The organism is Methanothermobacter sp. (assembly GCF_030055425.1).
Taxonomy (GTDB): Archaea; Methanobacteriota; Methanobacteria; order Methanobacteriales; family Methanothermobacteraceae; genus Methanothermobacter.
Genome location: NZ_JASFYE010000003.1, coordinates 65350 through 249306, shown reverse-complemented (window position 1 = coordinate 249306; position 183957 = coordinate 65350). Strand labels below are relative to the sequence as shown.

The 183957-nt window shown below is 48.9% G+C and carries 214 protein-coding genes, 10 tRNA genes and 1 other RNA gene; 87 read left to right on the top strand and 138 right to left on the bottom strand.

Features of this window, described 5'->3' with window-relative positions; translation table 11 throughout:
* Both QFX39_RS05090 and QFX39_RS05085 read right to left on the bottom strand, forming a co-directional pair.
* Positions 1–656, bottom strand: a 656-nt coding sequence (locus QFX39_RS05090; RefSeq protein ID WP_300477990.1) for an ABC transporter permease, incomplete at its 3' end; no start/stop codon positions are given.
* A 39-nt stretch (positions 657–695) separates the two neighbouring features.
* Positions 696–1634, bottom strand: coding sequence for an ATP-binding cassette domain-containing protein (locus tag QFX39_RS05085; protein WP_300477961.1), 939 nt, complete (start codon positions 1632–1634; stop codon positions 696–698).
* 138 nt (positions 1635–1772) lie between these two features.
* Between QFX39_RS05085 and QFX39_RS05080 the strand changes: the two genes are divergently transcribed.
* The 4 genes from QFX39_RS05080 (at position 1773) to QFX39_RS05065 (ending at position 5426) form a co-directional block, all read left to right on the top strand.
* Positions 1773–2084, top strand: coding sequence for an ATPase domain-containing protein (locus QFX39_RS05080; protein WP_300477959.1), 312 nt, complete (start codon positions 1773–1775; stop codon positions 2082–2084).
* On the top strand, positions 2081–2881 hold the full coding sequence (locus tag QFX39_RS05075) for an ATPase domain-containing protein (RefSeq protein ID WP_367185385.1): 801 nt from the start codon (positions 2081–2083) through the stop codon (positions 2879–2881). The genes QFX39_RS05080 and QFX39_RS05075 overlap by 4 nt, the downstream gene beginning before the upstream one ends.
* Positions 2882–3599: 718 nt before the next feature.
* On the top strand, positions 3600–4946 hold the full coding sequence (locus tag QFX39_RS05070; RefSeq protein WP_300477988.1) for a rhodanese-like domain-containing protein: 1347 nt from the start codon (positions 3600–3602) through the stop codon (positions 4944–4946).
* A gap of 3 nt (positions 4947–4949) precedes the next feature.
* On the top strand, positions 4950–5426 hold the full coding sequence (locus QFX39_RS05065; RefSeq protein ID WP_300477957.1) for a pyridoxamine 5'-phosphate oxidase family protein: 477 nt from the start codon (positions 4950–4952) through the stop codon (positions 5424–5426).
* 264 nt (positions 5427–5690) lie between these two features.
* On the opposite strand, the gene QFX39_RS05060 is transcribed toward QFX39_RS05065, so the two are convergent.
* A complete protein-coding gene (locus QFX39_RS05060; RefSeq protein WP_300477956.1) occupies positions 5691–6539 on the bottom strand; it encodes a UbiA family prenyltransferase in 849 nt (282 codons plus the stop codon).
* A 123-nt stretch (positions 6540–6662) separates the two neighbouring features.
* Between QFX39_RS05060 and QFX39_RS05055 the strand changes: the two genes are divergently transcribed.
* From QFX39_RS05055 to QFX39_RS05035, 5 genes are all read left to right on the top strand, one after another.
* Positions 6663–7322 (top strand): SEC59/DGK1/VTE5 family protein, encoded by a 660-nt coding sequence (locus tag QFX39_RS05055; protein ID WP_300477955.1) that lies wholly within the window; start codon positions 6663–6665, stop codon positions 7320–7322.
* On the top strand, positions 7319–7921 hold the full coding sequence (locus tag QFX39_RS05050) for an AAA family ATPase (RefSeq protein ID WP_300477954.1): 603 nt from the start codon (positions 7319–7321) through the stop codon (positions 7919–7921). Before QFX39_RS05055 ends, QFX39_RS05050 begins: the two co-directional genes overlap by 4 nt.
* Positions 7893–8672: an MBL fold metallo-hydrolase gene (locus QFX39_RS05045; protein ID WP_300477952.1), complete on the top strand. Its 780-nt coding sequence runs from the start codon at positions 7893–7895 to the stop codon at positions 8670–8672. The genes QFX39_RS05050 and QFX39_RS05045 overlap by 29 nt, the downstream gene beginning before the upstream one ends.
* A gap of 37 nt (positions 8673–8709) precedes the next feature.
* The gene (locus QFX39_RS05040) at positions 8710–9570 is read left to right on the top strand and encodes a hypothetical protein (RefSeq protein ID WP_300477950.1); all 861 of its coding nucleotides are present in this window, start codon (positions 8710–8712) and stop codon (positions 9568–9570) included.
* A 117-nt stretch (positions 9571–9687) separates the two neighbouring features.
* Positions 9688–10785, top strand: a complete 1098-nt coding sequence (locus QFX39_RS05035) for an inositol-3-phosphate synthase (RefSeq protein ID WP_300477948.1) — start codon at positions 9688–9690, stop codon at positions 10783–10785.
* A 90-nt stretch (positions 10786–10875) separates the two neighbouring features.
* On the opposite strand, the gene QFX39_RS05030 is transcribed toward QFX39_RS05035, so the two are convergent.
* Positions 10876–11061 (bottom strand): ATP-binding protein, encoded by a 186-nt coding sequence (locus tag QFX39_RS05030; protein WP_013296279.1) that lies wholly within the window; start codon positions 11059–11061, stop codon positions 10876–10878.
* A 173-nt stretch (positions 11062–11234) separates the two neighbouring features.
* On the opposite strand from QFX39_RS05030, the gene oadA reads away from it, so the two are divergent.
* Complete coding sequence (gene oadA, locus QFX39_RS05025) at positions 11235–12941, top strand: sodium-extruding oxaloacetate decarboxylase subunit alpha (RefSeq protein WP_300477945.1); 1707 nt, start codon at positions 11235–11237, stop codon at positions 12939–12941.
* A gap of 277 nt (positions 12942–13218) precedes the next feature.
* Here oadA and QFX39_RS05020 read toward each other — a convergent pair whose 3' ends face one another.
* The 5 genes from QFX39_RS05020 to QFX39_RS05000 all read right to left on the bottom strand — a co-directional run bounded on the left by QFX39_RS05020 (position 13219) and on the right by QFX39_RS05000 (position 16321).
* On the bottom strand, positions 13219–13647 hold the full coding sequence (locus tag QFX39_RS05020) for an energy-coupling factor ABC transporter permease (RefSeq protein WP_300477943.1): 429 nt from the start codon (positions 13645–13647) through the stop codon (positions 13219–13221).
* A gap of 25 nt (positions 13648–13672) precedes the next feature.
* On the bottom strand, positions 13673–13807 hold the full coding sequence (locus QFX39_RS05015) for a hypothetical protein (RefSeq protein WP_300477941.1): 135 nt from the start codon (positions 13805–13807) through the stop codon (positions 13673–13675).
* A gap of 174 nt (positions 13808–13981) precedes the next feature.
* Positions 13982–14653, bottom strand: coding sequence for a 7-cyano-7-deazaguanine synthase QueC (gene queC / locus QFX39_RS05010; RefSeq protein ID WP_300477940.1), 672 nt, complete (start codon positions 14651–14653; stop codon positions 13982–13984).
* 110 nt (positions 14654–14763) lie between these two features.
* Positions 14764–15972, bottom strand: a complete 1209-nt coding sequence (larC, locus tag QFX39_RS05005; protein WP_300477939.1) for a nickel pincer cofactor biosynthesis protein LarC — start codon at positions 15970–15972, stop codon at positions 14764–14766.
* Between the two features lie 16 nt (positions 15973–15988).
* On the bottom strand, positions 15989–16321 hold the full coding sequence (locus QFX39_RS05000; protein ID WP_300477938.1) for an MJ1244 family protein: 333 nt from the start codon (positions 16319–16321) through the stop codon (positions 15989–15991).
* Between the two features lie 125 nt (positions 16322–16446).
* Here QFX39_RS05000 and cobZ point away from each other — a divergent pair, with 125 nt between their 5' ends.
* Genes cobZ through upp form a run of 4 tightly spaced genes read left to right on the top strand, consistent with a single transcriptional unit; the run spans position 16447 to position 19232 of the window.
* The gene (cobZ, locus tag QFX39_RS04995; RefSeq protein WP_300477937.1) at positions 16447–17280 is read left to right on the top strand and encodes an alpha-ribazole phosphatase CobZ; all 834 of its coding nucleotides are present in this window, start codon (positions 16447–16449) and stop codon (positions 17278–17280) included.
* A gap of 11 nt (positions 17281–17291) precedes the next feature.
* Entirely contained in the window at positions 17292–18035 is a 744-nt protein-coding gene (cobS, locus tag QFX39_RS04990) for an adenosylcobinamide-GDP ribazoletransferase (protein ID WP_300477936.1), read from the top strand.
* 26 nt (positions 18036–18061) lie between these two features.
* On the top strand, positions 18062–18622 hold the full coding sequence (locus tag QFX39_RS04985) for a tRNA (cytidine(56)-2'-O)-methyltransferase (RefSeq protein WP_300477986.1): 561 nt from the start codon (positions 18062–18064) through the stop codon (positions 18620–18622).
* Positions 18597–19232, top strand: a complete 636-nt coding sequence (upp, locus tag QFX39_RS04980; protein WP_300477934.1) for a uracil phosphoribosyltransferase — start codon at positions 18597–18599, stop codon at positions 19230–19232. Before QFX39_RS04985 ends, upp begins: the two co-directional genes overlap by 26 nt.
* A 92-nt stretch (positions 19233–19324) precedes the next feature.
* Here the strand turns inward: upp and QFX39_RS04975 are convergent, their stop codons facing one another.
* The 4 genes from QFX39_RS04975 to rplJ all read right to left on the bottom strand — a co-directional run bounded on the left by QFX39_RS04975 (position 19325) and on the right by rplJ (position 23927).
* Positions 19325–19822: a fumarate hydratase C-terminal domain-containing protein gene (locus tag QFX39_RS04975; protein ID WP_300477984.1), complete on the bottom strand. Its 498-nt coding sequence runs from the start codon at positions 19820–19822 to the stop codon at positions 19325–19327.
* Positions 19823–19929: 107 nt separating this feature from the next.
* The gene (mfnA, locus tag QFX39_RS04970) at positions 19930–21075 is read right to left on the bottom strand and encodes a tyrosine decarboxylase MfnA (protein WP_300477932.1); all 1146 of its coding nucleotides are present in this window, start codon (positions 21073–21075) and stop codon (positions 19930–19932) included.
* Positions 21076–21115: 40 nt separating this feature from the next.
* The gene (ppsA, locus tag QFX39_RS04965; protein WP_300477930.1) at positions 21116–23386 is read right to left on the bottom strand and encodes a phosphoenolpyruvate synthase; all 2271 of its coding nucleotides are present in this window, start codon (positions 23384–23386) and stop codon (positions 21116–21118) included.
* Positions 23387–23444: 58 nt separating this feature from the next.
* Positions 23445–23927 (bottom strand): 50S ribosomal protein L16, encoded by a 483-nt coding sequence (gene rplJ, locus QFX39_RS04960; protein WP_013296292.1) that lies wholly within the window; start codon positions 23925–23927, stop codon positions 23445–23447.
* A 169-nt stretch (positions 23928–24096) separates the two neighbouring features.
* On the opposite strand from rplJ, the gene QFX39_RS04955 reads away from it, so the two are divergent.
* Genes QFX39_RS04955 through QFX39_RS04940 form a run of 4 tightly spaced genes read left to right on the top strand, consistent with a single transcriptional unit; the run spans position 24097 to position 27110 of the window.
* Positions 24097–24876: an AAA family ATPase gene (locus QFX39_RS04955; RefSeq protein WP_300477928.1), complete on the top strand. Its 780-nt coding sequence runs from the start codon at positions 24097–24099 to the stop codon at positions 24874–24876.
* Positions 24877–24917: 41 nt separating this feature from the next.
* Positions 24918–25160: a KEOPS complex subunit Pcc1 gene (locus QFX39_RS04950; RefSeq protein WP_300477927.1), complete on the top strand. Its 243-nt coding sequence runs from the start codon at positions 24918–24920 to the stop codon at positions 25158–25160.
* Between the two features lie 37 nt (positions 25161–25197).
* Complete coding sequence (gene serS, locus QFX39_RS04945; RefSeq protein WP_300477926.1) at positions 25198–26739, top strand: serine--tRNA ligase; 1542 nt, start codon at positions 25198–25200, stop codon at positions 26737–26739.
* Between the two features lie 14 nt (positions 26740–26753).
* Complete coding sequence (locus QFX39_RS04940) at positions 26754–27110, top strand: hypothetical protein (protein WP_300477925.1); 357 nt, start codon at positions 26754–26756, stop codon at positions 27108–27110.
* Between the two features lie 61 nt (positions 27111–27171).
* Here the strand turns inward: QFX39_RS04940 and QFX39_RS04935 are convergent, their stop codons facing one another.
* From QFX39_RS04935 to QFX39_RS04925, 3 genes are all read right to left on the bottom strand, one after another.
* On the bottom strand, positions 27172–28317 hold the full coding sequence (locus tag QFX39_RS04935; RefSeq protein ID WP_300477922.1) for a histidine kinase dimerization/phosphoacceptor domain -containing protein: 1146 nt from the start codon (positions 28315–28317) through the stop codon (positions 27172–27174).
* 144 nt (positions 28318–28461) lie between these two features.
* Positions 28462–29193: a peptidylprolyl isomerase gene (locus QFX39_RS04930; RefSeq protein WP_300477920.1), complete on the bottom strand. Its 732-nt coding sequence runs from the start codon at positions 29191–29193 to the stop codon at positions 28462–28464.
* Complete coding sequence (locus QFX39_RS04925) at positions 29184–30281, bottom strand: nucleotidyltransferase family protein (protein WP_300477918.1); 1098 nt, start codon at positions 30279–30281, stop codon at positions 29184–29186. The genes QFX39_RS04930 and QFX39_RS04925 overlap by 10 nt, the downstream gene beginning before the upstream one ends.
* 47 nt (positions 30282–30328) lie before the next feature.
* Between QFX39_RS04925 and pyrC the strand changes: the two genes are divergently transcribed.
* Together pyrC and QFX39_RS04915 are read left to right on the top strand one after the other, a co-directional pair.
* Positions 30329–31618, top strand: a complete 1290-nt coding sequence (gene pyrC, locus QFX39_RS04920; RefSeq protein WP_300477917.1) for a dihydroorotase — start codon at positions 30329–30331, stop codon at positions 31616–31618.
* Between the two features lie 66 nt (positions 31619–31684).
* Complete coding sequence (locus tag QFX39_RS04915) at positions 31685–31864, top strand: CooT family nickel-binding protein (RefSeq protein WP_300477916.1); 180 nt, start codon at positions 31685–31687, stop codon at positions 31862–31864.
* A gap of 133 nt (positions 31865–31997) precedes the next feature.
* Here QFX39_RS04915 and mcrA (QFX39_RS04910) read toward each other — a convergent pair whose 3' ends face one another.
* From mcrA (QFX39_RS04910) to QFX39_RS04850, 13 genes are all read right to left on the bottom strand, one after another.
* Complete coding sequence (gene mcrA / locus QFX39_RS04910) at positions 31998–33659, bottom strand: coenzyme-B sulfoethylthiotransferase subunit alpha (RefSeq protein WP_237779332.1); 1662 nt, start codon at positions 33657–33659, stop codon at positions 31998–32000.
* Positions 33659–34456 carry a coenzyme-B sulfoethylthiotransferase subunit gamma gene (mcrG, locus tag QFX39_RS04905; protein ID WP_013296303.1) on the bottom strand — a complete coding sequence of 266 codons (798 nt, stop codon included), beginning with the start codon at positions 34454–34456 and terminating at the stop codon, positions 33659–33661. Before mcrG (QFX39_RS04905) ends, mcrA (QFX39_RS04910) begins: the two co-directional genes overlap by 1 nt.
* A gap of 15 nt (positions 34457–34471) precedes the next feature.
* On the bottom strand, positions 34472–34957 hold the full coding sequence (gene mcrD, locus QFX39_RS04900; RefSeq protein WP_300477914.1) for a methyl-coenzyme M reductase operon protein D: 486 nt from the start codon (positions 34955–34957) through the stop codon (positions 34472–34474).
* Between the two features lie 20 nt (positions 34958–34977).
* On the bottom strand, positions 34978–36309 hold the full coding sequence (gene mcrB, locus QFX39_RS04895; protein ID WP_160322971.1) for a coenzyme-B sulfoethylthiotransferase subunit beta: 1332 nt from the start codon (positions 36307–36309) through the stop codon (positions 34978–34980).
* A gap of 452 nt (positions 36310–36761) precedes the next feature.
* On the bottom strand, positions 36762–38000 hold the full coding sequence (gene mvhB / locus QFX39_RS04890) for a polyferredoxin protein MvhB (protein WP_300477912.1): 1239 nt from the start codon (positions 37998–38000) through the stop codon (positions 36762–36764).
* Between the two features lie 24 nt (positions 38001–38024).
* Positions 38025–39443, bottom strand: a complete 1419-nt coding sequence (mvhA, locus tag QFX39_RS04885) for a F420-non-reducing hydrogenase subunit MvhA (protein ID WP_300477911.1) — start codon at positions 39441–39443, stop codon at positions 38025–38027.
* Complete coding sequence (gene mvhG / locus QFX39_RS04880; RefSeq protein ID WP_237779327.1) at positions 39444–40370, bottom strand: F420-non-reducing hydrogenase subunit MvhG; 927 nt, start codon at positions 40368–40370, stop codon at positions 39444–39446.
* Between the two features lie 12 nt (positions 40371–40382).
* The gene (locus tag QFX39_RS04875; RefSeq protein WP_237779326.1) at positions 40383–40808 is read right to left on the bottom strand and encodes a hydrogenase iron-sulfur subunit; all 426 of its coding nucleotides are present in this window, start codon (positions 40806–40808) and stop codon (positions 40383–40385) included.
* A gap of 169 nt (positions 40809–40977) precedes the next feature.
* On the bottom strand, positions 40978–42495 hold the full coding sequence (hmdC, locus tag QFX39_RS04870; protein ID WP_300477909.1) for a 5,10-methenyltetrahydromethanopterin hydrogenase cofactor biosynthesis protein HmdC: 1518 nt from the start codon (positions 42493–42495) through the stop codon (positions 40978–40980).
* 115 nt (positions 42496–42610) lie between these two features.
* Positions 42611–43021 carry a hydrogenase iron-sulfur subunit gene (locus QFX39_RS04865; RefSeq protein WP_300477907.1) on the bottom strand — a complete coding sequence of 137 codons (411 nt, stop codon included), beginning with the start codon at positions 43019–43021 and terminating at the stop codon, positions 42611–42613.
* A gap of 9 nt (positions 43022–43030) precedes the next feature.
* Complete coding sequence (locus QFX39_RS04860) at positions 43031–44179, bottom strand: Coenzyme F420 hydrogenase/dehydrogenase, beta subunit C-terminal domain (RefSeq protein ID WP_300477983.1); 1149 nt, start codon at positions 44177–44179, stop codon at positions 43031–43033.
* Positions 44175–45200, bottom strand: a complete 1026-nt coding sequence (locus QFX39_RS04855) for a molybdopterin-dependent oxidoreductase (protein WP_300477905.1) — start codon at positions 45198–45200, stop codon at positions 44175–44177. Before QFX39_RS04855 ends, QFX39_RS04860 begins: the two co-directional genes overlap by 5 nt.
* A 3-nt stretch (positions 45201–45203) precedes the next feature.
* Positions 45204–45563 carry a hypothetical protein gene (locus QFX39_RS04850; RefSeq protein ID WP_300477903.1) on the bottom strand — a complete coding sequence of 120 codons (360 nt, stop codon included), beginning with the start codon at positions 45561–45563 and terminating at the stop codon, positions 45204–45206.
* 604 nt (positions 45564–46167) lie between these two features.
* Here QFX39_RS04850 and hmd point away from each other — a divergent pair.
* From hmd to QFX39_RS04805, 9 genes are all read left to right on the top strand, one after another.
* The gene (gene hmd, locus QFX39_RS04845; protein ID WP_300477901.1) at positions 46168–47202 is read left to right on the top strand and encodes a 5,10-methenyltetrahydromethanopterin hydrogenase; all 1035 of its coding nucleotides are present in this window, start codon (positions 46168–46170) and stop codon (positions 47200–47202) included.
* A 100-nt stretch (positions 47203–47302) separates the two neighbouring features.
* Complete coding sequence (gene hmdB / locus QFX39_RS04840; protein WP_300477900.1) at positions 47303–48334, top strand: 5,10-methenyltetrahydromethanopterin hydrogenase cofactor biosynthesis protein HmdB; 1032 nt, start codon at positions 47303–47305, stop codon at positions 48332–48334.
* Between the two features lie 122 nt (positions 48335–48456).
* On the top strand, positions 48457–48936 hold the full coding sequence (locus QFX39_RS04835; protein WP_300477899.1) for a DUF3236 domain-containing protein: 480 nt from the start codon (positions 48457–48459) through the stop codon (positions 48934–48936).
* On the top strand, positions 48933–49694 hold the full coding sequence (locus QFX39_RS04830) for a DUF1188 domain-containing protein (protein WP_300477897.1): 762 nt from the start codon (positions 48933–48935) through the stop codon (positions 49692–49694). Before QFX39_RS04835 ends, QFX39_RS04830 begins: the two co-directional genes overlap by 4 nt.
* A gap of 284 nt (positions 49695–49978) precedes the next feature.
* The gene (locus tag QFX39_RS04825) at positions 49979–50674 is read left to right on the top strand and encodes a Nif3-like dinuclear metal center hexameric protein (protein ID WP_300477982.1); all 696 of its coding nucleotides are present in this window, start codon (positions 49979–49981) and stop codon (positions 50672–50674) included.
* Between the two features lie 23 nt (positions 50675–50697).
* Positions 50698–51336: a ThiF family adenylyltransferase gene (locus tag QFX39_RS04820; RefSeq protein WP_300477895.1), complete on the top strand. Its 639-nt coding sequence runs from the start codon at positions 50698–50700 to the stop codon at positions 51334–51336.
* On the top strand, positions 51333–51812 hold the full coding sequence (locus QFX39_RS04815) for a FeGP cofactor biosynthesis protein HcgF family protein (protein ID WP_300477894.1): 480 nt from the start codon (positions 51333–51335) through the stop codon (positions 51810–51812). The genes QFX39_RS04820 and QFX39_RS04815 overlap by 4 nt, the downstream gene beginning before the upstream one ends.
* Positions 51813–51878: 66 nt before the next feature.
* Positions 51879–52634, top strand: a complete 756-nt coding sequence (sufC, locus tag QFX39_RS04810) for a Fe-S cluster assembly ATPase SufC (RefSeq protein WP_300477980.1) — start codon at positions 51879–51881, stop codon at positions 52632–52634.
* On the top strand, positions 52616–53848 hold the full coding sequence (locus tag QFX39_RS04805) for a SufD family Fe-S cluster assembly protein (RefSeq protein ID WP_300477893.1): 1233 nt from the start codon (positions 52616–52618) through the stop codon (positions 53846–53848). Before sufC ends, QFX39_RS04805 begins: the two co-directional genes overlap by 19 nt.
* Before the next feature lie 127 nt (positions 53849–53975).
* Here QFX39_RS04805 and QFX39_RS04800 read toward each other — a convergent pair whose 3' ends face one another.
* From QFX39_RS04800 to mcrB (QFX39_RS04715), 18 genes are all read right to left on the bottom strand, one after another.
* The gene (locus tag QFX39_RS04800) at positions 53976–54242 is read right to left on the bottom strand and encodes a PRC-barrel domain-containing protein (protein WP_010876775.1); all 267 of its coding nucleotides are present in this window, start codon (positions 54240–54242) and stop codon (positions 53976–53978) included.
* Positions 54196–54831, bottom strand: coding sequence for a TIGR00454 family protein (locus QFX39_RS04795; protein ID WP_300477890.1), 636 nt, complete (start codon positions 54829–54831; stop codon positions 54196–54198). The genes QFX39_RS04800 and QFX39_RS04795 overlap by 47 nt, the downstream gene beginning before the upstream one ends.
* Complete coding sequence (locus tag QFX39_RS04790; protein WP_300477889.1) at positions 54828–56312, bottom strand: methanogenesis marker 14 protein; 1485 nt, start codon at positions 56310–56312, stop codon at positions 54828–54830. Before QFX39_RS04790 ends, QFX39_RS04795 begins: the two co-directional genes overlap by 4 nt.
* Before the next feature lie 107 nt (positions 56313–56419).
* Complete coding sequence (locus tag QFX39_RS04785) at positions 56420–56851, bottom strand: universal stress protein (protein WP_300477888.1); 432 nt, start codon at positions 56849–56851, stop codon at positions 56420–56422.
* A gap of 5 nt (positions 56852–56856) precedes the next feature.
* A complete protein-coding gene (locus QFX39_RS04780; RefSeq protein ID WP_300477886.1) occupies positions 56857–57813 on the bottom strand; it encodes a calcium/sodium antiporter in 957 nt (318 codons plus the stop codon).
* 181 nt (positions 57814–57994) lie between these two features.
* Positions 57995–58927 carry a tetrahydromethanopterin S-methyltransferase subunit H gene (gene mtrH, locus QFX39_RS04775; protein WP_300477885.1) on the bottom strand — a complete coding sequence of 311 codons (933 nt, stop codon included), beginning with the start codon at positions 58925–58927 and terminating at the stop codon, positions 57995–57997.
* A 15-nt stretch (positions 58928–58942) separates the two neighbouring features.
* A complete protein-coding gene (mtrG, locus tag QFX39_RS04770; protein ID WP_300477884.1) occupies positions 58943–59203 on the bottom strand; it encodes a tetrahydromethanopterin S-methyltransferase subunit MtrG in 261 nt (86 codons plus the stop codon).
* Positions 59203–59409 (bottom strand): tetrahydromethanopterin S-methyltransferase subunit F, encoded by a 207-nt coding sequence (gene mtrF / locus QFX39_RS04765; RefSeq protein ID WP_013296331.1) that lies wholly within the window; start codon positions 59407–59409, stop codon positions 59203–59205. The genes mtrG and mtrF overlap by 1 nt, the downstream gene beginning before the upstream one ends.
* A gap of 12 nt (positions 59410–59421) precedes the next feature.
* On the bottom strand, positions 59422–60138 hold the full coding sequence (mtrA, locus tag QFX39_RS04760) for a tetrahydromethanopterin S-methyltransferase subunit A (RefSeq protein ID WP_013296332.1): 717 nt from the start codon (positions 60136–60138) through the stop codon (positions 59422–59424).
* 12 nt (positions 60139–60150) lie between these two features.
* The gene (locus QFX39_RS04755) at positions 60151–60453 is read right to left on the bottom strand and encodes a tetrahydromethanopterin S-methyltransferase subunit B (protein ID WP_147671450.1); all 303 of its coding nucleotides are present in this window, start codon (positions 60451–60453) and stop codon (positions 60151–60153) included.
* An 11-nt stretch (positions 60454–60464) separates the two neighbouring features.
* Complete coding sequence (gene mtrC / locus QFX39_RS04750; protein WP_300477881.1) at positions 60465–61268, bottom strand: tetrahydromethanopterin S-methyltransferase subunit MtrC; 804 nt, start codon at positions 61266–61268, stop codon at positions 60465–60467.
* Positions 61268–61969, bottom strand: a complete 702-nt coding sequence (gene mtrD / locus QFX39_RS04745; protein ID WP_300477880.1) for a tetrahydromethanopterin S-methyltransferase subunit D — start codon at positions 61967–61969, stop codon at positions 61268–61270. Before mtrD ends, mtrC begins: the two co-directional genes overlap by 1 nt.
* Positions 61970–62857, bottom strand: coding sequence for a tetrahydromethanopterin S-methyltransferase subunit E (mtrE, locus tag QFX39_RS04740; RefSeq protein WP_300477879.1), 888 nt, complete (start codon positions 62855–62857; stop codon positions 61970–61972).
* Positions 62858–62941: 84 nt separating this feature from the next.
* Complete coding sequence (gene mcrA, locus QFX39_RS04735) at positions 62942–64594, bottom strand: coenzyme-B sulfoethylthiotransferase subunit alpha (RefSeq protein ID WP_300477878.1); 1653 nt, start codon at positions 64592–64594, stop codon at positions 62942–62944.
* 19 nt (positions 64595–64613) lie between these two features.
* Entirely contained in the window at positions 64614–65363 is a 750-nt protein-coding gene (gene mcrG, locus QFX39_RS04730; RefSeq protein WP_147671447.1) for a coenzyme-B sulfoethylthiotransferase subunit gamma, read from the bottom strand.
* Between the two features lies 1 nt (position 65364).
* The gene (gene mcrC, locus QFX39_RS04725; RefSeq protein ID WP_237779303.1) at positions 65365–65961 is read right to left on the bottom strand and encodes a methyl-coenzyme M reductase I operon protein C; all 597 of its coding nucleotides are present in this window, start codon (positions 65959–65961) and stop codon (positions 65365–65367) included.
* On the bottom strand, positions 65962–66399 hold the full coding sequence (gene mcrD, locus QFX39_RS04720) for a methyl-coenzyme M reductase operon protein D (RefSeq protein WP_147671445.1): 438 nt from the start codon (positions 66397–66399) through the stop codon (positions 65962–65964).
* Positions 66400–66430: 31 nt separating this feature from the next.
* Positions 66431–67762 (bottom strand): coenzyme-B sulfoethylthiotransferase subunit beta, encoded by a 1332-nt coding sequence (gene mcrB, locus QFX39_RS04715; RefSeq protein ID WP_300477875.1) that lies wholly within the window; start codon positions 67760–67762, stop codon positions 66431–66433.
* A gap of 305 nt (positions 67763–68067) precedes the next feature.
* Between mcrB (QFX39_RS04715) and mmp10 the strand changes: the two genes are divergently transcribed.
* Together mmp10 and QFX39_RS04705 are read left to right on the top strand one after the other, a co-directional pair.
* The gene (gene mmp10 / locus QFX39_RS04710) at positions 68068–69315 is read left to right on the top strand and encodes a methyl coenzyme M reductase-arginine methyltransferase Mmp10 (RefSeq protein WP_300477874.1); all 1248 of its coding nucleotides are present in this window, start codon (positions 68068–68070) and stop codon (positions 69313–69315) included.
* Positions 69312–70604 (top strand): methyl-coenzyme M reductase glutamine C-methyltransferase, encoded by a 1293-nt coding sequence (locus tag QFX39_RS04705; protein WP_300477872.1) that lies wholly within the window; start codon positions 69312–69314, stop codon positions 70602–70604. Before mmp10 ends, QFX39_RS04705 begins: the two co-directional genes overlap by 4 nt.
* Positions 70605–70993: 389 nt before the next feature.
* On the opposite strand, the gene QFX39_RS04700 is transcribed toward QFX39_RS04705, so the two are convergent.
* From QFX39_RS04700 to QFX39_RS04685, 4 genes are all read right to left on the bottom strand, one after another.
* A complete protein-coding gene (locus QFX39_RS04700; protein WP_300477870.1) occupies positions 70994–71563 on the bottom strand; it encodes a DUF134 domain-containing protein in 570 nt (189 codons plus the stop codon).
* 132 nt (positions 71564–71695) lie between these two features.
* Positions 71696–72742: a metallophosphoesterase gene (locus tag QFX39_RS04695; RefSeq protein WP_300477868.1), complete on the bottom strand. Its 1047-nt coding sequence runs from the start codon at positions 72740–72742 to the stop codon at positions 71696–71698.
* A gap of 4 nt (positions 72743–72746) precedes the next feature.
* Complete coding sequence (locus QFX39_RS04690; protein WP_300477866.1) at positions 72747–73661, bottom strand: methanogenesis marker 7 protein; 915 nt, start codon at positions 73659–73661, stop codon at positions 72747–72749.
* Complete coding sequence (locus QFX39_RS04685) at positions 73646–74176, bottom strand: hypothetical protein (protein WP_300477864.1); 531 nt, start codon at positions 74174–74176, stop codon at positions 73646–73648. Before QFX39_RS04685 ends, QFX39_RS04690 begins: the two co-directional genes overlap by 16 nt.
* A gap of 69 nt (positions 74177–74245) precedes the next feature.
* Between QFX39_RS04685 and comB the strand changes: the two genes are divergently transcribed.
* The 4 genes from comB to QFX39_RS04665 all read left to right on the top strand — a co-directional run bounded on the left by comB (position 74246) and on the right by QFX39_RS04665 (position 77581).
* Complete coding sequence (gene comB / locus QFX39_RS04680) at positions 74246–74899, top strand: 2-phosphosulfolactate phosphatase (protein ID WP_300477862.1); 654 nt, start codon at positions 74246–74248, stop codon at positions 74897–74899.
* Between the two features lie 17 nt (positions 74900–74916).
* Entirely contained in the window at positions 74917–75609 is a 693-nt protein-coding gene (locus QFX39_RS04675) for a TraB/GumN family protein (protein WP_300477979.1), read from the top strand.
* A 158-nt stretch (positions 75610–75767) separates the two neighbouring features.
* Positions 75768–75983 (top strand): DUF1922 domain-containing protein, encoded by a 216-nt coding sequence (locus QFX39_RS04670; RefSeq protein ID WP_300477860.1) that lies wholly within the window; start codon positions 75768–75770, stop codon positions 75981–75983.
* Between the two features lie 8 nt (positions 75984–75991).
* Positions 75992–77581, top strand: coding sequence for a GTPBP1 family GTP-binding protein (locus QFX39_RS04665; RefSeq protein WP_300477858.1), 1590 nt, complete (start codon positions 75992–75994; stop codon positions 77579–77581).
* Positions 77582–77595: 14 nt separating this feature from the next.
* Here the strand turns inward: QFX39_RS04665 and QFX39_RS04660 are convergent, their stop codons facing one another.
* Positions 77596–78441, bottom strand: a complete 846-nt coding sequence (locus QFX39_RS04660; RefSeq protein ID WP_300477856.1) for a TIGR00269 family protein — start codon at positions 78439–78441, stop codon at positions 77596–77598.
* 39 nt (positions 78442–78480) lie between these two features.
* Between QFX39_RS04660 and QFX39_RS04655 the strand changes: the two genes are divergently transcribed.
* Positions 78481–78783 (top strand): MTH1187 family thiamine-binding protein, encoded by a 303-nt coding sequence (locus tag QFX39_RS04655; protein ID WP_300477855.1) that lies wholly within the window; start codon positions 78481–78483, stop codon positions 78781–78783.
* Between the two features lie 133 nt (positions 78784–78916).
* Here QFX39_RS04655 and QFX39_RS04650 read toward each other — a convergent pair whose 3' ends face one another.
* Both QFX39_RS04650 and QFX39_RS04645 read right to left on the bottom strand, forming a co-directional pair.
* Positions 78917–80005 carry a DegT/DnrJ/EryC1/StrS family aminotransferase gene (locus tag QFX39_RS04650; protein WP_300477854.1) on the bottom strand — a complete coding sequence of 363 codons (1089 nt, stop codon included), beginning with the start codon at positions 80003–80005 and terminating at the stop codon, positions 78917–78919.
* A gap of 124 nt (positions 80006–80129) precedes the next feature.
* A complete protein-coding gene (locus tag QFX39_RS04645; RefSeq protein ID WP_300477852.1) occupies positions 80130–81029 on the bottom strand; it encodes a type II CAAX endopeptidase family protein in 900 nt (299 codons plus the stop codon).
* 283 nt (positions 81030–81312) lie between these two features.
* Here QFX39_RS04645 and QFX39_RS04640 point away from each other — a divergent pair, with 283 nt between their 5' ends.
* A complete protein-coding gene (locus QFX39_RS04640; protein ID WP_300477850.1) occupies positions 81313–82458 on the top strand; it encodes a tRNA (guanine(10)-N(2))-dimethyltransferase in 1146 nt (381 codons plus the stop codon).
* A gap of 15 nt (positions 82459–82473) precedes the next feature.
* Here the strand turns inward: QFX39_RS04640 and QFX39_RS04635 are convergent, their stop codons facing one another.
* Positions 82474–83160 (bottom strand): hypothetical protein, encoded by a 687-nt coding sequence (locus QFX39_RS04635; protein WP_300477848.1) that lies wholly within the window; start codon positions 83158–83160, stop codon positions 82474–82476.
* A gap of 126 nt (positions 83161–83286) precedes the next feature.
* On the opposite strand from QFX39_RS04635, the gene QFX39_RS04630 reads away from it, so the two are divergent.
* The 7 genes from QFX39_RS04630 to cofG all read left to right on the top strand — a co-directional run bounded on the left by QFX39_RS04630 (position 83287) and on the right by cofG (position 89060).
* The gene (locus tag QFX39_RS04630) at positions 83287–83964 is read left to right on the top strand and encodes a DUF4013 domain-containing protein (RefSeq protein ID WP_300477846.1); all 678 of its coding nucleotides are present in this window, start codon (positions 83287–83289) and stop codon (positions 83962–83964) included.
* Positions 83965–84109: 145 nt separating this feature from the next.
* A complete protein-coding gene (locus tag QFX39_RS04625; RefSeq protein ID WP_300477977.1) occupies positions 84110–84592 on the top strand; it encodes an Lrp/AsnC family transcriptional regulator in 483 nt (160 codons plus the stop codon).
* A gap of 31 nt (positions 84593–84623) precedes the next feature.
* Positions 84624–85619, top strand: a complete 996-nt coding sequence (locus QFX39_RS04620) for a histone deacetylase (RefSeq protein ID WP_300477845.1) — start codon at positions 84624–84626, stop codon at positions 85617–85619.
* Between the two features lie 12 nt (positions 85620–85631).
* A complete protein-coding gene (locus tag QFX39_RS04615; RefSeq protein WP_300477844.1) occupies positions 85632–86300 on the top strand; it encodes a DUF2100 domain-containing protein in 669 nt (222 codons plus the stop codon).
* Positions 86301–86562: 262 nt separating this feature from the next.
* Positions 86563–87519: a GTP cyclohydrolase MptA gene (mptA, locus tag QFX39_RS04610; protein ID WP_300477843.1), complete on the top strand. Its 957-nt coding sequence runs from the start codon at positions 86563–86565 to the stop codon at positions 87517–87519.
* A gap of 8 nt (positions 87520–87527) precedes the next feature.
* A complete protein-coding gene (locus QFX39_RS04605) occupies positions 87528–87965 on the top strand; it encodes a DUF2120 domain-containing protein (RefSeq protein ID WP_300477976.1) in 438 nt (145 codons plus the stop codon).
* A gap of 21 nt (positions 87966–87986) precedes the next feature.
* Positions 87987–89060, top strand: a complete 1074-nt coding sequence (cofG, locus tag QFX39_RS04600) for a 7,8-didemethyl-8-hydroxy-5-deazariboflavin synthase subunit CofG (protein WP_300477842.1) — start codon at positions 87987–87989, stop codon at positions 89058–89060.
* A 39-nt stretch (positions 89061–89099) separates the two neighbouring features.
* Here cofG and QFX39_RS04595 read toward each other — a convergent pair whose 3' ends face one another.
* Complete coding sequence (locus QFX39_RS04595) at positions 89100–89669, bottom strand: DUF429 domain-containing protein (RefSeq protein ID WP_300477840.1); 570 nt, start codon at positions 89667–89669, stop codon at positions 89100–89102.
* 9 nt (positions 89670–89678) lie between these two features.
* The gene (locus QFX39_RS04590; protein WP_300477838.1) at positions 89679–90404 is read right to left on the bottom strand and encodes a class I SAM-dependent methyltransferase family protein; all 726 of its coding nucleotides are present in this window, start codon (positions 90402–90404) and stop codon (positions 89679–89681) included.
* 144 nt (positions 90405–90548) lie between these two features.
* Between QFX39_RS04590 and QFX39_RS04585 the strand changes: the two genes are divergently transcribed.
* The 7 genes from QFX39_RS04585 (at position 90549) to comE (ending at position 97603) form a co-directional block, all read left to right on the top strand.
* A complete protein-coding gene (locus QFX39_RS04585) occupies positions 90549–91640 on the top strand; it encodes a formate--phosphoribosylaminoimidazolecarboxamide ligase (protein WP_300477837.1) in 1092 nt (363 codons plus the stop codon).
* Between the two features lie 207 nt (positions 91641–91847).
* Positions 91848–92480 (top strand): archaeal proteasome endopeptidase complex subunit beta, encoded by a 633-nt coding sequence (gene psmB, locus QFX39_RS04580; RefSeq protein ID WP_300477836.1) that lies wholly within the window; start codon positions 91848–91850, stop codon positions 92478–92480.
* 72 nt (positions 92481–92552) lie between these two features.
* Positions 92553–94463: a beta-CASP ribonuclease aCPSF1 gene (locus tag QFX39_RS04575; protein WP_300477835.1), complete on the top strand. Its 1911-nt coding sequence runs from the start codon at positions 92553–92555 to the stop codon at positions 94461–94463.
* A gap of 46 nt (positions 94464–94509) precedes the next feature.
* Positions 94510–95526, top strand: coding sequence for a phosphoribosylformylglycinamidine cyclo-ligase (gene purM / locus QFX39_RS04570; RefSeq protein WP_300477833.1), 1017 nt, complete (start codon positions 94510–94512; stop codon positions 95524–95526).
* A 10-nt stretch (positions 95527–95536) separates the two neighbouring features.
* Positions 95537–96562, top strand: a complete 1026-nt coding sequence (gene comC / locus QFX39_RS04565) for an L-sulfolactate dehydrogenase (protein ID WP_300477830.1) — start codon at positions 95537–95539, stop codon at positions 96560–96562.
* A complete protein-coding gene (comD, locus tag QFX39_RS04560; protein ID WP_300477828.1) occupies positions 96559–97056 on the top strand; it encodes a sulfopyruvate decarboxylase subunit alpha in 498 nt (165 codons plus the stop codon). Before comC ends, comD begins: the two co-directional genes overlap by 4 nt.
* 4 nt (positions 97057–97060) lie before the next feature.
* Positions 97061–97603: a sulfopyruvate decarboxylase subunit beta gene (gene comE / locus QFX39_RS04555; protein ID WP_300477826.1), complete on the top strand. Its 543-nt coding sequence runs from the start codon at positions 97061–97063 to the stop codon at positions 97601–97603.
* Here comE and polB1 read toward each other — a convergent pair.
* Positions 97600–99369, bottom strand: coding sequence for a DNA polymerase PolB subunit 1 (polB1, locus tag QFX39_RS04550; protein WP_300477824.1), 1770 nt, complete (start codon positions 99367–99369; stop codon positions 97600–97602). The two genes, comE and polB1, sit on opposite strands and share 4 nt — an antisense overlap.
* A 778-nt stretch (positions 99370–100147) precedes the next feature.
* Here polB1 and QFX39_RS04545 point away from each other — a divergent pair.
* From QFX39_RS04545 to QFX39_RS04510, 6 genes are all read left to right on the top strand, one after another.
* Positions 100148–101050, top strand: a complete 903-nt coding sequence (locus QFX39_RS04545) for a pseudomurein-binding repeat-containing protein (protein WP_300477822.1) — start codon at positions 100148–100150, stop codon at positions 101048–101050.
* A complete protein-coding gene (locus QFX39_RS04540; protein WP_300477820.1) occupies positions 100999–102633 on the top strand; it encodes a hypothetical protein in 1635 nt (544 codons plus the stop codon). The genes QFX39_RS04545 and QFX39_RS04540 overlap by 52 nt, the downstream gene beginning before the upstream one ends.
* Before the next feature lie 239 nt (positions 102634–102872).
* Positions 102873–103256: a tetratricopeptide repeat protein gene (locus tag QFX39_RS09010; protein ID WP_367185384.1), complete on the top strand. Its 384-nt coding sequence runs from the start codon at positions 102873–102875 to the stop codon at positions 103254–103256.
* A gap of 27 nt (positions 103257–103283) precedes the next feature.
* The gene (locus tag QFX39_RS04530; protein WP_300477818.1) at positions 103284–103724 is read left to right on the top strand and encodes a hypothetical protein; all 441 of its coding nucleotides are present in this window, start codon (positions 103284–103286) and stop codon (positions 103722–103724) included.
* On the top strand, positions 103667–104932 hold the full coding sequence (locus tag QFX39_RS04525) for a tetratricopeptide repeat protein (RefSeq protein ID WP_367185383.1): 1266 nt from the start codon (positions 103667–103669) through the stop codon (positions 104930–104932). Before QFX39_RS04530 ends, QFX39_RS04525 begins: the two co-directional genes overlap by 58 nt.
* Before the next feature lie 364 nt (positions 104933–105296).
* Positions 105297–105539, top strand: coding sequence for a hypothetical protein (locus QFX39_RS04510; RefSeq protein ID WP_300477816.1), 243 nt, complete (start codon positions 105297–105299; stop codon positions 105537–105539).
* A gap of 44 nt (positions 105540–105583) precedes the next feature.
* On the opposite strand, the gene QFX39_RS04505 is transcribed toward QFX39_RS04510, so the two are convergent.
* Genes QFX39_RS04505 through QFX39_RS04495 form a run of 3 tightly spaced genes read right to left on the bottom strand, consistent with a single transcriptional unit; the run spans position 105584 to position 108311 of the window.
* Positions 105584–106591 carry an AI-2E family transporter gene (locus QFX39_RS04505; protein WP_300477814.1) on the bottom strand — a complete coding sequence of 336 codons (1008 nt, stop codon included), beginning with the start codon at positions 106589–106591 and terminating at the stop codon, positions 105584–105586.
* Between the two features lie 12 nt (positions 106592–106603).
* A complete protein-coding gene (locus QFX39_RS04500) occupies positions 106604–107398 on the bottom strand; it encodes a dihydroorotate dehydrogenase electron transfer subunit (RefSeq protein WP_300477812.1) in 795 nt (264 codons plus the stop codon).
* Between the two features lie 4 nt (positions 107399–107402).
* On the bottom strand, positions 107403–108311 hold the full coding sequence (locus QFX39_RS04495; RefSeq protein ID WP_300477810.1) for a dihydroorotate dehydrogenase: 909 nt from the start codon (positions 108309–108311) through the stop codon (positions 107403–107405).
* 51 nt (positions 108312–108362) lie between these two features.
* Here QFX39_RS04495 and QFX39_RS04490 point away from each other — a divergent pair, with 51 nt between their 5' ends.
* Together QFX39_RS04490 and QFX39_RS04485 are read left to right on the top strand one after the other, a co-directional pair.
* Positions 108363–109472: an NOP5/NOP56 family protein gene (locus QFX39_RS04490; protein WP_300477809.1), complete on the top strand. Its 1110-nt coding sequence runs from the start codon at positions 108363–108365 to the stop codon at positions 109470–109472.
* A gap of 12 nt (positions 109473–109484) precedes the next feature.
* Complete coding sequence (locus tag QFX39_RS04485) at positions 109485–110159, top strand: fibrillarin-like rRNA/tRNA 2'-O-methyltransferase (RefSeq protein WP_300477807.1); 675 nt, start codon at positions 109485–109487, stop codon at positions 110157–110159.
* A gap of 186 nt (positions 110160–110345) precedes the next feature.
* On the opposite strand, the gene coaBC is transcribed toward QFX39_RS04485, so the two are convergent.
* The 15 genes from coaBC to QFX39_RS04410 form a co-directional block, all read right to left on the bottom strand.
* Positions 110346–111503, bottom strand: coding sequence for a bifunctional phosphopantothenoylcysteine decarboxylase/phosphopantothenate--cysteine ligase CoaBC (gene coaBC, locus QFX39_RS04480; RefSeq protein WP_300477805.1), 1158 nt, complete (start codon positions 111501–111503; stop codon positions 110346–110348).
* 10 nt (positions 111504–111513) lie between these two features.
* Positions 111514–112011 carry a transcription elongation factor NusA gene (locus QFX39_RS04475; RefSeq protein WP_300477804.1) on the bottom strand — a complete coding sequence of 166 codons (498 nt, stop codon included), beginning with the start codon at positions 112009–112011 and terminating at the stop codon, positions 111514–111516.
* Positions 112012–112228: 217 nt separating this feature from the next.
* Positions 112229–112753 (bottom strand): PsbP-related protein, encoded by a 525-nt coding sequence (locus QFX39_RS04470; RefSeq protein ID WP_300477802.1) that lies wholly within the window; start codon positions 112751–112753, stop codon positions 112229–112231.
* A gap of 15 nt (positions 112754–112768) precedes the next feature.
* Positions 112769–113371, bottom strand: a complete 603-nt coding sequence (locus QFX39_RS04465; protein ID WP_300477800.1) for a hypothetical protein — start codon at positions 113369–113371, stop codon at positions 112769–112771.
* 149 nt (positions 113372–113520) lie between these two features.
* Positions 113521–114342, bottom strand: coding sequence for a prephenate dehydratase (gene pheA / locus QFX39_RS04460; protein WP_300477798.1), 822 nt, complete (start codon positions 114340–114342; stop codon positions 113521–113523).
* Entirely contained in the window at positions 114342–115478 is a 1137-nt protein-coding gene (locus QFX39_RS04455; protein WP_300477796.1) for an RNA ligase, read from the bottom strand. The genes pheA and QFX39_RS04455 overlap by 1 nt, the downstream gene beginning before the upstream one ends.
* A gap of 59 nt (positions 115479–115537) precedes the next feature.
* A complete protein-coding gene (locus tag QFX39_RS04450) occupies positions 115538–116356 on the bottom strand; it encodes a CBS domain-containing protein (RefSeq protein ID WP_300477794.1) in 819 nt (272 codons plus the stop codon).
* Between the two features lie 9 nt (positions 116357–116365).
* Positions 116366–117202, bottom strand: coding sequence for a CBS domain-containing protein (locus tag QFX39_RS04445; protein ID WP_300477792.1), 837 nt, complete (start codon positions 117200–117202; stop codon positions 116366–116368).
* Between the two features lie 8 nt (positions 117203–117210).
* On the bottom strand, positions 117211–118152 hold the full coding sequence (locus QFX39_RS04440) for a CBS domain-containing protein (RefSeq protein ID WP_300477790.1): 942 nt from the start codon (positions 118150–118152) through the stop codon (positions 117211–117213).
* Between the two features lie 121 nt (positions 118153–118273).
* Positions 118274–119092, bottom strand: coding sequence for a CBS domain-containing protein (locus QFX39_RS04435; protein WP_300477788.1), 819 nt, complete (start codon positions 119090–119092; stop codon positions 118274–118276).
* Entirely contained in the window at positions 119085–119648 is a 564-nt protein-coding gene (locus tag QFX39_RS04430) for a CBS domain-containing protein (RefSeq protein ID WP_300477786.1), read from the bottom strand. Before QFX39_RS04430 ends, QFX39_RS04435 begins: the two co-directional genes overlap by 8 nt.
* An 11-nt stretch (positions 119649–119659) precedes the next feature.
* A complete protein-coding gene (locus QFX39_RS04425; RefSeq protein ID WP_300477784.1) occupies positions 119660–120394 on the bottom strand; it encodes a 7-carboxy-7-deazaguanine synthase QueE in 735 nt (244 codons plus the stop codon).
* A gap of 5 nt (positions 120395–120399) precedes the next feature.
* Positions 120400–120876, bottom strand: coding sequence for a 6-carboxytetrahydropterin synthase (locus QFX39_RS04420; RefSeq protein WP_300477783.1), 477 nt, complete (start codon positions 120874–120876; stop codon positions 120400–120402).
* A gap of 30 nt (positions 120877–120906) precedes the next feature.
* Positions 120907–121473 (bottom strand): DUF366 family protein, encoded by a 567-nt coding sequence (locus QFX39_RS04415; protein ID WP_300477781.1) that lies wholly within the window; start codon positions 121471–121473, stop codon positions 120907–120909.
* A gap of 121 nt (positions 121474–121594) precedes the next feature.
* Complete coding sequence (locus QFX39_RS04410; protein WP_300477780.1) at positions 121595–121960, bottom strand: PPC domain-containing DNA-binding protein; 366 nt, start codon at positions 121958–121960, stop codon at positions 121595–121597.
* Positions 121961–122091: 131 nt separating this feature from the next.
* Here QFX39_RS04410 and QFX39_RS04405 point away from each other — a divergent pair, with 131 nt between their 5' ends.
* Positions 122092–123111, top strand: coding sequence for a DNA polymerase subunit beta (locus QFX39_RS04405; RefSeq protein ID WP_300477779.1), 1020 nt, complete (start codon positions 122092–122094; stop codon positions 123109–123111).
* 52 nt (positions 123112–123163) lie between these two features.
* On the opposite strand, the gene QFX39_RS04400 is transcribed toward QFX39_RS04405, so the two are convergent.
* Complete coding sequence (locus QFX39_RS04400; RefSeq protein WP_300477974.1) at positions 123164–124855, bottom strand: Ig-like domain-containing protein; 1692 nt, start codon at positions 124853–124855, stop codon at positions 123164–123166.
* On the bottom strand, positions 124852–125292 hold the full coding sequence (locus QFX39_RS04395) for a hypothetical protein (protein ID WP_300477778.1): 441 nt from the start codon (positions 125290–125292) through the stop codon (positions 124852–124854). The genes QFX39_RS04400 and QFX39_RS04395 overlap by 4 nt, the downstream gene beginning before the upstream one ends.
* Positions 125293–125577: 285 nt before the next feature.
* Between QFX39_RS04395 and QFX39_RS04390 the strand changes: the two genes are divergently transcribed.
* The 3 genes from QFX39_RS04390 (at position 125578) to QFX39_RS04380 (ending at position 128182) form a co-directional block, all read left to right on the top strand.
* On the top strand, positions 125578–126849 hold the full coding sequence (locus QFX39_RS04390) for a homoserine dehydrogenase (RefSeq protein WP_300477776.1): 1272 nt from the start codon (positions 125578–125580) through the stop codon (positions 126847–126849).
* Positions 126850–126987: 138 nt separating this feature from the next.
* Positions 126988–127758 (top strand): Dna2/Cas4 domain-containing protein, encoded by a 771-nt coding sequence (locus QFX39_RS04385; RefSeq protein WP_300477775.1) that lies wholly within the window; start codon positions 126988–126990, stop codon positions 127756–127758.
* Positions 127759–127912: 154 nt separating this feature from the next.
* Complete coding sequence (locus QFX39_RS04380; RefSeq protein WP_013296411.1) at positions 127913–128182, top strand: hypothetical protein; 270 nt, start codon at positions 127913–127915, stop codon at positions 128180–128182.
* A 33-nt stretch (positions 128183–128215) separates the two neighbouring features.
* Here the strand turns inward: QFX39_RS04380 and QFX39_RS04375 are convergent, their stop codons facing one another.
* From QFX39_RS04375 to QFX39_RS04285, 19 genes are all read right to left on the bottom strand, one after another.
* Positions 128216–128872, bottom strand: coding sequence for a DUF5612 domain-containing protein (locus QFX39_RS04375; protein ID WP_300477774.1), 657 nt, complete (start codon positions 128870–128872; stop codon positions 128216–128218).
* A 16-nt stretch (positions 128873–128888) separates the two neighbouring features.
* On the bottom strand, positions 128889–129140 hold the full coding sequence (locus tag QFX39_RS04370; protein WP_300477772.1) for an energy-converting hydrogenase B subunit P: 252 nt from the start codon (positions 129138–129140) through the stop codon (positions 128889–128891).
* A gap of 10 nt (positions 129141–129150) precedes the next feature.
* Positions 129151–130140 (bottom strand): NADH-quinone oxidoreductase subunit H, encoded by a 990-nt coding sequence (locus tag QFX39_RS04365; RefSeq protein WP_300477771.1) that lies wholly within the window; start codon positions 130138–130140, stop codon positions 129151–129153.
* 5 nt (positions 130141–130145) lie between these two features.
* On the bottom strand, positions 130146–131276 hold the full coding sequence (locus QFX39_RS04360; RefSeq protein ID WP_300477769.1) for a nickel-dependent hydrogenase large subunit: 1131 nt from the start codon (positions 131274–131276) through the stop codon (positions 130146–130148).
* Positions 131277–131294: 18 nt separating this feature from the next.
* Positions 131295–131741 carry an NADH-quinone oxidoreductase subunit B family protein gene (locus QFX39_RS04355; protein ID WP_013296416.1) on the bottom strand — a complete coding sequence of 149 codons (447 nt, stop codon included), beginning with the start codon at positions 131739–131741 and terminating at the stop codon, positions 131295–131297.
* Between the two features lie 10 nt (positions 131742–131751).
* Entirely contained in the window at positions 131752–132261 is a 510-nt protein-coding gene (locus QFX39_RS04350) for a 4Fe-4S dicluster domain-containing protein (protein ID WP_300477765.1), read from the bottom strand.
* A gap of 15 nt (positions 132262–132276) precedes the next feature.
* Positions 132277–133620, bottom strand: a complete 1344-nt coding sequence (locus tag QFX39_RS04345) for a 4Fe-4S binding protein (protein ID WP_300477763.1) — start codon at positions 133618–133620, stop codon at positions 132277–132279.
* Between the two features lie 21 nt (positions 133621–133641).
* Positions 133642–133869: an energy-converting hydrogenase B subunit J gene (locus QFX39_RS04340; protein ID WP_300477761.1), complete on the bottom strand. Its 228-nt coding sequence runs from the start codon at positions 133867–133869 to the stop codon at positions 133642–133644.
* Positions 133870–133882: 13 nt separating this feature from the next.
* Positions 133883–134344 (bottom strand): MnhB domain-containing protein, encoded by a 462-nt coding sequence (locus QFX39_RS04335; protein ID WP_300477759.1) that lies wholly within the window; start codon positions 134342–134344, stop codon positions 133883–133885.
* The gene (locus QFX39_RS04330) at positions 134341–134637 is read right to left on the bottom strand and encodes an energy-converting hydrogenase B, subunit H (protein WP_013296421.1); all 297 of its coding nucleotides are present in this window, start codon (positions 134635–134637) and stop codon (positions 134341–134343) included. Before QFX39_RS04330 ends, QFX39_RS04335 begins: the two co-directional genes overlap by 4 nt.
* Positions 134630–134965: a hypothetical protein gene (locus QFX39_RS04325; protein ID WP_013296422.1), complete on the bottom strand. Its 336-nt coding sequence runs from the start codon at positions 134963–134965 to the stop codon at positions 134630–134632. The genes QFX39_RS04330 and QFX39_RS04325 overlap by 8 nt, the downstream gene beginning before the upstream one ends.
* Before the next feature lie 11 nt (positions 134966–134976).
* Complete coding sequence (ehbF, locus tag QFX39_RS04320) at positions 134977–136473, bottom strand: energy conserving hydrogenase EhbF (protein WP_300477758.1); 1497 nt, start codon at positions 136471–136473, stop codon at positions 134977–134979.
* 29 nt (positions 136474–136502) lie between these two features.
* Positions 136503–136862, bottom strand: a complete 360-nt coding sequence (locus QFX39_RS04315; RefSeq protein ID WP_300477972.1) for a cation:proton antiporter subunit C — start codon at positions 136860–136862, stop codon at positions 136503–136505.
* Positions 136862–137098 (bottom strand): DUF4040 domain-containing protein, encoded by a 237-nt coding sequence (locus tag QFX39_RS04310; protein ID WP_300477757.1) that lies wholly within the window; start codon positions 137096–137098, stop codon positions 136862–136864. Before QFX39_RS04310 ends, QFX39_RS04315 begins: the two co-directional genes overlap by 1 nt.
* Positions 137099–137353, bottom strand: coding sequence for a DUF2109 family protein (locus QFX39_RS04305; protein WP_160323501.1), 255 nt, complete (start codon positions 137351–137353; stop codon positions 137099–137101).
* A 14-nt stretch (positions 137354–137367) separates the two neighbouring features.
* Positions 137368–137625, bottom strand: coding sequence for a monovalent cation/H+ antiporter complex subunit F (locus QFX39_RS04300; RefSeq protein WP_300477756.1), 258 nt, complete (start codon positions 137623–137625; stop codon positions 137368–137370).
* A gap of 10 nt (positions 137626–137635) precedes the next feature.
* The gene (locus QFX39_RS04295; RefSeq protein WP_160322906.1) at positions 137636–137947 is read right to left on the bottom strand and encodes a monovalent cation/H+ antiporter subunit E; all 312 of its coding nucleotides are present in this window, start codon (positions 137945–137947) and stop codon (positions 137636–137638) included.
* Between the two features lie 103 nt (positions 137948–138050).
* Complete coding sequence (locus QFX39_RS04290) at positions 138051–138716, bottom strand: metal-dependent hydrolase (RefSeq protein ID WP_300477754.1); 666 nt, start codon at positions 138714–138716, stop codon at positions 138051–138053.
* Positions 138717–138759: 43 nt separating this feature from the next.
* Positions 138760–139491, bottom strand: coding sequence for a succinylglutamate desuccinylase/aspartoacylase family protein (locus QFX39_RS04285; protein ID WP_300477752.1), 732 nt, complete (start codon positions 139489–139491; stop codon positions 138760–138762).
* 212 nt (positions 139492–139703) lie between these two features.
* Here QFX39_RS04285 and QFX39_RS04280 point away from each other — a divergent pair, with 212 nt between their 5' ends.
* Positions 139704–140888 carry an argininosuccinate synthase gene (locus QFX39_RS04280; protein WP_300477751.1) on the top strand — a complete coding sequence of 395 codons (1185 nt, stop codon included), beginning with the start codon at positions 139704–139706 and terminating at the stop codon, positions 140886–140888.
* On the top strand, positions 140888–141157 hold the full coding sequence (locus QFX39_RS04275; protein WP_300477749.1) for a pro-sigmaK processing inhibitor BofA family protein: 270 nt from the start codon (positions 140888–140890) through the stop codon (positions 141155–141157). Before QFX39_RS04280 ends, QFX39_RS04275 begins: the two co-directional genes overlap by 1 nt.
* A 102-nt stretch (positions 141158–141259) precedes the next feature.
* On the opposite strand, the gene QFX39_RS04270 is transcribed toward QFX39_RS04275, so the two are convergent.
* Entirely contained in the window at positions 141260–142762 is a 1503-nt protein-coding gene (locus QFX39_RS04270; protein ID WP_300477747.1) for an NAD(P)H-hydrate dehydratase, read from the bottom strand.
* Between the two features lie 136 nt (positions 142763–142898).
* Between QFX39_RS04270 and QFX39_RS04265 the strand changes: the two genes are divergently transcribed.
* Positions 142899–144806 (top strand): 3H domain-containing protein, encoded by a 1908-nt coding sequence (locus tag QFX39_RS04265; RefSeq protein ID WP_367185382.1) that lies wholly within the window; start codon positions 142899–142901, stop codon positions 144804–144806.
* Between the two features lie 32 nt (positions 144807–144838).
* Here QFX39_RS04265 and fhcD read toward each other — a convergent pair whose 3' ends face one another.
* The 4 genes from fhcD to QFX39_RS04245 form a co-directional block, all read right to left on the bottom strand.
* Positions 144839–145732, bottom strand: coding sequence for a formylmethanofuran--tetrahydromethanopterin N-formyltransferase (gene fhcD, locus QFX39_RS04260; RefSeq protein ID WP_300477745.1), 894 nt, complete (start codon positions 145730–145732; stop codon positions 144839–144841).
* Positions 145733–146015: 283 nt separating this feature from the next.
* A complete protein-coding gene (locus QFX39_RS04255; RefSeq protein WP_300477744.1) occupies positions 146016–147092 on the bottom strand; it encodes a PAS domain S-box protein in 1077 nt (358 codons plus the stop codon).
* Between the two features lie 183 nt (positions 147093–147275).
* Positions 147276–148292: a UPF0104 family protein gene (locus tag QFX39_RS04250; RefSeq protein ID WP_300477742.1), complete on the bottom strand. Its 1017-nt coding sequence runs from the start codon at positions 148290–148292 to the stop codon at positions 147276–147278.
* A gap of 65 nt (positions 148293–148357) precedes the next feature.
* On the bottom strand, positions 148358–148831 hold the full coding sequence (locus QFX39_RS04245) for a metallophosphoesterase (protein WP_300477967.1): 474 nt from the start codon (positions 148829–148831) through the stop codon (positions 148358–148360).
* Between the two features lie 169 nt (positions 148832–149000).
* Here QFX39_RS04245 and QFX39_RS04240 point away from each other — a divergent pair, with 169 nt between their 5' ends.
* From QFX39_RS04240 to QFX39_RS04220, 5 genes are all read left to right on the top strand, one after another.
* Positions 149001–149222, top strand: a complete 222-nt coding sequence (locus tag QFX39_RS04240) for a TRAM domain-containing protein (protein ID WP_013296439.1) — start codon at positions 149001–149003, stop codon at positions 149220–149222.
* Positions 149223–149370: 148 nt separating this feature from the next.
* The gene (locus QFX39_RS04235; RefSeq protein ID WP_300477739.1) at positions 149371–150801 is read left to right on the top strand and encodes a TrkH family potassium uptake protein; all 1431 of its coding nucleotides are present in this window, start codon (positions 149371–149373) and stop codon (positions 150799–150801) included.
* 116 nt (positions 150802–150917) lie between these two features.
* Entirely contained in the window at positions 150918–151568 is a 651-nt protein-coding gene (locus QFX39_RS04230) for a TrkA family potassium uptake protein (RefSeq protein WP_300477737.1), read from the top strand.
* A gap of 111 nt (positions 151569–151679) precedes the next feature.
* A complete protein-coding gene (locus QFX39_RS04225) occupies positions 151680–151922 on the top strand; it encodes a hypothetical protein (RefSeq protein WP_300477735.1) in 243 nt (80 codons plus the stop codon).
* Entirely contained in the window at positions 151912–152181 is a 270-nt protein-coding gene (locus QFX39_RS04220) for a hypothetical protein (protein WP_300477734.1), read from the top strand. Before QFX39_RS04225 ends, QFX39_RS04220 begins: the two co-directional genes overlap by 11 nt.
* Before the next feature lie 19 nt (positions 152182–152200).
* Here the strand turns inward: QFX39_RS04220 and QFX39_RS04215 are convergent, their stop codons facing one another.
* From QFX39_RS04215 to QFX39_RS04165, 11 genes are all read right to left on the bottom strand, one after another.
* Entirely contained in the window at positions 152201–152821 is a 621-nt protein-coding gene (locus QFX39_RS04215; protein ID WP_300477733.1) for an MBL fold metallo-hydrolase, read from the bottom strand.
* Positions 152822–152847: 26 nt separating this feature from the next.
* Positions 152848–152989: transfer RNA gene (locus tag QFX39_RS04210), tRNA-Trp, on the bottom strand.
* An 18-nt stretch (positions 152990–153007) separates the two neighbouring features.
* Positions 153008–153079 (bottom strand) — tRNA-Cys (locus QFX39_RS04205).
* 46 nt (positions 153080–153125) lie between these two features.
* Positions 153126–153536, bottom strand: coding sequence for a Holliday junction resolvase Hjc (gene hjc, locus QFX39_RS04200; RefSeq protein ID WP_300477731.1), 411 nt, complete (start codon positions 153534–153536; stop codon positions 153126–153128).
* A gap of 99 nt (positions 153537–153635) precedes the next feature.
* Positions 153636–153932, bottom strand: a complete 297-nt coding sequence (locus QFX39_RS04195; RefSeq protein WP_300477729.1) for a hypothetical protein — start codon at positions 153930–153932, stop codon at positions 153636–153638.
* Positions 153933–154127: 195 nt separating this feature from the next.
* Positions 154128–154203 (bottom strand) — tRNA-His (locus QFX39_RS04190).
* An 18-nt stretch (positions 154204–154221) separates the two neighbouring features.
* Positions 154222–154305 (bottom strand) — tRNA-Leu (locus QFX39_RS04185).
* Between the two features lie 44 nt (positions 154306–154349).
* A tRNA-Glu gene (locus QFX39_RS04180) sits at positions 154350–154424 on the bottom strand.
* 18 nt (positions 154425–154442) lie between these two features.
* Positions 154443–154516: transfer RNA gene (locus QFX39_RS04175), tRNA-Ile, on the bottom strand.
* A gap of 4 nt (positions 154517–154520) precedes the next feature.
* Positions 154521–154593, bottom strand: a tRNA-Asn gene (locus tag QFX39_RS04170).
* 140 nt (positions 154594–154733) lie between these two features.
* The gene (locus QFX39_RS04165; protein WP_300477966.1) at positions 154734–155132 is read right to left on the bottom strand and encodes a zinc ribbon domain-containing protein; all 399 of its coding nucleotides are present in this window, start codon (positions 155130–155132) and stop codon (positions 154734–154736) included.
* A gap of 78 nt (positions 155133–155210) precedes the next feature.
* On the opposite strand from QFX39_RS04165, the gene QFX39_RS04160 reads away from it, so the two are divergent.
* The 5 genes from QFX39_RS04160 to hisE all read left to right on the top strand — a co-directional run bounded on the left by QFX39_RS04160 (position 155211) and on the right by hisE (position 158978).
* Positions 155211–156212 (top strand): radical SAM protein, encoded by a 1002-nt coding sequence (locus tag QFX39_RS04160; protein ID WP_300477727.1) that lies wholly within the window; start codon positions 155211–155213, stop codon positions 156210–156212.
* Positions 156213–156292: 80 nt separating this feature from the next.
* Complete coding sequence (gene gatB, locus QFX39_RS04155) at positions 156293–157642, top strand: Asp-tRNA(Asn)/Glu-tRNA(Gln) amidotransferase subunit GatB (protein ID WP_300477725.1); 1350 nt, start codon at positions 156293–156295, stop codon at positions 157640–157642.
* A gap of 5 nt (positions 157643–157647) precedes the next feature.
* Positions 157648–157887: a DUF504 domain-containing protein gene (locus QFX39_RS04150; protein ID WP_013296449.1), complete on the top strand. Its 240-nt coding sequence runs from the start codon at positions 157648–157650 to the stop codon at positions 157885–157887.
* A 1-nt stretch (position 157888) separates the two neighbouring features.
* A complete protein-coding gene (locus QFX39_RS04145; protein ID WP_013296450.1) occupies positions 157889–158698 on the top strand; it encodes a CBS domain-containing protein in 810 nt (269 codons plus the stop codon).
* Complete coding sequence (gene hisE / locus QFX39_RS04140; RefSeq protein ID WP_013296451.1) at positions 158688–158978, top strand: phosphoribosyl-ATP diphosphatase; 291 nt, start codon at positions 158688–158690, stop codon at positions 158976–158978. The genes QFX39_RS04145 and hisE overlap by 11 nt, the downstream gene beginning before the upstream one ends.
* 104 nt (positions 158979–159082) lie before the next feature.
* Here hisE and QFX39_RS04135 read toward each other — a convergent pair whose 3' ends face one another.
* Positions 159083–159565 carry a GNAT family N-acetyltransferase gene (locus QFX39_RS04135; protein ID WP_300477722.1) on the bottom strand — a complete coding sequence of 161 codons (483 nt, stop codon included), beginning with the start codon at positions 159563–159565 and terminating at the stop codon, positions 159083–159085.
* Positions 159566–159875: 310 nt separating this feature from the next.
* Here QFX39_RS04135 and QFX39_RS04130 point away from each other — a divergent pair, with 310 nt between their 5' ends.
* The gene (locus tag QFX39_RS04130) at positions 159876–160208 is read left to right on the top strand and encodes a winged helix-turn-helix transcriptional regulator (RefSeq protein ID WP_300477720.1); all 333 of its coding nucleotides are present in this window, start codon (positions 159876–159878) and stop codon (positions 160206–160208) included.
* Here QFX39_RS04130 and larB read toward each other — a convergent pair whose 3' ends face one another.
* Positions 160209–160955, bottom strand: coding sequence for a nickel pincer cofactor biosynthesis protein LarB (larB, locus tag QFX39_RS04125; RefSeq protein WP_300477964.1), 747 nt, complete (start codon positions 160953–160955; stop codon positions 160209–160211).
* A 139-nt stretch (positions 160956–161094) separates the two neighbouring features.
* On the opposite strand from larB, the gene hypF reads away from it, so the two are divergent.
* Positions 161095–163395, top strand: a complete 2301-nt coding sequence (hypF, locus tag QFX39_RS04120; protein ID WP_300477719.1) for a carbamoyltransferase HypF — start codon at positions 161095–161097, stop codon at positions 163393–163395.
* A 95-nt stretch (positions 163396–163490) separates the two neighbouring features.
* Here the strand turns inward: hypF and QFX39_RS04115 are convergent, their stop codons facing one another.
* Positions 163491–163994 (bottom strand): ArsR family transcriptional regulator, encoded by a 504-nt coding sequence (locus tag QFX39_RS04115; RefSeq protein ID WP_300477718.1) that lies wholly within the window; start codon positions 163992–163994, stop codon positions 163491–163493.
* Between the two features lie 109 nt (positions 163995–164103).
* Between QFX39_RS04115 and QFX39_RS04110 the strand changes: the two genes are divergently transcribed.
* The 4 genes from QFX39_RS04110 (at position 164104) to QFX39_RS04095 (ending at position 168423) form a co-directional block, all read left to right on the top strand.
* A complete protein-coding gene (locus tag QFX39_RS04110) occupies positions 164104–164628 on the top strand; it encodes a nucleotide exchange factor GrpE (protein ID WP_300477716.1) in 525 nt (174 codons plus the stop codon).
* Between the two features lie 14 nt (positions 164629–164642).
* Entirely contained in the window at positions 164643–166484 is a 1842-nt protein-coding gene (gene dnaK, locus QFX39_RS04105; protein ID WP_300477714.1) for a molecular chaperone DnaK, read from the top strand.
* 81 nt (positions 166485–166565) lie between these two features.
* Positions 166566–167696 (top strand): molecular chaperone DnaJ, encoded by a 1131-nt coding sequence (gene dnaJ, locus QFX39_RS04100; protein ID WP_300477712.1) that lies wholly within the window; start codon positions 166566–166568, stop codon positions 167694–167696.
* A 298-nt stretch (positions 167697–167994) separates the two neighbouring features.
* The gene (locus tag QFX39_RS04095; protein WP_300477710.1) at positions 167995–168423 is read left to right on the top strand and encodes a hypothetical protein; all 429 of its coding nucleotides are present in this window, start codon (positions 167995–167997) and stop codon (positions 168421–168423) included.
* A 100-nt stretch (positions 168424–168523) separates the two neighbouring features.
* On the opposite strand, the gene rnpB is transcribed toward QFX39_RS04095, so the two are convergent.
* From rnpB to QFX39_RS04075, 4 genes are all read right to left on the bottom strand, one after another.
* Positions 168524–168823, bottom strand: an RNA gene (rnpB, locus tag QFX39_RS04090) — RNase P RNA component.
* 30 nt (positions 168824–168853) lie between these two features.
* A tRNA-Met gene (locus QFX39_RS04085) sits at positions 168854–168928 on the bottom strand.
* Positions 168929–169021: 93 nt separating this feature from the next.
* Positions 169022–169486 (bottom strand): hypothetical protein, encoded by a 465-nt coding sequence (locus tag QFX39_RS04080; protein WP_300477708.1) that lies wholly within the window; start codon positions 169484–169486, stop codon positions 169022–169024.
* Between the two features lie 15 nt (positions 169487–169501).
* On the bottom strand, positions 169502–169915 hold the full coding sequence (locus QFX39_RS04075; protein WP_300477707.1) for a hypothetical protein: 414 nt from the start codon (positions 169913–169915) through the stop codon (positions 169502–169504).
* An 86-nt stretch (positions 169916–170001) separates the two neighbouring features.
* Between QFX39_RS04075 and map the strand changes: the two genes are divergently transcribed.
* Complete coding sequence (gene map / locus QFX39_RS04070) at positions 170002–170892, top strand: type II methionyl aminopeptidase (RefSeq protein ID WP_300477706.1); 891 nt, start codon at positions 170002–170004, stop codon at positions 170890–170892.
* A 23-nt stretch (positions 170893–170915) separates the two neighbouring features.
* On the opposite strand, the gene frhB is transcribed toward map, so the two are convergent.
* Genes frhB through frhA form a run of 4 tightly spaced genes read right to left on the bottom strand, consistent with a single transcriptional unit; the run spans position 170916 to position 174300 of the window.
* Entirely contained in the window at positions 170916–171761 is an 846-nt protein-coding gene (frhB, locus tag QFX39_RS04065) for a coenzyme F420 hydrogenase subunit beta (RefSeq protein ID WP_300477705.1), read from the bottom strand.
* A gap of 12 nt (positions 171762–171773) precedes the next feature.
* Positions 171774–172601, bottom strand: a complete 828-nt coding sequence (frhG, locus tag QFX39_RS04060) for a coenzyme F420 hydrogenase subunit gamma (RefSeq protein ID WP_237779205.1) — start codon at positions 172599–172601, stop codon at positions 171774–171776.
* Entirely contained in the window at positions 172598–173074 is a 477-nt protein-coding gene (frhD, locus tag QFX39_RS04055; RefSeq protein ID WP_300477702.1) for a coenzyme F420-reducing hydrogenase, FrhD protein, read from the bottom strand. The genes frhG and frhD overlap by 4 nt, the downstream gene beginning before the upstream one ends.
* A gap of 8 nt (positions 173075–173082) precedes the next feature.
* Positions 173083–174300, bottom strand: a complete 1218-nt coding sequence (gene frhA / locus QFX39_RS04050; protein ID WP_300477700.1) for a coenzyme F420 hydrogenase subunit alpha — start codon at positions 174298–174300, stop codon at positions 173083–173085.
* A gap of 240 nt (positions 174301–174540) precedes the next feature.
* On the opposite strand from frhA, the gene QFX39_RS04045 reads away from it, so the two are divergent.
* The 4 genes from QFX39_RS04045 (at position 174541) to QFX39_RS04030 (ending at position 175908) form a co-directional block, all read left to right on the top strand.
* Positions 174541–174981, top strand: a complete 441-nt coding sequence (locus QFX39_RS04045; RefSeq protein WP_300477699.1) for a PepSY domain-containing protein — start codon at positions 174541–174543, stop codon at positions 174979–174981.
* Positions 174981–175691 (top strand): proteasome assembly chaperone family protein, encoded by a 711-nt coding sequence (locus QFX39_RS04040; protein WP_300477697.1) that lies wholly within the window; start codon positions 174981–174983, stop codon positions 175689–175691. Before QFX39_RS04045 ends, QFX39_RS04040 begins: the two co-directional genes overlap by 1 nt.
* 45 nt (positions 175692–175736) lie before the next feature.
* Positions 175737–175811, top strand: a tRNA-Arg gene (locus QFX39_RS04035).
* 22 nt (positions 175812–175833) lie between these two features.
* Positions 175834–175908, top strand: a tRNA-Arg gene (locus QFX39_RS04030).
* Between the two features lie 82 nt (positions 175909–175990).
* On the opposite strand, the gene QFX39_RS04025 is transcribed toward QFX39_RS04030, so the two are convergent.
* The 14 genes from QFX39_RS04025 to QFX39_RS03960 form a co-directional block, all read right to left on the bottom strand.
* Positions 175991–177151: a TIGR00375 family protein gene (locus QFX39_RS04025; RefSeq protein WP_300477696.1), complete on the bottom strand. Its 1161-nt coding sequence runs from the start codon at positions 177149–177151 to the stop codon at positions 175991–175993.
* A 28-nt stretch (positions 177152–177179) separates the two neighbouring features.
* Complete coding sequence (locus QFX39_RS04020) at positions 177180–177953, bottom strand: proteasome assembly chaperone family protein (RefSeq protein WP_147671372.1); 774 nt, start codon at positions 177951–177953, stop codon at positions 177180–177182.
* Between the two features lie 11 nt (positions 177954–177964).
* Entirely contained in the window at positions 177965–178129 is a 165-nt protein-coding gene (locus QFX39_RS04015; RefSeq protein ID WP_013296472.1) for an RNA-protein complex protein Nop10, read from the bottom strand.
* Positions 178126–178905, bottom strand: a complete 780-nt coding sequence (locus tag QFX39_RS04010; RefSeq protein ID WP_300477693.1) for a translation initiation factor IF-2 subunit alpha — start codon at positions 178903–178905, stop codon at positions 178126–178128. Before QFX39_RS04010 ends, QFX39_RS04015 begins: the two co-directional genes overlap by 4 nt.
* 14 nt (positions 178906–178919) lie before the next feature.
* The gene (locus QFX39_RS04005) at positions 178920–179099 is read right to left on the bottom strand and encodes a 30S ribosomal protein S27e (RefSeq protein ID WP_013296474.1); all 180 of its coding nucleotides are present in this window, start codon (positions 179097–179099) and stop codon (positions 178920–178922) included.
* Positions 179100–179113: 14 nt separating this feature from the next.
* Positions 179114–179392: a 50S ribosomal protein L44e gene (locus tag QFX39_RS04000; RefSeq protein ID WP_013296475.1), complete on the bottom strand. Its 279-nt coding sequence runs from the start codon at positions 179390–179392 to the stop codon at positions 179114–179116.
* A 142-nt stretch (positions 179393–179534) separates the two neighbouring features.
* A complete protein-coding gene (locus QFX39_RS03995; protein WP_300477691.1) occupies positions 179535–180209 on the bottom strand; it encodes a DNA replication complex GINS family protein in 675 nt (224 codons plus the stop codon).
* 19 nt (positions 180210–180228) lie between these two features.
* Positions 180229–180963 carry a proliferating cell nuclear antigen (pcna) gene (gene pcn / locus QFX39_RS03990; RefSeq protein WP_147671369.1) on the bottom strand — a complete coding sequence of 245 codons (735 nt, stop codon included), beginning with the start codon at positions 180961–180963 and terminating at the stop codon, positions 180229–180231.
* Positions 180964–181014: 51 nt separating this feature from the next.
* On the bottom strand, positions 181015–181443 hold the full coding sequence (locus QFX39_RS03985; RefSeq protein WP_300477689.1) for a hypothetical protein: 429 nt from the start codon (positions 181441–181443) through the stop codon (positions 181015–181017).
* A 48-nt stretch (positions 181444–181491) separates the two neighbouring features.
* On the bottom strand, positions 181492–181806 hold the full coding sequence (locus QFX39_RS03980; protein WP_147671368.1) for a transcription factor S: 315 nt from the start codon (positions 181804–181806) through the stop codon (positions 181492–181494).
* Between the two features lie 78 nt (positions 181807–181884).
* A complete protein-coding gene (locus QFX39_RS03975; protein WP_300477686.1) occupies positions 181885–182304 on the bottom strand; it encodes an NUDIX hydrolase in 420 nt (139 codons plus the stop codon).
* 9 nt (positions 182305–182313) lie between these two features.
* Complete coding sequence (locus QFX39_RS03970) at positions 182314–182913, bottom strand: DUF99 family protein (RefSeq protein WP_300477685.1); 600 nt, start codon at positions 182911–182913, stop codon at positions 182314–182316.
* 8 nt (positions 182914–182921) lie between these two features.
* The gene (locus tag QFX39_RS03965) at positions 182922–183179 is read right to left on the bottom strand and encodes a DNA-directed RNA polymerase subunit L (protein WP_300477684.1); all 258 of its coding nucleotides are present in this window, start codon (positions 183177–183179) and stop codon (positions 182922–182924) included.
* Positions 183180–183192: 13 nt separating this feature from the next.
* Entirely contained in the window at positions 183193–183762 is a 570-nt protein-coding gene (locus tag QFX39_RS03960) for an exosome complex RNA-binding protein Csl4 (RefSeq protein ID WP_300477683.1), read from the bottom strand.
* Positions 183763–183957 lie beyond the last annotated feature (195 nt).

The following is a 183957-nucleotide window of genomic DNA, read 5'->3' as shown; positions in this document are numbered from 1 at the left end:
TTTCTCAGTATTGTGAACCTGAGGGCGTCGACTGCATAGGTCAGTGGATTTATATAGACCGCGCCCTGAAGCCATGCTGGGAGTCCGGTTATTGGGAAGAGGGCCCCACTCAGGAGGAATATCGGGAGCACTATGAAGCTCATTATAAGGTTGAACCCCTCCATGCTGTCTGTAAAAGCCGCTATCATGAGGCCCAGGCCCCCGAGGCCCATGGATATTATGAGGGCTATCACCATGCTAACAGCGAAGCAGATGGGGGACATTGTAACTCCCACTATGAATGACAGGACAAGGAGGATGGCCGCCTGTATCATGGAGGCCGTACTTATCCCCAGTGCCTTCCCGATAACTATGGAGGGCCTTGATATGGGTGCAACCAGTATCTCCTTCAGGAATCCATACTGCCGGTCTATTATCACAGAGACCCCTGAGAATATGCTGGTGAAGAGTATTGTCTGACCTATTATACCCGGATAGATGAAGGCCCTGTAGCCCCCGGCCACTCCACCGAACCTGACAGCAGCCCCAAGGCCTGTGCCGAATATTATGAGCCATAGGAGGGGGGTTACCACAGATGTGACTATCCTTGAACGGTAACGGAAGAAACGCTTCATCTCACGCAGCCATATTGTGTATATGCCCTCAAGTTCCGCCATGATATCAAACCTCAACTATTACCCTCAACTTCTGACATATCAGGCCTCACTTATACCCCTACCGGTGTACCTTATGAACACGTCCTCAAGGGTGGGGTGTTCCAGTTCCACTGACCTCACGTAGAATCCAGTCCTCGCTGCAAGGTTAACAATCTCGGGTACCAGGTTTTCGCCCCTCTCAACAAGGACCTTGACCTCATCATCCACCAGGTATGCCTTCTTAACGTATTCCTGTTTCACCAGGAGTTGATGGAATTCATCTGCCCTGTCAACCCTGACTGTTATGGTGTCTGCCCCAAGTTCCCTCTTGAGGTTTGAGGGGCTGTCAGCCTTTATTATCTCGCCGCGGCTCATTATGGCCACCTCATCGCATAGTTTATCTGCCTCTTCCATGTAGTGGGTGGTGAGGAGCACGGTAACGTCCTCCTCCCTGTTGAGCCTCTCTATGTACCTCCAGATGCTCTCCCTTGTCTGGGGGTCTAGTCCAAGGGTTGGCTCGTCAAGGAAGAGCACCCGGGGGTGGTGTATCAGGCCGCGGCCTATCTCGAGACGCCGCTTCATACCCCCAGAGTATGTCTTCACATACTCATCTGCCTTATCACCCAGGGCTATGAGTTCAAGGACCTCGTCTATCCTCCTCTCCCTTATATTCCTGGGGACCCCGTAGAGGGCGGCGTGCATTTCAAGGTGCTCCCTCCCTGTGAGTATGTCGTCGAGGGCCCTTGACTGGAAGACTATGCCTATGGACTCCCTCACCTTCCTGGCCTCCCTTACAATGTCATAGCCGTTTACCATTCCCCTCCCTGATGTTGGGTGTAGTATGGTGCAGAGCATTGATATCAGTGTGGTTTTACCTGCACCGTTGGGTCCCAGGACACCGTAGATGGAGTTTTCAGGGACCTCCAGATCCACGGAGTTAACCGCCAGGAAATCATCATATCTCTTGCTTATACCCTCTGTTTCAATTATGTTACCCATAGGAACCCCCTTCCGTTGATGCTCGGCTGATCATCACAAGTATTTTATGCTCTCATTGATTAATATAGTATTAAGTGAAAATCCGGTTTGGGATCACATCAGGGTTTCCCCAGTATTATTCCTGTGTGGGGTGGTTGATTGAGGTTCAGGTCCATTGAGAAGTCACCTACAGGCATAAAGGGCCTTGATATGGTAACAGGGGGTGGTTTCCCGCAGGGGAGAAACACCCTCATCTATGGCGGCCCCGGTACCGGGAAAACATTCATTGCAGTTGAGTTCCTTCTTAACGGTGCATCCTACTATGGGGAGCCAGGTGTCCTTGTGAGCTTTGATGAGCCGGCAGCCAGTATTGTTGAGAACTTCCAGACCGATGAAAGGATCCTTGAAAAACTGATTAAAGATGGTAAAATATTTATTGAAGACGTTTCAGTGGCGCTGATCCCAGTATAGAGTCCTACAGTCTGGATGCCCTTAAGATAAGGATCGAGGATGCTGTTAAAACCACGGGGGCCAGCAGGGTTGTCCTTGATAAGGTGGACAGCCTCTTTGATGGCGTATCAGATAGGGGCCCCCTCCACATGGAACTGCGCCACCTCATATCCTGGCTGAATGGGCTGGGGGTTACAAGTGTATTCACAGCCGGGGACTCTGGTGGTAAACCAACACATGGACTTGAGGACTACATCTCTGACTGTGTCATACACCTCACCCACACCTTCGATGGGGAGGTTGGAACAAGACACATGAGAATAGTCAAGTACCGGGGCTCCAGCCACGGCCTCAACAGGTACCCCTTCCTCATCAATGAGAGGGGAATCTCAATCTTCCCGATAACCTCCCTCAAACTTGATTCCAGTGTCAGCAGGGAACTTGTCTCCACCGGGATACCTGACCTTGATGATATGCTGGGTGGGGGTGTATACAGGGGTTCCAGTGTCCTGATATCCGGTACTACAGGGGCCGGTAAGACCACCCTTCTTTCAAAGTTTGCCTATGAGGCCTGCCGCCGCGGTGAACGCTGCCTCTACTTTGCCAATGAGGAGCCCGCAGATCAGGTCATCCGTAACATGGAATCGGTGGGGATCCACCTCACAGATTACCTTGATGATAAACTCATGATACACGCTGACAGGCCCACATCACTTGGGCTTGAATCCCACCTCACAGAGATGCAGGACCTTGTAATGGACTTCAAACCTGATGCCGTACTTGTGGACCCTGTTACCGGCCTTGCAGCTGCAGCTTGATGGTGAACTCAGAATCAGTGGGGATGACGGTGTGCGTGTGAGCCTTGTTTTCCCTCTTTAGAAACTGAATCTAAGGGAAGTGGTTTTGAAGATGGACGTTGATGTTTACACTGCAACCATGAAATCTGGCCTCGCAGTGATCCTCCTGGCCGTCATCAGTGTAGTTGCACAATTTTAATTGCATCTGTATCAAGTTTTTTGTCGGATCCTCCTGGCTGCCATCAGTGTAGTTGCACAATTTTAATTGCATCTGTATCAAGTTTTTTGTCGGATCCTCCTGGCTGCCATCAGTGTGGTTGCCGGGACCATGATGTCTCCGCGATACTGTTCCTTGTCGGTGGACTTCCTGTGGCAGGTGGCTTCATGCCCCAGAGGTCAATTAAAGATGGGGATGCTGTGATGGGGGCGGCATACGGGTGGTATTTAAGCCTTTTTTCATCTGTTTCCTCTCCTTCTCCATTAATTACACTGGAAGAACCTTCACTGCTGCTGAGTTACTGGGTCTTACCGCATCCCTTATGGTCATCACAGTGCTCCTATCATGGGCTTACCTTTCATGGAAGGGGTGATCTGTGTACCATAAACTCCTTCCGTCCTTGAATGAAAAACTGGCCCCATAAAATCCATTTAAAGCTCCAAAGAGCACTTCAATGAGCTATCCTCTTTTTCTGGAAAATGATAAATAAGCAGTTTTACATATTATTATCCGGTGAGGTGCATGATATTTGAGATAATAAAATCAGAGGGGCTATCCCATAATTCCTATTTTATTGCATCCGGTGGTGAGGCCGCTGTTGTGGATCCAAGAAGGGATGTGGATGTGTACCTTGAACTTGCAGAGAAAAACAGCGTGAATATCAGGTACATATTTGAGACCCACAGGAACGAGGACTACACCATCGGATCTGTGGAACTGGCTCGTTATGTGGATGCTGAGATACTCCACGGTGCGAACCTGGATTTCAGGTATGGTACCTCTGTTGTGGAGGGTGACACCTTCAGGCTGGGAAACCTTGAACTGGAGGTCCTGGAGACACCCGGCCACACCTATGAGAGCATATCGGTGGCTGTGAGGGACAGGAGCGTTTCAGATGACTACCTTATGGTATTTGTGGGTGATGTACTCTTTGCCGGTGAAACAGGGCGTGTTGATTTCTTTGGGCCTGAAAAAATCCCTGAAACCGCGGGGTTACTCTATGAGAGCATACATGAGAAGATAATGCCACTGGGGGACCATGTTGTGGTCTGCCCGGCCCATGGGGCGGGTTCGGTCTGCGGGGCTGACATAAGGGACATGGACACGACAACTGTGGGGTATGAGAGGCTCACAAACCCATACCTCCAGATGGGAAGGGATGAGTTCATTGAGCACAAGATCTCCGAGAGGCTCTACACACCACCATACTTCAGGAGAATGGAGGAGAACAACCTGAGGGGTGCTCCTGTGGAGAACCCCAACCTTGAAGCCCTCCCTGTTCCTGACTTCAGGGAACTCATGGATGAAGGCGCCCAGGTGGTTGATGTCCGGAACCCCACAAGCTTCTCGTCTGGCCACATACCCTGCAGTCTGAACATCTGGCAGGACGGCTTCGCGGCCTTTGCAGGGTACTTCCTCAACTACGATGACCCTGTACTTGTGGTGGATGATGGGCGTGGCGTTGAATCTGTCAGGAGGTCCCTCATAAGGCTCGGCTATGATAACATGGCAGGGTACCTTGCAGGTGGATTCCCCTCATGGTACATGGCTGGACTCGAGTTCAATGCCATAAGGGCCATGAGCGTCCATGAACTCAGAGAACTGGAGGGCGACTTCTTCCTGCTTGATGTGCGTAAGATCACAGACAGGGAGAGGTTCCACATTGAGGGTTCAGAGCACATCTGGGTGGGGGATCTCCCTGATAACATTGACATGATACCCGAGAAGGACGTGGTTATATACTGTGATTCAGGTTACAAGTCAACGATAGCCGCCAGTATACTTGAGATGCATGGTTTCAGTGCCACAACTGTACTTGGGGGTATCGGGGCCTGGCTGAGGGCAGGTTTCCCCGTGGTGGAGGTGTGAGTGATGGGTATAGTTAAGATCCCCCTCATGAGCAGGGAGGAGTATGATGAGTTCATAAGGGAGAACTTCATGAGCAGGATAGCCTTCAACGGTGACTATCCATACATAGCCCCCTTCCTCTATATATTCGATGGGGAGCACATCTACTTCCTATCAACAAGATACGGCAGAAAGATAGAACTCCTCAAGAAAAACCCCTATGTCGCAGTGGAGATAGAACACTATGAGGAGGACCTATCAGATTACCGCTTCGTTACACTGCAGGGGCAGATAGTCGAGGAGAAGGACCCATCAACCAGGAAGAGGGTTAAGGGGATGTTCGCCGACCTCATAGAGAAGCACGGCCTATCAAGGAACATCCTGAAGGCCCTTGGTCATTCGCCTGAGGATCCCCTGACATGCCTTGTGGAGATGGACCGTTCCTATGTATGGAAGCTGGTCGATGTGGTTGACATTGTGGGCATAAAAAGCGGTGAGTAGGCCTCAAGAATGAGTGGTTCCATGTCATAATCGCAGTTTTAAGTTTCCTTAGAGATTTCATAGAATGAGTGGTTCCAGGCGGCTGTCCACCTGGAACAGGTTAGGGGGGTTAAAGGTAGAAAAAGTTTAGGGTGTTGAAGGAGTTAAATGAAGGTTGGGGGGATGAACATCTACTCCTTCACCTACCCTATCATTTCCTACTATTCACATACACTAAAGGTTTTTTGTGAATAATTTCACCCATTATCATCTTTTTTGTGACATCTAAGGTACCATGCCGGCCATCCCTGTTACGGTGCCGCTTCCGGCAGCGAATGCCAGAAACGTCACCGCCATCCCCACCTTTATGAGCCCTGAGACACGTGATGCGGTTTCCCTATCCTGGCCTTTGAGTATCATGAAGGCCGCCCGCAGGAAGAAAATCACTGCAACTGCAAGGACCGGGATATAGAGGATTGAGAATATCCCTATAATGTAAAGGCTGGGACTTGTGAGGCTTGCTGATAACATGAAGGCAGCCGCAAGGATCCCTGAAACCCCCCTACCATGTGTTATGGGGAGTGTGGTTGCACCCTCAACCAGGTCCCCCTCAACGTCCTCCATGTCCTTGACTATCTCCCTGGCCATGGTCATGAGGAAGGCGTAGATTCCAAGGTAGACGGACGCAGAGATCTCACCGACAACTATGCCCCCAAAGACGAAGCTCAGCCCTGTGAGGAAGGATATGGTTATGTTGCCAACAAGGCACCTCTTCTTGAGGCTCCAGGCATAGTATACCATGAGCAGGGAACTTGAAGCCACCACAAGACCCGGTAGAGGGCCCAGGTAGAATCCCAGTGCTGAGGCCAAAACAAAAAGTAAGATAGAATAGATACCAGCAGCCCTTCTTGTGATCCTCCCTGAGGGTATGGGGCGTGATGGCCTGTTAACTCTGTCAATTTCATGGTCAAAGTAGTCATTTATCACATTACCTGCGCCTGTGGCGGTGAAAACAACTATGCATGCGAGGAGAACATCAACATCAAACCTGCCGGCAATGAGGGCCATGAGTATAACAGTTATTACAGCCATGACAGCGTTTACGGGTCTCAGTATTTCAATGTAAGGGTTCATGCAGAAAAACCTCCATCAGTTCTATCATAAAAGGCCACTATACTTAAACTACTCCCAGCTTTTACATGTATCAATCATGATAAATCAAAAGCCACTTATACCTTGAACTACTCCATAATTCCTATGAGCGGCAGTGACATTCTTGGACTCCTGATGGTATATCTGTATGTTGCGGTTTTACTGATTGTATCTGAGAGGCTCCTTGGTGATAGACCAAACCTCAGCCGGAAATTTGTACATATAATGGTTGGTAACATCCTATTTATATTACCCCTCTTTGATAGCCGGCTGGTTATAACATTCCTGGCGGCGGCGCCATTCATACTCCTAACATTCCTCATAAGCCCCTATTCCCCATTGAAGATAAAACACCGGGCCTCCTCCTATGGTCACGGCCTTGGCCTCGTCTACTACTCCATATCCTGGACCGTGCTTGCCTACCTATTCTTTAACACCCCCTGGGTCACGGGTATAGGGATAGCCGCCATGTCCTATGGTGACGGCCTTGCAAGCCTGATAGGTGAGAGGTTTGGCAGGACAACCTTCAGTGTACTGGGGGATAGGAAGAGCCTGGAGGGCTCCCTGGGGATGTTCCTGACACTCATTGTGACGCTGCCCGTCGTCCTCCTCTATTACTCACAGAACATAGCCCCGCTGGTCATAGTGGGGGTTGCCCTGGTATCAACGGTACTGGAGGCCCTCACCCCCAGGGGCCTTGACAACCTCACGGCATGCTTCGGGGCAGTTGCAGCCTACATAATCCTCGGGGGAATGGCTGTTTGAGGTTCATAGTCATTGATGGCCTTGACGGGGCAGGTAAGGACACCCACGCCGAACTAATAAGAAGGAGGTACCTTGAGCGTGGTGAGCGCGTAATATTCAGGTCCCATCCTGAGGAGGATAATCCCTACGGTAGAAGAGCCAAGAGGGCCCTACTCATGGGTGGAAAGGTTAACCATATAAAGGCCGCGGTGTTCTATGCCCTGGACGTCATAAGGTCCCTCTGGAAGTACCACTGGCGCTCCAATCCTGGCCCCGACACCCTGATATTCTCAAGGTACCTCATGGGAGTGGCCTACCTCCCGGGGCCCCTGGCATCAATACTGTACCGCCTGCTCTCAAGGGTCCTCCCCACCACGGAGTACATGTTCTTCCTCGACGTGTCCCCCGAGGAGTCCCTGAGAAGGTTAAGGGAGAGGGATGAACATGAGATGTTCGAGAACCTGGAGGACCTCACAAAAACTAGGGAGAAGGCACTCAGACTTGCCAGTGGCTGGTACATAATAAACACAGAGGACCCCATAGCTGATGTGCAGCGAAGGATAGACGAAATACTTGACCTCCTGGATGGTGATGTTTCTGAAAATTATCTGCCTTGTTGAGGATACCTCAAAAGCGCCGCTGATGGGTGAACATGGCCTATCACTGTACATCGAGTCTGACATCAGGATACTATTTGATATGGGGCAGAGCAGACTCTTTGCAGAGAATGCCAGAAGACTGGGCGTTGACCTCAGGGAGGTGGATGTGGCGGTTATCTCACACGGCCACTATGACCATGGAGGAGGACTAAGACATTTCCTCGAAATCAATGACTCGGCAGATGTCCTCATGGGGGAGGGGGCATTTACACCACGCTATGCCATTAATGGTGACTGGAGGTTCATAGGCCTCGAGGAAATCCACGATGCTAGAATAAAATTTCTGGGTAAAACTAAGAGTTTTCCGGGCTTCACGGTGATCCGGGACTTTGGAGATCTTTTCGAGAAACCAGCTGGTAACATGACTCTCTTTGAATGTTTAAATGGCGAACCCGTTCCTGACAGGTTTTCCGATGAACTGGCCATTGCCATTGAAGAAGATGGTCATCTTAACCTCATAACGGGTTGCTCCCACAGCGGCATACTCAACATTGTCAGTAAGGCCTATGATATCTTTCACAGGCCTTTGAATCTCCTTGTGGGTGGTTTCCACCTTGAGAGGTCCCCCAGAGAGGTTGTATCCAGGCTTGGAGAATTTGTTAAAGGCCCCGTCTACACTGGCCACTGTACATCAGAGGAGGCACGACTGAGTCTGGCTGAGAGTCTGGTTAATGTCAATCCACTACATACAGGGACGGAGATCATCACATGAGAGGCCTTATTAAAGAGTATGTGCAGATATTAATACAATGAAGCGGGTCATCCTCCTTATACTAATATTAATACTCATTCAGGGCGCACATGCCCACCAGCCCCGCCTTGTGAGTGATGATGAGGTTACAGTCAAGAACCCAGAGGTGTCACAGGCATTCTATGGTAAACTTGAGGGGGAACCCGTCTACTTCAGGGTGGATTCAGGGAGACCCTTCAGACTGTATGTTAATATTCTGGTACCGCTCTCCCCCGATGCAGAGGCCGTTTCTGTGGATATAATAAGGGATGGCAAGGTTATAGGGACACTTGATGGTAACCTGAGTTCCTGGAGCCCCTACTTCGAGGAGTTTGGTGGTGACAGTTACTTTAAGGGCCCTGAATTCAACAGGACCGTTGGGGCGGGCACATACTACCTCATGGTAAGTAATCAGGATAACAGGGGAAGTTACGTCCTTGCTGTGGGGGAGGAGGAATCCTTCCCCCCTGATGAGGCCCTGAACGCCATTTTCCTTCTCCCCATCCTGAAGTCAGTGGTGTTTGGTGTTCCGGTATTCCCTAACATCCTCCAGTTTCTGGGCATGGCCATGGGGATGGGGTCATTCCTTGTGCTTCTCCTCCTCTCATGGCGTGGTTACCTTTTAGAGGATGAACACCGGGACATCAGATGGATGCTCTGGGCAGGAATACTTTTAATCGTTGCAGGGTGGATACCCACCCACCTCAGAAACCCCCTGAATATAATGGGAAACTTCATTAACCTTTCACTAATTTTAATAGTTATACTTACCTGGAGGTTTGATAAGGGGCTTCCAGAATACAGTAAGTTCAGGGAAAGTATCCTCCTTGCCTCATGGATAATTCTACTCATTCTGAGGGCCTCAATTCTGAATTGGTGATCCCACCAGAAAAGGGGCGAAACATTTAATAGTTTAATATGCAAATCTTAAAAAGTAAGTTGATCAATTTATAGCCTTGATTTTATGATTATCACAAATCTCTGAAAGGTGTTTCAATTGGATAAGATAAAGATTGCAATAGTCGGTGTGGGAAACTGTGCCAGCTCCCTGATTCAGGGGATATACTATTACCGTAACAAGGATGCCCGTGATTCAATAGGACTCATGCACTGGGATATTGGGGGTTACAGGCCAGGGGACATTGAGGTTGTGGCGGCCTTCGATGTGGATAAGAGAAAGGTCGGGAAAGACTTGAGCGAGGCCATATTCGCACCCCCCAACTGCACGACGGTATTCTGTGATGATATACCCCTGATGGGTGTTGAGGTATCCATGGGGCACGTCCTTGATGGTGTGGCGCCCCACATGAAGGATTACCCTGAAGACCAGACATTCGTTGTAGCAGACGCCGAACCCGTTGATGTTGTGGAGGTCCTCAGGGAAAGCGGGGCTGAAATACTCCTCAACTATCTACCCGTGGGATCAGAGGAGGCCGCAAGGTTCTATGCTGAGTGCGCACTCGAGGCCGGGGTTGCCTACATAAACAACATGCCGGTCTTCATAGCCAGTGATCCTCAATGGGCCGCCAGATTTGAGGAGAGGGGGATACCAATTGTTGGTGACGATATAAAGGCCCAGCTTGGAGCCACCATAACCCACAGAACCCTTGCAAACCTCTTCAAAAAGAGGGGTGTCAGACTTGATCGGACCTACCAGATAAACACCGGTGGGAACACTGACTTCCTCAACATGCTCAACCGTGACAGGCTTGACTCAAAGAAGGAATCCAAGACTGAAGCAGTTCAATCAATACTTGGTGATGAAAGGCTGGATGAGGAGAACATCCACATAGGCCCCAGCGACTACATACCATGGCAGAAGGATAATAAGATCTGCTTCCTAAGGATGGAGGGCCGGCTCTTTGGGGATGTCCCAATGAACCTTGAGCTGAGGCTGAGTGTTGAGGACTCGCCCAACTCTGCCGGATGCGTCATCGACGCCATAAGGTGCTGCAAACTTGCAATTGACCGTGGAGTGGGCGGAACACTCACATCAATATCAGCCTACACAATGAAGCATCCGCCGGTGCAGTACACCGATGATGTGGCCGCCAGTATGGTGGATGAATTCATTGAGGGTAAAAGAGAGAGATAAACCTGTAATCTTTAATTTTGTAGATGAATCCGAAGAAATAAACAATCAATCAAAACTATTTTTATAAAAAGGAGTTATCTGGGTTGAGGGTCAGTCCTCCTCAACCTCTATGCACTCATTGGGGCAGACGTCCATGCATACCTCACATTCATTGCATTCCTCAGGGTGCTGGACCTTGAGTTTACCGTCAACTATTATGAGTACCTCCATCGGGCATACATCGACACATTCTCCGCATGCATCACATTCATCATAATCTATGATTATCTTTGCCATTTTGATTCTCCCTTAAAATTCGTTGTAAATTTAATGGTTAGGATTAGTATCTCATTCCTTATAACCATTTCAGGCGTGGGATAAATTCATAGAGAATTAATACATCTGCTGTGTATTTAAGGAAGTTCCTACTATGTATATAAAGAATTAACTGATCTCATGAGAGGGTCACGATGAAAGGGATAAAGGTCGTTGAAACAGCATTCAGGGATGCGCATCAGTCACTTCTTGCAACTCGCCTCCGGACAAGGGACATGATACCCATCGCAGAGGAGATGGACAGGGTTGGTTTTTTCTCACTGGAGGCATGGGGAGGCGCAACCTTCGATACCTGCATACGTTACCTGAACGAGGATCCATGGGAGAGGCTGCGGGAACTCAAGGAGCACATAAAGAGGACTCCCATACAGATGCTCCTCCGTGGTCAGAATCTGGTGGGTTACAAGCACTACCCCGATGACATCGTGAGGAAGTTCATTGAGAAGTCATATGAAAACGGCGTTGATGTGTTCAGGATATTCGACGCCCTTAATGACCTCCGGAACATGGAGTACGCCATAAAGGTTGCCAGGGAACAGGACGCCCATGTCCAGGGGGTTATCTGCTACACCATAAGCCCATACCATACACTTGAAAGTTACGTGGACTTTGCAAGGGAACTCGAGGCCCTTGAATGTGACTCGGTTGCCATTAAGGATATGGCAGGTTTAATTTCACCCCACGATGCCTACGAACTTGTAAGTGCCCTTAAAGAGGAAACAGACCTCATGGTAAATCTTCACTGCCACTGCACAAGTGGTATGACACCCATGAGTTACTATGCGGCCTGTGAGGCGGGGGTTGATATCCTTGACACAGCAATATCCCCCCTATCCTGGGGTGCCTCACAGCCTCCGACCGAGAGCCTCGTTGCTGCCCTCAGGGACACTCCCTATGATACCGGACTCGACCTCAAGATCCTGAAGAACATCAAGAAGTACTTCGAGGAGATCAGGAAGAAGTACAGCAGCCTACTGGACCCCATCGCTGAGCAGATCGACACAGATGTCCTTATCTACCAGATACCCGGGGGTATGCTATCAAACCTTGTTGCACAGCTCAAGGAACAGAACGCCCTTGACAGGTACGAGGAGGTCCTTGAGGAGATGCCCCGCGTGAGGAAGGACATGGGTTACCCGCCACTTGTAACCCCCACGAGCCAGATAGTGGGTATACAGGCTGTTATGAATGTCCTGAGTGGTGAAAGGTACAGTATGGTCACCAATGAGGTGAAGGACTACTTCAGGGGACTCTATGGTAGGCCACCAGCACCTGTAAATGAGGAGGTCGCAAGGAAGGTCATTGGCGATGAGGAGCCCATCGACTGCAGACCCGCAGACATCCTCAAGCCCCAGTACGAGGAGTGCAGGAAGAGGGGTGAGGAGATGGGCATAATAGAGAAGGAGGAGGACATACTGACCCTCGCACTCTACCCTGCCATAGCACCCAAGTTTCTGAGGGGAGAGGTTGAGGAGGAACCGCTAGAGCCCCCCGTGGAGGAAAGGGCACCCGCCGGTGAAGTGCCAACGGTCTTCCATGTTGAGGTGGACGGTGACGAATTCAACGTAAAGGTCGTGCCCACAGGATACATGACCATCGAGGAGGCTGAACCAGAACCCCTGGATGTTGAGGGTGCCGTCAGGTCAACGATGCAGGGGATGGTTGTGAAGCTGAAGGTCAGTGAGGGTGACCATGTGAATGCAGGGGATGTTGTGGCTGTTATTGAGGCCATGAAGATGGAGAACGACATCCAGACACCCCACGGTGGCGTTGTTGAGAGGATATACGCAGGCGAGGGCGAAAGGGTTGAGACAGGTGACATCCTCATGGTCATAAAATAAAATTTTTACATTTTTTATCACAGCGTGGCCATAGCAGACCCCCGCGGGTTCTGCTTCATGGGGAGCCTGCCTGCTTTTATGTCCCGGAGATTCCTCTGTATCCTTAAGCCATCTGGGATTGTACTCATCTATTCTCAGGACCCTTCTTCTATTTTTTATCCTGGACCTCAGCATTCAGCTGATTCAGGTAAATCTGTGAAAGAGCTATCATTGAAGATCCCAGATCCGCTCAATCCATGATGACATGATGATGCAGCCAGCGGCCGTGAGTAAACCCTCAAGGAGGCCCCCATGTTGCTGAATAGGCCCCCATGCTCACCACTGACCTCATGATGGGGAATACGCCTGCAGCCCCAAGCTGGATACCTGTGAGGATACCTACCAGTACATATGATGCAAAACCAGCGATGAATCCTGAAAGAACCCGCCTTCCCCCCAAACCCCCAGTTGCCCTGCTGTAGATGTAGAATCCAAGGAAACGCCCAGGAACCCCCATAACGATCATGTTTGCGCCAAGTAATGTTACCCCACCAAAGCCAAAGAAGATGGACTGTACAAGCATGACAGCAGCCATGAGGATAAATGCCGGGAAGGGGTTTTTAAGAATTACTGAAAGCAGTGCGGCCCCGTTAAGGGTAAGCGGTACGCCTAGGGCACAGGTATGCAAAGCCTGAATTAAGAAGATTAAAGGTGGTGCAGTTAACATGATCAGGAGAACCTGTAAGGTCTACCTATGCTCCCTCATCCCTCTTCATTGACAGAAGACCCCTTATCACCCATGCAATACTCAGGACGAGTACCACAGTTGCAATTACATTGTAGAAGACCCGCTGCCAGGCAGGGATAAAACCATCAGGTATGTGCATTCACCATCACCTCAAGGTGATAATATAATATGAATACATAAAAAAGTATTCCTGATTCTCTCATCTAAAGAAGTCTGGTGTTAAGAAAAACAGACGCTCCCCCAACTTCCCTCAGTTAAAAAAGTCTATGGCAGGAAAAAACTATAATAAGCCGCCAGTGTGAGGGGTAACCCTCTATTCAAGGTATCCTGTGGGATCCTCAACACCTGCAAGCTTGAAGGCCCTCCTCCTCCTCAGGCAGGACTCGCAGACACCACAGTGGACCTCACCTCCACTGTAACATGAGTAGGTCAACTCAAAGGGCAGATCCAGAGCAGAGCCAGCCTTAACTATCTCCCTCTTGGTCATACCTATAAGCGGCGCCCTCACCTCAACACCCCGGAGCGTACCTATACCCAGAAGCCTGTTGAACGCATCGAGAAACTCTGCAGAGTTGTCAGGGAAGGTCTCGGCCTCTTCAAGGTCCCACCCCACTATAACCGCATCTGCATCCAGGGCCTCTGCAAAGGAAACACCAATGGCTGTGAAGACTATGTTCCTCCCGGGTACCCAGACCCTCCTTGCCGTCTCAAGGCACTCCTCCCTGTCATCAAGATCTGCTGGTGAGGGTATCTCACCCCCCGCTGTGAGGGCTGAACCACCAAGTCTTCCAAGCCAGGGGAGTTCAATGATTGTGTGTTCAATGCCAAGGTGCTTAGCAAGTTTTCTGGCGTGTTCAATCTCCATTGCGGCACTTCTCTGGCCGTAATCGAATGTTAAAGCGTGGATCTCATATTCAGATGCCAGCAGTGCTGTTGCAACTGCAGAGTCCATGCCAGCTGATAGTATGCTGATTGCCCTACTCATTCCAGATCTCCCCAGCTTTTATTTTTACCAGTATTCTGATCAACCTAATCATCAGAAGCCTCCCTATGTTCTTATTGACATTCTCATCTCAGATTTCCCCATCTCTTATGTTATTCATCATTATCCTTCATGAAATCTCTGAACTGTTTCTCGGCCATTTCCATGACATCCCTGAGGGGTATCCCTGTTTCAAGTGATATCCTCCTTGCATCCTCGTATTCTATCCTTGCATTCACAACCCTTGAACCCAGGAGGCCAACCTTGAACCTGGCCCTTCTTCTCCCCTTTATATCAACCTCTGCCTCCATGATTCTCCTCTCAAGGACGCCCCTGTGAACCTGGGGGAATATCCTCACACCAAGTGTTCCTGTCTCAGAGAATAGGTGTTTGAGTATCATTTCATGGTCATTTTCCCTGCATATGACCCTTATTAGCTGTCCTGGACGGTTTTTCTTCATTATAACCGGTGTGAGTGTAACGTCAAGGGCACCTGCATCCATGAGGCTCTCGAAGAGGTTGCCCAGGACCTCCCCGCTGAGGTGATCCACATTGGTCTCAAGTAGCGTTACCATGTCATGGTGCACCGCCTCTGAGCCCCTCACCACCCTCAGGACATTCGGGAAGTCAGGGTCCATGTCCCCTGCACCGTAACCGGTGGCCTGGATCTCCATTGAAGGATAGAACCTCCTGTATCCCCTAACCATGTTAACAAGGAGCGCGGCCCCTGTGGGTGTTGCAAGTTCCATCTCAACCGGCCCTCCATTCACAGGGAAACCCCTGAGTATTTCAACTGTGGCCGGTGCAGGGACAGGTGTCTTTCCATGGGCACCGCTCACTGTACCTCCCCCAACCGCCACGGGTAGTGTGTAGACCGTATCCCTCTGAAGGTTGAGGTCAAAGTAGGCAAATACAGTCCCAAGGACATCTGCAACTGCATCAGCGGCCCCAACTTCATGGAAGTGGACATCATCCAGTTTCACGCCATGAACCGTGGCCTCTGCCTGTGCCATGGTATGGAACACTGCCCTTGCCATTGAGAGCATCTCATCGTCAATGCCAGGATGGCTGATCCTCTCAAGGCGCTTTAGAAATTCCATGTAACCTATGCTGAGGGAGTCGTCTGCCCTCACATCAACGTGGGTTGCCCTGATGCCTGACCTCTTAACCTCTGAAACCTCCACGCTGGCCCCGCCGAAGTGGGATGCCGCCTCCTCCATGACCTCCGCTGTCCTCTCAGGATGGGCCCCCAGATCTATGAGGGCCCCAACCATCATGTTACCTGATACCCCTGCAAGCTGGGGGTCTATGACCGTTACCATTCAAGCACCGTCTGGATCACTCTGGTGGTGAATTGACTATTATTCTCCTTATAGGTATCTCTATTATGGTGTACTTCTCATCACCAAGCTCCCTGCTGAACCTGGCCACGATGGGGTCAACGAGCTCCTCGTCAACCACCGAGCATACCAGGACCGCGTCCCTTGCATAGTCATGTATGAGTGAGATTGCTGACTTGGGGTCCTCCTTGATTGAGAATCCCCTCCACTCTGTTGGGGAGACGCCCTTGTATTCAACTATGTAGAAACCTGTGACGCCCTCATCTGCCAGTATGTTCATGACGCGGCCCAGGTTCTCAACCTCCACGAATACCCGTAGATGCACCTTCATTAATATCACCCTATATAGATATGTGGTGTGTAGATAATAAATCTGATGAGGAAGAGAACTGTACTGATGCTGGGTGCAGATAATGAATCCCATAGAATAACGGTGCTTATCTGAAGGTGAAACCCTTGAATGAAAAGTTAAATCTTAACGGTGCAGAGGTTGTAATCGAATCTGATCTTGTGAGGGTGATGGCAGAATCCGGGCTTGTGGCTGCCTCAGGAACCATCAGCACATCCACTGAGGTTACCCTTGAACTCCCAAGCCCCCCTGAGGTTGCCTGTGCAGGTAAAGTCCTCTCGGTATTCTCTGCTGGAGATTTCCTCCACGTCCTCGTGGTGTGTGGGGAGCGGTGCGGTGACCGCATACCTGAAATCCTGCAGCTTTCTGTAAGTGAAGTAACATCAGCCCTGGGGTTACTCACAGAAATCCTGGAGCCCAGGGTAACCGTGGTCTCCATGCCCGGTGATGAAGGGTTCAGTGCACCTGACCTGAGGAAGTCCCTGAGGCTTTCATCTCAGAGGTTACTCCTTGAGGGCCCGGGGGTTGAGGAACTCCTGGAGCTGCATGGTGTGACAGCTGAGGCCATGGTCGATGCTGGTATGGAGCTCGTGGTTGGAGCTGAGGTCACAGAGGAATTGAGGGAGAGGCTGCGTTCCGAGATAAACCGTGCGCTGGGGGACCTGAACGTTCGTGTGCTTCTTGCCGCGGCACTGCATATTGAGGATGACATCAGAAGAAGGAGGCTGCTTGGAGTGGACCTCACAGATGACCCGGCCTACCTCTACAGTGATGAGGTGATAGGCATGGCGGTTGCCAATCAGGTCGCAGGCACCAAGGCAGTATTCAATTTCAAGCGCTACGATGAGGAGAAACCAGGTGTGATAGGGGAACTCGGACCCATGGTGGATGATGCAGTGGCTGGGCTCATAGCAGGCTGCATGTCAAGGCTCTTTGAGTGATGGTGGTTTTCATGGATTTTCTGAGGAAATTCGCTGGACTCATATCATTTTCAACCGTCTTCCCGGTGGGTTCAGAGGCGACCGTTGAGGAGATAGCCTCCCTGACACTGCACTGGCCACTTGTGGGGGCCCTCATAGGGGTCATTGTGGGTTCAGGGGGTCTTTTAGCATCCCTCATACTCCCCTACCCGGTGGTTGCCTGTGCCGCATATGCCCTTGCCATATGGTTCACCGGCTTCCACCACCTTGATGGCCTCATAGACATGGGGGACGCCCTCATGTCCCATGGGAGCTTCGAGAGGAAGATAGAGATAATGAGGGACCCTCGTATCGGTACCGGTGGACTGGGGCTTCTCATTATGGTCTCCTCACTGACAGTGGCATCAGTATATTCCATTCCATCAGATATCATATTCCAGGGCCTTTTAATTTCAGAGGTCTCTGCAAAGATATGCCTTACTGGCTGTGCACTGGTCTCAAGGCCCCTTGACAGTGGCACAGGGAGGCACTTTATAAATGCGGCCAGGAGCCCCCTCATCGCGCCTGTGTGGTTCCTCTGGTCAGCTGCAGCCTACCTGTTACTTGGGATTCCGGGGGCTCTTAGTGTTGTTGTGGCCGCTGCCTCGGGAGTATTCATCGGATTTACCGCGAGGAGAAACTTCTACTGGAGCACAGGTGATGTTCTCGGGGCCTCAAATGAGATTGGGAGGATGACTGGTCTCCTGGGGATTGCTGCAGCCATCCAGTTAATATGATTTTATACTGATTTATGGAGGTCATTATAATGGATATCAGGGTTTTAAGGTTAGGTCACAGAAAGTCACGGGATGCGAGGATCACGACACACGTGTGCCTCACCGCAAGGGCCTTCGGGGCATCTGAGGTCATACTTAGTGGTGAGGAGGACCCTAAACTCATGGAGGGCGTTGATGATGTTGTTAAGAGGTGGGGCGGACCCTTCAGGGTGAGTTACAGGAGAAACTGGCAGGGCGTCATTGAGTCCTGGAAGCAGATGGGTGGGGAGGTTGTGCACCTCACAATGTACGGTCTCCCTGCAAGGGACGTTATACCTGATCTAAGGGAAAGCCCGGCAGGTAAACTCGTGGTTGTCGGGGGCGCTAGGGTCCCCGGGAAGGTCTACAGGCTTGCAGATTACAATGTTGGGGTGACGAATCAGCCCCACTCAGAGGTCTCATCCCTTGCAGTCTTCCTCCACATGCTCCTTGATGGGGGTGAATTCGACCTCAAATTTGAGAACCCCATGATAGAGGTTGTGCCCCAGGCCCATGGAAAGAAATTGATTGAGAGGGGAGGTGATGTCGATGCTCAGGGTGATAGATAACCTGGTTGTAAGGGAGATTCTAACAGGTATAAGGAGGAGGGGAATTGACCCCGCCAGTTTCAGGAAGGGCATATCTGATATAGGCCGCTACCTGGCCTATGAATTCGCAGACACTCTTAAGTGGCGTGAGGTTGATGTTGAAACACCACTGGGGGTTGCATCGGGTGTTGAGATCACAGATAGAAACAGGATCGTTGTGCTGAGCATCCTCAGGGCATCACTTCCATTCACAGAGGGTGTTATGAGGGTTTTCCCTGAGGCAGAACAGGGTATTGTGGGGGCCTGCAGGTCAGATGATCCTCCCTTCAATGTTTCAGTTGACTACCTGAGGGTCCCTGAACTGGATGGTAAGATAATGGTGATAGCTGACCCCATGCTTGCAACGGGTAACACGGTTATGGGGATCCTTGAGGCCCTTGAGTCATGCGGCACCCCTGAGAGGACCGTCCTATTCAATGTTATATCCTCAAGGCCCGGCCTTGAGAGGGTCCTTGAAATGGATATGGAGGTCTACACCTGCAGTGTGGAGGAGGAACTCAACGACAGGGGCTACATTGTACCGGGACTGGGGGATGCAGGGGACCTTGCATTTGGAAGGCCATCAGAATAGATAACAATAAACCTATGGTGGTGGGGACCCTATCACATCCCAGCCACCAGAATGAACTGATCCCGGAAAAATATGGCAGGAGTGACTGATCATCAATCGTAGACTGACCTTCCACCGGCTGCCGCCACTATACCGGGGATCCCCTGGACTCTGAGCTCAAATATGGCCTCCATACCCTCCTCCTCAAATGCAGCGACTCTTCTTGATTTAATACGGCTTGTGAGGAGTGCCGCGACGGGTGGTGTTACAATGAAAACCGCCCCGGCATCACCGAGTGCCCTCACGGTTTCATCCTTAAGTTTTCCCTTACCTATGTGGACCAGCACACCCCTTGATGCCAGGTAGGGCATGCTCTCCTCTATGTCCTCCTTGTTACTGCTTGTGGGGGCTATTCCGGCCGGGCTTACTGCTGTGTGCATTATCGCAGCACCCCTCACATCAAATGGCTCCTCACCCCTCTTGAGGGCATCCACAAGTTTGGGGAGCGCAGCATCCCTTCCAGTGTATATGATACCATCTATGATAACACGGTCTCCGGGACTGAGCCCCTCAAGTTCCATTCTAGTTGTGGGTGTAGATATCCTCATAATTACTACCATCCAGAGTCATTTAACAGCTGCAGATATCCTCATAATCACCATCAGGAACACATGAGTTCCAGATCTTTAATATCCATAGAAATATCAACTTTAATCTTCTAAATAAGGGTTTTGATGTCCTCGAGGAATAGTTCAATGTGCTCTGCCTTTATGTGGGGCATGACAACAACCCTTATGGCCGGCGGACATGCTGATACAGAGACTGCCCATCCCATCTCCTCGAGTCTGGAGGCAAGTTTCTCTGGACTCATGGATGGGTGATTGAATGCGACTATGTTGAGTTCCGGTTCAACTACCGGTTCATAGCCCAGATCCCTAAGGCCCTCATCCAACCTGAAGGTCACATCCATCACCCTCATGGCGAGTTCACGGTACCCGCTGCGGCCCATGTGCCTGAGGACCGCCCATGTTGCAGCTGCAGAGGCCCCGGTCCTTGTGCCGACTATCGTTGACTGCTGCTTCTCTGTGAGGTAGGGGGTCTCTATGCTCATGGCGTCCAGGTAGGTTTCGTCCCTGAAGAGTATGCAACCACTGGGTATCGGGGCAAGGCCCATCTTATGGGGGTCTATGGTGATGGATGAGACACCCGGCAGTTTAAAGTCAAATTCAGGGAGTTCAAAACCAGCATCCCGTAGGAAGGGTATTATGAATCCCCCGAATGCTGCGTCCACGTGGAGGTGGATGCCCTCCTCAATGCAGATATCTGAGAGCTCGGCTATGGGGTCTATCCTCCCGAGTTCAGTTGTCCCTGCTACCCCTACGATGGCCACGGTGTTATCGGATATCATCTCCCTGACGGACCCCACATCGACCCGGTAGTCCCTGTCCAGTTCCGCCTCCCTGAGTTCAAGACCCATTATATCCGAGGCCTTTCTGAAGGAGAAATGGGCGGACTTAGGGACTATTATCTCGGGTTTATCCAATTCAGCCATGTTCCTGGCGGCCCTCATGGCCATGAGGTTGGCCTCGGTACCCCCGGTTATTATGTGGCCCGCTGCATCAGGTTCTGATAGGAGTTCCCCGAGCATCCCTATAACGCGGGATTCAAGTTCCCTGGTTCCCCTGAAGAGTCCGGGGTCTCCAAGGTTGGACTCCAGGAAGTCACAGTAAACCCTCCTTGCGAGGGGGTGGGATGATGTGCACATGGATCCAAGTATTCTGCCTGAGGTGTAGGTCATGTCCCTTGACCTGAATTCCTCAAGAAGTTCGAGGACCCTTTCCTCGGGGAGGCCCTTTTCATCCATTTTTACGCCCAGAAAATTAATTTATATGTGAAAAAAGGTTTTAGAGAAGTTTCCTTGCCGCCTTAAGGAGGAGTCTCTGTTCTGCCCTTGCAACGGTCTTCCTCACCTCGGCAACCGCATCTGTGTTGGCGGATACACTGCTTATCCCGAGTTCCACCAGTTTCTCAACTATCCGCGGGATGCTTCCTGCCTGACCACAGATACTGGTTTTAACCCCTGCCTCATTGCATTTCTTTATAACCCTCTCAATGAGTTTGAGGACCGCTGGGTGGCCCTCTGTGTAGAGGTCTGCCACGTGTTCATTGTTCCTGTCTATTGCAAGGGTGTACTGGGTGAGGTCATTTGTACCGAAGCTCACAAAGTCGACGCCCTCTGCAATGAAGTCCTCGATTATGAGTGCCGCCGCAGGTGTCTCCACCATGATACCGAATTCAACGTCCCTGTGGGGCTTAAGGCCCGCCTCCTCTGCTATCCTCTTGGCCTTCCTCAGTTCATCAGGGTGCTGTACGAGGGGTATCATTATGCCTATGTTGGTGTAGCCCTGCTCGTGGAGTTTCTTTATGGCCCTGAACTCTGCCCTGAGGATCTCCGGCTCATCCAGTTCCCTGCGTATACCCCTCCAGCCCAGCATTGGGTTGTGTTCGTAGGGTTCATTCTCACCACCCTCAAGGGTTTTGAATTCATCTGTTGGCGCGTCAAGGGTCCTGTACCATACGGGGCGTGGGTAGAACTCATCTGCAACCTTGAGGATGTTCTCCGCGAGGATCCTCACAAGTTCATCCTCACGTCCGTCCTCAATGAATTTCCTCGGGTGGACGCCTGTTGTGAGCATCATGTGCTCGGTCCTCAGAAGTCCAACACCATCCGCACCTGTTGCCGCGGCCTTCCTTGCAGCCTCAGGCATGCTAACGTTAACCTTGACCTCTGTAACCGTAAGGATGGGTGACTCGACGGTGACAGACTCCTGGGCAGACTCCTTCTTCTCCTCCTCTACAACACGGCCCTCGTAGACGAGTCCCTTGTTACCGTCGATGCTGACGACCTGGTTCTCCTTTAGAACCTCGGTTGCATTGCCTGTACCCACAACACAGGGTATTCCAAGTTCCCTTGATACAATCGCGGCATGACAGGTGACACCACCCTCATCGGTTATTATACCGCTGGCCCTCTTCATTGCAGGGACCATGTCAGGGGTGGTCATGACCGTGACGAGGATGTCGCCGAGCTGTATCTTATCCAGTTCATGGATCTCCCTTATTATCTTGACCTTACCTGATGCAAGGCCAGGACTTGCCCCAAGGCCCTTGAGTATCACATCCTTCGATTTAACCTCTCCTTCCTCCACGACTTCCCCGAGGGTTGTTATGGGCCTTGACTGTAGCATGTAAACCTCACCATCCATTATGGCCCACTCGGTATCCTGTGGTGAGCCATAGTGTTCCTGTATCCTTCTACCCATCTCTGAAAGGGCAGCTATCTCCTCATCAGAGAGGACCCTCTTGTTTCGAAGTTCAGGGGGGACCTCCTTTTTCACTGTCCTGCCATCCTCCCTTGTGAACATGACGTTCTTCTCACCGACAGTGAATTCAAGGAGTTTACCTGTGCTCTTATCAACCCAGTAGGTGTCAGGGGTCACTGAACCTGAAACCACAGCCTCACCGAGACCCCAGGAGCCCTCAATGAGGATCTTATCCTCCCCGGTTGATGGGTGGACGGTGAACATGACCCCTGCCTTTTCAGCGTCAACCATCTCCTGGACAACAACCGCTATGTAGACCCTGGAGTGGTCGAAGTTGTTCTCCTCCCTGTAAAAGATGGCCCTGGCCTCAAACAGGGACGCCCAGCACTTCCTGACATACTCCATGACATCCTCGGCGCCCCTTATGTTAAGGAAGGTGTCCTGCTGACCAGCGAATGATGCCTCAGGGAGGTCCTCTGCTGTGGCTGAGGAACGTATGGCGACGTACACATCATCCTTTCCTATCCTCTGGCAGAGTGCATTGTATGACTCTATTATGAGTGTCTGTATATCCTCAGGTATCTCTGTGGATGTTATTATGTCCTTTATCTCAGCTGATACCCTCTGCAGCTCCTTTGTATCATTGACATCAAGGTTTTCAAGCATGTCCATTACAATGGTCTGGAGTCCCGTGTCTGTCATGAACTTGTCATAGGTTGCCGCTGTCACCACGAACCCCGGGGGAACTGGTATGCCTGCCTGGGTAAGTTCACCAAGGTTTGCACCCTTTCCGCCAGCGATTCCCACATCATCCTTACCGAGTTCCTCAAAAAACGCCACATACTTAACCATTTTATCCCCTGAACTAGTTGGTGTCATGAAAAATATGAATGTGAAAAAAATGAGAGTTTTATTTTACGAGCTCCTCGCCCCTGTCAATCACAATCCTGCATGGAACAGGGAACTTCATTGCAGCCCTCCTCAGGGCCTCCTTGGCATCCTTGAAGTTCTTCTTGTTTGTCTCGATTGTGATTATCTTCTGGTTCTTCTTAACAAGGGCCACTGTACTCACTGGTTTCCCGAATGCCTTCCTCATACCGTCCTGGACACGGTCAGCCCCTGCCCCTGTCGCCATGGGGTTTTCACGGACTATGTGGTGGGGGTATACCCTTATCTTAAGGTGGTAACCCATCCTACCGGCCTTCCTCTGCATGTAACGGTTTGAGGCTATCCTGGCTGCCTCCAGGGCATTGTGGGTTATCTGGGTTGGTGCCTTAACAGCAACGCTCAGTGAAATCGGGAATTCAGCTGAGAGGTTACCCATATCATATTGAACTATCTTTGAACCTGGAATTTTCTTGATGTACTCTCTTCTTGTGTATGCACGAACCATAAATAATCCTCCTGTGATCATGTCCATGAGAATAACTATGAAATGAGTATCTCGGTAACCATTAATAAATATTGTCTTGGAAGCCAAACAGTTAATAAATCCTACCTGAAAAATATAAGGATACATATAATTAGCAGGGATGGTTTTTAAAAGTTTCCATGGTGTCATCATGAAGATAGCCATAACCGGTAAGGGAGGGGTGGGCAAGACAACCATAGCCGGCACCCTGGCCTGCATATTCTCCGAAAAATTCAGGGTCTTTGCCATTGACGCCGACCCCGATATGAACCTTGCATCCAGTATAGGTATAGAAGAGGAGATAACACCCATATCCCGGATGAGGGATGTGATAAGGGAGCGCACTGGAGCGGAGCCTGGTTCATCCTTCGGTGAGGTATTCAAGCTCAACCCCAGGATAAGTGACCTTCCAGATTCACTCTCCATCCAGCACCCCCAGAGACCCAACCTCAGGGTGATGGTGATGGGTACCGTGGAGCATGGTGGTGACGGCTGTGTCTGCCCTGCCTCGGTGCTCCTCAAGGCCCTGCTCCGCCACCTGATACTCAGAAAGGATGAGATGGTGATCCTTGACATGGAGGCCGGAATAGAGCACCTTGGAAGGAGGACCGCGGAATCCGTTGATCTGATGGTGGTGGTTGTTGAACCCGGCCTCAAATCACTTGAAACAGCGTCAAGGATAAAGAAACTCGCAGCAGACATCGGCGTTAAGAGGTTAATGGCCATAATCAACAAGGTATCGGGCAAAGAGGATGAGGAATTCATGCGTGAAAGGCTGGAGGAGGCTGGAATTGACGTTCTTGGCTGTGTACCCACAGATAAGACCGTTGTGGCGGCCGATATGAGGGGCGAGCCCCTTGCCATGCACCCGGAATCGGCTGCCTTCAGGGCCATAAGAGAAATCTCCGAGAGGATAGCCTCAACGGAGTGATAATTAATGAGGAGATAACTTCACACAGACGGAGGGCTGAAATGAGGATATCAGTAACCATAGAAGCGGAATACGAATCAGAGGAGGAAGCCAGGATAGTTATGAAGGCACTTGAACCCGAAAACAGGTCATACGTTGAATCTGAAATTGACGGATCAACATTAAGGTTCACCATGGAATCAGATTCCATTGGAACAGCCCTGAACACCGCAGATGACCTCATATTCTCCGAGATGATAGTCGAAAATATGATGGGCTTTAAATCAAAGGATTCAGAGAATTAAAGAACCGATTTAATCAGGCTTAGCATGTGGTGATTGGATGAAGTTCAAACTTAAGGGAATAATAAAACTCAGTAAAGAGGTTCCAGAGGCAGAGAAGGACATTGAAGAGTTCCTGAAAGATGCTGAAAAAGACATTCTCCGGAGGGGAGTCCCTGAGGGCCAGGAGAAGGAGGCTTCACATGTAAAATCATGGGAGCTCACGGGGGACACACTGAAACTTGAAATGGAATCAGGAAGACGTGTGAGGGCCCATGACGGCCTTCTGAGACTCAAAAAGCCCCTGGGACAGCTCCTTGGACCCCGTTACAGGGTCGGTGTCAGGGGCGTTAATGTGGAGGACTACACCCTTGAAATGGACGCACCGGGGGTATCAGAAATACCCGGTCTCAGGGAGCTGCCATTTGTGGAGGACGCGGATATCTCAGAGGGCACCATAAGGGTTAGATTCCAGCCCCTTGATGAATCAGAGCTCAGGAAACACGTTGTGGACAGGGTTGTGAAGCACGCCCTCAGCCTCGTTGAATCCTCACAGGACCTCACAGCCAGGGTCACAAGGGCAACCCCCGGTGAGATAGTTGCAAGAAGCGAAAAAAGGGAGTTCTTCTTTGATGGAGACCCCACGGAGGAGGCCATGAGGCTCGGGTGGGTTAAGAAGTTTCCCGGGCGTGGACAGTGGTTCTACGGGCCCCAGATAACCGCCCTGCACCGTGCCCTGGAGGAGTTTCTCATTGAAAGGATAGTGAAGCCCCTGGGATTCGTTGAGTGCCTCTTCCCGAAACTCATACCCCTCGATGTTATGAATAAGATGAGGTACCTTGAGGGCCTGCCTGAGGGGATGTACTACTGCAGCGCCCCAAGCAGGGACCCTGAAACCTTTGAGGAGTTCAAGAATGAACTCATCATAAACAGGGAGGTGCCAATGGACCTCCTCAAGAGGGGTCTGAAGGATCCCGGCTATGTTATTGCACCGGCCCAGTGCGAGCCATTCTACCAGTTCCTTTCACATGAGGTGGTGAATCTGGATGATCTCCCCATAAAGTTCTTTGACAGGAGCGGCTGGACCTACAGGTGGGAGGCGGGGGGAGCCAAGGGCCTCGACAGGGTCCATGAGTTCCAGAGGATAGAACTTGTGTGGCTGGCATCCCCCCGGGACACCGAGGAGATACGTGACCGCACCGTTGAACTCTCATATGACGCCGCCGATGAACTGGAACTTGAATGGTACACTGAGGTGGGGGATGACCCATTCTACCTTGAGGGCAGAAGGGTTGAGGAGAGGGGAATAGAGTTTCCTGATGTCCCCAAATATGAGATGAGGCTCTCACTGCCAGGGAAGGAGAAGGGAGTGGCAGTTGTATCTGCCAATGTACACGGGACACACTTCATTGAAGGATTTTCAATTAGGGAGGCCCGTAACATGAACATATGGACCGGATGCACAGGTATAGGTCTTTCAAGGTGGATATACGGCTTCCTGGCCCAGAAGGGCTTTGATACTGAGAAATGGCCAGAATTCATAAGGAAGCGGGTTGAGGGTGTTGAGGCCCCCCGTATAGTTACCTGGCCCGGCAAGGACTGATCTGAGGTGGTCATTTGAACTGTGACAGGCACCCTGAACGTGAAGGTGTGGCGTCATGCATAATATGCGGGAGGATACTCTGCGAGGAGTGCCGTCTGAAGCTTGGAGGCAAAAATTACTGTGAGAGATGTGCTGATAAGCTCTTCAGGGAGCGGGTTGAGTCCGGTGAAGAGAAAAGGAAGGGTATGGGCCTTGGGGTTAAGATACTCATTTCCATCCTCATAATCCTGGGTATCCTTGCTGTTCTATCATACCTGATCTACAGTGTGTACCTTGCACCATACTATGGCAGCCCTGAAAACGTGCTCGGGATACTCATGAATGACCCTGAAAGGATAATCCGGTTCCTGGGAACAAGGATCTCCAGTTAACTGATCAGAAGTGAAACATATTTAATAAGCCATGATCGAGTTCCTGGGGAAGGATCTTCACCTAAACCCTCCGGGGGTAGCTGGGCTCCCTGAACTCTATCAGGAAGGATGTTCCCTCCCTCGACTCAAATGTGAGTGTCCCGTCAAGCTGCCTCACAAGGCCCAGAACAATATCCAGCCCAAGTCCTGCGTCTTCCTCAAGGCTGAATCCCTCTGGAAGACCCCTCCCATTATCACTGACCCTGAGAAGGAAACCATCAGAGGTATCCTCAAGGGATACCCTGACAGTTCCTACATCATCGAATGCGTGTCTCAGACTGTTTGATATAAGTTCATTTAAAATGAGTCCCAGTGGAACTGCCGTCTCAATGTCGAATTCCTCCTCACCAATGTCCACCTCAATGTGAACACTGGACCTGTACATGTCACGCAGGTAGGATATGAGCCTCTCTGTGTACGATGCAAAGTTCACTGTACTTGACTCTGGATTGGAGAGGAGCAGCTCATGGACCAGTGCCATGGCCCTTATCCTAAGCTGCAGAGCCCTCATGAGTTCACAGGAATCATGCTCCATTCCCCGTGCCTGGAGGTTTATGAGGCTTGAGATGATCTGAAGGTTATTCTTGACACGGTGGTGGAGTTCTGATAGGAGTGTTCTGTTGGTCTCAAGGGACCTTCTTGCTGTCTCCTCGGACCTCTTTATATCTGTTAGATCCTCAAATATTCCCAGGAATCCCCCGTCAATCCTCCTTATTAGAACCCGTATCCATCTATCCCCCTGCCTTATCATGAACTCCCCCTGAGTTTTTCTGACGTCTGCAAGGTCCCCGTGGAGTTCACCTATAAATCTGTTGTCTGCCGGTTGCCTGAAGATCTCCCGGATGGTGGGGTTAGACTCCAGTATCCTTCCATTGGCATCCATGAGAACCACCCCCACAGGGAGTTCCATGAAGAGGGACCTGAACTTCTTTTCACTGATCCTCAGGGACTCCTCCTTATCGCTCAGTGACCGCAGGTAGAGGCGCAGAACCGCGAAAAGAAAAAGTGAGGTCAGGATTATGAAGAGGGACCCCTTGATGATTGAAAGCTGGATGACAGCGTGGGGCTGTGCTATGAGATAGAGGATGTAGTCTGATGAGAATATCCAGAGAAGGCTGAAGATTGCATAAGAGATTGCTATCCTGAGTGCGTCTCTCTGGGGATCCATATTATATTGTTCTATTCGGGGGTCCTAATAATTTTTGGAAAAAGTGAGTTATCGTGAACTCATCAGTGAAATAAAAATAGAATCAGCAATATGAAGTTAAGTTCTCTACAAGAATCAATCAAGTATTTGTGGATTCTGAGGAAGTTATTCCTCTGAATCCTCATCTGTCTCCTCTTCCCTCTTCTCAAATACATCGGCAAATTCAACCTTGGTGACGCCCTCAATGTTCTCCCAGACGTCCTTTGCTATTCTGAACCTTGTGAGGGTAACATCCATGTAGGACCTGTTATCGAAGCGGGTCATCTCATCCATGCAGATCCTCACACGCCCATCATCTATTTCAACCTCTGTCTTGTCGATGTCCATGTTCTGGGATGGGTAGTGGAGCTGTATCATGCTCTTTACCTTTTCAACATCATCTGTGATTATCTCAGTGACCTTCAGGTCGTATTCGAGGGTTTTACCTGCAAGTTCATGGTTGAAGTCCACCCTGACACGTCCACCTGAGACGTTGAGGACCCTGCCCTCATGTCCCTCAACAGTGAGGGGCATTCCAGGGTAGGGCTTTATTCCCTGCCTCTTGAATTCGCCCATGGGTATGAGCTGGACAAGCTTTGGGTCCCTGTTACCGAAGGCGTCCTCTGGTTCAATTTCAACGTGTTTTTCCTCGCCTTCCTCCATTCCGATAACAGCCTCGTCAAGGCCCTTTATGAGGTGTCCGCCTCCAACAACGACCGGTATGGGGCCGAAGGTCTTCTTTATCTGAAGTCCTGCCTCCTTAGCCACTTCCTCGTCTGTTGTGTCAAAGACCTCGCCGGTCTCCTTGACCTTACCTGTGAATTCGATTTTTATAAAGTCTCCTTTATTCACTGCCATATCTCTAGCCTCCTGTGTGGTATTCTATCCTTAAATTCTCTAAGGATTTCTTTATCCTTAAATGCAAGAATTCGAATTACAGATGGATAATTTTCTATATATTTATGGACCAGTCCCTTATGAACCTTTGCCTCGAGGACCGAAATTATGCGCTGTTTGTGGTGCCTGCTGAATGATGGGGGTATGGCTGCCTCAACCTCAGTAAGTGAACGGTACGGCCTTTTCCTTACGATTGCAGATGCTGTTAGATCATCGAAGAGGTTGAGGCCCTTGAGTTCATCAATTTCAAGGCTGTTTGCGTTTATGAGTATCTCGGTTGAGAGCCTCAGATCATGCAGGGGTGCCCTGCCCTCTGTGATTTCCCTTTCAAGGACCTCAACCGTCTCGGCGGGAAGCATGTGCGCGACTTCCCCAATTTCACCCCGGGATACCGCATCCCGTATTCTGGTTCCGCTCACACCCTCAAGTCTTTTTATGAATATGAACTTATCTCTGAAGTTGAATCCGATCTTGCCGAGGGCCCCTGCAAGGGACGCTATGACATAGTTGTCCTCCTCAAGTTTACCCTCAAGTACTGTTTCAGAGGTGTCAAGGTCCACTATCCTGTAGGGCCTTGGCACAACCCTGTGGCCCCTCCTGATCCTTTCAAGGACCTCATCAAACCCATCAAACGGCCTGTAGCCGCGGGGTATCCAGTCAGCATCGAGGGCCCTGAACATCCTTGCAAGGCAGAGGGAGTACTGGCCCGAGCCCATAACACCCATAGGGGGGCCCTCAACCACTATATCAGCCCCTGCCCTGATGGCTATCTCCGCCCTGGCCTGGCGGGTCATTATGTATGGTACGCCCCTCCCGCTTCTCTCAAGGGGTCCTGGTATTACAGCCACGAAGAGGGCGCCGGGTCTGAGTCCTCTGGCCTCCAGCATGCAGTGCCTGTGGCCCCTGTGAAAGGGGGAGTACTCTGTGAAGTCCGCCATGATCCCGGGTTCAGATGCATGGTCACCGTATTCCGGTTTATTGATGGCGTCCGCCGTGATGAGTTCAAGGTCCCTTTCAATTATACTCCCTAGAAATTCCTCTGAAGGCATGTTAATTAATATAAATCCATGGATAAATAATTTGAGTGGATGATACCATGCCAGTTGACCTCTTCCTTGAGAACTGCAGAACCGAGAGGGGAACCTTCAATATAGGTGTTGATGATGGACGGATAGTGAAGATAACCCGTGGGAGGATGGATACCTCTGAGAGGATTGACCTTAAGGGTTATCATGTACTCCCGGGACTCATAGATGCCCACGTGCACTTCAGGGATCCTGGACTGGAGTACAAGGAGGACTTCAGGTCCGGTTCAATGGCCGCTGCCCGTGGAGGCTTCAGCACCGTCATTGACATGCCAAACACCGTGCCACCAGCGGATACCGCATCTGAGTTTGAAAGGAAGATAAAGATTGGTGAACGTAAGAGTATGGTTGATTTTGGCCTCCACGCCGGCTACTCTGACCCCTCAGAGGTTGAGAAGATACTCAGGTTGGGTCCGGCCTCATTCAAGGTCTTCATGGACTCCATTACAATGGGTAAGGTTGATGTCCTCTTCAGAAGACTCAGGGAGCTCGGGTCAATGGTGCCCATCACCCTGCACTGTGAAAACCGTGAGATAATAAGGCATCAGTGTGAAAATCTTGGGGGAGTGGAGGACCCCTACGCCTACTCCCTGGCAAGGCCACCCCTTGCAGAGGAGGTTTCGGTTGCAGAGGCCGCTGCACTCGCATACCATTACCGGCACCCGGTCCACATATGTCACCTCAGCACCAGGAGGTCCCTCCGGTTCATTGAACCCTTCAGGGAGTATGTGACCTGTGAGGTTACACCACACCACCTCCTCCTGGACTCAGGGTATCTGAGGAGGTTCGGTAATCTTGCAAAGACCAATCCCCCTCTGCGGTCAGCTGAAAGCGGATTATCCCCCGGGGATATTCCTGGTATAGATATAATTGGAACAGATCATGCCCCCCATACACTCCCTGAAAAGGAGATGGGTGTCTGGGAGGCGCCACCCGGTATACCCAACCTTGAGGTTGTGCTAAGAGTGCTCCTTACACTTGTTTCAGATGGCCGGATGAACATTTCAACCATAAGGAGAATGCTTGCTGAGGGGCCAGCCAGGATCTTTGGACTGGGTTCCAAGGGATTCATAAGGGAGGGGATGGACGCTGATTTCACCGTTGTCGATCTGAGAAGGGAGGGGAAGATACGTGCCGATGAATTCTACAGCAGGGCCCATTACACGCCATTTGAGGGTTTCAGGTACTGGGGGGATGCCGTGATGACCATTGTCCGTGGGGAGGTTGTCATGGATGATGGTGAGGTCCTTGGGGGAAGGGGAAGGTATATGCCATGCAACAACCAGAAAGAACATGATTAATAATGAAAAAATTTATATCTGATAATAAAGATACCCCAAACCTCAATACATCTGGATGGTGAAAGAATGTGTGAATCAAACCTGTACTCAGAGGATGGAGAACTCCTCATGGAGGACGTTATATTAATTGAGGTCCTTGAAGATGGAATCAAAGCAACGGATGTCCTCAACTCAACAAAGGAGTTTGAAGGAAAACTCACAAGGCTGGACCTGGATAAGCACAGAATTTACATAAAACAGAAATAACCGTTTTTCTTATTTATTCCTAGGTCCATTAACCACAAACGATCAGAACCAGTTAATTTTTAAACTCTAATACAGAAGTCTATCAGTAATTTCTGAAACTTATTTTAAAAAATAAAAGGGGTTTGTGCTGGAATTATTTTCCAGCTGGTATGATGAGGTCCCTTTCACCCTCTGGCATGAACTCCCTGAGGGCACCTGCTGCGATTGACTTCCTTGGTGATGTGAAGTCAAAGGCGAGGTCCTTATCTGCAAATGCAACCTTTATGAGTGGGTTTGTACAGAAGGCGTCTCCGCGTGCAGCGTGTGGTGCCTGGGCGATACCAGCGTACTCTGGCTGGTGACCCACGTTCATTGCGTAGTTTGGATAGTTAGGTCCACGGAGTTCGTGTATGAGTCCCTCGTCGCTCCTGATTGAGAGTGAATTGGATGCACCGCACTGGTCCTGCAGGTCGTAACCGTAGAATCCGAGCCTGCTGTGGGCCTCCTTGTGGAGTATCTGGCTGAGGTACCATCCATTGATACCTGCGTTTGAGTTTCCGGTTGCGAAGGCTGTGGAACATCCTGCTGCTGCGGCTGCAACAGCTGCCCTCTGTGATCCTCCAAAGTGGTCCTCGAGGAGTGTTGGGTATTCCTCGTACTGTTCGAGGCTGTAGAGTGTGACCTCTGTTGAGATGTCCCTGACTACGTCCATTGTTGGTTTTGTTCCGCAGATTCCGTACTTGTCATCCACGTACTCCATACCATAGTAGACGAAGTCGTCCAGGATGTCGTCGGTGTAGGCTGCTGTGGCGTACTGTGTGAATCCTACACCACCTGACATGTATGATCCGAGCCATACCTGGTCGTAGAGTGCGGCTGCACCGGCTATGACCTCAAGTGAAACGTTTGCAGGGTCATCTGAAACCCTTGAAGCCTGAACTATATCTGCAAAGGTACCGAATGCCACTCCACCTGGCTCGTTTGGTCCCCTTGCCCTCCTTGCAGGCATTATTGTACCCATCTCTATAACGTCTGCGTGTTTTGCAGCGTATGAGAAGTCAGCGATTGCTGCTTCACCTGCACAGAGTTTGTAGGCGGATATGAAGCTCATACCGATCTGCATTGCAGACCATCTTGAAACTGTACCTCCGTCACAGGTCCTCACAACTATTGTTGGGACCCTGTTAACCTGGTAGGTCCTGTTTCCAATGTAGCTTTTGATCTGCTCGGCCTGTTCTTCAGGGAACTCCTTGTTTATGTCTATGAGTATCCTCTTGTCCAGTTCATCTGCCAGGTTGTCGTCTCCTGTGAAGATCTTGGCGTAACAGTCCTCCACGAGTCCCGGGTGGACCTCCACCATGTGCTCCTGGACCACAGCACCACCTGGGAGGGCGTGGTTGATTGCCTCCATGTACTCGTTGATTGTCTCAGGGGTTACCTCCACACCCAGCCTCTTCTCAAGGACTGCGTGTGCTGTGTCCATACCCACTATGACTGTCCTCTTTATGTCGTCCACCATCTGCTGGATGGCCGCGTTGTTCACGAAGTGGAGGTCGTCACCTTCAACGTAGGCGTCTGTTCCTGAGACCCTGTATGCCATGAGTTTCCTCTGGCCCAGTGGCACACCTATGTCAGGGTTGTAGAATGGTATTCCGCCCCTCTTTTCAGCAGCCTTCTTGGCGTACTCTGTGAACTCTTTTTTACGTGCGGACTGTTCCCATCCGCCAAAGCAGTAGAAGTTTGTGTATTTTTCGTCAGGGTCCTCCCCCTCAAACTTCTTCTTTAAAGCCTTAAGGAATAGTTTCTTTTCATCCATTAATCATCACCTAGCCTTTTTCTTAGGTCATCCTTGAATACGTCCATACCGAATCCGCCCAGGGTACGGCCGGTGTGTATGTTTTCAACAACTTCAATTGCCTCTTTATCATCCCTCATAGCGATGTTGTCCTTCCTGTAGATTGTGGTGATCTTCTTGAGTTCATCCTCACCGAGGGGCTGGCCCATGTCCACTGGCTCGTCAAGGGGCCTTCCAACCTGGTCCTTGACGTAGACCACGTGGCCCTTCTCCTCATCAAAGACGTACCTCTGGAGGGCGTCGAACATGAGGCCGTTTTCATCTAGCCTGAGGGAGTGTCCGTGAACTGTTGCACCCCTTATACCTGTTGTTGCAGGGTCGAAGAGTTCTGTTTCAACAAGTTCCTTTGAGACTCCCTCAAGGTCCAGTTCCCTCATTTCAATGACCTGCCTTCCTGAGAGTGTACCTGTGTCAACACCACGGTACCTCCACATGTAGGTCCTTGCCCTGTCGTAGGGCTGGGCAGGTGCATTGTACATGGAGTCTGCGAACTGGATGTACCTGACCCTCACACCTTCCTTTGCACCCTGTATGGGTTCAACCATGTCCCTGACGATGTCCTCCTCGAAGTCCATCTCATCCAGTGGGGGGTGCACTGATTTGTAACTTTCACCAGGGTTTCTGTGTCCCAGGACCTTGACCAGGTCCTCGTCTGATACTTCCCTTAATTTACGGAATTCGTAATCAGGGTCCATGTGTTTTCTTCTGTTTTCAGCTATCTGGGTTTCTCCAGGAGTGTACTGGGCTTTGTAAGACATATCATAACCTCACAATCATTTTATGTTAACAACGGTGTCCTTCACCCTTGAACTTGGATCAGCCATACCTATTATCCTGGGATCGATTTTGTCCTCAAAGTTGAGACCGTATTTGAGGTAATCGGATATGGTGATGTCCTTCTTCGTGAAGGCACCTATGAATACCTTATAGGGGCAGGGGAGCGCTTCCTTCAGGATTTCATCGATTTTGTCCATGTTCTCCTCCAGGGCCTCCGGGAGTATCCCCACTATGACCTCTCCGACCTTAACGCGGAGTTCAACCTCCTCTCCACGTACCTTTATCATTCTCCGGTCGCTGTGTTTAACCTCCGTGCCCCTGGCGGGTCCATAGTACACCCTGTCGGGTATGGATGGTCCATGAACCAGTACCCTGACTATACCTTCAAGTCCGTAGATGCTGTTCAGCAGTTTCTCAACGGTTTCGGGTTTCAGAAGCCTCTGGGGGAATATCTTAAGATCGACGAATCCTGTTTCTGGCATTTCAAACTCCCCGTTTCAGCCTATAACTGGTCCTTTATCTCTGCGGCGCCTTTTGCGACGTTGACTATTGGTTCTCTGAAGTAGTCTATTTCGCTGTAAACGGATCCTATGAGTCCTGATGTCTTTTCAACTGAGAACATCTGTGTTCCTGCGTCAAGACACATGGCTGCAGCCACGCATGGCAGGGCGAATCCCTTACTGTGCCTTGTTACGACGTGGTTTCCGTGGAATATACCTGGACCTCCACCGCCGTAGATGGAGTGGCTGAAGAATGAGAATCCTACTGCTGTACCCATGGCCCTTCCGAAGTCCACGCCTGGGAGTCCTGTCTCGTATTCAAGTATGTCGTTGTAGTAGAGCACTGTTGATGCAACGCCCTGGGCTGCCCTTGCTGCTCCCACGTTGACTATTGTTGCTGCAAGGAGTCCTGTTGCTGCGTATGCATTCCAGAGTGCCCAGTCGGCTGGTTCGTAGACCTTGTAGCCTGAGTTCATCTCCCTGGCCACTTTAACGACTCCGTCCTCAACTGCCCTTTCCACCAGTGATGCTATCACTGTACCGACTGTGCCCTTACCGTTCTCCTTAACCAGGTCAAAGAGAAGGTTGTTGGCGTTGAGTCCCTGGTATGCAAGTCCAAGGAGGTGCATCCTTTCGAATGCCCCGACAGCGTCACCTGTTTCGAACATTGCTGTCTGTTCGAGTATGGATGATAGTGCTGATGCGTTGAGTGTGTTCTTTCTTGTGATGGCGACGACGTGGTTTGCCATTATGTTCCTGAGGCCGTATCCAAGTCCCTCGAGGAGCACAGGTGGTCCGAGCAGTGTTGAGAGGTTGGCTCCTGTGAAGTCCACTGTCTGTGGGTATCTTCCCATGACAGCTGTTTTAACTGCATTTGCATCGAACATGTCCACATCGAATTCGTCGATGATTGCCTGTACAACGGCTGCCCCTGTGACAAGTGCTGAGACAGTGTAGTCTGCTGCCACACCCATCCTTGTTGTTGGGACCTGCACCAGGATCTGCTGGCCGTTGTTTATGAGGCGTATGTTTGTGTCGTCGTCCTCTGAGGTCTGGACGAGTTTTTTGACCTTCTCAGCGATTGCCTCTGCGTTTTCAACGATTGGCAGTTCAACTTCCCTTCCCGGGATGAAGTTGGACTTTCCTCCAAGGGCTGCCTTCTTGAGGCTTCCCTCGATTCCGGCCAGGTTCACTGCAACTGACCTCTTCACGTCGCTTACCAGGTTTGCTATTGTCGGGTTTTTAAGGGGGCTTATGGCTTCAAGAGGAACATCCTCCTCAAGGAGCTTACCATCTGCCCCATAGAGATCTATTCTGTCTTCATACATTGGCATGGTATTCACACCTCTTGGTTTTTATTTATTTATTAATAAAATTTATTAATTTATTATTGAATGTGAGGGGATTATGGAATCAGGGTTTTAAGTGACTTAAGAGGGTTTCATGGTTTTAACAGTGTTCATCTCAGATCCGATGTCTCTAAATGGGCCTTCAAGTTATACCGAAGTTCATCCTCCAACCTCCAGAGCATAGCTCATTATAGAACAAGCCATACTACACATATCGTTATTAACCAGTATTAATCCTGATATAACGGCTTATGCTTCATTTTCTGGACATCTATGACTCTATTGAATAAGAAAGAAGGATAATATAAATGTTTTCAAAAGAAAAAAAAGAAAAATTTTAAATATGAAAAATGATTTTTCATAAAAATAATATTCTGAATAATAACATATTGCATATGAAATTCAGGATCATCCTGAAAACAAAAAAAGAAGGGGGTTTATTTCAGTGACAGTGCACCCTTTGGACAGGCGGGTATGCACTGGTCACAGAGTATACAGAACCCTTTAAGTGGAACCTTCTCATCGGTGAGTTTCAGCATGTCGTATGGGCAGGCATCTATACAGTCACCGCACTGGTCGCAGAGGGCAGGGTTGTACTGGACCCTCTTCCTCTTGACAACCTCGCCATCAATGACCTTGTCCATATCCACAAGGCTGAGGGCGCCCTTTGGACAGGCCATGGTACATGCACCGCAACGTGTACACATGGCGAAGGATGGCTCCTCATCCACCTTCTCATTGTCAGGTAGCTTCATGCCCTCCTTCGTCACAACCCTTATTGCATCGTTGGGGCAGATGTTGGCACATGCACCGATGAAGTCACATTTTTCTTCATCCCAGACAAGGCCCTCCTCACTTGCAGGTTTTGCAGGTCCTAGTTCCACCTCAAGGTCTATGGCATCCACTGGACAGAGCTGTTCACATAGTCCACAGGCTGTACATATGGCTGGGAGTTCCACCGTAAGGTTTGATGACTTTGGAACTATGAAGTCACCAGGGCATGCCTCCACACAGGTGTTGCATCCTATACATGCCTCTTCATCCAGCTCGAATTTCTTGATTTCCTTGGCCCTCTTCTCTGGTTTTTTGCCTGAGATGTAGACGGCGTTCCATGGACAGGTCTGTGCACAGACACCACACTTTATGCATGTGTCCTCATCGATCTCTATGACTCCACCCACCTTTTCAAGGGTTATTGCGTCCACGGGGCATTCAGGGACGCACATTCCACAGCCGACACAGTCGGCGATGAATATGGGTCCTTCGATTTCCAGCTCAACCTTAGCTGGTTCCTTGATGCCCTCAACGCCTATGACACCCACAGGGCAGATGTCAACGCACTTCTGGCACATGACACAGAAGCCCTGAAGTGGAATCTTCTTGACCTTGCCCTCGTCAAGTTTGAGGATCTGTGGAGGGCAGACCTCCACGCAGTCCCCGCACTCATTGCACTTGTCAGGGTTGAAAACTATCCTGCCCTGTGTGTTGCCTGCCTCGTCAACCACCAGGTCCTCAATTTTGAGGGCACCTGTTGGGCAGGCATCGACACACTTGGGTTCCCCGCCGCAGATGTCACAGTAGATAACATCCTCCGGTGTTACCTCAATGGCTGCGGTAGGGCAGGTCCCCTGGCAGGCACCACACCTTATGCAGTCCTCTTTGTTGACAACTATCATTTTACCACCTTTACCCGGGTGAAATTAGATCCTTTTTACAAGGTCGCCTTCACTGTCGTATACTTCCAAGGTGGCAAGTCTCATCTGACTGTCAATGGTGTGTGTTGCGCAGGAGAGACATGGGTCGTATGCCCTTATGACCATCTCCATGAGGTTGAATATCTTATCATCCACTTCAACACCAGGTTTGATGTAGTCCTGGGCAACCTTCTGGATACCCATCTCCATGGCAGGGTTGTTCTGGATTGTTGCAACCACGATGTTTGCCCTGGTTATGAGGCCGTTCTCATCACAGGTGTAGTGGTGTGTGAGTGTTCCCCTTGGTGCCTCAACTATACCCACACCGTCGCCTGCCTGCCTTTCAAGTGAATCAGGGAATTTTTCTCCTGATAGGTCTCCTTCAAGTGCATCGGCTGCACATTCAGCACATGCGAGGAGTTCTATGAGCCTTGCCCAGTGGTACAGGAGTGTCTGCTGTGCGTACCCAAAGTTGTCCTGGAACTCCTTGAAGTGTTCCTGTGCCTTTGGAGCTGCATCGGGCATCTTGTCTGCGACGTTGAGCCTTGAGAGTGGTGAGACACGGTAGACGCCGTCAGGGTAGCCCAGGTCCTTTATGTATGGGAATTTGAGCCATGAGTATGGTTTAACGTGTTCAGCGATGGTGTCAGCGTAGTCTGCTGGTTTGAACTCCCTGAACATGTTTCCTTCCTTGTCCTTTATCCTCACTATACCATCGTAGACATCCCATACACCGTCCTTGACAAGACCTGTGTGGTATGTCTCGATGTTACCCAGTGAGTTCACGAGGTCAATGTTCTCCTCGAATATTGGAACTGCAAGTTCCAGGGTGGCCTCTGCCAGTTCAACGTTCCTCTGGGCCTTCTGAAGGAGGTCCTTCTGTGTTTCATCGTCCAGTTCTGTTGATATACCTCCTGGTGTTGAGGAGGTTGGGTGAATTGGCCTTCCGCCTGTGGCCCTGACGATTTCCAGAGCATTTTTACGTAACTCTATGGCCTGAAGAGCAACATCAGGTGCGTCCTTTATTATCTGGAAGACGTTCCTTGTCTTCCTGTCCTTACCTGCTATGAAGTCAGGGGCTGCGAGGAAGTAGAAGTGCAGGGCATGTGAGTGCATGTATGAGCCCCAGTTCATGATCTCCCTCATCCTGTAGGCTGCAGGGAGAATGTCATCAGGTTCGAATCCAAAGCAGGCGTCAACAGCCTTTGCGGCTGCCAGGTGGTGCTGCACGTCACAGATACCGCAGATCCTTGGAACTATCCTTGGGGCTTCCTCTATGGGTCTTCCCTGGAGGAATTTTTCGAATCCACGGAATTCCATAACATGGAGCCTTGTGTCCTCAACATTACCTGCATCGTCGAGGTGTACGGTAATCTTGGCGTGACCTTCAATACGGGTCACAGGTTCCATTGTGAGTTTAACCATCTATTTACCCTCCTTCTTTATTTTCATTGGTATGAGTGCTGCTGGAAGTGTGAATGTGTAGAATGTTCCAACAATGTCATCCAGCTGTTCAGCCACTTCCTCAGGGTCGACGGTTTTGTCCTCTTCGACCTTGTAGTCAGAGGCTATAGCACTTATCATTTTAGCACCCTGGTCCTCAACACGTGCTGTTGGACCGTAGCAGCCACGGCATGGTATAGCTATGCTCGGGCACTCTGCACCACAGATTGATATTGTTGCTGGGCCCATGCAGATGAGTCCCTGTGGTATGAGACAGAGGTCATCCTCTGGTTTACCAACCTCGAACTGCCTCTTTATGAAGTCCATTGCAAGGCCTTCTGGTGGTTTTTCCCTTGGGCAGACCTCACAGAGGTTTGTGCTTGGTAGTTCTATTTCTTCTCCTTTGAGGAGTGCAAGAACAACCTCAGCGACAACATCTGATCTTGGTGGGCATCCTGGAACTTCGAAGTCAACGTCTATGACCTCACCCAGTGGTTTAACCCTTCCCTCAAGGTGGGGTACCTCTTCGGATGGTATGACACCCTCTTCGTTTGGTGTTGATATGGAGTTGATGTAGGCTTCCTCTATGACCTCCTCCTTGTCCCAGAGGTTCCTGAGGCCGGGTATGCCGCCGTATACCGCACATGTACCGTAACTTATGACAAATTTGGCCTTTTCCCTTAGCTCCTCTGCGAATTCCCTGTTCTCATCGTTTACGATTCCACCCTCGATGATCACCACATCGAGTTCGGGGATTTCATCGTATTTTGTGTCCATTAAAACAGGGCTGAATTCAAAGTCAGCGAGTTCCATGACATCCAGAAGTGCTTCGTGTAAGTCTGCAATGGACAGATGGCAGCCGGAGCATCCTCCAAGCCACATTGTTCCTATTTTTGCCTTTTCAGCCATTTGACATCCTCCTTATGCTTCAGCTAGCTGTTTCTTGATTGGTGATGGGCCAAGAGCCCTTATCCTGTCAACCATCATCTTGACGGTTTCAGCGAATTTTTCACCCTCTGATGCGGATATCCAGTCGTGGTGGATCCTTTCCCTGCCAATTCCAAGCTCATCTGCCAGTTTGTAGATCAGCCTCATTCTCCTGTCGAGCTTGTAGTTTCCTGCGTCGTAGTGACAGTCACCGTGGTGGCATCCTGTTACGAGAACACCATCAGCGCCTTCCCTGAATGCCTTGAGAACAAACTGTGGCTCTATCCTTCCTGAGCACATCACACGGATAACCCTAATGTTTGTAGGGTACTGCATCCTTGCTGTTCCCGCAGTGTCTGCTCCACCGTAGGAACACCAGTTACAACAGAACATCACAATCTTTATGTCATCTTCAGCCATAGAGTTTCCTCCTTGCTTGGGTTGTACTTATAATTGTACTTGGTATATGGTTTAGGAGTGGCAAGTATAAAGGTTACTTATGAAACAATTTCGAAAATTTTATATGTGTGGTTAAAATTTTTATTATTTTTAATACCGCCATCTCCCCATTAAACCGTTCAGATGATGTTCATACAAGGGTCACCGCGTCTCTGAATTTCCCGGAAATTTTTGCAGCTATCTCCGGAATGGTTGTGGAAACTATGGCTGAATCCGAATCCCTGTATGCATCTGCATCACTGGAACCACCAGATCGGACCTCTGTTTTAATTTCTGATCGGAGGTTGTCCACACTAACCCATTCAACCCAGGGGTCACTGTCCACAAGTACGAATTCATCCACCATTCCATCAAGTTTCTTTGCAATCACCCATGATACGAATCTTGCTCCGAAGATTGCCACTGTCCCATGTACCTCGCCGTTTCTGGCCATCTCAGCAAGCATATCCACGTCCCTCTTTATCTCCACTCTCTCATAGAGTGGAGTTGATGGCAGGCATGCCCAGTGGGCGTCACCCACATATGTATGCCCGATGGTTTCCGGATAAACATTTTCCCTTCCTGAAGCCTTCACTGCAGCTGCAAGGGCCTCGAGCTGGGGCTTCTGTACTGGCACGGGTGTTAGGGCAGCCTCAACCTCCTCCCTCATTATCTTCATGACCCTCGGCAGGCCAAACTTACCCCTTCTTGCTGTGCCGGGACTGTAACCACACATGTAGCCATGGTGGTTCTTTGGAAATCCTGTTATTATGGCGTTCAGCCCTGCCCTCAACCCTATGCGGCACTCGTCCTCATATGCACCGTTGGTTGCAACGATTCTACCTGGTGTAAGGATTCTTGCTGCGGCAACAGCCCCTGCGAAGGCGTCGAGTCTATCAGATGCAAGGTTGAAGGGGCCACCCTCAAGTACGAAGACATCGACACCCATATCAAGTCCTGCCTCAAAGCCAGATATGAGGTCATCGTATCCGTCTCCAACAAACATTATGGCCTCAACACCCTTACCATGCTTCCTTGCAAGTTCAAAAACCTCACGTGCCTCATCAAGGGGTGCTGCATGGGTCTCAGCCCCCTGAACCGGTGTCAGGTTAATCGCCACAGAGGATGCGAGTTCAACCCATTCATCCCTGTCAGGCAGGCCCTCCCTTTCCTTTTCAAGGAGTCTTGAGTGTATTCTTTCGCGTGGACAGCCCTCAAATGGGGGTCCTTCAAGGTAACACTGCCCTCCACATCCTGTTATTGATCTGGGGAACCTCATGGGACCGTATCTTCCAAAGTGGTCAAGGTCCAGGGGGACCTCTGTGGTCTCCCGCACCTCCCTCATGAGCTCCACAGGTCTCATGCCGTAGTTCTCGGCTATATCTGCGAATGCATAGGCACATACGTGTATTGTTGCACCTATTGTGTCTGAAAGGATGCAGTTTCCAATAAGGTCCATCCTCTCAAGGTCAGATGCGCAGGTGCCCACAATGATCTCTGTGAGGTCACAGCCCAGGGGGAACCTCTTGAAGGTGGCTCCAAGCTTAATCTTATCCTCCCTTGAAAGGTCAGAAATTGCATCCACCACCTCGGTGACATCCCTGTCCATTTTCATGATTTCCCATGCAGTTTCAGGATTATCCACTGCTTCCCTGATGATATCGTGCATATTGTTTCACCTTTATAGGTCACTGTGATTCACTCTGATACTGGATGTTATAAATTTTGACAAAAATTATGGGTTAATAAGAAAATGCTGCTTTAACCCATAATTTTAATACCTGCTATTTTCCTGCCCTCTTCAGTGGCCCGAGGGATTTTACAGTCTCATAGAACTCTTGCATTGTTTTCTGAAATTTTTCACCCTCCGATGCCGATATCCACTCCCACCTGAATCTCTCCTTATCTATGCCAAATTCAGGGAGTATGTCCTCAATGAACCGGGCCCTTCTTTTCCATTTGTAGTTTCCTGAATCATAGTGGCAGTCCCCTATGTGGCATCCGCCCACAAATACGCCGTCTGCACCCTCACTGAAGGCCTTGAGTATCATCGAGGCGTTGACACGGCCTGAACACATCACCCTTATGATACGGACGTTGGGTGGATACTGCATCCTCGCTGTTCCCGCGGTGTCTGCTCCGCCATAGGAGCACCAGTTGCAGCAGAATCCAACTATCTTTGGCTCGAAACTCATCATATCACCCTAATCTTTCTCCCCGCTGTACATTGGGGGCAGTTCTTCACTCACCCCTGCTGTGAATCCTGTTCTGTCACGGTATTTTTTCTGTATCCTGTGGTAGATCCTTGCAATGGGTATGTCCATTGGGCAGACATCCTCGCACTGACCGCAGTTTATGCAGCTGAAACCCATGTGCGAGAGCCTCACTCCCTGGAATGTGAGGGGGTCTGGTGCCTTTTCATCTGATTCCAGGAGGTAGTCCTTTTCAAGTTCACATTCCCTGCAGAAGCATACCGGACAGGCGTCCCTGCAGGCAAAGCAGTTTATGCAGCGCTTCCAGTGCTCATCCCATTCATCCAGTGAGGGGTACTCCTCATCAAGGTATTTATCCTGAAACTTCCTTGCCATGCTGATCATTGCGTTTTCGATTTTCTCCCTTATCTTCACCATCTTCTCAGAGGGTTCCCGCACCTCAATGTATCCGCTGCTGCGGGCACCGTCAATGATCTCCTGACCTCTTTCAGTGTTAACCTCTATGAATGTCCATCCATCCTCTGCACCCCAGTTTCCACAGGCTATGTCAGCGTTACGCGGAACCATTATTTCGCAGCGCTGACAGTTCTCCCGTCTGCCGAAACCCTCCTCCTCAAGGTAATCGATTGATATCTCCCTGTGACTTCCGTCCCTGAGTTCCACTATGAATTTACCCCTATCGATCTCCTCACCCACAACATCATCAGGGTCTATCTCATAGAAGGTCTCTATCATCTCCCTGGCAGATACAGGGGCAAGGGTTCCGCCACAGTTCAATCCTATCTTGTATACTTTATCCGGGTCTATCTGGTGCCTCTTCTCAAGTTCCCTTATGGCCATTGCATCACAGGGTTTTACAGCGACAGCCAGCCTCATGTCACTTAGATAGCGGGAGATGAGGTCCCCTAACATGGTGGGTGCGCAGTGCAGGGAACCGCACGTTGACTCTATGCCTGACGAATCCTCAAGTAGGATGGGGATCCCATCATACACATCATCTCCCCTTTCCAGTGTTAGCACCGCATCCACGACTTCCCTATCCAGCATGTATTTGAATATGGCTGTCACCGCTCCGCCACATTCTCCTCTTCTCTGAATCTCCTCATCTGTAGCCCTTGCAAGGAGGTACTTCATTTCAATCACCTGCCGTGAGTATTCTTTCAAATATTTCCATGTCTGAGAGGACCCCTTCGGGTGCCTGCAGTGCGGGTTCGAGTTTCACCGTGTATCCTGCTGTGCTGGTATATGAACCCGATTTTTCACACCATGCTGCCGTTGGAAGGAAAATATCAGGTAGCACGCCTCCGGTTCTTATGGACTGGAGAATGAGTTTTCCTGATTCCACTGGCTCTGCAGCTGCACCGGGATCTATTAACCAGACAGAATCAAACTCCCCTTCATGAACAGGGGGTAGATGCTGCATCACACCCCTTGTGTTGAAGTCCTCAAAGATGGGGAGAACATCGAATTCATTTTCAGATGAGACCTCAAGAACGGGTCCTATGATTTCCGGTATTTCATGGGTTATTATAATCAGAGACCCCCCTGGAAGTTGCCGGAGATCATCCAGGATCTCCCTGTCATCTGAGAAGGTTCTGTGAAACCCTGAATTTACCGCCATCCTTGTGTCGTCCCTTCTGTCATAGGACCTCACCTCTGCCCCGGCGGCCATTGCATGGAATATCCTCCTACCTATGAGTGGGGCGCAGGTTATGGCATCCCCTATGACTGCTATGTTATCATAGTCTCTGATCTTTCTGATATCAATTTCAGGATAATCAAATTCAGGGAAGGCCGTTATTAAACCTGATTTTTTTATATCAAACTCTTCTATGATTTCTTTGAGTTTAAGTGCCTCCTCATTGGTGAGGGTTCCTGTTGTCAGGATGGATATGTCCTCTGATGAAAGAAGTTGAGTTAATTTATCCAGTGCCTCATCCCATTTCACTTCAGCTAGTTTCCCTGATTTTTTAACTCCAGGGGATGTTACTCTGTTCATCAATGGGATTTCATAGCAATCCCTGCCCGCTCTGCAGGTCTTTCCCTCATTGATAGGGTGTCTCCTGTGGGGGTAGGTTCCCACAGGTGCGCCGCCAATCTCCACAATGTTCACGCCACAGCCTGCGCTGCAGGAAGGGCATAAAGTGTGTTTCACCATCATTATCTACACCTCCAGATTTTTCACCTTACCCTGGAACTCATCAATACTGAGAAGTTCATTCTGGACCGTGATGGTCCTATCACGGCTTATGTTGAACAACCCAACCATGATGTTAAGTCCCAGGTCGATCAGAAGTTCTGATAGGTTTCCGGGAAGTTTCTCAGAATCTTCAAGAACAATCTTTCCCTCTAGCTTGAATTTCAGGGGTATTCCACTTCCTGATTCCCCATAAAATATGTATCCCACCGAGTTATTTCCAAAATCTGTGTAGTCAATTTTCCAGTCCATGTCAAGGCTCAGGGTACACGATCTTGGATTTTTCCCCGGGCGAAAAAGTCCAATCCTCTGAATCTGGATTTCCATACTTTCACCACAACCTCCAGTTTTATGTTTATCATAAGTATCTGCTAATAAGTATTACATATATAAATGTTTCTAAAATAAAAAAGCGTTTAAAATGCTTAAAAAAGAATTATAAAATATTTTTGTGTTTATTTTTTAATTTAATACTTTTAAAACGTTTAAAAATTAAAAAATAGTATTTGAGTGAGTTATAAAACTGGAATTAATATTCAAGTCTCTTTAATTAATTCATAATAAATATTTATTTTTTATTATTTATGGTGTTCCCGAGGAGAATACTGCAAAATAAGGGAACAGCACATCAATTTAACCTTAAGGATGCCTCTTCAATCTTCCGAATGAAATTAGAAACCGGGATTTGGGAAAGTTTAATATTAATATTTTAATAATTATGAATAGAGTATGGTGCCCCCGTAAAAACACACTGAATAACGTTCCTGCGGATTTTAATCAGGACCCCGTATGTAAAGGTTGCCCCCAGATAAAATAATTCCACTTATAAGCTTTTTGGTTTAAAAATTATCAAAAAATATATTTATAGTGGAAACCGATTAATCTGTACTACTAATAATATAAGTAGTATTACAGAAATGGAGTGATAGATATGAAACTTGCAATACTAGGTGCAGGATGTTACAGGACCCACGCGGCCAGTGGAATAACAAACTTTTCCAGGGCATGCGAAGTCGCTGAAATGGTTGGAAAACCAGAAATAGCCATGACCCATTCCACGATAACAATGGGTGCTGAGCTTAAAGAACTCGCAGGTGTCGACGAAGTCGTTGTTGCGGACCCTGTATTCGACAACCAGTTCACAGTCATAGACGACTTCGCCTACGAGGACGTCATAGAGGCCCACAAGGAGGACCCTGAAAAAATAATGCCACAGATCAGGGAAAAGGTCAACGAAGTCGCCAAGGAGCTTCCAAAACCACCAGAAGGTGCAATACACTTCACACACCCTGAAGACCTTGGATTTGAAATAACAACAGATGACAAAGAGGCCATAGCAGACGCAGACTTCATCATGACCTGGTTCCCAAAGGGTGACATGCAGCCAGACATAATAAACAAGTTCATAGACGACATAAAACCTGGTGCAATCGTCACACACGCCTGCACAATTCCAACCACCAAGTTCTACAAGATCTTTGAACAGAAACACGGTGACCTGGTAACCAAACCTGAAACACTCAACGTAACATCCTACCACCCAGGTGCCGTTCCTGAAATGAAGGGACAGGTATACATTGCAGAGGGCTACGCCTCAGAGGACGCAATAAACACCCTCTTTGAGCTCGGACAGAAGGCCAGAGGTAACGCATACAGGCTACCAGCAGAACTCCTCGGACCTGTCTGTGACATGTGCTCAGCACTGACAGCAATAACCTACGCAGGTATACTCTCCTACAGGGACTCAGTTACACAGGTACTCGGCGCACCTGCAGGTTTCGCACAGATGATGGCCAAGGAGTCCCTGGAGCAGATGACAGCCCTCATGGAAAAGGTTGGAATAGACAAAATGGAGGAGCACCTCGACCCTGGTGCACTCCTGGGTACAGCTGACTCCATGAACTTCGGAGCATCAGCAGACATACTCCCAACCGTCTTTGAAATCCTCGAGAAGAGGAAAAAATAACCGGGCGCCAGCCCAAAAAATTTATTTATTTTTTTAACCAACTGATTTATACTGATCCAACTGACTTTTATGTTCCCAAGCAGCTGAAACTGGTGTTAAATTGATGGACAAAATACTCAAAAAGGCGGCTGAGGGATACCCCCTCGATGATAAAGAGATTATACGGCTATTCCAGATAAATGACCCGAAAGATTTTGCCCTTCTCATGGAAACAGCATTCAGCATCATGAAGGAGCGCAGGGGGGTTATCAAGCTCACATCCACAGTCCACATAACAAATATCTGCCAGGTGAGGCCAAGGTGTGGCTACTGTGGATTTGCCGCTGGAACATCACGTAATGGATACTACACCTCATTCTTCAAAACCGATGAGGAGATCCTCGAAGCCGCCAGAATAATAGAAAAATCGGGAATACCCAGGGTCAGCTGCTCAGGAGCCCATGGATTCAACGGTGAACACGCCGTCAAGGCCACGGAGATAGTGAAGGAGAACACCTCACTTGAACTGCTCATAAACGTTGGGTCCGACCTTAACAGGACCTCAGTGGAGAAACTTGCGGATTATGGTACTGACACGATATGCTGTAACCTTGAAACCGTCAACAGGGATCTTTTCAGGCGGGTTAAACCCGGCGAGAAGATAGAGGATCGGATAAGAGTCTGTGAACTTGTATGTGAAAGTGGAATAGAATTATCAAGCGGTCTGCTTATAGGTCTTGGTGAGAGTTACGCTGACCGCCTTGCACACCTGAGATTCCTTGGTGAATTTGAAACACTTGGAGAGATACCCATCATGGGATTCAACCCCTACCCTGGAACTCCCATGGAGAACCATCCACCCTGCCCCCTTGAGGAACAGATGAAGACCATAGCCATCACACGTATCATGTACCCGGATATAAGGATAACGGTTCCAACACCCACCATAGGTCCCGAAAATGTCCGCTTCTCCCTCATGGCAGGGGCAGATAACCTTGCAACGGTTATACCCGACGGTTACCCCCATGATGTTAAGGGGGTCGGGTCCCCAAGGTACGGAAACCTCAACGATGTGCTTAGGGTTGTGGATGAGATGGGACTGAAGCCCCAGATATCAGCAAACCCCGCAGCTGATGGGGTTGTCCTGCTCTGATTTATCAATACGGACGGGTGTAGTCATATAGCCTGTGCATACCATTAATCTTATCAATACAGTGGTCTGGTCTTTAATAGCCCTTGAATACCCCAAGTCTTATCATATACAGTGGTGTGGTCATGTTAGAGGATATAATAGCCAGTGCATACCTTGAGTCTGCAGAGGATCGTCGAAGAGGAGACCGTGAGGAGGAAGTTAGAGCTGTAAGGGACTACATTAGCGGCGCTCAAAGGATTGTAGTGCCAAACTGGAACCAGGAAAAGGTTGATGTGATAAATGAGGTCCTAAGATCCTTCAACCTGCGGGAGGCAGAGCACCTTCAGTTCAACACCAACTGGGCGGACCTCACAAGGATGCCTGCCGTTACAAAGGCCATCATGGCACTTGACATATCAGGGGCGGATCTTGTTATTGCACGGGGACGGCTTGGGGTCCCTGGTTCCGGATCTCTCCTAGTGATCATGGACTCGAGGGGGAGGATCCTTTCAGCGTCCATGTCACCACCACACGTTATACACGAAATGGACGTTCAGGATGCCGTGAGATCCGAGATAACCAATGCCCTTGAGAGGATAGGCTTCAGCAGAGGATCAGAATGAAACACAATGAAACAGGCATAACAGAGACGGTTAAAACATTCTTCTCCACATACAGGGTATATGATATAATCAAGCACATATCCACAGTCAAATCGACCGCAGTTATTGAATGGCTCACTGAAATCGATATGAAACCTGAAAGAGCCCTTATAATCGGCTCATACTTCACAGGTGCAGCAATTGCAGGTTCACTTGACTGCGATGTGACCGTTGCAGACATAAACCCCCAGACACGTTTTATCCTTGATGACAGCGTGAAGTTCCATGGAGGTGTTAGGGACCTCAGGGGTCACTGGGACCTCCTTGTTGATACCACGGGTCTCGGGGGTGTCACCGAGGATGAAATGAGAGGCATCACTGCAGAAGCGTTCATCGTTGAGGACCCAACATCAGATGGCAGCGATGAGACTATAAGGAGATTCAACAGGACATATGATAGACTCAGAATGGTTGAATCAGACATTTCAGGGGCCCTCCACACCGATGGCATTGGCGCCAAGACCTCAGGTACAATGACGCTTACAGTGGAGGTCATGAGGAGGTCCATGGCCGATGCACTTGAATTTGAGGGCGTGCTCTATGCAACAGCAACCCTTGAATTCTTTGAGAGGATACTCTTTAAGGAGGGAGATCCCGAAAGATTCCTGAGACGCCTTGAATCCCCCTCCCTCGTGGTTTCATCACTTGAAGAGCTGGACTGTGATGGGATCATAGAAGGGAACCTTGGGATGATAAAATCAAGGATAATTCCTGAATAACCGGTGAAACCTCCTAAGCCCACTTGAAGGTGATGCAGTTAACCAGCAAGACCACATACTGCTCATCCATCATCGTCAAAGGTGATAATATCAGAATAAAATCAACGAACTCCTCACTGCATCCGTAAGCACCTAAAAGGTCAAAGGTGATAATATCAGAATAAAATCAACGAACTCCTCACTGCATCCGTAAGCACCTAAAAGGTCAAAGGTGATAATATCAGAATAAAATCAACGAACTCCTCACTGCATCCGTAAGCACCTAAAAGGTCAAAGGTGATAATATCAGAATAGAGTCATTTATAGAGTTCATGGAGAGCCTGGCCCCGCCTGAACTTGCACTTCCCGGTGACAGGATAGGATACCATGGCCCTGAAATTGAGGTTGAATCCGTCCTGTTACTCATGGACTACCTGGAGGATGTGCCTGTGGATGGGTATGACCTCCTGGTCCTCCACCACCCACCCCAGGTTGAACCTCCGCTTCCCTACTATGTTGCACATTCCAACTGGGACGTTGCCGATGGTGGTGCCTGTGATGCCCTCGCAGACGCCCTTGGACTGGACGTTGAATCCTTCCTTGACCCCGAAACCGGACTGGGGCGCATATGTCATGGGGACATTACACTTGAGGAGCTCATGGAAAGAATACATGATCTGATGCCGGGGGTGGTTAGGGTCGTAAACCCCAGGGAATACCTGGACAGGGTGGCTGTTGTAGCAGGTTTCGGTCTCTCAGACAGGGACCTCATAAGAATGGCCTTCTCTGAGGGAGCCCATGTTTACCTATCAGGTGACCTCACCCATGCCTCGGCAGTTCTTGCAAGAAACCTCAACATGACACTCATCGATGCAGGTCACCATGCAACGGAAATGCCGGGACTCCTGAGGCTCCTTGATATGATAGAGGACCTCGGGCTGATGGTGGACCTTATTGATACAGGTACCCCCTGGACAGAGTACCGCTATGAAACATTCTAGTATTGCACAAGCTGGTGATATGATTGGAGATCTCTGAACTTGAAGGTAAAAAGGTGCCCCACGGAGAGGTCACGCTTGTCGGTGCCGGGAGACTGGGCTTCCGCACCGCTCTCAACCTCATGCAGATCCACCGTGGGGGCCCTGAAAGGATAAAGGTCATCGACGGCCAGAGGGTATCTGCAGATGACCTGATATTCCGCCTCATGGGGGCAGAAATAGGGGAATACAAGGTGAAGTTCATTGAATCCCTCGCCTGCGATGGCTTTTCAAGGACCGTTCAGGGCATACCCGAGTACATCACAGCCAATAACCTTGACCTCATAGGTGGGGATGTGGTCTGTGTGGAGATTGCAGGAGGTGACACCCTGCCCACCACCGCAGAGATAATTCGATACGCCCAGAAGAAAGGTGCTGCCACCATCAGCACCATGGGTGTGTTCGGGATAGGTGAAGAGGACGTCTCAGTGTTGGATATAGATGAAGCTGACCCTGAAAACCCCATTGCAGCATATCTGCAGGCTGAGGGTATCCATGAGCACGTACTTGTGGGTACAGGTAAACTCATAAGGGACTGGGAGCCTGTAACGCCCCATGTCCTGGACAGGGTCTCAGAGGTTATGACGGCAGAGATACTCAAACTCCTTCGGGGTGTTCAGAGATGATAAGGGTTGCCACGGCAGAGTGCTTCACCCATGGCATCGTTGGAAGGGAGATACACGCCTACTCCATGGGCTACCCCATGAACTACCACTGGAGGGTCGATGCTGAGGTCTCACTCGTGGCTGGTCTCTTCATACCCACCCTTTCAGGTGTGCGGAGCATCCTCAGATTTGAGCCTCCAGAACCCTCTGCCACCCTCAACGACATAAAGGTTTACACTGAAAAGGAGGATGAAAGGGTGGCCCTCATGATGGCCCGCTCTGTCAGAAGGCTAACAGAGGCGGATATAGGTATAGGTACAACTGCGGGTACAGGGCGGGGTGGTATTGCCGTTGTATCAGATGATAGGGAGGAGGTTATAAACTCTGATGTGGAGGCAGACCTCAGATTTTCAGGGACGGATGAGATCCTTGCAAGGCAGGAATCAGGGATAAGGAGGGCGCTGGAGTTATTTGAGTCATTTATCGCCCCCCCATAATATCAGAAGTTATTTATTGTATCACGTTATACTATTCTAAGGGAAAAATAATAGGTGGTGGTTTGACTGCTTCTTGAAATAACCGACCTTGCGGTCGAGGTTAGCGGAAAACAGGTCCTCAGAGACATAGACCTATACATCGACAGGGGTGAAACACATGTCCTTCTGGGCCCCAACGGCTCAGGTAAGAGCACCCTATTTATGACAATACTTGGTTTTCCAAAGTATAAGGTCACAGATGGTCAGATACTATTCAAGGGGAAGGATATAACTGATATGAGTACAACAGAGCGGGTGAGGATGGGTATAGGTGTGAGCTTTCAGAACCCCCCTTCCATAAGGGGTGTGAGGCTCATGGACCTCCTCAAGGTTGAAAGTGGCCTCAGCACAGATGATGAGCTGACACCCGAACTCAGGGAACTTGCAGCCAGGATGAAATTCGATGAGAGCTTCCTTGAAAGGGATGTTAACCTTGGATTCTCAGGGGGTGAGGTGAAGAGGTCCGAAATCCTTCAGTTACTTGCACAGAGACCTGACTTCATAATGTTTGACGAGCCAGACTCCGGTGTTGATATAGAAAACGTTGAACTCCTTGCAGAGGAGATCAACGTCCTCCTGGACAAGGATAAGAAGCCAGGTATGAGGCAGAAGGCGGGGCTCCTCATAACCCACCTGGGCTACATACTGAACTTTGTGAATGCCGACACGGCCCATGTCCTCATGGATGGCCGTATTGCATGTTCAGGTAACCCCCAGGAGATAATTGAGGATATAAGAAAGGATGGATTCAAGGGGTGTGTTGAATGCTGCGGGATACACTGAAGAAGGCTGAGAAGGCAAAGGACAAGAAGGCGCTCTACGGTGAGGACATCGACCTTGAAAGGTTCATAAAGGAAGAGGCTGGTGAACACGAGGAGGTGACAAGGGCCAAGGAGGTCCCTAAGGATGTCCAGAAGACCCTGCTGAGGGTCGGCGTGGACCCTGAGGAGAGGGAACGTGCAGGTACATTCATACAGGTTGACCAGTCAGGCATCTGCACAACATGCGCCTCAGAGTCAATCGAGATCATGGGTATGAATGTTGCCCTTGATAAGTACAGCTGGCTCAAGGACTACATGTGGAAGGCCGTCGCAGTTGACACCGACAAGTACACAGCCACAACGGCCCTCCGGGAGGCTGAGGGAGAGATGGGGGGCTACTTCATAAGGTCAAAGCCCGGTGCACGTGAGGTCTTCCCGCTTCAGGCATGCATGTTCATAGGCGATGAGAGGGTAATGCAGACTGCCCATAACATCATAATCGCCGAGGAAAATTCCGAGCTCCACATAATAACAGGCTGTGCAACTGGTGAGGATGTGAGTTCAGCTCTACATGTGGGTGTATCCGAATTCTACCTCAAACCTGGCGCCAAGATAACATTCACAATGGTGCACAACTGGGCTGAACAGGTTGATGTGCGCCCACGGACCGGTATAATGGTGGGTGATAACGCAACCTACATAAGCAACTATATACTCACAAGCCCGGTTAAGAGCATCCAGTCCTACCCAACGGCCTACTGCAGCGGTGAGAACTCACGGGTTGTTTTCCAGTCAATACTTGGTGGACAGAAGGATTCAGTCCTTGATATGGGATCAAGGGTCATCCTTGAGGGCAGGGGCTCAAGTGCAGAGATGGTCTCACGTGCAGTCTCAAAGGATTCATCCCAGATATACTCAAGGGGCCACCTGGCTGGTCGTGTGCCTGAGGTCAAGGGGCACCTTGAATGCCATGGTCTTGTGCTATCAGACGACTCCATGATATATGCGGTCCCTGAACTTGAGGGAAGTGCAACAGAACTTGAAATGTCGCATGAAGCTGCGGTGGGTAAGATAGCCGAGGAGGAGGTCATGTACCTGACATCAAGGAGTCTCACAGAGGAGGAGGCCGCCTCAATGATTGTGAGGGGATTCCTGAGTATGGATATAACTGGCCTTCCACCTGAACTGGCGGCTGAAACAAAGAGGATGCTTGATATGAGCCTCAAGGGTATGTGATATTGCTGGGGATTTCCAGCAATACTCATTTTTTAAGTAATAAGTTAAGAGAATGAACAGATATTAAACCATCTATTTCTTAAAGAATAAGTTAAGAGGCAGGGCTAACGAATCAGATAATATCAGCTTATTCTGCAATTATTATGAACTCGCCAACCTTCTCAACCTTCCCGAATGGGACAAGGAGATAGTCACCCTTCTTCTTGGCGCCCTTGACTGTAACGTTTCTCCCGCTGTCAACCTTAATGACAACGTCTGTTATCTTTCCTGTTTTATCGTTGATTATGAGCTCCTCAAGCTCCCCAAGGATACGTGCATTGTTGGTTGCAACCTGGTAGCCCTTTATTTCACTCCAGTACTTCTCTTCCCCTTTTATGAGTTTCTTCTCTTCCATCATTCTCACCTAATTTTTCCAGGACATGCAGATCACTGCAGCTATTTATGTTCACTGCCAGCTCCAGCATGGAAACCTCAAGGATTCTCTGATCTTGTACTCTGTTTTTACTCATTAATATATTTACCCCGCAGGGTACTAATCCATCCATTGAATCTGAAAAGTCGAGCCCATGCATTCTGCAGAGTTTTTCAGGTACAGCCACACAGAGGGCCTCCTCACCACCCGCCAGGTACTCCCCTATTATCCAGTCAATGGTTGATGGGGAGATCAGCGGTAGATCTGCATTTATAACCAGAACAGGTTCATTCCGGGATTCCTCAAGGTACGAGAGAACCTCCTGAAGGTCCTCAACGTAACCCCTCCCTGATGCCCTGAATACGTCGTACCTCCCCTTCACATGTTCCTCTGTGAGGGGTGTATTTGGGCTCGTTACAACTATTATCTCATGGACACTCCCGGAAGAATCAAGGCTACCAAGGACATGATCTATCATCGGCCTTCCAGATATTTCAAGGAGGGGTTTTTCACATTCAAGTCCCAGACGTGTTCCCTTCCCACCAGCCATTACAAGGGCCAGCATGATCATTCAATCCATTTATCCTCTTTCTTTGACTGGAGCTTTCTCCTCATTCCCAGTATGCATGGGCCGTTCTGTCTTCCGCCTAGAGGGGTGTGGGGTGTTCCCATGGAGTTCATGCACCTCGCCATGACAGCCGCCCCGAGTGCAAGGGCATCGGATACAAATATGCAGTCCTTGAAGCGATCAGCCACATATTCCAGTATGAGTTTGGGTTTTGTGCCTGTTATACCTGCCCTTCCTGTAACCCCGAGGACCGAGCCCTCCTCGATGACGCCCTCATCAAAGGCCTCATCTATCAGCCTCTTGACTATCAGTGCACTCACATGGTCCAGTGTGGCAAAGAGGGTGTGTATGCCGTCCTCCTGGTATATGTTATGTCCAATCTCTGTCAGTTCCTGAAGTTTATCCCCGTTTTTACCGGCGTCGCACCCTATCAGAGTTGTCCCTGCGCTGTATGCAGCCTCTGTATCCACCGGGACTGTGCCGAACCTTTTCCTGTTGACCGGTACCTTCCTTATACCGATTATCTCATCGTGTATCATCTCAGCGTGTTTCCTTGCCTTCTTCCAGTTGGCACCCTTTAGAACGGATTTCTTGTAGAGGTCAAGTGCGGCCCCACCCCTGCAGTCCACCATTTCGGTTCCCCTGATTATGGCATCGGATATTGCACCTGCAAGGCCGCAGAAGTTTCCAATGGTCCTTGCGTAGGGTTCATCGGAATTGACTATTCTGCCTGCAAGGGTTGTCCCAAAGTCCAGGGAGACGCATGGGTTTCTGTAATCAACAGTTGTCCACTTTGAGCCCACTTTGATACCCGCGGTTACAAGTTCACCCTCCATCTCATTTGCAACGACCTCCCTTCCCGTCGGGGGTATGACACTTGCAACCGCGCCATCGAATATGACCCTGTCAAGGTATGAGAAGTCCCTGAGGCGTTTGGGGATGTTCTCTATGGAGAGGGCTGGGGCCATTTTCCTTGGGGGTATTCCTGCTGCGAGACAGCCATCTGCAAGGGCTATTATGAGTTTACCCACCTCCTCAGGTGATCCAAAGCCGGCTGTAACACCAGTTGACCTCACCACAAAGTCAAGGTCCTTTTCTATGTCAACCTTAGCCCTTCTGAGGGACTCATGTATTGTGTCCCGCACCAGTTCAGAGACAGATTCCTTTGTGAGTTCAACACCCCATACCGTCTTACCGAATACCTCCTCGCCCTCCTTAGGGGGTCTTATGTCACGGGTCATCTTCACGGTCTTGTCAAGGAGGTATGTTCTGCTTGTGTTGAGGTTGGTGGCTGTCAGTATGCACTTGGTTGTTGTGTTACCCAGTTCAACCGATGCCACTATATAGTAGACGTCCGGGCGCATTGAGTAACCGGACCCCACGGTTTTCTTTGTGAATGGTGCTGTTTTTGTATCCTCTATGCTTATGAATCTGCTCTTTGCAATAATTGGCTTTGGACCAAATAGTCTGCTCAAAAATGACAACTGATTACCCCCTGATTTAATGTAATATTGTATCCAGGGGGATAATATAAATTTTATGAATAAATCCAGATGAAAAATAATAAAAGGGAGTGTCCAGTGGGCTTTAACTAAACCGTCCTCACCAGGTGTATGGTGCAGGGTGCGTAGTGCACCACCTTCTCTGACACACTGCCAAGGAGGTGCTTGTCAACCAGGCTCTTACCTGTACCCATTATGATGACGTCAACGTCCTCCTCCTCTGCAAGTTTAACTATTTCATCTGCAGGGTCACCCTCGAGCATGACCCCCCTGAACTTCACGTTGGGGTTCTCTGGACCTGTGAGTCCCTTCTCCATGTCCCTGAGGATCTCCTTACCCTTCTCTGTTAACTCCTTAACCATCATCTCCTTAACCTTCTTTGGGGTGAGGAATGGTACAGAGGTATCAACCACGTAGAGGCATATAACCTCCGCCTCCCTCCCATGGAGGAGGTCCAGGGTGTGCTCTATGAGTTCATCCATATATTCTCCCATTGTTGGAACCAGAATTTTCCTGTACATTTCAATCACGCCAGTACAAAGAGTCTCATGACAACGTACGATATGTATACTGCAAGTAAAATTATGCCCCCACTCCTTTTAAGTTTCATGTCACCCTGCTTTATAAGTAGCACCAGGAGTACCGTCACAAGTATCATGATTGGTGCGTCAAAGCTGAGTGAAAGCGGTTCAACGGGTACCGGGGCTATGAGAGCAGGGACACCTATACCCACGAGTATGTTGAAGGTGTTGCTTCCAAGTACCGTGCCTATTGATAGTTCATGAAGCCCCTTCACTGCAGATGAGAGTGTAACCACAAGTTCCGGTATGCTTGTACCTATGGCCAGTGTGAAGAGACCCATTATCATGGGGGGTATCCCTGCAATGTCTGCAAGTTCCACGCCACTGTATACCAGGATTCTGCAGCCTATAACAAGACCTGTAAACCCTAAAACCGTCAGGGCAAGTTTTTTAAGGTCAAGTGGTTCCCTTTGGGTGTCATCGGAATTCTCATCAGAATATGATTTCTGGGCCTTTATGAGTCTCCAGAGGTAAACAGAGTAGAGCAGGACCATTGCAATCGCTGCCATTCTACCTATGTCTCCCATGAACATGAAAAAGAGCAGTATCAATCCTGTTATGAGGGTGGCGCTGAAGTCCCTTTTAAGGCCATCGGCGTTTGTTTCTATGACTCCTGCAACCAGTGCAGATATCCCGAGTATACCTGCAATGTTCCATATGTTTGAACCTAGTACACAACCCACCCCTATGTCTGTGCTGCCTGAGAGTGACGCTATGAGTGCCGAACCAAATTCAGGCAGGGACGTTCCGATGGCAGATGCTGTAACACCCAGTATGACTTCGGATATGCCCAGTGAGGATCCAAGATCCACAAGGTTATCCACAAAGATATCTGCAGATTTTATAACCAGAATCAGTGAGACCACCAGTGCCGCTATAAGAATCAAGACCCTTTCAAGCAAGTTATCACCACTGAAAAACCTTTCTTCATTCCCTCAAGACCAGTATATTAATTGAATATTGACACTTAAACCTTTGTGTCGGAAATATGTTGCCGTTTTCTTATATTTAAATTATTTCGTTATAATAAAAATAAAATTTTTAGTAATAATAATGGCCAAAAAAAGAAATTTATGGCTGCTCCTAGAGCAGCTTGAAGAATGGGTGGTCTTCCACAGCCTCGGTGCCTATATCCTTGGCTGCTTCGCTTATGAATATGTCAGCCATTGCACAGGCCGGGAATGCCATCTTGGCGTTTTCTATTGGACCGTAGAGTACGAAGTCACCGCCGGCCATCTGCTGGATCAGGTTGGATCCAACGTCACATACAGGCCAGGCTTCTTTGTGTTCCTTCTTGTACTCACGGAGCCAGTCCCATGCTGATGGCACGTTGTGGATACCGCTACCAACAGGGTATCCCCATTTGCTCTTAACTGCAAATGAGGTCCTCACAGCAACACCTGCACCCTGACCGAGTGGTGTGACTGCAACGTCCATGAGGTACTTGTCGATACCGCAGTCAGCGGCCATTTCAAGAAGACCCTTGTCTATTGTACCGGCACCGTCTTCCCAGATTCCAATTTTACCCTCAACTGTGGGGTCCATTGGGTTGAATCCAAGGACGATTGAAGCTGAGAGTTTTGTGTTCTTGAGTGCCTCGAGTTCTGACTCGTCGGCGGCCATGTTAACTGAGTTGTAGATGGCCCTGTCCTCAAGACCAACTTCACTGGCGTACTCTGCACCGGCGATCCTTGCCTCACCTGATGTTGAGTCTATGAAGAATGGTGCGTCTGTGACGTCACCCACAAACTCCAGGTATTTGACTATTGCCTCAGGTGTCTGACCGAAGGTCTGCACGATGTGTGGGTTACCTGTGACATCGGACATCTCTTCCTGTGTCTTTATGAGAGCTTCTGCCTTGTCCTTGTCAAAGACACCTGCCTTTTCATCTTCAATGATGTTGTGTCCGCCATAAAATATTGTTCCTGCTAATACGGTTGGGTACTCTCCTGGCTGACCACCAATCTTGGTTCCAGCTATGTCCAGTACGATCTGTTCCTTATCAAACCTAAACATATGTAAACCTCCAAGCTATAGTCCGAATAGGGATTTTAAAAGTCCTTTTAACAATCCTGCAAACAGTATGTTGGTTACTGCAAGGATAATCAGACCTATCACAATACCATATAAAATACCAATATCTCTACCGATCTGCTGTCCTATGCGCTGTGAGTACTCACCGACTGTGAACTCCACCTTTTCCTCGATTTCATCCAGTTTCTCATTGGCCTTGTTGAATTCATCAGCAGAGACAAGTATGCGGGGTATTGTGGTTTTTTCTTCCTCTGACATCAGATCACCCCTAATATGCTCATCATTGCAGGCACACCAACAAGGAGGACAGCCAGGAGGAACCCTATGGCTATACCTGAAATCCTTGTGGCTATGAGACCTGCAAATAACCTGCCATCTCTACCGATGAGCTGGTTTCGGTATTTTATGTCCTCTACAACGTTTTTAATGCCACGTATATTGGGTTTGTTGGATAGTATAATCATCTGGAAGCCTCCCTAGACCAGTAGAAGTATACCCAGTGTCAGGGTGAAGGCAAGACCTATCATTATACCCTGAACCTTACCTGAGTACATACCGGCGAACATTCTGTTGGTGGAACCTATCATTTTAACCTGTGTCTGGATGTTCCTCATCCTGGCCTCAATAAGGGCTGTTTCTGGTGCCACAGGTTTGACCTCTTCGCCTTCCTCTTCTTCTCCGCCTTCCTCGACCTTTATGATCATGGCCTCTTCTTCAAATGCACCGGGGTCCTTTTCGATGCATTCCTTGACCTTGGCCTTGATGGCGTCGGCGTCCTCAACGTCTATGAGGTTGACGATCTCGAGCTGTTTCTGGAACCTCTCAATACCCTCATCAGGTATGTTTTCAATGTATGGAATTGCGCCGGTTGCGCCGATGATGTTCCTTTTATCAGGGTCCACACCGTTCTGGTGCAGGGCCTCTATACTCTGACCTGTGATGTGTCCCTGTACCTCTGAGCCGCAGAGTATAAGGAACCTGATGTTGGGGTTGGATATGAGGTTTGCGATCATCTTTTCGATTCCGAGGTTCTCTGTCTTGCATGGCCCTGCGATGGCAGCTCCTGCCTCAACAGGTATGTCCTCGATGTGTGAGGCGAGGGTTGTGGCAGCCACAGGACTTTCAGGGTCGCCCACGATGTAGTCACCGTTGACCACAGGCCATCCTTCAGCAGGTGATTTCTTTTCAACCACTTATAACACCTCCTATAAGAGCAGGGCAAACAGGATGATCAGACCAAGTATGAACCCGTAAACCATGTTGGTGAGTTTACCTGCCGTCAGGTATACTCCTTCCCTTCCAGGGTAGGAACCCTCGGGGATGGTTGTTGGGTCCAGTGAGTTAATCAGATCATCTGCTGTAGCCTCTAATGCAGCTATCTGTTCGTTTATTTCGTCCATGGATAATATTATGACTTCCCTTCCAAGGGCAGCCCCTATCATACCGGTGGAAGGATCAAGGGTCAGGTTGTATTCCGGAGCGATCTTAACAAGTGGTAACATTTCCATTTTGAAGCCTCCTAGTGCTCTTCCTCCTTAGGCCAGAGACCTGACCATTTTACGGATGCTGCTTCCTCGAAGGATGCGCTCACGAATGCCCTGAATGCCAGTATCCAGCAGAGTGCACCGACAAGTGAAACAACCCACCAGCCAGGGTTGAGCCCTATTCCAAGCAGGCCCACAACGGCCATGGAGATGAACCCTGTTGATGCTGCAAGTTTCAGTGTCCTTGTCTGGTTCTCATTTGGACCAAGACATGCGTTGAATGGGTGCTGGATTGCCATTGTGTTGAGGATGAATAGCAGTCCGATGAACCCTGTTGTTATGACTGATGTGAGCATTGCCTGCAGTGTGTAGCTACCTGCAATGGCTGCTGAGAATCCAAGTACTGAAAGTGCTGCTGCACCTGAGATCTCCGCGGTGCACTTCTCGAGAATTGGGATTTTCATCTTAACTATCTTCTTACCCAGTACAGCCACAACCACACCGAGTATCATTGCCAGTATCAGTGCAACGACAGGTACTGCAATGGCAGGTACCACGAAAGCTGCTGCCAGTCCAGCAACCACACCAACTATACCTATTGCAACTGACATGTACCCGATTGATGGCACACCGGTACCGAGACCGTAACTTGCGACCCTCCTTATGGCGTCTGCACCCCATACTATTGCACAGACCGCTCCAAGGGAGGCCAGAACCGGTCCTATGACGGGGTTAACTGCAGATGCGTATATGCCTGCAAGTCCGCCCAGTATTCCAAGTGCCATTAGCCTGCTCTCAGGTATGGCTGCACCAGCCGGTCCTCCAGCTGCTACTGACATTAGAAGACACCTCCGTATACGAGTAATGTTGAAAGGGCCCCTGCAACAATGGAGGCTATGAGACATGCAATTATTCCTCTTCCGATCCTCTTGAATTTAGGATCGTGGAAACCTTCTATTGTACCTCCAATGTTATATGATGCAATAACCGCGTTTATGAAGAATATACCCACGGCAAAGATTGCTGCAACACCTGCAGCACCCATTGCACCATATGACAGGGTTTTGAGGGCCTCGTTGAGTGCCCAGTAGATGAGCCCGCCGCCGATTCCACCGAGGGCTCCTCCTATTATACCGCTGACAAAACAGACTGTTGGAAGACCATGTCCCTCGGTACCTGGGGTGACGTATTTCTCCTGTTCCATGCCTGTGATTGGGTCCACACTGACCTTTGCAGATACTGGAACGGTACCCACACCAAAGACGTAGACCATGTTACCCACAAGCATGGTGATACCTATCATGAGCATTGAACCAACTGCGCCGGCAGCCATTATCATGAGGGGTGACTGTCCGGTCATTGCTGCGGCTGTTATGAGTCCTGTGAGACCTGCACCTGCAGCCAGCATAGCTGTACCGGTACCCACACCTGTTGCTGTTGCCATAGCTGCTGGTGCACCACCCACAGGTACGAAGTGGACACCTCCACCTATGAGTACTCCTCCAGCGGTTATAGCTCCTATCAGTAATAATGGATCCATTTACTCTTCCTCCTTGTATGGTCCATATTTGTTCCTTGCAAAGACTTCAAGCCTGTTGTTGAGGATTATCAGTAACAAGACTATTATGAGACCGGATATTATTCCGCCGGTTATGCCGAAGACTATTGTGTTCCAGAAGCTGAGGAATACTATTGCACCGAATGCGAATCCTGTCAGGGGTCCGCCGTACTTTGCACAGAAGTGAACAACGTCCATTGAGTTCCTTGCTCCGAGCTCTGCCTTTGTTGTTATGTCACCGTGAATCGCAACAGGTATACCTCCACCGAATGGGTACTGCTGGTACTCCCTTTCAGCACCGTAGTGGACGTCCCCTGTTGATGAACCGATTGCACCTATGGTTATACCCCAGAGCACTGCAAGAAGTGGCAGTGGGAATGGGTGTGCAAATCCAGGGATTGGTAATGTCATGAGGTATGATAATCCTACAATACAGAATGTCACAATAAAGCCATGCCCTGCGATTGGGCCTAAATGCTGAACCAGCATGTCCATGAAGAGTGGCTGGTTGAACTGGGACTGGCTGACAATTCGTCCCATGTGGGATGTTACAGCGTATGTTGTGTGTACCATTGCAGCGATTACGGAACCGATTGCAATGGCCATTATCACAGGTAGCTGCATTGAATTCATAAGGACAAATGCAACTGAACCAGCAATTCCGCACCAGGTCCCGTAGGCAACGGGTTCCCCTGAAACGGCCTTGTTGATTATTCGGTGCAGGTGTCCCATCTGTGGTGCCAGCTGAACCTGTGAGTTGGGGTTACTCTGGGATCCTACGTCAGACTCTAAGTCCTCTGCGGCTCCTGCTATGGTTGCAGCTGCACCCATGAGAGCTACAACACCTAAACCTGTTATCATAGGGTCCATATTTCTTCCTCCTTTTATTTTTTTTGAATAAAAAAAATTAGGTGCATTACACTTAAAAAGTTTGTGTAATGCACCTTCGTTAATCTATTTTGCGGGTGTTATGAGTGCTCTTTCACCGGCTGGTTCGAACTCTCGCAGAGCACCTTTGGCGAATTCGCCACGGACGTTGGTGAAGTCGAAGACGAGGTTGTCGTCTGCAAAGGCTATTTTCACCAGTGGGTTGAACACGAAGGCGTCTCCACGGGCAGCGTGTGGTGCCTGTGATATACCTGCGTATTCACCCTGGTGTCCCACGTTCATGGCGTAGTTTGGATAGTTAGGTCCACGAAGCTCCAGTGGCAGTCCCTCGTCGCCCCTTATTGAGAAGACGTTGGATGCACCACACTGGTCCTGGAGGTCGTAACCGTAGAATCCGAGCCTTGAGTGCTGTTCCTTGTGGAGGTACATTGAGAGGTACCATCCGCTGAGACCTGTCTGGGCGTTTGCTGTTGCGAATGCTGTTGAACATCCGGCTGCAGCTGCAACGACTGCTGCCCTCTGTGATCCACCGAACTGGTCCTCGAGGAGTGCTGGGTATTCTTCGTACTGTTCAAGGCCGTAGAATGTGACCTCACTTGCAACGTCCAGGACTGTGTCCATGTTGTTTGGTGCCTCACAGAGTCCATACTTGTCTTCCACGTACTCCTTACCGAAGTAGGTGAAGTCGTCAAGTATGTTGTCTGTGTAGGCTGCTGTGGCGTACTGGGTGAATCCAACACCACCTGACATGTATGATCCTAGCCAGATCTGGTCGTAGAGCATTGCACCGGTTGCCACAACGTCCAGTGTCACCCTGACAGGGTCCTCATAGTTGACCCTTGAGCTCTGACAGATGTCTGCAAGGTAACCGAATGGTACACCACCAGGCTCGTTTTCACCCCTTGCACGTCTCACAGGCAGGTATGTACCCATGTGTATGACTTCAGCGTGTTTTGCAGCGTATGCGAAGTCACCTGTTGCGGCTTCACCTGCTGCCTGTTTGTAGGCTGAAATCATTGACATACCGATCTGCATGGCGGACCATCGTGAGGTTGTTGCACCGTCACAGGTCCTTGAGACTATGGTTGGGATCCTGACGACCTGCCAGATTCCGTCACCAACCTCTGCCTTGAGGGTTTCTGCCTGGTCATCTGGGAACTGTTTGTTGATGTCTATGACGAATGCAGGGTCGATTTCGTCTGCTATTTCATCGTTACCTGTGAATACCTTGACGTAACTGTCTGCCACCAGTGCAGGGTGGGTTTCCACCATGTGCTCCTGGACGACAGCTGCACCGGGCATTGCGTGGTTCACTGTTTCAAGGTAGTGGGTTATGGTCTCGGGTGTGACCTCCTTACCCAGCCTCTTTTCTATAACAGCGTGGGCGTGGTTCAGACCGACGATAACGGTCCTCCTTATGTCGTCCCACATCTGCTGCATGGCAGCGTTGTTTACGAAGTGGAGGTCGTCCCCTTCAACATAGGTATCGGTTGTTGAAACCTGGTAGGGCATGAGCACCCTCTGACCAAGTGGGGTACCTATGTCAGGGTTGTACTGGGGTATACCCCTCTTTGCTGCCACTTCTTTACCAGCGTTCACAAACTCGGTTTTTCTTTCTGACTGTTTCCAGCCACCAAGTGTGTAGAATGTGGTTTTCTTCTCTTCAGGGGATTCTTCAAATTTTTTCTTTAAAGCATTTATGAACAATTTGTCAGCCATAATCTACACCTCCCCCGGATTATTCTGGGTTGAACCCTCCTTGTGATCTTAAAACGTGGATTCTCTGCATGATCTCCACGGCTTCTACATCATCACGGTAGGCTTCACCATCCACGCGGTAGATGGTTGTTTTTTCCATCAGGGTTTCTTCATCCAGTGGTTCACCAAGATCCACGGGTTCGTCGAGTTCGTCACCGATCTGGTTTTTGACCATTTCGACTCTGCCTGTGTCCTTGTTGTAGATCTGCCTTCTGAGCATGTCGAACATCATACCGTCCTCATCGAGACGCAGTGAGTGTCCGTGGACAGATTTACCCCTGACACCTGACCTTGCAGGGTCAAAGAACTCTGTTTCAAGGAGTTCCTTGGATATCTTTTCAAGGTCCCTCTCCCTGGTCTCTATGATCTGACGACCTGAGAGTGTACCTGCGTCTGCACCCCTGTACCTGCAGAGGTATGCCCTTGACCTCACATATGGCTGGGCTGGGGCGAAGTACATTGAGTCTGTGAACTGTATGTATCTGACCCTGTCACCGGCCTTTGCACCGTCTATTGGTTCGACCATTTCTCTTATTGCGTCCTCTGGTTCATCCATCTCTTCCAGTGGTGGGTGAACACTTGGGTATTCTTCCCCTGGGGCCCTGTGACCCAGAATCTTTACTACATCTTCATCTGAGATTTCTCTCAGTTTTTCAAGTTCGTATTCAGGGTTACAGAAATTCCTTCTGTTCTGAGCAACCTTAGTTGTTCCGGGATAGTATTGTGCCATATCATGCACCTCCTAAAGCTAACTTAACCTTTCTTATAATCTCATCCAGTTTTTCCTGGGGACAGGTTTCTCCTCTAATAACTCCACTCACGATGTCGACGATTGTTCCCCTGGTTTTTGGTTCATCAGGCATTACGGCCCTGGTTTTGACACCTATCTTCGCAAAGTCCTCAAAGTCAACCGGGTATTCGCATATGACTATGCATGGGCGGTCAACGTTTCTGAGTATGAGGCGCGCCTTGTAGGTGATGTGGTTCTTGACTCCGCCAAGGTGCACCACAAGGAGTCTGTGCCGCTTCATCTGCTCGACTTCAGCAGGCGTTAATCCAAAGAGGCTTCCTGCACCGGCACTTGGAGCGTCCTGTGGAACCCCTGCGCCTGCGTTGAGTACCAGAGTACTGGTCATTATGTTTGCTTCCCTCAGGGCAAATGTTATCTCGCAGACAGGCTTGGTTATGTGGCGCCTGCCAGGTGACATTGCCACTGCCAGAACTTCACTTCCGCACTGGGCAAAGGTGCCCCTCTGGGCTATTCCTCCACCTTCACCCATGCCCATTGTCTCTCTACAGTCAACCACGTGAGTGCACTTTCCGATCATCTAATGCTCCTTCTTTCTTTTTATTATTGTGGCCCTTTCACTGAGCCTGGCGTTCTGATCCGTGAGACCGATGAGTTCATCAGGAATCTCATCAAGGTTCTCGCCGTACTTTATCTCGTCTGTGACGGTTTTCTGTGTTCTTATGTACTTGCCGGGAGTAACATCATATCCAAAGGGCAGGAGATCCTCGCAAACCCTCTTGATATCTGTTATTGTCTCCTCGTCCTCCACTTCAAGCAGCACGCGGCCAGTTTTAACCTGAAGTTCAAATTCCTGGCCTTTCACGTTGATTATGCGCCTGTCAGGGTGGTCCTCTGGTGGTAGTCTCTGTCCGTGGATCACCATTCTCTTAACGCCGTGGATGTCCTCAAGGCGGTTAAGGAGTTTCTCTGTGGTGTCGGCCCCTAGCAGCCTGTGAGGAAATATCTGAACGTCCATTGGTTTTTTGCCCCCAGTTCTGAGAGATTATTTAGATTTCGTTTTTAATCTCAGCTGCTGCCTCCACAACATATTTGAGTGGTTCTCGGAACTCGTCAACCTGGCTGAATACTTCTTTTATGAGTCCAGAGGTTGCTTCTGGTGAGAACATCTGGGTTCCTGCATCCAGTGCCATTGCGGCTGCCACGCAGGGTATGGCGAATCCCTTACTGTGCCTTGTAACGATGTGGTTTCCGTTGAAGATACCTGGTCCACCACCACCATAGATGGAGTGGCTGAAGAATGAAAATCCTACAGCTGTACCTTCCACTTTACCGAAGTCCACGCTTGGCAGTCCTGTTTCGAATTCTATGAGGTCGTTGTAGTAGAGCAGAGTTGATGATACACCCTGAGCTGCCCTTGCTGCACCCTGGTTAACCATTGTGGCTGCCATGAGTCCGGCTGCTGCGTAAGCGTTCCACATTGCAAGGTCGTCTGTGCCGTAGACCTTGTAGTCTGTGAGTTCCTTCTCAACTGTTATGACACCGTCTTCCAGGGCCCTTTCAACCAGGTCTGCTATGACTGAGCCAACTGTACCTTCTTTACCGTTGGCCTTAACAAGGTCAAAGACCAGGTTGTCTGCGTTCATTCCCTGGTATGCAAGTCCAAGGAGGTGCATCCTCTCAAATGCTCCTACAGCATCACCCATCTCGAACATTGCTGTCTGTTCAAGTATGGTTGATAGTGCTGCTGCCTGGAGTGTGTTTTTGAGTGTGGCTGCAACAACATGGTTCACCATGATGTTCCTGAGTGCGTATCCTGGGCCTTCCAGTTTCTGTGGAATGTCCAGCATTGTTGCTATGTTTGCCCCCATGTACTCCACAGACTGTGGATATCTTCCCAGAACGGCTGCTTTAACCATGTTAGCATCGTACATGCTAACATCAAACTCGTTGATTATGGCCTGGACAAATGCTGTGGCGGTTACGAGTGGTGCTGCAGAGTATTCTGCTGCAACATCGAACCTTGCACTTGGGACCTGTACGAGTGCCCTTTTACCTCCGCCAAGGAGTTCGACGTTGGTGTCGTCGTCCTCAGTTACCTGTATCATTTCCTTTGCAGCGGCTGCTATTGACTCGGCGTTCCCGACAATGTCGAGGTCGAGTTCACGGCCCATTATCTTACAGGCAGGTCCGCCGACCTTCGCTGTCTTCAGGGCGTTTTCTATACCTTCAAGGTTCACAGCCACTGTCCTTTTAATCCCCTGTACTATGCTTCTAATGGCGGGGTTCCTTAATGGACTTAGAGCTTCTAATGGCACCTGTTCTTCGACGAGGTTGCCTCTGTCGTCGTACAAGTCGACCTTATCCTCAAACTTCGCCATTTTTTCCCTCCTAACAATCAGTTCCGTATACTAAACATCCAAGACCCCCCTTTTCAGGAAAGGCAAGAAGGCCCTTGGAGGGTGTTAAAACACCCGTTTTAGTATACGGTGCATATTTAACTTGATCATAATTAATTAAGATTTCTTTCTGAATCAAGTCGAAAGATTTATATGTATCAACACATTTTCTTCGGGTTTTATGGATTTTTTGTACGGCTGCGTTGATTTTTATGATCATGCACACCGCCATTATGATGGCTGCAGGGTAATAAATTATATTTAAGGCGCGGCACAGAAAAAGGGACATGCAGATAATAGCGGATTTGGGTGGTATACCTGGCAAGGACTGCAGGGGATTCTGCAGGTACTGTTACTTCAGAAAGGTGGGGGAATTTGAACCCTTCGGCTGCAGGAACTGCTCCCCGGGGAGGGTGGGCTGTGAAACCTGTGGAACTGATGTTGCAGAGAGGGGAAAGGAATTTTTACCACCATTCCTTGTCATGGGTAACGTGCAGACGACACTGATGATGCAGAACACTCAGGATAAGGACCTGAAGATAAACATCAGCGGTGGGGGTGATGTGAGCTGCTACCCACACCTTGAGGAGCTGACATCTGGGCTTAGTGAGTTTGGGATCCCCATACACCTGGGATACACAAGCGGTAAGGGCATGGATGACCCTGAACTGGCATCCCGGCTCATTGGAAATGGTGTGGATGAGGTAACCTTCACGGTGTTCTCAGCGAACCCCCTCCTGAGGAGGGAGTGGATGCGTGATAGGAACGCTGAAAATGCACTGGAAGCCCTCAGGATATTCTGTGAATCCTGTGAGGTCCACGCTGCAGCAGTGATCATACCAGGTGTGAATGATGGTGATGACCTCCTTGAAACCTGCTCCAGACTTGAGGAGTGGGGGGCCACTGGATTCATAATGATGCGGTTTGCAAACTATGAGCACCAGGGGCTGATACTCGGCAATGAGCCAATAATTGAGGGTATAGAGCCGCACACAGTCCAGGAATTTGAGGACCTTGTGAGGATGGTTGACCGGGAGTTCAATCTCAGGGTTACAGGGACACCTGTCTGCGACCCTGAAAACGGTACACCCTTTGTCCTTGCAGATGACTCAAGCAGGGAGTACCTTGAGATCCTCCCTGAAATCAGGGGAGAGGCAACCATAATCACAGGATCCATTGCAGCCCCCTACATAAGGAGGATAATAAGGAACCTTGGGGCAGAGGATATGGTGAACGTTGTTGGTGTTGAGAAGGACATAGCATGCCTCATCACCAGGAGGGACCTCGAGGCTGTGGACCTCAGCGAACTTAAGGAAACAGTGATAATCCCTGGCAGGGCATTTGTCCATGAAATGCAGGCAAAGGAGGTTCTAAGCCGGGATGGTACCGACCGGATAGTCATAAGGGGTCCTGAAAGGCTCACCGTTGATGGGGAGATGAGCGGTACGCTGTCCCAGTATGATGTTATAGAGCGGGAGATGGAAGCATTCTATGAACTTATACAGGCCATAAATTTCTTCGGTGCTTCTGAATGACTCGTGTGGTTGTTTTAACACCAGAGCACTACACCTACGGTTCAATGCTCATTGCCGGTGCCCTGAGGGACCTTGGCTGCAGCGTTGAACTCAGGAAGGGCCTTGAGGGTTCCGGCGCAGATGTGGTTTTCATAAGCCTCCAGTCCACCATCCACCTCCTGAGGTACAGGGATATTATTAATAATATACGGGGTTTCAGGGTGGTGGGGGGTCCCGTGAGCATGGACCCTGAACTTGTACTCCGCCACCTCGACGTTGACCTTGTAATTCAGGGCGAGGGTGAGGATAAGGTGGGGATGGCCATGGAGGTTGCATCTGGAAGTCTGGAAGCGTCTGAAATGCCCGGGGCAGCATTTAAATCCCCTGAAGGGTTTATAATCAATGAACCAACCCGCTGCTCCATGAAAAGGACCCTCCCACTTGTTCCTGCAGATATCTCACAGGAGAACATAAGGAGTGCCAGTGTCTACATTGAAACCCACAGGGGCTGCCCAGGTAACTGCACATTCTGCCAGGTCCCGGAATTCTTCGGCCGTGAGGTCCGCAGCAGACCCCTGGAGGATATCGTGGTGGAGGTCAGGGAACTGAGGAAATCCGGGGCCCGGAGGTTTGCAATAAGCGGGGGAACCGGAACACTCTACGGGAGCAGCAGGTTCAGGGGTGTTGATGAGGATGCATTCACTGAGCTCCTCAGGGACATAAGTGAAATCACAGGGCCCCGGAATCTGACGGTGCCTGATATACGGGTTGATATGGTGACCCCTGAGATCCTCGATGCCATATCAGAGTACTCCAATGGCTGGGTGTTCTATGGTATAGAGTCAGGGAGCAGAAGGATCCTCAGAAGGATGAAGAAGGGCATCAAACCAGGGGATGTTATTGAGGCTGTTGAACTTGCCAGGGAGCATAATCTGAAGGTTGCAGGGTCATTCATAGTGGGGTACCCCGGTGAAGATGAAAGAGACTATGAGGAGACCCTGGAACTTGCAGATGAACTCATGCTCGACGACTACTTTGTGAGCATCGCTGAACCGATACCAGGCACGGAACTTGGTGAGGAGGTTAAGGGCCTTGAAGATGAGGATAACCCTGTATTCATGGAGCCATCAGACAGGAAGTTCAGGAGTCTGGCTGAGGAGAGGGCATTCAGTTTCATGCTTGATTCATACGTATTCAGGAGCATGCCCATCCCTGTGACCAATGAACTCCTGATGTCACTTCAGAAGGAGGCCAGGGAACAGCAGAAGCATATAGAAACTGTTACGCGTATGTTGAAGAGGAAACTTTAGGTCATAACCAAGTAGATTTAATCCCTGAGAAGAATAATCTGCATCATTTAATCGAAAATTCTGGCGTTAAATCAGCTTCATTCGAAATTTCGGTTTGCTGATTCTCTATTATTAGCAGACATGAAATAATCTGTTTTTCCAGAATAAGAGTTATCATCTGGTAAAATACATGTAACCTGCTAATAATATCATGCCCCTGATTGAGAACTAACCCCCCTCCGGTACAATCACTATAATTACGATTACCACCTTAACTCTTCATCAAAATAGGTAGAGGTGGTACAGTCTCAAATCACATATATAACAAGCTGTTATGTATTTTATCATAGATAGGGGGTATTCAGCGTAATTATGATAAATCGCTGAATACAGGTCTTGGCGTTAAAGTTTCAGTCGGCTCCACACATTGGTGCGCCGCACTCTGGACATTTCTCCATTCTGCATGGAACTCCAGGTGTTTTTGGTGCCTCGTATCCGCATTCAATGCATTTGCAGACACGTGGTGCCCCACGTCCAGCGCCAAGGCCTCTTCCGAAGCCTCCCCTTCCCATCCTTGGTAGTGTATCTGCTGATACCAGCGTTATGTTTTCTGAATCACAGTCTGGGCACTTTTTGTATTCCTTTTCAGGTGAGATCCACTCAAACTGGCAGTCCATGCACTTGTATCTTCTTCTGTCTGTGATGTAATCACCTCCTTTCAGTATTATTGGTCTGCCCTCGACCAGTGCCTCTGCTATCTTGGCCCGTGCGGATGTCAGTGTCCTGTGAAATGTTGGCTGTGATATACCCATGATTTCAGCAGCCTTTTTCTGTTTTATGTCATGGTAGTCCCTTAACCTGACAGCCTCAAATTCATCGAGGGTTATCTCAACCTCAACTTCTTCTTCACCGGCTTCCGGGGAAAATGCAACCACACGGGGTTCTCCCAGGATTCTCCTGTATCTTCTTGGTCTAGGCATGTTTTGAATATATATTCAAAAATTGTATTTAAAGTTTCCCATCAGGGGGTCAGAGAACATAAAAGCCAGTCGCCTAAAAAACCAGCCATCACCATAAAACCAGCGAAATAATGAATACCATTCAATTCATCCTTAATCTCCATTGAAGCCATGATCAGAGGGAATAAGTTCAATAACCGTGACCTCACAGGATGATCCTATACGAAGAGGTGGCCCCCATGTGCCTGTGCCCTGTGAAACATATAGAAAACGTCCTGAATCCTCATAAAGGCCCCTGATAAAGGGGAACATCATGCCAACAAGGAGGTTGAAGGGGTAGAACTGCCCGCCATGCGTATGGCCGGATAGCTGGAGGTCAACACCCATTTCCCTGGCGTCATCCCAGTCAACAGGAAGGTGATGAAGAAGTATGAGGGGCCTCCTCGGGTCAAATTCCATTATATCAAGGATTGCAGGAAGAGAATGTCTCTCCATCGAATAACCCACACCTGCAACCTGCACCCCCCTGAAATCAACAACGCGCTGATCAATACACATGATACCCGCCCCCTCCACTGCGGACCTGAAGTCCCCTGAATAGGTGTCATGGTTGCCAGAAACAAAAAATACGGGTACATCTGCCTGAAGCTCGGAGAGTGTTGAAACTTCAACGGGCCTTGAACCATCCAGGAGGTCACCTGTTATGAGGACGGCATCAGGTTCAATTTCAGAGATAAGAGAAGAAACCCTCCTGATGAAACCCCCTGACCTCACAGTCCCCACATGAAGATCTGAAATCTGCACCAGCCTCAGCTTATCGCTGCATGGAAATGGGATCCTAACAGTCCTGACCTCAATATTCCAGCCCTTCAAAAGCCCATAGAAAACCATTATAACGGAGAAGGCCGCCGCAGGGATAGGGGAGAACGGAATACCTGGAACAAGGGATGCTGCAAAGGTTACCCCAAGGCCAATGAGGATGTAAACAGCCATTCCCACCCATATCATGGAAACCACATAGGCAGCCCTTGAGATAAATGATGGGTATACCCTCTCGGAGATTATGGCTGCCGGTAGAAGAAATGTAAGGGGGAGGCTCAGAATTCCCATACCAAGAGATTCCAGGACAGTAAAATTAAGAAGATAGTATCCTGAGGAGAAGAGCAGGATAAATATCAGGACCTGGAACTCCCTCCTCATGGGATCACAGTATGGAGCTTTCAGGCAGTAACTTAACCAGAATGTAGTCGTACATCATTGACTTCCTGATCTCAGATATGTCGCCCAGCCGGTAATCAGAAACCCTCACATCTGCTATCTCGTCATGATAGCGGTCATAGTTGAGCTTCACACGGACCCCATCAAGCTGACTTGTTACAGGTGTGGGGGAGTAGACCTCCTTAACGGCAGGCACCTGATTCTCAATCTCGGTCTTAACAAGTATTGAGGGGACCAGAGGTGGGTCCGCCGCCATTTCACGCCTCCTCCTGTCAAGTATATCCTCGACCACCTCAACAAGTTTTCTGAGGGCCCTTATATCCTCACCCCTCTTCAGCCTCCGGGGTATCCTCCCAAGGCCCCCAACATATGCGTCGGCACCTGGAAGCTCGCTGAGGTCAATCTTCTCAGGGGACCCTGTAACCACCACCGGGATGTTTATGTCGCTGAAAAGATGGACCTTATCCTTTATGCACTGCTCAAAACTTCCAAGGGCAAAAACTGCAAGATCATGTTCCTCTATGAGCCTCTTTTCGTCCTCTGATATCCTGGATATACCCTTACCTGCCCCACGGGCAAGGCCTATCATGTTATCCTTGGCACCGTATCTTCGGAGGTACTCGGATATATCACAGGCAGAGTGGGGTAAATGATGCCTTGCCAGGGTCGGTGAGACGATGGCTATCTCGGTACCCGCCATAGGGGCAACCTTAACCTTCCCCAGGAGCTCCCGGGCCTTCTCCCTCACCTTATCCACGTCCTCAATTGGGACGGCCAGTGTGAGTATGAGGTCCATCTGAAGCATGTTCTCCTGGAGAACAAATCCGCCGAGGTCCTCAATCAGTTCCTTCATTTCCTCATGGCGGTGCACACCGCCCTGATAGGTTAAAGTTTCGTACATAATTTCCTCTCCAGATACGTGTACCTGAATAAAGCCCTCTTAACAGGGTCCACTGGAAGGTTTCTGTGGGAGGGGACCCTGATGCAGTCAAGTTCCATGTAATCGGGGCATACAGTGAAATCTTCATTCAAATCAACAATGTTGAATCCCATATCCCCAACGATCTCCCTTAAGAAATCTGAATAAACCCTTACTTTTATCTTGCTGTTCATCTCCCGCAACCCCGCAGGATCATGCCACCATGGGGAGCAGACCTCAAAGTCTATCTCATCAGCCGAGGAGTACCTGAGGCTTCCAGGATCCAGGTCCTGAACAGTCCTGAAAACGGTTCCTATGGCCTCCCTTATCTGGGGGAATGTGTTGAGTTTAAGTTTAACCGCCCCGCCAACTGGTGTCTCAGATAGCACAAATAAAATGTCTGCATCCTCATCCTGAGGTTTGCGGGTCACATGGTACCCCATGACGCCTGCAATCCTCAGTATGCCCTCACACATTGGTGTTGTAAGAATCCTCATTGAGTCACCGGTGAAGTCTATAAATACCTCATGAATAAATCTCTCTATAATCATTTATAAGGTGTGCTGATGAGGGTAAGTCTCAGCTTTGAAAAACCGGAGGGCAGTGGGCTCTGCATAATGGTGGACCTTCTGAGGGCAAGTGCAACCATAACCGCTGCCCTGGACAGTTTCAGGGAGGTTATCCCTGTTGGGGACGTTGAGAAGGCAATGGAATACTCCAGGAAGGGATATTTGGTGGCAGGGGAGCGTGGTGGTGAGACCCTGCCGGGATTCCTGGCCAACTCCCCACTGGAGGTGAGGGAACATTCAGGTGATGCCCTTGTGCTAACCACCAGTAACGGTACAAGGATCCTTGAGTCAGTTGAATCACAGGCCCTCGTGGGCTGCCTCAACAATCTGGATGCGGTAGCCTCAGCTGCAAGGAATCTTTCGGATGAAGTTGAGGTGGTCATGGCCGGTGTTAATGGCCGCTTTGCAATAGAGGATTTCCTCTGTGCCGGTGAAATAATACGTGCAATTGGTGGTGAGTTTGAAGAGTACGCTGAGGCCTCAGTACTTGCAGTACAGGAAAGTTCCATGGTTGATGATGCCATAAGAAAATCCAGGTCAGCCAGGAGGCTCAGGGAACTTGGTTTTTCCGGTGATATTGAATACTGCCTCAGAAGGAATATAACAGAAAAAGTACCCTTATACGTGGACGGCAGGATATCGCTGATCTAAGGGAGGCTGCAGTGGACATGAATCTGGATGAGCTGAAGATAATAGGTACCGCACATGTATCTGGAGAAAGTGTTGATGAGGTGAGAAGAACCATACTTGAGATGAAACCGGACGTTGTTGCAGTGGAACTTGACCCCGGAAGGTACAGGATGCTCATGGAAGAAAAAATGGGGATCAAAAGGGATGAACCCTCCCTCAGGGATGCCCTCAGAAGTGGAAACATTGGTGTCATCCTTGCAGGCTGGTTTTTAACCTATTTCCAGAGGAAGATCGGTGAGGATATAGGTGTTAAGCCGGGAAGTGAGATGCTTGCAGCGATAGATGCCGCCCATGAGGTTGGTGCGGGGGTTGCCCTCATTGACCGTGACATAGGGGTGACCATGCAGCGGGCCATCAGATCCATGAGCCGCCGGGAAAAGCTTAGATTCTTCCTTGCAATCATGAGGTCATTTATTGGGGGGGAGGATGTAAGGGATATTGAGAGCCTTAAAAGTGACGACACCCTTGCGGAGGTTATGGGGGAATTCCGAGAAATATCACCCTCAGCATACCGTGTGCTTGTTGAGGAGAGGGATGCATTCATGGCCCACAGGCTCCTCTCCATTGAGGAGGACCGCGTTGTTGCCGTTGTGGGTGCAGGCCACAGGAGGGGGATAGAGCACTACCTCAGAAACCCGCATGAACTTCCAACACTTGAAGAACTCATTTGAATACGATGATACATCATAGGGTAATGTCCCAGGCACACCACAAGCTCACAACTAATTATTACAAGTCATCATTCAGAATAATGCAATGATGGGGAAAACTATTCATTAAATACCGGTTCAATAAAAATATTTACTGTGGAAAGAGCAGTGTGATATGAATGTACGTCATATTCAGATGTGACTGTGGAAGGGCCCTATACTCAAAGGAGGGCGCAGATACCCGGAAGTGTGTCTGTGGAAGAACCCTGAAGGTTAAAACAAGGCGCATATTTGGAAAGGCCGATAGCTTCCAGGAAGCCGCAGAAATCGTGAGAAAACTCCAGGAAGAAAGGTATGGCACCTGCCATTTCACAAATCCCGTGAAAAAGGAATAGAACGAGATATGATAGAAGATATCCGATCATTCACATCACCCGGTGAGAGGAGGAACATAGAATTCAAGAAGGCACTCTCACCGGGGTATCATCTGAAGATGGACCGGAAGAAGAGCCTGATCTCCCAGATGAAGTACCGTATGGAGAGGGGTGATGGAAGGGCCGTGTACCTCCTTGGTGTGGAGGACAGCGGTGAACCGGTTGGCCTCCCTGATGAGGAACTCGGGGAGTCAGTTGAGGTCCTCAGAAAACTGAGTGAGGAGATAGATGCCGTTGTGGAGGAGGTTAACCTCCATGAGGGAACCCACGGTAGGGTGGCCGAGGTGATAATCTCAAGGAAACAGAAAACAGAGAGGGAACACCTCCTCATAGGTGTCGCCGGCCACGTTGACCATGGAAAGAGCACACTACTCGGTACACTCACAACAGGAACCCCCGACGATGGAAGCGGGAAGACAAGGATATTCCTTGATGTCCAGAAACACGAGATAGAAAGGGGCCTGTCAGCGGATCTATCCTTCGCCATATATGGATTCAGGGAGGGAAGGGTCATAAGACTCAAAAATCCCCTGGACCGGAGGGAGAAATCAGGGCTCATGGACAAGGCCGACAGGGTAATATCCTTCGTTGATACCGTTGGACATGAGCCATGGCTGAGGACAACAATAAGGGGGATTGTGGGGCAGAACCTGGACTATGGCCTCCTGACCGTTGCCGCGGATGAGGGCCCAACACATATAACAAGGGAGCACCTGGGTATAATGATTGCAATGGAGCTTCCTGTGATCGTTGTGCTCACAAAAACCGATATGGCCACTTCTGAGAAGATAAGGGCTGTGCGGGAGAAGATATCTGAACTCCTTAAACTGGTTGGGAGGATACCCTTCCATGTGGCCGGAAGGGACTCTGCACGGGAGATAGCAGGGAAGATGAACCAGCACATAGTACCCATAATAGAGACATCCTCTGTCACAGGGGAGGGCCTTGAAGTCCTGGATGAACTCTTCCTCAACCTGGAGGTTAAGCGTGACATCAACGGGGATGAGAAGCCGTTCCTCATGTACATAGACAAGGTATACACCATCAGGGGTGTTGGAACCGTTGTCAGTGGAACCATCCAGCAGGGCCTTGTCAGGAAGGGTGATACGCTGCTCCTGGGCCCCATGAATACCGGGAAATTCCGGGAGGTCACCGTTAAATCCATCGAGATGCACCACTACCGTATAGGCTGTGCAGAGCCCGGGCATATAGTTGGAATATCCATCGCAGGGGCATCCGCAGATGAAATAGAAAGGGGTATGATACTGGCCCACCCCGACTATGAACCTGAGGCCGTCAGGGAGTTTGAGGCCGAGGTGGCCATACTGGTGCATCCCACAACCATAAAGGCAGGCTATGAGAGCGTAACCCACATTGAAACAATAGCAGAGACCACCATACTGGAACCCCTTGATGCAGAGTTCATGTCAGCCGGTGACAGGGGGCGTGTGCGGATGAGGTTCAAGTACAGGCCCCACCATGTGAGGGAGGGTCAGAAGATAATCTTCCGTGAGGGAAGAAGCAAGGGTATTGGCTCAGTTACCAGAATCCTGGAATAAGTTAAAAGGATGCTCTAATGATCCGCTTCTTCTATAATTTCAAGGAACTCACAGGCCTTACATTTAATCCCTGATGCTGGTTCTCCACAGACTGAACACTCCCCGATTCCATCATCCTCCACCAGAGGCTGGAATGTAAACGTTAATGATTTCATGATCCTCTCCTTTATACCGGGACTTTCTGATTCTATCCTGTTAAGGAAATCCCTTATTCTTGCCCTCATTGATCTGCTGGAGTATGGACAGGGAGCACTGTGGAATTTCACATCATTGAGTTCAGCCCAGAGCCTGACATCCTCCTCAGGTGTGCTCCAGAGGGGTTTTATTCTCGGTACCATCGCAGGGTGTATCCTCTGAAGTTTCGGCCCGAACTTGGAGAACTTCCTCACATCCCCCCTTGCAAGACTCATCATGAATGACTGAACCTCGTCATCCATGTTGTGGCCCGTTGCAATCTTTGATGCCCCTATTTCCCTTGCTGTCCTGTTGAGTATCCACCTCCTGAAGACACCGCAGGGTATGCAGGGGCTTCTGAACCCTTCCAGAACATCGTCAAGTTCAAAGTTGAATTCCTCCCTGAATGACTTCTCTATGAGTTCAACTCCCCTTATACGGGCGTTTTCCCTTGCTGCAAGGACCCCCTCCCCCCTGTAGCCCTTTATACCCTCATCAACCGTGATGGCTGTGAGTTCAAAATCCAGTTCCTCCCTTAAATCTGCGAGCGCATGGAGTGTCAGCACACTGTCCTTTCCGCCTGAAAGTGCCACTGCAACGTGTTCTCCCCTCTCTACCAGTTTATGTGATTCCATGAGACCCCTTATTCTGGCCATAATTCTCCGGTTGAATTCCTGAACATCCATGGAACCGTATATATAAAACAGTCGACATATATATTCACCATGATAACCGCAGAGCTCACCATAATACCTCTCGGTACAGGCAGCACCTCACTCAGCGGTTACGTGGCCGCTGCAGTCAGTGCCCTCGAGAGGATGAACGTGAGGTATGAGATCTCAGGTATGGGGACTCTTGTTGAGGCCGGTGACCTGGACGAACTCCTTGAGGCTGTTAAGGCGGCCCATGAGGCAGTCCTGGAGGCAGGCTCAGAGAGAGTCTACACAACCATCAAAATCGATGATAGAAGGGACACCGACAGGGGCCTCAGTGACAAGGTTGAATCTGTAAAGAAAAAGCTCCAGTAAATGTTCCTTAATAACGCTGAGGTCGCTGAAACTCCCTTAAATCAGTAGTTTAATTTTTAAATGTACATCTCGGCGTAACATGAAAAATAGAATTATGCTAGTCAGCACCACACTGAACCTGAGATAAATAATGTTAGTTCTGCCCGAAGAAATCCCTGACAGAATTCACAATCCTTTCAAGGTCCTCGTCAGTAAGGGCAGGGTGTACAGGTAGCGATAGGACCTCCTCTGCAGCCTTTTCACTGACCGGGCAGCTGGCATTGAAACTCATCCTCCTGTAGAGTTCCTGCCTGTAGATGGGTTTCGGGTAGTGGATTCCGGTACCTATACCCCTCTCATTTAGGAATTCCATTAGTCTGTCCCTTGAACCCGGAACCCTCAGGGTGTACTGGTGGAAGACGTGTTTAACCCCAGCTGCAACGTGGGGCGTTGACACCTCCTCCATGTCCCTTAGGTTATCTGTGAGGTACCCTGCATTTTCTATTCTTCTTCTGTTGAAGTCTTCAAGTTTTCCGAGCTGGGCTATGCCAATGGCCGCGGCAATATCGGTCATCCTGAAGTTGTAGCCAAGGTAGGTGTGGTTGTAGCGCTCTGTCTCCCCGTGGGCCCTTAGAATCCGTGCCATCTCTGCAATTTCCTCATTATCAGTTGTTATCATCCCGCCCTCGCCTGTTGTGATGTTCTTTGTTGGGTAGAAGCTGAAGCATGCGGCATCCCCCAGGGAACCCACCATCTTTCCATGATACTCTGCACCATGGGCCTGGGCAGCATCCTCAATCACCAGGAGGTCATGGTCAGCAGCCAGCTCCAGGATGGGGTCCATGTCAGCGGGCTGCCCGTAGAGGTGTACGGGTATTATTGCCCTTGTGCTGGGTGTTATGAGCTCCTCGATCCCCTCAGGATCTATGTTGTAGGTTTCGGGATCTATATCTGCAAATACTGGTTCAGCACCAACGTATAGGGCTGCGTTTGCCGTTGCAGCGAAGCTGAATGGTGTTGTTATAACCTGATCCCCCTTTCCAATCCCTGCAGCCAGGAGGGCGAGGTGGAGGGCTGTTGTCCCTGAACTTGTTGCAACAGCGTATTCAGTACCCACATAGGATGCAAACTTCTCCTCGAATTCCGCCACCCGTGGTCCCTGGGCAATGAATCCCGATTTAAGTACCTTCACGACTTCCTCTATTTCCTCTTCATCGATTATGGGAGTAGCAACCGGTATCATGTGAACACCTGAGTAAGAGTTACTGAGTTATTAGTTTCTCACTGGAACTTAAAAAGTGATACCCTAACCATTGCAATCAGACATGTGATACCCCATTTAATCCGATTCAATGGGTTATTCATCCTCATCCACGGTACCTCAGAACACCCAGCACATCCCCATAACGTCCCCTGAATAGTATGGCCACGAGAAGAGCCGATGCGAGGATCAGTGCCACTGGGGAGGTGTAGGGATCCGAGGGGCTTACCATCAGGGATGGAAGGTTTCCAAGACCGGCCTCCGGGGAGCTGTGTATAACACTGACATAGAGGTTGTTTGCAATATGCACCCCCATGGCGAGTTCCACACCATCATCTGTGAGTGTTATGAGTGCAAGTACCAGTCCAATGATGAATGTGCTGGCTGTTATTGAGAGGCTCATTGTAAGGGTCGTGCCATTCCACCAGTGCAGGATCGAGAATACCATTGAATTCAGGATCATCAGTGGGATGGGCCTCTTAATGATCATCCACATCCCCTGCATGAGGTATCCCCTGAAGAATATCTCCTCAAAGGAAGCCTGCACAGGAAATGCAGCTAATGAAAGGATTAGAAGCCACCAGAATTCCGGTGTGAATTTAAATCTGACCGAAGAAGGATCCAGGATAATCGAGATCAGGTCAAGGATCCCGACAATAAGAAACCATGCCACCCCTCCCCTGAGTACCCGCCTCCAGTCAACACGGCCCCTGGAGTTCAGGGCTGATATGAAATCGCGTTTGTGGATGAACTTCAATCCAACATAGAGAAAGAACATTGAGGCAGAAAAGGCCACTGCCACCATGATGAGTAAAGCTGGCCAGCTGAAGCCCGGGATGCCCTCAATTGCATCCATTCTCCCTGTGATTATGAGTATGGCCACCAGGAATAACCCCATGAGAAAACCGGCGCCCACATTGGACACCACGAAGCTGAGGAGCACCGTCAGTATATAACGCCATGGCTCATTTCTTCCCGTGTAGACATTGTCCAGGAAATTCCTCATTGAGTCACCGGCCCTCTTACCAAATCCTGTCTGAGTATCACAGTAATCAGTAAATCATCCGGCACTAATAAATATATTGATGTTTGAGGTTGGATGCTGATCCCATATGTGACTGAGATTGATGTGAGTCTCGAGGTTGGATGCCAGTCCTGTATGTGACTGCATTCATTTAGTGGACGTGATCCCAATATACAATGTGCATGTTAATCGAATTTCATTTATTGGATGTAAGTCCCGAACTATAACTGTGGATTATTATCGTGTTTCGTAAGGAAGTGTTACTATGATAACCATAAATGAGGGTTCAGTCACAATTGAGGTTCCGGATTTCAGTAAGGTATCATCCAGGGCCCCTGTCTTCTATAACCCTGTGATGGAGTTCAACAGGGATGTGTCTGTGCTTGCGGTTCAGGCCTTTCAGAGGGTACTTGATAGGGAGATAAGCGTAGCGGATACATTCTCAGGGAGCGGCATAAGGGCCATAAGGTACCTGGTGGAGGTTGATGGTGTCTCTGAGGCCGCTGCAAATGATATAAACCCCCTTGCAGTTGAATGCATAGAGCATAACTCAGATCTGAATTCTGTATCCCCCCTGGTCAGCAGGGAGGACGCCGCTATCTTCCTCAGAGGGAACCCTGGCCGCTTTGATGTTATTGACGTGGACCCCTTCGGGACCCCGGCACCATTCATGGACTCTGCGGCGGCATCCGCCAGAAACAGATCCCTCCTTGCTGTTACCGCCACAGACACCTCGGGTCTCTGCGGAACCTATATAAAACCCTGCCTCAGGAAGTACTCATCAAGGCCCCTCAAAACAGAGTACTGTCATGAGACCGGGCTGAGGATACTTGCAGGTTTCACTGCAATGAACCTTGCCAGGTACAGTAAGGGCGCGTCATTCATTCTATCACACAGCAGCCAGCACTACATGAGGATCTATGCCCATGTGAGGAGGGGTGCCAGGAGGGCCGATGAAACCCTCAAAAACATTGGCTACATGCTCCACTGCTTCAGCTGCCTTCACCATCAACATGTGAGGGGTGTACCTGAAAACAGAAGGTGCCCTATCTGCGGGGGTAAAATGGATGCTGCCGGACCCCTATGGGTAGGGGAACTGCATGATGAAAAATTTATAGGATCCATGATGGCTGAAGCTAAAAATAAAACCCTCAATAAATCAGAGGATGTCCTGAAACTGCTCAAGAACTGTATGGGTGAGGTGGGAATGCCTCCGGGATTCTATGATGTCCATGAGGTCTGCAGCAAGCTGGGTGTGAGCGCCCCCCCGCTTATGGATGTTATGGGGTGTCTTGAGGAGGCAGGCTTCAGGGTTTCAAGGACCCATATAAGGCCAACAGGGATAAAAACAGATGCGGGGATCAGGGAGATTGAGGAGGTCATAATGGACCTCCACGGTTCCCGTTCGTAGCCTGTACGATTGTTCTCATTCATAGTTCAGCATGTTGTGGGTGTAGTAGTACTGGAGGGCCCTTGCATTCCTGATTTCAAAGTTCCGGTAGGGGTTGTTGAGGTAGGGGAAGATTATTCCCCTTATAACATAGTAGTACGCTGCGATTGGCCCGTACTCTTCCCTTGAAATCTTGTAATATAGCGGGAAACCGCATCCCTGGTTTATGAAAATGTCCCCCTCCCTCACTGTCCCATGATACACCATTGGTATGGGGCCCACCTGTCCGTGCTCCGCGGCCCTCTCCTTTATATAAGCCAGTGCCTCATCCAGGGTATCAAATTCCTTACCATCTGAACGGTAGGTCCACTTGTCGTCGGGAACGCCATATATGCCCTCCTGCCAGACCTCATTCCAGTCTATGCCGGGATTGTACTGCTTTTTCTCTACGTATGCAAGTTCAAGGATGTAGACATCCCCCTCCATGTAGCAGCGGTAATTGGAGCTTCCCCCATAGTGGACCACAAGGATGCACTTTGATCCCCTTTCCCGGGCATAATCTGCAAGTAACTTTGAGTGTATGTGGCCAGGGTACATGTCGGGGTTTGCGATTTTAACGAATCCCAGCCTTCCCAGTGGTTCAAAATCCCCTGAAGTGGATGTAAAGTAAAAGTAACCCCCGACGATCACCAGCAAAGCAACGATTAGTATCCCCTTCTTCATCCATTCACCCGCTCTTTTGTATTATTAACTGTGCAGCGATTTATATCTTCCTCTAAACAGATTAGGCAGTTTTATATATAATCATTTATATAATTTTAGCTGCGGAAATCCGCGGAGGTGTGAAAATTGGATATAGGTGAAATTGTAAACGACGCCATAAGGTATCCCTCCAGTGACTGGAAGAAGGTCATAATACTCGGTGTCCTTATGATAGCCAGTGTTGTCATAATACCCATCTTCCTGGTCATGGGATACGGCTTCAGAGCCCTCAAGGCCTCAATAGCGGGTTTTGATGAGCTTCCAGAATTTGATGAATGGGGTGAAATGTTCGTTGATGGATTAAAGGTCTTCGTTGTCCAGATAGCATACATGATAGTTCCACTGATAATAATATTTGCAGGTACTTTCGGATCTCTGGCAATGGTTTCACCAGATACAGGGGTTATCACAAACCCCACAGCCTTCACAGGTCTACTTGGGGGTACTGTGATAATCGGTGTGATACTTGCAATAATCCTTGGTCTCATAGAGACCATCGCAATAGCACACATGGCCTACAATGACAGTGAACTTGGAGCAGCATTCAGGTTCGGTGAAATACTGGATGTGATCTCCCAGATCGGATGGATCGACTACATTATCTGGTACATTGTTGTCGGTCTCATCGCAGCTGTTATTGCATTCATTGGTGGTCTCCTCAATTCAATACCCATCATCGGTACCCTTATAGCAGTGCTTATAATATACCCCTACATCCAGCTCTTCTGGAACAGGGCACTTGCACTCAGGTACGCCTACGAATAGATTAACCCTTTTTTTACTTTTTTCTGTTTCAGCTAAACATTTATAAGGGAATACCTACTATCTATAAAAGTTAATAACTTCTTCTAAAACACCATAATTTAAAAAAGTTTATAATATAACTTCCATAGGTATACATTGTTTAGTGGTGATTCCAATGGATGATGATCTAGTCAAAATCGATGATATTGACAGGAAAATAATAGACCTCCTAAATGAGGACGGGCGCATGTCCTACAGGAACATCTCAAGGATACTTGATGTCTCGGTGGGTACTGTGCACAACCGTGTTGAGAAGCTGGTCAAGAAGGGTGTTATAAAGAAATTCGTGCCGGTGATAGACCACTCCAAACTTGGATATAAACTCACAGCCATAATAGGTGTTAAGGTCAAAGGTGGAGTTCTGAGGAACTGGGAGACACGGACAGCCTACCACAAAAACGTCCTTGCAGTCTACGACGTCACAGGAGAATTCGATGCCATACTCATAGGAAAATTCAAGGATACAGGGGAGCTGGATGGCTTCATCAAGGGTCTGCTGAGTGAGGGTGACGTTCAGAGGACCTACACCCAGACTGTCCTCAACATAGTGAAGGAGGACATGACCTCCACCAAGATGATAGGCGATTAATTATTTATTCCCCTGCACCAAAAATTCAACCATGGCCATTATACACTCCAGCACCTATGACCTCCACAACAATGAGGGCCATGTTGAAAACAAGGGGAGGACACGTGCAATCATTGATGCCCTGAAGTCCTCGGGGCTTCAGCTGAAGTTCATGGAGCCGAGGATGGCGGGTATCCATGAGATCCTCATGGTCCATAGCAGCGTCCATGTGGAGTACCTGGAGGTGTTCTCAGGGAGGGGCGGTGGATGGCTGGACTATGACACCTACATGACACCTGAGAGCTTCAGTGTGGCGAGGCTCGCCGCAGGTGGCGCCATGGTCGCGGCTGAGGAGGCACTGAAGGGTGGATGGGGATACTCCGTTGCAAGGCCCCCAGGTCACCATGCCACCTATGACAGGTCCATGGGTTTCTGCATATTCAACAACATCGCAATAGCCATTGAGCACAGCCGCAGGAACCTCGGGATTTCAAGGGCGGCTGTGATTGACTTTGACGTTCACCACGGGAACGGAACATCCAGCATATTCTACACCGACCCGGAAGTCATGTATGTCTCGGTGCACCAGGACCCCAGGACACTCTTCCCCGGGACCGGATTCATTGGTGAGATGGGGGAGGGTGATGGTGAGGGCTTCAACCTCAACATCCCCCTGCCCAGGGGTTCAGGAAACAATGATTATATCTGGATACTCTCTGAGGTGCTCCCCCAGCTAGTCGGTGAATTCAGGGCGGATATGTTATTCGTATCTGCAGGGTTCGATGCCCACAGGCTGGATCCACTGGCAGATATGAGGGTGGATGAGGAGTTCTTCTCATGGATGGGATGGTTCATCCATGAAACAGGGCTGCCATGCGCAGCTGTACTTGAGGGGGGCTATGACCTCCAGGCCCTTGGAAACTCGAATGTCTCATTCATCAGGGGCCTTGAGGGTTCCGGTGTTAAGGTGGAATATGAGAGGTCACCGGCTGTGGCTGAAATCTTCAATGAGATTAGCGATGTGTTTTCACCATTCTTCAATTTCTGAGAGGGTCAGAAAATGGAAAAAATCAGACTTGAGCAGGCAGAGGAGCTTATAAGAAAATCATGTACGAATATCCGGAGGGAATCCGGGTTCAGGGATCCCCAGGATGGTGTCATAGACACCAGGAAATTTCAGGAGGCCCTGATGGAACTCATTGAAGCAGAGGACCATATATACGCCAGCCTTCCATCACATGAGCTCACCGGGGAAGATGCATACGATTTCTGCAGGAGGCTCATGGCCGCCAGGGAGGCCATTGACGGCATGCTTGCAGATTTCGGTGTCATTGAACGTGAAGACCCATCTGAAAGGATAAAGGAAGCTTCGAAGGGTAAACTGATACTTGTGAATAATTCCTCAGTTAAAAAGCTCCTTGTTAAGGCGGGCGTTGAACCGGGAAATATCCTGGTTGCAGGTGCGCCCCTGTCAGTGGATGATATGAAGAAGATAAACCCCCGGATCCCTGATGCTGCCCTTAAGGGTATAGAGAAGAAGATAGAGCACCTTAAGAATGACATTGAAAGGAAGCTTGAAGACCTTGGGGAAATCCTCGTTATAGGGGAGCCCGATAAAAGCACAGGCCTCCTTGCATCAAGGGCTGAAGAACTTTATGGTGCCGTTGTGAGACTGGATGAGAATATCAGGGACCTCACCCCCGAGGAGATACTGAAACTCCTCTCATAGATTGATTATTGCCTGACGTATCTTTTGATGGTAGAATGATGCCTTCAGACACAGCATGAGCCAGGTCCCAACACAATCTGTGATTGCACCATTTCAGAAAAGACCGGACTGAAATTCCATCAAATAAACCAATACCCACTTAAACCGGGACATCACTGTAATATTCTGTTTCATGGGATTCATAATCACCGGACAAGTATATAAGCAAAGTTTTCATACTATACTTAAAACCTAGGTAACCATTACTTATGGGGTGTAAAATTTGGGTTTAGTTTGTTTTCCAGATACACAGGACAAGATTCCTAGCATCCCCGTTCACCTTACAAGGGTGGGTGTTACAGGTGTTAAGAAGCTTCTGAAGATAGAAAGGGATGGTAGAAGACCCATAATACTTCTTCCAACATTCGATGCATTTGTGGACCTCCCGAGCAGGCAGAGGGGGATCCACATGTCAAGGAACCCCGAGGCCATAAGTGACGTCCTCGAGGAGGTTGTTGAAAACAGCGCCCTTGAACTGGAATCCCTCTGTGCAGAGATAGTCAATGAACTCCTCAAAAAGCACAGGTACGCCCGCAGAGCCGAGGTGAGCATGAAGAGCGACTTCATGTTCATGAAGAAATCCCCTGTCACCGCCAAGAAGAGCCAGGAGATGACAAAGATCATGGCAGACGCCATCGGCTACAGGGACGATGACGGTATAGTGATACGCAAGATGATAGGGGCAGAGGTGGTGGGGATGACCGTGTGCCCCTGTGCACAGGAATCAGTTAAGGAAACATCCCGTCAGAAGCTCCTGGAATTCCTTGACCCTGAAACAGTTGAAAGGGTTCTTGACTGTGTATCCTTCGCCTCCCACAACCAGAGGGGGCGCGGCATGATAATGATAGAGGTCCCTGAGGACCAGACAATAAGGGCCGAGAACCTCATAAACATCATAGAGGGCTCCATGAGTTCACCTGTCTATGAACTCCTCAAGAGGCCCGATGAAAATGCAGTTGTTGTGGGTGCCCATGAGAACCCCATGTTCGTTGAGGACTGCGTCCGTAACATGGTGCACAGGATAGTCAGCGAGTACCCCCACCTCCCCGACGACACAATAGTCACCGTAAGGCAGATAAACGAGGAGAGCATACACAGACACAACGCCTTCGCTGAGAAGGTTGCGACAATGGGGGAACTCAGATACGAGATAGAGGAACTTAACGGATCAGAGGAGTGATAACCTTGATGAAACTGCACAGGATAGCCGGGGAGATCATGGGTTACTTTGAAGCTTTTGAGGGCTCAAGACCAGCCCTTGACTCAAAGGAGATACTAATAGTAAGGGGAATGTCAAGAAAGAGGATGAGCATGGAGGAAATGGGCAGGGAACTTGATGGCCTTATAGAGAAACTGGGTGCAGAGGAACTGGAGCTCATATCCGAGGAGGGCACGGCCCTCATTGGTGTGATGGATGAGCAGATAAGGTCCTGTGTTGAGGTAGGGACAGAAACCGATATCGGGGGTATCCACAGGCTAAAGGAGGCCCTTGAGGATATGAACTTCAGCGTGGATTACAGGCTCTGCATGACAGAGGATACAGGGCTCTTTGTTGTTCTCTACAGGGACCGGAGTGGTGTGGGACCCTGCTTTGTTGAGGTTGTTGTCTCTGATATTTCAGATTAAACTTATTTTAGCGGTGCTTCCATGGTTCTTGGAAAGGAAGAAATCCTGAAACTTCTCCTTGTTGATGGTCCTGAACTACTGGACCTCATGAAGCGTGTCTGTGAGCCGGGAGAGGTGACCTATTCAAGGAATGTCTTCATACCACTCACAAGGGCCTGCCGCAACCGCTGCGGCTACTGCACCTTCAGGTCAGACTCCCCTGACCCACCTATCATTCCCCCGGGGGACGTCCTCAGGGATGTCAGGATGGCCAGGGATCTGGGGTGCACAGAGGCCCTCTTCACCTTCGGTGAGAATGCACATGAGTTCCCTGAGGTGATGGAGAAACTCGAAGAACTTGGATTCAGTGATATGGTTGACTATGCCTATAACCTCTGCAGCGCCACACTGGACCTTGGTCTACTGCCACACACAAATATGGGTGTGCTTGGCTACAGGGATCTTCGGAGGCTCAGGGAGGTGAACGCGTCCATGGGCCTCATGCTTGAGTCTGCAAGTCCCCGCCTGATGGAAGAAGAGGCTCACCGTGAAAGCCCTGGTAAGGATCCTGCCTTGAGAATAAAGATGATAGAAGATGCTGGGCGTCTTAAAATACCGTTCACCACAGGGATACTCGTGGGTATAGGTGAGACAGTGAAGGAGCGGGCTGAATCACTCCTTGAACTCAGGCGTATCCAGGACAGGTATGGCCACCTGCAGGAGATAATAATCCAGAACTTCCGGGCGAAGCCAGGGATACCCATGGAGCACCACCCGGAACCCTCACTCCTTGAAATGGTGAGGATGGTTGCGGTGGCAAAGCTCCTCTTTCCCGATGTGAGCATACAGGTGCCTCCAAACCTCAACAGGGAAACAGGTGAGGTCTTCCTGCTTGCAGGTGCAGATGACTGGGGTGGTGTTTCACCGCTGAGCAGGGACTACGTGAATCCGGAGGCCCCCTGGCCCGAGGTGGATGAACTTCGAAGGCTCACAGAGTCCGCGGGCTTCACGTTAAAGGAGAGGTTACCGGTTTACAGGAAGTTCATCAACCATGATTTTTTAAGTCCAAAGGTCATCGAGACAATAGAAAGGCTTTACCCCCAATTCCTTGTTTAATACCTGCCTCTGGGAATTTATGGTTCCCTCAGTCTGATTTTAGAACTGTTCTGGTTTTTGTTCTTCAACCTCAGGGAGTATTATAGTTCCCTCGGAGGGATCCCCCAATTCAATGAAATTTCCCTCTGAATAGAGGAGGGCGACCAGTGCAGCTGTGAGGGCGTCCCTCTGGTGTATGCTCATTGTGGAGGTATCACAGAGTTTCAGCTGCAGCCCTGCATTTTTCATAATCCTCTCCGCTGTCCTGGGGTGTGTCTCAATAACCTCCACCCCATGGGACTCAAGTGCCTCCCTTATCCTGATACCCCGCATGGTGAGCTCCCTCATCCCCCTCCAGGTCAATGGCAGAACACTGCCATATCTTCTGATCTCAAGGTCCGCCCTTCTGAAGTGGCCATGCCTGCTGCAGATGCAGTCACTCCTGAGGCAGCAGCGACCTCTGGGAAGTGAGAGTGGCGCGTCAACCGCCACTGTATCTGCGTATTTCACTGCATGGATTATCTCATCAAATGAGAAGACACTGAACACCTTCACTCTCCTACCATCTATTATGGCCACACCTGTCTCATTTCCATCAGATGCAGCCAGATCAACACCTGCAACAGACACTGCCAACCCTCAGTGGATCCGTACATCCAGGACAACATGCCAGACACCCGGCGAGTACTTCTTTATAACATGCCTGTCAAGAACAGACACCCTCCTCGGGTGTGCCGCCCTTTCAATCCTCTTGAGGGGTCTTGAAAACATTATACCCTCAGGGACAGTTTCATGGTAGTGTAAAACGCCCCCCTCATTGACGCATTCCAGCGCAGCTTCAAGGAAGTGGTGGGTGGTTCCAACATAACCCATTATAACCCGGTCAGCGTCCAGTTCAGGGGCGATGGAACGGCAGTCCCCAAGGTGTGGTTTCACGACCCCCTCAACCCTGTTTAGTTCTATATTGGATTTGAGGAATTCAAATGAGTCAGGGTTTATCTCTATGGAGTGGACTCTCCCGGGGTTTGAGTGGACCGCCACCGGTAACGAAAAGTAGCCTATACCTGCAAACATGTCAACAACGGTTTCGCCGTCCTCCACAAGTCCAGGTATTCTGGCCCTCTCATTTATGTTGCCCCTTGACCACATTACCCTGGAAAGGTCTATCCTGAAAAGGCAGCCGTTTTCCCTGTGGATTGTCTCGGTGCATTCACCTGCAAGGACCCTGACCCTGGGCTTCCTCAGGGGTCCACGTATCTCCTCAACAAGGAGAACACCCCTCACACCAGGTATTTCAAGGAATCTCTGAGGGTCCTCAACATCCCTGTTTAGAACTACGATGTCCCCTATCCTCACCCATTTCATGTTTTCACTGCTATGGAGGGCTTTCTGAAAAATAAATCCATAAATGTTCTTCTTCATCAAAGTATTTAATGGCTTCTGTTGAAGGCAAAAAAGATAACTAGCATGAAATCCAACCATTTATATATAAATTTGAGGGGTTTTTTTATGAGTAAGGTAAACCGTGATGAGATACTCAGCATCCTTGATGGATACAGCAGGGAAGACATAACAGTTGCAACCCTTGGCAGCCACACATCACTTCACATACTCAACGGTGCAAAACAGGAGGGCTTCAGAACCGCTGTGGTATGTGAAAAGGGCCGGGAGGTACCATACCAGCGGTTCAGGGTTGCAGATGAATTCATAATTGTTGATAAGTTCAGTGACATTGTAAATGATGATGTTCAGGATAAATTAAGGTCCATGAACAGCATAATAGTTCCCCACGGATCATTTGTGGCCTACGCAGGCCTTGACCACATCGAAAACGACTTCTATGTCCCCATGTTCGGTAACAGGGACATACTGAGATGGGAATCCGAGCGCGACCTTGAAAGGAAACTCATGAAGGAGGCTGGTATAAGGATACCCCTCAAGTACACTGACCCTGAAGAGATAGACAGGCCAGTGATGGTCAAGTTCCCGGGGGCCAGGGGTGGCCGGGGATACTTTGTGGCGTCCAGTACAGAGGAATTCAACGATAAAATCGATTCAATGATTGAGAGGGGCTGGATAACCGAGGACGATGTTGATGATGCCCACATTGAAGAGTATGTATCAGGTACGAACTTCTGTATCCACTACTTCTACTCAATCATGAACGATGAAGTGGAACTCATGGGTATGGACAGCCGCTTCGAGTCAAACATCGACGGCCTTGTGAGGATCCCTGCAAGGGACCAGCTTGAGATAAACCTGGACCCATCATACGTTATAACAGGTAACCACCCCGTTGCAATGAGGGAATCACTGCTTCCGCAGGCATTTGAGATGGGCGACCGTATGGTTGAGGCTGCCAGTAAGATCGTGCCCCCGGGTATGAACGGCCCATTCTGCCTTCAGACCATGTGTACAGATAACCTGGAAATCGTTACCTTCGAGATGAGTGCCCGTACAGATGGGGGAACAAATACCTTCATGCATGGATCCACCTACAGTTATCTCCTCCATGGTGAGGGGATGAGTATGGGTCGGCGTGTTGCACGGGAGATAAAGGTGGCCTCAGAGACAGACCGCCTGCCTGAAATCATAACATAGCCCCCCCAACTTTCATTCTGGATCTATAAAATCCTGAAATGATAACCCCCTTAACCTTATTTTATTATAAAAAAATCGCAAAGTTTAATAAGGACCTCCAATTTATATAGGTACAGAACTTTTATGTCCCGATGGACAGCCACATACATCATAAAACACAATTAAAAACTGGAGCTGGTTTTTTATTATTTTTATTGAGGTGTATTTATGAAAGATGAAAAAACGCTGAAAGGCACCACAACTGTCGGCATAACATGTAAAGATGGAGTTGTTTTTGCCACAGAGAGAAGGGCCAGCATGGGCAACCTCATAGCCCACAAGGCCACAGACAAGATCTTTAAAATAGATGAACACATAGCAGCCACAATAGCGGGCTCAGTTGCAGATGCCCAGAGCCTCATGAAATACCTCAAGGCAGAGGCTGCCCTTTACCGCATGAGGAACTCAGAAAGGATAAGCATAGAAGCTGCAGCTGCACTTGCTGCCAACATACTTCACTCATCACGTTTCTACCCATTCATTGTCCAGACACTCCTTGGTGGTGTTGATGAAACAGGTGCAAAGATATACTCCCTTGACCCATCAGGGGGGATGATACCTGACAAGTTTGTGTCAACAGGTTCAGGTTCACCTGTGGCCTACGGTGTGCTTGAGGACAGATACACCGATGAACTCTATGTTGATGAGGCGGTTGACATCGCCATAAGGGCCATAAAGTCCGCCATGGAGAGGGACACCTATTCAGGCAACGGCATCCTTGTGGCGACTGTCACAGAGGAGGAAGGCTTCAGGATGCTCAGCCCAGAGGAAATCCAGAAAAGGCTTGAAGACCTCAACTGATTTTTTCCTGTTTTTTAATCTGCAGTAAACATCCCGTTTACTGTTGATCCCCTATTTTTTAGAAGTGATCTTATGGTTTCAGAGATGCTTGAAGAAATCAAAAGAACAATAATGCAGAGACTTCCTGATAGGGTCCAGGTTGCAAAGGTGGAATTTGAGGGACCCGAGGTCGTCATTTACACCAAGAACCCCGAGATAATAACCGAGAACGGTAACCTCATAAGGGACATTGCAAAGGACATACGCAAGAGGATAATAATAAGGTCCGACCGTTCGGTACTCATGGACCCTGAGGAGACCATAAGGAGGATCCATGAGATAGTACCCGAGGAGGCGAAGATAACCAACATATCCTTTGACGACGTCACCTGTGAGGTCATCATCGAGGCAAGAAAGCCAGGACTCGTAATAGGTAAGTACGGCTCAACATCCAGGGAGATAGTCAAGAACACTGGATGGGCCCCCAAGATACTTAGAACCCCGCCAATATCCTCTGAAATAATAGAGAGGATACGCAGAACCCTCAGGAAGAACAGTAAGGAAAGGAAGAAGATTCTGCAGCAGCTTGGAAATAGAATACACCAGAAACCAAAATATGAGAATGACTGGGCACGGCTTACAGCCATGGGTGGCTTCAGGGAAGTGGGGAGATCCTGCCTCTACCTCCAGACCCCCAACAGCAGGGTCCTCCTTGACTGTGGAGTGAACGTTGCCGGTGGGGATGACAGAAACTCCTACCCCTACCTCAATGTCCCTGAATTCACACTGGACAGCCTGGACGCGGTGATAATAACCCACGCCCACCTTGACCATTCAGGGTTCCTGCCCTACCTCTACCACTACGGATACGATGGGCCCGTGTACTGCACAGCCCCAACCAGGGACCTCATGACGCTCCTGCAGCTTGACCACATAGACATAGCCCACAGGGAGGACGAACCACTTCCATTCAACGTTAAACACGTGAAGAAGAGCGTCAAACACACCATAACCCTGGATTACGGTGAGGTGACCGATATAGCACCGGATATACGGCTGACACTCCACAACGCAGGCCACATCCTGGGATCAGCAATGTCCCACCTCCACATAGGCGACGGCCAGCACAACATGGTCTACACGGGGGACTTCAAGTATGAGCAGAGCAGGCTCCTTGAACCAGCAGCCAGCAGGTTCCCGCGAATTGAAACCCTGGTGATGGAGAGTACCTACGGTGGACACGAGGACGTGCAGCCACCAAGGACACGGGCAGAGAAGGAACTTGTGAAAACAATCTACTCCACCCTTAAGAGGGGCGGTAAGATACTCATACCGGTATTCGCGGTTGGAAGGGCTCAGGAACTCATGATAGTCCTTGAGGAGTACATAAGGACAGGTATAATCGATGAGGTCCCGGTATACATAGACGGTATGATCTGGGAGGCCAACGCAATCCATACGGCAAGACCCGAGTACCTCAGCAAGGACCTCAGGGACCAGATATTCCATATGGGCCACAACCCCTTCATCTCAGAGATCTTCCATAAGGTCAATGGCATGGATGAGCGCAGGGAGATCGTTGAGGGAGAACCCTCAATAATCCTGTCAACATCGGGTATGCTGACAGGCGGGAACTCCCTGGAGTACTTCAAGTGGCTCTGCGAGGACCCCAAGAATTCACTGGTATTTGTGGGTTACCAGGCCGAGGGCTCCCTTGGTAGGAGGATCCAGAAGGGGTGGAAGGAGATCCCCCTCAAGGATGAGGAGGACAAGATGCGGGTCTACAATGTGAAGATGAACATAAAGACCATTGAGGGTTTCAGCGGTCACTCAGACAGAAGACAGCTCATGGAATACGTGAAGAGAATCTCACCCAAACCCGAGAAGATACTGCTCTGTCACGGTGATAACTACAAGACCCTTGACCTTGCATCCAGCATCTACAGGACGTACCGCATCGAAACAAAAACACCGCTGAACCTTGAAACGGTGCGTATACAGTGAGGCTAACTATTTAGATGACCTTAAACTATTCTTTAGTGGTGATTGAATGGTAACCTATTCAGAATCCGGCGTGGATATAGACCTGGAGGAGCTGACCGTATCACGCTTAACCTCCCGGCTTAAGGACACACTCAGATACTGCGACGTTATAAGCGGGGCCGGCCACTTCGCGGCCCTGGTCAGGATGGGTGATGTGGCCATAGCCATGAGCACCGACGGTGTCGGTAGCAAGATACTGGTCGCTGAGATGATGAACCGGTACGACACCGTGGGGATTGACTGCATCGCAATGGTGGTAAACGATATACTCTGTGTGGGCGCAAGGCCGGCGGCACTCGTTGACTACCTCGCCGTTGAAGAACCAGACCCTGATGTTGCTGATGAGATAGGTAAGGGCCTTGCAAGGGGTGCTGAAATCGCACAGGTGGCCATAATAGGTGGTGAGACAGCCTCACTCCCAGGTATAATCAGAAACCTTGACCTTGCAGCCACAGGGATCGGTTTTGTGGATGTGGACCGCATAATAACCGGTGCGAATGTGGGGGAGGGTGACGCTGTTATAGGCCTTGAAAGCAGCGGTATACACAGTAACGGCCTGAGCCTTGCCCGTAAGGTGTTCTTTGATGAGCTGAAACTCTCAGTGGGCGATGAAATGCCAGGCTCCACTAAAACCGTGGGCGAGGAACTCCTTGAACCCACAAGGATCTACGTGGATCCCGTGATGAGGCTCCTTGACTCAGGGGTTAGTGTCCATGGCCTTGCCCACATAACAGGAGGGGGCTTCGGAAACCTCAAGAGGCTTAACAGGGACGCCGGATACAATCTTGATTCCCTGCCAGAACCACAGGAGATATTCAGGACCATCCACGAAGCAGGGGTTGGTATAACAGAGATGTACATGGTTTTCAATATGGGTGTTGGCTTCTGTGCTGTTGTCAGCCAGGATGATCTGGATGAGGCCCTTGATGTCCTTGGTGACGGCGCCCACCATATCGGTAATGTAACACCCAGGAAAGCGGAGGTTGCCCTTAAAACTTACACCGGTGAATCAATAAAACTTTAGGAGGACTCTCATGAGGATAAGTGCTGAAGAGGAAGTTAGAATCATAAAGGAAATACTCACCGCCATGGAGGTTCCAGAGGAGGTTTCAGAGATAGTGGCTGATGTTACCCTGGACGCTGACCTGAAGGGTTTCAGTTCACATGGAATCGGTCGTTTCCCCCAGTACGTTGAGGGACTGCGCTGTGGGACAATAAAGCCCCACGGTGATATAACCATTGAAAGGGAAACCCCCTCCACGGCCCTGATAAACGGTAACCACATGTTCGGACACTTTGTTGCCTGCAGGGCCATGGAACTTGCAATTGAAAAGGCCAGGGATACCGGCGTCGGGCTTGTGGGTGTCCATGACTCCAACCACTTCGGTGTTGCCGGATACTACTCGGACATGGCGGTCATGAACAACATGATAGGGGTTGTGATAGCAAATACAGAGCCTGCAGTGGCACCCATAGGTGGCAAAACACCCATCCTGGGAACAAACCCAGTGGCCATAGGGATCCCATCAAACAGGCACTATGTCTCGGTTGACATGGCAACCTCAGCATCCGCAAGGGGCAAACTCCTGGAGGCCGCCAGGAAGGGTGAGAGGATACCTGAAAACATAGCCCTGGACGCCGATGGAAACCCCACAACCGACCCTGAACTTGCCCTTAAGGGGTCCATACTCCCCTTCGGTGGGCATAAGGGTTATGCGCTTTCATTCATGATAGAGATCCTGGCAGGTCCCCTTGTGGGGGCGGCCTTTGGGGCTGCGGTTCAGGGAACCGCAAACCCCCGGGAGATGTGCACCAAGGGTGACCTCATGATGGCCATAGACCCCTCAAAGATGGTCGACCTCGAGGAATTCAAATCCAGTGTGGATGAATTCATCGAGGAGGTTAAATCATCCGGGGACGTCCTCATACCAGGTGACATTGAGGCCATGAACATAAAGAGGGGGCGTGAAGAGGGAATAGAGGTGGATGAAAAGCTCCTTGAAAGACTGAACGAAATATCAGATGAACTCGGCCTGGACCTCAAGATTAAGGGGTTATGAAGTTGGATAGCAGCAGGGCTGTTTACGAGGGTATGAAGGAGTCGGGGATAGACTTCGCGGTCAGCGTCCCCTGTGTGAACCTAAGGTTCGTCCTTGAAATGGTGGACTCTGACCCGGAAATCAGGCACGTGCCGGTTACACGTGAGGAGGAGGGCTTCGGTGTTGCAGCCGGCGCCTACATAGCCGGGAAGACCACAGCCATGCTGATGCAAAACTCAGGTCTCGGTAACTCCGTGAATGTCCTCGCATCACTCTACAGCCTCTACCATATCCCCATAACAATGATTGTAAGTCACCGGGGAACCAGGGGTGAGTTCATGGAGGCCCAGGTCCCCATGGGAAGGGCCACGACCGAGATACTGGATATCCTCAAAATACCCTACAGCACCCCTGAAACACCCTCAGATGCAAGGGAATCCATAGTGGAACTCACAGCGCTCTCACTCAAAAAGAGGCACCCTGTGGCTGTGCTCCTTGAGGTTGCCTACTGGTGATAACATGCTCACAAGAATTGAAGCCATAGAAAGGATCGTGGAGGTCCTTGATGATGAAATCGTTGTATGCAACCTGGGTTTCCCATCAAGGGAGCTCTACAGTATCAGGGATTCGTCACGGCATTTCTACATGCTTGGATCCATGGGTATGGCGTCCTCCATTGGACTTGGACTTGCCCTCTCACAGAAGAGAAGGGTTGTTGTACTTGATGGTGATGGATCCATCCTCATGAACCTGGGGGGACTGGTAACAGCCGCTGCCCAGGCACCCAAAAACCTCTTCATAGTCCTCCTAGACAACAGGTGCTACGGAAGCACAGGTTCCCAGTGCACCTACTCAGATCACATAGACCTGGGGAATGTTGCCGGGTCAATGGGATTCAATGTTATCCGGGTCCAGGAGGAACCTGACTTTAAAAGGGTCCTTGAGGAGGACGGACCAGTGTTTACCCATGTGCCTGTAAAACCTGGTAACGCGGATGTCCCTGTCATAGACTTAAGCCCTGAGGAGATAATAGAGAGGTTCATGGATGAGGTGAGGTCCTAGGACCTCCTCCCTGTGTATGTGGCGTAGAAACCATCTGTGTCTGCATAAACCGTATGGAAACCGAATTCCTCAGCTATTTTTATTGTTCTCTTGATGTAATCCCTTCCCCATGCGGTTATGGCCTCTGCACACTCCATTGAATACCACCTGAACCTTGAGTAACCGTAGACCCCGTACATGGTGTTTGCAAGCCTCTTGAGGGCCTCCTGCTGTACATTGAGTATCTTTCGCTCCATGGGGTCATCTGAAAGCTTCATCTCCCCCTTGATTCTGACCCTCTCAGAGAGTATCTCACCTATAACCGAGGGTACAAAGCCAGGTGGCTCCTTACGGAACCTGTAACCGTATTCCGGTGCAACGTGGCAGTCACAATCTTCCTCATCGGTGAGTGTGTCTGGGGATATGTTCTTTGAGATTATTATGCTGGGGTATAGGCTGCGGAAGTCGAACTGGACTATGTTCTCATGGAGACCCCTCTCAGGTTCCTTAACATACCCTCCAACGGCCCTACGGCCCCTTCTCTTTGAGAACTCTGAGTGTGATGGTTTGTTTGGTACGAGTTCCCCGTACTGGTATGCCTTGCGTACAAGGAACCATTCGGCCTGCTGTCCAGTTGCCATGCGGGATATGTCAAAGAGGGGCTGGCCAACTATACGGGTAAGCTCCATGTTGAGGGGGAGGATCTTCTCTGCGATCCGGTAGGTTGCAACGACATCATCAAGGGAGTACCTGAAGAGTTCATCCCTCAGCTCCTCCCGGTCCCAGTACTCCCAGAGCTTATCGCCTGGAAGGTCCAGCTTCTCCTCCCCGAAGAGTTCCTGGTAGACCCTCTCAAGTGTGTAGCGGTCAAGGTTCATGTACCTCCTCATCACAGGGTAGAGGTCCACGTGCACCGTCCCCTTTATGGCCGTTGCGTTTGCAAATCCCCTCCTCATGGTCTTTATCCTTGACCCATCCCATCCAAGGTCAAGTTCCACCCCAAGGATCTCTGCCCTCCTTGATAGGTAGGGGAAGTCGAAGTTGTCGGAGTTGTAGCCCACAAGGATGTCGGGTTTTTTCTCCCTGACGATTTCAGCGAACCTCTCAAGGATTTGCGCCTCATCATCAACCATCTCAACGAAGTCCAGGTGCTTGCCCCTCGTTGATATCACCGATTCAACACCCATGTTGCCGGCAATTCCAACCATAACTATCTCATCATTTTCAGGGTCAGGCATCCCATGGGGGTTTCTCACCTCAATGTCGAAGCTGAGGATGTCCAGCTGGGGGAAGCCAGAATCAGATGTTTCTATCCCGTCGGTTATCTCAATGATCCTCACATCATCTGATGTGACTGATGGTGCCGACTCCACCTCCAAGCCATTGAATTCTATCCCCGACATTGGAACGATTGACCTGTCAATGAGGTACCTCCTGTAGAAGGGGATGTCATGTTCCCTTATATCCGCAACGGATTCAAGGTTCCTTATCCTCTCCCTTAACTTCGGAACCTCCTGGGGGTGCCTGAATTCTATCCTTATAACCTCCACCGGTTTTCCAAGGTCCCTTCGCTCTGTGACCTCAAGTTTTTCCAGTCCCAGTTCAGCGAGTTCATCCATGCACCTCTCTGTATCGGTGGGGATCGCATATATGTATGGCCTGAATGAACTGTCGTATGCGATGATTGGCTCATTTCCTGACTTGTCCTTACCAAAGAGTCTGATGACGGGCATCTCATCGACCGTTAAGTAGTCGATGTCAAGGAGCACCATACTGTATCTTTCCATGACTTTACTCTGTTGTGTGGGACTAATAAAATGTTCTAGGAATGAATGGGTTATCCGTTTTAACTGTCTTGCCAGACCAGTATGCCATAGTATCAAAAGATATTAAAAAATGTGAACACAGAGCAGTTGACTTGTAAAAACACCTTCAAAATCTCGACTTGAACAACTTCTAAAACAAAACGGAACAAGAAAAAAATCAGATAAAAAATATAGATCCCTTTCATGTCAAAAAATGTAATAAGACACCATTGAGTTAGAGTTTCTGTGAACAGACAATACACCCATTACAAATCGATAAAGATGTTAAGCCCTTGCTGAAGAATTACAGTAAAGAACGTGAAAAATTACGTGATGTAAGCATTATCGCTTCCCCTTTGGCAATAAACCATACGCTCCTCGTGGTGGAGTGTAAGTACCGCAGATACAGACTCAAACAGAGACGTTATGTGATGAAATGCCAATTTATCACTGGGAAAATCATTCCAATGCCAATTTAAAGAAACACTCAATGCAACCTCATCTGCATTACAAAGAAAGAGATATTAGCACTTCATGCATGCTTTGCATGGATTTTTTGTAAGTTTTTAATGAAAATCATGAACATTGGATGTTAGAGATCTAAGAGAAAATGTAAGTGACGAATATATTATCTAATAAATATACTTTTAATACTAAATTTGTGTTATATAATGGGATTTATGTTTTTCGGTCCTCAAGTGGATAATAATATTTTTATATTATTTTATAATCAACTTTATTTTTGCTGGAGGTGTTTTTTATGAGAAAGTTTCTGTTCTTTATGATGGCTGTCTTGTGTTTCTATCTTATAGGTAATTCTTTCGCTCTAAGTTTATCTTATGATGAGGTTTGTGACGCCTCTAAGATGATAGGGAATTATACAACATCGCAGAACCGTATACCATCAGTGGTTGTGGTTAATGGGAAGAATATAACATCAGACAATTATTTGTATGTGGCGTCCTCTACTGTCCTGAACCTTAATCAGGGCAAACGGGCCGGTATTTCATTACCTGATTATAATCCGCCTACTAATCCGAGGGGGGCGGCAACAGGAACACTATACAAAAGCGGATATTTGCAGGCGGCCCAGAACATCAAAAACTTCATGGAATCCAATGGCAGGTCGCCGAATTATGCCAACACAGCCATTGGACAAGTGCGCTACGAAAGCCTGATCTATGCCTATGCAAGGATAATAAACTTCTACAACAGCACAGGCAAACTACCAGACCACATTACAATACAGCAAATAACAAAAAAGGAAGGAACCATCACAAGGCCACGGGCCGACTACACCTACAAAATCGAAGGTTACACCACCTATTTCATGGATAAGAGCACAGGTTCTATCCAGTCATTGCAATGGGACTTTGGAGACAACACAACAAGCACTGAAAGGAACCCAACACACACCTACAAAGCAGGAACATACACCGTAACCTTAACCGTCCGGGGTTATGGTGTCACATCCACTAGGACGATGATGTTGGAGGTTATGCTCGCGACAATTCATGTTAATTCAACAGCAGTAACGTTTTTGGGACAAACTTTAAACTTAACCTTTAAAATGCCTCTTAACAATACAGCCAAATGGATTAGTATAGGGCTATGGCTACAGGCCCATTCAATGAGACAGTATTCCTTGTGGAGGATGGTGTAGCATATAAACTGGCAGAGCTAACCAACCCATTCTATCAAGTGAACAGGCAAAGTCAAAGAGAAATTGTCTGGACCGCCACCGCAGGACTGAACAGACTCATAGAAATCTGCACAAAACTCGGACTCGACGAACTCGAAACAATAAATGAATACCTCAACAACTTCAACCTAACAGAACAAGAAAAGAACTTCATCCTAACAAACCATGGAAGATGCATAGACATCCTCCAAGTCAGCATAGAATATCCTGGCGAAGAAAGTGTCACAATAGCCAACATAACATTCCCAGGGAACCGATCAACAAGGACGCTCCTACTACTCTACACAAACGGCTACTACATACACCCGCCAGGAGAAACCGGGCCCAACATAATAATAAATGACACCCTAACCTGGGAAGCCAGCAACTATGACGCCATTATAACCTACACCATAGCCACCAAAAAAATAACAAACCAGACACTACAATACTGGCTAAACAAAGAATACTCTCCAGGACCATTAAAAGCAGCCTACGGACTATTCCCCGCAGGCCTCGAAACAATATACCTCCACGACACAATCGCAGACCAAGCCGCAAAATACAACATAACATGGACAAGAACCAGGCCAGCGATGGTCTCAGCAGGAGACCACAGCCCAGCGACATGGATAAGCCTGGAATGCAACCACAACATGGGAGTGAAAGCCAACGGAACAACACAAAACCTGAAAGCATTCAACTACGCAAGGACATCCACAATAAACCCAATAGAATACTATGTTATGGAAGCCTTATTCCCAGGATCAGACCCCACAACCGCCCCAATAACAGGAATAGGCCAGAAACTACTCAATGGAGAGCCACTAGACATCCTCGAAACCGAAAATTATACGCTAATCACTGACAACCAAGGAAGATACATCATAATAGACCATAAAACAGGAATAGTCAGAGACATAATCTACAATCTTATGGGAGCATACTGCTACTACCACCAACAAACAGAACTAGCCAAAAAACTTGGGAATGAAATTTTGAATTGGAGTGGTTGGTGGAAATTTATTGGTGTTGCTGGTGTTTCAACAGCCGAGGCTGCTGTGCTTGAACTGGGTGTGCTTTCAGCCCCAGAAACCCTTGGTTTGAGTTTGGCTGTTACCCTGGCCGCATATATTATCATGGAGCATCCTGAATGGCTACCATACATCAAAGACGCCACAATAATGACACTACTACTAACACCAAGTGGCATACCTCTTGCTATGGCGTATGCATGGTTGAGTAAGGATGCTACATACTTTGAATTACTTTTAAAGAAGATAACGGATCCTAATGAAGTCTTGGATAATGTGATAAAAGAGCTTCAGAATAGTTTAGATCCAAATAGTTTAATAGGACCCGATGGGAAAAAAGGAGATATTCTCGGGTTTTTCCGTGATAGATATGTGAGGTTCTATAACTCTCTTAAGAGGGGAGATATTGTGGGTGTTGTGAAATATGGTATTGAGCTTATTGCTGGAGGAATAACGGTTGGTTCGTGGGCGGTGAGTGGCTTTAAGGAATTTGTGAAGGCTGTTCTTGAAAAAGAAACTGGAGGAGATTAAATTGGATTTAAATGCAGTCATATTATTTATATTTCTATTAAGTGTAGTCTTCATTTTCATAGAATATTCTCTAGGAAAAATCGCGTTGGGATTAATTGAAAAAGAAGAGTATGAAAAAGCCATAAATGTCTATAGGCTCCTCATATCAAAAACTGAGAAAGATTTATTCAACATAGGATTCTGTTTCACCCAACAAAGAATACCAAAAAGCTTTAAAATATTATGACAAGGCATTAAAAATAAATCCGGAATATGCAGAAGCATGGAACAACAAAGGAATAATACTAAAAGAACTTAAAAAATACAAAAAGGCGCTAAAATGCTACAACAAAGCCCTAGAAATAAACTCTGAACTTATAGAAGCATGGAACAACAAAGGAACAATCCTCCAGGAGCTGGGCAAATATGAAGAAGCACTAGAATGCTACAACAAAGCCCTAGAAATAAACCCAAAAAGCATTGAAACATTAACTTACAAGGGAATAACATTATCCAAAATCGGCAAATACAAAAAAGCCCTAAAATGCTTCGACAAAGCACTCAAAATAGACCCAAAAAACAAACTATTACACAAAACCAAAGCAGCACTTCACAAAAAACTTAAAAACCAAGAAAAAGCCTGATGTTACAACCTCGAAAATGTCGCAATGATGACCATACTACTAACACCAGGTGGTCTGCCAACATTCATCACCTACACATTACTAACAGGAGACACAGAACCAATACAAAACTATCTTGAAATACTATCAAGACAGTCAGACGGATGGACCCGTAGAATGGTAAATGAGTATAGAGAAGCCGTAGATACTCTAAGGGCGGTTAGCAGTGGTAGTGTTGGTGGCGATCCCGACGATATAGAAAGGGCTATAAATAATTTAGGTAAATTCATGAGGGATGAATGGGAGCTGTTCAAGGAGGCTTTAAAGGATGGGGATGTTGTGGGCGCCATAAAACATGGAGGCACTATAATAGGCACCGGGATGGGCGTTGTGGCCCTGTTAACATATGAGAATCGCGAGGCGATAGAGGCATGCATACTAGAATTCAAAAACTACCTGGAAAAGAAGTTGAGAGAGGCTGGAGCATGAATCCCTTTAAGAAGATAATGGATTGGATGGCCAGGGGAAAAGCTGGATGGCGCCTCAGCGGGGGCCGATCAAGCCTAAAACAGGGAAAATACAAAGAAGCTCTTAAAGAATTCAGGAAAGCCCTCAAGGCGAGTCCAAACGACCCGGAAATCTTGCACTATAATGCAATGACACTACTAAAACTCAAAAGATCAGAGAAAGCCTTAGAATGTTATGAAAAAATCCTCAAAAACAATCCAAAACTAGCAGAAGCATGGAACAACAAAGGAGTAGTCCTTAAAGAACTTAAGAGATATGATGAGGCATTGGAATGCTATGAAAGGGCACTACAAATAGATCCAGAAGACGATGGAACATGGAACAACAAAGGAGCGCTCCTTGACACAATCGGTAAACCTGAAAAAGCAATAGAATGCTATGAAAAAGCCTTAGAAATAAACCAAAAAAATGCAAAAGCATGGTATAATAAAGGTAACGGATTACGCAGTCTTGGAAAATATGAGGAGGCATTGGAATGCTATGAAAAAGCATTACAGATAAACGCAGAATTCGTAGAGGCATGGTACAACAAAGCACTAATTTTTGAAGAACTTAAGAGATATGATGAGGCATTGGAATGCTATGAAAGGGCACTACAAATAGATCCAGAAGACGATGGAACATGGAACAACAAAGGAGCGCTCCTTGACACAATCGGTAAACCTGAAAAAGCAATAGAATGCTATGAAAAAGCCTTAGAAATAAACCAAAAAAATGCAAAAGCATGGAACAACAAAGGAGTAGTCCTTGAAGAACTTAAGAGATATGATGAGGCATTGGAATGCTATGAAAAAGCCTTAGAAATAAACCTAGAAAACGACGAAACATGGGCTAACAAGGGATTACTCCTCAGAAAACTTGGAAAATATGAGGAGGCGCTGGAATGTTTTGAAAAAGCCCTTGAAATAAACCCAGAATTCGCCGATACATGGGAATGGAAAGGGATAATCCTGGAAGACCTCAAAAAACCAGAGGAAGCCCTGAAATGCTACAAGCAAGCCCTCAAACTAAACCCCCAAGACAAAACACTATGGTACATGCAAGGAAAAACACTACAAAAACTTGGAAAACACCAAAAAGCCAAAAAATCCTACAAAAAAGCCCTGAAAATAGACCCACAATACAAAAAAGCCAAAAAAACCCTGAAAGAACTCCAAATGAAAGGCTAAAGTCACTCCCGGGTAATAGCACAGCAAACCTTTGAAGGCTTAAAGAACAGCGAGAGAAAAGCCTTCAAGGGGCCTTATTAGCCCAATACAACCCGCCCCACACAATCCCATGACCCTTGTTGAAATCATCAGTTATGACCTGATGGGTCAGGGCCTCATAGGAGTTAACATAGCAGCATACGCAACAACAATAGCTACATAAACTCCAAACTCAACAACATTACAGGTAGCATCAAAGAATTTATCGTGGAACATCAAACATATATTTCAATGGATATTGGTAATCTTTTGCTTTTGGCTTTTGGGAGGTGTGTTAGCAAGGAGGGTAGTGTAGTACTTCAGCCACTTGGGATGTGTATTAATTATGGGTAACGCTATACTTACTGTTAGGGATCATTATCTCCCAGAGGAATATTGGAAAAATATATTGCATATCATCGTACAGGTTCATGGTTATGAGATCATTACTGGAATAAACCCCCTATTGCTCTATTGGAAAGAAACCTTGGAACATGAAAAAGAGGATAAGAACCTTATCCAGCGTAATTTTTCTGATAATTGGATCCGGCTTCTCACGGGTTCTGGTGAATTCTCTCCATCATCATAGCTTACCTATTACGAAATAACCAGAATAAGCATGACACTTTATGTTCACCGGTTCTCCTCACCAGCTGATTCTCCAAGCCGGTAGGCCTCAAGGGCTGCGTAGGCAAGCCCCAGGACCAGTGGCCCAACTATGAACCCGGCAACACCCCATACGACCGGCCCCCCAAGGAAACCCACAAGGAATATCATGGGGTGTATATCAGCATACTTACCTGAAAGCTTTGGCCGGAGGTATATGTCGATTGTACTGAGGAATATCCCGAAGATGAGGACCAGGACACCCCTGAGGATATTCCCGGTAACAAAGTCATAGATGGCAAGGGGCGTATAGGCCGCCCATGGACCTATAACCGGTATGAGCTGAAATATCCCTGTTATTATACCCAGGAGTATCGCGTAGGGGTAGCCCAGGAGGTGAAAGCCGACCCCTGCCATGATACCTATGAGGAGTGCTGTGAGGAAGTGGCCATAGAATATGCTCATGAGCACACGTTCTGTCTCAGAGGCCATCCTCCCCATGAAGGGCCTGGCTTCAGGGGGTATGAGACCCCTTATATATGAAAGGAGCCTTTCACCATCCCTTGCAAAGTAGAATGTTGATGAGAGGAATATGAAGAGCTGCAGGGCTATCATGGGGACTGACTGTATCACATCAATCACATAGTTGAGGGATCCGCTCAGTATGTCGGTTAGAATACCCCTCAAAGCCCCCAGGGTGCCCCCTGAACTCTGGAGCTGTCCCGGAAGGTTGGGGATATCAAAGCCCCTTGCGAGGGTTATGAGTGAGGGGGTGGAGTTTATGAGGGAATCCACGGTGAAAACCACTATACCCACAAGGGGCATTATAACAACGACCATGGCTATGATTATGGAGACCGAGAGGTAGGGTATCCTCTCATTTATCCTTAAAGCCACCGGCCTTACAATATAGGCGAATACCGCCCCCAGGAAGAGCATGGTCCAGATGGGATAGATTACAATGGCCGATAGAAGTATAAGTGCAAGTACAAGGAATGAAGTGGATGTGATGGTGCCCCTGAGCTTCTCTATCATGAAACCACCAAATTACCAGCTGATTCTCCGGCCGGCAGCGTCCCTTCTGTACCTGCCGAATTCACCGACACCCCGTAATTCATGGTCCCAGAAGACAGGGCCCTCGGCACAGACCCTCCACCCGGTCCCGTCAACGCAGCACTGTCCGCAGATACCCACGGCGCACTTCATGTACCTCTCAAGGGAAAACTGGGCAGGTATCCCCCTCTCATCAAGCACCGCCTTCACATGGAACATCATGGGCTCTGGACCGCACACAGCCGCCATGTCATATTTTCCACCCATTTCAGAAAGGCGTTCATGTGCAAATCCCTGAAACCCGCAGGTTCCATCATCTGTACATGTATGGATATTAACACCTGCATTCTCGAGTCTCTCGGTGAAGAGAAGCTCATCTGCTGTCCTTGCAGCCACAACCGCATCCACATTCATGCCCCGCGCCACAGCCTCCTCTGCAAGGGCTGCCAGGGGGGCCATGCCTATCCCGCCGCCCACAAGGATCAGGTTTCTCCCCATGAGTTCAAAACCCCTCCCATAGGGGCCCCTGATCCCCAGAAGGTCTCCTTCGTCCAGTTCATGAACCGCCGATGTGAATTCGCCAACCCTCCTTATGGATATGCCGATCTCAGACCTCTTATGGTCAATGAGTGAGACTGACATGGGTTTCTCGTTGCTGAAATTCCAGACCATGACGAACTGACCGGGCACTATTTCGCTCCTGAAGTCCCAGTCAAATATGAAGGTCCTGACGGTCTCAGATTCCTCAACTATCCCCTTAATTTCAAGAACCTCTGGAACATTTCCCATGAAATCACACCCCCTCATGGGCAAGGCCAACCATCTCATAAACCGATGAGAAGCCCCCCTCAATCATGAACCCCTCAAGGCCCCTGCATATTCTCATGAAGATCTCGGGGCCATCATACATTATGGCTGTACCCACCTGAACGGCCACTGCACCTGCAAAGAGAAATTCAACCGCGTCCCTGAAGTCCCTGACGCCACCGGCACCAATTAGCGGGATCTCAACATTGCGGTAAACATCATAGACGCACCTTACAGCCACGGGCTTTATGGCGGGGCCAGACATTCCCCCAAAGGCATTTGAGAGTACAGGTTTTGCTGTTTTTATATCGATCTTCATCCCGGGGCCAAGGGAGTTTATGAGGGTCAGGGCATCTGAACCTGCATCCTCGGCGCTTTTTGCTATCTCAACGATGTCTGTAACGTTTGGTGTGAGCTTGGTGGATACCGGCACAGCCACGACATCCTTTACAGCCGAGACCACCCGGAATGTCAGACCGGCATCCTGTCCTATGGAAGCCCCGCAACCCGCCATGGCATGGGGACAGGACACATTGAGTTCGATCATATCCACGTACTCCTCCACTGAAGCCGCCACCCTGGCAAATTCCTCCGGTGAAGACCCATAGATGGATGCTATGAGGGGCACATCATCATCCACGCCCCTGAGCTCCTCTTTAAATGCCTCAACCCCTGGATTTGATAGGCCTATGGCATTTATGATCCCACCGGTAACCTCGACCGTGGTGGGGTTTTTATAGCCCTCATTGGGTTCCAGTGAAAAGGATTTGGTTACAACGGCCCCTGCACCTGCACGGTAGACCCTGTTGAGGGATGACGCCATGCTCCCCATAACTCCCGCAGCAAGCATGGTTGGATTCCTGAGCTCAATATTACATATCCTGGTCCTCAGCATGAAAAACACCTTCTAAATATATTTATAGTCACCACCTATAGATGTACCCCTATGAAGTGTTATCTCGCAGGCTGCGTTGCTGGTTTTGTTGCCTTCACTGAAGATCTGAAAGTCATAGATTATGAAACTTTCCCGCTGGATGAGGTGGCCAGCAGGCTCAAAGAATCACAGATGGGAGGTATCACACCTGAGGAGAGGAGGATGCTTGAAAGGCTCCTTGATGAATATGATGAGGTTGTTGTTGAGGCCGAACCATCACCTGCATACTCTGAATTTGGTAAAATCAGGTTCGAAATGCCATCAGCCGCCGGAGTCCATCTTAGGGAGAACCTCGATGAGATACTGGAATCAATCACTGATATCCCCCCATCCAGGTTCATACATAGCGCCCTCATCTCGGCAACCCGGGAAAAACTGAGGGAGTCTCTCAGGGAATCCGACAGGTTCCTCATACAGGCCATAAATGCCCTTGATGAACTGGATGAGGAGATCGGGAAACTGATAGAGAGGCTGAGGGAATGGTATTCCCTTCACTTCCCTGAACTGGATGGTGTGAGGAGCCATGAGCAGTACGTTGAGCTGGTTGCCAGGTACGGTGACAGGGACAGGATACTTGAAAATTTCAGGATGGATGTGGAGGAAAGCATAGGTTCAGATATCAGCAGCGAGGACCTCCATATCTTCATGGACCTTGCGGAGAGTATCAGGAGACTCCAGAGGCTGAGGCAGGACACCGAGAGGTACATTGACCTCAAAATGGAGAAGCTCGCCCCCAACCTCAGGGCACTTGCAGGTGCGAATGTTGGTGCAAGGCTTATTGCACATGCAGGTGGTCTCAGGGAACTTGCCATGCTCCCCTCATCCACTGTACAGGTCCTTGGGGCTGAGAAGGCCCTCTTCAGGCACCTCAAATCAAATGCGAGGCCACCCAAGCATGGTGTGATATTTCAGCACCCGTCCATACGGTCATCACCATGGTGGATAAGAGGCAGGGTTGCAAGGCTTCTTGCCGGTAAAATAGTAATTGCGGTGAGAAAGGATGTTTTCAGCGGGGAATTCGATCCGGAGATCATTGAAAGTTTCAATGAGAGATTCGAATTCATAAAAAATAAAAACAAGAAACCTCCCGTCAAAAGGAAGAGGTTCCAGAGGAAAAGATGATCAGAGTGGAGGGTGTGTCCAGTGAAACGTGTTAAGGGCCTTGATGGTGTTTTTATGATGAATGACTCGCTCCTCACAGTGAACCCCAATCCCGGTGTGAGGGTATATGGGGAGAAGCTCATAGAGTGGGGTGGCCGGGAGTACCGGGTCTGGGATCCCAGGCGATCCAAACTCGCCGCTGCCATTCACAATGGTCTCAGAGGCTTCAGCCTGAAAGCAGATTGCAGGGTACTGTATCTTGGGGCTTCGGCCGGAACAACAGCCTCACACATCTCTGATATTGTGACAGACGGCAGGGTATACTGCGTTGAATTTTCACCCCGGATGATGAGGGAGCTTCTGGAAGTGTGCAGTGCCCGTATGAACATGCTGCCTCTTCTCGAGGATGCCTCAAGGCCCAGAGATTACCTCAGGATAGTTGAGGCTGCTGACCTTGTCTACTGTGACATTGCACAGCCAGACCAGACCCGGTTGTTCACCGAGAATATGGAATATTTCCTGAGGGATGATGGCCACGGTCTCATAATGATAAAGGCCAGGAGCATAGATGTTACAAGGAGCCCCCGTAAGATCTTCCGTGAGGAGGTCAGGAAACTCAGGGACTCAGATTTCCAGGTGATGGATCAGGTGGGTCTTAACCCCTACGAGAAGGACCATATGGCGGTTCTTGTTAAAAGAAGTGATTGAAATTCATATGATTTTTTAACAGATTTTTAGTAAAAAAGGTATATATTGGGTTAGTTACATAATTTTAATCCCAACTGAAGGCCATAATTTCACCTCCGGGTTATTGTTGCAACACAATAACCTGGAGTGAATAACTCCATTTTCTGATTTCTGCTGAAAATGAGTGAAAGCATTATTTAGGCTTCCTCAAGAATTTCGTTCCTTCTCTTCAAGTTTCCCTGCAATCTCATCAATTATGAGGGATGCAAGGTCATCCTTGCTCATTACAGGAAGTTCAAGTATTTTATCAGAGACTATGATGGCCTTGTTACTGTCTGAGCCGAACCCCTCAACTGAGACGTCATTTGCAACGACGATATCCACACCAGCCTCCTGCATCTGCTTCTCTGCAGATCTGATAAGTTCCTCCCTGGGGACATCATACTCGGCCTTGAATCCAACAATAAGTGCTTTGGGGTTAAGTTCCCTTGCAATTTTTATGATCTTGGGGTTTGGTTTAAGTGTGAGTGTGAGCTCTCCATCTGAGGATATCTTCCTCTCTGTGCAGGTGGGTCTGAAGTCAGCGACAGCTGCAGCCGATACGAATACATCATGTTCCCCTATAAGTTCACTGACTGCTGATACCATGGAATCCGCTGTCTCAGCCCCTATAACTGTGAACTGCTGGGGGATATCCACTGATACGATACCCGCCAGGAGTGTAACGTCGGCCCCCTCAATGTATGCTCTTCGTGCAACCGCAAGACCCATCTTACCTGAACTTCTGTTTGTAATGCCCCTCACTGGATCTATTGGCTCATATGTTCCGCCAAGGCTTACGAGGACCCTTTTACCCCTCAAACTCTGCTTTGAGGTCTGCCTCATTGCCTCCAGTACTATCGTGTTGATATCCGGAAACTTGGCCTTCCCCTCATCCATGCGGGGCTCAACAAAGACAACACCCTCATCCCTCAGCCTTCGTATGTTTTCCTCTGCGGCGGCATACATGGCCTCGTGCATTGATGGGACCATAACTATGGGGGTCCCCATCCCTGATGCCGTGAGGAGAAGGGATGATATGGGGTTGTCGGCCAGCTTAAAGGCAAGTTTACCTATGATGTTGGCGGTTGCAGGGGCCACCAGGATTAGGTCCGCGTCGGCGTACTTAACGTGCTCTATCTCCCCGGTAAGTTCAAGGATGGGTTTGCTTCCTGTGGCAAACTCCATTGCATAGGGATGTATTATCCTGCAGGCGTCCTCACTCATGAAACAGGTGACACTGGCACCCTGCCTTCTCAGTTCCCTTGCAAGTTTAACCGCCTCAATGGCGGCAACACTTCCTGTAACGCAGAGTACGATCTCCATTCCATCCCCATCATGTGTCATCTATAACAACAACCGTTTTCTCTCCGGTCAGCATTTCTATTATCTCGTTGAGGGTTTCAAGTTTCCCTGGAACCCTCCTTGCATCCTCCCGCATAACCCTGATCTTGAAGCGTTCCTCGCCGTCCTTTCCAAATACTATGTTGATCCCTGAAATCCTTGCAGGTGCAAGGACATCCTCTGCAACTGATTTTAGGTCAGAGTTCTCACCGACCACCCTCACCTTCTTGCCCAGGGCCCTTGATATTGCCCTTACGATTTTACCGCCCTTACCTATTAGTTTTCCGACCTCATCAGACTCTGTTATGATTATAACTATTCCATCAAGGTCTATGGCCCTTTTAAATCCGAGTTTTCCCTCTCCAATCCTGTATAGAACCTTTGAGATCTCCAGTTCAGTCTGACTTACCTCCCCTGTTTTAAGTTTATTTTCACAGCCCTGACATAAAATTCCGCTTTTAAGACAGACATCGCATATTGGCAATACCATTCCTTCTTCCTCCTTTTCTTTAGTGATTACCGTGGTTATCGTAAACGAGGCCACACTGTAAATCCCGGTTTAAAAACCCAGTACAGTCTTTAAACCTCTGGAGATAAAATAAAAAGAGCCCATTTAGTTATCACTGCAGTGACCCTTATAATTTAATAATATTTTGGTAAATATAAATTTATAGTTTTGGTGTGTCACCTAAAGAAAGGAGGTGGAGTTAAATAAACCTGAAGCTGTTCACGATGAGGTCGAAGTTCTTCCTTTCAGCATCAAACCTCTCAGCCGGGGCTGTGCAGAGTATCACATAGACCCTTCTGTTGTTATGTATCCAGATGGCCCTCTGCTTCTTCTGCACCCCATCAAGGACAATGTAGACATTCTCTATTGCCTGGTAACCACCTATGGTTGTGTTTGTCTCTGAAACCCTCCTGTAACTGGAGTTGGTGAACAGTGCATCATAGTTGTCCCTGTACATATCATAGAGGTTACCCTTGAGTTCCCTTGACTGGATCACAACTGAGACCTGTGCAAGTCCAGATGAATCAACTGATGCCGGGTCCCCAACGGCTGCGATTGTTTCGTTTGCCAGTGAATTGGCTGTCACCCAGCTGGATGGGTACTCAAATGAAATATTGTTCCCTGAGAACCTTTTGGTCTGGTTCTCTGAGTTACTGTCAGGTGATGTGCATCCTGACACCGCAACAACCATTACTATGAAAAGGATGAGCCAGTGTTTCCTCATGCAGTTTCCTCACTCTCATGGTGATGATGGTGGATTCTCCCCTCCACCGGTCCCCTGATTATCGGGGTTTGTTGGAGTTGTGGGTGTTGAAGGCTTTTCTGGTGTTGTTGGAGTGGTGGGTGTTGTGTTGGTGGGGGTCCTGTTTGTGGTGTAGGTTACAGTCACATTTTTAACTGTGTTGTTGAAGGAAGGGAATGCAGTTTCGTTCACGGTAACGGTCCCTGTAACAGGGGTTTCCTCCTTCAGGTTCATGAAGTACAGCCCGAATCCTGTTCCAAAGAAGAACGCCGCCACAATTATTATGGCACCTATGAGCGACAGATTCAGACCCCTCCTTCCCTTAACCTCCTCTGTCTTGACGTACCTTCTGACGAGTTCCTCCCTCTCCTCTTCCTCCTTCTTTTTCCGTGATTCCTTCACCCAGTGGTCGAGGGGTTTTTCCGGGGTTTTCTGTCCCTGAAGCCGCCTTATGTTTTCAACTGCCTCAATTGTTTCAAGTTCCTTGGTGTACTGTTCCTTCAGTTCAGTGTATTCCTTCCTTGAAATATTACCCTCTTCAAGGTCCCTTTCAAGTTTCTTAAGCTGTCTCAGGAGGATTTTCTTATCCTGACTAATCATAATCATCTCCTGATAAATCAGTGATAATCAACTGGATCTATATTGAACAGCCGGGTATATATAATTTATATGGCATGGAATATCAACCAGACACCCATTAACAGGGGTTTATACTGAAGTCTGGTGCGGTCCCTGAAAAATCAAAAGAACTATTCATGAACAGTTTCCTCTGGATAGGACCCCAGAATTTTAAAGAATGGTGTTCTATCAGCTATACAATCAAGCAAATCCATGATGACGGCGTCCTTTCTGTGTCCCTCAAAATCTATGAAGAATATGTACTTGCCAAGCCCCCTCTTTGAGGGCCTGGACTCTATCTTTGTGAGGTTCACACCATGCTCTGCAAAGAATCCCAGGACCTCATAAAGCCCCCCTGGTCTGTCCTCTGCCAGTGAAAATACTATGGAGGTCTTGTCCCTTCCTGTTGGCTCATGGTCATTCTCTGAGAGGACTATGAACCTTGTGAAGTTGGGGTCAAAGTCCTGTATGTCCTCTGCGATCACATCAAGGCCATAGATATCAGCTGCTCTCAGGGTCCCTATCGCCGCAAGTTCCCGTCTCCCCACTATCGTCCTGGCTGCTGCCGCTGTGCTTGGTGCTGAATGTGTTGTGACCCCCAGCTTCTCCAGGAATCGCCGGCACTGGGCAAGTGACTGGGGGTGTGAGTAAACCTCCCTTACCTCCCCCAGGGATACACCACTGTTGACAAGGAGGTTGTGCCTAACCCTCAGTATTATCTCCCTCTCTATGCACAGATCATATTCCCATACCAGAAGGTCAAGTGTTACCCCAACAGGTCCTTCAATTGAGTTCTCAATGGGTACAACCCCCCTTGAAGCCTTACCTGATGCCACTGCCCCCAGAACCTCAAGTATGGAGTCAAAGGCCAGAAGTTTCTCACCAATATGGAGTGCCGCCTCCTCTGTGAATGTCCCCTCAGGCCCAAGGTAGGCTATGGATTCCCCTGCCATCAGTAAAGGCCCCCATCCAGGTAGTTGTTTATCCTGTCTGTTGTTGCCTGGTAGAATCGCCTCACCGTGGCCTTGCCGTCCCTGTAATCTGCGAGGGTTGCCGAGACACCGAGGTGTACAAGGTGCCTTATGAACTCCTCGGCTGTCTCCCTGTCATCCACATCGATGACCGTGTCCTCGTATGCGGCCTCCCCATCTGCTATGGCCTTTATCCTCTCAAGCATGGGGTATATTATTGCCTCTCCAAGGCGGTGGGCCCTCTCAAGGGTCTCCTCATCTGACTCATCCAGTTCATAGGCCTGGAACCCCTCCCTTATAACCCTGCTGAAGAAGAATGGCCTCCCGAAGTCAAAGGGGTAGCTGAAGGCATATGCAAGTTCCCGTGCATGTGCCTGGGATGAAGTGTACTTCAGGGGAGGTAACTCCATGGAGGGGTCCTTCATGACAACCCCCTCCCTTCCCTCCCTCCCCAGGGTTCGTATTATGTCTGCAACCTCCTCCGCAGCATCCTCCACAGGGTAAATTCCAAATAAACGTACGGGTGGAAGACCATAGGATTCAAGAAGGTCCCTCTTCTCCTTTATTGGGAGGGGTCTGTTGGTGTTCTTCTCCCTGAGGTCAAAGACCCTGAACCCCAGGGGCCCCACCTCAGGGTAGTCCTGTGAGACATATGGATTGTCCCTTCCAACCATCTCACCGCATACAACAAGGTCCGCATGGTCAGAGAAGAACCCGTCAAGGTCCATGAGTTCCAGCGCCTTCCTGGTTGTGAAGGGGCATATATGGCCTCCCCGTGTGAGTGCAACCGTATCACCTGATGAAAGGAGTGTTATGCGGACATTGTAACCGTTCATCTTCTCCTCCACTGCAACGCTGTCCCTGAAGTGTTCCATCAGGGTGGGGTAGAGTAGAAGTGTCCTCCTGATCTTCGGGAATCCCCGGATGACCTCAACCTCATCTCCAGTGTAGATCACCGTGCCCGCCTCAAGGTCCATGAGGGACTTTTTAAAAATTAAAGCATTAACACCTCCCTCTTCAGTGACCCTGATGGCGCCCCTCTCAAGCCCATCTTTCAGCCTTGCAGATGGAATCCCTGTTTTCTCTGTGACCTCATGGAAAGGAATGTCTGTACTCATCAGATTCACGCTGATCATTCAGTAAGCATGTGTCTTGGGTTTATTCAAAAAATAAAGGATTAGAAGACACCCTCTATCTCAACTATGAGGTCAAGGATGTCCGTCTTTGTAACTATACCCTCAAGTTCGCCGTCCACCACAGGGAAGCCGCCATAACCTGTCTCCATCATCATTGATGCGAGATCAGTTACCGGAGTATCTGCCTCAACGGTTCTGACGTTCTGTTTCATTATATCCTCAACCAGAAGGTTTCTTATCCTTGAGGATTTGTGTTTATCCGGGACCACCTTCCTGAAGTTTATAACTGCACGTGTCATGTCCTTTGCGGTGAGTATACCGGCAAGTTCCCCCCCATCCATTACCAGTAGACGTCCTATGCCTGCATCAATCATCATCCTCCTTGCATGGACAGCCCTCTCCTGGGGGGACACCGTTATCATCTCTGTGCTCATCACATCGCCTGCAGTGTACCTCTCATAGGCCCTTCCCCTGCATATATCAAGGAGGTCTGATTTGGTCACGATTCCCAGTATCTCGTCATCAAGGATAACAGGCAGGCTTCCTATGTTGTTCTCGAGCATGAGGCTTGCTGCGTTTCCTGCGTCCATGCCCGGATCCGCGGTTATGAGTTCCCCTGTCATGACCGTTGAGACATGGAAGTGGGATGGGGCCATGTTTCCGTACCTTGATGATCCCAGTTTTATTGCTATATCCTTCTCGGTGACTATCCCCACAAGTTCCCTCTCATGTTCGCTGTTTGTGTTGATGACAAGGAGCCTTGATACGTTTTTCTTACCCATTAATCGAAGGGCGTCGCAGACGTTCTGGTCCTTATCGATGCAGACAGGATCCTCTGACATGATATTTTTAATTATCATACTCTCCACCTACTGTATCCCGCTTATTATATCTGTTTTTGTTATTATTCCCACCAGTTCATCATCCTCAACAACTGGCAGTCCGCTTATACCGTTATCAAGCATCACTGAAGCCGCGTCTGATGCATCGGCTGATGGTTCGACTGTTATGACGTCCTCGGTCATTATATCGCCGGCAGTTAGCATTGCGATTGTCCTGACCCTCTTCTTCTCCTCGGATGCACGGCTTATGAAGTAGACCCTTTCAACAGGTATGCCCCTCTCAGGGTCCTCAAATGTTGCAAATGAGAGGTTCTCAGATGTTATTATCCCCTCAACAGCCCCGTTCCCGGTTACAACAACCCTTGATATGCCGTTCTCCTCCATGACATCTATAACATGGGCAAGTGTATGGTTGGCTGTCACAGTTTTAACGTCCCGGGTCATTAAATCCTCAACCTTCCATCTGCCGGCACACCGGTCCTTGAAGAATCTGAGAAGATCCCTCTTGGTTATGATGCCTGCAAGTTCCTCCCCATCCATCACAAGGAGTGAGCCTATTTTCTTCTTGAGCATCAGGTCGGCGGCTTCCCTTGGAGTGGCGTTGATATCCACGCTGATGGGGTTCTCGTTCATGACCCTTCTTATTGATATCTTATCTATGGGTCTCCTCTTCCATGCTGGTCCATCAATTCTCAGCTTCCTTGTTATGTCCGTCTCTGTGACGATACCTGCTGGTTTCCCCTCGGAGTCCACTACGACTACCCTGCTTATGCCGTGCCTTAACATGAGGTTCCTGGCGTATGCAACCTGCTGCGTGTCTTCCATGACAAAGACTTCATCTGTCATTATACTTCCAACGTTCATGGGACCACCTAACCTGTTATTGCCCTAAGAAGGTCGCTCTCTGTTATTATTCCCCTGAGGTTTCCATAGTCCACCACCGGCAGACCACCAATTCCATGTTTCTCCATGATCTCACAGACCTCTCCAAGGGTGGTTGTTGATGTGACGGTGCAGACCTCCCTTTCCATGATTTCAGTTACAGGTGTGGCGAGAACCTCCTCTGCACTGTTGGTCTTCATTGAGTTGAATGCCTGGTTCCTTCCAAGGAACTCGAGTATATCTGTGGAGGTAACAATTCCAACAAGTTTTTCATCCTCGGGATGGGGTGTCCTTCGCTCCTCACCAACAACGGGTATCCTCCTGAGCCTGTTTCTTACCATTATCTTTGAGGCCCCCTCTATCGGTGTTCCGGGTGTTGTCGTTATGACATCGGCTGTCATGTGATCCTCGGTGACCTCATCGATGAATACACCTGCCATGAGGAGCACGAAGTCCCTCTCGGATACTATACCTGCTATTCTCCCCTCATCATCCACAACCGGCAGGGCGCCGACACTGTTTTCCAGCATCATGGTAACCGCATCTGATATGGAGTCCCTGGTGGTTATGTGGATGACATCACGTGTCATTATACTCTTAACCGGTTCGTTGACTGCTGCGAGGAAGTTATCATCGTATTTGTTATCCAGGATCTTGAATTTATCTCCCCCTCCTAAAAAGTCCAGGATGTCCATGGCCGTTACTATCCCCTGGAGCTTCCCTGTTCCCGGGTTTGTTATGGGAAGCCTCCTGAATTTGTTCTTAACCATTATCTCCGCTGCTTCCTTGATGGTGGCTGTCTGTGGTATGGAAATTACTTCCTTCCCGGCGATTGTCATGACATCGCCTTCATGGTCGAAGTTTCTGCTCTCGAATTCAATGGGACCACGGTCCCTAGACTTTACCAGGTTTATGGTGTCTTTTTTTCTCATTTACACACCTCTCTGGGAGATATACTTACATGAAGTAAGTATCGTTATTACCCAAACTAATATTTTTAATAAAAATTAATTTCTCGTTGATGGGACTTTCAGGTTTCATCAAGCCACCATTTCACTTGATATATGCTTCCAGGACGTCCTCCCTGGACACTATACCCAGAAGATCTGCCTCCTTCACCATGCTGGGGTCCCTCTTCACAAATACCGGGTTCTCAACCACGGGGATCCTTCCAATATCCTTCTCCAGCATGAGAGAGGCGGCCTTTTCAGAAGGAGTATCCGGTGTTATGGCAACAGGGGGTGTCTTCATTATCTTCTCGACCGCCACGGATTTTACTTCACCTGATTCCCTGTGTATCCTTGCATGGCCGTACCTCAGAAGGTCCTTCCTGGTTATGATGCCTATCATTTTACCATTCTTCATCACAGGAAGGCCTGAAAACCCTGATTCATCCATAAGATCCCATACAGCTGAAAGCTGGTCGCTGTGTTCACATGTAACAGGGTCTGGGGACATTATCTCACTTACAGGGCTTCTGACCGGCTCATAGCCATTTTCAAGGAAGCCTGATATGAGGTCTATGGCACTCAGTATTCCCACAAGCTTCATGCTGTCGGCTGACTCAACAACAGGTGCCTGTATCTCACCGGCCTTTAAAAGGTCATATGCTGCCCTCATCACATCCATCTCAGGGGTCAGGATAACCTTTGGTTTTTCCATTATACCCCTTGCCTCAAGATTTGACTTGGTTGCTGTGATGTTGAGCACATCACCCCTTGTTATAAGACCCCTCAGTTTCTCCCCCTCAACCACAGGGACGCATCTGAAATCCTCATCCCTTAGAATGGATCTTACTCTCGTGGCGGCAGTTTCAAGTGAGACTGAGACGGGATTTAAAGTCATTACGTCTCTTACAAACAAATCATTCACCCTCTAGGTCCTCTTTACACTCCTCACATATGTATCTACCATCATACTCCTCAAGGTACTCCTCATAGTTACCGCAGACCTCGCACACGCCGGGGACAGACCTCTCATTCTCAGGTTTCAGAGCCCTGTTCTCCTCAATCCTTGCATTCTCAACAAGGATCTCGGTGAGTTCAGGGGCGACCATCATAACGTCAGAGGATGTCAGTATCCCCACCAGTGCACCGTCCTTAACCACAGGGAGTCTCCTTATACTGTTCTTTGCCATCAGCCTTGCGGCGTCACTGAGTTCCCTTTCAGGTTCTATGCTTATGAGGTTGCGGCTCATTACCTCGCCAATTGTAACCTTGCTGGCAGCCAGGTCCTTGGAAACCACCTTCCTTATGATGTCACTCTCTGTTATGAGTCCTTCAGGTTCGGAGTTGCTCTTCACAATGATGCTTCCGACCTTCTTTTCTGTCATTATCGATGCTGCTTCTGCAACGCTGATGCCAGGGTCTGCTGTTATAACATTCGATGTCATGGCATCATGGACTGTAACCTTTGTTTCCATTTCCATCTGACAACCTCCTACCTAAGGCCAAGGGCCCTATGCATCTGTGGTATAACGTAAACATCCATATACTTTCCGGCTTCCTGAGACATTTCCAGCAGGCGAGGAGTGTACAGAGCCCACTGTTCAGGGGGACTGCAGGGCTGTATAACCATTGAAAGTTTTTCATGGTCATCAACGCCTTCACGGAGCCGCATGGCCAGGGCCCCGATGTATTCAGCCCCCGTTGTGGGCATCACAACCACCTTACAATATGTATTTACACCTTTTGATATTAATATGTTTATGACTTGAATCTCCCGATCAATGAGGTCATCTGGCCCGGATATATCGGATTCTGTAATAATGTGGTTGAAATCCCCTGAAAAATGTTCAGATGTTTTAATATCCACCGATGCGTAATCAAAGAGGTGGGATATCCTCCGTGCGCTGGCCGGAAGAGAGCCGTTGGTTTCAAGAAGAGCACTCCATGGGGAATCCTCAAGGAATTCCCTGATAAAGTCCGGGTAAAGAAGCGGTTCGCCCCCCGTGATGCTCAGTGAATGAAAATCAGGTGTCATGAGGTTTTCAACCATCCCCAGAAGCTGGTCTGCTGAGAGTTCCTCCCCACAGGATGGGTCCCTGCTCTCTGGGGTGTCACAGTAGCTGCAGTTAAGGTTGCAGCCGGCGAACCGTATGAAAATCTGCCTCTTCCCTACAAGGAGGCCCTCACCCTGGATGCTGCTGAAGACCTCCATAATGGGTGCCCTCATGTGGATCACCGCGATATGGTGTAGATGGCCCCCTGTCCTATCCCCTCATTTACGCAGACCTCAACCGAGGATATGTCGTACTTTCTGCCGAGCTCCTTAAAGAGGGTTGAGGCAAAGTAACGTGAAAGTTCCTCTGCAGAACTGGATTCCAGGTCAAGGAGGCAGCAGTCCTCCTCGGGTATACTGTACTCCTTACCCCCGATCTCAAATTTGATGTTTCCGCTTGTTGATGAGAAATTTATGAGCGGACTTCTGAGGGGTATGAGGAGTTTATGGTCAAATCTGCTGCATAGTTCTCTCACCACTGCCTTAACGTCCTTGAAGTCAGCCACGAATCCGTGTTTGCCACTCCTTTTTCCCTCAACCTTCACGTCAACTATGTATGAATGTCCATGTATGCATCCGCATGACTCGTGTTCAGGTATCATGTGTGCCGCTGAAAACCTTAAATTGGCATGTATCCCGTTGATAACTATTTTCATGTTAACCACATCAGAAGTTTCTCTGCCTCTTCAGAAGATTCTGGTTTTGCATATGTCCTCCTCAATGGAGTCAATCTCATGTATGTATGCCATGGCAACATTCTCTGCTATCTGGACAACTCCCTTCATCCCAAGTTCAGGCCTCTCATCCAGGAGCCCCACGGTATCCACATCATCTGGTGTGCCCTTCTCATGGATGTTCACACCCAGGTGTATCTTCATGCTGGATACCGAGGCAGTTGCTATGGAAACAGTTAACTTGGATGAACCTATGTAGAGGTCATCACCCTCCCTCCGGATCTCGAATCCATGACCCCGAAGTTCCTCCATTAACAGCATGACCAGAATCCTCTGCCTGTGATATGATAACCGCAGACTTGATGGCTGTTCATCAAAGTGTTCAACAATGAAGTGAAGGACATTCTCAGACTTTATCTCAAGGTCAACGTCCTCGTAGTCCACGATGTTCTTCACATCCATTGGGCCTATCCAGGTTATTATGCTTGAACCCTTTATTCCCAGTTCACTGAGGGCCCATGCAGGTTCTATCTGGCTTCCATCATACAGGATAGGGTCCTCGAGGTGCTCATATATCATCCAATCACCACTATACTATTTGGATGTGGTCCTATAAGTAGGATTTGAGTCACGTGGAAAGCCGTAACAGAGATCCCCCCGGGGAAGTGATTCCATGTCTGAGCTTCCCATGTGCTTGAAATCAGTCAAGAACCAGTAGCTCCCTGTAACCGGTTCTATCATCCATCACCCTTCTCAGTTTACCATGATAGGGTATCACGGCAAGTTCGACGGTTGTCCTTACCCTGCAATAACCCTTGAGGTGTCCGCCAAGCACACTTCCAGAGGAATCAGCCACTGCAATGTGGATGTGGACACCATCGCCTGTAATTGTCCCCTGAAGGGATATTATCTCAAGGGGGCCCTCAACTGTAAGGATGCTCTCATCCGCTGTCCTTATCCTCACACCATGGAGGCTACCTATACCCGATACAACAGCGCCCTCAACTTCCAGGGCCTCCATCTCAGCCATGAGATCCATGCCGGGCTCAAGTCTTAGGAGAATCATATTAAATTATTTGCAGATCCGCCCTCATTTAATTATCCATGGATCCAGATAACCAGGAAGAGATACAGCCCCTCTGATACATCAGAAAAATATGAAAAGGTTTATAGTTACATCATGCATTTAATTTACCTATGAAAGCCCGAATCCGTGACTTCATATACACATCCGATGACCTATTCTTTGCTGTTACATCATACGTTCATCCAGAAGACAGGATACTATCCTTTTTACGCTACATACCCGACAGTGAAGGTGAAAGGTCCCTGAATTCGGCAAGATACTCAAAGGTGAATTCTGAGCTGGCATACACCTTCCTTGAGGAGAACCACCCCACCTATCTCCACCCCTATGAGGAACTCGGTGTACTCATGATGGGTGTTCCCCATGAAAGGGTGGATAGTATACTGAGGCCAGACGAGCGCCTTCTGGATATAATGGAATCCCCAACCGATCAGCTGCTTGCCAGAGTTGTGATGATTGCCGACACCTTGCATGATGCCTCAGGGATCCCCTACAGATCCATGGGGGTTTCAGGTTCGGTGCTTCCTGGATTATATGACCCCCTGAACTCCGATATCGACTTTGTGGTTTACGGTTTGAGGAACCACAGAAGGGCCATGGAAGCCTTCGGTGAACTCAAGGGGGACCCTGCGAGTCCTCTGAATGGGCTGGATGAGGAACAGCTCATGAAGGTCTACAGAAAAAGGATAACCGATGATACGCTCTCCTTCAGGGAGTTCTGCTGGTATGAGATGAGAAAGAACAACAGGGGAATAATTGATGGAACCCTCTTCGATATCCTCGCTGCAAGGGACTGGAGTGAAATACAGGGCTCATGGGCCGATACAACCTATGAGGACTGCGGCAGGGTGACCGTCGAGTGCACGGTATCTGACGCTATCGAGGCATTTGATAACCCTGCAAGGTACCTTGTGGAGGATGTCATTGTACTTGAGGGGCCCGAAGCTGAAATCACTGAGGTTGTGTCCTTCACCCATACCTATGCGGGGCAGGCCAGGGAGGGTGAAAGGATAATCGCAAGGGGTAAGCTTGAAAGGTTCAGTGGAAGGGAAAACGGATACCGGGTTGTTGTGGGGACAACAAGGGAGGCCGAGAACGAGTTCATAAAGCTAAAGGAACTCAGATTATAAAATAACAGGTTAAAGACCCGATATACCTTTGTAAAAAAAGAAAGTGGGTTTATTAAGCCGTGGTGAATGCTGATCTGAAGTCCGCTGCCATCATGTTACCTGTGCTGGTCTTAACCGCAGTCCTTGGAACAGTTATGATGTATTTTGTACGTGCACGCCAGCTGCCAACGGGTTTTATGTAGAGCCTGTTACCTATGATCCTCTTACTGATGGAATTCAACCTTCCAGTGGATGTCTTAACCGTTATCTTGCTGTAGGCTGGCCCTGCAATTATACTGTTACTGAAGGTTATAACAATAGTCTTGGTCCTTGAAACCCTTGTCGCACCATTTTTAGGGTCAATGTAGGTCACAGCAATTGCGGATGTGAAGGAAGAACTGAAATCAGAGGTGAGGGTAACCCCATTGGCAGTTTTAACTGAGTTCCATGGCACGGTAATTATATACTTGACTCCAGGGCTCCATCCACCATCAGGGGTAATGTAGAGCCTGTTACCACTTATACTCTTGGAAATCTTCTTGGAGACACCGCTGGATGTTTTGACTGTTATGTTACCGTAGGCAGTGCCTGTGAGGATATTCTCACTGAAGGTTATAACAATCTTCCTGGTTAGTGAAACTGAAAGTGCACCCTTAGGCGGGTCAACTGAGAGGACACGTAATGGTTTGAAGACTGTAACATTAACCGGTGTCATGTTGTTTACAGTCACGCTATGGGTTCCATTCTGAAGAAGGATGCTGAATGTCACCGTAACCGTTGAATGTGCATCAACTTCGACGGTCTTCTGATCAACTATAGCGCCATCCACGACCAGCAATACAATCTCATTCTTTGAAAAATCACCGATATTTGTGATTTTAGCCGTTACAGTGACATTTAATGGTTCAATTCCCTTCAAAGGTGTTACAGTGAGGTTACCGTAGTTTATTGTGGCGGGTATAATGTTCCTGTTCACTGTGAGATTATTGTTGGGTACACAGGCGTCCCTTATATTTTTACCCTCCAGGAGCTGGGTTGTATCATTGTAGGGAACTGTTATGTTGACAACATGGTCACCTGGCCCGAGGCCTACTGGCCTTGTGATGGTCTGTGTCTCGCCATAATTGAGTGCATTTATGTAGTGAACTGTTTCATTGCCATCACAGTTTATCTTAACCATGAACTGTCCTGTGGGGTCTATGCGTGTAAGGTTGGCCCTGCCGTTGTTCCTTATAATCACCTGAATGTTTGTGGGTGTTACCGTGGCATTAATCACTGCAAGGTCAACAATGAGGGGCCTCTGGTCTCCATGGGTTGTTGGTATATCACCAAGTCCATCCCCATTGGTGTCATTCCCTGAGTAATCTGACCAGTAGTTACCTATCTCTGTGTTGTTAAGGCGGTTACCGGCTACGAAGGAATACAAACCTTCTATGAGATAGTTTCCATAGATGTTATTATCGCTACCTGTGAGTTGAATATTGTAGCAGGTCGAATTAAATATCCTGTTAGCTGTTATGGTGTTGTTGGCACCGTAATTGTAGATTCCAAGATTATTGTCGGTCATGTTATTATCAGATATTGTGTTGAAGGTGGCCCCGCTCATGGAAATTGAATAGGTGTTTTCTTCAAATCTGTTCTGGGATATGGTGTTGTATGAGGAATCCTTAAGGTATACGCCGATATATCTGAGAGTTATAGTGTTTCCTGAGATCAGGTTACCTGAAGAATTTATGAGATCTATTGCGTCTCCTCCGCTAGTTATGGTGTTACCCCTAATTGTGCTGTTGGAGGAACCATTAAGTTTAATCCCCCTGCTGTAGTGATGTAGTTAAGTGATACTGTGCAGTTGCTGGCATTCACAACTATTCCATAGTCATTACCACCGGTTATATTGAATCCACGTATACCAACACCGTCTGCCGTTACGTTGATTACGGGCCGATTGGGATCAGCTGGATTTATAACAACAGCTCCCCTGTTTATTGATGTGAGAAACACGTTTTCCTTGTTTATCTGTATATTCTCGGTGTAGGTTCCATCATCCACCCTTATAGTATCGCCAGGTCTGCAATCATCCAGTGCCCCCTGGATGGTGTCATAAACATCTCCTTTACCATTGTAAACAGCCCCCGAGGCTGTGCCGGAAAGGGCAACCGCAAAAAAAGTAGCCAATAACAAAATAAAGACCTTTCTATACATACACCTCCCCTCATCTATTGAGATATATATTGAACAAAAAACAATATATAAGTTACTATTTATTTACTATTTAACCCAAAATTCCAAAATGTAGTGAAGAAGTATAACTTCAGGTCTCACCACGGTTCGGCTTTTCATCAGGAAGCGATGAAAATCAACTCAATTTCCCTATTTCAGCGGAAAGCTGAACTATTTTAAACTGCAAATACGATAAATCATCAAGTGGATAGTGAATAACAGTAAATGGAGTTATACCATTCATTTAATATGCATGGAGGTTTTCATGTGAATGTTGGACTCATAGGATTTGGAACAATCGGGGCGGGGGTTGTGGAGATATTCAACACCAACCATGACCTCATAAGAGAAAAAACTGGAAAGGACCTGAAACTCAAAAGGGTTGTGGACCTTGACATAGAAACTGACCGTGGCGTTGAGATAGACCCTCAGATACTCTCAACAGACGCTGATGATATCCTCAATGACCCTGAGATCGATATAGTGATAGAGCTCATAGGGGGCTATGAACCGGCCAGGAGCTTCATACTGAGGGCACTGGAAAATGGTAAGCACGTTGTAACAGCCAACAAGGCACTCCTCGCCAGGCACTGGGATGAGATAATAACTGCTGCAAGGAAGAATGGGGTGAGGATCGCATTCGAGGCCAGTGTGGGTGGGGGCATACCCGTGCTGAGGGCCCTAAACGAATCCCTTGCAGCCAACCGGATAAAATCCATTTACGGTATAATAAACGGCACAGCCAACTACATCCTCACAAGGATGGCCTCTGAGGGAATGGAATTTGATGATGTCCTCAGGGAGGCCCAGAGGCTCGGTTATGCTGAGAGAGACCCTACATTCGATATTGAGGGCCATGACACAGCCCAGAAGCTTATAATACTGGCTCTACTTGGTTTCGGGATTTATGTGCCCGAAGAGGACCTGCATGTGGAGGGTATAAGCAGTATAAGGCGTGATGATATTGAATACGCAAATAAGGAGCTCGGCTGCAGTGTTAAACTTCTTGCAACGGCCTCTCTGGATGATGGTGAGCTGGAAATGGGTGTCATGCCCTTCCTTGTACCCCATGAACACCTGCTTTCATCTGTAAATGGCGTATTCAACGGCATATACATCACAGGGGACTTCACCGGCCCTGTGATGTTCTATGGTAAGGGGGCGGGGAGGAGGGCCACTGCAAGTGCAGTTGTTGCAGACTGTATGGAAATCGCCCTTAACCCTGAAAGTCCGCTGCAGCCAGGACCCGGTGTCAGGATGGTTGAATCCATAAGGGAGTTCAGCAAAACCAGATCAAGGTACTATATCAGGCTCGATGCGGTTGACAGGCCAGGGGTTCTCCATGAGATAGCCGGGGCCTTCAGCAGGCATGAAATAAGCATTGAATCAGTTACACAGAAGGGTGCACTTGAGGGGGAATCTGTACCCATATACATAGTAACCCATGAGGCGGCCGAGGGGGACATTCAGAGCGCCATCAGGGAGATATCTGAAATCCAGTGGGTCACCGGTGAACCTGTCCGGCTTAAAATACTCTAATTTTTTAAATCTCCTCTTTTTGTTTTTCATTGCTTATATATCACGTAAACCCCTGCCATGAGTTCCTTCAGCCCCGGGATTCCCACCATCATACTTAATACTTATTAATAAATTAATAATAATATGGTGGTGAATCCTATGTCCATTGCGGTTTCCATGATATCTGAATTCATGTTCTGTCCCATGAAGGTGTATCTCCGTGAACTCCTGGGGATCAGTGAGCCGGGTAACAGGTTTGCAATAAGGTTAAGGGATGCCTACCTCGACTTCAGGGCAGCTGCTGAGAGCAGAGCCCGGAAGATTGACGAAGACATCGGGATGGATGAACTGGAATCCATCCTCAGGGAGGACCTCGGGGGAATAATAAGGGGCCTTGATGAAACTGAAAGGGATAAGATAATGGACCTCATGCTCTTTGAGGTTGAATCCACTGCAAACAGGATAATCAGGGCTATGAGCACCCTTGGTCTTTCGGGGGACATGGCGGCCCATGTGCTGTTTCCACCATTGATCAGGGATTACCCGATCAACGATCCTTCCCTTGAGATCCATGGACGTGTAACCATGGAGCTGGTTGATGGCTCCTACTACCCCCTGAAGATAAAGACCTCCAAACCTCCCTTCAGGGGTGTCTGGCCAGCCGACAGCCTTGAACTCACAGCACATGCTATCCTGGTTGAGAGGGAATTTGAGACAGAGACCCTGGTTTCATTCATAGAATACCTGCTTTCCGGTGCGAGAAGACCCGTGCTGGCAGATTACGGGAGAAGGGAGTACCTCTTCGATATCCTGGACGATATAAGAAGGATAAAGGATGATGGTGAGTTGCCTGAAGTTCAGGTGAGTCCATCTAAATGTGCAGGCTGCGGTCTTGCAGAGACCTGCTCACGGGAGTTTCCGCTGAAATGACTGTATTATATCATCACCTGCACACCAATAAATCCACATGAGATCACAATCCGCTATAATAATCATCAGCCATGTAAAAAAGACCCCGACGTTACTGCCGCTAAAATGATTAGAATTAAATAACCGTTAAAACATAATAATTCAAGGTGATGATATGAAGGAGGAGCTTCTTAAAAAGTGTGAGGATATTGACAGCCCGGATGTGATGAGCAGTTGCCGTGTTCTCCTGGAACTCGCTGCCAAGAAGAAGGATGAAATACCCGAAGAGGACCAGACCTACCTTGAAATGGCAGAGAACCTCAAGCCATCAGATGTATCAAAGGTCCTTGAACTGGCCCTTAAAATAAGGGAAAGTGGTGATATAAAGGACCCTGAACTCAAAAACGCGGCCAGTAAACTTATAAGGGCTATCGAGATGAGCTGAAGCCCTAAATCTTTTTACCCTTTATTTGGGTGGCTAGAATTTTTCACCCCTTACCTTTTCGATGTTAAAAACCGCTGTGTCTGCAACGGCCATTACACTCATAACCCCCGCCTGTATGGGGTCTGTCACAACAAGATCCGCAACACCTGTGACGCTCCCTGGCATGTTGAGGCTTATGACGATGATATCATGTTCACTTTTAACCCTCTCAACAGCCCTTGTGATCTCCCCACCCATCAGTGAACCGGCAAGTACCAGGGCGGCCACCCTTGGGAGCCTCCCAACGGCGCTGACAGCCTCCGCAAGTTCAGCCTCCCCTACGAGGGGTATGGTGTCGATGCTTATGCGCTCGCCCCTTATGTTGTGCCTGTCGGCCTCGCTGATGGCCCCCATGGCAACCTGGGATACCTGGGCCCCTCCACCTATTATGATTATCCTCTTACCATAGATCTCCTCAAGTGACCTGTGCACCCTGACATCAACCACTGTTTTTGAGGACCTGATTTCATCCAGGAGGGACTCCATGTCCTCCACATCCTCAAGTTCCATGTATATGGAGCCATGGCCATCCCTTTCAACGTAGAGGTGGGCGTAGGTGATGTTTATGTTCCTTGAGGCTATCATGCCGGTTATCTCACTGAGAACTCCTGGCCTCTCAACCGTCTTTATACTGAGAGCCGCTGAACTCATTTAAACCACGAAAAATTTAATCTGAGGCCTCCAGGAGGGCCTTCTCCCTCCTCCAGAGGCTCAGGTAGTTATCCTCATCCCTTACGGGTATTATTCTGAGGCCCAGTTCCCTGTGTTCCTCTATCCAGTCCTCATCAAACACGGGGACCTCTATCTTGATGTGCTCGTCGGTTGGATTCACGACTATGAGGTTCCTGTAGGGGAACTCCAGTTCCACTATGTATCCGCCGAGGCTTATCATGTGATGCGGCCTTATAACCATCTTCATTCTATCACCTTCATACAAATGCCACCACCAGTGCCAGGACCCCTATCACCGATGCCGCTGCTGTTACGGGGTAGAACTGCTTGAAAGTGAATACCGGTGCAAATGCACTGAAGACTGCCATGATTACGGGGAATATAGCTGCAGCTGCCAGGTTGACGAGTATGCCCCAGCTGAGTATGTTTGGGGGTACCCCGATGAAAAGCACGGAGAAGAGACACCCCAGTGTGAACATGAGGAATCCCCGGGTTATGTAGACGAATGCCCTGTACTTTGAAGCGTACTCCATGTATGGCCCCTCTATGACATCGGCCTTGGTCTTGAGTATGGCGAAGGGGTACTCGTTGAGGAGTATCATGTAGCCTATGAAGAATGCCACGGTACCTATAACCCCTGCAAGGGTGAAGAGTACCGGGCCATTGGCTGCCTGGTATGCCACGATGTCCCCGATGGATATGCTTCCAGCCATAACCGCCGGCACGAAGAGTGCGATGTATATGGGGAATGACCCGAATGCAATCAGCCTGAAAGCCCTCATTGCACTCAGATCCTCAAGGAAGTACCTCTGGACATTGGGGTGTTTGGCCCCCTTTGCAAGGTCAGGGAATGGCATCCTCAGGGACATGACTGACCTTGAGAGTGAACCCATGAAGACGTAGATCACCTCCTCTATCTTGAGGAATCCCACAACCGCGACCAGGCTTGCGAGGGCACCGAAGGTGTACATGGGGGGTATGAGGAAGAGAAGTATGAGGAGTGCTGATATGAACCCTATAATGGGGAGTGAGTTGTAGAGGCGTGGGAGGGGTGAGCATGGCTCAATTGTCTTTTTGTAGAAGAACTTGAGTGCGGCCATGAGCCCCGGGCTTGAAACAGGGGGGCCTATGCGCTGCTGTATCCTTGCATGGACAAATTTCCTCTCAATCCCCGGCAGCCAGAGGCTTACAATCAATCCGAGGAGGACTGTTCCAGTGACAGATATGATTGAATATGATGCGTCCACTTTGATCACCTTTCAGCATTGAGGTCTATTATTTCAATTGCCCTGTCTGTGCACGTGAAGCAGGGGTCGCACTGCACTATCCCGAGCTGTGCATCGGTGATGTGGTGGCCTATGCAGGCATACTGCATGGCACCTATGTTTGACATTGAGGGTGTCCTTATTATTGAGCCCCTCACCCTTCCATCCTCTATTGCATAGGAGTGGTAGAGTCTCCCCCTTGGGGCCTCAACGTAGCTCTTTACTATCCCTGTATCCTGCATCTCCCAGTTCCTGTCAACAACCCTTCCATCCGGGAGGTCCCTGAGGGCCTGTCTTATTATCTTTATGGATTCAAATATCTCGAGGACCCTCATGAGGAGGTTTGCCCTGACATCCCCACCATCCTGGGTTATGATATCAAATTCAAATGGCTCGTAGCATGGCATTTCAGTCCTCAGGTCGAATTCAACACCAGTTGCCCTGAGTGTTGGGCCTGTTACATGTAATCTAAGGGCATCCTTCCTGCTTATGGGGCAGACCCCTGTTATGCGGGACATTACCATTGGATCGGAGGTGAACCTCTCTGCAAAGGCCTCAACCTTCTCCTCTATGAAGTCCATTCCCTCAATTATCCTCTGGATTTTCATCTCGTCAAGGTCTGCCCTCGGTCTTATGCCTCCGATGATGGGTACGCCGTACTGTACCCTGTTACCTCCTATGAGCCTCAGAAGTTCCATGACGGTCTCCCTTATGTAGAATAGCCTCATGGAGAATGTTTCATGCCCAAGGACCTCATTTCCATGGGCCAGGTAGAGGAGGTGGCTGTGGAGTCTTTCAAGTTCCCCAACTATTATCCTTATGTAGGATGCCCTTTCGGGTATCTCCACTCCGAGGCCCTTCTCAGCCACCAGGACTGAATTCCAGAGGTGGACGCCTGAGCAGATCCCGCATACCTTCTCTGTCAGGCTGTTGGCCTTCTCCACAGGGAGGCCCTCCATTATCCTTTCAATTCCCCGGTGGTTGACCCCAACGGTTATCTCGGCGTCTCTGACTATTTCATCCTCAACGAACAGCCTCACACGGTAGGGTTCTATGGCTGCCGAGTGCACGGTACCCATTGTTATTTCTGTCTCAATTATCTCCCTTTTCCCATCCATTGTAAGCACCCTGAATTATCAATCTGCCTCCAGAAGTTTTGGCAGTGCTGCGACTGCCCCTGCAAGGACATCTTCAGGTCTTACCGCGCATCCAGGGACCTTTGCATCCACAGGTATGACCTTATCCACTGGGCCGCAGATTTCCTCTGAGGGGATGTCCCCATGTATATTCTTGTAGACCCCGCCCATCAGAGCGCATGCCCCTGCAGCTATAACAGCCTTGGGTTCTGGTATTGCATTGTATATCTCCTTAAGTGGCCCTTCATTCTGTTTTGTGACCGGGCCGGTTACTATGAGTACATCGGCCTCCCTGGGGTTCCATGTCAGGAAGATCTTGTACTGTTCGGCGTCATATTTCGGTGAGAGAACTGCGTTCACTATCTCTATGTCGCAGCCGTTGCATCCCCCTGTGTATACGAGCATTGCATGTACAGCTCTTGCCCTTGAAAATGATTTGAGACCCATAATCCATCACCTACATCTTCCTTGCAGCCTCTGCAAGGGTATCGGTCCTCTTTATAACGCTTTTATCCGCCAGGAACTGTGATATGAACTTCAGTTTATCCTCACTTATCTTAACGGGCTTCTGAAGTACGGCTCCGGCGTCAAATTCCACCTCCCCCACATCATTGGGGTGGATGGTCCCTGGTTCCCCGAAGAGGGCGTAGAGGGGGCAGAAGTCATGGCAGTAATAGCAGTGAACGCACTTCTCACTGCTGAGAACCGGTATCTGTCTCTTTATGAGGCCCTCTATGATTTCAACAGGTTCATCCAGGTCCTTCATCTCGATGGCCCCTGTTGGGCATGCATTTGAGCATCCAGCGCATCCTATGCATGATACCTCAGCAACCTTTGGTTCCGGTTCCACTGTGCCCTCGAGGATCCTTTTTCTCAGTTCCATGTCAGTTACCCGGTCTGCTGCAAAGAGTATTCTCTTGAGGTTTGTGTAGGAACCCTCCAGCATTATCCTTAATATGTTCTTCACCTGAGCCACCATCCCTTAATCTGATAAACCGAACTCCCTCTCAAAGAGAACCGCCCTTGCAGGGCATATGTTTGAACATGCACCGCAGTGTATGCATTTATCCTCATCCACGATCATTAGTCCGCTTTCATCTCTTGATATTGCATCCTCAGGACATATATCCAGGCAGAGGCCGCATCCAATGCACAGGCGCGGGTCTATGAGTGTGAAGCCGCCTGTTATCCTTCTCTTCTTCATGGTAGTTTTTGGTATGGCATCTGCAGGGCAGTGGATTCCGCATTTCTCACAGAGTATGCATTTATCGGTGTCCACCTCTATGGAGCCCCTCTTAAGGGTTATGGCATCAACAGGGCATATCTCTGAGCACACACCACAGGATATGCAGTCCTCTGAAACCGATCCATCCCATCTCACCGTCCTGAAGTCTCGGGCCCTGCTCACATCACACGCCTTAACGCAGCGGCCACAGGATACGCAGTAGCCCCTCAGTTCCCCTTCAACCATCCTAAGGGTTCCAACGGGACATGCGTCTATGCAGGGGGTTTCATCACAGTCCCTGCAGAGTGATGGGTCGTATCTCAGTTTGCCGTCAACCATTTTGAGGGCTCCCCTCTCACAGGCCCCTGCACATAACCCGCAGTTGAGGCAGGATACTATGGTGCCCTCACGCTCTGTTTCTGGCCTCCTTATCTTCACCTCAAAGTCATCCACGTATATTGCTCTGCTCGGGCATTCCCTGAGGCATTTGAGGCAGAGTGTGCACTTCTCAGGGTCTATCTTAAGGTCCTCTATCGCCCCCACGGGACAGACATCCTCGCAGACACGGCACTCTGTGCATACTCCCTCATCTGTATCAACGATTATCGCGCCTGTTGGACAGTAGTACTGGCATCTCCTGCAGAGGGTGCATTTATCAGGATCAGTGATCACATTTATCCTGGTGGCCTCATGGCTCTGTGGTGTTCTCCTCACCGGTGGTTTCACCGCCAGGTTTAGTGATTCCAGGAAACGGAGCTGTCTGTCCTCTATGAGGTCAAATGCATCCACCCTGGCACCCAGCGGGCATTTATCGACGCAGAGCCCGCACCTTGCACATATGCCCTTAACGACACCATCCTCTATCCTTATGCTGTTTACAGGGCATGTCATCTCACAGACACCACAGGCGTTGCACTTTGCCCTGTCAACCACGTATCCCCCATACCTGTTCCTGCGTATTGCCTTGTTTGGACAGGCCTCCATGCATGCACCGCAGGTTATGCAGCTGAAGGCCCTCCCATCAATCATCCTTATTGCTTCAGTCGGGCATGCCCTGATGCATTCTCCAAGTCCCTCACATTTTCCTGTTGATATGAACATGATACTAACCCCATGATATTATCAGCGCCCAAGTAAGAGTTTGCCCACCACCATACCTGCTGCTGCAGCCGCAAACCCTGTGGCGATGGGGATATCGGTGTAGTACGGGAATGGACCGATGTTCCATGCCACCAGGATGAGGACCAGTAGCAGCACGATGTAGGTGGATGCGGGAAACTCATCATCCCTTATTCTGCTTCCAAGTATGAATCCAAGTAGAAACCCGAAGATTATTGGACCTGCAAACATTCCTGATTCCCCACTATTCTGTGACCTCTTCACCCCTGAACTCCATGAAGGTTATTACGATTGCACTGAGCCCCACAAGGACCTTGAGACCCACAACTATGTTTAGGTAGGGTATTATACCTGCATGCGTCGGGTCAGGGTAGTTGAAGAAGCCGCTGACACTCTGTGATATGCCATAAAGGTCAACTCCCAGGTTGTAAAGGAAGAAACCCGAGAATAACAGGCCGAAGAGTCCCAGTGCGACGTATCCAAGTGCCCCTATGCTTTCCATTGCAGACATGAATTCATGTGAAAACTGGAAGGGGCTCTTTTCGATTCCGTATACGACTGCACAGAATATGAACCCTGCTGCAACCATCGCGCCCCCCTGAAAGCCTCCTCCAGGTGTGATGTGGCCCCCGAGCACCGTCAGGATCCCCAGGCACATTATGAATATTGCTGCAGGGAATGCGAATATCTTAAGTATTGTACTCATCTCTCTTTCCCTCCATCATCTCTCCCTATCTGGACCTTACCCCTTCCAAATACCAGAAGGGTTACAAGCACAGCCGTGACAAGTATAAGGGCCTCTCCAAGTGTATCGTAGGCCCTCCAGTCAAACACGACAACCGTCACCATGTTTGGGGCTATCTTTGTTCCGAGGTAATTGTAGATGATGCTTATCCCCGGGTTTATCACCTTGCTAAGGTCAATGATGGCATCGAAGAGTGTTACCCCGAAGAGGCCAAGGGCCACCGTTGCCATGAGCCCCCTGATGGATTCAGACACCTGAACCACCCCAATAGAATATTGAAACCAGTATTCCGAGTGTCATGAGCGCATAAAATATCATCCTGCTGAACTCGTCCCCCTGTTCCCTTCTGAGTCTCACAGAGAGTGGGAACGACGTCAGGAGGAAGACCGCGAGGAGGAGAACCGTGAACACCATGAGGATGAAATTTATCTTCCTCAGCATCACCGCAGCTATCAGGACAGCTGCAGTTACGGTTATCTCTGCTGTGAGTGCTGCTGAGGCCGAAATGTTGCTTACTCCCTTCTCACCATCTTTTTCTGTTAATTCCCTTATCCTGTCTATTACCGTATCATAGAAGCTCATCTCATCCCCTCTCATATTATAAGACCCTGTATCAGTGATGTGAACTGGGATGTTGCAATCCAGGGCGCCAGTCCCAGTGCCGTGCATATGAGAATCAGCACCACAAGTGAGAATACCGTTGACCTGGGGACCGATTCTGATTCCAGTTCCATTCCCTCAGGTTCGGGTCTGAGGTAAACCGAATAGAATGCCCTGAGGAAGGTCATGAAGGTGACTATGCTGAGGAGTATCATCACAACACCCAGCTCAGGGAATCCTGCCTGGATGGATGCCTGTATGAGCATCAGTTTGCTCTGGAATACATTGAATGGTGGTACACCCGCCATTATGAATCCTGAAAGCATCACGAGACCTGCAAGACCTGGTTTATATGCTATGAGGCCCCCTATCCTTTCAGGGTCGGATTTCCCGGTCATGTAGAAGATTGTCCCGAAGCCCAGGAATATGCATGCTGTTATGAGGGCCTCGTTGACAGCCTGAAAGAGACCCGCCGATATGCTGGCTGCGGTTCCAAGGCCAAGGCCTATTCCAATGTACCCGAGTTCACCCACCGCAAGGAAACCTATCATCCTCCTTAGATCCGTCTGCATGAGGGCCATGCTTATACCCAGAACCATCCCTGCCAGTGAGAAGAACACCATGGCCCACCTCACAAGCGGCATATGGTAGAACATCCTCAGTATGACCAGTGCGAGGGCTGTGAAGGTGAAGACAGAGAAGGCCTGAAGAAGTGCCGCCCCATGGGGGAGGGCCCTGCTGTAGACCGCTGATTTGATGGTGTGGAATGGTGGGAGCCCTGTTCCATAGAGCCACCCGAAGAGTATGAGTGATGATGCAAGCAGGAACAGGGGGCTGCCAGGGTTAACAAGGCCATTTCTCATTGAAAACACTATATCTGATATGTTAACGTTACCTGTCAGTGCAAGGAGTATGGCCACCCCCAGGAGGAGCATTGGGGCTGCCACTCCACCTATCATCATGTATTTGAGTGCGGTTTCATAGCTGCGCTCCACCCCCGAGCAGAGTATCACACCAACCTGTGCAAGCGCCGCTATCTCAAAGAAGACATAGAGGTTGAATATGTCATCTGTGAGGACTATGGCTGTAACAGCTGCTGTCCCCATAAACATGAGAAATGCGTAGACGCCTGAAGGTTTCCTGACCTCATTGAGGGATGTTAAAACTGCCAGGAACGCCACGATTGATAGTATGAGCAGGAATATCCTCTGGGCACTTCCAAAGAGGTATGTTATCCCAGGGTGAAACGAGTAGAGGTACGATGACTTTACGGACTCGGGCAGCCCCGATGCGATGGCGGGATTCTCTGATAGGGGGGCGTAGCCCCCAAAGTAATGTGCACCGTACCCTGCAAGGAGGGGTATGACTGGAAGCACGATTGCCACTGCAACAGCCAGTGCCTTCACGGTTCTGTCCCTTCCATGAAGGAGGTTAAGTAGAAGTGCGCACAGAATCGGTAAAACCACCATGACCGGTATAAGTGGATTCATAATTTCTCACCTGTTAAACTCCTGATTTTTCACTCTTCCAGCACCTTGGACGCGCTTATGGTGCCGTGTTTATGGTAAAGGATTATTATTATGCCGAGCATCACAGCAAGGGTGCTGGCCCCTATAACTATGCTTGTGAGTACAAGTGCAAATGGCAGCGGGTAGGATGCGTTCTGTGCAAACCATGTCCCTGACATTCCTGGGAGGTAAATGTAGACCACACCTCCAGGCCTGTAGCCCAGTGTCACAAGGAAGAGGTTAACGCCGTCGGCTATGAATGAAAGGGCTATAACCTTCTTTATGAGGTTGTCTATGAATATCACGGCCACAGCGCCTATGACCATGAGACTTCCTGCGGTCAGTAGGGATGCCAGCTGTAGAGAGATCATCATTCTTCCTCCATTCTCATTGTCCTGTAAGCAGCAAGTGCAAAGAAGACAGGTATAATTGCGGATCCAACTATCGCCTGTGTCAGTGCCACATCAGGTGCCAGTAGCAGCTGGTAAATGGCGGCTATCGCAGCCCCGGGGACCCCTGTGAGTATTGCTGCCTTCAGGAGGTCCCTCTGGACCAGTGCAAGCACCGCTCCAAGTATTGCTATGATCATTATCACGTATTCGATCATCTAATCCCCCTCCCCATGGTAGTGGGCGTTTGCTATTGCATGTGAGACGAATGGTGCCAGTATGAAGTATGTTGCGGCCAGGAGTGGTTCTCCAAGGGCGAGGAGTGCCAGTATGCATGCAACATCGGCAATACCGAGGACGTGGATCCTTGCATACAGGACCCTCTCTATATCGTCCCTGAATCTGAGTATACCTATGGCTGCCAGTATCACGAGTATGGATGAAATGATCAGGATAGCGGACCTTAAAATCATGATGTACACTTCTATCAACCCCTCAGAACCCTCGCAAATGCTATGGTGCCAACTGGCCCCAGAAGAACAAGGGCGTAGGCTATATCACGGCAGAAGCCAACCCCATAGATCCTGTTTATGAGTATGAGTATCGTTGCGATGGCCAGGCTGAGCGCGGATATACCAACAAGGCCCATCCCTATGCTCTTTCTTGTTGCTATCCTCACCGCTGCAATGGAGAATACTGCCAGTGAAGCCATGAGAATATATTCTGATATCATCAGCAGATCCATGAAAAACCCCCTATTCAAGCATCCCCCTTATGTAGGGCTCGAATGGTATTATATCCTCCCTGCTGCGGGGACATATTGCAGCGACCTTCAGGATTCTGTTCTCAGAATCAAGGTCAACCGAAAGTGTTCCTGGTGTGAGGGTTATGCTGTTTGCAAGTATCGTCTGGGACACTGGCCTTGTGAGTTCAGTCTCTATTTCCACTATTACAGGCTCAATGTTTCCATTCAGTGTCCTTACTGCCACGTCAGCTGTTGCCTTAAGTATCTCATATATCAGGACCAGGAAGTAGGCGATACCGTACAGAATCCTTGTGATAAACATTTTATAGCTCCCTTCTCTTTAGTACCAGTTCTAATTAACATGATTATTTATGATAATATAAAGTTTTCTATATAAATCGTAATAAAAATGTGATGCTCGTTGATTACAGCGACAGGAGCACGTAGAGTACCACAAGGACCCAGAAAATCAGTATAAGGACTCCAAAACCCCTTCTGAAGGTTCTCCCTGAGAAGGGCCTCATGAACCTGACCCCTGATGGTGTGAAGGAATCAAGGACATCATGGCTGATGAAGCCGATGAGGAGGGGCCCCATTATTGTGTAGAGATCCATTTTAGGGAAATCGGTGAGGAAAACCCCTAGGAGAGTCAGAAGTACGAATGGTAAGATCATCACCCTGTTAAGGAACATGAAACCCAGAACCGTGAGTATCACCATGATTGATGCCTTCCCATCAAGGCCCAGTGACCTGAGAAGGAAGAACATTGATAGAACAAATACCGTCAGGCAGGCAGAGATTATGAGGGCCCCCAGAATTGAATGTGTGAATCCCCTGTGCCTTGAAAGGTAGAATATGAGGGCAAGATCCATGAGGGCAATCCCCGCAAGGTAGGGGAGACCCAGGATATAAAATACAAGGAATATCACAAGTCCAAAAAGAAACACAGTTGAAACGTTCTCTGATTTAACCTCATGGTCCATATCTGGAATCATGGCCCCCAGAAGCGCCAGTGCAACCGGAAAAACCGCCTGGAAAATCGGGGACGCCATTATGATTGAAAATGCGGCATGTTTCTTATATGAGGACACTGACCCACCCCGCTCTACTGAAGGAACACATCCAAACACCTCATCATGATAGAATACCCATGTACTTCAGGAAAAGCCTCATCTGCAGGAGCGACCTCCTGTCACTGCCATCCCTGACAACTCCATTCTCAGATAAAACCTCACAGGTTACAGATGGGATGCCTGCAAGATTGCATTCATCCTCAAGGGCCCCCCTGTAATGGGAAGACGCCCTCTCATAGCATAGAAGTTTTGATGAAGTCCTTGAAGTTATGTAACGGGCTATCTCCAGGCTCTCGTGTTCAGGTTCCTCTGAACAGAAAACACCCTCAACACCGGGTTTACTCCCAGGTGCAGTTGAGTGGAAATCTGCAAGGGCATCCACTCCCATCTCACATGCCCTCCTGAATATGGAATTTGTTACAGACCCATCAATGCTGGCTGAGCGGTTCAGATCATGGCCCCTGAACCACCTGCTGTTCTTCATCGTTGCCCATGGGGCGGCAAATGGTATCACATGAACGGTACCCCTGATATCCATGGATAAGAGCTGTTCTGAAAGCCTTACAGCCGCTACCTGGGGGGGTATCTCATTGCCATGGACCCCCGCCACTATCATCACCACTGGCCTCCCCGCTCCAAGGGTGAGCATCACTGTACCCTGACGTGAGTACCCTGCCAGTTCAAGGGAAAGTTCTGAGCTTAAATGTGGCCGTAGGGCATCATTGAGGGTAACATCACCCCCCGAGCCCTCATGTACAGTTGAAATTTTAATCGAGTCCTCCCTCACAAACATCAAGGTCACCACGCACAGAACCATAAACCTAAGAGAGTATCAGAGGTTCCCGGTGCAGGTCTCTCAGTTCACCGGAAGTGGGGATAGCACCTTGACCCCATCCATATATGGGTCTCCAGCTGCACCGGGGACAGACTTAATAACACCTAGCCATTATATCTATAATGCTGGTAATAAAAACATGGGTATTTGATTCTTATAAGGTGATTGTTATGGATAAGGTGGTTCTTGCTTTCAGTGGAGGTCTTGACACATCTGTATGTATCAAGCTCCTTGAGGAAAAATACGGTATGGAAGTCATAACGGCCTGCGTGGATGTTGGTCAGCCGCGGGAGGAGGTTGAAAGACCGGCGAGGGTTGCAGAGGAACTCGGGAACTATAAACACCACACAGTGGATGCAAGGGAAGAGTTTGCAGAGAACTACATATTCCCCGCCATAAAGGCAAATGCAGTATACGAGGGCTACCCCCTCAGCACGGCCCTTGCAAGACCCCTCATAGCAGAAAAGATAGTTGAGGTGGCCGAATCCGAGGGCGCGTCTGCAATAGCCCATGGGTGCACAGGTAAGGGGAACGACCAGTTCCGTTTTGAGGCTGTTATAAGGTCAAGGACGGACCTTGAGGTCATCGCACCCATAAGGGACCTGAACCTCACAAGGACAGAGGAGATGGAATACGCCAGATCCTGCGGCATACCACTCCCATCCAATAAGCTCTACAGTATAGACGAAAACCTCTGGGGGCGCGCAATAGAGGGCGACATCCTGGAGGACCCCATGGTGGAGCCACCTGAGGACGCATTCCAGTGGACAAGGCCCATCGATAAAACCCCTGAAGAACCAGAGGTGGTCGAGATTGAATTCAGGAAGGGTGTCCCCGTTGCACTGAATGGTGATGAGATGAAACCCCTTGAACTCATAGGCCTTGCAAATGAAATCGCCGGTAAACACGGGATTGGAAGGGTTGACATCATGGAGGACCGTATCATAGGTATGAAGAGCCGGGAGGTCTATGAAACACCCGCAGCCTTCCTCCTCCTGGAGGCCCACCGGGCCCTTGAGCAGCTGACACTTACAAGGAGTGAGATCCGATTTGCAGATATAATCAGTGGCACCTACGCTGAACTCGTCTACAGTGGACTCTGGCATGACCCCCTCCGTGAGGACCTTGACATGGCAATAAACCACATGCAGAGGCGCGTAACCGGAATGGTAAGGGTCAAACTACACCGGGGCAGTATGCGAGTCATAGGCAGAAAGTCACCCTACAGCCTCTACAGTGAGGAGATAGTATCCTTTGAGGACAAGACCCTCGACCAGAGGGAGATGGCAGGAATGGTCAAGAACTACGCCCTCCAGGCCGGGATATACAACCGGGTGTGCAGGAAGGAGAACTGATGGAAGGGTTCTCATTCCTTGTTCTCATTGTGGTTGCCACATTCATAATTGCAGGGGGTCTTGCGTCCCTCAGAATACTTTTTGGTGTTGGAAGGAAGATACTGGCACTTGCAGGAAACATAGTGCTTGGTATTTTTCTTCTTTTTGGTATCAATATACTGCCATTCGTAAACATCCCCATCAACCTTCTCACAGTCCTTGTGGCTGGTTTTGGTGGGGTGACAGGAGTCGGGATACTCCTCATTGGAAACATCCTTGGGCTGGTCTGAGGATGCCCCCTTTGATTCAATTATTATCTTTGGTGGCGCAGTGTAAAGGAGGCCCCTTTAAGCCCCCGTAAGCTATTAATTCAACTCTCACTTTTTGATGGCTCAGAAACCATAGGTCCGCATATCCATTGCCCCTGGAATAAAATCATGGAGATCTGATGCTAAAAATCCTGTTCCAAATTTCTCCATTGCAAGTTCCCCTGCCTTGCCATTTATGAATGCTGCAAGTGAGGCGGAATCAAATGCTGAAAGCCCCATTGCACGCAGACCTGCAGTTAAACCAGCAAGGCAATCCCCTGTGCCGCCCACAGTCATCCCCGGGCAGCCCGTCCTGTTGAGGCGGAATCTGTCACCCTGGAATATCATGTCCACAGGGCCCTTCAGAAGTACCGTTCCCCTTATCCTTGAGGAAACAGAGCTGAAGGCAGCCACCTGTTCACTGAAATCAGCGTATATCTCGGATCTGAGTTTAAAGAACTCCCTGAATTCACCCATATGTGGAGTTACAGTTAGATCCCTGTAGTCATTGACATGGGAGTAATCAATCAGCCTGAGTGCATCGGCATCGAGTACCAGGGGTTTCCCCATCTCCTGGAGTGCTCCAATAAGTTCTCTGAAAGTTTCTGATGTTGATTGGTGTCTGCCAGCCCCACAGCCCACAAGAACAGAATCGGCATTTTCTGCAAGTTCCAGGAGCTCCCCCAGGGACCCTGGCCCTATATATTTACCCTCAAGTTTCCTGACTATTAGATCAGGTGCGATGGATTTGATGGCGCTGGCTGCGCTGCCCGGTGCTGCAACGGTTACAACGTCTGCACCTCCCCTTAGGGCTGAGATGGCTGCGAGTGCAGGGGCCCCTGAGTAGTGATGGCTTCCACCGATAACCAGAACCCTCCCGTTTTCCCCCTTATGACTCTCAGGGCTCCTTGAGGGTATCCTTAGGAGATCCCCCGGACCCACAAACACCTCGGCTGCCCTTGGTATCCCTATGTCCCTCACCACGATTTCTCCTGTGATGGCAGGATCCGCCTTTTCAAGTCCATCCTTCATCCTGTGAAAAGTCACTGTGAGATCTGCAGATACAGCAACATCATCCACGGTCCCTGTCTCTGGGCTGAGTCCACTCGGTATATCCACAGAAACCTTAAATGCGTCTGAACGGTTTATGAGTTCAATGGCTGACCTTGATGGTTCCCTCATAACCCCCCGGACACCCGTGCCAAGTACTGCATCAACAACCACATCTGCATCCACAGGGAAGAGCTCAGATGAATCACTGACTGCCCTTACACCGAGTATGCCCGGCTCCGGCTGCATGGCCATGAGAACATCCCAGTTACGCCGTGCCTCCCTGGACCCTATCCTTGAGGGGTGCGCGAGTAGGAGAACCTCAACCTCGAATCCCATGTTAAGGAGATGCCGTGCGGCAACAAACCCATCACCACCATTTCCCCCTGATCCACAAAATAATACGACCCTTCCTCCATCCGCATAATTCCCTATCTCCTCTGCAACTGCCCTTCCAGCATTCTCCATAAGGGAAAGTCTTGGAATACCAAGGTACTCCGCATTAATATCCGCTGCTCCCATGTCAATCGGCTTCATGACTGTTTCACCATCCTTATAATTTCAGGGTTAATTCCAGAGCCCCCACTCCAGATACTCTGAATTTATATTATTGACTGACAGATATTTAACATATCAAGAGGCGAGGTTTCCCATGCCACCCAAAAGGAATCTGGTGGAGAATATTCCATACGTTCCCCTATCAGTCATATACTATGCCCTCGCGGCTCTGGCGGCTCTCATAATTTATGGTATACTTGGCTCAATGTACATAATGGGTCTTGACCTCTACAATGCCATCTACTTCACGGTGATCACCATCGCCACTGTGGGTTACGGGGACATAACACCCGTCACGGTATCCCAGAAGATATTCTCTGTTACCCTTGCCCTTGGTGGTGTGGGACTCATAGCCTATGTTCTAAGCTTAACCGTTTCGGTGATCACGATGACACTGCAGGAGACCATATCAGGTGCCCGGATACGGAGGTTAATGCAGTCAATGAACAACCACTTCATTCTCTGTGGTTTTGGCCGTGTTGGATCCGCCGTTTTTAAGGAACTCCAGAAAAGGAATCAGAAGACCATAATAATTGAGAAGGACCGGGAAATAGTGGAGAAGGAACTCTGGGAGGACCCCAACGTACTTGCAATACCTGAAAGCGCCACAGATGAGGATACACTCAGGGCTGCCGGCATAAAGAGGGCCCGTGGGGTTATAATAACAACCGGGGATGATGTTGACAACCTCTTCATAACCCTCACCTGCAGGGAGCTGAATCCGGATATATGGATCGTGACAAGGTCCAGTAAGAGGGAAAACATAAAGAGGCTTTACCGTGCAGGGGCCAACCGTGTGATCTCCCCTGAGATCAGCGGGGGTGAGGACATCTACTTTGCAGCCATGGAGCCCACAATGGTGAAGATAACAGTTAAGCATGACGTTGAGGATATTGGAAGGGAGGCAGAGATAATACTCAAGTATGGCTGCACACTGGAGGATATAGAGTATCACCTCCCTGAGTTCAAGGAGCCCCTTGTCAGAAAGATCGGGGTATCCGAAAGGAAGGAACTTGAAAGGTTTTTAAATGCCCTTGAGGGGGACCCCGCCAGGAAGAGCTCCCTTACAAGGATCTATGAGTCGGTGAGCGGAATACACTCCCACTGGATATCCGGGCCAGACCTGGAAAGTATAGATAAGGTCATAAATGAACTCAGAGAGGAGGGCATCCTTCTCGGGGTTAACCTCGATGACAGTGAGATAAAGGAGGTTGCAAGGAAGCACGGGCGGCTTGTTGAGATAATAATTAAGCCTGAGATGACTATTGTTGAAAACCACGGCGTGGATGACATAAGAAGGGAAGCGGAGATCATAATAAAGAATGGCTGCACAATCGAGGACATAGAGTACTACCTTCCAGGTTTCTCAGAGCCCCTCAGAAGAAACATGGGTGTTGACTCAATGGATGATATAGACCGCTTCCTAAAAACTCTCAGAAGTGACTCCCGTAAACTGGAATCCCTTGACAGACTCTACACCCTCTCAGGTGGAGGCATACATACACACAGAATATCAGGACCGGACGCAAAGAGCCTTGATAGGGTGGAGGAGGAACTCAGAAAGGAGGGTTTCCTCATAGGGGTTAATCTGGACCTTGCTGAGATCAAATCCATAATACAGGAATCAGGAAGGGTTGTGGAGATGCTCCTCAAACATGACCTGGGTAACATGGACGACAAGGAGACAATTATAGGGAGGGGTGGCCGAATCCTTGACTCAAAGCACTACCTTCCAGGTGTGAGGCAGGTGGTCACAAGGAACCTCAACATAAGGAACATGGATGACCTCCGGAGGTGCAAGGAGGAACTTGAAAAACCAGACGCCAGGAGATCCCTGAAGGCCCTGTACAGCATATCAAGGAATATACACTCACACACCGTCGCTGCAAGTGACGTTAAGGTTATAAAGAAGATTGAGAGGGACCTTGAAAAGAGGGGTGTGCTCCTTGGTGTTAACCTCTCTGAAGATGAGATCTGGAAAATAGTTGAGAGTGAAATGATGGAGAAGTTCTGCATAGAATAAAAATGTCATTCTGAAGAGAAAAAAATAGAAATTTAGAAGAGTTCGTGGAGTTTTATCTGGTATGCTCCAAGGTTGCCACCGTAGTTCCCTGCACTTATCTTAATTATGCCTGGAACGGTACATGCAGCTTTTATACCCTCCTTCATTGCCTCCCTTACAGCTTCTTCGTTGACACCATCTATAACTATCTCATATACCCCGTTGACGTTCTCAGGTATCTCACTGCCCTCAACCTCATCCTTGAGGGTCACGCACATCTTTTCATTGGTTGAGGCGTTGAGGAACTTGTACTTGTTTGATCCAACCTTTGAACCTGAAGCCACCACACCACCAGGGAATGGGGTTATGGTGCCTTCAACTGCAGCTATCGCATCCACTGCTGCCTGGGCTGCAAGGAGAGCTGATGCCTGACTGTCACCCAGAATGAAGAAGTTTCCACCTGCAACCCCGTCCTTTATTCCAAATTCACTTTCAATGAGGAAGTCCCCTGACATTATCGGGATTGAGTGGATTTTCCTTCCATCAATTTCAAGTTCCTTCTCGTAGCCATCACCGAAGAACTTGAGTTTGAATCCCACATTGAGCTTCTCGTCCTCGTCATCGAGAGCATCGAATACTGCGGTTGTTGGTGCTGTCAGTATACCCATCCCTATCCTTTCAAGTAGTTCATGGTCCAGGTTCTTCTTTGATGGGTTGCAGATCATTATTATGTATCCAGGCCTTCCATCAGGAGTCTCCTCTGGTGGGACGTAGCAGTCTATACCTGCCTCTGCAGGACACCCTATAACAGATGTGCCGTAACCTGTTGCCTCGGTTGCAGCTATTTTTGCAAGTTTTTTGGTTGCTGCGGTTACAAGGACCCTTGAAACCTTGATACCGAAGGCCTCTGCAAATGTATCCTCTATTTCAACACCATTTATCTCCATAATTATCACCTAGTTGATTTAGTGGAAGAAGTGCTAATATATTTTTCTACTTTTGTTTAAGTATTAAGGCCCGTTCCAAAACTTCTCAACACTCCATTGTCACTTTAAATGAATCTGCAAGACCTTTTACAGAATTAAGAGTACTAAAAGGGCACTCTAAATCTGCAAACCTTTTACAGAATTAAAAGTGATTTTTAGTAGGAACCTTACAAATCAGTTGAACTGATCAAAGTAATGAATTGCTGGAATCGTACTCAGGTAGGCTTAATCCAGCTGATGTGCTTCATTCACCATCAGCGGGCTTCAGTACCTTTATTCTGAAACATGTTCCAGGTGAGAGCCTGTAATCAACGTTTGCCTCTATCTGGTTCAGTAAACTCCTTACAAGCTGCAGACCCAGTGAATCTGCATTTTCAAAGTCCACATCCTCAGGGAAGCCGCAACCATTGTCCCTGACCTCAAGCATGTAGTGGTCATCCTTATTCCTGAAAACAGCCCTTATCTTTCCATCCTGTCCCTCGGGGAAGGCGTGTCTGAAGCTGTTGGATAGTAACTCTGAGAGTATCATTCCAAGGGGCACCGCCAGGTCAAGGCCCATTTCAGCATCCTCAAAGTACATCTCAAGTCTCACATTTCCTGGTTCAGGGGAGTATGTACTTAAAATACCTGAAACAATGCTCCTGGCATAGCCTGCAAAGTTTATTGACTCAAAGGAACCCTCATGGATAAACTTCTCATAAGCTTTCCTTATTGACCTTAGACGATTCTGGGTATCCCTGAGGAGTTCATAATCATCCCCGTCCTTTATATACGGGAACTGAAGATTAACTATGCTTGTAATAAGCTGAAGGTTTCTGTCTATCTGCCTGTAGAGGCCATTTATTGTCTTCTTCAGTTCAGCTATCTCTCCCCGAAGCTTGGCCACCTCATGAAGCTTTTCTGAAGCATCCCTTGCAGTTACAAGAATAAAATCCTGGCCTGAAAGTTCAAGGGGCCTGAAACTCAGTTCAAGTGGCACATCCCGACCATCCGCGTCCATGAACTCCATGATGGTGGTGCATGGGCGGGGTTCCTCAGCCAGACGGTCGAGTATTATCCTCAGCCTGGACTTCTGAATGAGGGGAATCGACCTCAATGTTGGAAGGTACCTTCCCCTAAGACTATCAGGATCGTAACCCAGCTTATCAGCGAAGGAATTGCTCAGGTCAAGTATGAAACCATTTATGTCCTGTAATATCCAGGGCTCAGAAGATTCCAGAAGGAGGTTTAGGTAATCCAGTGATGAGCGTATCTCCTCCACAAGGTTCTCATACATTTTTTCGTCATGTAACTTATCGGTTAAGAAAACCCTTTCAAGCATGATTATCCCCCTAACCTGCTACAGATGTCAATCTATAAATCTGATTATTGGCCCATAAATCTTTTTCCAGTGTTGTGCCAGATTTCACAATAATCCTGAGATTTCACAATAATCCTGAAGTTTTATTTTCATCAGTTTCCCAGATACTTACCAGAGTGGTCAAAGGAGTAGTATGCTGACCCCCTAAAGTTTCTCCATCAGTTTCTCAGATACAGACGCCCCAAAGTAGGGTATAGATGCCACACCCATAGCTGAGATCATCCAGAAGGATATGAGTCTCTCAACCACAGTTACAGCTGCGCTGACAGAGGGTGATACCCCCGTTGCCGAATAGAAGACTATCATAACCCCATCAACGGCGCCAAGACCCCCTGGAAGTAGGGGTATCATGCCAATGAGTGTTGCCAGTATGAAGACCTCTGCTATCACAATAAGTGAGACGCTTGTGCCAAATGCCTCAAATACCAGGTATACCCTTATGATCTCAAGGATCCATAGGAGGAATGAAAGTGGTATCCCATACATCAGCACTCCCCTATCAGCCAGCATTATCCTCATGGTACTCTGAAATTCCCTGAGGGCATTCATTAATCTTTTTTCAAGTTTTTCATAGTTCTTTCTGTAGAACCTCCTTACAATGCCAAGTACCCACCCAAGTATCCTCTCACCGGACTCCCTGTCAATGGATATGTAGAGGGCCAGGAGGAAGGCGGCGGTTATTATTATAACCGAAACTATAAGTGCGGCCACTATCCATGGTGACAGTTCAAAGTAGAGGACTATTGCGACTATGGTGAGTATGGCCAGGAAGATAAATGGAAATGTGTCAAGACCCCTGTCTGCTATTACAGTTGCAAAGGCAGCCTCCATTGAAGCCCTGGAGTATTTTCCAAGTATATATGCCCTTACAGGTTCTCCCCCGCCCCTTGCACTCGGGGTGAGGTTGTTTATGGCCATTCCCACAAGTAACATTGGAAAGAGGTGCCTCTTTTTTATGTTTATTGAAACAGCCCCTGTGGTAATGGCCCACCTCACGGTGAAGAGACCGAGAATTATGAATTCAAGGGCAACTGCCATGATTACATAGAGTGGGTCTGCCCTTCTTAGGGCCTCCTCAATCTCTCCAGGCCCTATGACGAATATCATAACCGCAAGGGCCAGTACCCCTATTGCAATAAGAATTGCGCCTTTGTGTTTCATTTAAACCATCGATATCCTTTTAAATCAAAGCCTTACCAGAAAACCTGTCTGTGTAATAGAGCAAATCAAAGCCTTACAAATTCACAGGAAAGCCGGTCTGTCTCAAAGAGCGCCAGCGTACTCTCCCCTGAAAGGTAACCGCAGAGTTCGCCCGGATTAACCGTTATGGTTTCTGCACTCACAAGGCTCTTTTCATGGGTGTGGCCGGTTACCACAAGGTCGTATCTACCACATCCAGCAATACAGTCAAGGATCTGCCTGTTATGGCCATGTATAACAGCTATTTTCAGGCCGTCAAATTCCAGTTCCTTGAATTCAGATAGCTCTGTGATTTCAGAGTACGCTGCACGCAGCCCATCCCTTTCACCATCATTGTTTCCAAATATGGCCTCAAATCTCATCTCAAGCCTTCCAAATTCCTGTGCAGTGAATGGAGATATTAAATCCCCTGCATGTATAACAAGGTCCACAGATTCCCTGTTGAATAAATTGACCGCCTTCCTTATTGAATCAAGGTTATCATGCGAATCAGCCACCATTCCTATCAAACAAACCACCCGCAAAAGATACAGTGATCCTACATACATTTATATACTATGATGTTTAAGTTTATGTATGGGATGCTGTGAGGTCATTGATTGTTTCTTACTGTTTCTGGTTGGAAGTAATTATATGATTTTGTGCGTCCCTACTTAAGGATGTGATGAATTGTTTGGAGATAGCTACTACAGGAAGGAAACCTACTCCACACCAGTCAATGTTGGTGAGGAGTATGAAGTTAAAATTGAAGACCTCGGCAGAGATGGCGATGGAATAGCCCGTGTTGAAGGTTTTGTTGTTTTTGTACCTGGTGCAGGTGTCGGAGACGAAGTTAAAATAAGGATAAGTGCAACCAGGCGCAAGTTTGCTTTCGCTGAAGTTGTAGAATAAACTGGATTGAATTTTATATAAACTGGAGTAGATTATATCTACCCAAAGAACTTTATTTTTTGCCTACTCCCCAATTGGAGTATTACCACTTCTTTATCTGTTATTCTAAAAATTTATATTGAAACAACCCCATTCTTTATATGGTAACATGAGATACGTTGGAAAGAGGGACCTTTTTACCGTTGGAAAGTATCTTGGCAATATAATGCAGGGGATAGGCTTCGTTGTTGCATTACCCCTAATTGTTGCATTGATCTACGGTGAAAGCGATTTTTTAAGTTTTATTGTGCCCTCAATTATCTCCCTGAGCATTGGGACTGTGCTCAAGAGATATTCCCCTGAGGAATGCGCCATACGCCTGAAACATGGTATGATGGTTGCATGTCTTGCCTGGCTCTGGGCTGGATTCATAGGTAGCCTAATAATGATGTCAGCCCTTAACATCGATTTTGCAAATGCCTTCTTTGAGAACATGTCCGCCTGGACAGGCAGTGGACTCACAGTTTTCTCCAACGTTGAAGCGCTCCCAAAATCAATTCTATTCTTAAGAAGCCTTGAACAGTGGATTGGTGGACTTGGTGTTGTTATAGTTGTTATAGGTGTCCTTATAAGGCCCGGTACGGCTGCTGCGCGTTTATACAAGTCCGAGGCAAGGGAGGAAAGGATAAAACCCAGCATAGCAAACACCGTCAGGACTATCTGGTGGATCTACCTCACCTACACGGTCCTCGGGATCGTTCTCTATGGGCTGACAGGGATGCCCCTCTTTGATGCCATCAACAACACCCTCACGAACCTCTCAACCGGGGGAATGTCCATAAAGAACCTCAACATCGGCTACTACCGTAGCGATGCCGTCTACCTTGTAACCATGTTCCTCATGATACTTGGGGGGACAAGCTTCCTTGTACACTACCAGGCAATAAAGGGTAGATTCTCAAATGTTCTGAGGGATATACAGCTGCAGGCAACATTTGCATTTATAATCCTCTTCACGGTCCTTTCGGTTTACGTTGGGGATGTGGCCCCCATTGAATCCATCTACCATGTGATATCGGCCCTCAGCTGCACCGGTTCAAGTATAAGTTCAACCAGTCAGATGGTTGCCTGGTCAGGATACTTCAAGATAGTTCTCATAATATGCATGCTCACGGGTATGGCTGCAGGTTCAACCACGGGGGCTGTGAAGATAATCCGTGTCATAACTGTGCTTAAGGGTGCCTACTGGGACATCATGAGGATACTGGCACCTGAGGGTTCGGTTATACCGAGAAAGATATCATGCAAGTCTGTGAGTGACGCTGAAATAAGGGAGGCAGGGTCATACATAAGTCTTTACTTTATCCTTCTCTTTTTCACATGGTCGGTTCTTGTAACCTATGGATATGACCCCCTCAACTCCCTCTTTGAGGCGGCCTCTGCCCAGGGGAATGTAGGGCTCAGTATGGGGATAACCAGTTTCAATCTCCCCCTGATACCGAAAATGGCCCTTATAATCAGCATGTGGCTTGGAAGACTCGAGATAATCCCTGTTCTTGTATTAATACGTGGTTTTGTGGAGGCCTTCAAGGTTAGCTGAGACCCGAGAACATGCCCATGATCTTCACTGAAAAACCTTATTAATGATGGCGTTTAACACAAGTAAACACGAGTAATGATTATCTTTATTCTGCCTGAAGTCTGAAAGGTGTGGATATGTATGTTGTTATAATGGGTGGAGGAAGAGTTGGTTTAACACTCGCAAACCTCCTTATATCAGATGGAAATGATGTAACTCTCATAGAAAATGATGAAACACTCTGTGCAAATGCTGCGGTTGAACTGGACGCCCTTGTGATCTGCGGTAACGGCACAGACATAAAAACCCTTGAGGAAGCCAACATAAACAATGCAGATGTCTTTGTTGCGGCCACAGGAAATGATGAGGCCAACCTCTTAAGCTGTATACTTGTGAGGGAGTACAACATACCCAAGATCATAGCAAGGGTCAGCAACCCGGACCACGAGGACGCCTTCAAGAAGGTGGGTATAGATCACGTTATAAGCCCTGAGAGGACCGCTGCGGGTTACCTTGAGAAGCTGATAACAAGGCCAAAGGTGGCTGATCTCATCGTCCTTGGGCATGGGGATGCCGAGATCCTTGATATGGAGATAAAGAGCAGTAAAATTGTTGGGAAAAAGGTCAAGGATGTTTCGCCAACTGAAAAGTACATCATTGTGGCCATATACAGTAACGGGGACCTCATCATACCCCAGCCAGACATGGTTCTTGAGAGGGGAGCCAAGATATCCGTACTTGTGAAGGCAGAGGCTGTGAATGAGGTTACAAAGAAATTCACAGGCTAAATACCCTCAGTCTTTTTAATTTCATTGCTTTTACTGAATAAATCCCTCAAAGATCAACCTGATCTTATAAGCTATAGCCCGAAGGAGAGTTGTGATTATACGTGGTGAACTATGGTTAAATGGTACTTCATGGCTGGCCTCATCACCGGACTGGTCACAGGTATTCTGATTGGCACCTACCTTGAGGGCTGGATTTCAGACGACACCCAGACACCCCTTGATGAAGGTGTAGATTATCCTGAGCCGTTGAATGGGACGGCCATTATATCATACAGAAACACCTGCTCTCAGCTCAACCTATCAGACGTGGAGGAGAAACCCATTCTTTCTAAAGGAGCGAAGGGTGTGGGTTGATGGAATAATATTCAGGAAATATGAATTTGAAAGTATCAACAGAACAGTAACCCTTATAGTACTCAGTGTATCCCCAGGACCCGGTTATGTGCTTGTTAAATATGGTTCAGCAAGTCCCCTGAAAAGCGGGGATCATGTGAGGGTTTACGGGGAGTATTTCTATCCTGCAGTGGATAAAATCACACCTGAACTCAGGGACAGGAAATTACCGGGTATAAAGGCCGTTTACATACAGAAGATGGAAATAACATTACCCTGAATCCCTGATCCACACCATTTTACCCGATTCCAAGGAAGGCCGCGGCCAGTTCCACATGCCTTGAACCGTTATCAACCCATGGGCCGTGGCCAGGGAACAGGTGCTCGATGTCGAGTTTCATGAGTTTTTTAATGGATTCTGCGAGTTCATTTATGTCTCCGCCAACATCAACCCGACCGAATCCCCCATCAGCAAAAACCGTGTCCCCTGAGATGAGGGATCTGCCATCATACAGACATATGCATCCGGGTGTGTGGCCGGGTGTGTGGATAACCTCAAAGTCGCCTATGAAGTCCCCATCCCCGAGTTCAACGGCCACTTCCATTGGCTCCATGGATGCCGAGAACATGTAGGCAACCGTCTTTGCATCGTCCCCATCCCTGAGTGCTTCTGCATCAAGGCTGTGAATTGCTATATCTGCATCGAAGAGCCTGTTTCCCCCGGTATGGTCAAAGTGGCAGTGGGTGTTCACTATATGTTTTATGCTGCCAGGCTCAACACCGGCCCCCCTTATCTTCCTCATGAGGTTATCAGGGTTCATTCCGGTCCCTGTATCAACCACCGTGTCTCCAAGGATGTATATGTTAGAATCAAAGAGTGTTCCTTCAATCGCTATTATATTACCGAATTTCTGTATCATGAAAGCGCCTCAGAAAAAGGGAGTGATGGGGTCACTGGGATTTGAACCCAGATCCTAGGATTTCTCTTGTCTCAGTACTCCAATCGGTCATCATACTGTAGTCAGAGCGCGCATTTTCTTCAAAGACAACTGGAGTCCCAGATGATAGCCTGGTTACACCATGACCCCATTTGATAGAAATGTTGAAGCCAAGGGTGAGATTTGAACTCACGTGTAATGGATCTGCAGTCCACCGCTTCGCCACTAAGCTACCTTGGCATAGAGTAACTAATATCCGAATTATTATTTAAAGTTTGCGGTCCCCTCATCTGAGTCGGGTCTGCCTTTCGCGGCCGGTGATCTCATGTATGTCCCTGCCCCTCTCAAGGGCAATATCAAGGTCAAGCCTGTAATTTTCCAATGGTGTCATCTCAAGGTCAGCCGGTGAAAGAAAGATCCAGTCCCGGTACCTGAATTTTACCCCTATATAGGGTTCTGCACCGAACATCTCTGAAAACTCCAGAAGCCCCTTTATCTTCCCTGAATCAATGTATATGCGCTCACCGGATGTCATCTTAACCTCGATTGCAAGGTATATCTCTCCGTTCCCTGCAATGATATCAGGGAGGGGCTTCTTTGTGGCCCCGCCAGATGCCGGTGCCCTCATGGCCGCAAAATCCTTTTCCCAGAGGAGTTTCACAAGGTCCCTCTCTCCCCGCGATCCATCCCTAACCATGAAGACACCCTAAGACCATCATTTCTTCCTTTCCACATACACTAAACAACACTCTCTATTCTCCTCGCCCCAGAAACACCAGATAACAACCTGAACATGCTAAATAACACTCTCTATTCTCCTTGCCCTGAAGGTCCCTCTTCCACTGTCACTGAGCCAGTCAATGAGCGCATCCTTTACAATGACATTCTGGTCATGGAGATGGATGTCAACTGTCAAACCGGACCTGTTGAACCTCTCATCAGAGGGCATGAAACGTATGAATGTCCCTGTAAAGTGGTACCTTGTTTTAAGGAACCACTGTGTCAGATAGATGCCCTCCATGATTCCTATCTCCCCGCCCTCATGGATCACGGTAGCCCTGAAGGAGGCGCAGGTCCTTTCAATACGTATCATATAATCAGCCGTGACGTTTTAGAATACATACCCTATCAACTAGTGATCAGCAACCGGTACTGAAAATCTTCATCATAACCTAATAAATAATTTTCCATGAATGATTAATAAACTCTGGGGATCAGCTAGTGGCTGCAGAGAGTGCCCGAATTTCCTTTTTCAATGGAATTTCAGAAGGAAGATGATTGATGAGAATGGGGCCGGGGCCGAGATTTGAACCCGAGTCGCGGGATCCACAGTCCCGAAGGATAACCACCTACCCCACCCCGGCAGTTGAATTCTATCACAGTGCGGGGGCAGGGATTCGAACCCTGGTAGGCCTACGCCAACAGGTCCTAAGCCTGTCCCCTTTGGCCAGCTCGGGCACCCCCGCAGCAATGATGCTCAATATGAAGAATAATCATAAAAGGTAAGAAATGCTCCGGCCGGGATTTGAACCCGAGTCTTCGGCTCGAAAGGCCGAAATGATTGGCCGGACTACACTACCGGAGCCTCTGATTACCGATTAAGTGGGCCCAATGGGATTCGAACCCATGGCCGCCCGGTTATGAGCCGGGCGCTCTACCTGGCTAAGCTATGGGCCCATGACGCCGCCGACAGGGCTCGAACCTGTGACCAATCGGTTAACAGCCGAACGCTCTACCTACTGAGCTACGGCGGCACCTGCCAAGTACAAGTCCTTGCTTGCAACAAACCAGTGGTTTGTGGTGCACATCCCAAGGCGTACAATTAGATTTATACCCATCATATATAAAGTTTTCGGTTTGGCAGTGGTTCTGCAGACACCCCCTGAGGATGGGGTCATATGCTGAATAATGCTGATGCCGTCGCTGCCATCACAAGAGCCACAAACACAATCATCAGTGACTGGGACTTTCTCCTGGAGGAGGAAAGCACATAGATTACAGATACCATGAGGGCTGCTATAGCACCCATGAATCCAAATATTCTGCCAAGGATCACCATGAGGATCACAAGCACCAGTGCGCCGCGCAGGGCGGTATCCCACTCAAACCCCTCCTTTCTGGCATCGCTGAACTCTTTCCTCTGAAACTCCCTTTTAAATGGGGTTTCCCTGAAATCTCCAGACATGAACCTGGATTTGAGTGGTTTTTCCTCAAGGAGGGTTCCGCAGTTCCTGCAGAACCTTGAGCCCTCCCTGTTCCTTTCACCACAGCTGGGGCAGTAAACCATATCCATCAGCCTCAATGTATCAACATCAAAGCTTATCTCAACGAAAGTTTATAAAGGTATTCTGCAGAGCAGAGAGTGTCAGATATGAATGTTATAGAATCACTGAAGGAAATGGATATACTCAAATTGATGAACAGGGCCAGTGAAATCACCCTCAAACATCATGGGGACATAATAACACTGGAAAGGGCGGTTTTTCTCTCATGGTGGTGTGAAAGGGGGGACTGTGCCTTCTGCTATATGAGCACACAGAAGCCACGTATAAGGGAACCATCAAAGGCCAGAAGAAACGTCAACGCCATACTGGCAGAGGCCGAAATATGCAGGAGACTGGGGTGGAACATAGAGTTCCTATCAGGAGGCTATGGTTCATTTTCCCCTGAGGAGATAAAGGAGATCGCAGAGAGGATAAGGGATGTAACAGGATCCCCTGTCTGGCTGAACACAGGTATAACCACCGATCTTGAAATATATGGTGATGAGGTGGAGGGTATAACCGGGGCGCTGGAGGTTGCAAACCCTGACCTTCAGAGTAAACTGTGCCCCAGCAAACCCAGGGAAGACATAGCTGAGATGCTTGAGACAGCCAGGGCCCTGGGATTCAGGAAGGGCATCACCATAATACTGGGACTCGGTGAGACACCCGATGACCTCAGATACCTCTTCGAATTTATAGGGGATCTTGAAATAGACCGTGTAACCTTCTATGCCCTCAACCCCCATGAGGGAACGGTATTTGAGAATCAACCCCAGCCCGCCACCCTCTATTATGCGGGAACAGTTGCCGCCACAAGGATAGAGTTCCCTGACCTGGAAATCATCACAGGGACCTGGATGGATAACCTGGGAAGCATAGGTCCCCTAGTCCTCAGCGGGGCCAATGGAATAACCAAATTCCCCCTCTTCAAGATGTTCGGGACCTCCTACGGAAAGCGTGTTGAGGAGGAGGTTAGGTGGGCCGGGAGGAGACTTGCGGGTACATTCACAGATGTGGAGAGACTCAGAAAGGGGAGATCCTACCCTGAAATTGACCCCTTCATAGAGAGGTATGTTAAAGGATGTCTGAAAAATCTTAAATTGCTTTAAGTTGATGATAATAATATAATCTGATATGCTTTCCATCACGTTGAACCATGTTACCATGAAAAGGAGGAATAACCATTAGGATGAAATGTGGTCTTGAAATTCATGTTCAGCTTGACACCAGATCAAAGCTATTCTGCAGATGCCCGACTGATTACCAGGACGCCCCACCAAACACAAATATATGCCCGGTGTGCCTCAACCAGCCAGGGGCAAAACCACATCCACCAAACAGGAGTGCCCTTGAGGGGGCTCTGAAAATCGCCCTCATGCTTGACTGCAGAATAAACCCTGAGATCACATACTTCATGCGTAAGCACTACAACTACCCGGACCTCCCATCAGGTTACCAGAGGACATCCATACCCGTTGGGCTCGGGGGGGAGCTCAACGGCGTCAGGATCAGGGAGGTGCACATAGAGGAGGACCCCGGTCAGTATAAACCGGACCACGGTGTGGTTGACTTCAACAGGTCAGGCATCCCCCTCATTGAAATTGTTACAGAGCCAGACATGAGGTCACCCGAGGAGGCCAGAAACTTCCTCAGGGAACTCATAAGGGTGCTGGAATACAGTGGCTGTGCCCGTGGGGAGGGCACGATGAGGGCCGACGTCAACATATCCCTCGAGGGGGGCCGCAGGGTTGAGATAAAGAACATAAACTCAATAAAGGGTGCCTACAAGGCCCTTAAGTTTGAGATGGTGAGGCAGAAGAACCTCCTCAAGAGGGGTGTTGAGGTCAAACAGGAAACACGTGCATTTCTTGAATCCCAGATGATAACCGTTTCCATGAGGCTCAAGGAGGAGGCAGAGGACTACAGATACATACCTGATCCTGACCTCCCCCCAATGCACTTTGGAAGCGAAGTGGTGGATGGCATCAGGGAAGGAATACCAGAGGCGCCCCACCTCAAGGTGAAACGATTCATGGAGGAATACGGTTTAAGGGAGGAGGATGCAAGGGTGCTGACCTCAGAACTGGAACTTGCAGATGCCTTTGAGGAGGTTGCGGCATCCATAGACCCTGAGTTCGCGGCTCTCTGGATGAGGGATGAACTCAAAAGGGTGCTCTACTACAACAAGGTGAGCTTTGCAGAAAGCGGTATAACACCCCAGAACATTTTGGAACTCCTTGAGATGATACAGAAGAAGGAGGTAACCACCAAGGCCGCCAAAAAGATCATAGAGGAGATGCCATTTAACACCAGGAGCCCCCGGGAGATAGCCGCCAAAATGGGGCTCATAGGAATCATAGATGAATTCCAGGTTATAGAGGCAGTTGAGCAGGCCATAAGGGAAAATCCCCAGGCGGTCCAGGATTACCATGATGGCAAGGAGGCTGCCATAAACTTCCTGGTTGGGCAGGTGATGAGAATCACCAGGGGAAAGGCAGAGCCTGAACGGACAGTTGAACTGATAAAGGAAAGGATCTGAGGTGCATGGCCAAGAACGTCCTGGATCTTCTTATGTGGCATCCTAAATGGGATATTAAAAGGTGCAGGATAAGTTACATCCACAGAGGGGCCCAGAGGAACCTCAAAACAGTTCAGGGGTCAGATATTGAAAGACTCGAAAGGGGCTTCCTTGTGCTGAGTAATGGTGCATCGATACCCTACCATCGTGTGGTTAAAATAGTCTGCGATAACAGTTTCATCTGGAAAAAACAGAAGAAGGGATAGGATGAGCAATAAGGCACTTGTGAAGGATTACATGACCCGGGACGTTATAACGGTCTCCTCAGACACGTCAACCGCGGAGATCATCAAACTCATGAAGGAAACAGGTCACGACGGGTTTCCTGTCAAGGACAACGGTACCGTGATCGGGATGGTGACTGCATTTGACCTCCTCATAAAACCATGGGTCAAAACAGTATCAGAGATCATGTCAAGGGATGTGGTGGTTGCAGACCAGGATATGTCCCTCAATGACGCTGCAAGGGTAATGTTCAGGATGGGGATCTCAAGACTGCCTGTCATAGATAAGGAAGGTAAACTTGTGGGTATAATAACAAACACCGACATTGTGAGATCCCATATTGAACGTTCCACCCCCATGAAGGTTAACTACTTCAAGAAGACCCTTGAACAGCTCTATGGTGTTAAACCTGAGGTTAAACGGATGAAGGTCCCCATCGAAAAGCTGCGGCCCACCCAGAGCAAGGTATACGCCGATGAACTCCAGGGAAGAACCTATGAAATTAAAAGGGGGCTTGCAGAGCCCACAATAGTTGTGAAGACAGGTGACAGGTATGTCCTGGTCGATGGTCACCACAGGACCCTGGCATCCTACAGGCTGGGCTGCAAGGAGATAGACTCATATGTCATCGATATCAAGAAGGACATGAAGCTGGGTATGGAGAAGACAGCGGACCTCAACGGCGTTTATACTCTGGACGACATTGAGGTTATAGACGACGCCCAGCACCCCCTGATTGCGATAACAACCAGCATGAGAAAGGCTATGGCAGGTAAGAAGAATGGTGGATGAGGGAATTTTAAGGGAAATCTACGCTGTACTTGAGGACCGTCGCGATAACCCGGTGGACTCCTACACCTCCAGGCTCATGACGGATGATGAGAAAAGGGCCGAGGATAAGATACTTGAAAAGATCGGTGAGGAGGCTGCGGAGGTGATAATAGCCTCAAAGAACAATGAGCGCCTTGTGGAGGAGTCTGCTGACCTGATATTCCACACACTTCTCCTTCTTGTATACAAGGGGATTCCCTTTGAGAGCCTGCTTGAGGAGTTTGCTGCAAGAAGAAAATAACTAACAATAGAGTTACCTCAGTGAAGTGGTAGTTCCATCTGGTGGAATTCTCTTTTTAAAATTTTTATCTCCTTTTTACCTGTGAATCTGAATCCAAACTTACCTTAAAGGTTCAGGGCAGGGGTGTTTGTGGGTGAGACATCCAGTGTGAGCCTATCAAGACCCCTCTCCTCTGCAATCATCTGGGCCTCCTGGAGGAGCCTGAAACCAACACCCTGCCCCCTCGCCTCAGGTGCGACAGCAAGGGATGCTATGTAGAGGTCCCCATCCTCAACCTTCCGGGTGCTCAGGGAGTCAATGAGGTCCATCATCATGACCCTCAGGGCATCTATGGGTCCCAGCTTTCTGAATAAATCAATAACTCCAGATTCACTGCCTTCAAGGTCATAGGCCAGAACACCGAGAACCTCTCCTTCACTGGCTGCCATGATTATTCTCTCAGGGTGCCAGCAGACACCATTCCTTAGAAGTTTTTCCAGAGCCCCCTCGGGATTTTTGAAAAAGAGTTCAAAGAGTTGCCGGTCAGTCTCATAGATGAGCCTTCCTACAGTGCCCGAGAATCGGGGTTCGAACTGAACAATATCCATAGTACCATCTTCATTGAATAGTTATTGATTTCCTGGACATGAGTACTTTATAATTAGAAATAATAAAAAGATGGGGGCGCTGTGAAAAAATGGGGGTAGTTAAAAAAATAATTACTGCTCTGCGTCGAGCATTTCGCCGTATTCAATCTCTATCTGGCAGCCCTTGGGGCCACAGCAGAAGTGCTGCAGATCAAAGTTCACAAGCATGATTTCACCTCTCAACCTTCTTTACTATAATAAAGTAACTTAAAGTATTTAAATGATGTACTTACATAAACTGTATATACACACATAAAGTATACTGGATTACATGGATGATACCATGGATGATGACGACTACATATGCTCTGTTGAGGCAGCCATTAATGAAATAGGGGGTAAATGGAAGTCCCTTGTCCTCTGCGCCCTCAAGGATGGTAAGCTCCGCTTCAGTGAGATAAACCGGAAGATACCCCGGATAACACAGAGGATGCTCACCAAGACCCTCCGTGAACTTGAGGCAAACGGCCTCATAAACCGCATTGTATACCCTGAGGTGCCCCCCAGGGTTGAGTACTCCCTCACTGAAAAGGGAAAGTCAGTCATACCCATCCTCGACGAGCTCTGTGAATGGGGCAAGAGGTATGGTACACACGAAAAATGATCAATCACCTGCAAAGGCCCTCAGTATTTTGACCGCAAGTACAGCGGCCCCGAAACCGTTATCTATATTGACAACCCCTATCCCCGGGGAGCAAGACTGTAGCATGGAGTTGAGTGCCGTAAAACCGCCCTCACCGACCCCGTAACCAACTGATGCTGGAACACCTATAACCGGCACATCAACAAGGCCCGCGACCACAGAGGGAAGCGCCCCCTCCATGCCAGCCACAACAATCAGCACCTTAACATCTGATTCAAGCATGTCCTGCAGTGGTTCAAGGAGCCGGTGGATGCCGGCAACCCCAACATCATATGCAGTGAGAACCTCACAGCCAGACTCCTCTGCAACCACCCTTGCCTCCTCTGCAACGGGTATATCTGATGTTCCCGCAGAAAGTATGCCTATCCTCCCCAGCCTTTCAGGTTCCCCTGACCTCACAGCAAGCACCCTGGCCGTTTCATGGTAATCGGCGGTGTAATCATCTCCAGGATCCAGCCCATCCATGATCCTCTCAGCCCTTTCAGGGGGGAGCCTTGTTACAATAACATCCCCAACAGTTTTTATAATGTTAATTATATCCTCATCACTTTTTCCAGGTGCAAATACCGCCTCAGGAAAACCTGTTCTTTTCTCACGCAGTATATCAAACCTGACCCTATCCAGTTTAAGCTGGGCCGATTCAATCGCCCTTTCTGCCTCCTCAACCGAGATTTCGCCCTTTAGGAGTTTCCTTAAAATCGATCTCACTGACATCACTACCTAATTATTATAAGTTCATGAATATAATCTTAGCATGATGCACTGAACTGTCATCTGTATAAATTCATGAATAATCCCAGAATTATACACTGAACTGTCGTCTGTGAAAATCCTTAAAGGAGATAGAATGTACCGTGCCCAGCTCACTGTTGAGGGAATAGTGCAGGGGGTTGGCTTCAGGCCAGCCGTCTACAGGCTTGCACACGAACTCGGACTTAAAGGATACGTCAGGAACATGGGAAACCTCGTTGAAATTGTCCTTGAAGGAGATGAAGATAGAATAAAAGGATTTATACAGCGTCTTAAGGCAGAAAAACCCCCCATTTCAAGGATAACCAGGATAAACAATGAGATGACCGCCATCGACAGTCCATCCTTCACCGATTTCAGTATAAAGGAGAGCTCATCAGAGTCATCAGGGACATCTGTGATACCTGCAGACGTTGCAACCTGCAGCAGGTGCCTTGAGGAGATGATGGATAAGGATAACAGACGTTACCTCTACCCCTTCACCGCATGTACAGACTGCGGGCCCCGGTTCACCGTGATTGAATCCATTCCCTATGACCGTGAGAGGACCAGTATGCGTGAATTCCCCCTCTGCAGCTCTTGCATGGAGGAGTACCTCAACCCCCTCGACAGGAGGTACCATGCAGAGGCAACATGCTGCCCGGTATGCGGTCCCCGGCCATTCCTGTGGCGTGAAGATGTTATTGAAACAGATAACCCCCTGAAAATGGCTGCAGAACTTCTTGATGAGGGTGAAATACTCGCGGTTAAGGGTATAGGGGGCACTCACCTGGTTTGCCGGGCAGACGATGAGGATGCCGTGATGAAACTTCGCTCAAGGCTTGGAAGGCCCAGCCAGCCATTCGCCTGCATGTCCCCTGATGTTCCCTCAGTGAAGGTCTATGCATGCATATCTGAAGCAGAGGAGAAGGCCCTAACCTCCAGGCGAAGGCCCATAGTTGTCCTGAATAAAAACAGTGACTACCCCCTGGCATCCTCAGTTGCGCCGGGCCTCCACAACATAGGGGTTATGTTACCCTACTCTGGTATGCACCATGTACTCTTCAGGTACACCGCGGCCCCGGCCTATGTCATGACCTCAGCCAATAAACCAGGGGACCCCATGTTCATCAGGAACAGTGAGATACTCAGGGGCCTTGAGGGTATAGCCGATTACTTCCTTCTCCATGACCGTAAAATCATAAACCGCTGCGATGACTCTGTTGTCCGCTTCAGGGGTGGGGAGATGGCCTTCATAAGGCGGTCCAGGGGTTACGCACCTGAACCCTATGACCTCACGCATCTATCAGAGAATCTATCGGCCCTCTGCCTTGGACCTGAACTTGATGTAACCTTCTCTGTCCTTAAGGGGGGCCAGTGCTATGTATCACAGCACATAGGCAACACATCAAGGTATGACACCCTCCTATTCCTCAAGGACGCGGTGAATTACCTCATGGGTATAACCGGCGCAGAATCCGTGGATGTAATAGCCTGTGACCTCCACCCCCAGTTCCTGACAACGTCCTATGCAGAGGAACTCTCTGAAAGGTTCTCTGCAGACATCCTGAGGGTCCAGCACCACCATGCCCACGCCCTGGCACTCATGCTCGATAATGGTGTTGGTGAATGTGTGTGTATAGCCGCAGACGGTGTTGGCTACGGTGCAGATGGCACTTCATGGGGTGGTGAGATCCTCCACTGCCACGGCCCCGAATATTCAAGGGTTGGGAGCCTCATGCCCCAGAAGATGCCTGGAGGTGACCTTGCAACAAGGTACCCTGTAAGGATGCTGCTCTCAATGCTCCTGGACCTCTATGATGGGGACATCCGTGAACTTTTCATTGAAAGGTACCTGGATTACTTCCCCCACGGTGAAAGGGAGATTGATGTTGTATTAAAACAGATGGAAGCTGGGCTCAACACAGGCATAAGCAGCAGCACCGGCAGAGTCCTTGACGCAATTTCAGCAGCCCTCAGAGTATGCGGAATGCGAACTTACGAGGGTGAATGTGCCATGAAACTTGAATCAGCTGCCTTCAGGGCTAAAGGAAAACTCAGAATACCCTTCAGAATCCTTAGGAGGGATAAGAGGTACCTCCTTGATACATCAGGCCTACTCATGGATGTCATGGATCTTCTGGAATCCGGTGAGAAGAGGGCGGAGATAGCCCATGCAGCCCAGCGAGCCGTTGCAGAGGGACTTGCAGAGATGGCTGTGCTTGCAGCTGAGGATCTCGGAGTTGGGGTTATAGGGGGAACGGGTGGTGTTTTCTACAATGAGGCCATAAGCCTTGCGGTGAGGGATTACGTTAAAGAGAGGGGTTACAGTTTCATTCAGCACAGAAATTCATGTGCAGGTGATGGTTCAGTGTCCCTTGGGCAGGCGGTTGCAGCTGCACTCGAATACAGGAAATAGCTACAGGTCCTCTGGTGCCCTCCATGAAATGGAATCTGGTGTCTCAGGAACTGCCCCTACGGACCTCAAATAAATGCAAAAAAGCCGACCTGGAACTAATCCATCTTCCTTCTCATCTCTGCCTCGCGAAGGAGGTCCTCGGCCCGTTTCTTGAGGTGGTCGTAAAGCCTTATGAGGTTCTTCAACTCCTCAATGGCCTCCCACTGACCGTTCATTATCTTATTTTCGATGTTAAGCAGTCTGGACCATTCGTCACCTGGGGGGAGCTGTTTTCTCCGGAGGAGGTCATCCACCACATCCACCCTGAAGTTGTTCCTGTTTATGGTTATGCTGATGTGGATGTCCCTTGATATATCATAATATTTGCGGGGCCTTCCCCTCTCTATCTTTTTGAAGAAGGAGCTTAAAATCCCTGCCTCCTCCATCGCCCTGAGGTGCTCTATTATGGCCTTCTGGCCAATATCCAGTTCCTTTGATATTTCACTGACAAATCTGGGCTCCTCACGGAGGAGGTTTATGATCTCCCTCCGGGTCTTGCAGCCCATAACATCAAGTATAACTTCCATGTTCCGTTCTTCGGTGGATTTTTCTCTCATCATGGTATGGTATGTCGAAAGGTTTATATAACCTTTTGTAAGTATAATAGCTATAAGGTTATAGGTAACCTCTGGTAACTTTAATTTCTGTAAAAAAATGAAAGGTGAAGCAATGTGCGAAGAGAAAAAAACTGATTCTAAACCATCCAATAACTGTGAGGATGAACTGAAGAAACTTAAAAAACGACTGGAAGAACTTGAAAGTGAACTCGCGGTTAAGGAAGATGAACTCAACGAATACGTCTCACACCTCCAGAGACTCCAGGCAGACTTTGAAAACTACAAGAAACAGAAGGAAAAACAGGAGCTGGAACTCATAAAAAATGCAAATGAGAAGCTCATACTGAACCTCCTGGACGTATACGAGGACCTCGAAAGGGCCCTTGAAAACCGGGAGAATGATGGTGACGGCCTGGAGGTCATTTACAGGAAATTCAGGGACACACTCAGGAAGGAGGGTCTGAGTGAGATACCCGCCGAGGGGGAGAAATTCGATCCATTCCTCCACGAGGCAGTTATGGTTGAGAACCATGACGAATACGATGATGGAATCATAATAGAGGAGTTATCAAGGGGTTACAGACTCAACGACAGGATAATAAAACATTCAATCGTCAAGGTATGTAAGAAAAGCTGATTTGAGGTGATCATGTGGCAAAAAAAGAAAAAATTCTAGGTATTGACCTTGGAACAAGTAACTCTGCAGCAGCAGTACTTATAGGTGGAAAACCAACCATCATACCCAGCGCAGAGGGGGCTTCACAGTACGGTAAATCCTTCCCAAGCTGCGTTGCATTCACAGAGGACGGCCAGATGCTTGTGGGTGAACCTGCAAGGCGTCAGGCAGTCACAAACCCTGAAAACACCATAACAGCCATAAAAAGGAGTATGGGTACAGACAGAAAGGTGAAGGTCCAGGGTAAGGAGTACACACCACAGGAGATATCAGCATTCATCCTCCAGAAGATCAAGAAGGACGCAGAGGCCTTCCTGGGTGAGGAGATAAAGAAGGCCGTCATCACAGTACCCGCCTACTTCGACGACAACCAGAGGACTGCCACCAAGGATGCAGGTACCATAGCAGGGCTCGACGTTGTAAGACTCGTCAACGAGCCAACAGCAGCAAGCCTCGCCTACGGCCTTGACAAGGAAGACGAGGACATGGTCATCATGGTCTTCGACCTGGGTGGAGGTACACTGGACGTTACAATCATGGAATTCGGTGGGGGCGTATTCGAGGTTAGATCAACCAGCGGTGACACCCAGCTTGGTGGAACCGACATGGACAACGCGATAATGAACTACCTCGCCGATGAATTCAAGAAGGAGACCGGCATAGACCTCATGGAGGACGACCAGGCAGTTCAGAGGCTTAGGGAGGCTGCTGAGAAGGCCAAGATAGAACTTTCAACAACCCTCACAACCGAGGTGAACCTCCCCTACATCACCGTGGCCCAGGACGGCCCCAAACACCTCATAAAGACCATCACAAGGGCAAAACTGGAGGAACTGGTTGATCCTATCGTTCAGAGATGTGCAGGGCCAATGGAACAGGCACTGAAGGACGCCAAGATGACCAGGGAGGATGTGGATAAAATAATACTGGTCGGTGGACCCACAAGGATGCCCATAGTCCAGAAATTCGTTGAGGACTTCATAGGAAAACCCGTGGAGAGGGGAATAGACCCCATGGAGTGTGTTGCCATGGGTGCAGCCATACAGGGCGGTGTCCTTGCAGGGGAGATAAAGGACCTTGTACTGCTTGACGTGACACCACTGTCCCTGGGTATAGAAACCCTCGGAGGGGTCTTCACCAAGCTCATAGAGAGGAACACCACCATACCCACAAAGAAGAGCCAGATATTCTCAACAGCGGCAGACAACCAGACCTCCGTGGACATACACGTCCTGCAGGGTGAGAGGCCCATGGCCGCAGACAACACAAGCCTTGGAAGGTTCCAGCTGGTGGGAATACCCCCAGCGCCACGTGGAGTGCCCCAGATAGAGGTGACCTTCGATATAGACGCAAACGGTATACTGAACGTATCAGCAAAGGACCTTGGAACAGGTAAGGAACAGGCCATAACAATAACAGCACCCAACAAACTCTCAGAGGAGGAGATAAAACAGAAGATAGAGGAGGCCAAAAAACACGCCGAGGAGGACAGGAGAAAACAGGAGGAAATCGAGATAAGGAACAACGCCGATTCAATGATCTACACCGCCGAGAAGACCCTCGAGGAACTTGGAGATAAGGTGCCATCAGATAAGAAGGAAGAGGTTGAAAAACAGGTCAGTGAACTAAGGGAACTCATAGCAGGTGACGATGTCCAGGCCATCAAATCAAAGACCGAGGAACTCACAAAGACGGTACAGGAAATCGGGGCGGTTATATACCAGCAGGCTGCCCAGCAGCAGGCAGAGAACACAGCATCACAGGGTGAAAACCAGGGCGACGACACCATAGATGCTGACTTCGAGGTCAAGAACTGAGGCCTCCCCCACCCTTTTTATTCTCTTATGTGCAACTATTTTTAGCTGATCACTTCCAGATTCTATACCAGGTGAAAATCGATGGCTAAGCGTGACTACTATGAGGTTCTCGGTGTGGATAGGGGTGCCGATAAGAAGGAGATAAAGAAGGCCTACCGGAGGCTTGCAAGGAAGTACCACCCCGACGTCAGCGACGACCCTGATGCTGCCGAAAAGTTCAAGGAGATAAGTGAGGCCTACGCGGTCCTCTCTGATGATGAGAAGAGGAGAAGGTACGACCAGTTCGGCCATGCAGGTATGGAGGGCTTCAGTCAGGAGGATATATTCAACAACATAAACTTTGAGGACATATTCAGCGGCCTGGGATTTGATATAGGGAACATCTTCGACATGTTCGGTTTCGGTGGGGGAAGGAGACATGGCCCCCAGAGAGGTGCTGACCTCACCTACACCCTTGAGATAAGTCTTGAGGATGCCTACAGTGGCCTTGAAACAGATATAAGGGTCCCACACACAAAGAAGTGTCCGGTGTGTCATGGGAGCAGGGCCGAGCCAGGTACCGGTACAAGGACCTGCTCCACCTGTGGGGGTAGCGGGCAGGTGCGGCAGGTGCGTAACACCCTCCTCGGGCAGATGATGAACATAACGACATGCCCTGACTGTCAGGGGGAGGGAACCATTGTTGAAAAGCCCTGCAGCAACTGTAACGGTAAGGGAGTTGTCAGAAAAACCAGCACAATCCACGTGAAGGTTCCCCCAGGCGTTGAGACAGGATCCAGACTCAGGATCCCCGGTGAGGGGGAGATGGGTCTTCGTGGTGGGGAACCAGGGGACCTCTACGTGGTTATCAAGGTCAAACCCCACAGTATCTTCAGGAGGGAGGGGGCAAACCTCTACACAGAGAAGCCGATAAGTTTCGTACAGGCCGCCCTGGGTGACACCGTGGAGGTTCCAACCCTCGACAGGCCAGTGCAATTGAAGATACCCGCAGGAACCCAGAGTGGGACAACCTTCCGCGTCAAGGGGCACGGGATGCCCCACCTGAAGTGGAATGGGTACGGAAACCTCTACGTGAAGGTCAAGGTTGTAACACCAAGAAAGCTGAGCCCAAGGCAGAAGGAACTCCTCAGGGAATTTGCAAGTATCAGTGGGGATGAGATCCACGAGGATAAGGGATTCTTTGATAAGGTCAAGGATGCCATAATCCACTAACTACCATCCCCCACCTCATCTAAGTTTAAGGATACAATAATCCACTAAACCCTGTTTTACAATATTTTTAGCTTTTACTGATCCGGTGAACCTCAGACAATGGACCACTTTAAGAACTACCGTAATATTTATATTATCTTTTTCCTTAAAGTTACTATAAACTTTGAGGTGAAGAATGGAAAATCCTGCAATTATTCTAATTTTAAGGAAAATAGCAGCAGATTTCAGGGAATGATCAAATGAAAAAGAGTTATTTTCTGATTCTCGGCATTCTTGCTGGTTTCGTTGTAGTTACTGTGTGAGTGAGCTCCTTACAGAGGGTGTCCCCCTTCCATCCGGTGGGGATGATCTTCCTCAACCCCTAACCGGCGCTGAAGCCGCTAGATATAAGGAGGAGTGCAGTTTACTTGACCTTTCCACTTCAGGGGAGGATCCATATGCCCTCAATGGTCAGAGGGTCTGGGTTGAGGGAACGGTGTATAAAAAGAGTGAGTCATATGGTGTCAGGCCGCAGGAAACCTTCATTGCCCTCAAGATCAACACCACGCCAGAGTACATACTCCTAAGCTACGCCGGAACAACCCCAATAAAAACTGGAGACCGAATAAGGGTCTACGGCGAATACTTCTACCCTGCAGAGGACACAACCACACCTGAACTCAAAAATAAAGAACTTCCCATGATAAAGGTCGTCTACATTGAGAAAATAAGAGTTAAAGGTCCCTAAAAGATGTGAAACTCACCGAACTTCTGCGCACAGTAGTTTCAGTAAATTCAACAGGTAACGCACTTGTAAGATATAATGCCAGGCTGAATATTGATAAAGGGCATGCCGGGAGTAACCCACCTTCTGTTTCGGCAGCATTCATCTCGGCGGACTACCTCTGCCTCCTACAGTAATCACAGGCAGTATTTGTCCTTGCATCCCGCGGAATGGCCGTTTCACCGGTCCTCCTGGTGTCAGTCTGCTCCTTTAAGGGTGAAGCTTCATTATCATCCACCAGAAGACGTGTCGTTTCTGCTCCAGGGTCCAGCCTCTCAGCTGATGCCTCACGGCACCGCGGTTCTGTATGATGGGTGGAGTTTCCTCAGCCCAAAAATGGACCGTCAGCTGCCCTCCGGCTTGCCCGATAGATGAACATGAGAATAAAAACTGATAGCGGGGCCTAGATTTGAACTAGGGATCTCGGGGTTATGAGCCCCGCGGGATCACCAGACTACCCCACCCCGCTAAACATTAGATTTGTTATTTTAATATATAAAGGTTGTGGTGACGTCTGGTTTTACTCCATCAAACTTTAAAATAATAATAGCTTTGAGGTTTTCTATTCTTCCTCCTTCTCCTCAAGCTTCCTGAGTCTCCTGTCAAGGGACTCAAGCTTCTTGTTGGTGTAGCCCCTGTACTCGTTGAAGCGGTGCTCCAGTTCATCTATGTTCCTTGATACCAGTTCAAGCCTCTTCTCAAGGTCAGATATATCATCCTTGGTGGCCAGTGCCCAGTCCTCTATGAGTTCATCGCTCTTCTCATTAAGGAATGCGTCTATCTTGTTTGAGATGACATCCGTGCTTATGGGAACCTCCCTTACCTTGCCCATTATCCTGTCACTGACATCTGAAACCTTCTCTCCAACACCTGCCATGTAACCTTCCCTCCCTTCACCTGGTTTTTCAAAGGCACCGTAAACTCTCGTTACCGGTGCCATGTTCCCTGATTCCATCAGGTAGTAGTATATCAGGACAATTATGGCCCCTGCAAGTATCAGGATTGCAAGAAGCTCCACCGGTCCCACATTAAAACCTCCAGATCATTTTTTAAGTTTTGCATTGAGTTCTGCTTCCTTCTTCTCAATATCCCTCAGCATCCTCTCCAGTTTCCTGAACTCTGTTCTTGCCTCAAGGAGTGCAAGCCTCTCACTTATCTCACTCTGAAGATAACCCACCTCATGCATTATCTCAGATGTGTTCTTCCTTATGGCAGCCAGTTTCTCCTGCTTGTCCTTGGGGAGAGGTATGGTTGTCTCCATCAGGCGCTTTGCCTGCAGGTCGTTCTCAACAAGGGATATCTTTTTAAGTTCGATCTGCTTTTCAAGAAGCTGGATGTCGTTCTGGGATTCCCTAACCCTCCTCCACTGTATAGCCACAATGATAACTGTCACAAAAGCCAGGATGGATATTATAAGCCACAGGATGTTCTGAGGTATTGTTGCGGTGCTCGCCATATAGCTCCCCCTTGAAGTATTATCTGCTGGAAATAATATATAACTCCTTATTTAAATAAGTATCAGAACTCAGTTAAGTGGTAACGATGATCGAATCATACTTGAAGGCAGGTAAAATTGTATCAGAGGTTCGAAAAGAAGCTTCAGATATCATAAGGGATGGTTTGCCAGTAATAGAACTCGTGAATTACGTTGAGGATGGTATCAGAAGCAGGGGTGGTGAACCGGCGTTCCCCTGCAATGTATCCATCAATGAGGTCACCGCACACTACACCTCCCCTCCAGGTGATGAAAGCATAATATCAGAAGGTGACCTTGTTAAGCTTGACCTCGGGGCCCATGTGGATGGGTTCATAGCCGACACAGCCATCACAGTCCCTGTGGGTGATGTGGGTGATACTTGCTACAGAATGATGGATGCTGCAAGGGAGGCCCTTGAGAATGCCATCTCCACCATAAGGGCTGGTGTTGAGGTTGGTGAGATTGGTCGTGTTATCCAGGAGACGATAGAGTCCCATGGTATGAAGCCAGTGTCAAACCTTACAGGTCACAGCATGGACAGGTGGATACTCCACTCAGGGCTTTCAATACCCAACATAAGGGAAAACAATCCCCATGAACTCGAGGAGGGGGATGTGCTTGCAATTGAGCCCTTCGCAACCGATGGTGTGGGGATTGTTACAGACATGCCCCAGACCCACATATTCAGGTTCCTCCGTGAAAGACCCCTTCGACTTGTCCATGCAAGGAGGGTCCTCAGTAAGATCCGGGAGGAGTACCATTCCCTTCCATTTGCAGAGAGATGGCTTGAGGAGTACTTTGAAGCAAAAAGGCTCAGCGCCTCCATGAGGCTCCTGATACAGTCAAGGGCCATCTACCCCTACCATGTGCTCCGGGAGAAGAGCGGTGCCACCGTGGCACAGTGGGAGCATACGGTCATCGTTGAGGGTGATGGGTGCACCGTGATAACAGAATAGAAATAATAAATAGGTTGATGGGATTAGAATGGTGTTGGTAATCCCATCTCCTTCCTTGCGGCGATGTTCTTCTCTGCTTTTTCCTTTTTCTGTGCAGAAAGTTTTTCAAGCAGCCCCAGGCCAGGTTTAACTTCCTCTATTGGTTTTGTCTCAAATAGGCCTGCTTCAACTGCCTGCCTGAATATTGAGTCCCCTGCGTCTGTCCTGGTTATGACGGTTGACCATCCATCAGGTGACCCCACTGAACCGGTTGAGACGTCTGCAAGTTCAGCCACGTAGTCCTTACAGATCTTGCATCCTGCCTGCTCGTATCCATGGGTCTCCTTGAGTGGGAGGGTGAGGACATCATCCTGGGTGTATACCCAGAACTTCCCTTTACCTATATCCATCTTCTCAACGAGTTCCATGCTTACTCCGAGTTTCTCGCAGATGAAGGTCTGGAGTGATGTGTACGGGAAGTTTTCCATGCAGTATATACCTACCAGCAGCTTTATCTTATCTGCAAGGAACCTGACACCAAATGGGTAGGTCTGCATTTTCCTTATACCCATTGTCTGGCAGGGTATGGCAACTGTACCGAGTTTCTCTATACCGTACTGTCTGACAGCCTTCTTGAGCATCATCACGTTGGGTGAGAATGTGTACTTGGTACCGGCTGCTGCCTTGAGTTCATCTGAGCTCATGGCAACCATTGGCTGTGGTTTCCAGAACTCCTCACCGGGACCTGCAACAACTGCACCCTCAATGATACCCTCATCAAGGGCGTAAGCTAGAAGACCTGTGACTATTCCCCCGTCCTGGGCTAGTTTCTGAATCTCCCTGTCAGTTGATCTGGCGGAAACAATTTCCTTGTAAGTACCTAAAACCATTTTTCCAGCCTCCTATAGCCCTAACTCCTTTTTGATCTGTTCTTCTGGCCACCAGCTTCTTGGGCACTGCACGTAGCAGATTCCACATTTCACGCAGCGGTCACTGTTCAGTTCCGGCCTTCCATTGGTCATATCAAGGGCCCTTGTCTGGCAGGCCATTGCACATGTTCCGCATCCAATGCAGAGACCCTGGTTCACGACCTTTGTCTGAAGGTCGCATCCGCATGCTTCGGTGTAACCTGCAAGGTCCAGCATTGGCTGCAGGTAATCCATATCATTGTTGAGAAGTGCAACAACGGTCTTTGCTATTATTTCAGGTGATGGTGGGCATCCTGGCAGTGCAAGGTCCACATCTATGAGGTCGGCTATCGGTACAAAGGACTCGTGTGATGGCTGTGCCTGCTGGCCACCCCTTGAGTACCTTGTGAAGCAGCCTGTTGCTGCGCATGAACCGAATGCACAGACCAGTTTAGCCTTCTCCCTGAGTTCTTTGAGTTCGTGCAGGCTGTGTTCGTCCTGCAGACAGACGGAACCCTCCACAAGGGCCAGGTCCATCTCTGGCATCTCCCAGAGATCCACCAGGGTCTGTCCATATACTATGTCCACCATATTGGTGAGCAGTTCTGCGAGAATGTCGTAATTTTCAGTTAACGACATGGCGTCTCCGGTACATCCACTCAGGTGAATGTAACCTATTCTTGGTTTTGCATTTTCTTCAGCCACTTTTTCAACCTCCTCTTTTGAAGCTCCAACAGGTTCCGATTTTTCCTTTTCGGGTTCTTCCCTCTTAGCTTCAGCCTCCAATCCTAAAAATCTTTTGATTCGGGCGATTAAACTCATTTAGAAACCCCAATCTCCTCTAAGATCATCTGAATGGCCCTGGGAATAGCCTTCTTTACCGGGGGTGTGAGGCCCATTTCCACATTGGGAGCTGATATCTCCTCGGGTTTACACCCAATTACCACAACGTCAATTTTTTCACTGAGTTCATGGAGGGGCTGGCTCACTGGCCATGTGTGCATATTCTCATAGGATCCCTTTGGAATCTCAGTTACCTCGAATTTTCTGAGGGTTCCGGGTTCTGCATTGAATTCAACAACGTCCACAACTATCATCTTCTTCCACTGTTCATGTGGGAGTGAGAAGACAAAGTGTGGACCGCCAGTTCCAGCGTCTATGAACATTACATTTTCTGGTTTTTCCTTATCCCTGAAGTATTCTTCAAGGGCCTTGATAACCTCTGGGCCGAATCCATCGTCCTTGAAAAGGATGTTTCCACAGCCCACCACTAGAATCTCAGCGTCGTATGGCATGTTATTCCCTAGATTCTGACCATTTCGTTTTTAATCACTGATTTGTCCTCATCATCAACAACCATCACGTGTGTTGCGCATGAGAGACATGGGTCGTATGCACGTATAACATGTGGTCCGTATTCATGGTGGAATCCTTCGGTTGCGGGACCCATTGTTGGGATGTTCCAGGTTGTTGGGACAAGTGCGCTGTAGAACTGGATCTTGCCATTCTCAACCTTGGCCATGTGCACGTCAAGTCCCCTTGGACCCTCTATTGCACCTATACCCAGTTTACCTGTACCTCTCTCATCGAAGTCTGCCCTTACAGGTGCTGATGTGTCGAGTTCATCCAGTATTTCTATTGCCCTTGAGAGTGCGGTTTTCATCTCAAGTGCCCTTGCAACGTGCTGTGCCACAACACCTCTTTCCTTGAAGCCCTGGAATTCAACCATCCTTGCCCTTGGGCCGACCTCCACGTTTCTTCCATCGTAGAGTGGTATTGTTGAGCAGGCCCTCTTGGCTATTTCAGGGTCATCGTACCAGCTTTCTGGCATTACCTCGGTGAACCTGTCAAGGTCGAATTTTGTCCTGTCACCGTATAGCTGGTGGCTTGCGAGTGTGGGCTGGTTGTGGACACCAAGACCTTCTGGAAGGCCCTTGTCCTCGATGAGGCCAATCATGAGTTCAACGTGTTCATCAACCTTTGGTTTGAGCTGTTTGAGCCTTGCGTATAGCCTTTTTCTTGCAAGTTCTGTTATGTTGTCGGCCATTCCACCTATCCTCACATCTGATGGGTGGATACCCTCACCTGCAACCATGTCAACTACGTACTGTGCGTTTTTCCTTATCTCGGAGACTGAGTTTATGGCATCGGCCATCAGGTTTTCAGGCACGAAGTCGGGTGCTATGAGGAAGTGGTGGATTGCATGGCTGTTTACGTGGTGTGCGGCCAGTGTCAGTTCCCTGAGGAGTTTTCCTGCCTTTGGAACCTCAATGTCAAGGGAGTCGTCTATTGCCTCAACGGAAGCCAGTGTGTGAGGTATGGGACACACTCCGCATATCCTCTGGACAATGACTGGAGCTGTTTCAGGTGCTTTACCTGTCACTATTTTCTCAAGGCCCCTGACAGGAGTAATACTGAAGTATCGCCCCTTTGTCACGATTCCTTCATCATCGACTTCCATGACAAGTTCTGCATGTCCTTCTTGTCGTGATGTCGGCGATATAACAATCCTTTCGCTCAAATGTATCACCTCTTGTTTTTAAAGTTCAAAAAACCTTCAATATTATAACTATTTTTAAATGTTATAAGTTTTTCAATTATAAAAAAAGTGAAAACTATTTATATTATGTTGTAAGTGAATTATTATTAGTAGAAAATCTACTTTATAATATTAATTTTTCATTCAGTAATACTGAATATTTATTTATATATGTACCCACATAGTCCATATGTGCTGTCAAACACGCGAGAAGGTGAGTTGATGATAAACTCAAAGATCCTAGCATCAGTGGCAATAGTCCTGATAATTGGAGCTGTTGCAGCAGGTTATCAGGTGAGTCAGAATTCCGAAACACTGTGGAAGTTCACCAACCCCCAGGGCGGTCAGAGCCAGGGGCCACAGCAGGGTGAGTCAAGCGTCCACAGTGAATCCCCCTCAACCACATCATCTCAGGGTGGCAGTGGTTCAGGTTCAGGTGGGGCTTCAGATATGAATGTGAAGATCTCATCTTCAGAGGCCAAGAGCATCGCGCAGAAGTACATAAAACAGGAGGGTGCCACTGCAGGGACCCCAAGGCTTGTCACGTTAAACGGTAAAAGGGTTTACATTGTGCCCGTAGAGATTAACGGCCAGGCCGTTGGGGAGATCTACATTGACCCCATCACAGGCGAAAACCTTGGAGGGGCTGGTGGTGCGCCATGATGATAAAAACAGAAACCGAATGCTGTACAATTTATGCGGAGGATGTTGAGGATGCCGTTGTCCTTGAGGGCTCCCCTGGTGTGGGATTAATAGGTAACATCCTGGGATGGTTACTTGTTGAGGACCTCAAAATGAAGGAGATAGGGTACATTGACTCCAAGTACTTCCCTCCACTTGCGGTTCTCTACAAGGGGGTCGCAATACACCCCTTCAGGATATATGAGGGGGATGGGATAGTGCTCTTCCTATCGGATTTCATCCTTCCGCCTGCAGTGGTCTATGACATGACAAACGCAATTGTGGACTGGATGACCCGCAACAACAGCAGGGAACTCATAACCTTCAACAGCATGGTTGTCCGTGAAAAGTCACAGCCGGTTGCAGGTGCAGGTAACAGTCAGGAGGTCATCCAGAGACTCGCAGATCTCGGAATACCCATAGTCCCCTTCGGTAACCTCAACGGTATTTCAGGGACACTGCTTACAAGGTGCGCTGTTAAGGATATACCTGCCTCATGCCTCTTTGCAGAGATACTCAACCCCTACCCCGATCCCAGGGCCGCTGCAAGTGTTGTTGAGGTTCTAAACGAGATGCTGGGTACAAATGTTAACCCCGAGCCACTCCTACAGGAGGCCCAGGCCATCGAGTCACGCCTCAAGAAGCTCGCAGAGACCGTTCAGGGGGAGGCAGAAACACCCATATACATGTAAAAGTTTATATATGAAGAGATCCAATATCTTTTTACTCTTTTGGTAGGGCCCGTAGCCTAGCCAGGATAGGGCGTCGGACTTCTAATCCGAAGGTCCCGGGTTCAAATCCCGGCGGGTCCGCTAAAAACAGGTGAGTACGGAGGGGCCCGTAGCCTAGCCAGGATAGGGCATCAGACTCCTAATCTGAAGGTCCCGGGTTCAAATCCCGGCGGGTCCGCTCACATTTTCTATTCTGATTTTAAGGGTTGACTTATAAAGGTAGCTTTTAAATAAAAAGTCATTTTCCGTTGATTATAAATTTACCTGAAGTATGCGTCAAGTGTCTCGGCAGGGAACCTTATCTCACCATATTTACCCCCGCCACCTGGTATCACGGTGAGTGAACCCTCCCTGAAGGCCTCAACTGCCACCGCAACACCGGCATCGATCCTTCCAATATCCTCAATGGGGGCGCTAAGAAGAACATCGATCTCTGTCCCGAACTCCCCCACAAGGCCCTCCCAGATGCCCTGCACGAACTTTGTTGTGACACCCTTACCATACTTCATCCCTATTATCTCTGCAAGGGGCATGATATGGACATACGGCGGCCTGTGTGGTGGATGGTGTGGCTCATCCCAGGTTGAAAGTTCATAGATCCTGTAGTCAACCCCCTTCTTGATCCTGCCTCCGCAGGGGCATTTCATCTTCATCTGAAGTGCCTCTTCAGGGCTGTAAATTCTGTAGCACCTTGTACAGGCAGTCATATGGTACTTTCCAAGGCGGGGGTCCAGGCCATAGTTTGCCCTGATCCTGCACTTTCTGATTGACCTTTTGAGGGATGTGAAGGATACGTCATCCATTTCAAGCTGGTTGAATTCCCTCCCAAGCCTGTGGGGCCAGGGTGAATGGGCATCTGAATTCGTTAGGAAGGGTATGTCTGCAAGTTCAGATATCTTATCTGCCATTTCAGTGTCCGCAGAGAGTCCCAGTTCAAGGAAATCCGGCCTTTTTCCGTAGCAGTCCATGTAGCTGTCATATGATTTGTACATGCTGGTCCAGGGGGTGAAGGCATGTGCAGGACCAGCGATACCATCGTATTCATGTACCATTTCAAGTATCTGGGCCCCGTTCATCCGCACCCTGGGCCTTCCATCTGAGCTGCTGGTTGAGGGCATCCTCTCCCCCATCTCCTCTGCAGCCTCCAGGGATGGGAGTATTATGAGGTGGTGAATCCTCCTTGAGTCCTCAACCTCCGCGGTTATTATGAAGCTGCACTCATCCCGCGCATACACACCATCCCCTGCGTATTCAGTGGATTCCTCAATGATTTTTCTCCAGCCGGGGTGGAATGCGTCCCCTGTTCCCACGATATGGAGGCCCTTGAGTTTTGCCTGGGGCGCTATTGTCTCAATGACCATGTTACGGGATGTTGCCCTTGAAAAACAGCTGTGTATATGTAGATCGGCATTTAAAATCATTTAATCAGCCAGAAAAAATAATTGAGAATCATCCTATGTAACGGAGGTCCTCCTCGCCGGGCTTGAGATTCATCCTGTCAATCATCTCCTGCTCCATCTGCTGGGCCCTGGAGATCATCTTCCGTGTCTCCTCTGCACGCTCCTCGAGTTTCTCAAGGTCAACCTGGAGCTTTGTCATCTCAAGGAGCACCTCAAGAAGCGCCCTTGCAGCCTCCGCATCTATGAAGTAGCCTGGTGTTTCACCCATGAGGCAAACTCCACGCATACCCCTCATCCTTCCCATTCCAAGGAGCAGTCCCGATGCACCTATTATACCTCCATCGGCAGAGCGAAGGATAACATCATGCTCTTTAAGGCTCTCAGCAAGTTCCATATCCGTGGCCGCACCGTAAACCCTTGCCTTATCAACAGGCTGGCCGGTTGCAAGTCCCCCAAGGGTGTATATTCTTTCAACACCGTAGCCCTCAACAAAGTCGAGTATCATACCGCAGATCTCATACTGGCCCTCAGGTGAAAGGCCCTGGGTGTTTCCAACAAGTATTATATAATCCCTTTTATCCTCACCAGCCTCCCTGAGGTAGTAAAACTCGTTCTTCATGGGTTCAACTATGCCATTCTCATCTACCAGAACCTGTGGTGGGAATGATGGAGAGTAGAGTTCAGCGAACCTGACCGCCTGGAGTTCATCAATTATATGGTCAGCGGCGAGTTTCCCGACATGCCCTATCCCTGGAAGCGCCTCAATGAAAACCGGGCTGGAAAGTTCAACATCCTCCAGAATGTTTATGGTTGTTTCCCTCATTTTATTCACCACTACTTCTCAAGTAAAACCTCTCTTTTGAGTCTTCTCCGGTATTCGCCATACCTGTCCTCAGGGGAAAATTTTGGGGGATAAACAACCCCTGTTGATCCGCCGCAGCGGGGGCATACATCCCTAAGGGTGTACTCCATGCATGAACGGCATCTTCTCATCTTCATGTCAGTTCACGGAGGAATTCTCCCTCTCCACCCTCTTTTTCCACTATATCTATGCACCTCTGGGCCGCTTCCTTGAGCTGTTTCTCGGCCTTGAGGTAATCTGTTGATTTCACTATCAGCCTGTACCTGGGGGCCCCGACGGCCTGGACGGTTATGCCCTCATCCTGGGCGGATTTAAGGGCCTTCCTGATTATTTCAACACCGTTGGGTGCATAGGACTTTATATCAACATATCCTGTGATCTGAACCTCGGGGGGTGTTATGTTACGTTTGGCCACCTCTGTTATGGCAGCGGCCCAGTCCTCTGGGACTCCCTCCTCCAGAAGTGCCTTTTCACCCTCCTCTGCAGCGGTTTCAAATGCACCGTAGAGGTCGCCGAATATGTCCATGAGTTCGTATCCGACCTCCTCATAGGCTGTGTCAAGGTCCTTTCCCAGGTCCTTTGCTGCCAGTTCAAGGAACTTTTCAGCCTTCTGCTCTATCTTCCAGGCCTGGATCTTCTTTGTACGCTGGTCCTCCCTTATCCTCTTCATGGAAACATCCACGTGCCCCTTCCTGGGGTTCACACGGAGGACCCTGGCGACTATCTTCTGGTTTTCCCTTACGAAGTCCCTTATATTCTTAACCCATCCAGAGGATACCTCGGATATGTGAATGAAAGCCTCCTTCCCTGGATATTCCTCCAGGGTTGCGAAGGCGCCGTAGTTGAGGACCTTGTGAACGGTCCCAACCACCAGTTCACCCTCTTCAGGCCATTCATTTTTTCTTCTTACCATGAAAAACACCTAGATTAATCCAGGACCTCTAGAATCTGGGCTTTGATCTTTGATTTTCCTCCTGTTGGCTCAACAAGTGTTTTACCGCAGATTATACACTGGACGTATGAGGCTGCCCTGTCAAAGACCACCTGCTGGTTTCCACAGTCCATGCATTTAACCCGGAGAAAATTACCTTTCGTATTGTAGAACATCACACATATCACCCCTAGGCTACAAATTCAACTCTTCCAGCCCTGAAGGACCTTTTCTTGATGTGTGATTTTCCACATTCCTTGCATTTGAGCCTGAGGTCAAGTTTCTTGACGGGTTTGTTACCTGAGGGGAGTGGACGTGGGTAACCCCTGTAACCGGCTGTTACACGTCTGAACTGCCTCTGACCCCATTTGAGTTCACTTGCCTTTCTTCTCTTTGATTCAAGTACCTCGTGAACTGTGTGCTTTCTACAGTTTGGACAGTAAGTTCTTCTTTCCTTGGGAATCTTCATATCTAATCACCTCTTAAGTGAAAAAGTAAGCCTTTAAAATAACTGGAACTTTTTTTATACTGGGTTAGTATATCTCAAATCTCTATTTATACCTTTGTATGGAACCTTTCAGACAGACAGAAATGTGCCAGGAGAATGGTATTTATGAGTACCTTATCCTCCTGCCCTTCCTTGCATTTATAAACACATCTGCATTGAGCGATGGGAGTGTAACAATGTCCTGCGGTCGAAATGGGCCGTAAATTTTTTCATCGACCCCCATTATTCTTGCAGGCACCTCCTCAAATATCAGCACAGTCTCAATGTCCCCTCCCTTATCATCCAGTCCATTGGCCCTGGTTTCAGGTTCCCGGTGGCTGGAATTTTTTTCCTTCCGCTTCTGGATAATTTCAGGTTCTACACGGGGTTCCTTCTCTTTATCAAGTTCTATCGAAGGAATTATTTTCTCCCTGAATTCCCTCAGGGTCTCTATAAGTGAAAAGTAGAGTTCCTCCTCCTCGGGGGTCATGTTGAGGGGGGTTGTATCCTGGAGGTCAAACTGGGGTTTCCCGTTGAACAGGTGGTATGACCTCTGGACGTTCATCACTGCACTGTCTGTTATCTTGTGCTCCCTTCTCTCGCAGATCTCGGTGGCTATCCTCTGGGTGTCCCTTATAAGGTAGTGTTCCTTTGCAAAGGGGTCGTTTCCAACCGCCTCGAGGAGATCCTCAAGGTAGCTGTGGACCCTCTCATAGAAGTCATCACCAACCCTTGCAAGACCGCTTTCAGTTCTCTCCTTTTTCTGAATCCTCCTCAGTTTCTGAAAGAATTCGTCCAACCCCATTCCTCACCAGCAGTTATTCCTCTGCCTCGATTCTTGGAGCAAGGAGGAAGCTCAGCTCTCCCTCATTGCTGGCCATCTTTAGTGTTAGTTTAAGGGGCATGTCATCTCCAAGGTTGATGATTGCTGTCTCACTGAACTTATCGGCCTTGAGCATCTCCTTTATCTTGTCAAGTGAGTAAACACTCCTTGCAGGTTTACTTATTTTTTCACCATGGAGATATTCTATCTCGGCGTCTCCGAATTCTCCCTCGGCAGATGCCATGAAGCGATCCTCATCAACACGGAATGTTATCTTATCGGAGAATATGTCTATATCTGCTATTGAGTCCTTGAGGAGCTGGAATGGCACCTCAAATTCGTTCTCATACTGGATTTCAGGAGGACTTGGGGTTTCATATTCAATGTCAATCAGCCTTATCTTGAAGGTCCTTACGGCCTCTCCCTCAAACTGGACTATAAGGTTCCCCTCATCGGTTGAGAGTATAACCCTGTCGTTTGCCTTGGCCCTCTTGAGGACCTTCATGAGTTCCTCTGTATCCACGTTTATCTTCTCTGGTTCATCGCAGACGTATTCATCGAAGAGTTCAGATTTCAGTTCAAGGTGCACGTATGTGATGTGGGACCTGTCAAGGGCGTCGAGACGCAGGCCTTCGGCACTGATCTGTATCTGAACCTCATCAACGATGGATGATATGGCATCGAAGCTCGTCCTTAAAATGTTAGGATCATTCAATTCTGCCTTGAACATTTTCGTCCTCCTTATCCTATATAGCTAGATATTGGGGTCATTCTTTATATACTATTCTTCCTCTTTTTCCTCTTCCCCTGTTTCAGCACTCTTAACCTGTTTATAGAACCTTTCAAGGGGGGTCCTGCCTACGATGCTCTGTACCATCGAGGCACCCAGCAGCAGGAGACCTGTGAGTATGAGGAATGCTGCAATGACCGTGTTCTCACCTGAGACAACATTATCCACAACCCTCTCTGATGAACCGATAATTGCGATTATTCCTGCGATTATAAGGACCGCTCCAAGGGCCATTGCTGAGTACCTGACTATTTCATCCCGGTACCTTATTATCAGTGTCACCGGGAATCCATGATCAGATTCATCCTTCTGGATTTCTTCCCTTATCCTCGATATGAAACCCTTCAGGGAATTGAGTTCCCCTGATTTCTCCTTGCTTTCAGTTCCGGAATCCTTGGTTCCGGTTTTTTCGGTGCTCATCGTGAACCGTCCTCAATCTTCAGAATCTAAAGCAGAGCACTTCATGCCTCAATCGTATTCCCTCCAGGTGTACTTGCAGCGGGTGCACCTGAAGAACCTTGTTTCAGATTCATCAGCCCTTCTTGTCTGCTGCAGCCACCAGAATGCCTCCATGTTACCGCATTTTGGGCATTCCACCCTTGTTGTTGGTAGTGTGCTCACATCATCTCCTGTGAATATGACGTTGTCCTTTGATTCAACTTCCTCTGAAAAGTTGTATTTGTCCTTGAGTTTATCTGTGATATCCTTTTCATAGCCACACTGACAGCTGAATTTTCCCTTCGCAGGAAACATTACAGCTCCGCACCTGGGACAGAACTCCATTTTCTTCCTCCTGATAAGAGAAACTAAATTTTTTGATTTTTAAAATTTTTCTGCAATGACACTTATAATTTTTTTGATTTAATTTACTCCATTCTGGTTTCTAATGGATTTTATGAAGTCATCAAGTATCCGTGAATGGTCAAATGCAAGGTTATCATAGGGTATATCATCAATATGGAATACCCTGGCTTCGGCAGCATCGGATCCTCCAACAGGTCTTCCTGAAGCAGCTGCGGTGAAGCAGATGCTTACGGTGTGCCCCCTGGGATCCCTTGAGGGGTCCGAGTATACGCCAAGAAGTCCCTCCAGTTCCACCTCAAGTCCTGTCTCCTCAAGGGCCTCCCTCCTTGCGGCTTCCTCCACTGTTTCCCCGTATTCAACGAATCCTCCTGGAATGGCCCATGAACCCTCATATGGGGGTTTTCCCCTTCTTACAAGTACCAGGGTGTCCTCTGATAACCTTATTATCACATCAACTGTGAGCAGTGGTGCCCTCATATCAATACCTCATGCGCTGCCCCTTGACTCGCCAAGTTTAACCCCTGATGCAATGATATGTGCCGCCCGGAGGGGCTCGGGAATGGAACTTCTGGTCGTTGAGAGCCTCACAATCTCAGCTGCATCCTCCGGGTCTATACCGGCAGTCTGTATGTAGACCACATCGGTGGATTCTACCCTGTGGATCTCCCCGGCGTCCTCTATCATCTGCCACCTCTTCTCCCAGTCAGGGAATCTGTGCTTCAGGGCTCTCCTTATCCTCTCAAGGTCAGGGTATTTGCGTACAACCACTATGACAGGGAGTCCGGTTCTTGAGGATATCTCATTTATATCCGCCACGTTGAAGCCGCCGAAGGTAAGGCCATCCAGCATTATAACCCTCAGCTGGTTGAGGTGCCTTGAGCCATTCACCATTTCAACTATCTTCTCTGTGGCATCATCCCCATCCACCCTTATCTTCGTTGTGAGGACCCCATCAAGCCATTGCCCTCCCCTGAAGACTGTGCCCACCAGGAGCACGTGCTCGTCACTTCTTGGTGTGAATGGGGCATCATCTATCCCGAGAATCCTTATCTCAGATTTTATCTGCCTGAAATTACGGTTCTCCATAAAAATAGTTAGGCTGACTCTATGAGTGACCTGAACTCATCGCATCTCTCAATTAGAGTCCCTGCTGCCTTAATGAGTGATTTCTTGGGGCTCCTTGCCCTTATGTAAAGCTGTGGTTCCCCCACTATTGGGTGGTCGATGGAGTAGGCCGCGGCCTTAACGGTTTCATCCTCCATCAGTATGCTCCTCAGTACATTGCAGAGGGTGTGTGTTTCGCCCTCGAACACTATCTCCATTTCATATCTCTTGTTAAGAATGAATTCCATTTTTCATTACCCCTTAACCTTCATAATTCGCTGATAGTTTCCTTTTTTCCCTGTTTTCACAGTTGGGACACCTCACCTCGTCCCTGCCGTTAATCTCCATGAAGTGCCTGCACCTTGTGCACATGGCCTTTATGACACCCAGGTCACGGGAGGATGTCTGGAGGTCTATACCATCAAGGCCCATAACCTTTGTAACCCTTGCCTCCACTATATCCCCTATCCGGAAGGCCTCTGTGAGTTTAGAGAGGTAGCCCTTCTTTGCCTGTGAGACATGGACGCCCCCAACAAAGTAGGTTGCAAGGGCCCTCCTGTTACCCTTGATGCTGTGTATCCTCACAAGGGCTCTCTGGCCCCTCACATCTATTACCTCTCCAATGACCCTTGAGCCTGTCCTGAGGACGGGTGGTGTGCTGAACTTTGAGATTACCTTTATGCTCTTATTCCTATCATCCCTTGCCACCTCTCCAACAACAAGGGACTTTATTTCTCCATCGTCGTCGTAGGTCCCCTCTGAGGGGAGCACCTCTTCACTTACAGCTAAAAAGTCTCCGGGAAAAACGATGTCCCCAGATTTAACTTTCATCCATTCACCTCTTGAAGGTAAAAACAATACCTCATAGTTACAGTGGGTTATGATTACTTTCTGATTATATATATGCTTTTTGTATGATAAGTTGAGGATCGATCGTTACTCACAGCGTATGGCTGTAAGATGTTAACATGGTTTCTGCAGGATTATCCGTCTGCTTCTCAGTGAACCACCGATCCCAGGTAAGAT

What these genes read in the sequence shown, in the direction of transcription:
- QFX39_RS05085 (WP_300477961.1), bottom strand. Translation starts at nt 1,634, where the DNA reads ATGGGTAACATAATTGAAACAGAGGGTATAAGCAAGAGATATGATGAT.
- QFX39_RS05070 (WP_300477988.1), top strand. Translation starts at nt 3,600, where the DNA reads ATGATATTTGAGATAATAAAATCAGAGGGGCTATCCCATAATTCCTAT.
- QFX39_RS05065 (WP_300477957.1), top strand. Translation starts at nt 4,950, where the DNA reads ATGGGTATAGTTAAGATCCCCCTCATGAGCAGGGAGGAGTATGATGAG.
- QFX39_RS05060 (WP_300477956.1), bottom strand. Translation starts at nt 6,539, where the DNA reads ATGAACCCTTACATTGAAATACTGAGACCCGTAAACGCTGTCATGGCT.
- QFX39_RS05055 (WP_300477955.1), top strand. Translation starts at nt 6,663, where the DNA reads ATGAGCGGCAGTGACATTCTTGGACTCCTGATGGTATATCTGTATGTT.
- QFX39_RS05045 (WP_300477952.1), top strand. Translation starts at nt 7,893, where the DNA reads ATGTTTCTGAAAATTATCTGCCTTGTTGAGGATACCTCAAAAGCGCCG.
- QFX39_RS05040 (WP_300477950.1), top strand. Translation starts at nt 8,710, where the DNA reads ATGAAGCGGGTCATCCTCCTTATACTAATATTAATACTCATTCAGGGC.
- QFX39_RS05030 (WP_013296279.1), bottom strand. Translation starts at nt 11,061, where the DNA reads ATGGCAAAGATAATCATAGATTATGATGAATGTGATGCATGCGGAGAA.
- oadA (WP_300477945.1), top strand. Translation starts at nt 11,235, where the DNA reads ATGAAAGGGATAAAGGTCGTTGAAACAGCATTCAGGGATGCGCATCAG.
- QFX39_RS05020 (WP_300477943.1), bottom strand. Translation starts at nt 13,647, where the DNA reads ATGTTAACTGCACCACCTTTAATCTTCTTAATTCAGGCTTTGCATACC.
- QFX39_RS05015 (WP_300477941.1), bottom strand. Translation starts at nt 13,807, where the DNA reads ATGCACATACCTGATGGTTTTATCCCTGCCTGGCAGCGGGTCTTCTAC.
- queC (WP_300477940.1), bottom strand. Translation starts at nt 14,653, where the DNA reads ATGAGTAGGGCAATCAGCATACTATCAGCTGGCATGGACTCTGCAGTT.
- larC (WP_300477939.1), bottom strand. Translation starts at nt 15,972, where the DNA reads ATGGTAACGGTCATAGACCCCCAGCTTGCAGGGGTATCAGGTAACATG.
- QFX39_RS05000 (WP_300477938.1), bottom strand. Translation starts at nt 16,321, where the DNA reads ATGAAGGTGCATCTACGGGTATTCGTGGAGGTTGAGAACCTGGGCCGC.
- cobS (WP_300477936.1), top strand. Translation starts at nt 17,292, where the DNA reads ATGGATTTTCTGAGGAAATTCGCTGGACTCATATCATTTTCAACCGTC.
- upp (WP_300477934.1), top strand. Translation starts at nt 18,597, where the DNA reads ATGTCGATGCTCAGGGTGATAGATAACCTGGTTGTAAGGGAGATTCTA.
- mfnA (WP_300477932.1), bottom strand. Translation starts at nt 21,075, where the DNA reads ATGGATGAAAAGGGCCTCCCCGAGGAAAGGGTCCTCGAACTTCTTGAG.
- ppsA (WP_300477930.1), bottom strand. Translation starts at nt 23,386, where the DNA reads ATGGTTAAGTATGTGGCGTTTTTTGAGGAACTCGGTAAGGATGATGTG.
- rplJ (WP_013296292.1), bottom strand. Translation starts at nt 23,927, where the DNA reads ATGGTTCGTGCATACACAAGAAGAGAGTACATCAAGAAAATTCCAGGT.
- QFX39_RS04955 (WP_300477928.1), top strand. Translation starts at nt 24,097, where the DNA reads ATGAAGATAGCCATAACCGGTAAGGGAGGGGTGGGCAAGACAACCATA.
- QFX39_RS04950 (WP_300477927.1), top strand. Translation starts at nt 24,918, where the DNA reads ATGAGGATATCAGTAACCATAGAAGCGGAATACGAATCAGAGGAGGAA.
- serS (WP_300477926.1), top strand. Translation starts at nt 25,198, where the DNA reads ATGAAGTTCAAACTTAAGGGAATAATAAAACTCAGTAAAGAGGTTCCA.
- QFX39_RS04935 (WP_300477922.1), bottom strand. Translation starts at nt 28,317, where the DNA reads ATGGATCCCCAGAGAGACGCACTCAGGATAGCAATCTCTTATGCAATC.
- QFX39_RS04930 (WP_300477920.1), bottom strand. Translation starts at nt 29,193, where the DNA reads ATGGCAGTGAATAAAGGAGACTTTATAAAAATCGAATTCACAGGTAAG.
- QFX39_RS04925 (WP_300477918.1), bottom strand. Translation starts at nt 30,281, where the DNA reads ATGCCTTCAGAGGAATTTCTAGGGAGTATAATTGAAAGGGACCTTGAA.
- pyrC (WP_300477917.1), top strand. Translation starts at nt 30,329, where the DNA reads ATGCCAGTTGACCTCTTCCTTGAGAACTGCAGAACCGAGAGGGGAACC.
- QFX39_RS04915 (WP_300477916.1), top strand. Translation starts at nt 31,685, where the DNA reads ATGTGTGAATCAAACCTGTACTCAGAGGATGGAGAACTCCTCATGGAG.
- mcrA (WP_237779332.1), bottom strand. Translation starts at nt 33,659, where the DNA reads ATGGATGAAAAGAAACTATTCCTTAAGGCTTTAAAGAAGAAGTTTGAG.
- mcrG (WP_013296303.1), bottom strand. Translation starts at nt 34,456, where the DNA reads ATGTCTTACAAAGCCCAGTACACTCCTGGAGAAACCCAGATAGCTGAA.
- mcrD (WP_300477914.1), bottom strand. Translation starts at nt 34,957, where the DNA reads ATGCCAGAAACAGGATTCGTCGATCTTAAGATATTCCCCCAGAGGCTT.
- mcrB (WP_160322971.1), bottom strand. Translation starts at nt 36,309, where the DNA reads ATGCCAATGTATGAAGACAGAATAGATCTCTATGGGGCAGATGGTAAG.
- mvhB (WP_300477912.1), bottom strand. Translation starts at nt 38,000, where the DNA reads ATGATAGTTGTCAACAAAGAGGACTGCATAAGGTGTGGTGCCTGCCAG.
- mvhA (WP_300477911.1), bottom strand. Translation starts at nt 39,443, where the DNA reads ATGGTTAAACTCACAATGGAACCTGTGACCCGTATTGAAGGTCACGCC.
- mvhG (WP_237779327.1), bottom strand. Translation starts at nt 40,370, where the DNA reads ATGGCTGAAAAGGCAAAAATAGGAACAATGTGGCTTGGAGGATGCTCC.
- QFX39_RS04875 (WP_237779326.1), bottom strand. Translation starts at nt 40,808, where the DNA reads ATGGCTGAAGATGACATAAAGATTGTGATGTTCTGTTGTAACTGGTGT.
- hmdC (WP_300477909.1), bottom strand. Translation starts at nt 42,495, where the DNA reads ATGCACGATATCATCAGGGAAGCAGTGGATAATCCTGAAACTGCATGG.
- QFX39_RS04865 (WP_300477907.1), bottom strand. Translation starts at nt 43,021, where the DNA reads ATGAGTTTCGAGCCAAAGATAGTTGGATTCTGCTGCAACTGGTGCTCC.
- QFX39_RS04855 (WP_300477905.1), bottom strand. Translation starts at nt 45,200, where the DNA reads ATGATGGTGAAACACACTTTATGCCCTTCCTGCAGCGCAGGCTGTGGC.
- QFX39_RS04850 (WP_300477903.1), bottom strand. Translation starts at nt 45,563, where the DNA reads ATGGAAATCCAGATTCAGAGGATTGGACTTTTTCGCCCGGGGAAAAAT.
- hmd (WP_300477901.1), top strand. Translation starts at nt 46,168, where the DNA reads ATGAAACTTGCAATACTAGGTGCAGGATGTTACAGGACCCACGCGGCC.
- QFX39_RS04835 (WP_300477899.1), top strand. Translation starts at nt 48,457, where the DNA reads ATGTTAGAGGATATAATAGCCAGTGCATACCTTGAGTCTGCAGAGGAT.
- QFX39_RS04830 (WP_300477897.1), top strand. Translation starts at nt 48,933, where the DNA reads ATGAAACACAATGAAACAGGCATAACAGAGACGGTTAAAACATTCTTC.
- QFX39_RS04815 (WP_300477894.1), top strand. Translation starts at nt 51,333, where the DNA reads ATGATAAGGGTTGCCACGGCAGAGTGCTTCACCCATGGCATCGTTGGA.
- QFX39_RS04805 (WP_300477893.1), top strand. Translation starts at nt 52,616, where the DNA reads ATGCTGCGGGATACACTGAAGAAGGCTGAGAAGGCAAAGGACAAGAAG.
- QFX39_RS04800 (WP_010876775.1), bottom strand. Translation starts at nt 54,242, where the DNA reads ATGGAAGAGAAGAAACTCATAAAAGGGGAAGAGAAGTACTGGAGTGAA.
- QFX39_RS04795 (WP_300477890.1), bottom strand. Translation starts at nt 54,831, where the DNA reads ATGATCATGCTGGCCCTTGTAATGGCTGGTGGGAAGGGAACACGTCTG.
- QFX39_RS04785 (WP_300477888.1), bottom strand. Translation starts at nt 56,851, where the DNA reads ATGTACAGGAAAATTCTGGTTCCAACAATGGGAGAATATATGGATGAA.
- mtrH (WP_300477885.1), bottom strand. Translation starts at nt 58,927, where the DNA reads ATGTTTAGGTTTGATAAGGAACAGATCGTACTGGACATAGCTGGAACC.
- mtrG (WP_300477884.1), bottom strand. Translation starts at nt 59,203, where the DNA reads ATGTCAGAGGAAGAAAAAACCACAATACCCCGCATACTTGTCTCTGCT.
- mtrF (WP_013296331.1), bottom strand. Translation starts at nt 59,409, where the DNA reads ATGATTATACTATCCAACAAACCCAATATACGTGGCATTAAAAACGTT.
- QFX39_RS04755 (WP_147671450.1), bottom strand. Translation starts at nt 60,453, where the DNA reads ATGGAAATGTTACCACTTGTTAAGATCGCTCCGGAATACAACCTGACC.
- mtrC (WP_300477881.1), bottom strand. Translation starts at nt 61,268, where the DNA reads ATGTCAGTAGCAGCTGGAGGACCGGCTGGTGCAGCCATACCTGAGAGC.
- mtrD (WP_300477880.1), bottom strand. Translation starts at nt 61,969, where the DNA reads ATGGATCCATTATTACTGATAGGAGCTATAACCGCTGGAGGAGTACTC.
- mtrE (WP_300477879.1), bottom strand. Translation starts at nt 62,857, where the DNA reads ATGGACCCTATGATAACAGGTTTAGGTGTTGTAGCTCTCATGGGTGCA.
- mcrA (WP_300477878.1), bottom strand. Translation starts at nt 64,594, where the DNA reads ATGGCTGACAAATTGTTCATAAATGCTTTAAAGAAAAAATTTGAAGAA.
- mcrG (WP_147671447.1), bottom strand. Translation starts at nt 65,363, where the DNA reads ATGGCACAATACTATCCCGGAACAACTAAGGTTGCTCAGAACAGAAGG.
- mcrC (WP_237779303.1), bottom strand. Translation starts at nt 65,961, where the DNA reads ATGATCGGAAAGTGCACTCACGTGGTTGACTGTAGAGAGACAATGGGC.
- mcrD (WP_147671445.1), bottom strand. Translation starts at nt 66,399, where the DNA reads ATGGACGTTCAGATATTTCCTCACAGGCTGCTAGGGGCCGACACCACA.
- mcrB (WP_300477875.1), bottom strand. Translation starts at nt 67,762, where the DNA reads ATGGCGAAGTTTGAGGATAAGGTCGACTTGTACGACGACAGAGGCAAC.
- mmp10 (WP_300477874.1), top strand. Translation starts at nt 68,068, where the DNA reads ATGCAGATAATAGCGGATTTGGGTGGTATACCTGGCAAGGACTGCAGG.
- QFX39_RS04705 (WP_300477872.1), top strand. Translation starts at nt 69,312, where the DNA reads ATGACTCGTGTGGTTGTTTTAACACCAGAGCACTACACCTACGGTTCA.
- QFX39_RS04700 (WP_300477870.1), bottom strand. Translation starts at nt 71,563, where the DNA reads ATGCCTAGACCAAGAAGATACAGGAGAATCCTGGGAGAACCCCGTGTG.
- QFX39_RS04695 (WP_300477868.1), bottom strand. Translation starts at nt 72,742, where the DNA reads ATGAGGAGGGAGTTCCAGGTCCTGATATTTATCCTGCTCTTCTCCTCA.
- QFX39_RS04690 (WP_300477866.1), bottom strand. Translation starts at nt 73,661, where the DNA reads ATGTACGAAACTTTAACCTATCAGGGCGGTGTGCACCGCCATGAGGAA.
- QFX39_RS04685 (WP_300477864.1), bottom strand. Translation starts at nt 74,176, where the DNA reads ATGAGGATTCTTACAACACCAATGTGTGAGGGCATACTGAGGATTGCA.
- comB (WP_300477862.1), top strand. Translation starts at nt 74,246, where the DNA reads ATGAGGGTAAGTCTCAGCTTTGAAAAACCGGAGGGCAGTGGGCTCTGC.
- QFX39_RS04675 (WP_300477979.1), top strand. Translation starts at nt 74,917, where the DNA reads ATGAATCTGGATGAGCTGAAGATAATAGGTACCGCACATGTATCTGGA.
- QFX39_RS04670 (WP_300477860.1), top strand. Translation starts at nt 75,768, where the DNA reads ATGTACGTCATATTCAGATGTGACTGTGGAAGGGCCCTATACTCAAAG.
- QFX39_RS04665 (WP_300477858.1), top strand. Translation starts at nt 75,992, where the DNA reads ATGATAGAAGATATCCGATCATTCACATCACCCGGTGAGAGGAGGAAC.
- QFX39_RS04660 (WP_300477856.1), bottom strand. Translation starts at nt 78,441, where the DNA reads ATGGATGTTCAGGAATTCAACCGGAGAATTATGGCCAGAATAAGGGGT.
- QFX39_RS04655 (WP_300477855.1), top strand. Translation starts at nt 78,481, where the DNA reads ATGATAACCGCAGAGCTCACCATAATACCTCTCGGTACAGGCAGCACC.
- QFX39_RS04650 (WP_300477854.1), bottom strand. Translation starts at nt 80,005, where the DNA reads ATGATACCGGTTGCTACTCCCATAATCGATGAAGAGGAAATAGAGGAA.
- QFX39_RS04645 (WP_300477852.1), bottom strand. Translation starts at nt 81,029, where the DNA reads ATGAGGAATTTCCTGGACAATGTCTACACGGGAAGAAATGAGCCATGG.
- QFX39_RS04640 (WP_300477850.1), top strand. Translation starts at nt 81,313, where the DNA reads ATGATAACCATAAATGAGGGTTCAGTCACAATTGAGGTTCCGGATTTC.
- QFX39_RS04635 (WP_300477848.1), bottom strand. Translation starts at nt 83,160, where the DNA reads ATGAAGAAGGGGATACTAATCGTTGCTTTGCTGGTGATCGTCGGGGGT.
- QFX39_RS04620 (WP_300477845.1), top strand. Translation starts at nt 84,624, where the DNA reads ATGGCCATTATACACTCCAGCACCTATGACCTCCACAACAATGAGGGC.
- QFX39_RS04615 (WP_300477844.1), top strand. Translation starts at nt 85,632, where the DNA reads ATGGAAAAAATCAGACTTGAGCAGGCAGAGGAGCTTATAAGAAAATCA.
- QFX39_RS04605 (WP_300477976.1), top strand. Translation starts at nt 87,528, where the DNA reads ATGAAACTGCACAGGATAGCCGGGGAGATCATGGGTTACTTTGAAGCT.
- cofG (WP_300477842.1), top strand. Translation starts at nt 87,987, where the DNA reads ATGGTTCTTGGAAAGGAAGAAATCCTGAAACTTCTCCTTGTTGATGGT.
- QFX39_RS04590 (WP_300477838.1), bottom strand. Translation starts at nt 90,404, where the DNA reads ATGAAATGGGTGAGGATAGGGGACATCGTAGTTCTAAACAGGGATGTT.
- QFX39_RS04585 (WP_300477837.1), top strand. Translation starts at nt 90,549, where the DNA reads ATGAGTAAGGTAAACCGTGATGAGATACTCAGCATCCTTGATGGATAC.
- psmB (WP_300477836.1), top strand. Translation starts at nt 91,848, where the DNA reads ATGAAAGATGAAAAAACGCTGAAAGGCACCACAACTGTCGGCATAACA.
- QFX39_RS04575 (WP_300477835.1), top strand. Translation starts at nt 92,553, where the DNA reads ATGGTTTCAGAGATGCTTGAAGAAATCAAAAGAACAATAATGCAGAGA.
- purM (WP_300477833.1), top strand. Translation starts at nt 94,510, where the DNA reads ATGGTAACCTATTCAGAATCCGGCGTGGATATAGACCTGGAGGAGCTG.
- comC (WP_300477830.1), top strand. Translation starts at nt 95,537, where the DNA reads ATGAGGATAAGTGCTGAAGAGGAAGTTAGAATCATAAAGGAAATACTC.
- comD (WP_300477828.1), top strand. Translation starts at nt 96,559, where the DNA reads ATGAAGTTGGATAGCAGCAGGGCTGTTTACGAGGGTATGAAGGAGTCG.
- comE (WP_300477826.1), top strand. Translation starts at nt 97,061, where the DNA reads ATGCTCACAAGAATTGAAGCCATAGAAAGGATCGTGGAGGTCCTTGAT.
- polB1 (WP_300477824.1), bottom strand. Translation starts at nt 99,369, where the DNA reads ATGGAAAGATACAGTATGGTGCTCCTTGACATCGACTACTTAACGGTC.
- QFX39_RS04545 (WP_300477822.1), top strand. Translation starts at nt 100,148, where the DNA reads ATGAGAAAGTTTCTGTTCTTTATGATGGCTGTCTTGTGTTTCTATCTT.
- QFX39_RS04540 (WP_300477820.1), top strand. Translation starts at nt 100,999, where the DNA reads ATGGCTACAGGCCCATTCAATGAGACAGTATTCCTTGTGGAGGATGGT.
- QFX39_RS04530 (WP_300477818.1), top strand. Translation starts at nt 103,284, where the DNA reads ATGACCATACTACTAACACCAGGTGGTCTGCCAACATTCATCACCTAC.
- QFX39_RS04525 (WP_367185383.1), top strand. Translation starts at nt 103,667, where the DNA reads ATGCATACTAGAATTCAAAAACTACCTGGAAAAGAAGTTGAGAGAGGC.
- QFX39_RS04510 (WP_300477816.1), top strand. Translation starts at nt 105,297, where the DNA reads ATGGGTAACGCTATACTTACTGTTAGGGATCATTATCTCCCAGAGGAA.
- QFX39_RS04505 (WP_300477814.1), bottom strand. Translation starts at nt 106,591, where the DNA reads ATGATAGAGAAGCTCAGGGGCACCATCACATCCACTTCATTCCTTGTA.
- QFX39_RS04500 (WP_300477812.1), bottom strand. Translation starts at nt 107,398, where the DNA reads ATGGGAAATGTTCCAGAGGTTCTTGAAATTAAGGGGATAGTTGAGGAA.
- QFX39_RS04495 (WP_300477810.1), bottom strand. Translation starts at nt 108,311, where the DNA reads ATGCTGAGGACCAGGATATGTAATATTGAGCTCAGGAATCCAACCATG.
- QFX39_RS04490 (WP_300477809.1), top strand. Translation starts at nt 108,363, where the DNA reads ATGAAGTGTTATCTCGCAGGCTGCGTTGCTGGTTTTGTTGCCTTCACT.
- coaBC (WP_300477805.1), bottom strand. Translation starts at nt 111,503, where the DNA reads ATGGAGATCGTACTCTGCGTTACAGGAAGTGTTGCCGCCATTGAGGCG.
- QFX39_RS04475 (WP_300477804.1), bottom strand. Translation starts at nt 112,011, where the DNA reads ATGGTATTGCCAATATGCGATGTCTGTCTTAAAAGCGGAATTTTATGT.
- QFX39_RS04470 (WP_300477802.1), bottom strand. Translation starts at nt 112,753, where the DNA reads ATGAGGAAACACTGGCTCATCCTTTTCATAGTAATGGTTGTTGCGGTG.
- QFX39_RS04465 (WP_300477800.1), bottom strand. Translation starts at nt 113,371, where the DNA reads ATGATTAGTCAGGATAAGAAAATCCTCCTGAGACAGCTTAAGAAACTT.
- pheA (WP_300477798.1), bottom strand. Translation starts at nt 114,342, where the DNA reads ATGGCAGGGGAATCCATAGCCTACCTTGGGCCTGAGGGGACATTCACA.
- QFX39_RS04455 (WP_300477796.1), bottom strand. Translation starts at nt 115,478, where the DNA reads ATGAGTACAGACATTCCTTTCCATGAGGTCACAGAGAAAACAGGGATT.
- QFX39_RS04450 (WP_300477794.1), bottom strand. Translation starts at nt 116,356, where the DNA reads ATGATAATTAAAAATATCATGTCAGAGGATCCTGTCTGCATCGATAAG.
- QFX39_RS04445 (WP_300477792.1), bottom strand. Translation starts at nt 117,202, where the DNA reads ATGAACGTTGGAAGTATAATGACAGATGAAGTCTTTGTCATGGAAGAC.
- QFX39_RS04440 (WP_300477790.1), bottom strand. Translation starts at nt 118,152, where the DNA reads ATGAGAAAAAAAGACACCATAAACCTGGTAAAGTCTAGGGACCGTGGT.
- QFX39_RS04430 (WP_300477786.1), bottom strand. Translation starts at nt 119,648, where the DNA reads ATGGAAATGGAAACAAAGGTTACAGTCCATGATGCCATGACATCGAAT.
- QFX39_RS04425 (WP_300477784.1), bottom strand. Translation starts at nt 120,394, where the DNA reads ATGAGGGCACCCATTATGGAGGTCTTCAGCAGCATCCAGGGTGAGGGC.
- QFX39_RS04420 (WP_300477783.1), bottom strand. Translation starts at nt 120,876, where the DNA reads ATGAAAATAGTTATCAACGGGATACATGCCAATTTAAGGTTTTCAGCG.
- QFX39_RS04415 (WP_300477781.1), bottom strand. Translation starts at nt 121,473, where the DNA reads ATGATATATGAGCACCTCGAGGACCCTATCCTGTATGATGGAAGCCAG.
- QFX39_RS04410 (WP_300477780.1), bottom strand. Translation starts at nt 121,960, where the DNA reads ATGATTCTCCTAAGACTTGAGCCCGGCATGGATCTCATGGCTGAGATG.
- QFX39_RS04405 (WP_300477779.1), top strand. Translation starts at nt 122,092, where the DNA reads ATGAAAGCCCGAATCCGTGACTTCATATACACATCCGATGACCTATTC.
- QFX39_RS04395 (WP_300477778.1), bottom strand. Translation starts at nt 125,292, where the DNA reads ATGTATAGAAAGGTCTTTATTTTGTTATTGGCTACTTTTTTTGCGGTT.
- QFX39_RS04385 (WP_300477775.1), top strand. Translation starts at nt 126,988, where the DNA reads ATGTCCATTGCGGTTTCCATGATATCTGAATTCATGTTCTGTCCCATG.
- QFX39_RS04380 (WP_013296411.1), top strand. Translation starts at nt 127,913, where the DNA reads ATGAAGGAGGAGCTTCTTAAAAAGTGTGAGGATATTGACAGCCCGGAT.
- QFX39_RS04375 (WP_300477774.1), bottom strand. Translation starts at nt 128,872, where the DNA reads ATGAGTTCAGCGGCTCTCAGTATAAAGACGGTTGAGAGGCCAGGAGTT.
- QFX39_RS04370 (WP_300477772.1), bottom strand. Translation starts at nt 129,140, where the DNA reads ATGAAGATGGTTATAAGGCCGCATCACATGATAAGCCTCGGCGGATAC.
- QFX39_RS04360 (WP_300477769.1), bottom strand. Translation starts at nt 131,276, where the DNA reads ATGGATGGGAAAAGGGAGATAATTGAGACAGAAATAACAATGGGTACC.
- QFX39_RS04355 (WP_013296416.1), bottom strand. Translation starts at nt 131,741, where the DNA reads ATGGGTCTCAAATCATTTTCAAGGGCAAGAGCTGTACATGCAATGCTC.
- QFX39_RS04345 (WP_300477763.1), bottom strand. Translation starts at nt 133,620, where the DNA reads ATGTTCATATCAACAGGAAAATGTGAGGGACTTGGAGAATGCATCAGG.
- QFX39_RS04340 (WP_300477761.1), bottom strand. Translation starts at nt 133,869, where the DNA reads ATGTTTGCAGGTCCAATAATCTTCGGGTTTCTACTTGGATTCATACTT.
- QFX39_RS04335 (WP_300477759.1), bottom strand. Translation starts at nt 134,344, where the DNA reads ATGAGTACAATACTTAAGATATTCGCATTCCCTGCAGCAATATTCATA.
- QFX39_RS04325 (WP_013296422.1), bottom strand. Translation starts at nt 134,965, where the DNA reads ATGAGCTTCTATGATACGGTAATAGACAGGATAAGGGAATTAACAGAA.
- ehbF (WP_300477758.1), bottom strand. Translation starts at nt 136,473, where the DNA reads ATGAATCCACTTATACCGGTCATGGTGGTTTTACCGATTCTGTGCGCA.
- QFX39_RS04315 (WP_300477972.1), bottom strand. Translation starts at nt 136,862, where the DNA reads ATGATCTCTCTACAGCTGGCATCCCTACTGACCGCAGGAAGTCTCATG.
- QFX39_RS04310 (WP_300477757.1), bottom strand. Translation starts at nt 137,098, where the DNA reads ATGATCGAATACGTGATAATGATCATAGCAATACTTGGAGCGGTGCTT.
- QFX39_RS04305 (WP_160323501.1), bottom strand. Translation starts at nt 137,353, where the DNA reads ATGATTTTAAGGTCCGCTATCCTGATCATTTCATCCATACTCGTGATA.
- QFX39_RS04300 (WP_300477756.1), bottom strand. Translation starts at nt 137,625, where the DNA reads ATGGATCTGCTGATGATATCAGAATATATTCTCATGGCTTCACTGGCA.
- QFX39_RS04295 (WP_160322906.1), bottom strand. Translation starts at nt 137,947, where the DNA reads ATGTTTATCACAAGGATTCTGTACGGTATCGCCTACTTCCTGGTCCTG.
- QFX39_RS04285 (WP_300477752.1), bottom strand. Translation starts at nt 139,491, where the DNA reads ATGTTTGTGAGGGAGGACTCGATTAAAATTTCAACTGTACATGAGGGC.
- QFX39_RS04280 (WP_300477751.1), top strand. Translation starts at nt 139,704, where the DNA reads ATGGATAAGGTGGTTCTTGCTTTCAGTGGAGGTCTTGACACATCTGTA.
- QFX39_RS04275 (WP_300477749.1), top strand. Translation starts at nt 140,888, where the DNA reads ATGGAAGGGTTCTCATTCCTTGTTCTCATTGTGGTTGCCACATTCATA.
- QFX39_RS04270 (WP_300477747.1), bottom strand. Translation starts at nt 142,762, where the DNA reads ATGAAGCCGATTGACATGGGAGCAGCGGATATTAATGCGGAGTACCTT.
- fhcD (WP_300477745.1), bottom strand. Translation starts at nt 145,732, where the DNA reads ATGGAGATAAATGGTGTTGAAATAGAGGATACATTTGCAGAGGCCTTC.
- QFX39_RS04255 (WP_300477744.1), bottom strand. Translation starts at nt 147,092, where the DNA reads ATGCTTGAAAGGGTTTTCTTAACCGATAAGTTACATGACGAAAAAATG.
- QFX39_RS04250 (WP_300477742.1), bottom strand. Translation starts at nt 148,292, where the DNA reads ATGAAACACAAAGGCGCAATTCTTATTGCAATAGGGGTACTGGCCCTT.
- QFX39_RS04245 (WP_300477967.1), bottom strand. Translation starts at nt 148,831, where the DNA reads ATGGTGGCTGATTCGCATGATAACCTTGATTCAATAAGGAAGGCGGTC.
- QFX39_RS04235 (WP_300477739.1), top strand. Translation starts at nt 149,371, where the DNA reads ATGAGATACGTTGGAAAGAGGGACCTTTTTACCGTTGGAAAGTATCTT.
- QFX39_RS04230 (WP_300477737.1), top strand. Translation starts at nt 150,918, where the DNA reads ATGTATGTTGTTATAATGGGTGGAGGAAGAGTTGGTTTAACACTCGCA.
- QFX39_RS04225 (WP_300477735.1), top strand. Translation starts at nt 151,680, where the DNA reads ATGGTTAAATGGTACTTCATGGCTGGCCTCATCACCGGACTGGTCACA.
- QFX39_RS04215 (WP_300477733.1), bottom strand. Translation starts at nt 152,821, where the DNA reads ATGATACAGAAATTCGGTAATATAATAGCGATTGAAGGAACACTCTTT.
- hjc (WP_300477731.1), bottom strand. Translation starts at nt 153,536, where the DNA reads ATGGTTAGGGATGGATCGCGGGGAGAGAGGGACCTTGTGAAACTCCTC.
- QFX39_RS04195 (WP_300477729.1), bottom strand. Translation starts at nt 153,932, where the DNA reads ATGATACGTATTGAAAGGACCTGCGCCTCCTTCAGGGCTACCGTGATC.
- QFX39_RS04165 (WP_300477966.1), bottom strand. Translation starts at nt 155,132, where the DNA reads ATGGATATGGTTTACTGCCCCAGCTGTGGTGAAAGGAACAGGGAGGGC.
- QFX39_RS04160 (WP_300477727.1), top strand. Translation starts at nt 155,211, where the DNA reads ATGAATGTTATAGAATCACTGAAGGAAATGGATATACTCAAATTGATG.
- gatB (WP_300477725.1), top strand. Translation starts at nt 156,293, where the DNA reads ATGAAATGTGGTCTTGAAATTCATGTTCAGCTTGACACCAGATCAAAG.
- QFX39_RS04150 (WP_013296449.1), top strand. Translation starts at nt 157,648, where the DNA reads ATGGCCAAGAACGTCCTGGATCTTCTTATGTGGCATCCTAAATGGGAT.
- QFX39_RS04145 (WP_013296450.1), top strand. Translation starts at nt 157,889, where the DNA reads ATGAGCAATAAGGCACTTGTGAAGGATTACATGACCCGGGACGTTATA.
- hisE (WP_013296451.1), top strand. Translation starts at nt 158,688, where the DNA reads ATGGTGGATGAGGGAATTTTAAGGGAAATCTACGCTGTACTTGAGGAC.
- QFX39_RS04135 (WP_300477722.1), bottom strand. Translation starts at nt 159,565, where the DNA reads ATGGATATTGTTCAGTTCGAACCCCGATTCTCGGGCACTGTAGGAAGG.
- QFX39_RS04130 (WP_300477720.1), top strand. Translation starts at nt 159,876, where the DNA reads ATGGATGATACCATGGATGATGACGACTACATATGCTCTGTTGAGGCA.
- hypF (WP_300477719.1), top strand. Translation starts at nt 161,095, where the DNA reads ATGTACCGTGCCCAGCTCACTGTTGAGGGAATAGTGCAGGGGGTTGGC.
- QFX39_RS04115 (WP_300477718.1), bottom strand. Translation starts at nt 163,994, where the DNA reads ATGATGAGAGAAAAATCCACCGAAGAACGGAACATGGAAGTTATACTT.
- QFX39_RS04110 (WP_300477716.1), top strand. Translation starts at nt 164,104, where the DNA reads ATGTGCGAAGAGAAAAAAACTGATTCTAAACCATCCAATAACTGTGAG.
- dnaJ (WP_300477712.1), top strand. Translation starts at nt 166,566, where the DNA reads ATGGCTAAGCGTGACTACTATGAGGTTCTCGGTGTGGATAGGGGTGCC.
- QFX39_RS04075 (WP_300477707.1), bottom strand. Translation starts at nt 169,915, where the DNA reads ATGGCGAGCACCGCAACAATACCTCAGAACATCCTGTGGCTTATAATA.
- map (WP_300477706.1), top strand. Translation starts at nt 170,002, where the DNA reads ATGATCGAATCATACTTGAAGGCAGGTAAAATTGTATCAGAGGTTCGA.
- frhB (WP_300477705.1), bottom strand. Translation starts at nt 171,761, where the DNA reads ATGGTTTTAGGTACTTACAAGGAAATTGTTTCCGCCAGATCAACTGAC.
- frhG (WP_237779205.1), bottom strand. Translation starts at nt 172,601, where the DNA reads ATGAGTTTAATCGCCCGAATCAAAAGATTTTTAGGATTGGAGGCTGAA.
- frhD (WP_300477702.1), bottom strand. Translation starts at nt 173,074, where the DNA reads ATGCCATACGACGCTGAGATTCTAGTGGTGGGCTGTGGAAACATCCTT.
- QFX39_RS04045 (WP_300477699.1), top strand. Translation starts at nt 174,541, where the DNA reads ATGATAAACTCAAAGATCCTAGCATCAGTGGCAATAGTCCTGATAATT.
- QFX39_RS04040 (WP_300477697.1), top strand. Translation starts at nt 174,981, where the DNA reads ATGATAAAAACAGAAACCGAATGCTGTACAATTTATGCGGAGGATGTT.
- QFX39_RS04025 (WP_300477696.1), bottom strand. Translation starts at nt 177,151, where the DNA reads ATGATTTTAAATGCCGATCTACATATACACAGCTGTTTTTCAAGGGCA.
- QFX39_RS04020 (WP_147671372.1), bottom strand. Translation starts at nt 177,953, where the DNA reads ATGAGGGAAACAACCATAAACATTCTGGAGGATGTTGAACTTTCCAGC.
- QFX39_RS04015 (WP_013296472.1), bottom strand. Translation starts at nt 178,129, where the DNA reads ATGAAGATGAGAAGATGCCGTTCATGCATGGAGTACACCCTTAGGGAT.
- QFX39_RS04010 (WP_300477693.1), bottom strand. Translation starts at nt 178,905, where the DNA reads ATGGTAAGAAGAAAAAATGAATGGCCTGAAGAGGGTGAACTGGTGGTT.
- QFX39_RS04005 (WP_013296474.1), bottom strand. Translation starts at nt 179,099, where the DNA reads ATGTTCTACAATACGAAAGGTAATTTTCTCCGGGTTAAATGCATGGAC.
- QFX39_RS04000 (WP_013296475.1), bottom strand. Translation starts at nt 179,392, where the DNA reads ATGAAGATTCCCAAGGAAAGAAGAACTTACTGTCCAAACTGTAGAAAG.
- pcn (WP_147671369.1), bottom strand. Translation starts at nt 180,963, where the DNA reads ATGTTCAAGGCAGAATTGAATGATCCTAACATTTTAAGGACGAGCTTC.
- QFX39_RS03985 (WP_300477689.1), bottom strand. Translation starts at nt 181,443, where the DNA reads ATGAGCACCGAAAAAACCGGAACCAAGGATTCCGGAACTGAAAGCAAG.
- QFX39_RS03980 (WP_147671368.1), bottom strand. Translation starts at nt 181,806, where the DNA reads ATGGAGTTCTGTCCCAGGTGCGGAGCTGTAATGTTTCCTGCGAAGGGA.
- QFX39_RS03975 (WP_300477686.1), bottom strand. Translation starts at nt 182,304, where the DNA reads ATGAGGGCACCACTGCTCACAGTTGATGTGATAATAAGGTTATCAGAG.
- QFX39_RS03970 (WP_300477685.1), bottom strand. Translation starts at nt 182,913, where the DNA reads ATGGAGAACCGTAATTTCAGGCAGATAAAATCTGAGATAAGGATTCTC.
- QFX39_RS03965 (WP_300477684.1), bottom strand. Translation starts at nt 183,179, where the DNA reads ATGGAATTCATTCTTAACAAGAGATATGAAATGGAGATAGTGTTCGAG.
- QFX39_RS03960 (WP_300477683.1), bottom strand. Translation starts at nt 183,762, where the DNA reads ATGAAAGTTAAATCTGGGGACATCGTTTTTCCCGGAGACTTTTTAGCT.